The following is a 174,451-nucleotide window of genomic DNA, read 5'->3' on the forward strand; positions in this document are numbered from 1 at the left end:
TCTAGTCTTTATTCTATAAATCCAAAAGAGCAGTTTATGGAAGAAATTAATCGCAATAAAAAACAATATGAACTTACACAAGCTATAAAACTTCCTTCTTTGCTTTGCAATGCCGATGAAATTTTTTCTTTTTATAATCATAGTATTATTCCAAATTTTATTACACAAAAGAGCATTACTGCATTTACGGCGAAGGAAAATGATAAAGATTTAGAAGGAAAGATTGTTTTAATTTATGCAGCAGATCCTGGATATGATTATTTATTTACAAAAAATATAGCAGGACTTATTACATGTTATGGGGGTGCTAATTCACATATGGCCATTCGTGCCTCAGAACTTGGAATGCCTGCTGTTATAGGAGTTGGAGAAGAAAATTTTGAAAAATATTTAAAAGCTAAAAAAATAAATATAGAATGTGAAAGTGAGCAAATATTTTGTTTATAGGTATTACTCAAAGACTTATTTGCAACGAAAGTTATCATGAAGAAAGAGAATGTTTGGCTTTGGATTGGGGAAAATTATTTAATAAAGATTTATTTAAAAATTTTACTCCTCTTCCTCTTAGCTATGAAATAGATTTTTCTCATTATAAACATCTAATAAAAGCTGTGATATTAAGCGGTGGCAATGATTTAAGTTTTTATAGTCCTAATGTTTTATCTAAAAAGAGAGATTTATACGAAAAGCAAGTTATAGAAATTTGTTTAAAAGAAAAAATACCACTTTTAGGAATTTGCAGAGGAGCTCAGATGATAGCTCATTATTTTAACAGCCATATAAGTCCTTGTGAAAATCATATAGGTAAACATGAAGTATTTTTCTCAAAAGAAAAATTTATAAGTAATTCTTTTCATAATTTTGCTATTGAAAAATTAGGTGAAGATCTTATAGAACTTTGCTTAGCAAAAGATAATACCATAGAAGCTTTTAAACATAAGTATGAAAATATTTTTGGTATAATGTGGCATATTGAAAGAGAAAATGGGCTTAATGATATTCAAATTTTAAAAGAGTGGTTTAGTTTAATCAAGGAATAATATGAATGCAATTATCTTAGCAGCAGGTTTTGGATCAAGGCTAATGCCTTTAACAAAAGATCAACCAAAGTGTATGGTTGAGTATAAGAATAAAAAAATAATAGATTATGAAATCGAAGCTTTAAAATCAGCAGGTATAAATGAAATAGCTGTTGTGGGTGGATATTTAAACGATGTGCTAAAAAATTATCTTAATAAATATGATATTGAGCATTTTTTTATTAATTCAAAATATGATAAAACCAATATGGTTCATACTTTTTTTTGCGCTAAAGATTTTATATTAAAATGCATCGAAGAAAAACAAGATTTGATTATTTCTTATGCGGATATTGTTTATTTTCAAGATTGCGTGCAAAAGCTTATAAATGCCAAAGAAGAACTTGCTATAGTAGTTGATAAGTCTTGGCGTAAGCTTTGGAACAAACGCTTTGCAAATCCTTTAGAAGATGCTGAAACATTAAAGATGACAAATGGTTATATTATAGAACTTGGAAAAAAAGCTAATGCCTATGATGAGATAGAAGCTCAATATATAGGACTTTTTAAATTTTCTTATCAATTTCTTTCTGAAGTTATTGCTTTTTATGAAATGCTTGACCGAGATATTTTATATGATAATAAAAATTTTGAAAATATGTATATGACAAGTTTTTTGCAGGTTTTAATTGAAAAATACAACAACGCAAAAGCAGTGGAAATTGATGGCAATTGGTGTGAAATTGATTTTATAAGTGATTTAAAAATTAATTTCATATAAAATCAATAGGGTCAATATCCGCGCTTACATTTTTAAATTGCAAAATATAATTTTCAATTGCCACTAAAGCTTTGTGATTTTCACTTCTAAGCAATAAATAAAAACGATATTTTCCATGCAGCATTTCAACTCCACAAATTCCATAGCCTACTAATTCTACTTGTTTGATATTTTTAAATTGATAGGCAAGTTTTTCGCAGAGCTTTTGTGAGGATTGTTGATCTTTATCTTCTATAAGAATTCTTAAAAGGCGTTTAAATGGAGGGTAAAGATCTTTTCTATTTTCTAACTCATCTTTTAAAAAAGCATCATAATCCTCTATATACTTTTCAAAAAAAGCTCTATTTTTTGTTTGTAAAAGCACTCTTGCTTCACCTTTACGCCCTGCCCTACCAGCAACTTGCATAGCTAAAGCTAAAGTTTCTTCACTCGCTCTAAAACTAGGACGCAACAAATACTCATCAAGCCCTAAAATCACACTCAAATCCACGCTATGATAATCATGCCCTTTAGCAAGCATAGAGGTGCCAATAAGTATATCGATCTTATTTTCATTAAAGTCTTTTAAAATAGTATTAAGCTTTTTAACGCTTGTGATTTCATCGCTATCAAATTTTGCTATTTTTGCTAAAGGCAAAGCATTTTGCAAAAGCTCTAAAAGTTCAGCAGTCCCCATTTTTCTAGCTTCTAACATTTCTCCTTTGCAACTTGGACAATTTTGCTCTATCAAAGAAGTATAATTACAATAATGGCATTTTAAAACATTTTTCTTTTTATGCATACTCATAGCAATAGAACAAAAAGGACATTTTATCGTTTCCCCACAATCCTTGCAAATGATTTGCCTAAAATTAGCCCTTGTAGGTAAAAACACTATAGCTTGTTTTTGATGTTTTAAACTTTTTTCTAATTCGCTTAAAAGCATAGGTGTTATACTAAGCTCATTTTCATCATATAAAAAATGTTTTTTACTCTCAAAAAAAGTTCCTTTTAATCTAAAACTTTTTTGTTTGCAAAAACTCGTTAAAGATGGGGTTGCAGAACCTAAAACCACTTTAATATTATTTTTTTGACCCAAAAAAAGTGCTAAATCTCTTGCATTGATAAAAGGCTGATTGGAAGCCTTATAAGAATTATCGTGTTCTTCATCTACTACAATAAGTCCTAAATTTCTAAAAGGCAAAAACAAAGCCGATCTTGCACCTGCTACTAAAAGTACTTCTCCCTTGCAAAAACGCTCTAAATATTCTTGCTTTTTTTTCTTTGAAATTTTAGAATGCCACAGGAAAAAATTATCCTTAAAATACACTTCTAAACGCTTTTTCATTTGTGGAGTAAGTGCGATTTCTGGCATCAAAAGTAAAGCTTGCTTACCCTGTTCTAAACACTCTTTTATCAAAGAAATATAAATTTCAGTCTTGCCACTACCTGTATCAGCAAAAAGCAAGGAGTTGTTTTCTTTTTGAAGAAAACTTAAGGCATTTTGTTGTTGATTGCTTAGTTTAGGGGTATCTTTAAAAAACATTTTTTGACATTCATACTTAGGACTAGTTTCAAAAAATCCCAAAACAAAACCAAGTTTTGAAGCATAATAATAAACAATAAAATTTGCCAATTCAAACTGCAAAGGAGTTACAAAATACTCTGTCATTTCTTTAATTTCTACGGTTTTAAAATCAGGTTTTTGACATTCTTTAAGCACGATAGCTTTAAGGTTTTTTTTAGTTTTTAAATCCACTAATACTTGTGTTAAAGGTTTGATTTCATCAAAACTATGAAAAGTTAAATTATCCAAATACAAACCACAAATTGCAAGTTCATAATATCTTATATCAGATCTTTGCATCTAGAACTTCCTATACACTTTAACAAACCTTCTTTAGAATCATAAATAAATTCAATCATCTCTTTGGCATTTAATGCAAATCTATAGTGATTTTTACCTATTTTTATCCAAGATTTAAAATCAGAATAAATAGGTGTATCAAGCAAAGAATAATCACAATCATTTAAACAATAAAAGAGTTTTTCTTTGGCTTGATTGTTTTGCGCATTATCTAAAATTTCTGGAAAATTTAAATTTTTAAGTCTCATTTGACTACGCATTAAAGCAAGAGCTGAGCTTAGCATTTCATAGTCCATTTTTAATTTTAAAATTTTAACCTCATCTTTTGTAGTATTGATAAAAGATAAAGATAAGCTTGATAAAATTCCCAAAATCAAAATCACAAAAACAAGCTCAAGCAGAGTAAAAGCTTTATTCATTTTGTCGGGAGTTCTTCATTGATTGCTTTTATTAGTTTCTTAAGTTCTCTTTCTAAAATATAATTTTCATAACTTTTTTTAACAAACGCATCTACAAAGCGTTTAAGTTCTATTTTTTTAGTACCGCCAGAAATCAAAGCGATATCATCTTCTAAAAAATTTGCAAATTCTTCACTGCACTTAACAATGAAATCTTTTGCATTGACATTAACAATGACTTGTTTTAGATTATCTGCCAAGAACAGCCTCTATTTTCTTATAAATATCTTCGCTTTCTATATTGCGAGATTTAAGTTCTTCTTCTAAACGCATGATTTGATTACTTTTTGCTTCATTTTGTGCTTTAACGCTTACAAGCTCATTTCTTAAAGCCTCATTGGCTTCGCAAACTTCGTTATACTTTTCAATTAATTCATTTACTTTATCTGTCATAGTATTGATTATTTTTTCATCAAACATATTTTTGCCTTCTTAAGAAATTTGTAATTTATGGAAAATATTATTTGATATTGTAGCAGAAAAAAATTTAAATTTAGGTTTTTATTGTCAATTAATTTTTAATTAAAGCATTTTCTTTTAAAATTTTTTCAAAAATAAAAATAAAGTAGAAAAATGTTAGAACTTACCAGCGAATTTAAACCCAGTCCCGATCAACAAGAAGCCATAAAAGGCATAGTAAAAAGTATAAAAAAAGGCAACAAATATCAAACCTTACTAGGCGTTACAGGAAGTGGAAAAACCTTTACCATGGCAAATGTCATTAAAGAACTTAATATACCCACTCTTATCATGAGTCACAACAAAAGCCTTTGTGCACAACTTTATAGCGAATTTAAAGGCTTTTTTTCTAAAAATCATGTAGAATATTTTATATCTTATTATGATTATTATCAACCTGAAGCCTATATCCCACGCACTGATGTTTTCATAGAAAAAGACAGCTCGACCAATGAAGACTTAGAGCGTTTAAGACTGAGTGCCACTGCTTCTCTTTTAAGTTATGAAGATGTAGTTTGCATAGCTAGTGTTTCAGCAAATTATGGACTTGGTAATCCAAATGAATACATAGGCATGGTTTTAATCTTTGAACTAGGTATGCAAATTTCACAAAAAGAACTTTTAAAAAAACTTGTAGATATGGGTTATAAAAGAAATGATAATTTTTTTGATCGTGCAGATTTTAGAGTTCAAGGAGATATTATAGACATTTATCCAGCTTATTATGAAGATGAAGTAGTAAGACTTGAATTTTTTGGCGATGAGCTTGATGCTATGTATCATTACAATGTTTTAGAAAATAAAAAAGGCAAAGATTTAAAACGCTTTATACTCTATCCTACAAGCCAGTTTAGCGTGGGCGAAACAAGACTAAAACAAGCGATAAAAGATATCAAAGCAGAACTTAACGAACGCCTTGCTTATTTTGAACATGAAAATAAACTCGTAGAATATCAACGCCTTAAACAAAGGGTTGAATTTGATCTTGAAATGCTTACAAGCACAGGAATGTGTAAAGGAGTTGAAAATTATGCAAGGCATTTAACAGGGCTTAAAGAAGGTGATACTCCTTATACGCTTTTTGATTATTTTGCGATTAAAGATAGAAAATTTCTTGTTATAGTCGATGAAAGCCATGTATCTTTACCTCAATTTCGTGGTATGTTTGCAGGAGATAGAAGCAGAAAACAAACCTTGGTGGATTATGGTTTTCGTTTGCCTTCAGCCTTGGATAACCGTCCTTTAATGTTTGATGAATTTATCCATAAAAATTGTCAATTTCTTTTTGTTTCAGCTACACCTGCACCTTTAGAACTTGAACTGAGTAAAGAAAATATCTTTCATCAAATCATGCGTCCTACAGGACTGCTTGATCCTTTGATAGAATTAAAAGATAGTGACAACCAAGTTGAAATTTTATTTGATGAAGCTAAAAAAGTCATACAAAGAAACGAACGGGTTTTAGTAACCGTGCTAACTAAAAAACTCGCTGAAGAACTTACAAGGTATTATTTAGAGCTTGGTATAAAAGTCAAATACATGCACTCAGACATCGATGCTATAGAACGCAATGAAATCATAAGAGGTTTAAGAAGCGGTGCTTTTGATATGCTAATTGGCATTAACTTGCTTAGAGAAGGACTAGATCTACCTGAAGTTTCACTCATTGCCATTATGGATGCAGATAAGGAAGGCTTTTTAAGAAGTACGACAAGTTTAATCCAAACCATGGGAAGAGCAGCTAGAAATGTCAATGGTAAGGTTTTGCTTTTTTGCAAAAAAATCACAAAATCCATGCAAGAAGCTATGGATACTACCAATGAACGCCGCAAACTTCAAATGGCTTATAATAAAAAATACAATATCACGCCAACTTCAGTCAAACGCCACATTGAAGAAAGCTTGAAAAATGAAGAGGATTTAGGCGAAATTTATCGCAAAGGTAAAAAACTAGAAAAAATGCCTGCTAGCGAAAGAGCAAAACTTGTCAAAGAATTAAGAAAGCAAATGCTTGAAGCAGCAAAAGCACTTGAGTTTGAAAAAGCTGCCGCAATTAGAGATGAGATTAATAAATTAAGGGATTTATAATAAAAATATATCCCTTGTTCTAACTCCCGCCTCATTAAGTAAAGCACTTAAAATTTCATACTGAAAGTCTTGTAAGGGACGTTTTTCTTTTAAAACTATACCTATGACCCCTTTAGTTTTTTCTCCATCTTCTATAGGTAAATACATAGCATTAGCATTAGGCAGGGTATTTGTACAAACACCTGCTCTTTCTTTATTTGTTGCAACCCATTGAGCAATAGCAATCTCATCAGCACTAAAACAATTTTTTAACATTTGCTTATCATCGTTAAAAAACAACAAAGGTTTCGATAAAATATTGTTTTTATTTATAGGATAAATAATAATAGGTAAATTTAATAATTTTAAAGCTTGATTTCCAAGTTGTTCCCAAAGCTCTTGTTTGCTTTTCACTCTTGCTAACTTTTCACTATTTTCAAGCAAAATAGCTGTTCTATAAGCTCTTTTAGTGAGTTCTTTAGATTGCAATTTTAATCTTCTAGTAAAAACAGCTGTTAAAAATCCAACTATAAACATAGTTGTAAAAGTAATAATATTTCCACTATCATGAACTTTAAGACTAAAAATAGGTTCTAAAAAGAAAAAATTATAAATCAAAACACTTACCAAAGAAGAATAAAAGGCGAAAATTTTATTATCAGAAATAAAAGAAGAAGCAAAAACTGCTAAAATAAAAATCATAACTATATTACTTGGCTGAGTATTAAATTTATGAAATACAAAAGCTATAAAAGTTGCTAAAAGCAAAACTCCTGTGATTTTTAAAAAACCTAAAAAATCAAAACCTTTTTTACTTCGTATTTTAGGAGTAGAAATTTGATTTTCATTAACAAGATATAAATCAATATTGGGTGCTTTTTTAGCAACAGCTTCAAAAATCTCTTCTTTAAACTTTTTTTTATCTTTATTTTTACCTAAAACAATTTTAGAAACATTGCTAAGGCTTGAATACTCTGCAATTTGTCTTGCTATATCATCATCATATACGCTAATGATTTCAGCATCAAAACTTTTAGCTAGTTCTATATTTTCTTCTAAGGCTTTTTTTTCTTTAATATTGGGATTTTTTATATAAAGCGCACTCAATTTAGCATGAAAAGCTAAAGCAAGTCTTGCAGCTGCACGAATAACCTTTGCATTTGAAGCATTAATGCAAACTAAAATATGCTCTCCAGTATGATAAGCTAAATCATCATTAATAAGCCTTTGTTCACTTGCTCTTAAATTCACTCTTGAAGCAAGTCTTCTTAAGGCAATCTCACGCAAAGCTATAAGTCTTTCTTGACGAAAGAAATTTTCAAGTGCTAGTTTAGCTTGTTTTTCCTTATAAATTTTGCCATCTTGCATTCTTTTTAAAAGCTTATTAGGTTCAATATCAACAAGTTCAACCTGATCAGCCTCATCAAAAATACGATCAGGAATACGCTCTTTAACTTCTATCTTACTGATATTAGCGACTAAATCATTTAAACTTTCTAAATGTTGTATATTTAAAGTAGTATAAACATCAATCCCTGCTTTTAGAAGTTCTTCTATATCTTGAAAACGCTTTTCATTACGCAAGCCTTTAGCATTAGTGTGTGCAAGCTCATCTACTAAAACCAAAGCAGGTTTTCTCTTAAGGGTAGCGTCTAAATCAAATTCTTTTAATACTATATTTTTATAAGGAATTTCAAGATTAGCTATACTTTCAAAACCTTGTGTTAAAGCCATTGTTTCAGGTCTATCGTGAGGCTCTATATAGCCTAAAACAACATCAACTCCATTATCCCTTAAAGTTCTAGCTTCACTTAACATAGCATAAGTTTTTCCAGAACCTGCAGCATAACCTAAGAAGATTTTTAATTTTGCAAGTTTGTTTTTTTCTTCTTCCTTGGCTTTAACCTCAAGTTTTTTAAGAATTTGTTCAGGGCTTTGTCTTTGCATGTTTATTCTTTTTTCATGGCTTTAGCAATAGCTATATTAACAGCTAAAACATTAACCTTTTCTTCCCCAAAAATCCCTAAAAATTTAGACTCGGTATTTTCTTGAATGATTTTTTCTAATTCTTCTTTGGTGATTTTTGAAGATTGACTTATCCTAGGAATTTGCACTAGGGCTGCTTGAAGACTGATATGAGGATCAAGTCCTGATCCTGAAGCACTTAACAAATCCAAAGGAATTTGTTCTTTTGTAATTTGCGGATTTTCATCTAAAAATTTTTGCAAATCTTTTTGCACACGCTCTTTTAAAGCAGGATTTGACATAGCATAATTAAATCCACCCGAACTTACACTACTTTCATTTGTATCACTTGTATTGTAATTTGATGCAGATGCTCTTGAATGTAGAAAATAAGGCTTATTAAAATCTTGACCCAAAAGCTTTGAACCTACCGCTTTGCTTATATCCAAAGTCGGACGACCTTCTTTATCTGCTAAACTTCCACTTGATTGATAAGGAAAAATAAATTTTGCAACTGTATTTAAAGCAAAAGGATAAATAAGAGTACACAATATTAGCATTACCACAAAAAAACTAAGCAAAGTTCTAAGCATATCACACTCCTAAAATTCTAAGTATCCAAGCTGTAGGAATATCAATTATTTTTATCCCTATAAAAGGTGCTATCATACCACCTAAACCATAAATACTCAAATTTCTTAAAAGCAAATGCTCACTTTTCATAGGCTTAAATTTAACTCCACGCATAGCAATAGGTATGAGCAAAGGTATAATAATAGCATTAAAAATAAGTGCTGATAAAATAGCGCTTTGCGGAGTAGCCAAATGCATAATGTTTAAAATTTGCATTTGAGGTAAAACCACACTAAACATAGCAGGTAAAATAGCAAAATATTTAGCAATATCATTTGCCATACTAAAAGTTGTAAGACTACCTCTAGTAATAAGCAAACCTTTTCCTATTTCAACCACTTCTAAAATTTTAGTAGGATTAGAATCAAGATCTATTATATTAGCTGCTTCTTTGGCCGCTTGAGTTCCTGAGTTCATAGCTATACCTACATCAGCTTGCGCAAGAGCTGGAGCATCATTGGTTCCATCTCCTGTCATGGCTACTATCTTACCTTGGGCTTGTTCTTTTTTAATGGCTTCTATTTTATCTTCAGGCTTGCATTCTGCTATAAATCCATCAAGCCCTGCTTCTTTAGCTATAGTAGCTGCTGTTAAAGGATTATCTCCAGTACACATTAAAGTTTTTATACCCATTTTTCTAAGCTCGTCAAAGCGCTCTTTAAGCCCTGGTTTTACTGTATCCTTTAGATAAATTACTCCTAAAATTTTTTCATTTTTACACACTACCAAAGGAGTGCCACCAAGATTTGAAATTTCCATTACCTTAGTTTCTAAATCGCTAGGAATTTTTCCATTCATTTCGCTTATATAAGCCCTTATAGCATCAAAAGCACCTTTGCGAATTTTTGTATTATCTTGCAAATCCACACCACTCATTCTATTTTGAGCGCTAAATTCGATAAATTCTTTAATATCATTACCTTCTAATTCATAACCCATTTTTTGAGCCAATGCAACTATGCTTTTACCTTCTGGAGTTTCATCTTTTAAAGAGGATAAAACACAAGCTTTAATCATTTCTTCTTTACTTATACCTTGAACTTCATGAAATTCATTTGCCAAACGGTTTCCAAAAGTAATCGTTCCTGTTTTATCCAAAATCATAGTATCAACATCACCACAACTTTCAACAGCCTTGCCTGAAAGTGCGATCACATTAAAACGCGTTACCCTGTCCATACCTGCTATTCCTATAGCTGATAAAAGCCCCCCCTATAGTTGTAGGAATAAGACATACAAGCAATGCTACTAACCACGAAATAGGCAAACTCACGCCTAAAAATTGCATAAAAGGATATAAACTTACAACCACCACCAAAAAACTCAAACTAAGAACAATTAAAAGAGTATTAAGAGCAATTTCATTTGGAGTTTTTTGACGCGCAGCACCTTCTACAAGATTGATCATTTTATCTAAAAAACTTTCCCCAGCTCCAACTAAAATTTTAATCTTTAAAAAATCAGTTAAAACCGTAGTCCCACCTGTAACAGAAGAAAAATCACCGCCCGCTTCACGCATAACAGGAGCACTTTCACCTGTAATAGCTGATTCATCAACACTTGCAGCACCTTCTATAATTTCTCCATCATTAGGTATAAGTTCACCTGCTTTAACTAAAACTATATCACCTATTTTTAACTCGCTAGAATTAAGCATTTCTTCACTGCCATCACTTTTTATGCGTCTAGCTTTAGAATCCTTTTTGCTTTGTCTTAAGGTAGCTGCTTGGGCTTTACCCCTTCCTTCTGCAATACTTTCTGCAAAATTTGCAAAAAGCAAGGTTACAAATAAAATAAAAGTGATTAAGATGTTATAAATTCTTTCATCAGAATTTCCATTAAACAAAGTAGGAAAAATACTTAAAATCAAAGTAAGAATCAATCCAACTTCCACCATAAACATAACAGGGTTTTTTACCATAAAGCGTGGATCAAATTTTAAAAATGCTCCTTTTATGGCATTATTTAAAATTTCTTTTGTAATGAGTTTATTTTGTTTTTTAGACATTGACTCTCCTTAATGCCATAAAGATAAATATTCTGCAACGCTTGATAAAGTAAGCACCGGAAAAAAAGTAAGTGCAGTAAAAATATATATAATACAAACAAGCACAAACATAAAAGTTAAATTATCCGTTTTTAAAGAATTGGCAGTATTTTCTTGTGTATTTTTAGCCAAAAGCGATCCAGCTATAGCAAGCTGAGCTATTAAAACCAAATAACGCCCACAAAACATAGCAAAAGCTGTACTTAAATTCCAAAATAAATTATCATCTTTTAAACCTTCAAGTCCTGAACCATTATTTGCTGCCGAAGAACTAAATTCATATAAAATTTGAGCCAAGCCATGAAAGCTAGGATTGCTTATACTATCTTTTGCAAAAACAACAGCTAATGCACTTAAAACAAGGATTAATAAAGGATGGATAAGAATTACCAAAGCTATAAGCTTCATTTGTGCGCTTTCTATTTTTTTACCCAAGAATTCTGGAGTTCTGCCTATCATTAATGCACAAATAAACACGGTTAAAAGCACATAAATAATCATATTCATAAGCCCTACTCCTTCTCCACCAAAAGCTACATTTAACATCATATTTAGCAAAGTAGCACTGATGCTTAAAGGATTTAAACTATCGTGCATATTATTGACGCTTCCTGTAGTAAAAGCAGTAGTTACAGCACTAAATAAACTCGAACCATCTGTGCCAAATCTTATTTCTTTACCTTCTAAATTTCCCAAATTTGCATTTAAACCCAAAGAATCCAAATTTGGATTTGACATTTTTTCGCTAAAATAAACTAAAAGCAAAGAAATGATAAAAATAATCCCCATTGCACCAAAAATAACTCCCCCTTCTTTTCCCATAAGAGCAAAACCTTGTCTTTCTTTTCTATGATAAACCATCAATCCAAAAGCTACAACACAGGCACTAGGAATAAGCATCATGGATAAAATTTGTAAAAAATTTGTAAGTGAAGTAGGATTTTCAAAAGGCATGCTTGAATTAGCACCAAAAAAACCACCCCCATTTGTCCCTAAATGTTTTATAGACTCAAGAGCTGCAACAGGACCTGTGGCAATGCTTTGAAATTTATTTTCTAAAGTAAGCACGCTAAAATTTGCGTGATAGTTTTGCACCACGCCTTCAGAGATAAAAATTACAGCCAAAATAAAACTTAAAGGCAACATCAAACGCGTAATAATACGCGTAAAATCTTCATAAAAATTTCCCATTTGCATACCACATAAAGCACGACAAAAAGCCATACAAGCAGAATATCCACTTGCACTTGAAACAAACATAGCAAGTAAAATGCCTGTATTTTGGGAAAGCAAACTTAAAGCACTCTCTCCACTATAATGCTGAAGGTTTGTATTTGTAATAAAACTAATTACAGTATTTAAATTCAAATCCCCTTTCATAGAATTTATCGAATTGGGATTTAAAAAAAGTTTATCTTGCAAATAAAAAATCACGAAAGAAAAAATAGCCACTAAGGCATTAAAAGCAATTAAATGCAAAGAATAATTTTTGCCAAGTCATATTTTTTCTATCAATTGCACAAATTTTATAAATTAAGTTATCAATTGGATTAAAAATAAAATCAAAAATAGTTTTTTTACAGCTTGCAATTTTATAAAGATAGTTTCCAAAAATTAAAGCCGATATAAAAGCTATAATCAGTGTTATTAAAATTTCTAGCATATTTTTCCTTTAAAATTTTTCAGGATATAATAGAGCATAAAATAAATAAAGAGCAAGTATTAAGCTTAAAACTAGTAAAAATATCATCCGCTTGTCCTAGTTTGAATTTCACAAAAATGGATAAAAAACCATAAACTACCAAAAGCTAAAAGTAGAAGCAAAGCAAAGATAACATCCATAGGATAGCCCTTTCTCATTGATTCAAAATAGGATTTATCCTATCCTTGTTAAGCTTATATTTTGATTAATACTAATTTTATGATTTATTTATAATTTTTATCTATATTAAATAAAAAGACAAATGAAGAATTTAGCAGGAAAAATCCTGCTAAAAATTGTTAAAGATAACCCGCTGCCATAGCGATAAAATATCCTGCTATACAAGAAGTGATTACACCTATAAGACCTGGTAAAATAAAACTATGATTGATAACAAATTTACCGATGTGAGTAGTACCTGATCTGTCAAATTGTATAGTAGCCAAATCGCTTGGATAAGTTGGTAAAATATAATATCCATAACAAGCAGCCGCAAAGGCAACAATTACACCAGGTTCAACACCAATTCCTAAAGCCAAAGGAACAAAAGCCGAAATAGCCGCTGCTTGAGAGTTTACAAATTTTGAAATTAAAAGAAGCATTACAGCATAAGTCCAAGGATGCTCTTTTACTATATCTCCAAGCGCTGCTTTCATCATAGGAGTATGAACTGCAAACATAGTATCAGCCATCCAAGAAATTCCAAAAACCGCAACAAGTGCTATCATACCTGATTTAAAAATTTCATTAGAGCCGATTTTCTTTGCATCTGTTTTAGTAAAGATGATAATCAAAGAACCTGCTAAAAGCATAAACATCTGAATAACTGAAACCATGGATAAAATATCCATTTTAGGATTGCCTAAAGCATCTACTTGAGGAATGCCATTTTTTACAACTTGCCCCCAGTTTGGACGCAAGAAATCAAATACACCTAATAAAGCTACTAAAGCAATAGCACCTAAGAAAATCCACATTGCCACCCAATCGCTTTTTGGAAGTTTAACACCTAAAAGTGTTTTAGAATCCCCATAAACATATTTTTTAAATTCTGGGTCTTTAAGTTTTTCTTGAAATACCTCATCTTTATCCAAATCTTTTCCTCTAAACCAAGAAAAAATTCCTATACACAATACACCAAATAATGTACTAGGTATGGTAATTTGAAGAAGATTAATATAACCATCAAAGCCGGCTAGTTTATTGTCCGCATTTAAAAGCAAGGCAGTTAAACTCACAACAGCCACACTCACAGGCGAAGCGATGATACCCATTTGAGAACTTATAGAAGCTGCTGCCATAGGGCGTTCTGGGCGAATTCCATTTTTAATAGCAATGTCATAAATAATAGGCATTATAGTATAAACCACATGTCCTGTTCCACAAAGTATAGTCAAAAAGCAAGTTACAAAAGGTGCTAAAATCGTTAGAAATTTAGGATTACGCCTTAAAATGCGTTCGGCAATTTGAAGCATAACATCAAGCCCACCACTTGCTTGCAAAGTTGCACTCGCTACAACTACGGCTAAAATGGTTAGCATCACATCGATAGCAGGTTTCCCTGGCTTAATGTGAAAAGCAAAAACTAGTATTAAAATACCTATACCACCGAGCAAACCAAGAGCGATGCCGCCTTTTTTTGCACCATAAAAAAGACAAATTAAAACGATAATGATTTGGATTGCAAATTGCCCTCCCTCACTAAGGCTTGTTAAAAAGTCCATTTTAACTCCTTTGAAAATTAATATTTAAAAACAGTTATTATTGTATCACATTTTTAAATTAAAGAATAATATTTATAAAAATAAAACAATAATTTTTTATATTATTTAAATTAAATTTAAATATAAAACAAAAGTGTAATGGGTTTGATAGAATTTTATCCTTCAAGTTCATAAAATTTTTTTCTATCTGTAGAACTTGCTATATTAAGATGTTTGCGATATTTTGTAATAGTTCTTCGTCCTATATCGACTTTAAATTCTTCTTTGATTAATTCTAAAATTTTACTATCACTTAAAGGTTTATTTCGATCTTCATTCTTTACTAAATTTGCCACAAATTCTTTAACACCTACATTTGAAGTCTCTCCCTCTTCATCAAGAGCAAAAGCAAAAAAATCACGCAAGGGAATAAGTCCTCTTTCACAACTTAAATATTTATTTGCCACAGCTCTTGATATAGTCGAAGCATTGCGTTCTAAATCAAGTGCTAAATCCTTAAAAGTCATAGGTTTTATCTCTTTTCCCATGAAAAAATCATATTGATATTCTACTATCATAAGCCCTATTTTATAAAGAGTAACTTTTCTCATCGCTAAAGCATCAACTAAATTTTTTGCTTCTTTGATGTAATGACTTAAAAAATCATGCTCTAAACCATCAGTTTGGATTGAAATTTCAGGATAATAATCATCATTGATTTTTACTTTAATTTCACCATTTTCTTTATAAACAAAAATATCAGGAACAATTATACGAGAATCTTCAAAATATTCCAAAAAAGGAGGAGTGCTAAAACGCTTAAGTACAGCTAATGCTTCTTTATATAAAGGCTCTTTGGTATGGTTTTGTATATTTTCAAAATCCATAATCAACATTCTACAAAACTCATCAATATCTTCATCTAATTCCATATTTTCAAGAGCAAATAAAAATGCTTCTTTATAATCTTTAGCTCCCACTCCTACAGGATCTAAAAATTTAAATCTTGCTCTTACTCGCTCAATTTCTTCCAAAGAATACTCTTTTAAAAATTCTTCATCGTATTCAAAATATCCTTCCTCATTTAAGCATTCTATAATTTTTTTTGCAAGTTCTTGAGATTTGTTTGTAGGAAACAAAGGAGGAAGAATCTGTTCATTTAAAAGCTCATAAACACTTTTTTTGGCAAGTCCTTTACTATCCATAAAAGCCGAATTTACATTATGTTTATAAAATGAATCAAAATAATTCTTACCCTTATCATGAGTTTGTATCGAATCTTGAACATTTAAGAAAGGATTATCCTCAGCAAATTTATCTAAATTTTCTTTTAAATCCTCTATATTTGCTTGTAAAATCGGCAACCAAGAGCGTAAAGTTTGAGAAATTTTAGTCTTGGGTGCTTGGGTGATTTTTTGCTTTAACATCAATCAAGGAGTTTAAACTCCGCTCCTAAATAATACTTTTTCACATCTTTATTGGTTGCAATTTCATCAGCATTCCCACTAGCAAGTAAAGAACCTGATCTTATAACATAAGCTCTATCACAAATAGCCAAAGTCTCACGCACATTATGATCGGTAATTAAAACCCCAATCCCCAATCTTTTAAGCTCTTTAATTAAAGTTTGAATTTCAGCCACTGCTATAGGATCAACACCTGCAAAAGGCTCATCAAGAAGCAAAAACTTAGGTTCACACATCAAGCTTCTAGCGATCTCACAACGCCTTCTTTCACCTCCACTTAAACTTAAACCTTTCCTTAAACGAATAGGCTCTATACTTAAGAGTTCAAGCATTTGCTCAACTTTATCATGTAAAATTTTTTTATCTTTATAAAAAATCTGAGCCGCTAAAAGCAGGTTATCTTCTACACTTAAATCCTTAAAAATACTACTTTCTTGAGGTAAATAACCTATCCCTGATCTAGCTCTTTTGTTTAAAGGATCTTTTGTCACATCTAAACCGTCTAAAAGAACTTTTCCACTACTTGGGGAAATAAGTCCACATATCATATAAAAAGTTGTCGTTTTTCCTGCACCATTTGGCCCTAAAAGTCCTACAACTTCTCCGCTATTAACCTCTAAAGAAATTCCATGTATAATCTTAGTTTTTTTAATAATTTTTTCTAAATTTACAATTTCTAATTTACTCATAAATTTCATACTTTCTTTTGTCATCTTTAATGCTAATTTTAATCTGGATAGTAGAAATTCCAAATTTCATTAAAGTTTTTTTCAAATTTTCACCGCCCCATTCAACCAAATGTAAACCTTTTTCAAAAAAATTTTCAAATAAACCATTTGCTAAAAGTCCTTCTAAACCTTCTTGATAAATATCATAATGATAAATGCAAATATCATGATTTTCATATTTTTGCATAGTGGAAAAAGTTGGAGAATCTACCCTTGCATCAAGACCAAGAAATTTAACCCAAGCTTGTACTAAGCTTGTTTTTCCGCTAGCCAAATCTCCTTGAAGCAAAACAACACCTTCTTTAGGCATTATTTGAAGCATCGTTTTGATCTCATCTTTTGCTAAAATAAATTCTTTCATAATTTTACCACATATTCATTTTGTGCGTTTTTGGGAATGCTTTTCGTGCTAGGTATAGCTAGGACTTTATATTTTTGGGTGTATTCAGTAAAATGTAAAGTGATGATATCACCCACCTTAACCTCTTTACTCGCTTTAACAATAACGCCATTAATCCCCACTACACCACTTTTACACATATCCTCAGAAATAGCTCTTCTTTTCGTGATATTAACTACATTTAAAAATTTATCTACTCTCATAAAAGCAATTTTAGCAAAAAAAATCAATTTTTGGAACAAAATTTGCTTACGCCTTTGCTTTATTTTTTAAGAAAATAGCAAGTAAAAACTTTTCTTTAATGAAATTTGGATACAATTTTACAATTTTCAAATCTATTTTAGCAAAGGATATCTTATGAAAAATGAAGTAAAAAAAGTAGTTTTAGCGTATTCTGGGGGGCTTGATACGAGCATTATTTTAAAATGGCTTCAAGATGAGTATAATTGTGAAGTTGTAACTTTTACAGCAGATATTGGTCAAGGTGAAGAACTCGAACCTGCAAGAAAAAAAGCCCTTTCTTTAGGCATAAAAGAAGAAAATATTTTCATTAAAGATTTAAGAGATGAATTTGTTAAAGATTATGTATTTCCTATGTTTAGAGCCAATGCGATTTATGAAGGAGAATATCTTTTAGGAACAAGTATAGCAAGACCACTTATAGCAAAAACTCAAGCACAAATCGCCCTGCAAACAGGTGCTGATGCAGTAAGTCATGGTGCCACAGGTAAAGGAAATGATCAAGTGCGTTTTGAACTTGGTTATCTTGCTTTTAATCCCGATTTAAAAATCATCGCTCCATGGCGTGAGTGGGATTTAAACAGTCGTGAAAAACTCCTTGCTTATGCACAAAAACACGGTATTGATATTTCTAAGAAAAAAGGAAAATCCCCTTATTCTATGGACGCAAATTTACTTCATATTTCTTACGAAGGACTTGTTTTAGAAGATCCTGCACACGCACCTGAAGAAGATATGTGGAGATGGAGTAAAAGTCCAAAAGATGCTCCAAATGAAAGTGAAATTATAGAACTTGATTTTCAAAAAGGAGATTTAATAGCGATAAATGGAGAAAAACTAAGTCCCGCAGGACTTTTAACCAAACTTAATGAACTAGGCTGCAAACACGGTATAGGACGCCTTGATATAGTAGAAAATCGCTATGTAGGTATGAAAAGCCGTGGTTGTTACGAAACTCCAGGCGGTACTATACTTTTAAAAGCACACAGAGCACTTGAAAGCATCACGCTTGATAGAGAAGCAGCACACTTAAAAGATGAACTCATGCCAAAATACGCAAGTTTAATTTACAATGGCTATTGGTTCTCGCCTGAAAGAATGATGCTTCAAGCCTTAATCGATGAGTCTCAAATTCATGCCAATGGTAGAGTAAAACTCGAGCTTTATAAAGGCAATGTGATGGTTATAGGACGCCAAAGTGCAAACGATAGCTTGTTTAACGCAGCTTATTGTACTTTTGAAGAAGATGAAGTGTATAATCAAAAAGATGCGGCAGGCTTTATCAAGCTTAATGCTTTGCGTTTTATCATCGCAGGAAAAAATGGAAGAAAATTTTAATAAAGGAATAAAATGAAAGTATTATTAATCAAAGATGTAAAAGCACTTGGAAAAGCAGGAGAAATAAAAGAAGTAAAAGACGGCTACGGACAAAATTTCTTAATCGCTAAAGGCTTTGCTAAAGCAGCTACTAATGAAGTTTTAAGAAAATACGAAAGCGACAAGAAAAAAGAGGCTGAAAATTTACGCTTTGAAATCGCAAATTTAGAAAAACTCAAAGAAGAACTTAGCAAAATCACTCTTGAAATTTCAAAACCCGTAGGTGCAAATGGAAGTTTGTTTGGTGGCGTAACCAAAGATGAAATCGCTCACGCCCTAAAAGAACAAAGCCATATAGAAATCGATAAAAAAAGTTTAGAATGCGACACCTTAAAAAGCTTAGGAATCCACGAAGTAAGCGTAAAACTTGGACACGCAATCCATGCTAAATTTAACATAAATATAAAGGCAGAATAATGTTTCACGCAACAACGATTTTAGCTTACAAAGGTAAAAATAAATCCGTAATTGGCGGAGATGGACAAGTAAGCTTTGGAAATACGGTGCTAAAAGGTAATGCTGTAAAGATTAGAAAACTCAACAATGGCAAAGTTTTAGCAGGTTTTGCAGGATCAACAGCTGACGCTTTTAATCTTTTTGATATGTTTGAAAATCTCCTTCAAAGTTCTAAAGGCGATCTTTTAAAAGCAGCAATTGACTTTTCTAAAGAATGGAGAAAAGACAAATACCTAAGAAAACTTGAAGCCATGATGCTTGTACTTGATAGAAATCACATTTTTCTACTTTCTGGTACAGGCGATGTGGTCGAACCTGAAGATGGGCAAATCGCAGCCATAGGAAGTGGTGGAAACTATGCACTTTCAGCTGCTAGAGCCTTAGCAAAACATGCCAATTTAGATGAAGAAGAACTTGTAAAATCAAGTCTTCAAATCGCAGGTGAAATTTGCATTTATACCAATACCAATATCAAAACTTATGTAATCGAGGATGAGAAATGAATCTAACTCCAAAAGAAATTGTTAAATTTTTAGATGATTATGTTATAGGACAAAAAAAAGCTAAAAAAATCATAGCTATAGCTTTAAGAAATCGCTACCGCAGAATGCAACTTAGCCCTGAGTTGCAAGATGATATAGTGCCTAAAAATATCTTGATGATAGGTTCTACAGGTGTGGGAAAAACAGAAATCGCTAGGCGTTTAGCTAAAATGATGGGCTTTCCTTTCATCAAAATCGAAGCAAGTAAATATACTGAAGTAGGTTTTGTAGGTCGTGATGTAGAAAGCATGGTAAGAGATCTTGCCAATGCGGCTTTAAATTTAGTAAAAAACGAACAAAGGGAAAAAAACAAAGATAAAATCGATGAATTTATAGAAAATAAAATTTTAGAAAAACTTTTGCCACCCCTACCAAAGGGTATCAGCGATGAAAAACAAGAAGAATATAAAAACAGTCTTGAAAAAATGAGAACTAAGCTAAGAAATGGCGATCTTGATGAAAGCACCATAGAGATAGAAATTTCACAAAATATGTTCGATACCAATCCTAACCTACCTCCTGAAATGGGTGCAATGCAAGATATAGTTAAGGTTATAGGCGTTGGCAGTAAAAAAGTCAAAAAAGAAATGAAAATCAAAGACGCTAAAAATGCATTAAAAAACGAAGCAGGAGAAAAAATCCTAGACCAAGAAAGCATCAAAAGCGAAGCCTTAAAAAGAGCAGAAAATGAAGGGATTATTTTTATTGATGAAATTGATAAAATCGCTGTTTCAAGCGGAAATTCAAACCGCCAAGATCCAAGTAAAGAAGGGGTACAAAGAGACTTACTTCCTATAGTCGAGGGATCAAATGTACAAACAAAAATAGGTACTTTAAAAACCGATCATATTCTTTTTATCGCTGCAGGGGCTTTTCACCTTAGCAAACCAAGTGATCTTATCCCTGAACTGCAAGGACGCTTTCCTTTAAGAGTGGAATTAGATAGTCTTGATGATAAAGCTCTTTATGAAATTTTAACACGCCCTAAAAATTCACTTTTAAAACAATACTCTCAGCTTTTAAAAACTGAAAATTTAGAACTTGAATTTAATGATGAAGCCATTAAAGAAATAGCAAAAATAGCTTCAAGAGCCAATGAAGAAATGCAAGATATAGGTGCTAGACGCTTACATACTGTGATAGAAAAATTACTTGAAGATCTAAGCTTTGAAGCTGATGAGTATGCGGGTAAAAAATTCGTAGTGGATAAAAAAATGGTAGAAGAAAAACTCGGAGACATCATAGAAAATAAAGATCTTGCAAGGTATATTTTGTGAAAAGTGGCTTTGTTAGCATCATAGGGCGTACTAATGCAGGAAAAAGTACTTTAATCAATTCCTTATTAGAAGAAAAAATCGCCCTAGTTTCTCACAAACAAAACGCCACAAGACGTAAAATCAAAGCCATAGTGATGCATGAAAAAAATCAAATCATTTTCATCGATACCCCAGGACTTCACGAAAGCGGTGCTACGCTTAATCAACTGCTTGTCCAAAGTGCTATTAAATCTATAGGGGATTGTGATGTGATTTTATTTGTGGCGAGTGTTTTTGATAGTACAAAAGACTATGAAAATTTTCTTAGTCTAAACCCACAAGTACCACATATCATCGCTTTAAATAAAGTAGATTTAACCGACAATGCTACACTTTTAAAAAAACTTAGCGAATATGCAAAATTTAGCCAACATTTTAAAGCTATCATTCCTTATTCTTCTAAGAAAAAAAGCTATAAAAAAGGCTTGTTAGATGAGATAGTAAAATATCTTGACGAACATGAATATTTTTATGATCCTGAATTTTTAAGTGCGAGTAGCGAAAAAGAACTTTATAGAGATTTCATACTTGAAAGTATTTATGAAAATTTAAGCGATGAGCTTCCCTATAGTAGCGAAGTGCTTATCAATCGCACCAAAGACACGCCCAATCTTTTAATCCTAGAAGCCAATATCATCACAGATACAAACTCTCACAAGGGTATGCTTATAGGAAAAGAAGGGGCAACTTTAAAAAGAATAGGCAAAGATGCACGCTTTAAAATTTCAAAACTTGCACAAAAAAAAATACTTTTAAAGCTTTTCGTAACAGTGAAAAAAAACTGGCAAAAAGATGAAGAATTTTTAAAAAAACTTTTAAATGATGAAAATTAATTCATTAAATAAAATAAATTTTATAAAATCTACAGATTTGCTTTATGCTCAAAGAACAGGAATATCCAAAGAAGATGAACTTTTTAACAATTTAACCGCAGATTTTAAGCTAAGCAAACCCTTTGACTACCAAATAGCTTTTTTTAAACATAATGAAATTTATCATTGTTTTTTAGCGCCTGTTTACAAATTGAAAAAAAGTCGTTTTTGCTTTCCTGAGCCTTTAATTTTTCAAGCTTTGTTTGATGAAAGATTTATTGAGGAAAGTAATTATTGTGTTTTAAATTTATATGATCAAACTTTATATTTATATTTTTACCAAGAGGGAAAATTTATCAATCTTAAAAAAATCGAAAATTTCAACCCAAGTAATATGGATTTATTTTTTAAACAAAATCGATTTATAGAACTTTTAAAACACTATGAAAGCAAATTGCTACTTTATCAGGATTTGGATACAATCAAACATTACTTCTCATCTCAAATAAAATGTTTAAATCTAAATGATATTCTTGATAAAAATAGTTTATTGAAATTAAGTTCATATAGTATAAAAAATCTAGATCAAAATTGTAATTTTATCAAGCATAATAAAATAAAAATATCTATTTCTTTTAAAATTATATTAATATTTATTTTTAGCTTTAGTCTTAGTATGATGATTTTATTATTTAAAGATTTTATAGAATACAAACAAAATAAGGAAATTCAAAATAAAAATTTTATCATACAAGAAGAAATTTCTAAACTAAAACAAGATAAGCAAAAATTATTAACAAACATACAAGATTTAAACTTTACTCTTTCCAATAAAATATCATCTACACAACAACAATTTCATATTTTATCCACCATAACAAAAGAAATCAATTTAGACAAAAATAAGGCAATCATTCTAAATCAAATCATATCATGGCTTAACTCCAATGAACTTAAAATCACAAATCTTGAATTTGAACAAACAAAAATCATTCTTTCTTTTATCGATGAAAACCACTTTAAAAGAGCATTAGAAAATCTAAATTCTGCTTTTAAAATTCTTGATAAAAATGAAGAAACATTGAATATCATATTAGAAGTCATAGATGAATAAAATAGAAGTATTTTTGCAAAATCTCAATCCTAGGGAAAAATTTCTTTTTATTTCTTTTATCTGCCTTTGTGCTTTGTTTTTAGCTTTTAAAATTCACGATCACTTTTTGGAAAATATTTTTCAAAAAACATTAGTAGAACATAATTACCTTGCATTAAATGAAGCAAAAATAGAAAATTCACATCTTAAAGAAATAGAGATAAAACTAACAAAACAGATAAAAACAGAGGAAGAAAAATTAAAATACTATAAAGAAAAATTGCATTTATTTTCTTATGATAAAGATTTTTTCAATAAAAAAATCAATAATTTATCCAAAAATTTAACCATTAATGAAATAAAATTTTCCCAAGAAAACAAAAATTTTATCCACTATAATTACGTTTCTCTAAGTTTAAATGGCAACTTTAAAGACTTACTCAATTTTATACAAAATTTAGAAAATCTTCCTATAGCTTTAAAAATTGATAAAATAAAACTATACAATACACAGGGTTTAAAATTAAAGCTTGATTTAATGTTTAAATTTGTTAATTTATAATAATATTAAAATGTTATATTTTTAAATATTTTTATAAAAAAAATATTTAAAAATATTGCAATTTAATTATTTTTCTATTACTATTAGTTAAAATATTTTAAGCATAAAAAAGAAAGGTATTGGGAAGTGACTAAACAAGAAATACAAAAACTCGATACAAATTTCCTAGGTCATCCCAAGCCTTTATTCTCTCTATCAATGGTAGAACTTTGGGAAAGATTTGCTTTTTATGGCATACGATCTTTACTTGTGCTTTTCATGGCAACAACCATAAGCAAAGGTGGACTTGGAATAAGCACTGAATACGCCTCGGCAATTTATGGCATTTTTGCAGGATGCTTGTATTTAGCAGCACTTCCTGGAGGCTGGATTACTGATAATTATTTAGGACAAAAAAAGGCTTTATTTCTAGGTTCTTTTATTATAGCTTTAGGACATATTAGCATAGCCTTATCTATTTTAAGTACACCTATATTTTTCCTAGGACTTACTTTTATCGTTATTGGTACTGGATTTTTTAAAACTAGCGCTTCTGTAACAGTTGGAATGTTGTATAAACAAAATGATACAAGATGCGATACTGGCTATACGATTTTTTATATAGGAATTAACATTGGAGCATTCATTGCTCCTCTTATATGTGGTTTTGTTCAAGCAAAATGGAATTATCATTTAGGATTTGGCATAGGGGGTTTAGGTATGCTAATCTCTTTGCTTATTTTATATTTTAAAGCTACCCCTGAACTTGAAGAATTTCATAAAAATTGTACTTTAAAGCAAAACTGGGAACAACCATTTAAAAAAAGTAAAAATTTAACTCTTATACTAAGTATAAGCTTGTTAAGTATTATTGGATTTTTTCTAATTTTTATTAATCTTGCAGATATTAATCCCATAATACTATCAAAAAAACTTCTAATTGTAATTTTACTATGTTTGGTAATTTATTTCATATATCTTTTTGTTTTTAAAACCTTAAATAAAAGAGAAAAACAGCAATTAACAATTTTAATTGTTTTATTCTTTGCAGCCACTTTTTTTTGGAGTACTTTTGAACAAAAACCTACCGCTTATAATCTTTTTGCGCAAGATTTTACAAATAGAAATATTTTTGATTGGAAAATTCCAACAAACTGGTTTCAATCTTTTAATCCAATTTTTATCATCATACTTGCTCCTATAGCAAGTTATATTTGGATATTTTTAGAGAAAAAAAATATATATTTTTCTTCCATTGGAAAATTTACTTTAGGAATATTATTTGCCGGTATTGGTTTTATGATGATGACCTTTGCTTCACAAAATCTAATAAACAACAATGGTTTGCCAATATCCATGGCTTGGATTATCATAAGTATATTCTTTTTAACACTTGGGGAATTATGCGTGTCTCCTATTGGACTCTCTATAATGGCTAAGGTTGCCCCTGATTTAATCAAAAATCAAATCATGGGACTTTGGTTTGTAGCAAGTGCACTTGGAAATTTTGTTGCAGGACTTATAGGGGGAAATGTCAATATTAAAAACATCGATCAACTTCCCAGTATTTTTGGACAATGTATGTGGATGCTTTTTGTTGTAGCGCTTTTACTTTTTATTGCCAAAAAACCAATTTATAAAATTCTTAACGAAAAAAATAAGCAATTATCTAACTAAACTTAAAATACAAAATACACCAAAGTTGAAAATTGATCTTAATATTTCTTTTTTATATTTGCAAAAAAGTAACATTATGATATAAATCATTTAAAAATATTACAAAGTTATACATATTTTTTAATTTCTTGTCTATAATTTATAAATAAAAATACACAAAGGATATAAATTGAGTAAAAATGTAAAAAATTTAGATACTTCATTTTTTGGACATCCAAAACCACTTTTATCTCTTTCACTCACTGAGCTTTGGGAAAGATTTTCTTTTTACGGAATTCGTCCCTTGCTTTACCTTTTTATGATAGCAAGTTTTGAAAAAAGTGGAATGAACTTAAAACCTGAAGAAGCAAGTGCAATTATGGGAATTTTTGCAAGTTGTTTATATCTTGCTGCTTTGCCAGGTGGATGGCTTGCGGATAATTACTTAGGACAAAAAAGAGCAATTTTACTAGGTGCTTTAACTATAGCATTTGGACATTTGTGCATAGCCTTTTCTTATTTTAACAATAAAATGATTTTTGTTGGTATGGTTTTTTTGGTTATAGGTACAGGACTTTTTAAAACTTGTGCTTCTGTAATGGTTGGAATGCTTTATAAAAAAAATGATGCAAGGCGTGACTCTGGGTTTTACTCTTTTTTATATGTGCTTTAATTTTGGTGCTTTTGTAGCTCCTTTAATTTGTGGCTTTTTACAAAAAGAATACGGATGGCATTTTGGTTTTGGTGCAGGTGGGATTGGTATGCTTTTAGCGGTAATTATTTTCTACCTAAAAACTATGCCTGATTTAAAAGAATTTGATGAAAAAGTTGGCATAGACTCTACTTGGGATAGACCAAGCAAAAAAAGCAAAAACGCATTTTACATCATCATTGTATCAGGTATTGTTTTGCTTGGAGCAATATTTTTAATCCTTGGTGGTTTTATAAAATTAGATGCACAAGTTATTAATAAAAATATTATTTTAACTATCTTAGCTTGTGCTGGAATTTATTTTTTATATCTTTTCGCTTTTACTTCTTTAAAAATAGAAGAAAAAAGAAATTTAATTTTTTTTATTGTTTTATTTTTAGCGGCTGCGTTATTTTGGTCAGTATATGAGCAACAATACACTTCTTTTAATTTTTTTGCAGAAAAATTAACAGATAAAACCATATTAAATTATGAAATTCCTACAATATGGTTTCAATCTCTTGGAGGTTTATTTGTTATACTTTTTGCACCTTTTAGTGCTTTTATATGGACTATATGTGCCAAAAATAATAAAGAAATTTCATCTATTATTAAATTTGCATTAGGACTTTTGGGTGCAGCTTTAGCATTTTTAATAATGGCTTTAGCTTCAAATCATGCAATTAGTTTAAATGGCGATGCTAATACATTAAGAGAAAATTTAGAAAATTCATCACAAATTATTTTAGTTTCACCTTGGTGGCTTGTCAGTAGCTTTTTACTTATGGTTTTAGGAGAGCTTTGCCTTTCCCCTGTGGGACTTTCTATAATGACAAAAATTGCACCTAATTTAATTAAATCTCAAGTCATGGGACTTTGGTTTGTAGCAAGTGCATTAGGCAATGCTTTAGCTGGATTCATAGGTGGTAAAGCAAGTGAAGAAAATATAGCTTATTTGCCAAATTTATTTTACCAATGTATGTGGATATTACTTGGTGCTGTTATAATTTTACTTATACTCAAAAAACCTATCAATAAAATACTAAAAAATTAATATTAAGGAGAAAATATGAGTATTTACAAACAAAGAGTATTAGAACTTAGAAGATTAATGAAAGAAAATAATATTGACACCTATCTCATCTTAAGCGCGGATCCGCATTTGAGCGAATATTTACCAGAATATTACAAAAACAGAGTCTTTATCAGTGGCTTTAAGGGTTCTGTTGGAACAGTTCTTATCACACAAAAAGAGGGCTTTTTGTGGGTAGATGGAAGATATTGGCTTCAAGCACAAAAGGAATTAGAAGGTAGTGGCATACTTTTACAAAAGCAAGATGCTAAAAATACTTTTACCAAATGGTTAGAAAAAAATTTAAGCGAAGATCAAATTTTAGGCATCGATTTTGCACTTTTACCTTTATCTTTGCAAAAAGATTTACAGATTAATTGCAAGGCAAATTTAAAACATATAGATTTGATAAGTCCACTTTGGAAAGATCGTCCCACTTTACCACAAGAAAAAATTTATGAACACGAACTAGAATACTGCTCTTACTCAAGAAAAGAAAAATTAGCATTAGTGCGTCAAAAAATGAAAAATTTAAATGCTACTTCTCATTTAATCTCCAGCCTTGATGATATAGCTTGGCTTACAAATTTAAGAGGGAATGATGTAAATTATAATCCTGTATTTTTAAGTCATTTGCTAATCTTGGAAGACAAAGCTTTGCTTTTTGTTGATCAGAAAAAAGTAAATTCAGAACTTGAAAAAAAATTAAATTTAGATGGGTTTTGGCTTAAAAATTATGATGAAATCATCATGGAGCTTGAAAAACTTGCAAATACAAATTTGCTTATTGAACCTTCAAAAATGACCGCTTTACTCATAAATTCTTTAGACAAAAGCGTAAAAATCATTCAAGAAATTAATCCAAGCACTCACTTAAAAGCAGCTAAAAATACAAAAGAAATAGCGCATATAAAAGATGCTATGATAGAAGATGGAGTGGCTTTATGTAAATTTTTTGCATGGCTTGAAGAAGCGATAGAAAATAAAGAATTAATAAGCGAATTAGACATAGATGCTAAAGCAAGCGAATTTAGAGCACAAAGCAAGTACTACATAAGTGATAGTTTTGCCACTATAGCAGGCTTTAACGAAAACGCAGCATATCCACATTATAAAGCCACAAAAGAAAGTTTTGCTTATCTTAAAAAAGATGGGCTTTTACTTATTGATTCTGGTGGACAATATAAAAACGGCACAACAGATATTACACGCGTTGTACCAATAGGAAAGGCTAATGCAGAACAAATTCATGACTATACCTTGGTTTTAAAAGCACATATTGCCATTTCCAGTACAATTTTTCCAAAAGATATAGCTATGCCCTTACTTGATGCAATCACACGCGCACCTTTATGGAAAGAACAAATTGACTATATACACGGCACAGGACATGGCGTGGGATATTTTTTAAATGTCCATGAAGGTCCACAAGTTTTATCTTATCTATCCCCTGCGCTTGAAAAAACAAAAGCCAAAGAAGGTATGCTAACCTCAATAGAGCCAGGTATTTATAAAGTAGGTAAATGGGGTATAAGACTTGAAAATTTAGTTATTCATACCAAAGTAGAAAATCCTAAAAATAAAGATTTTGGAGAGTTTTTATACTTTAAACCTGTTACTCTTTGTCCTTTTGAAATATCTTGTATTGATACAAAAATGTTAGATGAAAAAGAAAAAGAATGGTTAAACAATTATCACAAAGAAGTATTTGAAAAACTTTCTCCTAAGCTAGGTGATTATCCAAAAGCTCTAGTTTGGCTTGAAAAAAGAACAAAAGCCATCTTTTAAGATACTTTTGTTAACATAGATAAATTTTCCTTGTATTAAACTTATAATTTGTTTAATACAAGGTTTTTAAACCAATTGCTAAAAAAGTTTTTTTTGAAAAACTCAATTTACAACTAAAAATTATTTAAAATATCCAAGTTCAATCATTTTTTGATAAATTTTAGCTACAGTTGCCCCTGAAGTAATATTTCTCCCACCATGTTCCAAAAGAACGGTAACTACATATTTTGGCTTAGAATAAGGAGCATAAGAAGTAAGCCACGCATGAGATCTAGTATAATACTCAAATTGTTTTTCATCGACCCTATTTTTATCTGTTTGTGAAAATCCCACAACCTGAGCAGTTCCTGTTTTTGCTGCAACTTTCACATCAAGATTATGCAAATAACGATAAGAGGTTCCTCCTTGCTCATTAGCAACAGCATACATTGCATCTCTTATATAAGGCAATTGACTCTTTTCAAATAAAGTAAAAATTTCTTTTTTATTTTCATCCATTTGATTTTCTATAGTTGTATTATTATTTTCTATGCTTTTTAAAAAATGAGGTATAACCTCTCCACCTTTTGCGATTTGAGCCGTATATCTAGCAATTTGCATAGGTGTTGCAAGAAAATTACCTTGACCTATAGCTGTATTTAAAGTATCACCTTGAAACCAAGATTGTCTATATCTTTGCATCTTCCATTCTTTGCTTGGTAAAGTTCCTACAAATTCACTAGGTAAATCTACCCCTGTTTTCGCTCCAAAGCCAATGCGAGATAAAGTTTCACTTATTTGATCGATTCCAACTTGCAAACTGCCATTATAAAAATAAACATCACAACTATATTTTATCGCATGTTTTAAATCCACAGGTCCATGGCCTGATCGATTCCAACATCTAAAAAACCTGCCTCCAAGCTCAATGCTTCCATTGCAAACATATTGAGTTGATGGACTAATATTTTTAGAATTTAAAAAAGAAAGCCCTACTCCCATTTTTACAACAGAACCTGGAGGATAATATCCATTTATAAGTTTATTTGTAAAAGGATGATCAAGACTATTTGAAAGCTCATCCCAATCCTTAAAAGAAATCCCTGTTACAAAAGGATTAAGATCATATTCAGGGAAACTCCCTGCAGCTAAAATAGATCCATCATTTACATTCATAATTATAGCAGCTCCAGCATTCCCTTCAAACAATGAAGTTAAATAAGATTGAAGCTCTATATCTATCGTAAGTTCTATATCATTAGACATAGCAGGAGTGTAAGAAAGCTGTTCTACTTCTTGATTTAAGGCATTAACCTTATAAACCCTAGTTCCTTTTTCTCCTTGTAAAATATCATTATAATAGCGTTCTATACCGCTTTTTCCCGTATAGTTAGAAAGTTTTGCTATTTCATTTTCTTGAACATCTTGCAAATTTGCCTTACCTACATACCCAATAATATGCGAAGCCAATTTTCCAAAAGGATATTTTCTTTTTACAACAGGATCTATTTTTATTGTTTTATTAAGATTTAACTCTGAATAATGCGGAATAATCTCATCATAGGGTATAAAATCTACTACTTTAATAAAATCTTGATTATAGTAAGAATCATTTCTCTTATAAATTTCTGCTAATTTACTAGCATTTAAATCGGGAAATAAATTTGTAAGTTCAGATAATTCTTTATCTAAAATTCCTTTATTTGACTTTTTAATACTTAAATAAGGTTTAATAGAAATACTAAAACCCAAATCATTAATAGCCAATAAAGTTCCATTTCTATCTGTAATTTGACCCCTAACAGGTGGTAAAAATTCAGTTTTTATGGCATTTTGTTTAGCAAGCTCTTCATAATATACATTTGATTTTATACTCAAATAATACACACGACTTAATAAAAATATAAAAAACAATAGTATAAATCCAACAACTAAACGCATTCTCATTTAAATTTTACCTTTAAAAAACACATAAGCTAAACAACATTCTATAAAAACTGAAACAATATACGCCCATCCTAAAATTTTAATTTTTTCATCTCCAATATAAGACAATATCATATCCAAAAACAAAATAATGCCGTAAGCACAAAGCACAAAAACAACAGGGATAAATTTACCAATTTTTAAATTTGTCTTAATCCAATCTGCACAAAGATAATAAAAAATAAAAAATGCCAACCAAGATGAAAAAATAAAAAAATTATAAGTTATATCAGTAAAAAATAAAAAAAATAAAGAAAAATACCATCTAAAATCAAGCTTTGAAAAAGTTCTTTCTCTCTCTTCTAGTAAGCAAAACATATAACAGAAAAAAATCCCATAAAGTAACGGAGCATATACAAAAGTCGAACCAAGAATCTGATAGATTAGAAAAAAAAATCCTAAAAAGACATAAGCTCCATTAAATTTTGCTTTATAAGCACTTAAATTTCTTCTCATTTACCAAGACCTAAAGTTTGATTGATAATAATATCTTCCAAAGAATCAAGGCCAAATTTATTCAAATTTGAAACTAAAATAGAGTCTTTAAATTCATTTTTTAACTTAGCTTTTTCACTTTGATTTAATTTATCGCATTTGGTAAAAACTTTTAAAATTTTTTGATCAGGTCGTAAAAATCTTTTCAAATAGTCATTTAAATTTACATCGATCTCTAAATGAGTATGTCTTGAATCGATTAAATGTATAAATAACTTTATCGAGGTTCTTAATTTTAAAAATTCATCTAAGTTTTGATTCCATATTTCTTTTAAATTTTTAGAAACCTTTGCATAACCAAACCCTGGTAAATCGATAAAATTGATATTAAATTTTTCTTCATTTCTTTTGCAAGTTACTTCGAAAAAATTTATAAGCTGAGTTTTTCCAGGAATTGCCGAACTTTTGGCTAAATTTTTTTGTTTACACAAAGAATTGATTAAAGAACTTTTTCCGACATTGGAACGCCCCAAAAATGCTACTTCACTAAAATTTGAGCTCAAATTCTCATCAAATTTCACTAAAGAAGTGATAAATTTAGCACTAATTATCATTTGTCTTTAAGATCAAATACAAAACGAGCAGGTTTTTGATCCTTGCTCTCTACTCGATAAATATTAGCTTTTCTATCGACTATTATTTTATCACCAAAAAGTTTTTGATTGCTTCCAAGCTCATTTATATAAGCATGGCCATTAATCTCGTAAGTATCTTTAATAACATTATAAATAAATTTATCTCCACTACCTTTATAAGTTTTACCTTTTAAAACAATCTTAAACCTAGCGTTTTGCATTGCTTCATAACGAATAGGTTTGCGATTTTTATCCGTATAAATAATCAATTTTTCAGAATTTAAAATATCATCACCCCTAATTACTTCTACATTTCCACTAAGAATACTTTCACCCTTATTTTCATCTGAATAAAAATTTAAAGCTTTTACTTCAATTTGAGTTGCCCAAGTTACACTTACACAAACTAACAATAAAATTATTTGTCTTGCAACCACGCGTTTACTCCTTGGATATTTAAAATTTTGTTTTTTATATCATAGTTTAAAGTATTTCCGTTAATAATACTTCCATTAATTAGAGCTTTAAAATCAGTATTTGTATATAGAACTTTATTCTTAGGTTCGTATTCTACCTCTTGGGAAATAATTTTGACATTATTAGCACCTATATAAGTAACATTTCCTTCAAATAAAACCTTGCTCATATCTTTATTAAAAAATTCTAAACGATTTGCACTAAGATTAAAATCTAAATTTAAAGTAATAAAATCATTAAATTCATCTCTATCTGCATATCTCACCCAAGAATTTGCCTTATAATATGCCTTAATTGTACTAGCATTACTCTCATAAGCTTTCAAATTTTTAGCCTCAATATTTTTAAAATTTAAAGCATTAGTTTGCAAATTCAAAGAATACGGATCTTGCAAACTTAAAATCGTAAAAGTAATTGTAAAAAGAGCAATTAAAATTCCAAAAATTTTTATAGCCAAAGCTTATTCCATTCTTCTTCTAGATGATTTTTTTCTACTAAAATTTCTATCATCTGTGCTACAGCAGCCTTACCACCTTTTTTGCTAAGCACTATGTCTACATTTAAATCTTTATGACCATCTTTTGGCTTAAAACTAAGTCCTACGCTTTCAAGCAAAGCCTTATCGTTAAAATAATCTCCAATAGCCGCACACTGAGAAAAATCTAAATTAAGTTTTTGCAAAATTTCTTTTGCACAAGCTAACTTATCCTTGATGCCTTGATATAAAATTTCTATTTTTAAATCTTTAGCTCTTTTTTCAACACAAGGACAATTTCTACCTGTAATAATAGCAATTTTTTTACCAAGCTTTAGCCAAGCCTCGATAGCCGCTCCATCTTTTACATCAAATTCTTTAATAAATTCTCCATTAGAAGTATAAATAATCTTCCCATCAGTTAAACAGCCATCTACATCCAAAAAAATCAATTCTGTCATAATTTCTACTCTCTTACAACAAATGCACCTGCAAATGCACCACTTGCAGCAAAATCCCTTGCTTCATCTTCACTTCTAAAGCCTGTTAAGAAAACGCGATTTAACCCATCCACTGAGCTTGTGCGTATAGTAGAGCTATAAGTTCTATAAGTTTTGTATCTTGCTGCTATCGTTTGTGCTCCAGCTGGGTTTTTAAAGGCTCCAATTTGAACCATGAAATTTCCACCTTCATAAATTTGTCCATTATTTGCAATCTCTCCACTATTTCCATAGTTTACATTAGAATGTACAATATTATTACCCGAATTACTTGATCCAAACCCTATAACCTCAAGCCTTACTGGAGCTGTTCCTGAAGCAATCATATCAATTTGACTAGCAGCTCCTTTTGATAAATCTATAATACGATTATTTACAAAAGGACCTCTATCATTCACACGAACGGTAACTTGACGATTGTTATTTAGATTGGTTACTTTTAAGATGGTATTCATAGGTAAAGTTTTATGAGCCGCGGTTAAAGCATTTTGATTATAGGTTTCGCCATTAGAGGTTTTCTTGCCGTGAAAGCCTGGCCCATACCAACTCGCAATACCATCAGCAGTTTCGCCTACTGCTACAACAGTAGGATAATAAGTTTTACCGTTGATAGTATAAGGCTTCATTGTTCCTTTAGTCCCTGAAGAACTAGGACTGCTTTTAAAATCATTTGAAGGATAATACACTTGAGCATTATCCAAGCTAGAAAAAAAACTAGTGCCTAAACAACCACTAAAAAATAAAGCCCCTAGACTAACGGCTGACAACTTTAGTGTAATTGTTTTTATTTGCATTTTTATTCTCCTTGATTGGTATAATTAATTTTTGATTAATGCTAAGATGATTTTTTGCTATTTTATTGAATTCTCGAATTTCATCAACACTTATATTATAATTTTTTGCTATTTTATATAAAGAGTCACCAGACTTAACGGTATAAGTTCTTGTCATAGGTATAGTTGTATCAACCTTCGCAAGTTTTTCTGCTTTAAAATTTTTATCAAAAAATGCTACTTTATTAAGTGGTATATACATATAATACCCTTTACCAGGAGGCGTAAAATTATGTTTAAATTGTGGATTATATTTCTTAAAAGTTGCAAGATCCATATTTAAATTTTTAGCTATTTCTTTTAAAGATGCAGAAGAAGGCACATCAACTTTTGCAAATTCATTGCTTAAAGCATAATTCATTAAAGACGCATCTTTATCTAGTAAAAAATCCCTATCATTAGCTAAAAAAGCAAGCGTTAAAATCTTTCTTATAAAATTTCTAGTTTCTAAAGAAAGATATTTTTTATCCGGATCCAATAAAACACTTAAATCATCACTTCCTGCTTGCTTGATAGCTTGTCTTAGCTTGCCATTTCCGCAATTATAAGCTAAAAGTGCTAAATACCATTTGCCAAATTCTTCTTTTAACTCTTTTAAATAATTTGTAGCGGCATAAGTTGACTTGACCGGATCACGCCTTTCATCAACATAAGCATCGATTCTTAAACCCAAATTTCTAGCTGTTGGTTGCATAAATTGCCAAACCCCTACAGCCTTGGCATTAGAAACGCTATGAGTTTTCAAGCCTGATTCAACCATAGCTAGATACAAAATCTCATCAGGAACTTCCTGCTGGGATAAAATTTTTCTTATCATAGGAGTAACTTTTGAAAAATTTTGCATACTATCTATTAAAGTTTGAGCATGTTTTGATTTTATATCTTGTTGAGTTTGCACAAAAATCAAATCACTAATAAAACTTGGATTAATATCTAAATTTCTTAAAACATTCATTTGTCTTTCATAAAATTCAGGAGTATTAATTTGTGCAAAAAGAAAATTAAAACATATTAAAAAACACAATAAAATTTTTTTCATTAATAACCTTTAAAAAATAATTTTTCAGAATTGTTAAAACAAATTTCTAGAAGCTCTTTTCTTGATAAATTCAATACTTCACACATTTTGTTTGCTACAAATTGAGTTAACAAAGGTTCATTTCTTTTACCGCGATAAGGCTCTGGAGTAAGATATGGAGCATCAGTTTCAAGTAGTAGTTTATCTTTTGGAATTTTAGGCAAAATCTCAACTAATTTCTTAGCATTTTTAAAAGTTAAAACTCCCCCAATACCAAAATAAAATCCCTCTTCAAAAAGAGTTAGCAAATGTTCACTTGCATTAAAGCAGTGTAAAACTCCTCCTACAAGATCCTTAGAATACCCATGTAAAATCTCATAAGTATCATGATTTGCTTCTCTTGAGTGAATGATAACAGGTTTTTTAAATTCAATAGCAAGCTCAAGCTGTGCAATAAAAATCTTTTTTTGATTTTCTTTTTCTTTTTGAATTTCTTCAGCAAGATCACTTTTAAAACGGAAATAATCAAGCCCACATTCACCTACAGCTACACACTTTTCATCGCATAAATACTGTCTTAAAATTTTCTCATCATAATTATCAATTTCATAAGGATGCACCCCTGCTGCAAAAAAAATATTTTTATATTTATGAGCAATTGTAGCTGCATAAGGCAAGTCTTTTATATCAGCACCAGGTATGATGATTTTCTCTATACCATTTTTAAAAGCACGATTTAAAGTTTCATCTAAATCATCTTTAAATGCTTCACTGTCTAGATGGCAATGCGTATCAACAATCCTTAAACCATCTTGAAAATCAAGATTTAAGAACATACTTCAACTCTATCCTTGCCATTATCTTTTGCTTGAGACAATATTTTACTTGCTTTATCAACCAAAGAATCAATCTTATCTCCACTTTTTCCAAAAACCACGCCTATAGAAGCTGTAAAAAAGACTTCATCTAAATTAACTAAAACACCAGCTTTTTTTATATTTACTCGTATACGAGAAAAGATTTTAATCGCTCTTTCTTGGGATATATTTTTAAGTAAAATACAAATTTTTTCTGCACTATATCTACCTACAAGATCTCTTCCTTTAGTTTCATTAACTATTTCATTGGCGCAGATTTTAATTACTTCATCACCAACTTCACGGCCGTATTCATCGTTAATCATTTGAAGATTATCTATATCTAAGAAAGCAAAAGCAAATTCCTCGTCTTTTGTTGCTATTTCGTTAAAATAATCATCTATTCCATCGATTAAAGCATTATAATTTTTAACCCCAGATACAGGATCTAAAACATTATAAGTGCTTAAAAATTTTTTATCATCCATGTAAGATAAACAACGATCTAAGCGACAATTAAAACTTTCTTTGCTTAAAGGCTTAAACAAATACTCATTAACTCCATTTTTAAAAGAATTCGCTTCAAATGAATCATTATGATCCCCCAAAAGAATCACACCTAATTCATCATCACTAAAACGTTCTCTTACTTGAGTCAAAAGCTCAAAACCGCTAATTACTGGCATATTGACATCTGCTATAATAAGCTTAACATCATTATTATCATTTAAATAACTCATTGCTTCTTCACCATGAGCTGCAGCTAAAACATTAAATTGTCTTTGAGTAAGTATTTTTTTAATTTCATTACGTTCAGGTAGCTTGCTCATAGCTAAAATCACTTTAGTTTTTGCATATTGATTAAGTTTTACAATAGAACTAATAATCTCATCAATGCAAGTTTCACTTTCTTTAAAAATATAATCTAATATATCTTTATCCATAAATTTTTCTTTAGTAGCCTTATCACCACTAGCCGTAAGAACAATAGCAGGAATTTTCTTTTCTATAACATAATCCACAACTTCACCATTTGGGGCATCTGGCAAACATAAATCCACAAAAGCTAAAAAATAATCATTATTCATTAATTCCTTAGCTTCGGCAAAACCAAAAGCAATATCTACCTCATAATCTAAAGTCATTTGAATTTTTTTAGCTAAAAGTTTGCCGAGCATTTTATTGTCATCAATAATTAAAATTTTCTTATTCATAGTGTGTAAAATACCTTTATATCTAAAATTTTTAATATATTTGTTTCAAAGAAAGGAAATTTTATAGTTATATATTCTAACATAGTAAAATAAAAAATCCGCTTAATCCTTAAACAAGGTCTTAGCAAATTCAATTGCTTCATCACTAACAAGCTCTCCACTTACCATCCTAGCAAGCTCTTTAATTCTTTCTTCTTGATCAAGCTTTTTTACCTTGCTTTCTTCGCCATTTTTTTCAACTAAAAAATGATTATGCGCCTTAGAGGAAAGTTGAGGCAAATGAGAAATAGCAAAAATTTGATAAAACTTAGAAAGCTCCTCTAAAACCTTGGCTATACTCATAGCCTCTTTTCCGCTTAAATTTGCATCGATTTCATCTAAAAATAATATCCCTTTGCCTGCATTTAAAATTTTACATTCTGTGGCTATAAAAGCAAGTCTTAAGCGATTTAATTCACCCGAACTTAAATTTTTTAAATGAGCTAAATTAATATCTAGCATTATCTCATCTTTGCCTGAAATTGAAATTTTTTCATTTTCTTTAAGCGTTAAACTTGCATCTTTCATATAAAGATCTTTAAGATAATTATTTAAACATTTTTCTAATTTTTTAAGGTTTTTCTTTCTTGCTTGAGTTAAAATTTGTGCTTTTTCTTCTAATTTTTGTTTTAATTCTTGAAATTTTTTTTCAAGTTCTTTTTTTTCAAAACTTAAATTTTCATAATGTTCTAGTTCGTGTTTTTTTTGTTTTAAAACTTCTAAAGCATTTTCTATGCTTTCATAACGCTTGATGAGATAGGATAAATTTTCAATACGATCTAAAAGCGTCTCCACATCAAAATCCAAATCTTCCATTTTTTGATTTTCACAAATCACGCGTAATTCATTTAAACATTCACTAAAAAAACTTGCATCAACTTCGCTTAAATTTAAAGCTTCAATAACAACTTTTTCAAGCTCAAAAATACGCTCTGCCTTACTCCAAGCTTCTTCTAATTTATCTTTTTTAGAAAGCTTTTTTTTAAGTATTAAAAGCTCTTCATACTCACCTATTTTAGGATTAATGCTTGAAATTTTTTCAATTTGCACTCTAGCTAATTCTTTTAATTCTTCTACTTTTTTTTCTTCTTCTAAAATTGCATTAAGCTCATTAGAAATTTGACTATAAGCATTAAAATCTTTTTTAAAATCTTCTAAAAAGGAAATAAAATTTGTATTTTCTTGCATCTCCAAGGCATCTAAGAGATTTAAAAATTTTTCATTTCCAAATTCGTTATTTTCCTTTGCGCTTAAATACTTAATAAAAGTTTTACTTAAATTTTGCAAACTTTTTTTCGCTATGCTTTGATTGTTAATAAAATATTTTGTGTTTTTTTCTTTTAAAAGCTTAAAAACATTCTCCTCTTCACTTTCTATGCCAAAACTTTCTAAATCTAACTTATCATCTAGTTCTATTTCGACAATTTTAGCCTCACTTTCACTCAAGGAAAATGCAGATAAAATTCCTTTAAACAAAACTGATTTTCCAGCTCCACTTAGGCCTGTAAAAACGGTAAGTCCTTTAGAAATTTCAAGCTCAGCCTTTTTAAAACCAAGATTTTCTTTCATAAAAATTCTATTTATCATCAATTTCCCCAGTGTAATTTTTCTTTTAAAATTTGAAAATAATCCCTATTTTTTGGGTGAATTAAAGCCACATTTTTATCACTTAAACCCACTTTTATACTTTTAAAATCATTCATTTTATAATTTTCTTGCCCATCAATACAAAGTATACAATCCTTTGCCATAATCTCTATTTCAAAACCTTTTGGCAAAACAATAGGGCGTTGTGTTAAAGAATGAGAACAAACAGGAGTTAAGATAAAAGCTTGAGCTAAAGTATAAACTATGGGCCCATTTGCACTTAAATTATAAGCTGTTGAACCCGCAGGAGTTGCAACAATAAGCCCATCTCCAAAATATTCATTAAATTTCTTTTCTTTTCTAAAAACTTCTATATGAGCCATAGAAGCTTGATTGTTTTTACTGATAACCACATCATTAAAAGCCAATTTTTCTAAGATTTTTCCTTGCTTATCTTCTAAAAAAACACTTAACAAATAAGGCTTTTCTATTCTAAATTCTCCTTGAAAAAAAGCTTGAAAAAAATTTTCAGCTTCATCAACTTTAAAATCTGTTAAAAAACCTAAATGTCCAGCATGAATTCCTAAAACTGCTTTATCATATTCACAAGCTTTACGACATAAAGAAATCAAAGTTCCATCTCCACCTAAAGAAATAACAAAATCAGATATTTTAAACAAATCATCCAATCCATACTTTGGCAAATCTAAAATTTCAGAACTTTCTTTAAACAATACAAGTTCAACTTTATATATAGATAAAATCGATTGAAGTTTTAAAATTTCCTTATCTAAACTCACATTGGGTCGTGCAACAAGTCCAATTTTTTTAATATTTTTATGATCTATTTTATTTTGCATAAAAAATTATATCAAATCTTAGCAAAGCAAAAGAATAAAAATACTATAATTTTGCTCATTATCTTAAAAAATCTTTTTTCAAGGAATAAATTTGCGAAGTCATTATAATACAGACTTGGGAATTTCCCATGTTGGTCAAAGCGTTAAACTTTGCGGTTGGGTAAATAGCTACCGCGATCATGGTGGAGTTATTTTTATAGATTTAAGAGATAGAAGTGGTATTATCCAACTTGTTTGTGATCCAAATGATAGCAAAGAAGCTCATGAAATCGCTTCCAATGCAAGAAATGAATTTGTACTTATTGCAGAAGGCACTATTCGTCCGCGTGGCGAAGGACTTATAAATCCTAAATTAAAAACAGGAGAAATCGAAGTAGTGGTTTCTAAACTTACCATAGAAAATGAAAGTGCCGTACCTCCTTTTGCTATCGCTGATGAAAGTGTAAATGAAGAATTACGCTTAAAATATCGCTTTTTAGATTTAAGAAATCCTAAACTTTATGAAAATTTTGCCTTGCGTTCTAAAGCTTGTATAGCAGCTAGAAATTCTTTGGCAAATATGGGATTTTTAGAAGTTGAAACCCCTATTCTTACCAAAGCTACTCCCGAAGGCGCAAGAGATTATCTCGTGCCTTCTCGTGTGTATCAGGGTGAATTTTATGCTCTTCCACAAAGCCCTCAGCTTTTCAAACAACTTTTAATGTGTAGCGGTTTTGATCGTTATTTTCAAATCGCAAAATGTTTTAGAGATGAAGATTTAAGAGCTGATCGCCAACCCGAATTCACACAAATTGATATTGAAATGAGTTTTTGCGAACAAAAAGATGTAATCAATGTAGCTGAAACTTTTTTAAAAGATATTTTCAAAGCTTGCGGCAAAGAAATTCAAACCCCTTTTAGACAAATGCAATACAAAGACGCTATGGAAAATTATGGCTCTGATAAGCCGGATTTAAGATTTGATCTTAAATTTATTGATGTGATTGATATTTTCGCTAAGTCAAATAATGAAATTTTTGCAAATATTGCCAAAGATACAAAGAAAAATCGCATCAAAGCCATACGTGTTCCAAAAGGTGATACTATTTTTTCAAAAAGACAAATGCAAAGATTTGAAGAATTTGTGCGTAAATTTGGTGCTCAAGGCTTAGCTTTTATACAAGTTAAAGAAGATGGGCTTAAAGGTCCACTTTGTAAATTCTTTAGCGAAGAAGATTTAAATGAGCTAAGCAAACGCTGTGAACTTGAAGTAGGAGATGTGGTATTTTTCGGTGCAGGAGCTAAAAAAACCGTGCTTGATTATATGGGAAGATTTAGAATTTTCTTAGCCAACGAGTTAAATCTTATAGATCCAAATGCCTTAGAATTCTTATGGGTTATTGATTTTCCTATGTTTGAGCAAAATGATGATGGAAGTTATTCTGCGATGCACCATCCTTTTACCATGCCAAAAAATATCAATGAAAATGATTTAGAAGAAATTTCATCTATTGCTTATGATGTAGTGTTAAATGGCGTTGAGCTAGGTGGAGGTAGTATAAGAATCCATAAAAACGATATTCAACAAAAAGTATTTAAACTTTTAAATATCGATGAAGAACAACAAAAAGAAAAATTTGGTTTCTTACTTGATGCTTTAAGTTTTGGTGCTCCACCACATGGAGGTATCGCTATAGGACTTGATAGACTCATCATGCTAGTTACAGGAGCAAACAGCATAAGAGAGGTTATAGCCTTTCCAAAAACCCAAAGAGCGCAATGCTTAATGACAGATGCGCCATCGCCTGCTAGCAATGAAGCAATGAGAGAATTAGGAATCAAATTAAGGGAGAATATAAAATGAAAGAATTGTTTTTAATCATAGGTGCACCAGGTAGTGGAAAAACTACCGATGCTAGTTTAATCGCACAAGCAGATGCGACAAATATCACACACTATTCAACAGGGGATCTTTTAAGAGCTGAAGTAGCAAGTGGGAGTGAGCTTGGAAAAACTATAGATAGTTTTATCTCCAAAGGCAATCTTGTTCCTTTAGATGTTGTTGTAAATACTATAGTTTATGCTCTAAAAGCTGCTCCAACTAAAACTATCATCATCGATGGCTATCCAAGAAGCGTAGAACAAATGATGGAATTTGACAAGGTTTTAAGCGAGCAAAATGAAATTTGTCTTAAAGGTGTCATAGAAGTAAGAGTAAGCGAAGAAGTTGCCAAGGAAAGAGTTTTAGGCAGAAATCGTGGTGCAGATGATAATGAAGAAGTGTTTTATAATAGAATGAAAGTTTATACAGAACCTTTAAATGAAATTTTAGATTTTTATCAAAAGAAAAAACTTCATTTTATTATTGATGGGGAACGCACTATCGAACCTATCGTTGCAGACATGAAAGAACTGATTAAAAAAATTCAAAGTATATAAGGAGAAAAAATGAATTTAAGCAAAATCAAAATCGGAGATATTCCAAATAAAATCAATGCCGTAATTGAAATTCCATATGGCTCAAATATAAAATACGAAATCGATAAAGATAGCGGTGCTATCATGGTAGATCGCGTTATGGCTAGCGCGATGTTTTACCCAGCAAACTATGGTTTTATTGCTAATACTTTGGCTGATGATGGTGATCCTGTAGATATTTTAGTGCTTAATGAATATCCTATCCAAGCTGGAGCTGTGATTCCTTGCCGCTTAATCGGTGTTTTAATCATGGAAGATGAAAGTGGAATGGACGAAAAACTTCTTGCAGTTCCAAATTCAAAAATAGATGCGAGATATGATAATATAAAAACTTACACAGATTTACCACAAGCAACTTTAAATAAAATCAAAAACTTCTTTGAAACTTATAAAATTTTAGAACCAAATAAATGGGTTAAAGTGCAAGATTTCAAAGATGAAAAAGCTGCAATTGAAATTTTAGAAAAAGCAATCAAAAACTATAAATAATCCTAGCCCTTCAAAGGGCTAAGCTTAAGGAAAACTCGCAATGAAAAATATCGTTTTAGGTGGTGGTTGTTTTTGGTGTGTTGAAGCCGTATTTGAACGCCTAAAAGGTGTAATCGATACTGAAGTTGGATATAGCGGAGGAAATCCAAATCCTAGCTATGAAAGCGTGTGTAATGGTGATGGCAACATAGAAGTTGTCAAAATAAATTACGATGAAAAACAAATCTCTCTTCTTGAAATCTTAACACTCTTTTTTAAAATTCATGATCCAACAAGTATAGATAAACAAGGTGGAGATATTGGTATACAATATCGCTCAATAATCTTTTACGAAAATGAAGAAGATAAAATTTTAGCTCAAAATTTCATCGAAGAACAGCAAAAAATATTTAGCAAAAAAATAGTTACTAAAATTTCAAGATTGCAAACTTATTACAAAGCTGAAAACTATCATCAACATTATTTTATAAATAATCCCAATCAAGGATATTGTCAAGCTATAATAGCTCCAAAACTGCAAAAAATACAATCAGACTAATTTCATCTTTTTAAGGTTAAAAAAATTTCAACTTTATTCACAGCCTTTTCACGCTGTGATTTTCTTTTCAAAGTACTTAAAAATAGAACTTTAAGCTTTAAAATAAAGAAAAAATTATTTATTGTTTTTTAAGTTTTTTTATGAATTTGTATTTAAATGTGAATAATTTTATCAATTAACATAATTTCCTAAGCTTAGCTATAAAAAATCCATCATAGTCTAAGCTTGGTAAAATCCGTCTGCATTTTGAAATTTCAGCAAATTCTTCACTTTGCCCTGCTTTAGCCTCAACATTTTCCAAATCAATATCTAAAAGCTCTAATTTAAACTCACTTTTTAAAGCATTCTCTATCACTTCTTCATTTTCTTCCTTGGTAAAGGTGCAAGTACTATATACAAGCTCTCCGCCTATTTTTAATGCCTTTAAAGCAGAATGTAGAAGTTTTTTTTGAGTTTTTGCAATATTTTTGATTTCTTTATAACTTTTTTCCAAATCAAAACCTATTTTAGCAAAAGTTGAACAAGGTGCATCAAGTAAGATTTTATCAAATTTTAAAGGGCATAAATTGCCTATATTTTTACCATCTTTCATAAAAACTTTAGCATTCACGCCGTAATTTTTAAGATTTTTTTGCAAAATAAAAAATCTATCCCTACTCATCTCATTGCAAGCTAAATAACCTGTATTTTGCATAAAATTTGCAAGATTGATACTTTTGCCACCCGGAGCTGCACACATATCAAGAACACTTTGCCCTGCTTTGACCTCTAAATTTAAAGCACACAAATAAGAAGAATAATTTTGTATATAAAAGTGCGCCTCATTAAAAGCTTTCATAGAACTTAAGATAGCCTTATCTTTGGCATCAAACAAATAACAATAAACATTGATCTTTTTAAATTTTAAATTTTGTTTTAAAAATTCTTTTTCTAATTCTTCAATGCTAGTTTTTAAAGTATTTGCAAATACACAAACATTTTTTTCTTGAGCAAAAGAAGATAAAATATTTTGCATTTCATCTTTAGTATAAAGTTTTTCTATTCTAGAGAGCAAAATAATCCTTTATCATGATAAAAGCAGCTAAAGAATCTAATTTACCATCTTTTTTGCGTGTATTGGCTACGCCGTATTCTAAAGCTTCTTTACTTGTTCCGCTTTCATCTACAAAACAAATTTCTTTATCAAATTCAAGCAAAGAAACAAAATGCTTAATGCGTCTTGTCATTTCTTCTTCGCTTGATCCACCCTTAGGAATGCCTACAATGAGTAAAGAAATTTCATGTATTTTAAGTAAATTTTTGATTTCATTAGCGGCTTGATTGCGATTTTTTCTTAAAACTGCATCTAAAGGCAAAGCGATCTTTTTATCTATGCAAAGCGCTACACCTATGCGTTTTAAACCTACATCTAAAGCCAAAGCTCTCATACTAAAACCCTTATAAAAAGCCCTTCTATGGAAATTTTTCCCTCAAGTTCATATTCATAAACTTTTTGTCCATAAATTTTTAAAGCCTCATCAACACTCACACCTTTTTTACAAAACTCTAAAAACTCATCTTGATTCATATCTATACTTGCAAACTCACTTACAAATTCTTTAAAATCACAAATTAACTTTGCTTTATTTTCCTTTAAAAGTAAATTAGTCCCTGTGCTTTCTCCTAGTCTTTGCGGTAAAACATATAAAGGCTTATGAAGTTCTAAAGCAAGTTTTGCACTTTGCATGGAACCACTTTTTATATCTGCTTGCGCAACCACAACAGCCTTACTTAAAGCAATAACCAAACGATTTCTTAGTAAAAAGTCATAATTTTTTGGCAAATAATCATCTTCGTATTCGCTTAAAGCTAAAGCATTTTCATAAATTTGCTTAATGATTTTTTCATTAGTTCTTGGATAAATTTGATCTAAACCATTGGCAAAAATACCTATAGTATTTGGCATAGCCGCCATACTTGCGGTGATATCCACACCCAAAGCACCGCCACTTACCACACAAAGATGAGCATTTTTAAGCATACTCGCTAAAGAAAAAACACAATTTTTCGTATAAATACTCATACGCCTTGAACCTATAATAGCGATTTTATCTTGTTTTAATAAAGATAAATTTCCTTTATAGTGTAATTTTTTAGGAGGCTTTTTTAAATCTTTAAAAAGTTCTAAAAATTCATCAGGCAAAATTTCACTTGCCATAAATTTCACTCAAATACACAAGATCAACGCCTTTTAACAAATCTTTACTTTGTTCTAAAGCTTTAAAAGTATTTTTCCTAGGATGTCCTATGGCTATAACAAAACCTTTTTTTTGTGCGAGTTTTACTGCGCTTTCGAGTTGTTTTTTAACATAATTAACATCATCCTCATTATCCAAAAACACATCTCTTTGTATATAAGGCATACTGAGTTCTTTAGCGATTTTATTTGCCTTAGAATTTCCTATAGTTTTAGAATCTACAAAAAATATATTTTGATTTTTTAAAGCCTCATAAAGCTTTCTCATAGCTTCTTCATTGCTTGTAAATAAACTTCCTGTGTGATTATTAATATATCTTAAATCCTTAAAATCTTTTTTAATTTGCTTGATTTTTTTAAAAATTCTTTCTTTGCTATCATTTGGATTTAAAGTATCAAGCTCGGGTTTATTGTAATTAATTGCTGCTAAAGGTAAATGCACCATATAAAAATCAAATTTTAAAGCAAGTTTTGGCGTTTCGATATGGTTTTTATCTGGCGGAAAAAAAGAAGGATTTAACTTTAAATTTAAAGCTTTTAAACCTCTAACCTGACTTGCATTTGCCATATCATCGATAATAATAGCAAGTTTTGGTTTTTTAGAAATTTTATTTAAATGAATATCTTCATCAAAAGTTAAATTTTGATCTTGGGTTAAATTTGTATCTTTTGGAATAAAATTTTGTTCCAAACTCTGATTTTGCTCTAAACTTAAATTCTGCTCCACACTGCTTAAATTTTGCTCATTTAAACTTGTATTTAAATCATCGATTTCTTGAATTTTTTGCTCTAAAATACTTACAGATTTATTATTATCAAACTCATTCTCTTGAAAAATACCAATTTCATAATGATCTTTATTTGATGAAATTAAATCTTCTTGTTTATCAATAAAATAATCCGGCTTAACAGAAGAAACATCTTGGGAATTTTGATATTTTACTAAAATTCCCAAAGCTAAAGCTATACAAAGTAAAAAAAGTATAGCTATGATTAAATAACGCTGAATTTGAACTAATTTTTTCTTTGACAATGTTTAGTTCTTATCTTTATCTACTAATTTTTTAGCACTGATCCAAGGCATCATAGCACGCAAATTGCGCCCTGTTTTTTCTATCAAAGAATCATTCATATTTTTGCGTTCTGCATGCATTCTAGCAAAACCTGCACGGCGTTCTAAGATAAAATCTTTTGCAAAAACACCATTTTGTATATCTTTTAAAACACCTTTCATCGCTTTTTTAGTCTCTTCAGTAATAATCTTTGGCCCTGTAATATAATCGCCGTATTCTGCAGTATTTGAGATAGAATAACGCATATCTGCAATACCACCTTGATAAATCAAATCCACAATGAGTTTCATTTCATGCAAACACTCAAAATAAGCCATTTCAGGTTCATAACCTGCTTCAACCAAAGTCTCAAAACCTGCTTGAATCAAAGCACTAAGCCCACCACAAAGCACAGCTTGTTCACCAAAAAGATCTGTTTCTGTTTCGGCTTTAAAGGTTGTTTCTATAATACCTGTGCGTCCGCCCCCAATCGCACTTGCATAACTTAAGGCTAAATTTTTAGCATTTTTACTTTCATCTTGATGGATGGCTATTAAACAAGGAGTTCCACCTCCTAAAGTAAATTCATTTCTTACTGTGTGTCCTGGTGCTTTAGGTGCTATCATGATAACATCTATACCTTTTGGAGCAACAATTTGACCATAGTGGATATTAAAACCGTGCGCAAAAGCTATAGCCTTGCCTTCACTTAAATTTGGTTTTATTTCGACATTAAAAATATCTGCTTGAATTTCATCAGGAGCTAAAATCATAACCACATCTGCTGTCTTAGAAGCTTCACTTACACTCATTACTTCAAAACCAGCATTTTTTGCTTTAACAGCACTTACACTACCTTCACGAAGTCCGATAATTACATTTACGCCATTATCTCTTAAATTCATCGCATGAGCGTGTCCTTGAGAGCCAAAGCCTATAATTGCTACTTTTTTTGATTTGATTAAATTTAAATCACAATCTTTATCATAATATACTGTAATAGCCATATTCACTCCTTAAAAATTCAAAAATTAAAGGTATTATTATAGCAATTAAAGTATAAATTTCATATTTTTTTTATAAACTTTATGTAAGAATTTTACAAAAAATCATAAAGTATCAAAAGTGAAAGAATTTTTAAACAGTCTTAGTTATGGCATTAGCCCTCATGAAGCAAGCAATGAATTTAAACAAATTTTAAGAGAGCTTTTAGCTAGTCATATCATCAAAGAACACAAAAACAAATATTATCTTAATAATGGTTTTGCCTTTGGAGTGCTTGATATTTCAAGCAAAGGCACAGGTTTTTTACAATGCTTTGATGAAAGTTTCAAAAAAGATCTTTTGATAGAAAACAAAAACCTAAAAGGTGCAAACTATAAAGATATAGTCGCAGTAAAACTTCTACCTTTAAAGAAAAAACGCCCTAGTGCAAAGGTGATTTTAGTTCTAAAAAGAGCCAATGAAACCTCTTTAGTAATCACCAAAAGGTACGGCGAAGCCGTGCTTGGAATGAATATCAAAACAGGATTAAGCACTGCCTTAAAAGCTTCTCAAAAATCCTTAAAAGCACTACCTTTAGGGACAATTTTAAAAATAGAAAATGAAAATAACAATATCATAGAAGTTTTAGGACATATCGATGATGAAAGCGTAGATGAAAAAATCTCCTTAGCTCTTTTTAATAAAAATAACGAATTTAGCGACGCTTGTATCAAAGAAGCTCTAGCAAACGGCGATAGTGTTGATGCGAGTATGTATGAAAATCGCATGGATTTAAGAGCCTTGCCTTTTTGCACCATAGATCCTATACATGCAAAAGATTTTGATGATGCGATTTATTTTGACATCCAAAAACGAGAAATTTATGTAGCTATTGCTGATGTTAGCGAATATGTTTATGCTTATAGTGCTATAGATAAAGAAGCAAGAAATCGTGGATTTTCTATTTATTTTCCACATATTGCTATACCTATGCTACCGCGTCCTTTAAGTGAAAATATCTGTTCTTTAAAACCTCATTTAGATCGCTTAGCGTATTGTTTTAAAATCACACTCGATCATGAAAATAAAGTCATAAAAGAAGAACTTTTTGAAGGTATTATCAATTCAAAACGCCGTTTTAATTACGATGAAGTTGATGAAATTTTGATACAAAAACCTGATTTAAAAGAGCTTTCATGGCTTTATGAGCTTTTTGAAATCACAAAAAATTTACGCAAAATGCGTCTTAAAAATGCCTTTGAATTTCGCACCGAAGAATTAAGAATGAATTTAGATGAAAATTTAAGTCTAAAAAGCACAGTTTTTGAAAAAGACACGCCTTCGCATAATTTAATCGAAGATTGTATGCTTTTAGCTAATAAAGCCGCAGCAAAACTCATAGATATAGGTGTTTTTAGAAATCACTTAAGTGCTGATGCAAGAAAAATCGATAAGCTTTTAAATGAATTACGCGAACTAGGCATCGATGTAAATTTTAAACCCAATCTTCCTGAACTCATACGCGACATACAAGCTTTATCCGATGAGTTAAATTTAAGAGCAGAAGTAGATAAACTCATCATCAAAGCACAAAAAAAAGCGGAATACTCTAGCATAAATGCGGGGCATTTTGGCTTAGGTTTTGATAAATACTCACATTTTACAAGCCCTATAAGAAGGTATTCTGATCTTATTTTACACAGACTTTTAAAAGCCAAACAAAAAAACGATGAAAAACTTTTTAATTATCTACTTTTAAACATAGAAAGCACTTGCGAGAATCTTAGCACACTTGAAAGAGAGGCGGATAAGGTTGCTTTTGATTTTATGGATAGAAAATTTGCTAGATGGGCAGCTAAAAATATAGGCAAAAAATTTAAAGCTTTAGTTGTGCAAAATGATGGAGTTTGCATAGCTAAACTAGATGATGAAATCAAAGGAGCAGATATAATCCTTTATGATACACGTGTAAATTTACTAGAAAATGTTGAAGTGCAAATCATGGAAGCGGATATAGTTATGGCAAAAATTTATGCTAAAATCACCCAAAGACTCATAAAGGAAGAAAATGTATAGAAAAGAGCTTCAAACCCTACTTTCTAAAGATTCAATACCTAATTTTTTCTTTCTTTATGGAGCGGATAATTTTCAAAGCGAACTTTATGCTGAATTTATAAAAGAAAAATATAAGCCCGATGAAACTTTAAAACTTTTTTTTGAAGAATACAACTTCACTCGTGCGAGTGATTTTTTAAGCGCAGGATCGCTTTTTAGCGAAAAAAAATTACTAGAAATCAAAACTTCTAAAAAAATTCCAACAAAAGATCTTAAAATTTTAGTCGAACTTTGCAAAAACAATACGGACAATTTCTTTCTTTTAGAGCTTTATGATGAAAACTCAAAGCAAAGCGACATAGAAAAAATTTTCTCTCCTCATTTTGCAAGATTTTTTAAAGCTAACGGAGCTAAAGAAGGCGTGGAGCTTTTAAGCATAAAAGCAAAACAACTAGGGGTTGAAATCACTCAAAATGCTTTATTTACCCTTTTTACAAGTTTTGATGAAAATTTATATCTTGCTGCGAGTGAACTTAATAAATTTAGCGGTTTAAGAGTAGATGAAAAAACCATAGAACAATACTGCTATAGTTTGAATACAGGAAGTTTTGAAAGCTTTTTTGAGAAAATTTTAAAAAAACAAGACTTTAAAAGCGAACTTGAAAAAATTTTAGACAATTTTAATGAAATTGCTTTAATCAACTCTTTATATAATTCTTTTTATCGTTTATTTAAAATCGCACTTTATGCTAAAGTCAATGGTAAAATTGACTTTAAAGATCTTTTAGGCTATACTCCACCTCCTCAAGTGGGACAAAATTTAAGCTCTCAAGCCTTTAGTTTAAAAATCGAACAATATAAAGAAATTTTCACTCTTTTACTTAAAAGCGAATACGAGCTTAAAACCAATTCTAAGCTCGTAAAAAAAGAATTTTTAATTTCAAATTTGCTTAAACTTGCAAGGATTTTGAAAAACTAACTCACTCCATCACAAGTCGCATAAGGTGTAAGTCCTCACCTTGTGTGATTTTATATTCTATACTTTGACATTTAGGACACTTAAAAACATTTTCTTCTAAAATACTTGTTTTATCGCATTTTAAGCATAAAATTTCAAGCGGAGCAAGTTCTATAAAAAGTTTAGCATTTTTACAAATATTTGAGTTTTCTTTAAAAGTTTCAAAACAACGCTTAAAAAGATCCGCTTCTATACCGCTTAAACGCCCGATTTTTACATAAATTTCTTGTACATTACAAGCCTTATTGTTTAAGGCATTTTCTTCACAAAGTTCGATTAAAGATTCTACTATACTTAATTCGTGCATTAACAAATTCTTGGTAAAAGTTCGCCTTTAGGGCTTTCTAAAAAGCGTTTTGCCCCATAAGCGTTTTGTAAGATCACGCGTGCTTTTTTCTCTTCTAAAACTTCTCCTATAATACTCGCATTTACATTGTATTTTTTTAGAATTTCCAAGGCTTTTAACTCATCTTCTTTTTCCACACAAAGTATAAAAGTGCCTTCATTTGCAAGTTCATAAGCTTCATAACCAAAAAGCTCGCAAAGTCCTAAAACCTCATCTTGAACGATGATTTTTTCTTCAAAGATCAAAAGATCATTTCCGCTTTGCTTTGCCCACTCATTTAAAACCGCACTAAGCCCCCCACGAGTAGCATCTCTCATTGCTACAACCTTTATATCTTTTTCTAAAAGCTCTAAAACCTCTTTATCCAAAGCCTTACAATCACTTTTAACATCAGCTTCTAACTCATTTCTTTTGATTAAAACACTAGCTCCATGCCTTCCTATATCACCTGAAAGAAGTATGCTAAGCCCTGCTTTGATATTTTTACTTTCTTTTTTAGAAATAATTTCACCTAAGGCCGTAGTGTTGATATAAATTTCATCTGCTTTGCCCTTAGGAACAACTTTAGTATCGCCACAAACTAACATAACTCCGCATTTTTCACATTCTTCTTTAATGCTTTTTAAAATGTGTTCTAGTTTTTCTAGCTCAAAACCTTCTTCTAAGATAAGCCCTAAACTTAGATATTTTGGCTTAGCACCTACCATCAAAACATCGTTAATAGAACCACAAACACAAAGTTTTCCTATATTAACCTCTTCATCTAAAAAAATCGGACTTAAAACAAAAGAATCTGTGCTTAAAGCCAAATTTCCTAAAATCGCTGCATCATTATTTGCATTTAAAATTTCATTATCAAAGATCTTAAAAAGCTTAGTTAAAAGCTCGTTCATCTCTTCTCCGCCACCTCCGTGGGCTAAGGAAATATTTTTCATACATTCACCTTTGAGTATTTATAATACGCCGCACAAGCACCCTCGCCAGAAACCATACAACTTCCTATAGGACTTCTTGGCGTACAAGCCTTACCAAAAACTTTACAATCATAAGGCTTGGCCAAACCTCTTAAAATTTGCCCACAAATACAGGCTTTGCTTTCATTTTTACTTTGCACCGTACAATCAAATTTTTTACTCGCATCATAAGCACTAAATTCTTCTTTTAGTTCCAAGCCCCCATCTTTAATAAGCCCTAAGCCACGAAATTCAAAATCACACACCCTAAAGTATTTTTTTACTAAATTTTGTGCTTTAACATTACCTTCTTTACTTACGGCTCTTTTGTATTGATTATACACTTTAAAAGTGCCTTCATTGCTTTGTTTTATGATATTTAACACACTTTCTAAAATATCAACTGGCTCAAAACCACTCACCGCTATAGGGGTTTTAAACTTTGCTGCTAAAGGCTCATAAATACCATAACCTGTAATCACACTCACATGAGAAGGGCCTAAAAAAGCATTGATTTTTACATTTTCATCATTCATGATCGCTTCTACAGGCGCTGGAACTGTGATATGATTGATATGAAAAAAGACATTATTTATTTTTTCTTCTATAACCTTTTGAAGAAGTAAAGCACTCATAGGCGTAGTAGTTTCAAAACCTATAGCAAAAAAGATGATATTTTTGTTTAAATTTTGCTTAGCGATTTCCAAAACCTCAAGTGGAGAATAAAGCGCTCTAACATCAGCCCCTTTAGCTCTTAAATCAAGCAGAGAAATTTCACTTCCAGGCACCCTTAAAAGATCTCCTAAAGTACAAAAAATCGTATCTTTCATGGAGGCTAACTTGATAGCTGTATCAATGCGAACTCTTGGCATAACACAAACAGGACATCCTGGCCCATGGATAAAGTTAATTTCCTTTGGCAAAATAGAAGGTAGGGCATATTTCATAATACTATGCGTATGCCCACCGCAAATTTCCATGATATTGATAGGATTTTTAAGTTCTTGTTCTATGAGTTTTTTTAAAGCTAAAATGCTTTCTTTATCTCTAAATTCATCGATGAAATTCATTTAAACCCAAATCTCCTTCATCACTTTTTATCTCTCCACTATTCATTTTTTCTACTATTTCTTGATAGGTTTTAATGCTTTCTAGTGCAGCTTCTTTGTCGATTTTTTCCATAGCAACGCCTACATGGATTAACACATAATCGCCTTGTTTTAAAGGCTCATCAATCAAATCCAAATTAACTTTTCTTTTCACACCTAAAGTTTGCACTAAAGCATTGTTTAACTCATCGATTTCTAAAATTTCAGAAGGTATAGACAAACACATTAAAAAAGCTCCTTTTTAAGTTTAAGCACCTTATACCAAAGCTCCATATTGGTGCCATTTTTTGCATCAAGAGTGATAATATCTGCTCTAGGATTTAATTCTTTAATCAACCTAGTCGCCTCTTTAACATCAAAATCAAAATGATGAGCCAAATCTGCCTTTGTGATTAAAACTATATCAGCCTTTTTAAACATCACAGGGTATTTTTGCGGTTTATCACTTCCTTCGGTTACTGAAAGCAAAACCACATTTAAATGCTCTCCTAAATCATAACTTGCAGGACAAACCAAATTTCCAACATTTTCTATAAAAAGCAAATCCACATCATCAATGACTAAATGATGCAAAGCCTCATGCACCATAAAAGCATCCAAATGACAGCTTTGCCCTGTAGTGATTTGATGCGCCAAAGCTCCGGCATTTTTTACTCTTAGGGCGTCATTATTGGTTTCTAAATCCCCTTCAATCACAGCAATTTTAAGTTCATTTTTCAAAGCCTTGATCGTGCTTTCTAAAAGCGTGGTTTTTCCGCTACCTGGAGAACTCATTAAATTGATACAAAGCGTGTTAGCCTCATTAAAATGCGCTCTATTGTGTTTAGCTTCTTCATCGTTTTTGCTTAAAATTTTAGAAATTACTTCTATGGTTTTACTTTCTTTTAAACTTGGATTTTCATGGTGGTGATCGTGATGATGATCATGCGTATGGCTTGAATTTATAGAGCAGCCGCAATCTTTACACATTTTCTTTCCTTTATATTTTTTGTTTCATTTTAACCTTAAAAGCATTAAAAAATTATGAGTTTAAAGATAAAATCACTCTTTTTTTAAAAAATGCACCATTTGTCCTAAAGCTATGGAGCTATCATTGCAAGGGTATTTTAAAGGTATAAAAAAATCAAAATTTTTAGCTTTTAAAATTTCAAGTAAGGTTTTGTTTTGAAAAACTCCTCCACTTAAAAGCACTTTTAAATCATAATCTTTGCTAAAATCTATGATAAAATTTGCCAAGGCATTAAACATACCTGTAATTGCCTTAGTTTTTTCATCTTGTAAAGCCCCTAGGATTAAATTTTTAAAATTAACCTGCCCTTTTTCTACAAAAAGCTTGTAAGAAAAATCAAGATTTTTATCATAAAAAGCCTCACACATTAAGCCAACTTGAGCTTCATAAGAACTTTTTTCTAAGTTAAAAACAATACTTCCAAAAGCATCGATAATGCGTCCTAAAGAACTCGTTTGCAAGTTAGAATGAGAATAAATTTTTTTAAGGTTTTCAAGTTTGATTTTTGGAATTTTTGCTAAAAACTCCTTAGCCTTATCTTCTAAATCATAATGAAAAATAAGACTTAGAGCTAAATTTTGTATATTTTTAATATCACTATTTATAAGAGTGAAATTTTCAAAATGTGCAATTCTTTCATATTCTTTTAAATTTCCTACAAAAACTTCTCCACCCCAAATTTTACCATCTTCGCCATAACCTGTTCCATCACAAATAAAAGCTAAAGCCTTTTCATCTTTTGCAAAATTTTCTTCGTATTCAAAATAAGCCGCACAAAAATGCGCATAATGATGAGAAATTTTAATCCTTTCTTCAAATTCTTTTGCATAGCTAAAATGCGGGTGTTTATCGCACAAAATCGCATCAAATTTCAAATCATAATTTTGTTTAAAAAATTCTAAAAGTTTAAAAAATCTCTCATGCACATCAAGACTTTTCAAATCCCCTATATAAGGAGAAATTAAAAGTTTATTTTCATAAAAAATCACAAATTCATTTTTAAGTTCCGCACCCAAAGCTAAAAAAGTGCCTTTTTTATTAAAATTTCTTTCCAAATAAAAAGGATTTAAACCCCTTGAAGTACGCAAAAACATAGTTTCACCATTTACCACTTGAGCTATGCTGTCATCACTTGCATTGATAATTTCCCTATCATAATCCAAATAAAAATCAAAAACTTTATCAAGTTTTTTACACAAATTAAACTCATCTTTAATAATACTTTCTCCGCTTAAATTTGCACTCGTTGCTACAAGGCTTCCTTTAAAATACTCAAAAAGCAAAAGATGTAAAGGTGTATAAGCTAACATAATACCGATTTTATCTACATCAGGAGCGATTAAAGAAAAGGCTTTTTTTGCCTTTAAAATCACAATAGGAGCCAAAACCCCACCAAGCAAAGCTTCTTCTTTTTCATCTATAAAGGCAAGTTCTTTAGCACTTTGTAAATCTTTACACATCAAAGCAAAGGGTTTTTTGGGGCGATTTTTTCTAAGTCTTAGAGTTTTTAAAGCTTCTTCATTAAACGCATCACACATGAGATGAAAACCGCCCATGCCTTTAATGGCTAAAATTTTACCTTCCTTTAAAAACTTCGCACTTTGTATAAAAGCTTCTTGATCTTTGGCTAAAATTTCACCCTTTGGATTTTTAAGAAAAACATTGATTTTGCATTTAGGACAACTAATAGGCTGGGCATGAAAACGCCTATTTTTAGGATCTTCGTATTCGCTTTTACAAAACTCACACATCAATAATTCTTGCATAGAGGTATTAAATCTATCATAAGGAAGACTTTTTATAATACTAAAGCGTGGCCCACAATGTGTGCAAGTGATAAAAGGATATAAAAAGCGTGGATTTTTTTCATCAAAAAATTCTTTTTTACACTCCTTACAAAACGCAAAATCACTTAACATAGGCGTGCTTTTTGTATTCTCTAAAGAAGGAGTAATGCTAAAATTCTCATAGTTTGAAATAGAAATTTGCGTCATTATAAGCTTATCTATTCTTGCTAAAGGTGGAAGATGATTTTTTAAATTTTCTATAAAATTTTCACATTCTTTTTGAGTGCAAGCAAGGATGATTTCTACCCCAAAACCATCATTTCTTACCTCTCCAAAAAGCTTTGATTTCAAAGCTAGTTCATAAACTAAAGGGCGAAAACCCACCCCTTGAACTAAGCCTGAAATTTTGATCTTATACCCTAAGTGGTACATCGCTTAACTGACAATTTTTAAGATGTTTTAAAGTATTTTTAAGCAAAGATTTATGTTCAAACAAAGATCCACTTATAAGCGCTAAATCACTTTGCTTTTTCTCTCTTAATTCATCATAAGTATCACGTAAGAAATAAGCCAAACTCTCAACCGCTCCATAAGCGATATTTGCACTATCTACCCCTGCTAGCATAAAGCTCATAGTAGATCTTAAGGTCCTAGTATAATCAAAACTTTTATCTTCTTTCAAACGATAATCAATCTTCACCCCACGAGGCATTTTAGATTCGTCTGCGATTTTTAAAAGCTCGCTAACACTCTCTTGTAAATTTTTACCCAAATTTAGCACTCTACCTACTAACCCAAGCAAAGAATAAAAATTGTTTTTAAGTTCAAAACTCTCATTTAAAAGCGGAAATTCTTTGGCAAAATTTTCTAAAAGTCTTGCGCCGATTTCATCTTTTTGTATCTCTTCATAAAGCTCTTTACTGTGTTTTGGTAAGCAAAGTTTAAGCAAATTAAGCTCTTTGTTGATAAGCAAAATATCTTCATCATCTTTACTTAGCTCTAAAATAAAAGCCTTTTCTTTACAACGGCTTACAAGATAAGAAATTCTTGCCATATTTTTATCTTCTTTAGAAAAAATAAGCTCTCTTGCCTTAGCATTGATAAATTCAAAGCCTTCCAAAACCACCACTTGCTCATCTAAAGCACTGATATAAAAATCTTTTTGATATTCTTCTATCTTTTTTACGCTTAAAAATTTATATTCATTTTCAAAAAGTTTTAAACCTAAAGCAAAACAAAACAAATCCCTAGCAAGTCTGATTTTAAAATCATTAAAATCAAGATTGTGATTTTTTCTAAACATGGCATTAAGCCTTAGCTTCATCAAAGGTTTTTCCAAACTTGCAAGAAGTTTTAAATTTTCATTTGAACAAACAAAAACTGAATTTATAGCCTTAATATCACAAGGAAGTAAAAAATCTCCTATAAATTCGTTCTTAAACAAAGAAAATTCATAAATGCCATTTTTATCTTTCAAATAAATCTTTTTTTCTTGACTTAACAAATCAAAAGCAAGATTTAAAAAAGTATTGAAATTTTCTTCATTGATTTTTTCAAATTCTGATAAATTGCTTGAAAATTCACACTCACAAAACACGCCCCATTCGTTTTTGTTTAAAAGTTTTTTTTCTTGATAGGCATTAGAATTTAAATGAGTAATATAAGAAAATCTTGAAAATTCTTTATCCTCTGGCATACAAGGGTTAAAACCCTGCCCCGCTTTTACATCAAATTTTTTCAAAAAAACGCTATGACTCATTAAATTTAAGGAATCACAAAAAGTCTTTAAATTTTCTTCATCTGCATCGATAGAAAAATGATAAGTATTTTCTTCTTTGCTAAGGATATAATTGTAATTTTTCGCATAAAAACGCAATAAATATTCAAAAATATCATTATCTGCATTATAAATAAAATCAAAATCCAAAGTCATATTATGCCTTTTTTGAAAAATAAACTATAAATATAACATTTTTAACTTAAAAATTCTTTCTCTCTTTGCCTAAAATCACTCATAAAATACTCTATAAAAGTATAAAATTCTTTGCTGTGATTGGGGAATTTTAAGTGGCTGATTTCATGCAAAATCACATATTCAATAGCCTTTAAACTCTTTTGAATGAGTTTTAAATTTAAATTAATATAAGCTTTATTATGATTGCAAGAACCCCAACGTGTTTTCATATTTTTAATGCTTAAATGTGTGTAAAATAAACCTGTTTTTTGACTCCATTTTTTAAGATAAAAAGTAAAAATCTTTTTGGCATTTTGTCTTAAAAATAAATCTAATTTTGCTTTATTTTGACAAAGAATTTTATCTTTATCAAAATAAGTTTTTTTGACATTTTCATCAAAAATGATTTGATATTTTTTAGCTAAAAAGATTAATTCATCATCTTTTAAGGCTTTTTTTTCAAATCTTTTTTTTGCCTCATTCATCCAAGAACTTGATTTATCTAAAAACTCATAAACACTTTTAAAGGTGCAAAAATAAGGAATACTAAGAACAAATTCACCCCTTTCATTGAGCCTTAATCTTAAAGTTTTTATGCGTTTTTTAGAATAAAAATAGCACTCATCTTTATAAATAAATGATTTTAAACTAGAGCTTTGCCTTGCCATTTTTTACTTTTCCATCTGTATGAATTTACCATTCCACGCAAAAACTCATCTGCACAAAATCCTATCCAAACCCCTAAAATTCCAAGATTAAAATGAAAACAAAGCACATAACCCACAGGTAAAGATACCCCCATCATAAAAACAAGTCCGCTAAAAAATGGAAACTTAGCATCGCCACTTGCGCGCAAGGAATTCACCATGACTATATTAAAAGTTCGTGAAATTTCAAGAAAGATTGAAAGAGCAAATAAAGGTATCATTAAATTTTTTAACTCTTCTTTAAGCCCTAAAATTTGCATAGTAAAATCTTGAAAAAGATAGTTCAAAAGTGCCACTAAAGCACTTGCCACCACACTAAAATATAAAGCACGCCAAGCATGTTTATAAGCTATATTTTCATATCTAGCACCGACTAATTTACCTACTATGATTTCATTAGCTATACTCGTAGCTTGTCCTATAAGCATGATAAGCATTGAAATTTGAAAATAAATCGTTTGCACACTCAAACTCGCCTCGCCTAAACTTGCTACAAAAGCAAAAGCTATAGTGTATTGGACTATCCACAAAAGATTTTCCCCTGCTGAAAATCCACCTATATTTAAAACCTTTTTTAATACCTCTTTTTCAAGTTTTATCATTTCTTTGATTTTAAGATGAATTTTAAGCTTGTAAAAAAGTATCACAAGTAAAGCCACTATAGCAACAATGCGAGCAAAAATATTACTAAGCCCTATTCCAAAAAGTTCTGACTTTGTATAATGCAAAACATAATAATTTCCACAAATCACCACTATATCCATCAAAAAACCTATAAACATGACCCAATAAGCCATATTATAAACCCTTACAATAGCAGCTAAAACAATACCTATGGCATCAAAAAACAAACAAATTGCAAGCATATGTAAGTAAATTGCGCTATCTTTGAGCAATTCTTGTGGAATTTTTAAAAGATAAAGCAAATACTCCCCATGCCATAAAATAAGCACACCGCATACAAAGCCTAAAAGTGCATTTAAGAACAAACTTTGATGAATCACTTTTCTTGCTAAAACATGATCTTTTGCACCAATTGCTTGTGCGATCACCACACTACAACCCACACTTAAAAATGAAAAAATAGTGATAAAAAGATCTAAAATTTGATTTCCAGCGCCCATAGCACCAACAAGAAAATTAGAATAATGCGACACCATAGCGGTATTGATAATCACGGTTAAATACTTAGAAAGCAAATCCCAAAATATAGGAAAACTGAGTCTTGTTAAAGAGAGTTGTTTTTTTGCCATGATTACTCTTTTAAAAAGCCGTATTCATAAATTTTTGGCTCTAACTTTTTAGCTAAAGCATTTAAAGCTATGTTTAAATCACTTAGTAAAATTTTATAATGCTCGTCTTTTGCTTGGCTAGGACGATTCATCCTACCTTTTTCATCCCTACCTTGAAAAAATTCTTTGATATCATAAAACGAAGCATTGACAAGATAGCCTTTATCCTCGCTATGTGTGTGATAATACTTAAAAAGTTCTTTTCCTGCTTTTAAAAGCTCTTGAGCTTCAAGACTGAATTCTATCTTTACTAACTCATCACCAAAAAGTGAGTTTTCATCTTTTATCTTGCCCTTTATAAATTTATACATAAAATCACTCTCAAAAGCTTCTTTTGTGATACCTAGTTCTTTTTCACTAAAAGGTATGAAATGATTTATCCCTTCTTTTGCACTTATGCGATTTTGTCCATGAAAAAGCATAAAAGCTAAACAATCACTTTTAAACTCATCATCATTTTTATATAAATCATTAGGATATAAAAACTGATCTCTATCATTTATCCAAGTAGCATTTATAGCATGACGAACAGAGAAATATACAGCACCATTTAACAGGTTTTTTAGCGAGAATATGTAAAAATTAAAATGCTCTATTCCTTTGTTAAGAGAAAGATATAATTGGCTATTATGTTGAAAATCTGGGCTTGGGTTTCCCATAAATCCAAATTTCTCTTGTGATTTTTTATCATCAAAAATCTTGATCCATTTATTAATACTTTCTTTTTGATCATTATAAAAAGTTTTTATTCCTAAAAAACTCCCATTTTTATTAAATGTATCAAGTTTTATTTTTTTAATTTCTTCTTTTTTACTCATATCCCATATCAAAAATCCTATGGGAAATTTTCCTTTTACATTATCAAAGGTATCAGCAGGCACCATAAAACCTTTTAAAAATTTAGCCTTAAAATTCTCTCTAAATTTTATAAAATTGGTAGAATTTACATATTTTAATTTAGAAAAACTAGCCATTAAACAATCTTCTAACTCACAATAAATTCTGATAAAAAATTGTGCAAAAAGCTCATTGTTCGCTTTTCCTAAAATGTCTTTATATTTTTCACAAATTTTATTTTCTCTTGCTACTTTATCTTTATTTTTTCCTGTATTTGTAACCTGTGTAGCGCTTGTAGCCTCCGCATAAGGTGGATTTATAAAGATTATTAATTTTTTGCGTTTATTTTCATCTTTTAAAATTTCTTGCAAATTTAAAGGTAATTTTGATTTTTGGATGATTTTACCCTTATCATCACACTTATCAAAAAATTCATCATTTAAAAAATCAAATTGAAAAACATGATTTTCAAACAAATTCGCACCATTTTTTATACGCTCATGTATCACATCTATATCGGCTTTATCAAGAGTAGAACAAAAGATATTTTTTTTATTTGTAAATTTTGCTAGTAAATTTCCTGTTCCACCCGCTAAATCCCATATATAATATCCCTCTTCATAATCCTCCCCAAAAGTTTTAGAAAGATACTCACAAGCTTTATCCACCCAAATTCTTGGGGTAAAAAATGCTCCTTTTCGCTCTCTTACATCTTGATCTACAAGCAAATCTCTGCGTTTTATAATATAATCCCAAAATTCTTCCCTTGGAGGACGCTCGTAAATCGCCCAAAATTCATGATGAGCTTTTTGATTATCTTTAAAAGAAGTGCGTTCGTTAATGATAGAGCCTAAATCACTTTTTGTTTTATTAAACTCATAATAATCTTTTTTAAGAATGGCAAATAAATTTTGACTGATAGTTTCATTTTCACTTGAAAGCAAATCAGCCAAATAAAAATCAGCATCTATAATCCCGCTTTTTTTAGCCAAATTCCAATCAATACTGATAGTATCTTTAACCATTTTATTCCATTTATGATAAATACTTACAAAATTGTTTTTATCGATTTTAATTTTACTTATATTTTCGCTTGTAAGATTTTCTTTTATGAAAGTTTTTAATTCTTCATCATTTTTTTCATAATAAAAAATTTGCGCTGTATTTAAAATACTATCTAATTCTTTTAGAAGTTTTAAAAATTGCTCACTTGTATGATTGCTAGGCGTTACACTAAAGTTTATATCGCTTTGATAAAAAATTTCTTGCAAACAAGCAAAGGGTAAAAAAGCTATCTTTTCTCCATCAAAAGCACAAAGTAAATTTGGAGTTTGCTCTGTATAAAATTTATATTTTCCTATGGTAAGCACAAGCTGTACAAAAGATTTTTTAAGCTCACTTTTTCCTTGTTTAGCTTCAGCCCAAAGCAAATTAATTTCACCTAAAAGTCCTAAATTTTGAGTGATACAAAAATCAATCTTAGCACCTACATAATTAAATTTAGAAAAATACAAATCCTTAATCTTGCTTTTTAAAGGTTCTTCGCTTAGTTTTAAAAGTGTTTCAAACAAAACTATATCCTTATAAAATTCTTTTTTAAGGATATAATTTTAATACAAAGATACTTGTTTTTGTATAAATCTCACCCAAAAGCACCGCTTAAATAAGCCTTGGTTTTTTCTTGTTTTGGATTTTCAAAAAATTCTTTACTTTCACCAAATTCTATAAGCTCTCCAAGATGAAAAAATGCTGTATAATCAGCTACGCGTTTGCCTTGTTGCATATTATGCGTAACCATGATCATAGAAAGATTATGACTTAATTCTTTTAAAAGCTCTTCAATCACGCCTGAACTTATAGGATCAAGTGCAGAAGTTGGCTCATCTAAAAGCAAAAGTTTAGGTTTGATCGCTAAAGCTCTTGCGATACAAAGGCGTTGTTGTTGTCCGCCTGAAAGAGCTAGGGCATTTTGCTTTAATTTATCTTTAACCTCTTCAAAAAGCCCCACTTTTTGCAAGCAATCCACCACCAAAGCTTCTTCTTCATCTTTGTTTTTAATCATACCATGAAGTTTTGGTGCATAAGAGATGTTTTCATAAATGCTTTTTACAAAAACATTAGGTTGTTGAAAAACCATGCCTACATTTTTACGCAAGGCTACTACATCTTGATTTTTAACATCTTTTCCTTCAATTTCCACTAAACCATCGATTTTTGCAATTTTATCATTCATTCTATTAAAACAACGCAAAAAAGTGGATTTACCACATCCTGAAGCACCGATGAGTGCAGTAATTTTGTTTTGCTCTATTTGCATATTGATATCAAATAAAGCTTGTTTTTTTCCATAAAATAAATTTAAATTTGTTGTTTTTGCTATCACTTTAATTTTCCTTGAAAATATTTTCTTAATAATATTGCACTAAGATTTAACACGACTAAAAGTCCTAAAAGCACAATAATACCCGCTGCTGTTCTTTCTAAAAATGCACGCTCTGGCATAGCCGACCATGAGTAAATTTGAGCAGGTAAAACGCTAGTTGGATCAAAAATCGAACTAGCTACATCAGGGATAAATGCTATCATACCGATAATCATCAAAGGTGCAGTCTCGCCTATAGCTTGAGCTAAAGTTAAAATAGAACCTGTTAAAATCATAGGCATAGCCAAAGGTAACATAATACCTTTTACCATTTGAACCTTTGTCATACCTAAGGCATAAGCAGCATTTTTCATATTGATATCCACACTTTTTAAGGCTGCTTTGGTTGAAACAATGATAATAGGCAAACTCATGATCGCCAAAGTAAGCCCACCCACTAAAGCACTTGAACGAGGCATTCCAAAAAGATTGATAAACACTCCAAGTCCTAAAAGTCCAAACAAGATACTAGGAATACTTGCAAGGTTGTTAATACACACTTCTATAAAATGTGTAAGGATATTTTGTGGTGCAAATTCTTCTAAGTAAATTGCCGCTGCAACGCCTATAGGAACACTCACAACCATACAAACAAGCATAACAAGCAAAGTCCCTATAACTGAAGATAAAATTCCTGAATTTTCAGGAGATTTTGAGTCCCCATTTAAAAAGAAATTGCTATTAAATTTAAGCTCTATCTCGCCTTTTTGCACAAGATCATCGACTAAAGTTCTTTGTTTTTCACTAAGGCGATTATATTTTTGCTTCATATATTGATCTACTTCTGAATTTGCCAAAAGCCAAGTTTTTTCAGTGATTTGTCCTGTTCTTATTTTTCTTTGTTCTGCGCGAGATAAAAGATCATAAGCAGGAGAATTTCTATTAGCCTCTACAAAAATATAAGTTTGCTTAAAAGCAGGAAATCCAAGATAAGCTACACTTCCTAAAAAGATACAAAGAAAAATTAAATTAATATAAAGCCCCATTTTACAAAGTCTTTTAAAAGACTTTGAAGCTTTTTGTCTTTTTTTAAAAAGTTTTTTCATAAATTTTTCCTTTTGTGAAAGCGATTGATAAGATAAACGCTAAACATATTGATGATTAAAGTGATGACAAAAAGCACCAAACCTAAAGAAAAAGCACTTAAAGCCAAAGAACTATCAAAAGCTTGATCTCCACTTAAAGCTTCTACGATTTTTACCGTTACCGTTGTCATATCTTCTAAAAAATTTAAAGTTAAATTTGGACGCAAAGAAGCTGCCATCACCACTATCATAGTTTCGCCTAAGGCTCTTGAAAGTCCTAAAAGACAAGCTGCAACTATACCAGGAATAGCCTCAGGTAAAATCACGGCAAAAACCACTTCTTTTTTTGTCATACCTAAAGCATAAGCGCCATTAATCCTTTTCTCGCTTACTGCTTCAATGCAATCTTGAGATAAAGAAGCCACTATAGGTACTATCATGATCCCCATGATAAAACCTGCGCCTAAAGCACTTTGAAAGCTTGCTTGTATGCCAAATAAAGAAAAAAACCACACTATAAAAGGCGCTACAACTATAGCCGCAAAAAATCCAAAAACAACAGTAGGAATCCCTGCAATGATTTCTAAAATAGGTTTTAAGTAATTTTTAGATTTTTTGCCAGCAAAAACACCTAAATATATAGCACACATAACCCCTAAAGGTAAAGCCGTTAGCATAGCAATCAATGAAATATAAAAAGTTCCCCAAAAAAGCGATAGCGCCCCAAAAACACCTTGTTTACTCGTGCCATCTGCATTCATAAAAGCTGCATCAGCTGCCCACTGACTTGAGAATAAAAAGGTAACAACGCTTTCTTTTTGAAAGAATTTTAAAGCTTCAATTAAAATTGTAAGCATGATAGCAAAACTTACTATCACGCTTACAAAAGCACATAAAAAAAGTGCAAATTTGATTATTTTTTCTTTTAACAAAGTTTTTCCTTAAAAAACTTTTCCAGCTTTTACAAGCTCATCATTTAAAATTTTTCTATCTTCTACGTGTTTTTGAGAAGCTTTTAATTTATCATCACTCAAAGGAACAAGTCCTATTTTTTCAAGCTCTCCACCACTTTTTGCCAAATCATCACTCATATAAATTTTTGCAAAATCAAAGGCTTCTTTTGGATTTTTCTTAGCATTGATATAAATAAACAAACTTCTTGCAAGTTCGTATTTTTCATCTGCGATGCTTTCTTCGCTTGGCGTAACACCATCTATATTAGCAGCATTGATTTTGTCTGAATTGCTCACTAAAAAGCTATAACCAAAAATTCCAAAAGCATCCTTATCAATAGTAAGTTTTGAAACGATTAGATTATCATTTTCACCACTTGGGATATAAGCACCATCTTGGCGTATGGTTTTATACTCGCCTTTATACTCAGGAATTTTTTTAGACACATCACTCATTACAAGCTCTTCTATAGTATCTCTTGTTCCTGAACTTGATGGTGGACCATAAACACTAATTTTACGATTTGGTAAATTTTTATTGATTTGATTCCAGTTTGTATAAGGATTTGGTATAAGTTTTCCATTTTGTGGAATTTCTTTTGCCAATGCTAAGAAAAGTTCTTTTTTTGTGATATTTAATGGAGCATTGGTTTTATTTTGAGCTAAAACTATACCATCATAACCTATCATCATCCCTACTATATCAGTTACCCCTGCTTTTTTGCAAGTTTCAAATTCGCTTAATTTCATAGGTCTTGAAGCATTAGAAATATCAGTAGTTCCTTCACAAAATACCTTAAATCCACCCCCTGTTCCCAAGCTCTCTACTATAGGAGTTTTTGTATTTTTGATCGAAGCATATTCTTCAGCTACAAAAGAAGTAAAAGGATACACAGTCGATGAACCTGCGATTTTTAAATCTACTGCATTTAAAGCACCACAAAGTGCAAGACTTGCCACACTTAAAGATAGAATTTTTTTCATTTTTTCTCCTTAACTTTAAAAAAGTAATGGAAGTTTAAAAAAACTTGGAAACATTTTGGAAACATTTTTTATTTTGTATTTTTCTTAAATATAATTTTTAACTATCAAAAAATTTAGCTTGTTTTTAAAAAAATAATATATCATTATAAAACATTTTAAATTTTAATAAGGAGATAAGAATGCTTTCTAAAGAAGTTGTAAAATTACTCAATGAACAAATAAACAAAGAAATGTATGCAGCAAACTTATATCTTAGTATGAGTTCTTGGTGCTATGAAAACAGTCTTGATGGAGCTGGAGCCTTCTTGTTTGCACATGCAAGCGAAGAAAGCGATCATGCTAAAAAGCTTATCACTTATCTTAATGAAACAGATTCTCATGTAGAGCTTCAAGAAGTAAAACAGCCTGAACAAAATTTCAAATCTTTACTTGATGTTTTTGAAAAAACCTATGAACATGAGCAATTTATCACAAAATCAATCAATACTTTAGTTGAACACATGCTAACACATAAAGACTATTCTACTTTTAATTTCTTACAATGGTATGTAAGCGAACAACACGAAGAAGAAGCACTTTTCCGCGGTATAGTTGACAAGATTAAGTTAATCGGAGAACACGGAAATGGACTTTATTTAGCTGATCAATACATCAAAAATATTGCATTAAGCAGAAAAAAATAATCTTTGCCCTACTATGGGCAAATCTCGCTTTGGATTGAAGGTATGACTTATTTTTCTCTAGAATTTAGTATTTTAATGATAGCTTTTTTTGCTATTTATTGGACTTTTAAAAATGATTACAAAATACAAAATATTTTAATTTTAATTTTCTCTTATATTATTTATATTTTAATCAATCCTTATTTCGCCTTAGTTTTATTTATATATACCTTTTTTATACACTATTTTGCCTTGCTAATTTTTGTGCGTCGCAAGCGTTATATTTTCGCTACTTGCATGGCTTTTATTATTTTAAATTTATGTTTTTTTAAATACTTTCCTAGTATCAAAGGAAGTGTTGATGAGATATTAAATTTTTTCGGTTTAGAATTTTTAAATATTGATTTAGTATTACCAATAGGAATTAGTTTTTATACCTTTACTTCTATTACTTATCTTGTAGAAGTTTATCAAAAACGCCGTTTAGAAAGTTTTTTAAATTTAGCAACCTTCTTATCATTTTTTCCAACACTACTTTCAGGGCCCATTATGCGAAGTTCTTTTTTCTTTGAACAGGCCTATCAAAAACGCGAATTTAAACATGCAAATTTAATCATCATCTTGCTTGTTTTTGGTATAGTTAAAAAAGTTTTAATAGCCAATTACCTTGGAATTTATGCTAAAAGTATTTTAGACTTTCCACAATCTTATAATTTCATACAACTTTTAAGCGCAATTTACGCCTATGCAATTCAAATATACTGCGATTTTAGCGGATATGTTGATTTAGTTTGTGCTTTTGCTTTAATGTTAGGTTTTACCCTTCCGCCTAACTTTAACATGCCTTATCTTGCAAAAAACCTAAAAGATTTTTGGGCTAGATGGCATATCAGTCTTTCAACCTTTATAAGAGATTATATCTATATACCTTTAGGGGGCAATAGAAAAGGAATACCACGCACTGTAGCTAATATACTCATCGCTTTTATACTTTCAGGTATGTGGCATGGCAATACACTTGCTTTTATTGTTTGGGGTTTATTGCATGGTATTGGCATAGTTTTTATACATTTGCTAGCTTTAAGCAAATTTAGTTTACAAAAAATTCCAGCTTTAGGAAGATTTTTAACCTTTCAATTTGTATGTTTTACTTGGATTTTCTTTTATTATAGCAAAAATCTAGAAGATGCAATAGAATATTTTAAAGCTTGTTATTATAATTTCTTCCAAATTCCATCTTATAACGATATCTATATGTTGGTTGCTTTTGGGGTTCTTTTTATGATCTATCCTTTATTTATTAATTTTAAAGAATATTGCATTAAGATTTTAAATCTTACTCCATTTTTACTAAAACCTTTTATCATAGCTTTTATTTTACTTTTGGTTTTTGCTTTTATGCCAGATGGAATTCCTGATTTTATTTATTCGAGTTTTTAGATGAGTGTAGTTAGATTTTTCTTCATTTTGATTATGGTGCTTGGCTTGGTTGTTGTAGTTATGAATCAGAGCATTAGCTCTTATATAGAACAAAAATATCATTTTGCATTCTATCCTCATAATGATCTTTTAAAAGAAGCCAATGGCTTCAAAATTAAATTAGAACAAATTCGTGCAATTTTAAGCAACGAACCCTTGCCTCAAACCAATGAAGAAACTACAAATCAAGAAAGTAAATCAACAGATGAAAACTTAAGTAAAATAGATAAAGTTCTAAACACTTTAGAAAATGATGAAAACACTTCTCATAAAGAAACAAATCTAACCTTAATCCAAGATGCAAATATTAGTTTTATCGACAATACCAAATTAGAGCTACAAAATGGAGATGAGTTTTTATTTATCGGAGATTCTTTAATGCAAGGTGTTGCAATAGCCTTAAATAGAGATTTAAGAAATTTAAATCTTAAGGTAACCGATCTTAGTAAACAAAATACAGGCCTTTCTTATAAATCCTATTTTGACTGGTCAAAAGCCACCAATGAAGCTTTTATTAAAAACTCAAATATTAAATATCTTGTTGTTCTTCTTGGCGCTAATGATCCTTGGGATATTAAAAAAGGAGGAAATTACCATCGTTTTGGCTCCCCTTCTTGGATAGATATTTACACAAGTCGTGTAGATGAAATCATTAAAATCGCTAAAAAACATAAAGCCAAAGTTTTTTGGTTTGAAATCCCTCCTGTAAAAAAAGAAGATTTGAACAAAAAAATACAAGTGCTCAATAAAATTTACAGCGATGAAATTCTTAAAAATAAAGAAATTTTTATCAACACTAAGCTATTTTTTAGTGTCAATGATGAATACTCAGCTTATATAAAAGATGAAAACAATAGAAGTATAAAAGTAAGAACAGATGATGGGGTTCATTTTACTCCAAGTGGCGCAAGAGAAATGTCTAAACTTTTATTAGAACACATAAAACTTAAGGAAGAAAATGCTAGTAAATAAATTTAAAATTATCTTATTGTTTTTTATTATTTTTACTAGCTCTTATGCACAAAATTTAAATACAAATGACACAATAGATTCCATACTCAATCAAAACAAAAATCACTCTGCTTTAACAAGTTATGTATTAAAAAAAGATCTTAAAAATCTAGAAAAAAAATTAGAAAAAAATCAAAACATAGGAATTAGAATTTATGGAGATTCTCATATGGCGGCTGATTTCTTTCCGCGTGTCATAAGAGGATATTTAATCCGCTCTAACTCTATAGGTTTTGCCTATCCTTTACAGCCTAAATATCAACAAAATCTTAATCTTGTTTATTCTTATAAAAACTTTGAAATTTTAAACTCAAGAAATCCTGCTAATGCTGGACATAATTTTCCATTAGGTGGGATAATAGCCAAAGCAAAAACTAAAGGCGCAAAAATCAACCTTGATACAACCCTAGATAAAAAAAATTTCAAAATAGGATTTTTATTTAAAGCCAAGCAAAATACCAATGCTTTTAGCATCAAAGATGCAAAAAACCAAAGCTATGAGTTAAGAACTACACAAATTAACAAATGGTCTTATAAAGAACTAGAACTTGATCTTCCTTTGCAAATTTCAGCCTTACAAAAAGATGCTGAGCTAGGAGGATATTTCATCACAAATAAAGATAATAATGTTTTCTTAGATACCATTGCAATCAATGGTGCCAAAAGTGATTTATGGCTCTCTTGGAATCAAACAGTTGTAAAAAAAGAACTAGGACTTTTACACAATGATTTAATTATTCTTGCCTATGGTTCTAATGATGCACTCTTTAAAGGGTTTGAAAAACAAAAATTCAAAAATAATTTAAAAAAATGGATTAGTATTTTAAAAACTTACAATAAAAACGCTGTTATCATGCTAATCTCTCCACCAACTGTAGTTCAAAAACAAGGTAAAAACTACAAGCTTGCTCCTGATTTTTTTACCATACGCAAAGCATTATATGAAGTTGCTAAAGAAGAAAAAACTCTTATTTTTGATATGCATCAGTTTATGCAAGATAGTGGGGGAAAAAACAAATGGATAGAACAAAAGCTTTCGCTCAATGATGTACATCTTACTATAAAAGGCTATGAGCTGATGGCTAAAAAGTTACTCGAGGATTTAAAAAATATCATTGATTATTAAATTTAATACTTAAGAAATTCTAAGTTTTCATCATTAAAACTTAAAGCTGTGATTTGATAGTAAGAATTAATGGTTTTTAAAAGATTAAATCTAGCTCTTAAAAATTCTTGCTGGGTAGAATTTAAAGTATTGTTTGCATCCAAATAATCTTTTAATTCACTTTTTCCTAAAATATATTTTTCATAATACGCCTTAGTGATAAGCTCTTGTTTAATGTTAATATTTTGCAAATTTTGCAAAAGCAAGGTGTCGCTTTGATAATCTTTATAATTCAATGCAAATTCATTCATCGCACTTTGCAAGGCTTGCTCATAAGAAATTAAAAGTTGCTCATAAGTAAATTGTGAAATTTTGATATTTTGCTTTACTCTACCATAATCTAAGAAAGGTAAAGAAATCTTAACATTGCCACTTAAAATTTCAAATTTAAAACTATCATCGATTTTTTTATCACTTCCGCTTAATGCTCCACCTAAAGAAATACTAGGCAAAATAGATTTTTGCATGGAAGAATAATCCTTAAAGGCTGATTTTAAGCTATTGAGTTTAGATCTCACATCTGCACGGTACGCTAAAGCTTTTAAAGGTATATTAAAATCAGGACTTAAGGTTTTAAAATCATTTAAAGATAAAGTTTTAAAATACTCTATGTAAACAAAACCTTCTTGCTTTGCCAATAAATCTTGTAAATTTTTTATGAGTAAATTACGATTTTGATCATTGCTTAATAAATTTTGTTTAGCTCTTAATAAGCTTTGTTCTATGTTTAAAAGATCTAATTCTTCTATTTTTCCAAGCTTGTATTTATAACTATAAAGCTCTTTCATTTGTTCTAAATTTGAAAGATAAGCTCGAAGCAATTTATCTACATCGTTAAAATAAGCCAGCTCAAAAACATCATTTAAAGCTGTATTGATCATGCTTATTTTTAAATTTTCAAGATCATAAGCACTTGCTTTTGCACTAAATTCACTCGCACTTGCACTATCTCTTAATTTTCCATAAATATCAAGCTCATAGCTTAAATTTAAAGAATTATTGAAATTTTTACTTTGTTTGCCTGAATTTAAATCTTTATCTCCACCAAAACCCAAATTTCCACTTAAAGTCGGATATAAATCATAATCAATCAAATCGGCTCTAGCCAAAGCTGAAAGCAAAGTTTTTCTAGCTATATTAATATCACTATTATTCAATAAAACAAAATTTAGAAATTCATTTAATTTTGCATTATCATAGGATTTATACCAATCATAAGTGAGATTTAAATCTTTCATTTGTTCTTGAGTTAAATCAACTTCTTTAGGCAAGCTAAGTTTTACTCCACAAGCACTCAAGAAAAATGCTAAAAAAATGCTAAGTATTATTTTCATATCATTCCTTTGATAATGCACTAATAGGATTTAAATTTACTGCATTTCTTGCAGGGAAAAAACCAAAAACCACACCGATAAACATAGAACTTAAAAGTCCCAAAAGCACAGAATAAGCATTTAAAATCATAGGAAAATCAGTACTTAAAGTATTAAAAGCAAAAATAACAAAAATCGATAAAATCACACCTAAAATCGCCCCTATAGTACAAATCATAACCGCTTCGATTAAAAACTGCATCATAATATCTTCTCTTCTAGCCCCTATAGCCATGCGTATGCCTATTTCTCTTGTTCTTTCACTTACAGAAACAAGCATGATATTCATCACTCCTATACCCCCAACAATCAAAGCAATCACAGCCACACAAGCTGTAAGTATCGTTGTAGTGCGTTTATTTGCTGTAATAGCTTGCTTAAAGGTGTCAGAATTAAAAGTAAAAAAATCCTTTTGTCCGCGTTTAATTTCTAAAATTCTTATGATAGCATTTTCAGCCAAAGTTGAACTCACATCATCTTTAACCTTAACTATGATTTCACGCAAATTTCTATCTCCTGTAAGCTTATTCATCAGTGTTGTATAGGGTATATAAAGACGCACTACATTATCTTCTATAGGCTTGTCTGTATCTTTTTGCAAAACTCCTATAATCTTAAAAGGTTGAGAATTAAAAAGCACCACACGACCTAAAATATTTTCACTTTTTTCATCAGGAAAAAGATTTTTTTTAGCATTAAAATCTAGCACAGCAACATTGGTACTATTTTTTACATCATCATTATTTAAAATTCTTCCCGCATCTATCCTTAAACCTTCTATAGCAAAATTATTTACCCCCACTCCTTCAGCTCTTGCACTTAAAGAAATATTGGTATAAGTTGCCACTCCTGAAGTATTTGAATGAGCATCAACTGCTTCTAAATATTCTAAAGATCTTAGCGTTTCTAAATCACTAAAATTAAGCCTTGTTTTACCTGAACGCAAATCTCCAAAACCCCTTCCAGGACGAATTTCAATAGTATTTGTTCCAAGTCTTGCAATAGACTCAAGCACCTTAGCTTGAGAACCCAATCCTAAAGCTACAACGCAAACTACAGAAGCAATACCTATGATGATTCCAAGCATAGTTAAAACAGAACGAAGTTTGTGTGCAAGTATGGAAGAATAAGCTATCTTAAAACACTCAAAGGCTTGATTTTTAAGCAAAGTAAGTGTTTTTTTCTCTTTGGGCATTGTTTTTAAAGTGAGTTTTTCTTGAGCTTTTTCCTTTTTAGTATCACTTAAAATTTCTCCATCTTTAATCTCTATAACCCTTTTAGCTTGTGCTGCAATTTTTGGATCGTGAGTTACTAAGACTATAGTATGACCTTGTGCGTTAAGTTTTTGTAAAATTTCAAGCACCATAATACCACTTTTACTATCCAAAGCTCCCGTTGGCTCATCAGCCAAAATAAGCTCTCCGCCATTCATCAAAGCTCTTGCTATAGAAACGCGTTGTTGCTGTCCTCCGCTTAATTCATTCGGTTTAGAATCTAACTTATGAGCTAGTTCTAAATCATTTAAAAGTTTTTTAGCGTTTTGACTTCTTTCTTGTAAATTTTTTCCCGCATAAACTGCAGGTAAAGAAACATTTTCTTTAGCACTCAGCAAGCTTAAAAGATTGTATCTTTGAAATATAAAGCCTATTTTTTCACGCCTTAATCTTGCTTTTTCATCGTTATTAAGTTTAGTGACTTCATGCTCATCAAAAACATAAGTTCCACTACTCGGTGTATCTAATGTTCCTATGATATTCAAAAGTGAAGTTTTACCACTTCCACTTTGTCCTATAATAGCAACAAATTCACCTTTTTCTATACTTAAACTTACATTTTTTAAAATGGCATTTTCACCTATATTTTTGCAAATATTTTTAAGAAAAATCATTAAAATCTCAACTTCATTTTAGGAGCTAAACCATCAGCACTTGAGCTTACTATCAATTCTTCATTTTCATTTACACCTTCTAAAATTTGAGTATTGATAGAATCTTTAATGCCAAGTTTGACATATTTTTTAACAGCTTTTTGATTTTCCAAAATTTCAACATAATAGCCTTTTGGATCACTTTTAATTGCATAAGTTGGCACTGCTAAAACAGCCTTTGCACTTGCTACGACAATTTCATTTTGTATACTCATACCAATACGCAAAAAATCATCTTTATTAGGTACATAAAATTTTGCGTAATAATAAATAGCATTTGATGAGCTTGAGCTTGAAGAACTCGAACTTGATGAGCTTGAGCTTGTACTAGAATCACTCACTTCAGTATCAGCTGGATCTATACTTGCAATCTTAGCATGATAAGTTTTTTGAGGATCATTAAGCAAAGAAAAATCAAGCTCTGTTCCTACTTTTATCTTACTCACATCAGCCTCTGCTATTTCCATTCTTACTTCCATTTCATCTAAATTAGCTATACGGACTATAGTAGGAGTGTTTTGATTAGCATTAACTGTTTGTCCTTCATCTACAGCTACATTAATCACAACACCATCCATAGGAGCAGTAATGGTTGTATAACCTAAATCTTTTTGTGCATTTTTAAGAGTGATTTCAAGCTGAACTACTTGAGCATTAAGCTCTGCAACATTAGCTTTTAAAGTATAATAATTATTTTTTTGAGTTTCTAAATTTTCAAGAGAACTTGCTTTAGCTGCATAAAGTTTTTGCTCTCTTTGATACTGCTTACTCGCAATCTCAAGAGCAACTTTTTTACTCTCTAAATTAGCCTTAGCGCTTTCAAGCTGAGCTTTTGTAATATCTAAATCGTTTTGTTGTTTATCTTTGTCAATTTGAGCGATCAAATCACCTTGCTTTACATGAGTTCCCACATCCACATAAAGTTTTATAATTTGTCCGCTAACTTGAGCACCCACATCGACTTGATCTTTGGCATATACCTTTCCTACTGCCTCTATGGTTTGAGATATATCTTTTTTTTGTATTTTTTGAGTTAAATAGCTGATTTTTTCATCATTATTAAAAAAAATAAAATAAGCCCCAACACTTCCAAGTATTGCAATTAAAATGATTAAAATAACTTTCTTTTTCATAATAACAAATCCTAAAGAAAAATCAAGATTAAATTTTACTCATTTTTTGTGAATTTTTTGTGAATTTTTAATTCTATTTTATAAATTTAAAAATTCTAAAGCCATCATCACATCACCCTGCATTAAAACTTTTAAATTTTCATCATCCCAACAAAAAGTAGAACTATGGTGCAAAGCTGGATGATTTAAATCCTTTGAAATTCCAACAAATACATAAGCTCCCATTCTTTCTCGTGTTAAAAAAGCAAAATCTTCAGCCCCCATGTCAGGTTTAGAAGAAACAATGATATTTTCTTCTCCTAAGACCTTTGCAAAAGCTTTTCTTGCTATTAAAGCAGCTTTTTCATCATTAATCAATGGAGGAAATTCTTTAGTATATTTAAGCTTATAATCTCCACCATTAGATTTTGCTGTAGCAGCAGCCACTTCTTCTAGAGAACTTTTTAAAATATCTTGTGTTTTATCATTTAAAAAACGCACAGTTCCTTTTAAATAAGCATTTGCAGGAATAACATTATAAGTAGTTCCTGCACAAATTTGACCTACGGTAATCACCCCTGCTTCATAAGGGGCTAAACGCCTAGAAACAACACTTTGTATATTATTTACAAATTGCGTTGCCATAATTATAGGATCTATACAAGTGTGCGGATGAGCTCCATGTCCTCCTCTGCCAATAAATTCCAAATCAAAAATATCCGTTCCAGCCATCATTTCGCCACTTACAATTTGAGCAGTATTTTCAAGCAAAGGCCCCCATAAATGACAACCAAAAACTGCGTCAACATAAGGATTTTCCAATACACCTGATTCTATCATAGGTTTAGCTCCACCGCTTCCCTCTTCTGCGGGCTGAAACATAAATTTAATCGTGCCACTAAATTCATCTTTGAGCTCATTTAACATCAAAGCAGCTCCCAAAAGTCCTGCTGTATGTCCATCATGTCCACATGCGTGCATCTTACCATCAATTTTTGAAGCATAGCTTAGATTAGTTTTTTCTTGCACAGGCAAAGCATCCATATCCGCTCTTAAAAGAACGCATTTTGGTTTTTTCTGACTCTTCTTTTTTCCTTCTATAATAGCTAAAATTCCTGTTTTTGCAATATTTTTTTGATATTTAATGCCAAACTCATCTAAAATTTTACACACTAAATGAGCTGTATTTTCTTCTTCAAATTCAAGCTCAGGATGCATATGAATTTGATGTCTTAAATCAACTATTTTATCATAGTACTTTAGTGCTAAATTTTCAACCAGTTTATGCATTCTTTTCCTTAATCTAAATCTTTTATTTTCTCATCTGCTTTTTTACTGTCAAGTTTTTCCAAATTCGCCTCCATTTTTCGTATTTCTTCTTCTCCACTACGCACTAATTTGGTATCAATTTTGGAAAAATCTCCAGTTTTTTTATTTGGATATTCTACCTTAGAAAGTATAAAACGCAATAAATTTAATCTTGCTTTTTTCTTATCATCAGAAGAAATAATAGTCCAAGGACAAGTTGGAGTATTAGATGCTAAAAGCATAGAGTATTTAGCTAAAGTATATTTATCCCATAATTCTTGCGATTTTTGATCCACAGGAGATAATTTATATTGTTTAAGTGGATCACTTCGGCGTTTTTCAAAACGTTTTTTTTGCTCGTCTTTTGATACTGAAAAATAAAATTTAAAAAAAATAATATCACTATTTGAAATCATATTTTCAAACAAAGGCACTTCTCTTAAAAAATCTTTATGTTGTTGCGGTGTACAAAAACCCATAACTGGTTCTACTCCTGCGCGATTATACCAAGATCTGTCAAAAATCACAATCTCACCGGCTGAGGGCAAATGTGCTATATAACGCTGAAAATACCACTGTGTTTTTTCCACATCACTAGGTTTTTCAAGAGCCACAACGCGGCAACCACGCGGATTTAAATGCTCAATCAAACGTTTAATCGCCCCACCTTTTCCAGCCGCATCACGCCCTTCTATAAGTATAAGAACCTTTAAACCATTGGCTTTAACATGATTTTGAAATTTCAAAAGCTCAATTTGCAAATTCTTTAAATCTTTTTCATATTCTATTGTACTTTTCTTTCTTTTAACAGAAACATAAATTTCATTCTTTTTAACAGCCGCTTGCGTTTTTGGAGAATTATTTTCTTGCATTTTCAAACCTTTATAAAGTATTTAAAGCAAATTTACCATAATAAATTATAATTGAAGCTAAAAATAAAGGAAAAAATAAGTTTTTAGGAAATTTATGCGTATTTTTGGTATTATTTTATTAAGTTTTTGTTTATGTTTTGCTTCTATATTGTCTTTAAATGAAGCTTTTAATGTAAAATCAAACTCTTATAATAACTCTATCTCAATTGATATTGAACTTGGAAAAGATATTTATCTTTATTCTAATAAACTTAAATTATATATAAACGAAAAAGATATAAGTTCTTTGATTAATCTACCTCAAAGTTCTACAAGAGGTAATGAAAATGTTTATTATCAAAAATTAAATTTAGCTTTGCCAAATTTATTACTAGAGCGCTTTGCAAAAAATACCACAAATTTAATCAAACTCGAATTTCAAGGTTGTTCTGAACAAGGCTTGTGTTATAATCCTCAAACTTGGTACTTTGATCTCATTTCTAAAAAAGATGCTTTTGAAATTTCAAAACCTTACAAAACTCAAAAAACAGATAAAAAAACTAAAATTGAATCTGAAGAAAGCTCTATAGCAAATTTTTTAGCAACAGATAACTTTTTTTGGATTTTGCTAAGTTTTTTTGGCTATGGACTTTTACTCTCCTTAACACCTTGTATTTTACCTATGATTCCGATTTTATCTTCTCTTATCGTAGCAAAAAGTAATGCTAAATTTTCAAAAAAATATAGTTTTTTTCTCTCTTTTATCTATGTTTTTTTCATGTCTTTAGCCTATGCTATTGCTGGAGTTATAGCAAGTTTTCTAGGAGCAAGTATTCAAGGAATTTTGCAAAAACCTATTATTTTAATTCTTTTTGCTCTAATTTTCATAGCTTTTGCTTTTGCTATGTTTGGAGCTTTTCGTTTTGAATTGCCATTAAGATTTCAAACCTTTATACATAAAAAAAGCGAAAAAGGGAAAGGAGTTTTAGGTATAGCCATCATGGGATTTTTATCTGCTTTAATAGTAGGTCCTTGCGTAGCAGCTCCTTTAGCAGGTGCTTTAATTTATATAGCCAATACAGGCAATGCTTTATTAGGTGGTAGTGCGCTTTTTATCATGAGTTTTGGCATGGGTATACCTTTGCTTTTCATAGGCTTAGGATTAGGTTTTATTAAACCTGGTTTTTGGATGGAAAAAGTAAAAATTTTCTTTGGTTTTGTTATGTTGGCTATGGCTATTTGGATACTTTCTAGAATTATTGAAGAAAATTACATTTTAATTGCCTATGGAATTTTAGGTGTATTTTTTAGTGTTTTTATGGGAATTTTTGAAAAAAGTTTTACAATAATTTCTAAAATTAAAAAAAGTATTTTAATTCTTATTTTAGCTTATTCTCTAAGTATTTTCCTAGGGGGACTTTTTGGGGCTAAAAATTTCTTAAATCCTTTAAATTTCAATACTATATCTGCCTCAAAATCTGCTTTAAGCTATGATTATATCAACAATTTTGAACAATTAAAGCAAGAAATACAAACAAATACAAAGCCCATAATGCTTGATTTTACTGCATCTTGGTGTGAAAATTGCAAACTTTTAGATGAATTAACCTTTAGCGATGAAAGAATCATACAAAAAATGCAAAATTACAAACTTATCAAAGTTGATGTAAGCGAAAATAATAATGAACAAATTAAAACCATGAAAGAATTTAATGTTTTTGGCCCACCTGTTTTAATTTTCTTTGAAAATGGAAAAGAAAAATTAAAAATCACGGGTTTTATCAGTGCTGATGATTTATTAAAAAAACTAGAACCATGAAAATTCAAAGTTTGCAAATAGGGAAAATTAAAAACTATAAAAATTTCCAAAGCGCATTTATTAAAGATACTTACCTAGAAGAAACACAAATTGATTTTCTAGGTATTTTAGATGATCAAATAGCTGATAAAATTCATCATGGAGGCTACCATAAGGCTATTTTTGCCAACTCTTGTCAAAACTATCCTATATGGGAAAGATTTCTTAATAAAAAGCTAAATTTTGGCTCAATGGGTGAAAATTTGAGCATCGATGGGCTTTGTGAACAAAATGTTTGCATAGGTGATATACATCAAATTTCAAATGCAATACTGCAAGTAAGCGAACCTAGAAAACCTTGTGTAAAAATTTCTAAAATTCACAATAATTCAAATTTTACACATGAAATTTTTAAAACGGGCTTGAGTGGATGGTATTATAAAGTTTTACAAGTTGGACAAATACGAAAGCATGAAAACATTAAAATTTTAGAAAAAAATTCTACTTCACTTAGTGTATTTGAACTCAATCAACTTTTTTACTCCCCACATCAAGCTCTTAGACAAAATCCGATTTTATTAGATAAATTAGAAAAATTAAACTCTCTCATATCTCAAAATTGGCACGAAACGATACACAAACGCTTAAAAAATACTTACGATATAAGCTATATGGATAGCTTATAAGTTTTTAAAGTTATTTTTAGGTAAAATAATTCTTTTTCGAAAGGATAATCATGCAAAGACAAACATGGAGTAGCACACTAACTTATATTCTAACAGTTGCTGGAGCAACCATAGGATTTGGAGCAACTTGGCGTTTTCCCTATCTTGTAGGAGAAAATGGTGGCGGTGCTTATGTATTAGTTTTTTGTATAGCTATGATTATCATAGGCATTCCTGTTATTTTAGTTGAAAATGTCATAGGCAGAAAAGCGATGACAAATAGCGTAGATGCTTTCAAACAAAAATGGCAAAGTATTGGATATATGGGACTTTTAGGAAGCTTTGGCATAATGGCTTACTACATGGTACTTGGAGGATGGGTTTTAGTTTATATTTGGGAATTAACCCTAGGGAATTTTAGTCTTGCCAATGTAGTAAGCAAAGAATTTACTCATCAGTTTTTTAACAACAAAATAGCCTTCAATCCTTTAGGAGTTGGTATTTTTACCACTGTTTTTGTAATTATTAATTATATTATTTTAAAAAGAGGCATTATAGATGGTATAGAAAAATCCGTAAAATTTTTAATGCCTTTGTTATTTATCTGTCTTATTATTGTTGTAGGACGCAATTTAACCCTTGATGGAGCTATGACTGGAGTTAAATTTTATCTTGAACCTGATTTTAGTAAAATTTTATCACCAAAACTTTTAATCGATGTTTTAGGACAAGTCTTTTTTGCTTTATCCCTAGGTTTTGGGGTAATGATAACACTTTCATCTCATCTTAATAAAAATGAAAATATGGCAAAAACCGCTATTTATACAGGGGTTTTAAATACCATCATAGCTGTTTTGGCTGGTTTTATGATTTTTCCAGCACTTTTCTCAGCGGGACTTGCTCCAGATAGCGGGCCTTCTTTGGTTTTTGAAACTTTACCTATAGCATTTTCTCATATCCATTTTGGCACCATTGTGTGTATTTTATTTTTTGTCTTACTCTTGATTGCAGCTTTAACCACAAGCTTGCCAATTTATCAAGTTATTATTAGCGTATTAGAAGAAAAATTTAAATATTCTAAAAATCTTTCTATTAACCTAACTCTAGGATTTATCTTCATACTTGGTAATCTTCCTTGTATTCTAACTTATGGGCCTTGGCGTGATATTGTTATCATCAAAGGAAAAAACATTTTTGATAGTTTTGATTTCATTAGTGGAAATATTTTGTTTGTTTTAACTGCATTTTTTTGCTGCATTTACGTAGGTTGGATTTTAGGCAAACAAGAAAGTCTAAAAGAACTTAGCAATAACAATACACTTAAAAGTTCATGGTTTGGAATTTGGTTTTATTATGTAAAATATATAGTACCTTTGATTATTTTAATCATTTTTATCTATGGAATTTTAAACTAATTTTTTAAATTTATATCTCTCTAACATAGTGGAATTTCCTAAAATTCCACCTTGATGTATATAAAGCAATGGTTTTTTCCACTCTTGTTTTAATGCTATGCTTAATCCTAAAATATCATACAACAAGTCAAATTCTATATTGCACTTTAACTTTAAATCCATATAAAGCTCATAAAATTCTTTATACGGCTTAGCAAAGTGATATTTTTTATCACTTGTTAAAAATTCTAAATTTGAAAAATCATAGCTTGGATCTAATGTTAAAATTTGTTTTTTAAGATATTTAATATCACCTACACAAGCGCAAGTAAATACTTTAAATTTAGAATACTTTGCCAAAAAAGCTGCCGAAGTGCCTGTACCCGAAGGTAAAAAAATATCAAAATCAAGCTTTAAACTTTGACTTTGCATTTGAATTTCTTGAGCAAGTTCCATATAGCCATATTGAGCTTCTAAATTAGCTATGCCTTGTTCTATAAAAATATCATCTTTTTTACACAAAGACAAAGCAAATTGCTTTAAGGATAAAGAATGGATATTTTCTACAAAATCAACACCATTTTCTAAAGCTAAAGCATAGTTTCCACAAGGATTATTCTTAAGAAAAGTAGAAATTTTTTCACAAGCAAAAACAAGCTTATATGATCTTTGTTTAGCAAAAATACTTAATGCCGCCAAAGCATTACTTTGGCTTCCTCCATAACTTACAAAAGATTGATTTTTAGAATATCTTTGATGGATATAAAAAGCAAGTTTCCTAGCTTTATTTCCATTAATTTCTCCTAATAAATCATCTCTTTTAATATAAAATTCAAATCCGTTAAAATTGATTTTTTGTATAGGACTAATTGTTTTAATGAAATTCAAAGAATTTTTCTACATCCTTTAAAGCATTATCATTTTTAATGCTAAATTTTATTTCTATGCGACGACTCTTATCCTTATCTTCAACTCCGTTGACAAACACAGGATCTGAAAAAGAACGTCCACTTGCCATTAAAAGCTTTTGAAGCTTATCACTCTTATAAAAAGTATAGATAAAATTCATCACCTCATAAGCTCTTTTTTGCGACAAATCTAAATTATAAATATAAGATCCATCACTATCAGTATGTCCTTCAATAATGATATTTTCAATATTGGAAAAAATTTTTGGATCTTCAAGAATAGCATCAAAATATTCGCTTAAGATTTTTCTCAAACTTGCCTTTGCCTCATTTTTTAACACATAAGAATCTTTATCAAAAAGTACTTCAGCAGGCAAAGAAATAGATCCTGTCTTTTCATCTATAGTGATATTATTATCAAGTTTGCTTTGCAATTCCTTGCTTAAATTTTCACGAATCAAACCAAGATTTTGCACCTTTTCTTTAGCTTTTTGAAAATCTTCTTGTAAATTTTTAAGCTCTTCATCTTTTTTCTCTAGTTGACCTAGTAAAATCAAAATTTGCTTATCTTTATTATCTAAAGTTGAGTTTAAATCTTTACTTAACTGCTTGTAATTTGTAATATTAGCCTCTAATTCTGCTTTTTGAGAATTAGCAAGATTTAAAGCACTAGAAGCATTGTTTAAATCAGAACTTAGTTTAAACACTATGGCTTCTTTATTTCTAAGCTCTTCTTTGCTCTCCTCTAAGCGTGCCTCTTGTTTATTAAGATTATCTTTGATTTCTTTTAAATCACTTTGAGTTAAAACATATTTTACAACAATAGCACCTATTAGCAAAATAAAAACAAACAGCAATCCTGCCATTAAATCAGCATAAGCTATCCAAAAATTGCTATCTTCTTTTGACTCATTTTTCATTTATTTTCTTTATCTTCATTTTTTAGCTCATCATTGCTTTCTTGCTTAGATATTTCTGCTTGAATTTCATCTTGATTTTCTTTAGTCTTAGACTCTGAAAAATCTTCTATTTGTTTGGTTTCATTTTCTTTATTCTGATTTTCATCCCCAGAAAGCTTGCTCATCATTTGACTTGTTTCTTCATCAAGTGCTTTCATTTCTTTTTTAAGCTCATCCATCATTTTGATTTTAGCATCGATACTTTTTTCTTCTTCGTATACTTCTTTAAATTTATGCATACCTTCAAACAAGCTTGCTTTAAATCCCTCAAAAACCTTTTCTTGACTTTCCAACATTGCTTTTTCATAAAGTTCAAAATTTTTACCAAAACGCTCTACTTTTTCATCGAATGCACTTAGCGTCTTATCAAGATGATGAATTTTATCACTACTGATATCGAGCAAGCGATTATATTGTTCTGACATTCTTGTATTGATTTCTTTTAAATTTTGATTGAGTAAACCTATACCATTTAACATTTCACTATAAAGCTTTCCAAGATCGCGTTGATCTCTTTGTGCTTTACTAAGCTCACCCATGGTTTGTTTGATGTGTTCACTACTTAATCTAATAGCCTTTTCTTCTACATTTAGCATATCTTGAAAAATACCAAATTTTCTATCAATAGCATGATCAAGCTCTGCAAAAAAATCATCATTGCTAACTTGTTTAAAAATTGCTCCAATTTTTTCAAAATGTTGCAAACTCTCAGTTAAATATCTTTGATCAAGCTCTTCTTTTGTCCAAAAAAATCCACTTGTAGCGTTTTTTTGACGATTTAGTAAACGATCTATTTTACTTTTACCATATTTTTCAAAAAACATCCACCATAATGCAAGAAAAATTCCATAAATTGAAACATAAAAAGCAGTTCCTACTCCACTTAACAAATCTGCAATTTCTTGTTCTAAAGCGGCTGTATCACTAGAACTAAAATTTGGCATTGAAAAAGCTATGCTGATAAAAGTTCCTAAAATTCCCATCATTGGAAAAATTGCCGAACCTATACTAGCAAAATTCTCATTTCTTGCACCTTTAATATATGTATAAGCAAAGTCATCAAAATTGGCATTTGATTTCGTGTCTTTCCCTATGGCAAGAAAATGCCTCATAATATGTCTTTTTAAAGCCTGTTTAAATTCATCTTTTTGTTGTTCAAAAATACTATACGCATACTCAGCACTATGTCTAGCAAAAATCAATGCTGTAAAAAAAATCACACCTGTCATAATAACCGTATGTAATTCAACCTTAAAGTCAATTACATTAAAATAACCCAATAAAATCAAAATATAAAGAAAAGCTGGAATAAAAATAATTTTAAAATAAACCAAAGAACCTCTTGCGTCTTTGCCTTCAGGCAAAACAAGTTCTGAAATTTCATCTGATTTAATATCCATGAAACCAATACCTCATTAAAAATTTTATTTTAAAGATTGCTACTTAATTTGATAAAAATTTTTAAAACAAAATAAAACTAAGCCTTTAAAATACTTAGTTTTTGTTTATACAGTTTAAATCTTCAAAAGCAATTTCAAGACGCTTTACCATACTTTCTTCACCGCTTCTTAACCAAACACGCGGATCATAGTATTTTTTATTTGGCTTGTCATCACCTTCTGGATTTCCAATTTGTCCTTGCAAATAAGCCCTATTTTTAAGTTCATATTCACGCACCCCATCCCAAAAAGCCCACTGGGTATCTGTGTCAATATTCATCTTGATTACGCCATAGCTTACCGCATCTTTAATATCTTTTAGCTCACTACCGCTACCGCCGTGAAATACAAAATTTATAGGTTTATCATTTTTTAAAGCAAATTTATCTTTTACAAATTTTTGCGAATTTTTTAAAATTTCAGGTTGTAAACTAACATTTCCTGGCTTGTAAACTCCATGTACATTTCCAAAGCTTGCTGCGATTGAAAATTTATCACTAATTTTTCCAAGTCTTTCATATGCAAGTGCTACATCTTCTGGTTGGGTATAAAGCTTGGAATTATCAATACCTGTATTATCCACTCCATCTTCTTCGCCACCTGTACAACCTAGTTCTATTTCAAGTGCAACACCTAAAGCATCAAGTTTTTGAAGATAAACTTCACAAGTGCTAAGATTTTCTTCTAAACTTTCTTCGCTAAGATCAAGCATATGAGAACTAAATAAAGCTTGTCCATGGGTTTTTTTATATTGTGCATTTGCCTCAATAAGCCCATCAATCCAAGGCAAAAGTTTTCTTGCAGCATGATCAGTGTGTAAAATCACAGGTACACCATAAGCTTTAGCAAGTAAATGCACATGTTTAGCTCCACTAATTGCACCTAAAACTTCTCCATTAGGACAATTTTTCCCTGCATAAAATTTTGCCCCACCATTTGAAAACTGAATAATAACTGGAGAATTAACTTTTTTTGCAGCCTCTAAAACCGCATTAATAGAATCAGTTCCTACAACATTAACAGCAGGGATAGCAAAACCCTCTGCTTTAGCATAGTCATAAACTTTATTAAGCTCATCTCCGCTAATCACCCCTGCTTTTACAATGTCTAAAACACCCATTATTTATATTCCACTTTAGCACTATTTAAAAGATCTTGGCCTTTTTGATTGATAACTTTTTTAAATTCTTCAAATTTAAGTCCGTTTTCAATACCTTGTTTTACTTCATCAAATTTGATTTGACCTTTAGCCTGCGAATTTTCTTTTAAGATTACATGATAACCAAAATTCGTTTTTACTGGAGTTGTAGTAATAGTACCATTTTTAAGTGCGAAAGCAGCATCTGTAAAAGGCTTTACCATAGTTGATTGATCAAACCAACCAAGCTCACCACCTTGGTTTTTTGAACCTGGATCAATTGATTTCTCTTTAGCAAGCTCGCTAAATTTAGCATCTAGTTCTTTACCTTTTAAACCTTTAAGTTCGTTAATAATATCCTTAGCTTCTTTTTCTGTCGCTACTAAGATATGTTTTGCTTGCACTCTTGCAGGTTTTACATATTTGTCTTTATTTTGATCATAAAAAGCTTTAACTTTAGCCGCATCAATTTTAATAGTATTTAAAATTTTTTCTTGATAAACATTAACAAGTATTGCATCTTTTGCACGATCAAGTTCTTTTGTGTATAAAGGATCTTTTTCTAAATTTTGTTTTTTAGCATCTTGCAAAATTAAATCTTGCATAATATATTGCTGAATAAGAGCTTTTTTTTGATTATCTGGCAAAGTTTTAAAATCCTGTCCTCTAAGCATAGGGGCAAAAAATTCACTTACTTCTGTATCACTAATGCTCTTGCCATTAACAGTGGCTACTGTAGCTGCATTTACATTTAAAGCTACACCTGCAATCAAAGCTGCTGCGACTAAAGAAAATTTTTTCATTAGGTTTCCTTTTTAATAAAATGTATATAAAATCAATTATATCTAAACTTGGTTTAAAGCTAATTAACTAAAATTAAAAAATGAAAAGAAATTTAGAAATCAAAGAACTTTTTTTAAAACATTTTGACAAGCCTGTAACAGAGCTTAAATTTTCAAATTTATATGAGCTTTTAGTCTGCGTAATGCTTTCAGCCCAATGCACTGATAAAAGAGTTAACCTCATCACTCCTGATCTTTTTAAAGCTTATCCTGATATTAAATCCCTTGCAAATGCAAATTTATCAAGTCTTAAAACCTATATACAAACTTGTTCATTTTTTAATAATAAAGCACAAAATCTTATAAAAATGGCAAAAGCAGTTTGTGAAAATTTTGACGGAGAAATTCCCCTTGATGAACAAAATTTAAAATCCTTAGCAGGCGTAGGACAAAAAACCGCTCATGTAGTTTTAATAGAATGGTGCGGAGCAAATTTCATGGCTGTAGATACTCATGTTTTTAGAGTTTCTCACCGCTTAGGACTTAGCAAAGCAAAAACTCCAGAAGCTACAGAAGAAGATTTAACACGCACATTTAAAGATAATCTTAACTATCTTCATCAAGCCATGGTTCTTTTTGGACGTTACACCTGTAAAGCTAAAAAACCTTTATGTAAAGAATGTTTTTTAAATCATCTTTGCAAAAGTAAAGATAAGGAACTTAAATGAAAATTTTCATCTTTTTACTCACTATATCTCTTAATATTTTTGCCTTAGAACCTTACAAGCCTAGTGCTGATTTTTCTTCTTATTTTAACAATATAAATTGCTCGCAAATCTTAGATAAGTTTTTTTATCTAAATTGCTATGATTATAAACTCAAAGGCACAAAAGCTGTTGCTTATAAGGTAGAAGCTTCAAATTTGAAAGATAGACAAATCAAAAAACGCCCTCGCTTTGAAGATGATACAAATATTCCTAAAAAATACCGCACTACTTGGAGTAATTATAAAAACAGTGGTTACACACGAGGACACACTGCACCCAATGCTTCTTTTAGCTTTAGTAAAGCTGCTCAAAATTCAGTATTTTTAATGAGTAATATTACCCCACAAAATGCACAAATAAATAATAAAATTTGGAATGAAATCGAACAAAGAGAAAGAAATTTAGCTTTAGAATTTCAAAGTATCGAAGTTTTAAATTTAGTACTTTACGATAAAGAACCACAATACATTAAAAACCGTATTGCTATACCAAGTTTTTATGTAAAAATTATTAAAACTCCGAAATTTAAAGAATGCTATCAAGCACCAAACCACGAAGTAAATGATGAAAATATTAAACAGTATCAAATAAATTGTGATAAATTTTAAGGTATAAATTATGGAGATAAATGCTCTTACGATAACCACTCTTTATATCATAGGTATTTCCGCAGAAGGAATGACAGGAGCTTTAGCTGCAGGACGCCATAAAATGGATCTTTTTGGAGTTATTTTCATTGCGCTCGTAACAGCAATTGGAGGCGGAAGCATACGAGATGTGCTTTTAGGGCATTATCCTTTAACTTGGGTTAAACATCCTGAATATATTATTTTAATCTGTTTTTGCGCCCTTGTAGCAACAAAAATTCCACGTGTAGTAACCAAGCTTGAAACTTTATTTCTAACTCTTGATGCTATAGGACTTGTTGTTTTTAGCATACTTGGAGCTCAAATAGCCATAGATCAAAATCATGGTTTTATCATTGCTGTTGCTGCTGCTGTAATCACCGGTGTTTTTGGTGGAATTTTAAGAGATATTTTATGTATGAGAATCCCCTTGGTGTTTCAAAAAGAAATTTATGCAGGAATTGCCATAATTGCAGGAGCAATCTATTATTCTCTAATAATTTGGCTTGAGCTTAATGCCTTAGTTTGCACACTTTTAACTCTTTTTATAGGAGTTTTTGCAAGGCTTTTAGCTATCAAATATCAATGGTCTTTGCCTATTTTTTCTTACAATGAAGAAAAATAATTTATCGTTGCTTTATACAAGTTTGCTAAGATATTAAAAATTTTAGGAGATTGATAAATGCGAAGACTAAGTATTTTACTTACGATTTTAATAGTTATTAATATAACAGCTTGCGATAGCAAAACAGAAAATTACTACAAAAATCATCCTAGCGAAGCAAAAGAAAAAGCGAAAGAATGCAAAGAAAGCGGAACTCTTAGCGAAGATTGTATTAATGCATTAAAAGTTGGTGTTAAACCAACAAATGAAGAGAGTAAATACAGTCCAAATACACCAAAAAAATCTGATAATCAAATATTAGAAACTTTAAAACAAAATGATTTAAAAAAAGAAAAAACCACAAAAGATATTAACCAAAGTTCAGAAAATAATGAAAGTATTATAATACCACCTATAACAGAAACACCTTCTGAAATTTATCCTTCCAAAACAACAGAAAACAATCAAAGTTCTATCTTTAGCGATGATGTTAATATAACACAGGAAAAATTACCATGAAAATAACTCTTTTTTTAAGCCTTATTGGTATATTTTTTGCAGCATGCGAACAAACCAAAAGTGTAGAATATTATCAAAATCACCCTGAAGAAGCGAAAAAAGAAGTTTAGAATGCAGACACAAAGCTATCATCAGTCAAGATTGTGTTAATGCGTATAAGGTAGGTTTTCCAAAAGATGAATGGGAAGAAGAAAATATTTCTAATCCTTAAAAGCTATGAAAGTTTCAAAATTAGCCCATTTAAAAATACTTTCTGTTTTCTTAAAACCTGCCTTTTCTAGCATGTTTAAATTTTCTTTTTGACTATAAGGAATTAAAACATTTTCTAAAGCTTCTCTTTTAGCTGCAATTTCAAATTTAGAATAACCTTGTTTTTCTTTATAATCTGCATAAAGTTCTATGATATTTTTAGACAAAAAAGCATCTTCATAAAGGATTTTTTCACTCATAATCAAAATGCCTTTAGAGTTTAAATTTTTATAAATTTTATCAAGTAATTCTTGTCTTTTAGGAGGGCGAATAAACTGCATGGTATAATTTGCCACAAAAACATCGCAAACAAAAAAATCAAATTCACATAAATTAGCTTCAAAAAAACTTATATCAAGCCCATAAGCTTTAGCTTTTGACTTTGCGACTTCAAGCATAGAAGCAGAATTATCCACGCCAAAAAGTTTAAAATCCTTTCTTAGATTTGCCAAAAAAATCAAAAAATTAGCACTCGAGCAGCCCAAATCACAAACACTTGCATTTGTGGGTAAAATTTTAGCCAATAAATTACTACAAAGTTCTAAATTTTCTCTATAAAATGGTACAGAACGATTGATCATATCATCAAAAACACTGGCCACGCTTTTATCAAATTCAAATTGTTTTTTAGGGCTTTGTTTAAAAAGTTCATCTTTCATCATTTTTCCTTAATAATTCTTTAGCTTGCTCTATGTCTTTAGCAATTTGATTTTTAAGTTTTTTTAGATCTTGAAATTTTTGATTCTCTCTTAGAAAAGATATAAACTCAAGTTCGAAAAACTCCCCTTGCGTGAAATTTTCACCCAATTCTTCTAAAATATGACTTTCTATAGCAAAATTTTCATCGCTTGATCTTATGCCTAAAAAACTCACACTTTTATAAATATTTTTTTGGCTTTTTAACAAAGTAGCATAAACACCATTTTGAGGTAAAAAATAGCCTTTACAATCTAAATTTATAGTCGCAAAAAGTTCTTTAGAGCCCAAACCTTGTCCTTTAATCATCTTCCCTTTGATACTATAATCTCTTCCTAAAAATTCTTTTGCTTTTTGCAAATTTGCTTTTGATAAAAAATCCTTAATTAAACTTGCATGAACACCTATTCCGCCTATGCTAAATTCATCAACTATTATAGTTTTTATCCCACTTAAAGACTCAATATCTTTAGCATCATAAGCCCTATTTTTCCCAAAAGAAAAATCATATCCCACCACTATAAATTTTAAATTGACAAATTCTTTTTTCAAAAAGCTTAAAAAATCTTTACCATCTAAAGATTTTATACTTTCAAAATCCACTTCTATAACTTTTTTTCCTGAAATTTCTTCTTTTTGACGATTTGAACAAAGAAATTGACCCTTAAATTTATTAATAACTAACAAAGCCCCATTCTCATCTAAACATTTTACAAGTTTTAGATGTCCTAAATGCATACCATCAAAACAACCTATGGCTAAAGAAGTAATATTAATTTTTGATATAGTAGTAAAAATATTCAACATTACCTTCCTTTCCTTTAATGCTTGATTTTTGCGTATTTTTTAAAAGCCAACCCAATTTAGCACATTCTTTTTCAAAATCCATTCTTGCCTTTAAGATTGCCTTATCATCTTTTAAAACACCCTTTTTATCTCTTTTGATATTTTTCCCTACTTCAAACTGAGGCTTAAAAAGTAAGATAATTTCCTTTAAAGCTAAATTATCGATATAATAAAGTAAATTAATAAGAGAAATAAAACTCACATCACAAGTAACAAGTTCAAATTTTTCTTCACTTTTAAAGGCTCTAAGATCTATATTTTCATGCAAGATAATTTTTTCATTTGCTCTTAAACTTGGATGGAGTTGATTACTACCCACATCAAGAGCAGTGATTTTTAAAGCCTGATTTTCAAGTAAAATTTGTACAAAACCACCCGTACTAGATCCTATATCAAGACAATTTTTATGTTTTATTTCAATATCATTTTCTTCTAAGAAATTTTTTAATTTTAAAGCTGCTCTTGAAACATAAATTTCACTTAAAAGATCCAATTTTAACTCATCAGCTAAAAGTATATCTTCAGGATTTAAATCTTGCGTTTTTTTTAAATTTTCTAAAAAATTTTTCACATCAAAAGAAGCTTTAAAACTTTTACCATTAAGCAAAACCTCTTCATTTTCTATAAGCTCTAAAGCTTTATTTCTACTGATATTTAAACGCTTTGAAACAAAAAAATCAAATCTCATTTTAAACTCTCATTTATTCTTTTTTCCAAGTCTTCTTTTTCTTTAGAAAACCACCAAATGCCTATTTCAAAAGCATTTTTTTTAAAAATTTCTCTAAGATCTTTAAGATCTTTTTCAAAAAGATCTTTTTCTTTTTGAATTAAACTTAAATTATGATCTTTTAAAAAATCAAAATTATTCATCCATAAAAGTATTTGTTCTTGTTCAGATTTTAAGGCATTATTTCTTTGCTCTTTTAAAAAATAACTTGCTAAAACCATGATAAAACACAAAAATAAAACAATTATTTTTATCTTTATTTTCAAAACAAAATTAAAAACAAAAGCCAAAAGAGAACAAAACATAAAAAAATTAAAAAAATCAAAAATAAAATTTAAAACCCTAAATCCCAAATATCCAAAATAAGAAAAAATAAAAAATTTTAAATTTGAAACAAAATGTAAAAATTCAGACAAAAAATCAAAATAAACAAAAGAAGCACTCTTATAAGCAATGATTTTCCTAGAAAAAAGTTCTAAATTTAAAATTTCATTGTAAGTAAAAAAAAGCCCATAAAATGCATAAAATAAAGCAGTAAAAAAACTAGCGATAACAACTATTCTAAAATCATTATAAGCATTATCTACAAATTGCAAATGTAATTCTTTTTTTAAAAATATCATCAATAAAGGCAAAATTATAAATATAAAAACAAAATCAATTTTTTCAAGATTTAAAAAATTTAAAAATAAAGAAATAAGTCCAAAAATCGCCAAGAAAAAACTAAAAATATAAAGATAAAAATCCCCCATGCTAATACGATAAAACAAACTTCCCTTAATCAAAGTAGCTTCTTTTATAATATTTTTTCTAAGCTTTAAAAATAAAAAGAATTCCCAAAAAAGTGTTAAAAAAATAGGAATTAAAAAAAATAAAGAAAAAACAGTCCTTTGCCAAGTTAGTAAAAAGCCAAAAAGGCTTAAAAGCGTTAAAATATAAGAACTATTCTTTAACAAGCTCATTAAAAGCACTTTCATCTATACATTTTACTTCAAGCTCTTTAGCCTTACTCAGCTTAGAACCTGCCTCTTCTCCAAAAAGCACATAGTCAGTCTTTTTAGAAACTGAGCCGCTTACCTTACCCCCAAGCTTTTCTATCAAAGCCTTAAACTCATCTCTTGGGCGTGAAAGAGTACCTGTAATCACAAAAGTTTTACCAAAAATCACACCATCGCTTTTGATTTCAAGTTTTTCTATTTTCAAATTTAAAAGCTTGTAAAACTCATCAATTCTTGTACGATTAACACGCGTAAATTCGCAAAGACTTAAAGCCATTTGCTCTCCAAAACCTTCTAAATTGGCATAAGCTTCAAAGCTTTGCTTGTGCCACTCTTTACCAAAACTTAAACTTAATTTTTTAGCCGCAACCTCGCCAATATGCTCTATTCCTAAAGCTGTGATAAAACGAAAAAGCTCACATTCTCTTGCTTGTTCTATAGCATTTAAAAGATTGTTAATTTTCTTTTCCTTAAAGCCTTCCAAACCTTCAAAATCATTAAATTTTAAATGAAAAATGCTCTCAAGCGTAGTGATTTTTTTGTGTTTGTATAAAAGCTCTACTATATTTTCTCCAAGCCCGTCGATATTAAGACATTTTTTAGAAACAAAATGAATGATAGAATTTACAAGTCTATCCTCACAATCTATATTTTGACATTTTATTAAAGTTCCTTCATCTAAAAGCTCACTTTGGCAAGTAGGACAAAGCTTAGGGCGTGAAATTTCCATCTCTAAACCTTCTCTACGATCTTTAAAAACCTTAGTGATTTTAGGGATAACATCGCCACTTCTTATCACGCTTACAAAATCATTGATTTTAACATCAAGTCTTGCAATCTCATCAAAATTATGAAGGGTGGCTGATTTTACTACAACCCCATCTAAATTTACAGGTTCTAAAACCGCCACAGGAGTGATCACTCCACTTCTTCCCACTTGTAAATTTACGCCTATTAAACGCGTGGTTTTTTCAAGTGCAGGAAATTTAAAAGCTGCCATAAATTTTGGAAATTTTACCGTATAGCCTAATTCTTCACAAAGTACAAGATCATCAATTCTTACCACCATACCGTCCATCATCATAGGCTTTTTTTCTCTTAGAGCTAAAAGCTCATCATAAGCTTTTAAAAGCTCATCTAAATTAGCACAAAGCTTAATAAAATCATCTTTTAAAAAACCAAGCTCTCTGATAAATTGCATCACCTCGCTATGCTTGGTGAAATTTAAGGTATTTTCCCCTACTCCCCAAGGATAAAATTTTAAATTTCTTTCTTTAGTGATGCTTGTATCAAGCTGCCTTAAACTCCCGCTTGCAGCATTGCGTGGATTGGCAAATAAACTTTGATTTAAAAGGGCTCTTTTTTCGTTGATTTTCTCAAAATCATCTTTTAAAATCACCACTTCTCCACGAATTTCTATCCTTTCTTTATAGGCTATATTTTTAGGTATATTTTCTATCTCAAAAACATTAAGCGTTATATCCTCACCCACTTCGCCATCGCCCCTAGTGGCACCGCTTACTAATTTACCATTTTCATAAAGCAAATTTAAACTCGCTCCATCAAATTTAGGCTCTATAAAAAAGTTTTTTTCACATTTTGCACGTTTTGCCCAAGCCCTAAGCTCACTCTCATCAAACACATCTTCCATCGACCACATACGCTTTAAATGAGCTATTTTTTTAAACTCGCTTTGTATAGTAGGAGCTATTTTTTGCGTTGGAGAGTCTTTTGAAATTTCATCTTTATTTTGTTCTTCAAAAACTCTTAATTCTCTGATTAAAGCATCGTATTCTTCATCGCTAGCCAAGGGTTCATCTTTTTCATAATATGCCCTCATCCACAAATTTGCTAAAGCAACTTTTTCTAAATACTCTTCTTTTTTCATCTAAACTCCTATATTATCCATTGCCTGTGCTAAAGCAAAAAGTTGTTTGTGCTCATATAAATCATGCACTCTTATAACACTAGCACCATTTTCAAAAGCCTTTAAATGCAAATACAAAGTTCCTGCTAAACGATCTTTAATCTCGCTTTGAAAATACGCATTAATCACACTTTTGCGACTCGCACCTATAAGCAAAGGCTTGTTAAATTGCAAAAAATGCTCTAAGTGTTTGATTAAAATCATATTATGCCCTGCACTCTTTCCAAAACCAATACCTACATCTAAAATACTTTCTTTTACTCCAAAACTTTCTAAAAGCTCAAGTTTTTCTTTAAAAAACAAAGTCATCTCATCAAGCAAATCTTCATAAAAAGGATTATCTTGCATGTTATTTGGATTGTTTTGTATGTGCATTAAGCAATATTTTGCCCCATATTTACTTGCAAGTTTGGCTAGATTAAGATTTCTTAAACTTGTAATATCATTAATGAGTTTAAAACCCTTATTTAAAGCATATTCTAGACAATATTCATCAAAACTATCTAAACTAAAAATTGCTTGTTCGTAATAATTTTTCTCATAAATTAAGTCAAGTACTTTTTTCAGTCTTTTAAATTCCTCTTCCTTACCACAATACTCACTCCCAGGTCTTGAACTTACCGCACCTATATCGATATATTCAGGCTTTAAAGCAAGAAAGTCATTAAGCCTTTTTTCAAAGCCTTCTTCACTCACACGACTTTTTGCATTAAAACTGTCTTCATTGACATTAATCACTGCCATAAGCTCGGCTTTTTTCGGTTTTAAAAAATCTTTTTGCAAAAAAAGAGCCAAATTTTTAAGTCCAAAATCTTGAAGTTTTTCTTTGACAATAAGCTTTTGAATTTGCTCTTTACTTGCCATTAAAAGCGCATTTGAATGAGTAATTTTGGCAGTAATTACTTCTTTATGGGTGATGAGTTCAGCTCCTACTCTTAAAGCATCTTGTTTTAAAATATTTGCTGCAGGAGTAGAAATATCTTTGATAAAAATAAAATGAGTTTTTGTTTTTTCACTCATGATCTTTTGCCCCATTTTATGGGGATTTATGAAAGAACAAAGTAAATTAAAATCGGTATTTGGATTGATTTTAAAAAATTTCATTTTATTTCTTTGTATAGTAATTTAATAAAAGAGTAGCCAAAAGTACCCCACTTTTAGAATTTAATTTTGCAAGCTCATAACTTTCATAAAAGAACTCTAATTCTTCAGCATTAAAATCTTTATATTTTACACATTCTTTAGCAAGTAATGCAATTTGATCCATAAGTTCATTTTTATCCAAATTTTCATTTTTTTGCAAAAAATCAAAAAGCATTCTTAAATCCATTCTTTTAAGGTCTAAATCAAGTTTTTTAACCTCCTTTTCAACTTTTCTTTTTTCACAAATAAGACGCGATTTTATAGTAGGTAAAAGTAAATTTTTAGAAGGTACCACGATAAGAAATTTAATATTTTTTGGAGGTTCTTCAAGAAGTTTAAGTAAAAAATTTTGCGCTTCTATCCTATAAGAATCCGCCATTAAAACAATAATTTTTTCTTCAGTTTCTGCGATATAGCTTTCTTTTTCAACCGCTCTTGCATCATCAAGTAAAAATTCATTTTGTGGTATAAAAAATCTTAATTTTTTAATACCAAAATTATTAATCATTTCTTCCTTAATACCTAAAAAATCTTCACTGATAATAATCTTACTAATAAACAAAATATTTATCCTAATTGCACCTTGGAAAATAATATTGCATCCAAACTTACATCAAAAAGTTGATATAAACTAATAAGCTTGATATCCAAGTCTTTATCTTTAGAATTTAAATAAAAACTATCTTGTAACTGCTCATCAAAAAGCCACAATAAACTATCATCTCTTGATTTAGCGATTAAAGATTTATTATCAGAAGCACTTCCTATATAAAAATATACATAACCATTAGGAAAAGAAATGTCAAGTAAGTCATTAAGTAAAGCTATATCTTCTGAACTTTGTACTTTCTTCTTACATAAAGAATTTAACGACACAAAAGGGAGCATGGGACGAGTAGCTTTTGAATTTATATTTTTTAAAAAATACTCTTCATACCAAGATCTTTGTTCATCACACATTAATACAAAAGTGCGTCCTTCTAAAAGATATTTAAGTCTTGCAGCCATCAAAGGAGCCCATTCTAAACGACGCGACTCCAACCATGCCATAAAAGCTCCGCCATTGCGAATATTTTCAAGAGTAAAACTTAAAAAATCACTCATTTATTTATCAAGTCCGTAGCACTCATGTAGTGCTCTAACTGCAAGTTCTCCGTATTTTTCATGAACTATCATTGAAATTTTTATTTCACTAGTAGAAATCATACCGATATTAATCCCCTCATCAGCTAAAGCTTTAAAAGCTTTACTTGCCACTCCTGAATGTGATTTCATACCTACGCCGACTATAGAAACTTTTACTACAGCACTATCACTTTCTATAGTTGTTTTTGAGCTTAAAATTTTTTGCATAGCATTTTTGGCTAATTCAAGTTCATTTTGAGGAACCGTAAAACCCAAATTTGTAGCACCATCAACTCCAACATTTTGTATAATCATATCTACATTAATATTTTCATTTGCTAAAACAGAAAAAATTTCAGCTGCGATTCCAGGCTTATCTTCTATATTTCTTAAAGTCACTCTTGCTTGATTTTTATCCAAAGCAATACCACTTACTAAAGCTTGTTCCATTCCATCTTCCTTTGTTATCATTGTTCCTTCGTTATTGTTAAAACTACTTCTAGTTACTAAATTAACATTTAATTTTTTTGCAAGCTCTACAGAACGATTTTGCAAAACTTTTGCACCTAAACTTGCAAGTTCAAGCATTTCTTCATAAGAAATTTTATCCAATTTCTTTGCCTTTGGTTCAATTCTTGGATCTGTTGTATAAACCCCATCAACATCAGTATAAATTTCACACAAATCCGCATTTAAAGCACCTGCTACCGCCACAGCACTTAAATCGCTTCCACCACGCCCTAAAGTAGTTACATTACCTTCCTCATCTACACCTTGAAAACCTGCTATAACGACTATTTTACCATTTTGAAGTTCTGATTTTATCGCTTTTGTATCAATATGATGAATTCTTGCCTTTGTAAAAACACTATCTGTAATAATTCCTGCTTTTCTCCCAGAAAATGATATAGCAGGATAACCCTTTTCATTTAAAGCAATAGAAAGTAAAGCGCTTGTTACACGCTCTCCACTGCTTAAAAGCATATCCATATCTTTACCATTAGGGGTTTTACTAAAATATTCAGCTTGCTCGATAAGAGTATTTGTCACCCCACTCATTGCAGATACTACAACAACAAGTTGATCACCCTGTTGCGCACTTTGGATAACCCTATTGGCTACGGCTTCAATACGCTCAAGTGTTCCAACGCTTGTTCCACCATATTTTTGAACTATAAGCATTTTAGATATAACCTTTCTCTTCAAAATATTTGATCACTTTAACATAAATATTTTTTTTGAAATGATTAATCATTTCAAAAATTTGTTTAACACTCACAAATTGATAATCATCAAATTCAGGATGCTTGGTATTGATATTGATTGTAACACCGTGTTTTAAACGCACTAAAAAATATTTTTGAATCTGCCCATCATAAGGATACATTTTTTTAACAATTTTACTCGGAAAATCATAACTCAACCATTCTGGATACTCGGCAATGATTTCAACCTCATCAGTGCCTATTTCTTCTTTTAGTTCTCTAAATAAAGCGTTTTTGACACTTTCACCTTTATCAATACCTCCTTGTGGAAATTGCCAAATATTATCCATATCACTTCTTCTAGCTATAAAAATCTTACACTCAAAAGGATAAGAACTTGATAAAACAATAGCTGCAACATTTGGTCTATAATTTTTCTCGTTTTCCACAATATTGTTCCTTAAATCTCAAGGATATAATTTTAACCTAAATCAAATCAAATTTTTATTAAAATACATTAAAAATTTAATAAAATATTTTAGGGTTTTTATGCATTTTTATATCCATATTCCATTTTGTGAAAGCAAATGTAATTATTGCGCTTTTACAAGTTTGAAAAAAAATGATTATGAAAAAGCCTATTTTAAGGCTTTAAAAGAAGATATTGTTTTTCAATTAAAACAATTTAACATTCAATCAAATCAAATTAAAACCTTATTCATAGGCGGAGGAACACCAAGTTGTGTTAATGCGTATAATTATGAAGATATTTTTAAAATTTTATATCCCTTACTAGATAAAAATGTAGAAATTTCATGCGAAGCTAATCCCAACTCAGCAACATTAAATTGGCTTAAAAATATGAAAAATCTAGGAGTTAATCGCATTTCTTTTGGAGTTCAAAGTTTTCATCCTAAAAAACTTCACTTTCTTGGAAGAATTCACAATCAAGAAATGATTATCAAAACATTAGAAAACGCAAATAAAGTAGGTTTTAAAAATATCAATTTAGATCTTATTTATGATACGAAATTAGACAATAAAAAAATGCTTGAATTTGAACTCTTACACTTAAAACAAATCAAGGATTTAATCACACACCTTAGTGCTTATAATTTAACCATAGAATCAAACACAGCCTTTGCTAAAAAAGAACATTTCAAAAAAAATGCTCCTAATTTAATGAAATTTTTCATCAAACAACTTCTAGAGCTTGACTTTTTTCAATATGAAATCAGTAATTTTTCAAAAACCAAAGCCCAAATTTGCAAACATAATCTTGCTTATTGGCAAGGAAAAAACTACCTAGCTTGTGGATTAAGTGCAGTAGGATTTTATGAAAATAAGCGTTTTTATACAGCAAAAAATTTAAAAAATTACATAGAAAATCCTACTTTTAGATCTATAGAGCAACTAAGTTCCAAAGACTTGAATTTAGAGCACCTATTTTTAGGACTTAGAAGTATAGTAGGGATTGATGAAACAAAACTCAATCAATGGCAAAAAAACAAAATAAATATATTATTAAAAGAAAAAAAACTTTTTTACAAAAATAAAAGATATTTTAATCCTAATTTTCTCATTAGCGATGAACTTGCTTTATATCTCTCATCTTAAATTTAAGTTTTTTAAGTAAAATATTTATTTAAAATATCAAATCAAAGAGTAATGATTAATGAGTTTTGGTGAAATTATAGTTATTTTAGTTGTAGCGATTTTAGTCTTAGGACCTGATAAACTTCCAGAAGCTATAGTGCAAATAGCAAAAATTCTAAAGGCTGTAAAACGCAACATAGATGATGCAAAATCAAGCATAGAAAAAGAAATACGCATCAATGACTTAAAAGAAGAAGCTAAGAAATACAAAGATGAATTTTCAAGCACTAATGAAAATATACGCAAAAAACTCAGTTTTGAAGAATTTGATGACCTTAAAAGAGATATTTTAGATAAAACAAAAGTAGATTTAACCTTTGATAGCAGAGATGATAACACAAAAAATAACCTTAGCGGACAAAATTTAAATACAGAAGAAAAACCAAATCTTAGCAAATTAGAAACACAAGATAAAAACGGAAAAATAAATGTTTGAAGAATTAAAACCTCATTTAATAGAACTTAGAAAACGCCTTTTTATAAGCGTTGCTTGCATTGTAGTTATGTTTATTGTATGTTTTGCTCTACGAAGCTATATCTTAGATATTTTAAAAGCTCCACTTATAGCTGTTTTACCCGAAGTAGCCAAACATGTGAATGTAATTGAAGTACAAGAAGCCTTATTTACCGCAATGAAGGTTAGTTTTTTTGCAGCCTTTATCTTTTCTCTACCTGTAATTTTTTGGCAATTTTGGAAATTTGTAGCTCCAGGACTTTATGATAATGAAAAACGCCTTGTGGTGCCTTTTGTTAGCTTTGCAAGCATTATGTTTGCCTTGGGGGCTTGTTTTTGCTATTTTGTTGTAGTGCCTTTGGCTTTTAAATTTTTAATTAATTTTGGTTTAAATGAAGATTTTAATCCTGTGATTACCATAGGAACTTATGTAGATTTTTTTACGAAAGTTGTTGTGGCTTTTGGCTTAGCTTTTGAAATGCCTGTAATTACCTTTTTCTTTGCTAAAATCGGACTTATAGATGATAGTTTTTTAAAACGCCATTTTCGCATAGCTGTTTTAGTTATTTTTGTTTTTTCAGCCTTTATGACTCCACCTGATGTTTTATCTCAATTTTTAATGGCAGGACCACTTTGCGGACTTTATGGACTTTCTATTTTAATTGTTCAAAAGGTAAATCCTGCCCCAAAAGATAAAGAAAGTGATGAATAAAGACTTACTTCTTTCAAGCTATAATTACACTCTAGCTAATGAACTCATAGCCAACTATCCTACAAATCCAAAAGAAGATGCTAGGCTTTTGGTTTTTGATCGCAAAAACAAAGAAATTTTTCATACTACTTTTAAAAATTTACAAGACTTTTTACCCAACTGCGCGATTTTTTTCAATGATACCAAAGTTATTAAAGCAAGAATTTATGGTAATAAAGCAAGTGGAGGAAAAATAGAGCTTTTCTTACATCAACCTTTTTTAAATTCTCACAATCCACTTTTTCTAGCTCAAATTAAAGGGCGTGTTAAAAAAGATGAAATCTTATATTTTAAAGAGGATTTAAAAGCGCGCGTTGTAGAACTTTTAAATGATGGTCTTCGAAAAGTTCAATTTTTTCAAAATGATAAAACCTTAGACACCTCAAATCTTTACAACCTACTTGACAAAATAGGACATATACCCTTGCCTCCTTATATTAAAAGAGAGGATGAAAAAAGCGATTTAAAAGATTATCAAAGTATCTTTGCAAAAAATTTAGGCGCAGTGGCTGCTCCGACTGCAAGTTTACATTTTAGTGAGACTATGCTTGAAAATTTAAGAAAAAAACACGAAATTTATCATTTAACCTTACATGTAGGAGCTGGAACCTTTAAAAGCGTGGAATGCGAAAATATACAAGAGCATAAAATGCATAGCGAATTTTTTAATATTCCTAAGAGAGCATGTGAAATTATAGATTCTAAACAAGCTATTTTAGGCGTAGGAACAACGGTAACAAGAACCATAGAATATTATGCAAGAACTAAAACAAAAAATGGTTTTTGTGATCTTTTTTTACACCCGCAAAATCCACCTATAAGACAAAATCATCTTTTAACCAATTTTCATTTACCAAAATCTACTCTTATCATGCTAGTTTCAGCTTTTATCGGTAGAGAACAGTGTTTAAAACTTTATGAACTCGCCATAAAAGAAAAATATCGCTTTTACTCTTATGGCGATGCGATGCTGATTTTATAAATGTCAGCTCCCCGCCAAAAAATACCACCTTTTTAACTTTAACTCTCTTTTTCAACTCTAGCTTTTTAGATTTAAAAACCCTTCTAATTTTATTTTTTTTTTGATATAATCACTCTTTTATTTTATATTTTAAGGATTTAAATATGAAAAATATCATTTTGCTTGGTGGAAGCAATTCTCTCATTCACATTGGCTTACAAAAAGGCTTAAAAGATGGCATTGAAAAATGGGGGGGGGGGATTAGAATTTCATAATCTTGCCCTAGGTGGCTGTGATGGACTTCAAAAACTTTACGAACTCACTCATCCTAAAAATCAAGAACTTTTCAAAAATGCCGAAGCTATTCTTATAGAAACTAATATCAATGAATACGATATGTTCGCTAGAAGTGGGCTTTGTTTTCAAATCTTGGCTAGAAATTTCGAGCTTTTATGTAAGGCTCTGGCTAATTTAAATACAAAAGTAATTTTTCTCATCCTACCCTTAGAGCCTAGTGAAAACACGGCTAAACACATAAAAATCATTGATAATTTTAATAGAGAAAAAATCAAGCAATATAATTTTAATTGCATTGACATGCAAAGATATTATAATGAAAAAGGACTTAATCCCTTTTTTGTTACCACAGACTGTCTTCATCAACTTTCTTCTATAATGAGAATTACTGGCGAAAAAATCATAGCCAATCTTCATATCTTCAAAAAACATCTACAAACCCATTTTAAAATGCCCCATTTTCTTGTAAAATCCCCTAAAGAACTTTTTAATCAAAATTTATCCTGCAAGGAACTTAAAAATTCTTTACTAAACGAACAAATATACAAACTGGATGAAAAAAATGTTTTAAAATTCCAAAATTCTTACTCAGGATATGGTATTTTAGGAATTTATATTTGTAATTTTTTTGAAGTTAAACCCTATAATATCGCAAGCTTTATTCTAAAAAATACAAAGCAAAAAATCATCAAAGGTATAGCTTCAAACTCCTATCATTTGCATACTTTAGAGGAATTTTTCATTATTGATGAAGAAAGTTTTTTATATTTTAATAAGACCAATGAAGCACTTAGTGAAGGTAGCATATGGCTACACAAAAATGTTGAAATTTTAAACAATATCAGCCATATAGGTTTGGCTCATTTTTTCTTAGTCAAGCCTGATGAGAATTTTTACGAAAAAAACATAGACTTGCAAAGTTTGGAAACTAAAGAAAATATTGATATTACTTATGATTTTACCTACATACTTCCACCTTTTGAGCTTTATAAAGAATTGATTGAAGAGTATTGTCAAAGAATGGATAGTGTCAAACAAAAACCTTTGCAAGAGCAAATTACACATCTTCATACCAAGATTAACACACTAAATAAGCAAAACGAAACTTTACAAAATACTCTCAATACTCATCATTTCAAAAAAGAAAAACTCGAACTTGAAAATTTAGAACAAGAGCTTATTTCAAAAAAATTAAGCAATGAAATTTTAGCTAAAAAATTAGGCAAAAAACTTGATTTTTTTATGCCAAAAATCACCCTTATAGAAGCTAATTCAGCCAAGGCCAGGATGCACAATCACCTTGCCTATAAACTTGGCTCTTGCATGATAAAAAATTCAAAAAGTCTTTTAGGCTATATTAAAATGCCTTTTCTCCTCATAGCCCTTACAATCGCCCATAAAGAATATCCTAAAATCCAACTTCCTAAGCTTGAAGATTACCCAGATTATAAAGAAGCATTAAAAGAAAAACAAAGCCTCACTTATAAATTAGGACTAGCTTTTATGCAAGCAAATAAAGCTTGGTATAAGGGAGGCTATATACAATTTTATTTTGAAGTAAGAAGACTAAAAAAAGAATTTAAAGCTAGTCCTTCTTAAACTTCATAGCAATCTTAGCTTGAAGTTTTAGCCAATCTTTTTGAAGCATGATAGGAAAACCACCATAAACACGCCCACCTTCTAAATTTTTACTCACACCGCCTCTTGCAGCTATGGTGCTAAAATCACCTATTTTTAAATGTCCACTCGTTGCACTTTGACCACCCATAATAACATTGCGTCCTAACTCACTTGAACCTGAAATTCCAGTTTGTGCCACAATGATACAATTTTGACCTATATTGCAATTATGTCCGATTTGAACCAGATTATCTACCTTAGTACCTGCTTTGATAATAGTACTATCAAAAACTGCTCTATCTATAGTTGTACAAGCCCCCACTTCTACAAAATCTTCTAAAACCACGTTGCCATTATGATAAATTTTATAATGTTCGCCGTTTTTATTGTGCGCATAACCAAAACCGTCACTTCCTATTACACAATTAGCAAGCAGATGACATTTTTTACCGATTTTAGTATCATTATAAATCACTACATTAGGATGAATAATACTCTCATCACCAATGCTGACATTATCGCCTATATAAGCTCCTGCCATAATGATTACATTTTCACCGATATTTACATTATCACCTATATAAACATTAGGCATGATTCTTGCGCTTTTTGCGATATTTTGTACTTTTTCTTTAGCTGTGCTTATCAAAGGTTTAGCAAAAAGCTTGCTTAAAAAAGCAAAACTCAAATGTGGACTTTGAGTAATCAAAGCTTTAGTATCTTTAGGTACTAAATTTTCATATTCTTTAGATACTAAAATAGCAGCAGCTCCTGTGTGAGGTATATCTTTGGTATTTTTCTCACCATCACAATAAGTAAGCTCTGTAAAATTTGCTTTCAATAAAGAATTTAAAGCACTGATTTCTATATCCTCGCCTTTATATTCCAAGCTTAAAAATTCTGCTATTTCACTTAATTTCATTTAATCTCCATCAAAACAGATCCACTGCGAACTATATCACTAGGATTGTATTTTTTAATTGTTTTTAAAAAATTATCAATGCGATTTGCATCATCAGCAACCATTAAAAACAAAAAATTCTCATTGCTATTTGCAATAGTACCATTATAAGCTTTCAAAACGGCATCAAGTCCACCTAAATTTTCATTTAAAGGAATTTTCACCAAAGCCATTTCTTTGTCAATAAATTCTTCACTTTCTATCACTTTATAAGTAGGAATGAGCTTATGAAGTTGTTTGACTATCTGCTCAAAAGTTCTTTCATTTCCTGAAGTGACTATATTAATACGAGAAAATTCTTTATTTTCCAAAGGTGCTACTGTAAGCGAGTCAATATTATAACCTCTTCCTGAAAAAAGTCCTACTATACGAGATAAAACCCCATGCTCATTTAAAACAATTACCGATAAAACCCTTCTCATTGTCTATCCTTTGCCTTTGGTAAAATCATATTATAAATCGCACCTCCTGCAGGCACCATAGGTAAAACATCTTCAAAGCGATCAATTTTTACATTTAAAAGAGAGGTTTTATCACTTTTTAAAGCTTGGCTAAAAGCTTGAATGAATTCTTCTTTGCTTGAAATTTCATAACCTTCACAGCCAAAACCTTGAGCAATTTTGATAAAATCAGGCTGAGTGCTTAAATCAGTTTGTGAAAAATGCTCTTTATAAAACATACTTTGCCATTGTCTTACCATACCTAAAAAGGCATTATTTAAAATAATATTTATAGCTTTTATACCATACTCATAAGCAGTCATAAGCTCTTGGATATTCATTAAAACCGATCCATCACCTACGAAATTAATCACCACTTCTTCACCCACAGCAAGCTTTGCACCCAAAGCAGCAGGTAAAGAATATCCCATAGTTCCTTGCCCTCCGCTTGTTGCAAGTTGTCTTGGATAATTAAAAGGATAAAACTGTGCCACCCACATTTGATGCTGACCCACATCAGTAATAATCCTTGCATCTGGAGCCATTTTCGCACATTCTTCAATCACCCATTGCGGTTTTAAAATCTCATTGCTATCTTCATAAGAAAGCGGATAAAGTTCATTATAACGCTTTAAAGTTTCGTGCCATTCTTTAAAAGTTGTGTTGAAATTTTCCTTTTTAAGCTCTTCTAAAAGCTCTTTAAGAACTTCTTTAATATCTCCTACTATAGGATAATGCGCATTGATAATCTTTGAAATAGAACTAGGATCAATATCAACATGAACTATAGTCGCATGTTTAGCAAATTCACTTGTTTTTCCTGTAATCCTATCATCAAATCTCGCTCCTACACTCACAAGCAAATCACACTCACTTAAAGCCATATTAGCAGCATAGCTTCCATGCATGCCTGCCATTTTAAGATTAAAAACATCATCACTTCTTAAAGTTCCAAGCGCCATCAAAGTTTCAACTGCTGGAATTTTTGTAAATTTTATAAGCTCTCTGATTTGCTCGCTTGCATTAGAACTGATGCAACCTCCACCTAAGTAAAACAAAGGTCTTTTTGCTTCTTTTAAAAGCTCTGCAAATTTTTTAATTTGCTTTGAGTTACCCTTATAAACGGGCTTATAAGTCTTCATGGAAATTTCTTTAGAGTATTCCCAAAGTCCCAAAGTTGCACTTACGTCTTTTGGCACATCTATATGCACAGGCCCAGGTCTACCACTTCTTGCTATATAAAAAGCCTCTTTTAAAATGCGTGGAAACTCTTCTATACAAGTAACTAAATAATTATGCTTTACACAAGGTCTTGAAATGCCTACTGCATCAATTTCTTGAAAAGCATCTGTACCAATAAGAGAATTTGCCACCTGCCCTGAAATCAACACCAAAGGGATAGAATCGCTATAAGCCGTAGCTAGACCTGTAATAGTATTTGTAAAACCTGGTCCGCTTGTAACTATAGCTACGCCCACTTCTCCGCTCATTCTTGCGTAAGCATCAGCAGCATGCAAAGCCGCTTGTTCATGACGCACTAAAATATGTTTAAAATACTTTTGATTGTAAATTTCATCATAAATATTAAGCGCAGCGCCTCCAGGATAACCAAAAACAATTTTAACATTTTCTTCTTTTAAAGCCTCGCAAATCATTGCCGAACCGCTTAACTCTTTCATAATAACACTCCAAAAAATTATTGTAAAAGCTCTTTAAGTGCTAAATTAAGTCTTTTGCCATCAACACTCGCACCTAATTTTATTTTAGCTTCTTTCATTACCAAACCTTGTTCTTTTAGTGAACTTACGCCCAATTCTTCTATAAGTTGTTTTAAGGCTAAAGTTAACTCCTCATCACTTAGTTGTTTAGGCAGATAAATTTCAAAAAGACTTATTTCATTTTGTTCTTTTTGTGCTAAATCTTCACGATTTGCCTTAAGATAAAGTTCGATTGCGTCTTTGCGTTTTTTGATTTCACTTGCAATGATTTTATAAATTCTTTCATTATCCAACTCTATTCTTTCATCCACTTCTATTTGCTTAAAAGCTGCATTTAGAGTTCTTAAACTATCTCTTTTAAAATCATCTTTTTGTTTCATTGCCTCTTTGATATCGTTTAAAATTTGTTCTTTTAAAGTCATTTTTTTCCTTTTTAGTTAAAATTACAAGCTTTAAGGTTTAAACCAAAACCTTCTAAGCCTATATAGTCTTTATCACAACTTTGAGATAAAAGTTTAATTTCTTCTATACCAAAATATCTTAAAATCTGTGCTCCTATACCATAGTTTTTGTATTGAGTGGTGCTGGATTTTTCTCCTTGCATGAAAACTATAACGCCACCATTTTCACTAAGAAATTTGATTTGCTCTAAAAGTTTTGAAAATTTATCTGAAGTTAAAAGCTCAAAATCACTACCACTGATATGAAATTTAACATTTTCACATTTTTTGATATCTTTAAAGCAAAAAGCTATGTGTTGGGTTTGATTATGATCACTAAAGATAAATTTTTCTGCTTTAAAGCCTGCTAAAACACTTTGACTTTTTTCTTCAAGCTTAATAAGACTTTCATGTTTTAGGCGATATTCTATAAGATCGCTTACGGCTATCATATTTAAATCATGTTTTTGGCAAAAAATTTCTAGATCTTCTCTTCTTGCCATATCTCCATTATCTTTTACAATTTCACAAATCACACAAGCACCTTTTAATCCTGCTAATTTACAAAGATCAACCGTGCCTTCTGTATGACCTGTGCGTTCTAAAACCCCACCTTTTTTTGCGATTAAAGGATTGATATGCCCTGGCCTTACAAAATCACTCGCCTTAGCATTATCATCGGCAAAAATTTGTATAGTCATATTTCTTTCATAGGCGCTAACTCCCGTTGTAGCATCTTTTGCATCTACGGTTATAGTAAAAGCAGTTTCGTGGTTTGAAGTATTTTTAGGCACCATTAAAGGAAGTTCAAATTTTTTTGCCAAAGTTTCATCTAAGGCTACACAAACCACACCACGAGCTTCTTTTATCATGAAATTTACTTTTTCTTGAGTACTAAATTGCGCAGGAAAGATTAAATCGCCTTCATTTTCTCTATCTTCTGCATCTACCATAACAAGCATTTTTCCTGCTTGTAAATCCTTAATCGCTTGTTCTACGCTAACAAATTTCATTTTTATTTCCTTAAAATTTTTAAAATTATAACTTAAATTGCTTGACAAATAAATTAAAATTCATTATAATCACACTTTTAAAAATATTTATTGGGGTATCGCCAAGCGGTAAGGCAACAGGTTTTGGTCCTGTCATTCAGGGGTTCGAATCCCTTTACCCCATCCACTTCTTATTTTATATTTCAAAGATATTATACGCCGCGAAGTAGAGCAGTGGTTAGCTCGTCGGGCTCATAACCCGAAGGTCGGGAGTTCAAATCTCCCCTTCGCAACCAGTTAAGGATTTAAAATAAATTTTATTTAGATAGATTGTTTAAATAACTTTTTAAAATATCTTCTAGCCGTATTTTCAGTTCTATAGGAGCTAGAATTTTTATATAAGGAATCCACTGTTTAACCAAATGTAAAATTTCATCTTCATAGGAAACTTGAGTGCTTAAAGTATAGCTTGTTTCATCTTCATCAATGATTTGATAATTGCTTAGTATTTCTTTTCTAAAAAAATATTCCTTAGCATTTTTATCAAGTTTTAAAATCACTTCTTTGCTTTCTCCAAGCCAGATATTAGGATCATTTTGGATTTGTTCCTCAAGTTTTTCATTGGGAATAAAATTTTCATTTTTAGTGCGAAGTTTTGAAATTTTATCTAAATTAAAATGTTTTAATTTATCGTTTTCATCCCCTAAAAGATACCAAATTCCCTTGTAATTTACGAGTTTGTAAGGTTTGATTTGGCGTTCTTTTTCCTTATAGAAAAAATTTAATACATTGTGTTTGAGTATAGCCACACTAAGATCTTTAAAAAGCTCATAATCCACCTTTTGAAAACCTTCATTTTTTACCATCAAAACTTTATTTACCCTATGGCTTAAAAGATCAACTATAAAACCTTGATCGAGTTTTGGATAAAGCTCAGCAATGCCACTTAAGGTGGCGAAATTCTGTATATCTTTAAAGCTTAATTTTCCCAAAGCAAAGCTTTCTAAAACATATCTTCCATTTTCTTTTTTAATAGGCATAAAAGTAAGTCTTTCGTTAAGATCCCTTTGTATGGTTCTTGTATCGACATTAAACTCTTGTGCAAGCTCTTGGGCGCTTAGACTTTCCCCATTGTTAAATTTTGATAAAATCTGCACCAAGCGTATGCTTAATTTGTCGTATTCTTTCATGAAATTTCCTTGTGGGTTAAAATTCTTTTTAACAAACTTACGCCTTCTATGCCTAAAATTTCATTTCTAAGTTTTTTGACTTCATTTAAACTTGGGGCTTTTGCATGAACGGCTTCATTACGGATTTCTTGAATGATAGTAAGACTTTTTGAAAAAGGATAATTGATAAATTGAGTTAAACTTTTTCCTAAATGATATTGGATATTTTCATGTCTGAGTAGAAATTTAATACTTCCAAGATTGGGTTTTTGGGTAAAAAAATCTTTAAGTATAAAAGATTTGCCTTGGACATTATAAGTTAAATCATAAAGGCTAGGATCTTTCATACAAGCTTTTAAAAGAACTTTTTTGGCAAAAGCGTAAATTTCATATTCTAAGGTTTTGGAGTATTTGACTACAATGCTTGTAAAATCATTTAAAAGATCGTTTTCGCTTTGTAAAAGCTCTAATTCTGCATGAATGATATTGCTTATGCTATCAGGGTGCAAGAGATAAAAAATCCTTTTGCCAAAAACAAAGCGTATGAAATTTTCTTGCATGGCTAAGTATTCTTTGCTTTTATATACGCTTAGATAATGTTTTTCATCTCCTAAAAAATAAGAACACTCTTCTTTTAATCTCACAGGCAAAGGATAGGTGTAATTATTGCCATAAATAGCATAAGTGTGATCGTTTGGGGTGATGAAATTGGCTAAAAATTTATCTCTTAAAAGACTAAAATCTTCCCTGACTAATTCTCTTAAATCACTGATAATAAAAAAGTCTTCCACTTCTAAATTTTTTTCTTTATAATAACTAGGAATCAAACTTTCATCGACATTTTTAGAAATTTTTATCACCTTAGCGACAAATAAATTAGCATAATCGCTTAAAAAAAGTTGCAAGAAATTTTCTTCATTTGTACTTTGGTAAATTTCTTCTAAGGAATTTTGCTTTTCTTGATCGTTGAGCTTTGATTTGATTTTGCCAAAGGCAACTTGGGATTTTTCTTGCAAAATGCTTAAATGTTGCTTGATGACATCTTCTTGATAGTAGGGGTTATAAAGGATTAAAAGGTGGTTCATGCTTTGCCTTATTTTAGGATTTCTTTGAGATTTTGCTTGATTTCATTAGGATTTTGCTCGTATTCTTGTATGAGATCTTTTAAAATTTCAAACAACTCGTTAAAATCCTGCAGATGTTCTTTTTTAAAATTTACTATCAAATCCAAAGTTTTGCAAATACTACTTGCTTGATCTTTGCTGTCATTAAAAGCATTTTTTATATCCAAAACCATACTAATAATACGAGCACTTTGCATAGGGCTTGAAATGCGTTTAAATAAAAATCCTTTAAACGCATTTGCAAGGCTAAGAGATGAGAAAATCTTAGAAAACATCTGTCTTTATACTGTTTCTTTGCAATCTAGACAAATTTTTTGCCCGTTTTCGTCATATTTCCAATTGTGTCTTGTTTGTCCCAATCTTTCATGTCCGCATAAATTACATTTTTCGTGCATTCTGCATTTTGCATCTTTTTTGATTTCATAATAATTATGAAAATTATCAAACACTTGAATAGAACAAAGAGTACATCGTCTATATCCATAACAATTATCAGGATTTAATATTTCAGGAGCTTCAAAATCATGTTGATTTTTTGTAAGATATTTTCCGCAATCAGGGCAAATTTTGGAAAAAAAACATTTTGGTTTATCTTTTTCATTTTGATATTCACCCGCGTGCCAACCAATCCCACATTTTACTTCCATTCCAATATCTTTAACAACTTCAGCAGTCTTAATAGTTTTGTCTTTAATTGCTTCTGAAGCATTTACCGCCTTATCTTTTAAAGAACTTAAAAAATTCATAAATTAACGCCCTATAAAATATAATACAATCGACGCAACAGAAACTATCAAAGCTAAAATTGAAATGCTATTTGTAAAAACATTTTTTCTTTTATTTAAAATATCTTTCAGTTCATTGATTTTACATTCTTGCTCTTGAACAATTTTGTCATTATAATTTTTATATTGTATAAATTCTTGATAATGTTTTTCTATGAGTTTATATTGCTCATCATCAATTTGATTTTTTTTATCTAATTCTACTTGGATATTATTTATCGTATCTTTGTGTTTTTCATGATCTTCTATAAAACTCAGTGTGAACTTTTGTATTTGTTGAAATTGTTCTTTAGCGGCTTTAGATAAACGAATTACCTTGCCATCGCTCTTTACAAAACCTTGCGCAATAATAAGAGATAAAGCTTGATTCATACGCGTAGCAATACAAAAACTGGAAGTAAAAAATATTACAACTTCTTTTAGAATTGTTGTCATTTGATTCATTGATTCATTCTGTAACTCTGCTACTTCAAGGATCATATTGGATTTAATTTCTTTTTTTTCTTCTGATGTTTCTCCAAACCAACGTCCAAAAATTGGTATATAAGTTTGCCAATCACTATCTGTATTAAGATTTTTGGCTTTTTGTGTTCTATCTTTTGCTTTATCAGCATTCTCTGCTGCTGTTTCAATAGCTATAGCTATTTCACTGATTTTTTTATTAATAAATTTTTGAATATATTCTTCATCAAGGTTTTCAATATTTTGCAAAAAATCTTGATCTTTTTGTGTGATAAGTTCTAGCATCAGTTCTCCTTAGTTTGATTAAGTTTTTTGTATAATTTTTTAGTGATATTACAATTTTCAAATTCTTCAATTGCTGTTTCTACTTCTTGAGAACTTTGCTCTCTCATTTGGTTATCTTTTTTGATTTGTTGTATAGTTGCTAAAGTTTCGTTTTTTACAATATGATAAGCATCATTCAATGCAAACCAAGTTTTGGCAATTTTGTATTGTACTATCAAATTTTTTTGAGTTACAATTTGTATTTGTAAATTGCCAATTTTGGAATTGCTTCTCCACTTATCCATATAAAAAATAGCTATAGTGCTCAATACAGCACCACCAGCCGCTGAAATACATAAAGAAAGGGCATCCCCTATTGTTTCATCGGTAAAAGGGATAGGTAGTGACAAAAATACATTAAATCCAGGTATTGACAGCAGAAACTTGTGGATCATTTCACTTCCTAACATTGAAATTGCAGAAATCATCCCGCTAACAAAAATTTTCGATGCTTCAAAGTAAATTTCATCTTTTGGTATATTTTTAGGTGGATTAATAATGATTTTTACAGCTTGATATAGAGAAGTAAAGCCTGCACGTATGATTTGCACTATTTTTTTAAAGTTGTAAAAATAGTGTTAATAATAAAAACCAACAAATTAGAAAAAAATGCTTGAATTCCTGCTTCTAAAGAACCTTTGAATATATCCTTCCATTTTGCCTTTATCTTTTCCCAAACTTTTTCCATTCTGCGTGCAAATCGTTTAAAAATTTCTTTAATATTTTCTTTTCCAAACTCTCTAAAGGTGGTTTTTAATTCAATAACAACAGCTTCAATAAAATCTTTTAAGACAACTCCAAAGGCAGAATAAACAAAGATTTTCATTGAATCTTTAGCACCTGTACTTAAAACTTCATTAGAATATTTGACAATTTTTTCTTTTATAACTTTCTTTTTTAGGTTTGATTTGGCTGTATTGTAAATTTTTTCAGCTTTTTTTTCATCGATTCCATATTTTTCAAAATTGGTTTTTCCTGTTTTTGGATCAATTTCTTTACCCCACTCCATAAGATCTCTATCACCTTTAGAAGCATTAGCACTTGCATCAAGCCACTTAAGATTGTCAGGGTGATTTGCTATTTCTGCCCTAATTGCATCATCCAAAAATAAATGCATATTAGGATCTCTATCAATTTCCTTTAAAGAAATAACATGATCTAGTTGCGCTTTATTCTTTCCAGCACCCCTTTCCATTTCTTCACCTGTGTATTCACTACGTACAATTTTTGGAGAATTATCTCTTATATTATCTTTTATTTTATCATAGTTTGAATCTCGTTTATAGCCTTGTTGATACTTTGTAAGCTTTTGTAAATCTTCTTCTGTCGCTACAATACCTTTTTCAAAGTTATGTAGTGTTGTTACATTCCCACCATCTTTTGCATTTAAGATCGTTGAAGCGAGTCCAAAATGCCCTGTCACAGCATCCATAGCATTTTTAGTGCATTGTTCAAAAAGTGTTTGGGTTTGCTGTTCGGGTAATTTTTCCATTAAATCTTCAAGTTCTTTAAGTGAATTTTCCAAACCTTTATCAATTTCTATTCTTAGACATTCTTTTTTAGATAAATTTTCCAACTCTTTTTCTAAATCCGCATAATTGGCTTTTAAATCCAATTCTTCTAAATGTATATAATTATTCATATTTTAATAATTCCTTGTTTTTAATTTTTGTATTTTATCAAATCCCCCCCCCCCAGTCAAGGGGGAAGTGAAGTTTTTAAGTTTTACGCCATAGCACTAGCACTAAAATTGTGATTAAATATATAGCACAAAATATTATATTATAAGGATAAGGTTGCATAGAAAGAAAAATAAGTATCGCTATGCCAACAAAAACCATAAACACTATAAAATACAAACTACACATCAACACTATAGCAACAAAGCCGGCTATAAGACTTAAAATTCCAAGTATTATTCCCATTGTTTATTCCACATACGAGAACTCCACACAGAAGGAAAAATATACTGAGGAAAAGTTTGAAATTTTGTTTGCAGATAAAATCTCTGTGTTTTTCTCTCCATACTTTCGCTTATCATTTTTACAACCGCTAAGTCATTTTTTTCGCTTTGTGTTTCCAAAAAAGCACTCAAGCATTCAAATTTTTTAGCATAGTCGATCACTTTTATCATTTGATCTTTATAAGACGACAAAAGAAATTCTGTTTTATGATTATTTTTAGAGGTAAAATTTTGCTCAAATTCTAAAAATTCCTTAGAATTAAAATATTTTGAAAAGCCGCTATAACACTCCATACATTCGCAAAGAAATTCTTGAATTTGATTTTTCTTTTGTTCGATTTCAAACTTTCTTTTGAGTTTGTATTCTTCGGTATTGATTACATCCTTACAGCTTGGAACAATAGCATGTGTATCAAATTTTCTTTCTGGCTTGGATAATTTTTCGTATAATTTTTTTATGCCATATCCTGTAGCTGTAAGAGCTATACTACCAAATGCGATTTGTTTTAACATTTTCTCTCCTTGTTTTAAAATAACAAAGAAAGTATAAAACACCCTTGCGACAGGTTGTGTCGTAAAAAATAACTTTAAAATATTAAAAACTTATTTTATTAAAGCTAGCCTGTAAATTCAGTAGTTTCATAGCCTATAGGTTTATCTACAAAACAAGATTTTTCTTTTAAAAATACAACTTCTATAGTTCCAACAGGTCCATTTCTATTTTTTCCAACAATAATTTCAGCATTTTCTTGCATAGGATTTGGTATAAAAAGCCTTTGATAAGCTTTGCCTTCAGCTTTAGCTTTATTCTCTCTTTCTTTTTCTTCTTGTTCTCTATAAACCTCATCGCGATATACAAACAAAATAGCATCCGCATCTTGCTCTATAGCTCCACTTTCTCGCAAATCACTCATCAAAGGACGCTTATTTGCCCTTTGCTCTAAGCCACGATTAAGTTGTGAAAGTGCGATAATAGGCATATCAAGCTCCCTAGCCAAAAGCTTAAGTCCTCTTGAAATTTCACTAACTTGCAAATGTCTATCATTAAAATTTGAATTACTCATCATAAGCCCTATATAGTCAATCACACAAAGTCCTATACTTTCATCTTGAGATTTTAAACGCCTTAAAATAGCCCTTACATCAGCAATAGTTGCATAACCACTATCGTAAATATATAATTTCTTTTGACTATAATCATTACAAGCATCTCCTAAACGCTCCCATTCATCATCATTTAAATCTGCAGTTAAAATTTTTTGCAAAGGAATGGAAGTTTTGGAAGATAGCATTCTTTGCATGATTTGAGTTGCAGGCATTTCAAGAGAAAACAAAGCCACGCCTTTTTTTTGTCTTAAAATCTTGTCAATGAAATTTAAACAAAGAGTTGTCTTTCCCATACCTGGGCGCGCAGCGATTATTATAAGTTCACCCCCTTTAAAACCTTTTGTCATTTTATTTAGACCTTCAAAACCTGTATCAAGCCCTATAATACCTTTATTTTCTAAAGTTTTTTGCTTTTTAAATTCTTCAAAAAGTTCTGATATTACCATATCAACATCTTTAATATCTCTAGAATTCACACGATTTGTAATGCTAAAAATTTCTTTACCAATTTCATCTGCGATTTCACTTACAGCACGATCTTCATTGATACGAGTTGGCAAAAGATGCGCAAAACTCAAGAGCTGTCTTTTTACAGACTTTTCCCGAAGTTCATTTACATAAGCAGGCAAATCTATCATAGAAGGAGTGGCAAGAATTTCTGCTAAAATTTGCTCATCTATTTTTTTATGTTTTCTTAAAAAACTTACAGAAATGGGCTCTTTGTTATTACTACAAGCTATAACCGCTTTAAAAATATCTTGGTGAGCTTTAAGACTAAAATCTTTTGGGCTAATATCACCTGCTATACTAGCATAAGCTTCTTCACTCATGATACAACTGCTTAAAATAGCTCGTTCTAAATCCAAGTCATAATACTCTTGCTGCACTAAATTTCCTTATAAGTATAAATTAATTCTAAAAATTCTATCTAAAAAAACTTAAATTATAAAACTTAATTTTTTTATAAATATTTAAAGTAATATTAGTTACAATTATAAATGTAATTTAATTACAAACAACAAACATTTCAAGGAGAACATTTGAAAAAATATTTATTTTCCTGTGTTTTAGCCTCCATTTTAACCCAATCAGCTACGGCTGTAGAATTTCAAGAAGGTTTTAGTGGAAATTTAAGCATAGGTGTGGGTGCAAGGGATATTAAAAGTAATATTTCAACCTTGGCAAACAACGATTATCTAAGCAGTCACAATGCTGATAATTCACACTCCTCTTTCATTCCTTTTATCGGTGCAGAACTTTACTATGGTAATCTTATAGATAATGATAGAATTTTTATTAAAAACTACAATGGAAGAGATATCAGCGGTATAGCTTTAGGCTACGAAAGAGCTTATTTAGAGCGTTTTAGCACTTCTTTTTCTGTAATTTCCTCTTTAAGAGAAAAAGCTTATGCAAATCCTTATGTAATAGGAAATAGAGAAGAAACTGATGTTGATAGATATGGTTTTAAAATCTCTCAACTTTATGAAAGTGATTTTGGGAAATTTACCACTTCATATTTATTTAGCAAAAACAAATATGATAAAGACACTATCGCACAAAGCTCTTTAAAAAGGGAAGGATATTATCACGAAATTGAATTAAACTATAATTATAGCTTATTAAACCTAGGACTAAATTATGATTACAATGATGCAGACGGAAAAGCTCAAAGCTATTCAAGATATGGTTTTAGTATAGGAACAAATTTGGCTTTTGCTAATGATTACATCTTCACTCCAAATTTAAATCTTAGCAAATATGAAGCAGTAGGAACTGATCCTATCTTCCACAAAAAACAAGATGGTAATATAGTTAAGCTTAATCTAAAAGTTGTTAAAAATCAATTTTTGGGTTATAACGGACTTTATGGTTTTGCAAATTATGGCATAGAAAAAAGAAATAGCGATATAGGATTTTATGATGAAACCTATCAAATTGTCCTAACTGGTATAGGATATAAATTCTAAAAATTATAAAAAAGCTCCTTTGATAAAATTTAAAAAAGATCTATCTCCTATAAAGATAGATCTTTAAAAATTCTTTTAAGAAAAATCCAAGCTAAAATCAAAACACAAAATTCAGCAAAAAATGGACTTAGCCATACTCCATTTAAACCCATAAAACAAGATAAAAACAAAAGAAAAAACAAAGGTATAAATAAATTTTGCGCCAAACTTAAAACCAAAGAAAAGCTTGCCTTATTAAAAGCTGTCAAAAAAGAACCACTTAGAACATTAAACCATGCAAAAAAATAATTAAAAGCAAAAAGCATCAAAGCTGTATAAGCAAAAGTTTTAAATTCTTGATTGTTTTCTTTTGTAAAAAGCGTGATTAAATTTTCTCCAAATATCAATATAAGCACTATAGAGAATAAAGATAAAAATCCCCCTGCAAAAAATACCACTTTTATAATAGCTTTGATTCTTGAAAAATCTTTTTTAGCATAGTTGTAACTAAGCGCAGGCTGCATTGCATCACCCATAGCAATAATAAGCATTATAATAAAACTATCAATATATAAAACTATAGAAAAGGCTGCCACGGCTTGAGTATCAGAAATTTTTAATAAAACAAAATTTGCAAAAATACTATACAAAGATCCTGAAATATTGCCAAAAAACTCACTGCTTCCGTTATAAAGAATATTTTTAAAAATTTTTAAATTCATATATAGGCTCGAAATTTTAAGCTCTAAATTTTGAAACAAGAAAGGAAAAATTCCAAAAATACCACCTAAAACAAGTCCCAAACAAGTTGCAAGAGCAGCTGAAAATAAGCCCCAACCCAACTCGACTATAAAAATATAATCAAGCACTATATTGCTTAATGCTATAATCACATTCATTACCATACTATAAGCAGTTTTTCCGCAAATTCTTAAATAATTATCCAAAGCAAAAGAAAGCATAGTAAAGGGTGCAAACAAAGCAAAAACAAACATACATTCTTTAGTCATCGTTTTAATCTCATCGCTAACATTTAAACAATCAATCAAAACAGGTCCTAAAAAATACTCCAAAATTCCAATAAAACAAGAGATTATAAAGATAATCAACATACTTGAGCTAAATATCTTTCTAGCTAAATTCTTCTTGCCTAAACCTAAATGCATAGAAATTTGCACTGCTGATCCTATGGCTATCATATCAGCCAAAGCAAAAGACATCATGATAAAGGGAATAATCAAGGCTAGTGCCGCTAAAGCATCACTTCCTAGATATTTTCCAACAAAAATTCCATCAACTATATAATAAAAAGAAATAAAAGCCATGCTTATAACATTTGGCACGGCACATTTTACAAAAAGCCTAAAAGGGCTTAAGGTGCTAAAAATACTTGACATAATAATCCTTAAAATATTTAAAATTAAAAATATTTTAAACCGCTAATAAAATGCCAAAAGTCCTAGTATGTAAGAATTTAAATAAAGTAATTTCGCAATAAGTTTATTAATATTTATTTTATTTTGCATATGAATTTTCTAGATTAAACTAAAATAAAAATTTAGCCCAAAGGCTAAATTTTAAAGCACAGAAAGAATTTTCACAGCGTCATTTAACCCTGTAACTATACTTGCTCCATTTTTAGTAGCAATATCTCCTGCTACAAAGATGCCTTTAACATTGCTTTGTTTGTTTTCATCCATTAAAGGCACGCCTTTATCATCAACATTAATCCCACATTTTTGTAAAAAATCAAGTGGAGTAGAACCACCAATAGCATAAATGATTCTATCATAAATATCGCTTGTACCATCGGTAAAATTTACTTTAGCTTTGCCATTATCATCTTCTACTTCATTAATGTCAATTCCTAGTTTTAACTCTACCTTACCCGAATTTCCAGCTTCGTGAATATCTTTAAGATTTATATCATTTAATCTTGTAAATTCTTTTTTACGATAACAAAGGCTAACTTGATTTGAATTTGCCAAATCCACAGCGTATTCTGCTGCTGAATTTCCGCCACCTACAACAAGAATTTTTTCATTTGCTAAAACTGAATTGGCATTAAAATTAATGATTTTTGTTAAAGTCATAGGAAGTTTGTAATCAGGTTTATTAGGTTTACCCATTCTACCTATAGCAACAATAATGTTTTTACACTCATAAACACCTTTAGCTGTACTTACTAAAAAAACTCCATTTTCATTTTTAACGCTCTCAACTTCAGAACCAAATTCAACTTCTATATTGTGCTCTTTTAAAGCGTTTTGAAAAGTTTCTATAGTGCTTTCTTTGGTGCCATCTTCAAAAGTAACATGTCCGTGATTGGTTCCTTCGCATCCCTTATAAGCTTTATCTACTCTTTTGCCATCCTTATAAAATTGCATTAAAGTTTGACAAATGTTATTTGATTTTTCTAGTATCAAAACTTCTTTGTTTTTAAGCTTGGCTTCAACTGCACAGCCTATCCCTGTTGGACCTGCACCTACTACAATTAAATCTATTTTTTTCATTTATATTTACCTTTCAATTCTAAATTTTTTTGTATAATTTATCAAGTTTTTTGTAAATAAAGGATTAAAAATGCGAAATTTGCTTGAAAATATTAAGAAAAATTCTCAAAAACTACTTAACTTAACACCCAAAGATAAAGAAAAAATTATTCTAAAATTAGCTCAAATTTTAAGAGAAAATTTCAAAATTATCCTAGAAGCAAATAAAAAAGATATGGCAAATTTCACAAAAAGCGGAGCAATGAAAGATAGGCTTTTGTTAGATGAAAAACGTATTTTAGCTCTTTGCGAAGGCCTAGAAAAAATCGCTTACATCGAAGATCCTATAGGCAAAATTTCTAAAGGCTGGAAAAATTATGCGGGTTTGAGCATACAAAAGATGAGTATTCCTTTAGGACTCATTTGTGTTATTTACGAAGCAAGGCCTAGTCTTAGCGCTGAAATCGCAGCTTTAATGATAAAAAGTTCCAATGCTTGTGTATTTAAAGGCGGAAGTGAAGCAAAATTTACAAATGAGGCTATATTTACTCTTGTTAATAAAGTACTTAAGGAATTTGATTTGCAAGATTGTTTTGCTATGTTTACTCAAAGAGATGAGATCTTGCAAATTCTAGCTTTTGATGATTTAATCGATGTGATCATACCTCGCGGAAGTTCAAACATGATACAAGAAATTGCAAACAATACCAAAATTCCTCTCATTAAGCAAAATAAAGGCTTGTGTCATGCTTTTGTAGATCAAAGTGCTAACTTAGATATGGCTTTAAAAATAATCCTTAATGCAAAGTGTCAAAGAGTAAGTGTTTGTAACGCTTTAGAAACGCTTTTAATCCATGAAAAAATTGCTAAAAATTTTATAAGTCTTTTAATACCTGAATTTGAAAAATTTAAGGTAAAAATTCACGCCCATGAAAATACTTTGGCTTATTTTAACAACTCAAATTTAGAAATTTTTAAAGCAAATGAAAATACCTTTGATACAGAATGGCTTGATTTTGCTTTAAGTGTAAAATTAGTAAAAGATTGCGATGAAGCTATAGAGCATATCAATAAACACAGCTCCTTGCATTCTGAAACCATTATCTCAAATGATGCTTCAAATATCGCTAAATTTCAACGCCTTATAAACTCATCTTGTATTTATGCTAATGCTTCAACGCGTTTTAGCGATGGAGGAGAATTTGGCTTTGGTGGAGAAGTTGGAATTTCAACCAGCAAATTGCATGCAAGAGGTCCTATGGGGATTGAAGATATTTGCACTTATAAATATATAATCAATGGGGAAGGACAAATTCGAGAGTGAATAAAATAGAAATACTAAAGCAACACTTTAAAGAAATTGCTAAATTAAATTCAAGCGAACAAGTTTGGCAAATGCCTTTTTTTGCGGCTTTAGGCGTAGGTATAGTTTTAGGGCTTAGTGTATTTTTTGGAAAATTAAACTATGGACTCATTGCCATGATAGGAGCTTTGTCTTTTTTATATGTTCCAAACACTCCTTTATATCATAGAATGGCTGTTGTGATGTGCTGTTCTTTTGGCATAGTTTCTAGTTTTTTCTTAGGAATTTTAACTCATTTTTTGCCTGCAATTTTTGCCTTCATCCCTATAGGAATTATGGCCATGGGAAGTTCTATTTTAATTAGATACTATAACATTGGTGCACCTGGATATTTTTTCTTTGTATTTTCTTGTGTTTTAGGAGCCTATTCTCCTTTTGAAGCTAAGGATTTTATCTTTTTAGTAGGTCTTGTTTTTCTTGGAGCAATGGTAGCTAATTTAATGGCTTTGTTATATTCTATCGTTGTGATTTATGGATTTAAAAATGCTTTACCTAGCGAAATTCCACCTAGAGAATATATAGGTTTTGATGCAGTTTTTGTGGATTCTTTGATCATGGGTTCTTTTGTGGCTTTTTCTATATTTATAGGAACTTTTTTAGAACTTGAAAGAAGTTATTGGATAGCCATTTCTTGTACAGCTATTATGCAAGGTGTAACTTTAAATTCTATATGGATTAAACAAATTCAACGCATCATAGGAACGGCCTTAGGAGTATGTTTTGCATGGTGGCTTTTATCTAAACAATTTCACGATATAGAGCTTATTTTACTTATGATGTCTTTGTTTTTTATAGGACAATTTTTAGTCAATCGAAACTATGCTTTAGCTATGATTTTCTTTACTCCTTATGCTACTTATCTTTCGGAAGCAGCTAATTTTATGAGTGAAAATGCAGATAAATTAATACTCGCTCGTTTAATTGATGTTGTAATAGGAAGCATTTTAGGGCTTTTAGGTGGTTTTGTGATTTACAAACCTTATCTAAGAGTGCATTTTGAACGCATTGCAAAATACATCTTTAGGATAAAACAAAAAGCTTAAAAGCCAAATAAAGCACAAGCATTATCCCCTAAAATTTGCTCTTGTTCTTTTTTAGATACGACAACTTCATTAAAAGCTACTAGAGCCGATGAAAAATTAACATTTGATTCAAAATTTGTATGTGGCCAATCGCTTCCAAAAACAAAATTGCTAAGTGGAAAATGTTCTTTTAAAATTTCATATATTTTCTTTGCAAATTTTACAGCTTGTTCATTATTAGCATAATCTATTTTTGCTCTATAAAAACCGCTAATTTTAAAAAATATTCTAGAGTTTTTTAAGCAAATTAAATCCTCTAAATTTGTTAAGTTTGCATTAGCTCTTGCTAAATGATCGATAACAATATTACAACCATAAGGAATTAAATTTTCAACAATATCAACAAGATTATTATCTAAATCTCTTTGAATTTCTATTTGCATTTTAAGCTTACTTAAATTTTCAAAAAATTGAGTCCAAACCATACTTTTAAAATTTGGCAATTCTTTGCCAATTAAATTTAATCTAACTCCACAAGCTTTTCTTTCTTTTAGTTTTTTAAGCTCATCAAATTTAATATTTTCATCAACCACAACTATAGCTTTTATATTTTCATCTTTTTCGATACTCTGAAGTAAAAATTCATTATCAACACCTAAAAAACTTGGCTGAACTAAAATCCCTTTATCAAAATCATAATGATCTAAATTTGCCTTATAATCTTTAAAACTAGCGTCATAATCAGGTTTATATCTTGCATTTGCAACCGTATTTAACTTTTTCAAAAATATATGTGCATGAGTATCAATCTTCATTAAATTATCCTTATAAAATAAAACTCATTATAATAGTGGCTAAAATCGCCGCTATAAATCCTATAGGCACAGCTTTAATAAGTAAATCTTTAAATAATTTTTCCTTATATTTGTCAGGACAAGATCCTAAAATTAGACTTCCTCCAGAAGAAAAAGGAGAAATAGCAGAAGCTTGAGCCCCTACAACAATACAAGAAAAAAGCAATGCCTCGCTTAATCCACTGCTTGCAGCAATGCTTGGAACTATAGGAAAAAGCGCTGGAGTAACCACACCCAAAGTACTTGAAAAAAGCGACATAAAAGCTGCAATAGCACACATTATTAACGGAATAAAAATCACATTGATCTCATTTTCTACAAGATCTGAAAATAATTTTATAACCCCTGCTTCAACTGCTATGCTAATTAACATCCCTACTCCACAAATCATTATCAAGGTTCCCCAAGGAATTAAAGCAACAACTTGTTTCTCATCGGCTAATTTTAAAAATAAAGCAATGGCAACAAAAATCATGGCTATCATGGCTATATCTATTTTTTTATTAAAATAACTAATTGTCTCATTATGTGGAAAAATAATATTTAGCACAGGAAAGATTAAAACAACAACAATCATCATAAACATGAGAATTAAAGTAGTTTTTTGTTTATAATCAAATGGATCAGGTTTTGAAATAACACTAATTTTTATATTATTTTTAAAAGCATTAAACACAAAAAAAGATAATACCACAATAGGCAAGATTATAGTAAAAGCAAAAATAATACTAGAATTTGCAAAAGCTTCATTTGCTTCAATGCCTGAATTTTCCATCAATCCTCGAAAAATAATCCCGCTTTGAGAAGTCATAAAATTTGCTCCTCCCAAAGCACCATAATTTATAGCCATAGCTCCAGCAATTTTGCTTAAACCGATTTTATCGCAAAGTAAAAAAGTAAGTGGTGCCATAAAAGCTAAAACTGTATAAAAACCTGCTCCTAAAGCAGCTATAATAGCACTAACCACAAAAATAACAAAAGGAAGCAAATAAGGATGATTAGCAAAACGATACATCAAATGTCCAGCTAATTTTTCAAGAGTTCCATTTACGGTTGCAAAATTATAAAACAATGAAACAGCAAAAATAACAAAAAATATAGAAATAGGCCAAAAAGCTATGATTTTTTTAGGAGCTAAATCCATAAAAAAAGCTCCTATAATATAAGCAAAAATCATAGCAAAAATTCCAACATTATGTCTAGTAATATAGCCCAAAATAATAGCCACTATAATACTAGAGATGATTAAAAAAACCATTATCATCCTTTAAAATATTATAGGGCTTATAATATCAAAAAATATATTTTTCAAAGCATAAAAACAAAATCTAAATTTAAAAAATATCTATTTAGTAACAAATTTACTCATCTTATGAAATTTTTATAAAATATCCACATCCATAGCAAGCAAAGCAAAGCTTCCTAGCCAATGCGACCCAAGATAATCATCTTCTATATGAGCTATGGCTTTATCAAAATGCTCTGTAGCATTGTTTCTTAAAAGAATTTTTAAATTTTCATCGCAAAAATTTGAAAGTATTTTAAAACACCAAGCACGACTTAAATTTAGCCCATCTAGATGTGCTATTTTACCATCGCTCCTATCACTCACACTCACAGGGGTAAATAAAGTTGCAGGCTCTTTTGCTTCTAAATTTGGCAAATATGCTTTAAAAAATTTTACAAAATCATTTTTAGGTAAAACAGCACTTAAAAGCACCGCTTCCATCAAAACAGGAGATAAAAACTCATCTCCACAAGGCTCTAAGGCTTGCATATTTTTATCATTTAAAAACCACTTTTTAGCACTTTGGATGATGCAATACTCCAATTCTTGATCTTTTTTAAATCTTGCATATTCTAAAGCAAAATACAAAGCAAAAGAGCTATTAAAATGAGTTCCAACTCGTATAGGATAATCCATCTTAGGCAAAAACTCCTTAAATTCTTTAACAAAAAAATCAGCTATGCCTTCTAAATTTTTAGCCCAAATTTCAGCTTTGTAATTTTCTTTGGCAAGTAAATTTATCTCCAAAGCCAGTTTTAAAAACCATCCCCATCCATAAGGTCTTTCAAAACCTTTGTGTGCAGGGTTTTGAAGATACTTAAGCTCTCCTTCTGCTTTTTCTTTGCTAAATTGAGAATCTAAGGCTTTGATGATTTCATCCTTTGGGGCAAAATGAGAAAAATCTTTTAAAATTTTCACCAAAAGCCAGTGAGAATGCACACTAGAATGCCAATCATAAGAACCATAAAATATAGGATACATAAGTTTTGGCGGTTTAATATCATTGATATCATTAAAAGAATGTGTAATTTTATTTGGCAATTCTCTAAAAATATTTTCTAGTGCAATAAAGCTAAATTGTTTTATAAATTTTTCCATTGTTTCTCCTTAAAATCTAAAAGCTAAAAAATACATTAAAAAGATATTAGCTACAAGCAAAACAAGTCCTGACATAAACTGGGCTTTAATTACGCCATTTTTATCATCTAAATTTAAAAGTGCCGCAGGAACTATATTAAAATTTGCAGCCATAGGCGTCATTAAAGTTCCGCAAAATCCACTAAGCATTCCAATCGCACCTATAATAGCAGGATTTGCATGCATTTGTATGATTAAAATCGGCAAAGCAATAGCAGCAGTAATCACAGGAAAGGCTGCAAAAGCATTGCCCATTACTATAGTAAAAAGCGCCATAGCAATACAATACACAGCTACTGCAATAAAAGCATTATCTAAACTAATATAACTAGATAAAAGTTTAGATACTTGATCGCCCATTCCCGTAGAAACAAAAACTACTCCAAGTGTAGCCAAAATTTGCGGTAAAAGCGCCGCCCAACTAATGTGATCCATAGTATGTGCTGCATCTTTAACGGCTCTTTTAGGAGAAGCCTTAAACATAAAACAAGCAACCACTGAAGAAATAATTATACCTATAATCAAAGCCATCAATGTAGCATTTTTATTTTCAAAAAAACTCAAATGGGGAAATAAAAAAGTCCCAATAAGTGTAATCAAAGGAACCATTAAAGCAGGAATAAAAAGTTTATTTTTATAAATATTTGCATGTTTTATCTCGTATTCTTTTTCTTCTTTGCTAACTTCGATCTTTGCTGGTTTTAATAAATTAAACCCTGCTATAAGTGCTAGTAAAATCACTATACAACCCATCACAAAATGAGGCAAAACTCCTGCTAGTAAAAAAGTAAAACTATAACTTATCCAAAATACCCCGCCGCTTATTCTTGATTTTATATCTTTAGCTTGATTAGAAAAACTTAAAATTCCAAAAACTAAAAATAAAATTCCTACAATATAATAAAGTAAATCAAGACTTATCATCACTCAACCCTTTATAAGTTTTTTCCAATCTTTTATCAAATAAATAAAGTCTAGAGCAATGGATAATTAAAGCCAAAATTCCAGTTGGTATAGCCCAAACTGATAAATGCAATGGCTCAACAATAATACCATTGCTCTCATAAAAAGCTTTAATAAATAAAATAGAATGCACGGCTATAAAAATATCCTCTCCAAAAAATACAGCAACATTATCCGTTCCCGCAGAAAAAGCTTTGATTTTTTGACTATCTTTATGTGTTAAGTTTTTAAATTTAAGCTTAGCTGCAGCTTCTGCCATAGGGGCTATTAAAGGTCTTATCATCTGCGCATGTCCGCCTAAAGATAAAAGCCCTAAAGCTGCAGTAACTTGTCTAAAAACAAAATAACACATTAAAATTCGTCCTGTACTGGCAACTTTTATTTTGGATATTAAATTTTTAGCCTGCTCTCTTAAGCCTTTGCGTTCCAAAACAGCAAGTAAAGGTAAAATAAGCCAAATTATAGCAACATAGCGATTATCTACAAAAGATTTTCCTATATCACTAACAACCTTAACAAAATCAAAACCTGAAACAAGTCCAGTATAAATTCCAACTGAAGTTACCACTAAAAAGGGGTTAATCTTTAAAGCAAAACCTAAAACAATCAAAGGTATAGAAGCAAGAAGTAACCATTCCATCAACCATCTCCACAATATGAATTAGAAATATTATAGAAATTTTAAATTAAAGAAAAGTTTAAAAAAATATTTTTAAGAATGGAATGAGAAATTAAGTAACAAAATAAATTTTATATAAATTTAAAAAAGCCTTGGAATAGTCCAAAAGCTTTTTTTTGTATTATTTGTTCGCTCTTTCTATATACTCACCACGCACAGTATCAACGCGTATAACTTCACCTTCTAACACATGAAAAGGAATTTGCACTACTGCGCCTGTTTCCAATGTAGCCGGTTTTTTATTTGATCCTTGAGTATCACCCTTAAAATTTGGAGCTGTTTCGATGATTTTGAGTTCAACAACTTGTGGAACTTCTACGCCGATAGCTTTACCATTATGGAAAAGCACATCTACCATCATACCATCAAGCATCCATTTTTTCGCCTCACCTACATCATCATCACTGATAGCTACTTGTTCATATGTTTGCGTATCCATAAATTGGCAATTTTCACCATCATCATAAAGATACTGCATAGTTTTATCTTCTAAATTTGGAGCTTCACATTTATCACCTGCATGGAAAGTTTTTTCAAGTACTTTACCATCAATAAAAGATTTGATTTTAATACGCACAAAAGCAGGACCTTTGCCTGGTTTTACATGCTGATACTCAACTATTTTAAAAGGAATTCCATCGATTTCTATTTTAAGTCCCTTTTTTAAATCACCCATTGAATAAGATGCCATAAATTTCCTTTGTTAAAAAATAAAAAACAATTTTATCAAATTTTGATTGATATCACAATAAAATTATTTTATTTGATGAAAAAATAAGTAAAATTACGTTAAAATCCAAATTTAAAGCATAGTAAATGCTCGCTTCTTTTTAGGAGAGGAAAGTCCGAGCTGCTAAAGACAAACATTCCATCTAACAGATGGCTAGGGTAACCTAAGGGATAGTGCAACAGAAAGAAAACTACCACGCAAGTGGAAAAGGTGAAACGGCGGGGTAAAAGCCCACCAGCGATTTTGGTAACAATTTCGGCTATGTAAACCCAATGTGCAGCAAGAAGGGATGGTTAGCGTCTTTGTTTTAACCCTTCGCTTGATTTTGTTTGCAAAAACAAAACTAGATAAATGAGCATTCAAGACAGAACTCGGCTTATCGCTATGCTTTTTTAAGATTTAAAATATGTCAACGCTTTTTGAAATTTTTGAATTTCAACAGCTTTTGTTTTTTTCTTTTGTTCAATCAGTATAACAGCTTCTTGCAAAAGAGCTTGAACTTGATAAAATACATCATTTGCATTTTCTTTTAAAAAATCTTCTGAAGGCGATTCTTTGGCTAAATTTTTAATAAAAGCTTTCATATCAAGTTCATCAAGTAAATTTTCAAGTTTATTGACATCTTCTTGGATTAATGCAAGTTTAAAATCACTGAGCCACTGTTTCATTGTTATGCACTTCTCTCCAAGCTTCTAGCAAACCTTTGGTTACATTTATAACTTCATTGATTCTATCTTCGTTATTTTCTAAATTTGCCAAAGATAAAAGTTGAATTTCTCTTGTATAAAGCCCGCTTAAATAATGTGCCACTTCTCCGCCTTTTTCATAGTTTAAAGTATTAATAAGCTCTATAAAAATAGCCGTGGTTTTTTTTACAAAATACACTCTTTGTTCTATATCTTCATTTCTTATGGCTACTTTAGCTCTTGCACAAAAACGCAAAATTCCCTCATAAAGCATTTCAATAAGTTTTTGCGGAGACTCTATCCCCGCTTGATTTTGAGAATAAGCATTATAAGCTAAATTATTTTGCATCTTTTTTATCCTTAATTATTAGAATTGTTTGCCGCATTAATCATATTAGTTACAGTATTTAGCTGTTGATTGAGTTTATTTAAAATACTCTCATATTGCAACCATTGATTCGCCATTGTATCATATCTTGTATCAATCATAGCCTGAGTTGAGTCTTTAGAGGTATTTAATGATTTAATATCATTTGTCAAACTCTCATCATATTTTGTAATTGAACCATCTTTTCCAGTCATCTCTTGCAACGTGGCTTTTAATTTTGAAAAAATACCTTTACCTTCTATAGGTTTAGAGGTTATATTTACATCAGACAAACCTAATTCCTGAAGAATGGTAGCATTTCCTTTGATGGAAAAATCCGAACTACCATCTCCACTAAAATTCAACTTAAACCCTTTAACACCGTTTTGATCATAGGATTCAACCTTAACTTTTAAACCTTCAATACCTTTGCTGTTTATATGATTAGCTAAATTTTGAAGCAATTCTTCCTCTGTTTTTCCTGTTAATTTAAAATTAGTACCATCAGAATTTTTAGATAAATCATATGTTTGATTATTAAAAACTATAGTAAAATCTCCTGGTTTAAAATCTAAACCTTTATTGCCAGTGCCACTAGAATCAAGATATTGATTCAAACTTCCCTGCTTAATTACTTCTCCTGTGTGATTAATGTCTTCGTATTTAGTAATATTTGAAAAAAAACTTTCAGTAGAGTCTGGATCTTCTTTAACTTTTTGTTCAAATTTAGAAGAATCAAAACTCAAAGTGCCTGCATCATTTAAACTTAAGCCAAAATCCTGCATAGAAAGCATAACCTTAGTGTTCACTTTATTACCATTTGCATCTTCAGTAGTTCCATCAACAACTTGAGAATCAAACAAATCAGCAAGAATGCTTGAGCGTATTGAATTTACTTCACTGATGCCTTGTAAAGTTCCTTTTGTTCCAGTTTCGCTATTATAGTCAGTTGCAGCATTAAGATTGGTTACTAAATCATTATAAGCATCCACCAAATCTTGCATAGCTTTTGTCACACCTTCAAAATCTTGCTGTACATCAAAATTAATTTCACCTGTTTTATTTAAAGTTAAAGTCATTCCTACACCAAGATCGGTAACAGTATTACTTGATCTAAACATCTTAATACCATCAAGTGTAAATTCTGCATTTTGCGCAGTTTGGATATGCAAAGAAGCATCCTTAATACCATAACCTTTTTTATCCTTAGCTGGATCAATAGTCTGAGTCGTTGTATCTAATTCCCATCCAAGATTTTTGAATATTGTTTCTGCATTTGGATCGTTTTTATACGCACCATTCGAATCTTTTTTTCCCGCATAGAAACTTATCGCACTGTCTTCGCCTGTTTCTTTACTGGTTAAAGTTAAGCGGTAAGGAGTGCCTTTCTCTCCTGTGTTTACAATCTTAGCGACAATCTCTCCTCCACTAGCTTCATTAATTTTATCAGCTAAATCTCTATAGGTTGTGTTTTTATCTACCGTAACAGTATATTCTTTGCCATTTGAAAAAAAAGTAAGATCGGTGGTTCCAGTTAAATTTGCATTAATAAAACCACCATCATTTGCTAATCCTTTGCTTTGATACACATCTTTTTGTGCAAGTTGAGTAACATTGATATTCATGCTTTGTAAAGCAACACCCGAATTAACTGTAAGACTTGCTGGAGGATTATCGCTAATACTTCCTACAACTTTTCTTTTCGCAAAAACCGTAGCATCGGCTAATGATGAAACAGCCGTCTGAAAACTTAGTAATTTAGTTTTGATTTCTGTTAAATCTTTTTGTTTGGTTGTATTTTCTTCAATTTTTTTAGTATAAGGATCAATACGAGCTTTTTGCTCTGCTTCTTTTAATTTATCTATAGTATCTTGAGTTAAAACCCCAGAACCAAATCCTAAACTAGATAGACTACCAAATGCCATTTTTAACTCTCCTTATCAAATATCATTCCTATCACATCCCTAAAATACTCAGCTAATCTCATAGCTTCTTCACTAGGAATTTGACGGATTTCCCTTCCAGTGCTTTTTTCAGTCACGCTAATATACATAGAACCGATTTTATCACTATAACCAAAACGAACATTGGTATCTAGAGAATCCATTTGCTCATTTAACTTTTTTGTAATATCAGCCAACTTTTCACTCACACCTCGTTGCTGTCCATCATCGCCTTCTTGGCCTTGACTTCTATCGGTTTGAATGTTTAAACTAGCCTGTGTCTCACTTGTTCTTTGGCTAATGTTTGCCAAAGCTGTATCCATTTGCCCATTTGCCTTCGATATTTCCATTTTAAAATCCTTTTTAAAATTTCCTATTGCTAGTTAAAAGCTTATATCGACAAATTTATAAATTTATGAACACCTATAAAGAAAATTTTATTTTTCAATAATAAAAAAATAATAAGCAAAAACTGTGCCAAAATTTTAAAATAAATCTCAATTATCTTAAAAAATTTCAAATTTATTAAAAAGATCTGGATTATTTTCTAAAATATTACGCAAGATCAAATCTTCTATCACGCTTTTAGTGCAATCTGTTTGCTTAGGCCAAGCTCTTAAATAACCCTCAGCTTCACCTTTAGCACTTGCATCTACTCCAAGTCTTTCTTCTTTGATAAAAATATCTCTTTTAGCATCTATATTATTTACCACACGCCAAACAAGCATATAAGAATTTTCAAGCTTATTTTCAACATCTAAAAACACTAAAATCCTAAAATGTTTTTTAAATTCTAAAAGTTTGTCAAAACTTTGTTCGATTTTTTCTTTTTTATCAAGCAAAATACAAACTATAGGACTTTTACTTTCTTTATAAAATTGCTTTAAATTTAAAAGTTCTACCTTAGTTTTAAAAAGTTCTAGTAATTTTTCATCTTCTAAAATTTCAAGCTCTTCAACTTGTATTTCTTCGCAAGCATCAAGTCCTGCTTTACCCCCAAAACAAGAATTAGGTGAAGCATGATCTAATTGATCACAAATTCCTTCTGAAATTAAAATTTTCTTTGTATTAAAACGATCTAACATATAAGGAATTAAAGCATCATAATCTTTCAAAGAAGGTGCATTTTTATCCACAAAAATTGCATGCTTAACAAAACTCATTTGCCCTACTCCCCAAAATGCATGCATAATTTGTTGCGCATGAGCGGGATATTTTGCATCGATTTTTGCTAAGATAAGATTATGAAAGACCCCATTTTCAGGCATATTATAATCAATTAAATCAGGTACTGAAGTTTGAAGCAAAGGTAAAAAAATTCTTTCAGTACCAAGTCCCATGATCTTATCTTCTAAAGGAGGTTTGCCTACAACCGTTGCTTGATAGATCGCATCTTTTTTAGCATAAATTTTTTCTACTTTCATCACAGGAAAAAGTTCAGCAGGAGTATAAAAACCTGTATGATCTCCAAAAGGACCTTCGATTTTAAATTCTTCTAAATCCACATAACCTTCAATAACTATATCGCTATCATAAGGCACAAAAATTTCATTCTCACAAGGAGTAAGTTTTGCAGGAGTTTTTTTAATAAAACCATAAAGCAAAAGTTCAAAAATTCCCTTAGGTAAAGGTGCTTGAGAACACCAAATATAAAGTGGATCTCCACCTATGGCTATACTTACAGGCATTTTTTTAAAACCAGCATTTTTGTATTCGTGATAAAAATTTGCCCCATCTTTATGAATTTGCCAATGCATTAAAAGTTCATTTTTATCACTCATTTGCAAACGATACATTCCAAGATTATTTTGAGTTTTATCTAAATTTTGTGTATAAACTTGCCCCATAGTAATAAATTTACCCGCATCATCTTCCCAAGTTTTAAGCACTGGAAGTTCTTCAAGTGAGTTTAAAATTTCATAATCATACAAGGCTTTATTTTTTTTTAGTCTTTTAGGAGGAACATTTTTAAAACTTAACAAATTCATAAAAAAATCCATTTTTGCTTTAAAACTTGTAGGAATATGAAGCTTGGTGAGTTTTGAAATTTCTTCAGCCACCTCTTCATAATCACGCCCAAAAGCTAAATTTAAAGCCTTTTCATTGCAAAAAGTATTCATCAAAACAGGAAATTTATATTGTTTATTTAATTTTTTATCTATAGGATTTTTAAACAATAAAGCCTTACCTTTCTCTCCTTTTTTAGCTTCTATATAAGCTAAATGAGCGATTTCAAGATCTACATCTACAGGCTCTTCAATTACCCTTAAAAGATCATTTTCTTTTAAAATTTGAATAAATTCTTTCATATCATACTCTCAGCTTTTTTTAAAAGTTCTTTAGCACCTTTGGCGATAAATTCTTTAGCTAAACTCTCTCCAAAACCTTTAAAATCATTCTTTTTAATCATTCTTTTATCTTTTAAAATTTCACTTCCATCGGGTAGTCCAAGCACTGCACGCACACAAATTTCATCTCCTAAAAGCTCTGCGTTAATACCTATAGGAACTTGACAACCCCCTTCTAAAGTAGCAATAAATTCTCTTTCAATGCTTGTTTCAATCAAAGCATTTTCATCATTTAAACATTTTAAAAGTTCTAAAATTTTTTCATCATTTATGCTTTCTATACCTAAAGCTCCTTGAGAAGCCGCAGGAATAAGCTCATCTTTACTAAATTCATAAACAAAATTCACTTGCTTATCTAAATTTAAGCGTTTAATTCCCGCCATAGCTAAAATAATCGCATCAAAATCATTATTTTTTAATTTCTCTATACGAGAATTAACATTACCACGCAAAGAAATAATCTCTAAATCAGGTCTTAACAATAAAAGCTGCATTTTACGTCTAAGACTAGTAGTGCCTATTTTTGCACCTTTTGGCAAAGAAAGAAAATCTTTATAATTTTGACTTAGCATAGCATCATTGCTTTGCTCTCTTTTGCTTACCGCTGCCAAAACTAAACCTTGAGGAAAAAAACTAGGCACATCTTTTAAACTATGCACCGCTAAGTGTGCTTCTTTTCTTAACATACTTTCTTCAAGTTCTTTTGTAAAAAGTCCTTTACCACCAATTTTTGCCAAAGGAGAATCCAGCAAAACATCGCCTTTTGTTTTAAAACCTTCTAAAAGCACTTCAATTTGATGTGTATTTTTTAAAATTTGGGCTACATGTTCACTTTGCCAAAGAGCTAATTGACTTTTTCTTGTTGCGATAATAAGCTTCATTTTCTATCCTCTATAATTTCAACATCAATGATTTCTTCATTAGAATTTTGATACTCTTGCTTGGTGTATTGATATTTTGATTTAGTTATTAATTTCAAAGCAATACCAAAAAGAAATACAAAAATTCCAAAAACACTTGTAATAATCCCTGGAAAAACAAGCAAAAATCCTGCGATAACAAAAGAAAATTGTGTTAACATATCCTTTAAGCCACCCATTTGAAATTCAAGCATATTTTTCCAAAAAATTCCCAATAAAACCGCACCAAAAATCATACTCAAAAGTATGAAAAACAAAAAATTACCAAAACCAAAAAAAACTATAAAAAGTACACTTGCAATAATTTCAAGTACAAATAAAGGACTTAAACTTAATTTATAATTCATAACACTTTCTTTTTAAGAATTTCCATAAGTTCATCAGTTTTTATAAGCTCCTTTACTAAACCTTCTCTTTGGATAAGCTCTATTTCATTATTTTCTAATCCTTTACCAATAACTAACGCATAAGGAAAACCCATAAGTTCAAAATCATTCATTTTAACCCCAAAACGCTCATTTCTATCATCAAGCAATACCTCTAATCCAAGATTAGTTAAATCCTCATAAAGCTTATTGGCAAATTCTAAAGCCTTTTCATCTTTGAGATTTGAAACAATAATTTCAAGCACAAAAGGAGCTAAAGTTTTATTCCAAATACATCCTTTTTCATCATGACTTGCTTCAATAGCTACAGCCAATAAGCGTGAAACACCTATGCCATAACATCCCATGTAAAAAGGCTGACTTTTGCCATTTTCATCTAAGAAATTTGCATTCATCGCTTTAGAATATTTTTGTCCGAGTTTAAAAATATGCCCTACTTCTATACCTTTGCTTTGTTTTAACTTTGCTCCACATTTAGCACAGCAATCCCCTTCTTTAACTTCAATCAAATCTTTAAAACGATCTTTGTTTAAATTTACAACATCAATACCGATTAAATGATAATCTTTTTCATTCGCACCCATAATCATTTGCTTTTCGTTTTCAAGCTCAAAATCTATATAAAAATCTATATCTTTTAATCCCACAAAACCTATAAAACCAGCTACCAAACCAGCTTTTTCTAATTCTTCTTCGCTTGCATCAACTAATTCAAGAGCATTGCAAGCATTTTGCGCCTTGATTTCTTGTAAATCATCACTTCCTCTTATAAAAAACACAACTAATTTACTTTCATTTTCATAAATAGCTTTTTTTACCACTGCTTTAATCGTATAAAAAGCATTGATTTTAAAAAATTGTGCCAAAGAATCTATGGTTTTAATATTTGGAGTGTGAAATTTACTCGCATAATTTGCTTCAGGACGCTCATCTTGACAAGTTTTTTTAACTCTTTTTGCAGCTTCAACATTAGCCGCATAATCACAATTTTCACAAATTAAAATATCATCTTCCCCATTTTTTGCTAAAACCATAAATTCCTTAGAACCACTTCCACCAATAGCCCCACTATCAGCTTCAACTGCTCTAAAATCAAGCCCCATTCTTTGTAAAACTTGAGAATAAGTTTTATACATAAGCTCAAACTCACGCCCTAAATCTTCTTCATTAGCATGAAAACTATATCCATCTTTCATTAAAAATTCACGACATCTTAAAAGCCCAAATCTAGGCCTTGCTTCATCACGAAATTTAAGTCCGATTTGATATAAATGTAAAGGAAGTTGTTTATAGCTTGTGATTTTATTTTTTACCAAAGAAAGCATAGCTTCTTCATGTGTTGGGCCTAAAACAAATTCATTTTCTTTTCTGTCTTTAAAACGCAAAAGCTCTTTTCCAAAAACATTATAACGCCCACTTTCTTGCCACAAACTTGCAGGAGTGATAAAACTAAGATTTACTTCTTGTGCTCCAGCTTTATCCATTTCTTCTTTAACTATATTTTTAATCTTGTCTAAAACTCTTTTTCCTAAAGGCAAGAAATTATAAAGTCCACTGCCAATTTGTTCTACAAAACCCGCACGCGTTAAAAAAATATGACTAGGCAAACTCGCATCTTTTGGTGCTTCTTTTAAACTTGGTGCATAAAATTTAGTAAATCTCATCATTATTCTCCATATCAAATTCACATTTATATTGATTTAAACCTTCAAGATTATTTTGCAAATCAAAAACATAACGCATAGCATTAATCACTGTATCGCTTTGTATTTTACCTTGTAAATGTTTCAAATTCACAGTAGGTGTGTGTAAAAAAGCCTTAAAAACTTGATGAATCAACTTTCTAGCTTCTTCTTTATCAGATTTTTTCAAATATCCTTTTTTTAACGCAATTTCAAGTTGTTTATCTGCATATTCTTTAGCTTGCAAGCGTATGGCTTTGATAATAGGCATCAAAGCCAAATCGTTTAAATATCTAAAAAATTCACTTGTTTCACGACCTATTATCCCATAAGCCATACGAGCTTCTTGTTCTCTTAGCGCTAAATTTTTTTGAACCACAATCTCAAGATCATCTACGGCAAAAACAGATATATTTTCATTTTCATTGATATCAATATCCCTTGGAACTGCAATATCAAAAAAATACCTTTTATAAGGAAGTTCTTCTATTAAAGAATTTGTAATAATAGCATTTGGTGCATTGGTAGCTGAGAAAAAAAACTCGTATTGATTTAAATATTTTTTTAAATTTTCTAAACTATCATATTCGCTTAAAACACCAAGTCTCTCGCACAAATCTTTGGCTTTTTGTAAATCACGATTTAAAATAATCACTTTAGCACCCGCAGCAATTAAATGTTTTGCCGCGAGCTCTCCCATCTCTCCAGCTCCAATAACAACAGCTTTTTTTTGCGTTAAATCTGCAAGTTCTTTTGCTTTTGCCACGGCAACGCTAGCTACAGAAATAGGATTTTTAGAAATTTGAGTTTCATTGCGTACCTTAGCAGCACATTTAAAAGCACTATGTACCGCTCTTGAAAGGTGTACTCCGCAAAAATTATTTTTTACAGCAAAAGCAAAGGCATCTTTTAATTGCCCTGCTATCTGAGTTTCTCCAACCACCAAACTATCCAAAGAACTTGCTACGGAAAAAAGATGATGGATTGCTCCACTATCTTCAAAAATATCAGCTTTTTTAAGTAAAATATCTTTATCCACATCACAAAGCAAAGCCAAAGATTTAACAATAAACTCCGCACAGGCCATTTTTACAAAAGCAACAATTTCAACACGATTGCAAGTACTTATAACCAAACATTCTTCAATATTTTCATGAGTACTAATGATTTTTAAAAACTCACTTTTTTTAGCTTCATTGGAAAAGCTTAACTTTTCCCTTAAGGCAATATCTGTATTTTTATGAGTAAAAGATATACAATAATACATTAAAATTCCCTATCTATCATAGCTTTAATAATATCATTAAGCTTGTTATTATCATATTTTTCAATCGCTTTACTAGCCTTTTTTGCATAAGTTTTAGCTTCTAAAATAGCTTTTTCTAAAGCTTTTTGTTCTTCAAATTTAGTTTTTAACCACTCTTTTTCATTTTCATTTAAATCTTTTTTAAATAAAGTCTGCAAATATATCCTATCTTGTTCTTGTAAATTTTCATAAAGATAAATATAAGGTAAGGTAGTCTTACCCTCTTTAAAATCATTCATAGCAGGTTTTCCAAGAATTTTTTCATCACTCTTAATATCTAAAATATCATCAATCATCTGAAAAGCGAGTCCTAAATTTTTTCCATATTCTGCAAAATCTTTTTCATATAATCCAGCCAAAATAGCTCCGCATCTCGCACTTGCTTCGATCAAAACAGCTGTTTTATTATAGATCATTTTCAAATAAGCTTCTTTATTGATATTAAATTTCTCTCCCAAATCAACATCCATAAGTTCGCCTATAGCAAGCTTTACAACAGCATCTGAAATAATACTTGCAAATCTAGCATCCATTTTGCTTAATTCATAAAAGGCTTTTGAATACAAAATATCGCCCAACATAAGAGCATTTTTTGTACCAAATTCAGCATTAACAGATCTTGCCCCACGCCTTAATTCACTCTCATCGATAATATCATCATGTAATAAACTAGCAAGATGTATCAATTCTATAGCTGCACAAATTTTAAAAGCAATCTCACTCTCATCTGCGATAGCTAATAATAATTTAGAGCGTAATTTCTTTCCTGATTTTACATTTGAAAGCATATTTAAAATAGGTTCATAGCCAAGCTCTTGTAAAAACTGTTTTATTAATTCATCTATTTTTTGCACTATCTTTTCCTTGTTAATTGCTATTATTATTTTCTTTGCTTGTTAATGGTTTTACCTGAGGTTCGTTAAAATTAATCATAGGAACAACCTGATTATTTTGCGGTGGATTTTGTAAAGCTTTTTTTCTCGGATCTAAAAATTCTACCATTAAGCGAGATTCCTTATCTTCTATATAAACCGTAAAAGTTGCCAAACCTTTATTATAACCACTAAATTCTAAAATAAGTCTTGCTCTATCAATGTGTGGATTAGTATAATCAGGTATTAAAGTTTGAGTTACCCAATCTAAATTTCTTCTTAAACTCATCACAAATTGACGCGGATATTTGCGAAATTTCGAATGTACGATAATATTAGTATTATCAAACAAAGTCCAATAAAAATCAAAATTTTGCACCTTATCTTCATAGCCTATTTCTTTAATCTGCACACTAGCTCTCTCATCTTTTTTAAGTGTAAATTTATAAGTATAATCAAAAGTTGGTTCAGATGCTAAAACATTACTAAAAATAAAAAAAATACAAATTAAATAGGGGCTTATTTTAAACAATTTTAGCCTTCGTGTCCTAAAATTTTTGCACCTAATTCTATATAAATATCATTTTGCCTTTCTTCTATGAAATCACCATTTTCTAATATGAAATTTTTTACATCCATTTCTGTTAGACCTTGTTTTTCCAAAAGTTCCACCATAGCAATATGATCAGCAAAAAATTCCTCAAAAACTTTTTCTAAGGCTCCTAAATTTCCATTTTGTATAATTTCTATAAATTTTTCTTTTGGAGTTTTATTAAACATTTCATCAAAAAAATCCATTAATTTCCCTTGAAAATATAAGTTTTTGATTATAAAATTTTAATCGTTAAAAGTAGCTAAATTAAAATAATTAAAATTTAAATTTTATTTGCAATGTGTAAAATTTTAGAAGTTAAATTCCGCATGGTGCGGAATTTATTATGAATGTGGTTTTGCTTGAGTGGCGTATTTTACACCCAGATCAAAAGCTTTAGCATTTGCATCACGAGTTTTTGCAGGAACCATATGAAGCATAGTGTCTTTTAAAACATCTAAATCTATACATTTACTCATATAAGCAGCAATTGCAAGTGCTACAACTGATTGAGTAGCCACATTTCCTACCTCATCTTTAGCTATGGTAATAATAGGAATTTCAAAAATTTGCCATTTTTTATAATCTTCACTTTCAGGATGTACTAAATTTGGCTCTACAACTATGATGCCTCCTTCTTTTACACCCCCACGAAAACCTTTATAACCCTTATCTGCAGTCGAAAGCATAAAATCTACTTCCCCTTCTACAGCATAAGGAAATAAAATTTCTTTATCATCGATGATAATATCCACCTTAGTAGGGCCACCACGCACTTGTGAAGTGTAAGTAGAAGCCTTAAAAGCTTGACGACCTTCTTTAATGGCTGCTTCTGCTAAAATTTCTCCTGCGGTGATAACACCTTGTCCGCCTTCACCGCCAAATCTTAATTGATATTTCATTTTAAAGCTCCTAAATCCACCATTCTTTTTTCTTTGGCTGCACGACGTACTTCTTCATAAGCGTGGCAGTATTCTGGCTGAGAATTATCTTCATGTAAAATTCCTGTTGGAAATTTATCTTTTCTTTCTTCAAAATCCATGCTTTCAAATTTAGCTTTATCCACAACGCGACTTTTAATCCAATCAAGCATAGCTACAGCTTCGCCCATTTTGTTTTTTCTACCTAGATTGATATGACAATTTGAAAAAACATCTACAAAACTATAACCCTTATGCGCTAAAGCCTTATAAATTAAATTTTCAAGCTTATTAGCTTCGATCACATTACCCCTTGCCACAAAAGAAGCTCCTGCAGCTTTAGTTAATTCACACGCATCAAAATTAGGGTCAATATTTCCAAATTGAGCTGTTACTGTATAAAAACCTTTTGGGGTGGTTGGGCTTGTTTGAGAATTCGTAAGTCCATAGATAAAGTTATTGATCACAATGTGGGTTAAATCAATATTTCTGCGACAACCATGTATAGTATGATTTCCACCAATTGCCAAAGTATCCCCATCTCCGCTTACCACAATAACATGTTTACTAGGATTGGCTAATTTAATACCTGTTGCATAAGCTATTGCTCTACCATGAGTTGTATGAACTGTATTGCAATTTACATAAGAACTCATTCTACCACTACAACCTATACCCGAAACAAGACAAACATCATCCATATTCCAACCAAGTTTTTCTATCGCGCGGATAATACATTTCAAAACAACACCATCGCCACATCCCCAACACCATTGAGTAGGCATTTTATCTACTCTTAGATATTCATCATAATTAAAAGCCATTTATATATTCTCCTTTACCTTAGCAATAATTTCACTTGGAGTGATAGGACGACCATTTGCACGGTGCAAACTAATAAAATCGCGACGCGAAGTTACTCTTTCAATCTCTTCAAGATATTGTCCCATATTAAGCTCGCTTACCATGACTTTTTTAAATTTGCTTACAACCTCAGCAATTTTTTTCTCAGCCACTGGATAAAGAGTAATTGGACGGAAAAGTCCCACTTTAATCCCTTGCTCTCTTAATCTTTGTATAGCTTCTTTTGCTGAACGACTCACGCTTCCATAAGCAATGATTAAAAATTCAGCATCATCAAGCATATACTCTTCATAAGTACAAATATCTTCTTGATTGTTTTTTATTTTACCTATGAGTCTTTCCATATTTTTTTTCACTATAACTCCATCTTCAGTTGGAAAACCTATATCTCCATGATGAAGTCCTGTAACATGATAACGATAACCTGTAAAGAAAGGATTTAAAGTTGCAGGCTCATTTTCTCCTGCTGCATAAGGTTTATAATCCTTTTTATCGCCTTCAAATTTTTTACGGTTATATACTTTAATATCTTTTAAATCAGGTAAAACCGCTTTACCATTCATGTGCCCTACAGTTTCATCCATAAGTAAAAATACTGGAGTCATATATTTTTCAGCTAAATTAAACGCTCTAATGGTTTCTGTATAAGCTTCTTCAAGACTTGCAGGAGCAATAGCAATACTTGCAAAATCCCCATGAGTTGGTGCTTTAGCTTGAAACAAATCTCCTTGTGCTACACGAGTTGGAAGACCTGTTGAAGGACCACCTCTCATAACATTTACAATCACAAGTGGAATTTCAGCAATAAATGCAAGTCCTATTTGCTCTGCTTTTAAAGAAATTCCAGGACCGCTACTTGCAGTCATGGATTTTACCCCACTCATTGCCGCACCAATAGCCACGCTAATACCTGAAATTTCATCTTCCATTTGTATAAAAGTTCCATCATTTGCAGGAAGCATATGGCTTAATTCATGAGCTATCTCACTACTAGGAGTAATAGGATAACCTCCAAAAAATTTACATCCACAATCAATCGCAGCTTTGGCGATTAAAACATTACCTGTTGCTATAACTTCTCTCATTATTTTTCCTATGCTAATTTTTTGTATTTGTTATTTTTTACGGCTACAGCTCTATCTTTAGCCTCAGCAGTAAGTTTGGCAAATTTAAATTCATCTCTTTTTGCCACCATAATAGCAAAATCAGGGCAATGTATCTCACACTCGGTACAGCCTATACAGGATTCAGGGTGTACCACCTCTATCATTTGTCCTAAAACCGCATGCACATCATCGCGCATAGCTAAAACCCCAGCGGGGCAATAGCTAACACAAATATTACATGCTTTACATCTATGCTCATCTACCCAAACAGGGGTATCTTTTGGAGCTGTCATACTCATGTTTTTTTCCTTTATTAACCTAATATTTTTTGAATTTCTTCACCAATTAAAGCCGGAGAATCCACCACATGAATTCCATAGCTTTTTAAAGCTTCTTTTTTAGCTGCAGCACTTTCATCAGCACTTCCTACTATGGCACCTGCATGCCCCATTCTTTTGCCTTTAGGAGCAGTTGCACCTGCAATGAATGCTACCACAGGTTTGCTAATATTTTCTTTAATAAATTTAGCCGCTTCCACTTCCAAACTACCACCAATTTCACCTATCATTACAATAGCTTTAGTTTCATCATCTTTTTGGAATTCACTTAAAAGTTCTTTATAAGCAAGACCTATGATAGGATCACCACCAATTCCTACTGCAGTAGAAATTCCATAACCACCTTGAACTACCTGATTAGCAGCTTCATAAGTTAAAGTTCCACTTTTTGAAATAAGCCCCACGCAACCTTTTTTAAAAATAAAACCTGGCATAATTCCTAACTTACATTCTTCAGAAGTGATAATACCTGGACAATTTGGTCCAATGATTTTCATACCCTTTTTATTAGCATATTGCTTAGCAAACATCATATCCTTTACAGGCGTATGCTCGGTGATTACAACTGCAAGCTTAATACCCGCATCAGCTGCTTCAATCACGCTATCACCCACAGCAAAAGCAGGGACAAAGATCAAGCTCACATCAGCCTTTGTTGCTTTAACCGCATCTGCAACGGTATCAAAAACTGGTTTACCTAAATGAGTTTGTCCGCCTTTATGAGGGGTGACACCTCCAACTATATTTGTACCATAAGCCATGCATTGCTCAGCGTGAAAAGTTGCTTCTTTACCTGTAAAACCTTGAACTATTACTTTTGTATTTTTATTAACCAATATACTCATTTTCCATCCTTATCCTACTAAACTTTTTACAAGCTCTGCACCGTTTTTAAGATTGGTTGCTGCTTTGATATTTTTAAGATTTGAATTATCTAAAATTGTCTTTGCTTCTGCTGCGTTAGTGCCATCAAGACGCACTACAATTGGAATATTTACCTCAACATTCTTAGTAGCTTCTAAAATTCCATTTGCTATCCTATCACAACGAACAATACCACCAAAGATATTGATAAATATAACTTTTACATTTTTATCTCTTAAAATAATTTCAAAAGCCTTTGCAACAGTTTCTGGAGAAGCTCCCCCACCTACATCTAAGAAATTTGCAGGTTTTGCACCACTATAATTAATAATATCCATAGTTGCCATTGCTAGACCCGCACCATTTACCATACAAGCTACATCTCCATCTAATTTCACATAGCTTAAGCCAAATTCAGCCGCTTCTCTTTCAGCAGGATTTTCTTCAGTAGTATCTCTAAGTTCAGCAATTTCAGGATGACGATAAAGCGCACTATCATCAAAACTGCATTTTGCATCAAGGGCATAAAAATCCCCTTCTGCAGTTTTAATTAAAGGATTAATTTCAAGCATATTCATATCTTTATCCATGTAAAGCTTATAAAGTTTAGCTATCATAGAAATGAGTTTTTTGCCTTCATCTTTATCAAGTCCCAAAACTCTCGCTACTTCAAGTCCATGAAACATTTTAAATCCAATTTGTGGATCAATACCTACTTTTGCAATTTTTTCAGGACTTTCTTTGGCTACTTTTTCTATATCCATCCCTCCTTCACTTGAAGCGATAATGGTAATTTGCTCTGCCATTCTATTAAACAAAATAGCCAAATAATACTCTTTTACTATATTAGCACCACTTTCTATATAAAGTTTTTGCACAAGTTTGCCTTCAGGTCCTGTTTGATGAGTTACTAAATTCATTCCTAAAATTTTACTTGCATAATCTTTTACCTCATCTAAATTCTTAGCGATTTTAACACCACCACCAAGACCACGGCCTCCTGCATGAATTTGAGCTTTAACTGCCCAAACACTACCGCCTAATTCTTTAGCATTAGCCACAGCTTCATCTACGCTAAATGCAACTTTTCCCTTTAAGGTAGGGATGCCATTGTCTACAAAAATTGCTTTTGCTTGATACTCATGTATGTTCATTTATTCTCCTTTATATTGATATTTGATTAAAGATTTTTCTAATTTGTCTTTTTCTTGCAAACTAAGATCCATTTTCATGATTTCAATCACACCTTCAAGTCCTAATCTTGCCATAACTCCCAAGGCTTTGTTTTGCACTCCAAATTCTCCATGTAAAATCACACTCATAGGTAAAAACTCGCCACTTCTTATAGACTCAAGCATTCTTATACAAGCACTAGCAGGGGCTAAATAAGCTGAAGTTTTAAGATGTTTGATTACTTTAGCTCCACCTGTTTTAACTTCATTTTCTAAATCCTCAAATTCTTCTTCATTTAAAAATTCGCTTATATTTTTATTTTTAACACTTGCGTAAGATTTTACCAAAACCATATCATCATTATGAAAACCAATAAGTCTTGTATCCACTCTTGACATTTTGACATTAAGTTTTTTGGCAAGTTCATACTTAAATCTTGCATTGTCTAAAACACCCGCCATGGCTATAATTTTCTTTGATGAAAAAATCCCGCTTTCATAAAGAGTATTAAGTAGAAAATCCACAGGATTAGTTAAAATAATAAAAAGCGGATCTTCTGTAAAATCTTTAATTTTTTTAGCACAATCAAGCATAATGCTTGTATTTAACTGAAGCAATTCTTCTCTACTTTGCCCATCTTTTCTAGCAAAACCTGCACTAAAAAGCACTATATCTGAATTTTTGGTATGAGTATAATCTTTAGTGCAAAGTAAATCTATATTTAAATTTAAAGCAGCTATGCTTTGAGTAAGCTCTAGTTCTTTTGCGTAAAGCAAATCCTCGTTAATATCTACTAAAACAATTTCATTTGCTATTTCTCTTAAAATCAAAGCATAAGCTACGCTTGAACCTACATTGCCAGCCCCTATAACAGTGATTTTCATCTTTGTCCTATTTTTTCTAAAATAGCGTTAAAAGTTGCACTTGGACGCATGATTTTATTTGCTTTTTCATCATCAAATTTATAATACCCACCCAAATCCACTTTCACACCTTGTGCATCGTTAAATTCGGCTCTGATTTTTTCTTCATTAGAAGAAAGCTCTAGGGCAATATCTTTAAAAAAGCTTTGAAGCTCCATATCACTTGCCTGTCTTGCTAAATGATTTGCAAAATACATTGCTAAATAAAAATGACTTGTTCTATTATCATCTTCTTTGACTTTTCTTGATGGAGCTTTATTATTTTCAAGCCATTCGCCTATAGCCTCATCAAGACATTCTGCTAAAACCTTAGCTTTATGATTGCCACACTTATTTGCATAAAATTCCAAACTTGCTTGCAAAGCCAAAAATTCACCCAAACTATCCCAACGCAGATGATTTTCTTCGACTAATTGTTCTACTTGTTTAGGTGCTGAACCCCCTGCTCCTGTTTCAAACATAGCTCCACCATTTAACATAGGCACAACAGAAAGCATTTTTGCACTTGTTCCAAGCTCTAAAATAGGAAAAAGATCGGTTAAATAATCCCTTAAAACATTACCCGTGATAGAAATAACATCTTTACCTTCTCGGATTAACTCTAAACTTCTTAAACAAGCTTCTTTTGGAGTTAAAATGGCTACATTTTTACCCTTTTCTTTTAAACGATTTTGTACCAAAGTTATCATGATTTTATTACTAGCTCTTTTGCTATCTAACCAAAAAATAGCTTCGGCTCCACTAAGTTCTGATCTTTCTATACCTAAATCAATCCAATTTAACACTGCATCAAATTTAGCCTGATTAGCTCTATAAATATCACCTTTTCTAACCTTATGTTCTAATAAAACTTTACCGTTAGAAACTATTTTAAAAGTTCCTTCTTCTTTAGCCACAAAGGTTTTATCGTGCGATCCATATTCTTGAGCTTTTTTAGCCATTAAACCTACATTAGATACACTGCCAAGTTTTGAAGGATTTAAAGTACCATTTTTATGCAAATCTTCAATAACCGCCTCATAAATAGTTGCGTAAGTTTGATCAGGAATTACGGCATTTGTGTCCTTTTCCTTACCTTCCTTATCCCACAATCTTGCGCCATTTTTAAGCATTGCAGGCATAGAAGCATCAACGATAACATCGCTTGGAACATGAAGATTTGTAATGCCTTTATCTGAATTTACCATAGAAATATCTGCAGATTTAGCTAAAATTTCACTGTATTTTTTTAAAATTTCATCTTTTTTGCTTGAATTTTCGATCTTACTTAAAAGCTCACTTAAACCATTATTTGGATTAATGCCTAATTTTTCAAATTCATCTTGAAATTCGATAAATAATTCTTTAAAAAATACTTTTACCGCATAACCAAAAAGTATAGGATCACTTACTTTCATCATTGTAGCTTTTAAATGCAAAGAAAAAAGCACATCATCATCTTTGCTTGCTTTAATTTCTTTTGCATAAAATTCCTGAAGTTTTTGCACATCCATAAAAGTAGCGTCTAAAATTTCATTTTTTTCAAGTTTTAAGCCCTCTTTTAAAATTTCTTTTTTACCATCAACGCTTGTAAATTCTATATTAGCCACACAATCTTGATCGATTAAAACCGCTTTTTCATTAGAGAAAAAATCCCCTTCTTTCATGTAAGAAACACGAGTTTTTGAGTTTGGATTAAACTCAACCACACGATAAGGATTGTTTTTTGCATAGTCTTTTACCGCTTTTGTTGAACGACGATCTGAATTTCCTTGTCTTAATACAGGATTAACCGCTGAACCTAAAACTTTTTGATATTTTGTTTTAATTTGCAATTCTTCATCATTTTTTGGCTCATCTGGGTAATTTGGTAACATATAACCCTTATCTTGCAATTCTTTAATCGCCGCCTTAAGCTGAGGAATAGAAGCTGAAATATTTGGGGTTTTAATAAGATTTGCATCCGATCTTTTGACAAGCTCGCCTAAAAGCTCTAAAGCATCTTCACATCTTTGTTCCTCTTTTAAATACTCACTAAAAGTAGCTAAAATCCTTCCAGACAAAGAAATATCCGAGGTTTTTACTCCTATATATGCCCTACTTAAAAAAGCTTTCACTATAGGCAAAAACGAATAAGTCGCAAGAGCTGGCGACTCATCTGTCAAGGTATAAGTAATTTGCATTTTTAGTCCTTTAAAATACTTATTTTTATTTTCATTTTTAAGTATATTACAAATAAAAAAAAATGCAAGAGTAAGTTTAAAGTTTGTTTTAGTTTTCAAACAAACTTTAAATATTTTTAATTAAGTAAATTAGCAGGAAGTTGTATGATATTTTTAATAAGATTAAAAGGGGTTTTTAGAGTATCTGTTAAAATTTCGGTATGAAATTTAGGGTCATCTATACTTCCATCTATTTTTAAGTTTGTGCTAATTTCTTGATTTTTACCTAAAATTACATAATTTAAAATTGGAACCTTGGATATAGCTTCTGAGGCTGATTTTAAAGTTTTAAGCTCTAAACTAAAATCCACTGTATTTAATCTTAAATTTGCTGATCCTAAACCATATATATCTACACTATCGCCATTTAAATTAATAGCTGAAACACTTAAAAGATCTTTTTTTCTATTAAAAATAATCTTTCCATCATGCAAACTTAAACCTTTTTGATTAAAAGTTGGAGATTTAAACATCAATAAACTTGGTACAGTATCGATAAAGGAAATAAGCTGATTTATACCTCTTAAATCCTTCACATAAGTATTTTTAAAATCGATCTGTCCATCAAAATACTCCAATCCACTTCCTTTTATACTTAAGTTAAACACTCCATCTTGAACAGCTTGTTTTTGTAAAAACTCATTTAAATAATTATCATCAATATTGCTAACGTTTAAATTTAAATCATTAGAAGAATAATAAAGATCAAATTTTGCATTTCCTCTAGAACCTTTAAGATCCAAAGCATTGCCTTTTAAATCAGCCTCTACCCTATCAAAAGCCAAAGTTTTATTAGAATCTGGCAAAATTAAAGCTACATTTGCTCCACCAAAACTAATATTTTGGGTATTAGTAGAAATATCAAATGTTGAATTTGAAGAGTTGGAATCTTTTCTATAAATATAACTTAAATTTTTTAAATGAATTTCTTTATTATCAGAACTTATTTTAGCACTTGCTGTATCACTTTGAGTATGAATTTCCATAATGCCCTTATTTTTTACAATATCAAAGCTATCATTTTCATAAGGAGTTTGACCGTTGATAAGTAAATTATTTTTAAAATAAGCATCATTAACGCTTGCATTAAAATCTTCGAAATTTAAAGTTTTATAATAAACATTTTTAGCATCGATAAACCCAAACTTTTTAAGTAATGGAGAAAATGAAAATAATATCTTAGGATTATTAAGATTAGCCTCAAGCCCATCTTTAAAATTTAAAATCAAATTCCACTGAGGAATGCTAATGTTAACATTTTGCGAATAATCTAATTTTACTTCTACATTTTGATTTTTTAAATCTAAAAGCTCCCCATTGTCAAAATAAAGCCTTGAAATCTGAGTATTGAAATTTCCTTGTTGTTTTTGCAAGTCAAATTTAGCATTAAAATCAGCCTCTAAAAAGCCATTTTTAACACTAGCATTTTCTATATTTAAATCATTTTGATTTAATTTTACAAATGCTTTTGTAATATTAAAATCAGCCAAAGAAATACTAGCATTCTCTAAAGCTAAAATACCACTATAAGAAATTTCACCCTTATCATGAAAATCAATTTTAAGCTCTAAATCACTTTTAATTTTTCCGCTTTTTTGATAAAAAGGTAATGAAAAATGATAATCCTCTAAAGCTTTAGCAAGTTTTTCGTCAAATTTTAGATTATCAGACTTAATGCGCAAATAAATCCCAGCTTTTTTTTCATCAAACAAATCATATAGATAAACCTTACTAGAACTTAAATCAGCACCATTATAGAAAGCTTGATTAAAGACAAAATCAAGCTTTTGTTTGTTTAAATTTAAATCGAGTTTTGGAATTTCAATAGCATTCATTTTATCATCCAAACGAACTTTGACATTATTAACATAACCTGATGCGCTAATATTGTCTAAATAATAATTATCTTTAGTAAAATCTATAAAGCCCTGCAAATAATCTAAATGATAAAATTCTCCCTTAGCCCTATATGCTACCCAAAGATTTAAACTCTGCGGAAGTTCTATTCTTTTATTAACTCTTTTAAAAATTTCCGTAATATTTCTAATGTTTAAATCTTCTATTTTATAAGCTAAATTTTTATCTTTGTAAGAAATACTTGCGTTAAAGTCAAATAATTCTCCACTTGCTCTACCTTGAAAATAATAAAACTCACTCTTAGTATTGATACTTAAATTTCCATCAATATTTAAATCATAATCTTTTAATAAAAGTTTTTTAATATCAGCTATAAGTTCTTTATTTTGACGCTGTAATGTTAATTTTAAAAATAATAAATCATTATCTATAAAAAATTCATTATCTTTAAATAAAATACGCACATGATTATCTTTTATATTTAAATTTTGTATATCAATCTCTTCAACAAAAGTATATAGATATTTTAAATTTTTTGTTATTTTTAAAATCTCTGTTGAAGCATTATCAGAAGAGTGAATTTGTGATGAAATTTCGGAATTTTGAGTCTCATTTATAGTGATATTTTTTGCTCGTACAATTAATTTTTTATCTAATTTAATATATAATTGTTCCAATTTTAAAAAATCAAATTGGATACTAGAGATGACAATCCCATTTTTAAGCACTATAAACAAAGCTAATATAAGCACAACAAAAAATACAACAATATATAAAATTTTCTTTTTCATACGCAACTTCTTTTTGATATTTGTTTTGGGGATTTTTTATTATCTAACTCAGCCTTTAAAAAGCAATTCTGTGGTATTTATTCCCCAAGGTTCAATTTCTCAAATTATAACATATTTAAAGCAAAATAAATATCAGATGAGTAGTATTGATAAATATATTTTATTTTTTTTAGGACACCCTCAATCAGGCTGGATCAACATAGGCACAAAAGATTTAAATAGGGCTGAATTTCTACATAAACTCACTATTGCTAAAGCAGCGCTTCAAACCATTACTCTTATCCCAGGAGAAACAAGCGTAATCTTTTTAGAACAAGCAGCCAAACAACTTGGACTTGATAAAGATATGCTTTTAAAAGAATTTCAAGCTCAAGCTCCTTATGATGAAGGAGTTTTTTTACCAGAAACTTATAAAATCCCAAAAGGCATTACAGAAAATCTACTCATCCAAATGCTTTTAAACCATGCTGAAATTTCCAATAAAAAAACTTCTGAGAAAATTTTTGGTGATTATAATCCAAAAAAATGGCACCAATATATCATCATCGCTTCTGTAATACAAAAAGAAGCTGCTAATGACAATGAAATGCCTATAGTTGCAAGCGTAATTTATAATCGACTTAAAAAAGGTATGAAGCTTCAAATGGATGGAACTTTAAATTATGGAATTTACTCCCATGTAAAAGTTACCCCACAAAGAATAAGACAAGATAATAGCTCTTATAATACCTATAAATTTACAGGATTACCTAAAGAAGCGGTTTGTAATGTTTCTTTAGCTGCTATTCGTGCAGCTATTTTTCCTTTAAAGACAGATTATTTATATTTTGTGCGTGATAAAAATACTGGAGTTCATATTTTTAGCACAAATATAGATGATCACAATAAAGCCATAAATTTACAAAAAGGAAAATAATTTTGATATTTTTATACAAAATAGTTAAATTGGAACAGTATTTGCTTGTTAATATTAAAAATTATAAAAAGGATAAAAAATGATTAACCCATTTAAATCAAAAGAACTGGTCACTGGTGCTTTAGCGGGTAGAAATCTAAGAAATCAACTCATCAATGCCAATCTTGCAAATGTTGATACTCCTTTTTATAAAGCAAGAGATATTGAATTTGAAACAGCTTTGGTAAATCGTGCAAATGAAATTTTCAAAAAAAATGATAATAAAGAATTGCAATTAGCCGTAACTGAAGAAGGGCATCAAAAACCTTGGAAATTCCCTGATCCTAGTAAATCTACTATTTACTTAAGAGATGGTCATTTAGCAAGAAATGATGCAAATACTGTTGATCTAGATGTAGAAACCACAGAAATGAGTAAAAATACAGTTATGATAACAGCTCTTGATGGAGTTTTAAGAAGACAAAGCAATATCTTTAGTTCTATACTTGATGCAAGCTCTAAATTAAGTTAAAGGTAAATTATGGCATACTTAAGTGATTTTGATATTAGTGGTTATGGTTTAAGTGCTCAGCGTTTTAGAATGAATGTTATTAGCTCTAATATAGCTAATGCAAACACTACAAGAACAGCTGAAGGTGGGCCTTATAGAAGACGCGAAGTGATTTTTAAAGCAACAGATTTTGATAAGCTTTTAAATGAGCAAATTAACAAAGATAATAATTTTTTAAAATATGAAAATCCTTTAAATGATCCAAGTTCGCCAGAAGAAGCTAAACCTGCTATTCAAAGTGTTGTAGTGGATAAAGTAGTCAGAGATGACAAAGATTTTCGTATGAAGTATAATCCAAGCCATCCTGATGCAAATGCTGAAGGTTATGTAGCATATCCAAATGTAAACCCTGTTATTGAAATGGCAGATTTGATTGAAGCTACAAGAGCTTATCAAGCCAATGTAAGTGCTTTTACAAGTGCAAAAACTATAGCTCAAAGTGCGATTGATTTATTAAGAGGATAATAAAAAATGAACAATATTAATGATTTAAGATTAAATAATAATATTTCAAATACCAACAAAAGTCAAAATTCCACAGGAATTGGTGATGAATTTGCCAAGATGCTTAAAAATGAAATCGATGATTTAAATAAAGCACAAGAAAGTGGAGAAGCTGCAATGACAGACATTGCCACAGGACAAGTAAAAGATTTACATCAAGCAGCTATAGCTATCACTAAAGCTGAAAGCAGCATGAAATTTATGTTAGAAGTAAGAAATAAAGCAATCAGTGCTTATAAAGAAATCACAAGAACTCAAATTTAAACCCTAATGCAAGAATATAAAAAAAATAGGGTTTCAAAAGTTGCCTTTGCCTACTGCATGGCACTTTTGTTTATGATTATTTTTATCAGCTCTACTTTTTTTCTTACATCAAAACGTCATATACCTAACACTGAAAAAGATCAATACGCTCTTGCTCTAAGAGGATCGATTATAACCAAAGATAATTTTACTATCACAAGTTCTAAACAAATTTATCGTGCTGAAATTGATCTTAGAAGCATTAACAAAGATAAATTTGATCTATTTTTAAAGCTTTTTCAAATTTATAGTGGGATAAGTAACGATCAAGTAGCAGATATTAAAAAAAGAATGCAAAATCAAAAAAAACGCTCTTATAATTTTGTTCTTTTACAAAACTTAGACTCCAAGCAAGCAAGCTACCTTAAAGATCTTGCTAAAAAACTTTATATACAAGGTTTTTTCAAAGCTTTTACAAATAACTCAGGAAGAGTTGAAACAAGAGGATTAAATATCATCGAACATGAAGAAGATAGAATTTACATGTCAAAAGATTCTTTTACTCCTATTATCGGTTATACCAAAATGATATTAGATCCAGAAAGTGGAATTTTAAAAAATATAGGAGTTAAAGGTTTAGAAAAATACTACGATGAATGTCTAAGCCCTGTTCAAAATGAAAAAATTCAAGGACTTAAAGATATAGGTGGAAATATTATTTTAAATCTAAATTCACTACAGCAAAAAAAGATCAATGGTTGTGATTTATATTTAAATCTTTCTTTAAAACTGCAAAAAAGCATAGAGAAAGCTATAGATCAAAGAAATGAGGATTTAAAAGCCAATGAAATCATAGTTGGAGTAATGGAAAGCAAAACAGGAAGAATTTTAGCTCTAGCAAGCTCAAGGCGTTATGACCCACAAAATCGCGGAAAGGATCTATCAGTTCTTAATGCAAGCGCTATAGAATACGGCTATGAAGCAGGTTCTGTTATCAAACCTTTTATCTTTACAACAGCCTTAAGACTTGGTAAAATAAAAATGGATGAAGTGATTAATACTTATGGCGGTTCTTACAAGCTAGGACGTTTTACCATCAAAGACGATCACAAAATGGACAAAATGACTATGGAGGAAGTTATAAGATATTCTTCAAATATAGGCATGATACAAATTGCTAAAAGACTTAACAATATAGAAATCGTATCAGGGCTTAAAATATTTAAATTTGGCGAAAAAAGTGGTATTGATCTACCCTATGAACAAAAAGGAGAAATTCCAAATCCTAAGCGCTTAAGAGATATAGAAAAATCTGTTTTAAGTTATGGTTATGGACTTAAAACAACCTTTATACAACTCCTTGCAGCTTATAATGTTTTCAACAATGATGGGTTTTATATCACACCACGTTTAGCTGAAAAATTCTATCAAAATGGACGCTTTACAAATCTTGATGATGATGTAAAAAAAGAAAAAATTCTTTCTAGCGAAGCCGCTAAAACGATGCAAAATGTTCTTATAAATGTTATAGAAAAAGGAACAGGAAAAAAGGCAATTACACAAGGTATTATTGCAGGAGGTAAAACAGGAACGGCAAGAATAGCCGAAAGACAAGGTTATACCTCAAATCGCTACAATGCATCCTTTTTTGGTTTTGCAAATGATTTAAATCACGCCTATACCATCGGAGTTCTCGTAAGACATCCTACTAAACCTTATAGTTATTATGCTGCACAAAGTGCTTTGCCTATGTTTAAAGATGTTGTTGATATTTTAATCAATGAAGAATTTCTAACGCCTATACAAGACAATAACTAAACTAGCACAAACAACTAGTTTGATATATCTTTAGAAAACATCACCTCAACAGCACCTATAAGTTCTTCAGCAATCTTAGCAGCAAAAGTTGTATCATTAAGTATTGAAATTCCTTCAGCTGTTGTGATTTTTCTTACTGAAATAAGATGTTCAACATTGCTCAAGGTTAAAGTATCGATTTCTTTTAAAATTTCTTTTCCTTTTTGAAGATTTTTAATAATCAAATAAAGCTTTTCACGATCTTCAACAACTCTAAGCTCTTCGATACTTCTTAAAAGCTCTCCTAAATTCGATCTAATTTTATTGTACTCTAAAGCCAAAAATTCATTAGAAGAACTAGAATATTTCTTAATATTTGCTTGGATAATTTTTAAATTTTTAGTTGTTTCGGCTAAATTTTTAGCTGCCATCTTAAAGGTAAAAATTTTATGATTCTTTGTTTCATCGTTAATATAAACTTGTGCTTTAGTTGAAAAATCGATAATAGCTTCAAAAAGAACCTTTATCCTAGTTTGATACAAATAGTCCAAATCCACATTTTTACTAAACCACTTTTTATTTTCTAAAATTTCTTTAAAACTTTTATCACTTTGTATATCTTTACGACTAAAACCTATAGCATGAGCAACAATTGCATAGGTATTGTTATAAAGATGCTCGCTTTCTTTCCTTAAAGCTTCGATGGCTGTGTCACTAAACTTAACCAAACTACTATCAAGATATAAAGGCTTGTCTTTATTCTTATCTTTAGGAGCTTTTACTATCTTATTTAAAAAAAGAACAATTTGAGGAGTAAAGAATGAAAAAAGCACAACACCAATTAAATTAAACAAAGTGTGAAATAATGCTACTTTCAAAGCTATATCTTCTATGTTTAATACAATGGATAAAAAATTAAGAAAATGTATAAAATAAGGAAAAATAAGCACTATTAAAAAAGCTATACCAAAATTAAAAATACAACTTGCAAACGCTAATTTCTTTCCTTCAATATTGGTACTTAAAGAAGCTAAAACAGCCGTTACAACTCCTCCAACACTAGTACCTAAAGTTGCTGCTAAGGAATTTTCAAACTGATTTGTCCTGCAAGTAAAGCAGCGACAATAATAGCCATTGTAGCTGTGCTTGATTGTATAACTCCTGTAAGCAAAGCACCTAATCCTAAAAAAACAAAAACTCCTTTAAAACCAGCAAAATCAAAACGAGAAAGATCAATTATATGTTTAAAATTTTCAAAACCACTTTTAATATAATCCACACCCAAAAAGAAAAATCCTATACCAATAAAAATATTACCCAAACCTTTTAAAACACTATCTTTTTGAAAGAAAAATAATACTCCAATAATCAAAAGTGGGATAGCTAGCATTGAAATTTTAATATTTGTCAAACCAACAATCAGCCAAGAACTTGCCGTATTTCCTAAATTTGCTCCAAAAATAATCCCTATGCCCGCACCCAAAGAAATAAGCCCTGCACTCAAAAAAGAAATCGTAATAATAGAAACTAAAGTTGAAGATTGCATAATTAAAGTACTTAAAGTACCAAAAAGTATACTTTTTATCTTTGTATCGGTTGACTTCGCTAAAATTTTTTCAAGCAAACCACCACTAAAAGCTTTAAAACCTATACCTAAATTAGTCATTCCAATAAGAAGTATTGCCACTCCTGCTAAAAGATTGGCAAGCTCGTCATAACGAATTAAAATAAAAATCAGAACTAAAGTAAAAATACTCCATGAAATAAATTTAAAATATTTTAAAGAATTTCTTTCCTCTTGCAATGCCTAACCTTTTAGTTTTTCAAATTCATTCATCAGAAATTCTCTTAAATTTTCGGCTTCTTCTTCGCCTTTTTCTAGATACTCAAGCAATAAATTTTCTAATTCCTTTAAAAAAGAAAAAAGTTCATTTTGCCAGATACTATCGTTTTTATTGCTTAAATTCATGGTTTGTATGAAAGTCAACTCTCTGCTTAAATCCCCAAGTTTTTCTAAAAATTCATCTTTTTGATCAGAATTTTTTAATGCTAAATTAGTATTTTGGACATTTTCTTTAAATTGTCTGATTTTTTCATCGATTAAATCGCAAAATTTCGGATAAACATCCATTTTAATAGGCTCTAAAAGGGTTTGCTCGTCTATATTTAAAGTAAGCTTTTTAACAGCAAAATAAAGAGCTAAAAAAGACAAAGCTGCTATGAGTAAATAAATTCCTAGCATTAATAACTCTTAAGGGCTAGCATTCCGCCATCTAAATTGATGCTTTCAAGTCCCAATTTTTCAGCTATAAATTCAGCTGCAACCATGCTTCTATGGCCACTACGACAAATAAAAGCAAGTTTTTTACTTTCATCTCTTTTGCTTTGAAATTCATCTAAAAATTTAGCATTTAAAAGCCCTTGATTATCATATAAAGCCACACATTGCGCATTAGGTAAAATACCTTCTTCCCATTCTAAAGGAGTACGCACATCAAAAATTTGATATGCGTTTAAATCTTGCTTTGTCCAAAGACTTGCAGGGATATTTTCTATCATGAAAAAGCCTTATTGATAATTTTTGCAAGGCTTGCATTAAATTCAGCAGGATTATCCACTCCCATACCTTCGCTTAGTTTTGCCATATTTAAAACTAGGGTTGCTATATCTGCACTAAAACTTTCGTTGTTTTTAAGACCTGTAAAAATAGCGTGCTTTGGATTGATTTCTAAAATAGGTTTGAAATTTTGTTCTTGACCCATTTGTTTTAAGAGTTGTTGCATAGCAAAATCAGGTTTATTTTTATCGTAAACTATACAACTTGGGCTATCTTTCAAGCGACTGGTTAGTCTTACATCTTCAACTTGATCTTTTAGAAGTTCTTTAAATTTAGCTACAAGTGGAGCAAAAGTATTTTTTTCTTCATCGCTTAGTTCATTTTTATCTTCTACTTGATTAATGGCTACAAATTTCAAACCTTCAAATTCTAGCATAGGAGTTACTAAAGAATCAATCTCATCATCCATGAGTAAAACTTCTATATTTTTTTGCTTATATTCTTCAAGTAAAGGAGAGGTTCTTAATAAACTTTCATTATTTCCTGCTATATAAAAAATTTCCTTTTGCTCGCCTTGAAGGTCATTTTTATACTCTTCTAAAGAGCGTAAATTTTCACCTTTGGTGCTTTTATAAAGCATGAGTTTTAAAAGACTGTCTTTTTCTCCGCCAAAACCATAAAGTCCTTCTTTTAATACTTTACCAAAGGTTTTAAAGAAAGATAAGTATTTTTCTTTATCATTGTTTTTGAGTTTTTCAAGTTCACCTAAAATCTTTTTAACGCTAGCTTCTTTGACACCTTTTAAAATTTGATTTTCTTGTAAAATTTCACGACTTACATTAAGTGGTAAATCTTCTACATCGATAATCCCTCGCACAAAACGCAAATAAGTTGGTAAAAGTTCTTTATCATCATCGCTGATAAATACGCGTTTTACATAAAGTTTTAAGCCGCTTTGATAATCCACACGAAATAAATCAAAAGGTGCATTTTGTGGTATGAAAAATAAGGAATTGTATTCTAATTTTCCTTCGCTTTTAGTGTGAAGATAAAGTAAAGGTTTGTTTGAATCATGAAAATTTTGCTCATAAAATCTTTCATAATCTTCTGCTTTAAGGCTTGATTTTTGCATTCTCCATAAAGCATTGGCTTTATTGATTTGAGAAATTTTAAGTTCAGTTTTTCCTTCTTCTTCGCCCTCTTTAGCAGGAGTAAATTCTTCTTTTTCCATGAAAATTGGAAATTGAATATGATTAGAATATTTTTCTATAATGCTTTCGATTTTATAAGTATTAGCAAACTCATCATCTTTTAAATATAAAGTAATGCTTGTTCCTTGTTCTTCTTTGCTTGCGTCATTAATCTCATAACCATTTGCATCGGAACTCCAAAGATAAGCTTTATCATCTAAAGCTTTTTTACTTAAAACTTCGATTTTGCTAGCCACCATAAAAGCAGAATAAAAACCTACTCCAAATTGTCCTATGAGTTGAGAATCTTTTTTAGCATCACCGCTCAAATTTTCTAAAAAGCTTTTAGTGCCACTTTTTGCTATGGTTCCAAGGTTGTTGATAAGATCATCTTTATCCATACCTATACCATTATCACTAATACTTAAAGTTTTTTTATCTTTATCAATTTTGATTTCAATTTTAGGTTCAAATTTTAAGCTTTTATATTTATCATCACTTACGCTTAAAAAATTAAGCTTATCTAAAGCATCGCTTGCATTTGAAATAAGTTCTCTTAAAAAAATTTCTTTATTAGAATATAAAGAATGTATCATAAGCTGTAAAAGCTGATTGACTTCGGTTTGAAATTGCATTTTAACTTCCTTTGTAATTTTTTAAAGTGGTATTTTAGCAAAAAATACAAATTCTAAAGTAAATTTAAAGATTTATTTGAAAATTATAAAACCAAGCCATGCGGCAAATAAGCAAAGAAAGACATTTAAGATAATATTTAACGCAAAATGAAGATAATTTCCACTTTGCAAAAGAAGTAAATTTTGATAAGAAAAAGTAGAAAAAGTTGTAAAAGCTCCTAAAAAACCTGTACTTATAAAGCTTTTAAGTAAAGGAGATAAACCTTTATTTTGTGCATAAGAAAACAAAAGTCCTATGATAAAAGAACCCAAAACATTAACAAAAAGAGTTCCAAGGCTGATAGAATAAGGAAAAAATTTATTCACTAAATTAATAGAAAACATTCTTAAGATTGCTCCTATAAATCCCCCAAAACCAACAACTAAAAGGGTATTTAGCAAAGCTTAGCTCTTTCTTGATCGAGTAATTCTTGCATTTTTTTTCTAGTGTTTTCAAGCCATTTGTCATCATTTGTATCGACTAAATCCATACAAATGATTTTAAGCACTCCGCTGCTTGCACTAAAACTTTTTGTGTCTAAAATTTTTGCAGAATCCACAATTAAAATGGGTTGAACTTTAAGATTTAATTTTTCACTTAAAATTTTTGCTCCACTTTGAAATTTAAGCATTTTTTCATTTTTAGATCTAGTTCCTTCTGGAAAAATAGCCAAAACCCTATCTTCGCTAATTCTTTCTTTTGCTTCTTTTAAAACTCGTACCAAATCACGCGGATTTTTTCTATCTATACAAAGAAGTTTTGGTTTTTTCATAGCAACTTTGAAAATAGGAATTTCTCCTAATTCTTTTTTGGCAATCCAGCATAAATTTTTAGGATATAATTCTTCTAAAGCGATGATATCTAAAGCACTTTGATGATTCATTAAAATCATCTGAGCTTGCGGATTAAAAGTGCCAATAATTTCTTGTTTATAAGAGATAGTATATCTTTGAAATTTAGCCCAAATTTTGCGGATTTTCCAAAGTGTGTTTTGAGATTTTGTAAAGCAAAAACAAAAAATCACCAAAGCAACACTTAAAACAAAAAAAATCCAAAAATAAAGAGCTTTAATTTTTTTGTAAATCATCTTTATTAACCCAACCTATTTTTCCATCAGAAAACAATACTTTAATATAATTTTGTCTTTTGCCCAAAACTTCTACTTTTTCATCTGCATTTGCCGTATAAAAATAAGTTGAAGGCTCTGTAGGTAAAATTTTAGCCCTAGAACCAGCCTTGATAATTGCATTTTGAGTATTGGTATCTACAAGAAAACTAAGTGCAAAACAAACAACTGCCAAAGCCAGAATAATGTAATTTTTTCTCCATACAAATAAAGCTCCAAATAAAACCGCTAAAAACCATAAGGTATATTGTTTATAAATATTTAAGTCTTTATTTACAGGATTTAAATCACTCTGAGTGCTGATCTCATCGTCACTAATTTTTAGTTTTAAATTTATATTTTCAAGCTTTTTACTGTCCTTATTGAAATACGAAAATTCAAAATTTGTTTTACTTAATGGCAAAATAGCATAATAAAAAGCACTAGAAGCATTAAAATCCCCTTTTAAATTTTCAATACCTTGCTTTTGAATTCCTTCTATAAAAAAGCTTTTAAGATTTGTATTGGTTGCGTTTAGTTCTACCATCATAATGATATTAGCATCATCAAAATAACTCGCTTTAACTTTTTTAATTTCCAAAGAACTTGCCACAAGGTGTGAAAAATCTTTATTGGATAAAGTATTTTCAAATTTGATAGGATTAAGATTGATATCAGCCTCTTGAAAAGCTTCATTATTTCTAAGAAGTTTGATAGAAATTTTACTCAAACTAGCATTTGAATTTTTGGCTTCAAACCATAAAGTTGTTTTATATTCGTTATTGATAAATTCCCATTTTGCATCTGGATTTAAAAAAGATAAGTTAGTTTTTTCTACGCTTATGTTAAAATCAAATTTTGTATTTTCCGTAGTGCGAGCATAGATCGTAATAGGAAAAACTTCTCCAACATATACCCTACTTGGATATTCATTATTTGTAAGAACCAAACTCCCTTTGGCTACAAAAGGATCATCTACATTGCTTTCAAAGTCATTGTTTTCATCACTTGGCGGAATATTTTGATAAATTTTTTGTTCTTCTTGGGGTAATTTTTGTAATTCTTTTTGCATATTTTCATCTTGGCCGCCAAATACAGAAATTTCACCCCTGCCAAACAATACAACAATGCTAAAAATTAAAGTTAATAAAATTTTCAAGATAAAAAGCCTTTAAGCATTTTTAAACCTACATCATTACCTAGAACTTTTTCACAAGCACGCTCAGGATGGGGCATAAGTCCAAAGATTTTTTTGTTTTCATCACAAATTCCTGCGATATCAAATACAGAACCATTTGGATTTGGCTCGTATTTTAGAATAATAAGATCTTTATCTTGCAATTCTTTTAAAGTAGTCTCATCAGTGTAATAATTTCCCTCTCCATGGGCAATTGGTAAACTAATAATTTCATCTTTTTTGAAATTTTTCAAAAAGGCATTATCATTAGAAACCACTCTTAAATTTTGGTTTTTTGAGATAAAACTAAGATTGTTATTATGCTTCATTGCACCTTTTAAAAGACCGCTTTCAAGTAAAATTTGAAAACCATTGCAAATACCTAAGATATATCCTCCCTTTTTTGCATGATTAAAAACACCTTGCATAGCAGGAGCAAGTTTTGCAATAGCTGCACATCTTAGATAATCTCCATAAGAAAATCCGCCTGGCAAAACAACTAAATCTGCATCAAATTCTTTTTCTTCATGCCAAACAATCTGCGTCTTTACTCCAAGTTTTTCAAAGGCATAAGTTGTATCAAATTCACAATTTGTCCCTGGAAATCTAATAATAGCAACTTTCATTTTACTCTTTCTCGATTATAAGCTCATAATCTTCAATAACACCATTTACCAACAATTCTTCGCACATTTTTTTTACTTGTTCTTTGGCTAGTTTTTCATCTTTCTCATCAAGAGAAATTTTGATTTGTTTTGCTATTTTTACTTCTTTAACGCTATTAAAATTTAAAGAGTGCAAAGCTTTTTCCACTGCTTTGCCTTGTGGATCTAAAACTCCATTTTTTAAAGAAATATTTACAATAACTTCCATATTTTTCCTTAATTTAATATTCTTTTTAAAACTTCTTCATAAGCCATTTTTACATTACCTAGATCTTGACGAAATCTATCTTTGTCTAATTTTTCATTACTAAATTTATCCCAAAATCTACAACTATCAGGGCTTATTTCATCAGCTAAAACAAGCTCATTATCTTTAGTTAAACCCAGTTCGATTTTAAAGTCAATCAGCCTTAAATTCTTATTGTCAAAAAATGGAGTTAAAATAGAATTAATCTTTCTAGCCATATTTTTAATTTCACTAATTTGAACTTCATTTTGCACTAAATTTAAAATCAAACAATGCTCATCATTGATAAAAGGATCGCCTAAAGCATCATCTTTAAGACAAAATTCCACCAAAGCAAAAGGTAGCACAGTGCCGTCTTTAATACCCAGTCTTTTTGTAAGAGAACCTGTTGCAACATTGCGTACTATAACTTCAATAGGAATAATTTTACATTTTTTAACCACTTGTTCTGTATCGCTTATAGTTTCTACTAAATGGGTTTTAATCCCATTTTTTTCGAGTAAATGAAAAATTTCAGTACTGATTTTACAGTTTAATGCGCCTTTTCCACTTTCATTACCTCTTTTTTCTGCATTAAAAGCAGTTAAATCATCTTTAAACTCACTAATTAGCAAATTTTCATTATCGGTTTTGAAAAGTTTTTTACCTTTTCCTTCGTAGAGCATTTCTTTTTTTGTCATTTTATTGTCCTTGTTTGATATTTAAAATCTTAATAGTATCAATAGCTGATTTTAATTGTGCGTCATCATTGATTTGTTTTTGACTAATTAGATTTTTATTGTCTTTATTTTCTTGTTTATCTTCTTTTTTATTTTTATCTATTTTTTCAAGCTCACTTTCTAAATGTTGTTTTAAGTCGCTTTCTTTTATAGAAAAACCATCTTCTTGAGTATTTACTTTACCTGGAAAAACTTCAATATCAGGTTTTACACCCACTGCTTGAATAGTACGTCCGCTTGGAAGATAATATCTTGCGATAGTAAGCCTTAAAGCTTCAGTTTTATTAATAGGTATGATTTGTTGAACACTACCTTTTCCAAAAGTATTTTCACCCACAATAACACCGCGTTTAAGATCTTGTAAAGCTCCACTTACGATTTCACTTGCACTAGCACTTCCACCATTTACAAGCACAACCAAAGAAACATCAGAAATTTTGTTTTTAGGATCGGCTTTATATTCTTGATTTTCACTTGCGATGCGTCCTTTTTGAGAAACAATAACACCTTTATCTACAAATAAATTTACAAGTCCTATAGCTTGATTTAAAAGTCCACCAGGATTATTTCTAAGATCTAAAATAACTCCTTTAACATTAGGATATTTTTTAAGTTCTTTACTTGCCACATCTACAACATTTTTATCAAAATTTGTAACTCTAAGATAAAGAATGTTTTCATTTTCTATCATTTTTGCATAAACACTTTCTATCTTAATAATTTCTCTTGTAAGTGTAACATCAAAAGGTTTTGTTGCACCTTTTCTAAAGATGGTTAAAGTGATTTGAGTTTTTGGCTTACCACGCATTTTATCTACAGCATCATTGAGATTAATTCCTAAAGTGGCCTCATCATTAATTTTTAAAATAATATCTCCTGATTTTATCCCTGCTTTATCTGCTGGTGTTCCTTCTATAGGAGAAACAACTGTTAAAGCGCCATCTTTCATACCTACGGTTATACCAAGGCCACCAAATTCACCATTGGTTTGAATTTTCATATCATTAAAATCTTTTTCATTTAAAAAAGAAGAATGCGCATCAAGATTGCTTAAAAGCCCCGATAAAGATTTATCCACCAAATCGCTGATATTTTGATCATCCACATAGTATTGCTCTACTATAGCAAGAGTTTTTGTAAGCTTATCTAAAGCTTCTAGGCGTTTTTGAACCTGCTCTTCTTTTTGATCAACTTTAGCTTGTAAATGACTTGTTAAAAATAGACATAAAATAAAAGTAGTGGCAAAGCCTGCAAGACCCGCAAAAAATCGTTTTGTTTTCAAAATAAGCTCCATCATTGAGTTTTAGTTTAAAGAGTAAATTTTAATAAAAATTGCTTAAAACTTCGTAAATAAATTTAAATTCTTAAAAATATGTTAAAATAGACTAAAAATTCCAAAAAGAAAGTTAATACAATGTGCCAAGAAAAATATACTCATACACATTCTCAAAAACATCTTAAAGCAGTTTGCAATCGTCTAAGTAGAACCATAGGGCATTTAAGCGCTATTAAAAGAATGGTTGAAAATGACAAAGACTGTAGTGAAATTTTAGTCCAGCTTGCTGCCGTAAAAGCCGAAGTTAACAATACCGCAAAAGTAGTTTTAAAAGAACATTTAGCTCATTGCATGGTACATGCTGTAGAAGAAAATGATATTCAAAGCATAGAAGAATTAAACAAGGCTATAGATATGTTTATGAAATAATTCAAAAATTAGTCATTTGTCCTATTATTTAAAAAATTTTACTCAATTAACTTGACATTATATGACTAAAGTTATATAATGTCAAATATATAAACTAAATAAAGGATAAACATGGCAAATATACAAGATTTTTTAACTGATAATATGCTTTCAAACCTTGAAAGTGCAGCATCTTTAGCTATACATTCTAAAAATACTGAAGTCGTACCTTTACACCTTTTATGGGCTTTAAGCGTAGATAGCACAAGTATTTTAAATCAAATTTTAAATAAATTAAATATTTCTAAAGAAGCCTTAGAACTTGAAATTAAAAGCAGAATTTCAAAACTTGCAACAAGTTCAAATGTAAGCCGTGAAAATATACGCTTTTCCAATGAACTTATAAATTCATTAGAAAATGCCAAAGGATTAATGAGTGCTAATGGAGATAGTTATTTAAGTGTGGATACTTGGCTTATAAGTGAAAGTCAAAAAAGCTCTATTAAAGAAATTTTGGCGCAATTTTTAGATTTAAGAGAATTTCAAAAAGAGCTTGAAAGTCTAAGAGCAGGACGCAAAATCGATAGCAAAACAAGCGATGAAACCTTAGATAGCTTAAATAAATTTGGTATAGATTTAACCTTAAAGGCAAGCGAGGGTAAGCTTGATCCTGTTATAGGCAGAGAAGAAGAAATCGAGCGTTTAATGCAAATTTTAATACGCAAAACCAAAAACAATCCTATACTTTTAGGTGAACCAGGCGTAGGAAAAACAGCTATAGTGGAAGCTTTAGCACAAAGAATTATCAAAAAAGATGTTCCAAAATCTTTGCAAAATAAAAAAGTTATCGCTCTTGATATGAGTGCTTTAATTGCAGGTGCAAAATACAGAGGAGAATTCGAAGATAGATTAAAAGCTGTGGTTAATGAAGTGATAAAAAGTGAAAATATCATTCTTTTTATTGATGAAATTCACACTATAGTAGGAGCTGGAGCGAGTGAAGGCAGTATGGATGCGGCAAATATTTTAAAACCCGCTCTTGCAAGAGGTGAACTCCATACTATAGGCGCAACTACTTTAAAAGAATATCGTAAATATTTTGAAAAAGATGCAGCCTTGCAACGCCGTTTTCAACCTGTAAATGTGGGTGAACCAAGTGTTAATGAGGCTTTGGCTATGTTAAGGGGTATAAAAGAAAAGCTTGAAATTCATCATAATGTAACCATAAATGATAGCGCTTTAGTAGCTGCAGCTAAACTTTCAAAGCGTTATATAGCAGATCGTTTTTTACCTGATAAGGCCATTGATTTAATCGATGAAGCTGCAGCTGAACTGAAAATGCAAATTGAAAGCGAACCAAGTTCTTTAAGAAAAGTACGCAAAGATATAGAAACTTTAGAAGTTGAAAATGAAGCTTTAAAAATGGAAAATGACGAGAAAAATCAAAAAAGACTCGATGAAATCGCAAAAGAACTAGCCAATTTAAAAGAAAAACAAAATGCCTTAAATTCACAGTTTGAAAATGAAAAAAGTGTTTTTGATGGCATAAGTGCTAAGAAAAAAGAAATTGATCTGCTTAAAAATGAAGCTTCTTTGGCTAAAGCTAGAGGTGAATTTCAAAAAGCAGCCGAGCTAGAGTATGGAAAAATTCCAAGTCTTGAAAAAGAAGTAGAAATTTTAGAAGATAAATGGAAAAAAATGAGTGAAAATGGAGTTTTGCTTAAAAATCAAGTGGATGAGGATTTGGTTGCTGGAATTTTAAGCAAATGGACGGGTATTAGCGTGCAAAAAATGCTAACTTCCGAAAAACAAAAATTCTTAGAAGTGGAAAAACATTTAAAAGAAAGTGTCATAGGACAAGATAAGGCCTTAAGTGCTTTAGCTAGAGCCATTAAACGCAACAAAGCAGGGCTTAATGCGGATAATAAACCTATAGGAAGCTTTTTATTTTTAGGGCCAACAGGGGTAGGAAAAACACAATCAGCTAAAGCTTTGGCAAAATTTTTATTTGACGATGAAAAAGCAATGATTCGCTTTGATATGAGTGAATTCATGGAAAAACATAGTGTTTCAAGACTCTTAGGTGCACCTCCAGGATACATAGGACATGAAGAAGGTGGAGAGCTTACTGAAGCTGTGCGAAGAAAACCTTATAGTGTGCTTTTGTTTGATGAAGTTGAAAAAGCGCATAAAGATGTATTTAATGTGCTTTTAGGGATTTTAGATGATGGTAGAGCAACCGATAGCAAAGGTGTAACAGTGGATTTTAAAAATACCATTATCATTTTAACTTCTAATATCGCCTCAAGTGCTATTATGAATTTAAGCGGAAAAGAACAAGAAGATGCAGTAAAAAATGAGTTAAAAAATTTCTTTAAACCTGAGTTTTTAAACCGCTTAGATGATATTATCACCTTTAATCCACTTGGAAAAGATGAAGCTTATGAAATAGTTAAGCTTTTATTTAAAGATTTACAAATGAGCTTAGAAAACAAAGGCATAAAAGCAAGTTTAAGCGAAAATGCAGCCCTTTTAATCGCTAAAGATGGTTTTGACCCTGATTTTGGTGCTAGACCTTTAAGAAGAGCTATTTATGATCTTATAGAAGATAAATTAAGCGATATGATACTTGCTGATGAACTTCATGAAAATGATAGCATTATCATTGATGCAAAAGATGATGAAATAATCATCAAAAAAGCTTAATCATTTTGAAAGTAGATCTTTCTACTTTCAAAATATAATCTCGCTTTCATTAAATTTCATATTTGCTTTTGGCAATGGTGATTTGGTGGTATAATAAGCACTTTCTCCTTTATAATTTCCACGATAAACCCCATTAGGAATGCTAAATTTTCTAGTTGTATCAGGGAATTTTTCTATATATTGAGTTAAAAATTCTCTAAACACAGGAGCAGCTGTTCTAGCCCCACCTTCTGTATAACGCATAGGCTTGTTATTATCATTTCCATACCAAATGATTGCTTCTATTTCAGGCGTAAGTCCACAAAACCAAGCATCAACACTTTTATTCGTTGTTCCTGTTTTTCCTGCTATTTCTATATCTTTTACTCTTGCATTGCGTCCTGTGCCTTTTTCAACAACATTTCTCATCATATCTAAAACCAGAAAACTTTGCGCTTCATCGCTGACTTTACGCTCATTTGAGTTAAATTCCATGATGGTTTTACCGGTTTTATCCTGAACTTGTCTGATAATTTGAGGATCTTTAATCGTACCATAGTTCCCAAACATGGTATAAAATTTCGAATACTCCAAAGGAGAAATACCAAAACTTCCCAATACGATTGATAAATTAGGCGGTATATCTTTAAATCCAAATTCCATTAGTTTAGAGTAAAGAACATCAAGCCCCATATCAAGTGCGAGATTAATGGTAGCTAAATTTCTTGATCTTGTTAAAGCTTCTTTTAAGGTAATTAAACCTAAAAATTTACCCCCTTCATTTTTAGGTTTCCAATCCTCATTATTACCCGCTCCACCTTCAAAAATTCTAGAAATATCAGCAATTTCACTCATAGGCGAATATCCTAAATTAATCGCCACTTGATACACAAAAGGTTTAAAAGAGCTTCCAGGTTGACGCATACTTTGAGTAGCACGGTTATAATTACTTTTTTCATAATCAACCCCACCTACCAAAGCTAAAACATCGCCACTTTGATGATTTACCACGACCATAGCTCCGTTTAAAGTGCTTAAATTTGCATCTTTATCGCGTTTTACTATCTCATCATAACCAAATTTCAAAGCATTCTGCGCCATATTTTGAACATCTAAGTCTATATTTAAAATGATTTTATATCCACCTGTTTTTAAGTCTTTGATATTAGGGCTTAATTGTTTAATCACTTCATCTACGACATAAGGAGCAGCATTTTGAGTAAGCGTATCATCATAAACTTGCGGAATTTCTTTAATGGCTGTATCATAATCTGCTTTTGAAATCCAACCTAGATTATACATTCTTGAAATAACATTATTTGCTCTTGAGATGGAAAGATCTAAATGCTTTGTAGGATCATAACTGCTAGGTGCTTTTGGCATACCTACTAACATAGCAATCTCTTTAAGGCTTAATTCATTTAAATTTTTATGAAAATACCCCAAAGATGCGGTTTTTACTCCATAATACCCATGTCCAAAAAAGATAAAATTTAAATACCTTTCTAAAATTTGCTCTTTAGTTAAAATGGTTTCCATTTTATAAGCAAGCAAAGCTTCGCGAATTTTACGCGTAATCGTTCTTTCTGGGGTTAATTCTGTGTTTTTAATAAATTGCTGGGTAAGAGTGGAAGCTCCTTCCATGGTTTTTCCACCGCTTTTTATGATTTTTACAGCAGCTCTAAAAATGGCATCGATATTAACTCCATTATGTTCAAAAAAGCTTGTATCTTCTATAGCAACTAAAGCTTCTATAAGGCGTGGAGGAAGCTCTTCATAAGGAGCGTAAAAACGATGCTGTTCAAAAATATTAGCCACAAGCTTGCCATTTCTATCGTAAATTTGTGTTGTAAGAGGAGGTTTGTATTCTTTAAAAGTATAACCCTCAGTATCAGCACTTGTGAAAAGATAAGCCACATAAATAAATCCAGCTATAAACAAAAGAGTAAAAAATGAAAAAATATATTTTAATATTTTCATAAATAAGCCTTTAAAGTTTGGATATCAAGCCCTAAAGCAGTGCTTAGATTTCCTACTTGGTGGGTGATGAAATTTTGATGAAAACCCTCACACATAATACAACCCGCCTTGCCTTTATAAAGATCATTTTCTACATAATCTCTTAAAGCATTTTCATCAAAATTTTTAAAATAAAGCGTAGTTTTTGAAAGAGAAAAAACTCTTTTTTCAGGTTTTACAAGCAAAAAAGCCGATAAAATACTTGCATACTTGCCATTTTGCAAGGCAAGCATTTCATAAGCTTCTTTTTTATTCTTTGCTTTGGTAAGAATTTTTTCATCTATACAAACTATACTATCTGCAAAAAGCAAATTTTGGTTTTGAAAATCTTTGCCTAAAGTACTTAAAAATTGTCTTTCTTTTTCAAGAACTATTTTTTGAACATATAAAAAAGGTGAAATATTCTTATCTAAATTTTCATCATAATCAAAACTAACTTGCCTAAAATCAATCTTTGCGGTTTTAAGCAAGTTAGCTCTTGAAATGGAACTTGAAGCAAGAATTAACATTAAAGTGCTTTTTCTATCGTTTCTAAGCTTTGTTTTAAAGCTTCATTGATTTTGCTTAAATCTTTTCCACCTGCAGTAGCAAAATCATCTCTTCCGCCACCATTTCCACCTAAAATTTGCGCCGCTTCTTTAACCAAAGCTCCTGCTTTTAAAGGTGCATCTTTAACACCAGCTGCTAAAGTGATTTTTTCATCTTTTACTTGAATAAGTAAAATCACCGCTTTAGCAAATTTATTTTTAAAATCATCAATCATAGCTTTAATATCGCCATTATCTATACGCTTTACGCAAATTTCAACACCTTGGATATTTTTAGAATCAAGCTCGGTTTTACTTGAATTTTTAAGCTCATTTTTTAAACTTAAAATTTCATTTTTAAGCTTTTTAACCCCGCTTAAAATATCATTATTTTTAAGTTCATCTTTTGCTTTAGAAAGTTCTTCAAATTGATTTTTTACAAATTCTAAAGCCGCTTTAGAAACCACAGCTTCAATGCGTCTAACTCCAGCACTCACACCGCTTTCTTTAACTATGTAAAAACTTCCTATTTGAGCAGTATTTTTAACATGGGTTCCTCCGCAAAGTTCCTTGCTTTCACCTAGAGTTAAAACACGCACATTGCCTTGGTATTTTTCATTAAACAATGCTATAGCACCGCTTTTTTTAGCTTCTTCTAAAGGCATATTTTCTAAGATAGCTTCGCTTGAGTTTATAATCATTTTATTAACTCTTTTTTCAATGCTTTCTAGCTCTTCTTTGCTTAAAGCTTTATGATGAGTAAAATCAAATCTTAGTTTATTGCTTTCAACCAAAGATCCTGCTTGGCTTACATGAGAACCTAAAATTTCTCTTAAAGCATGGTGTAAAAGATGAGTAGCTGAGTGGTGACGTGCGATTTGCTCTCTTTTTTCTGTATCGATTCTTGCATGAACTATATCGCCAACTTTTAGTTCTTCGCCTGCTTTTACAAAGCTAAGATTGAGATTAAAAAACTTTCGCGTATCTAAAACTTCACGCTTAGCTATAAATCCACTATCAGCACTTTGCCCCCCACTTGTTGCATAAAAAGGTGTGTTTTCAAGCATCACCCAACCCGCATCTTTAAGGGTGGAAACTTCTTTAAAATCTTCATCTAAAAGGGCTAAAATTTTACTTTCGCATTCTGCTTTTTCATAACCTACGAAATGATTTTCTCCAAATTTTTCAAGCAAGTTTTTAAAATCTCCGCTTGTAGTTTTATCTCCACTTCCTTTCCAAGAAGCCTTAGCGCGTGCTTTTTGCTCATTCATTAAAAGTTCAAATTTTTCTTCATCAACTTTAAGATTTTTTTCTCTTAGCATATCAGCCGTTAAATCAAGCGGAAAACCATAAGTATCATAAAGCTTAAAGGCTACTTCTCCGCTAAAAATTTCTTTAGTGTTTTTAAGCTCTTCATTAAAAATTTCAATCCCATTTTCTATAGTGCTTAAAAATCTTTCTTCTTCAAGGCGAATTTGTTCTTTTATAAAGTCTTTTTTCTCATTAAGATAGGTATAATGTCCGCCCATTAAATCGCACACAACATCAACTAGTTTATACATAAAAGCTTGTTTAAAACCTAGCAAATATCCATGTCTTAAAGCACGACGCAAAATACGACGCAAAACATAACCTCTACCTTCTTTATCAAAACTTACCCCTTGCGCAAGTAAAAATACACTTGATCTTATATGATCAGCTATGACTCTAAAACTTGCTCCGCTTTCATAAATATAAGTTTTATTACAAAGTTTTGAAATTTCATTGATGATTGGCATAAAAAGCGAGCTATCAAAATTGCTAAATTTACCTTCTTTAATCGCTGTTACTCTTTCAAGTCCCATTCCCGTATCAATGCTTGGCTTTGGTAGTGGGCTAAGTACTCCATCAGCACTTCTTTCGTATTGCATAAAAACAAGATTCCAGATTTCTAAAAATCTATCTCCATCTCCGCCCATATAATCTTCGCTTGAGTTAAAATGCTCTTCTCCTTGGTCATAAAAAATCTCACTACAAGGACCACAAGGACCAGTATCGCCCATTTGCCAGAAATTATCTTTATCGCCAAATTTGTAAATTCTTTCTTTTTGAATGTGTTTTTGCCATAGATTAAAAGCTTCATCATCGTTTTCATGCACGGTTACATAAAGTCTATCTTTAGGTAGTTTTAAAACTTCAGTTACAAATTCCCAAGCATAAGCTATGGCTTGTTCTTTAAAATAATCTCCAAAACTAAAATTCCCAAGCATTTCAAAAAAAGTATGATGGCGTGCGGTATATCCTACATTATCTAAGTCATTGTGCTTTCCACCCGCTCTTATACAAGTTTGACAGCTTGTTTTGCGTGGAGGGTTTGGGCGTGGAATTTCTCCTGTAAATATACTTTTAAAAGGCACCATACCCGCATTAGTAAAAAGTAAAGTTGCATCATCAGGAACTAAAGGGCTTGATGGGGTTATCTCATGTCCTTTTGATGCAAAAAAATCCAAATAAGCTTTTCTAATATCCATGAATTTTCCTAAAGAAATTTTTATAAAAACATATCATACCAAAATTACTTTAAATTAAGTAAAACTAAAATACAATAAACATTTTTATTTAATTTTATTTCTCTAAGGTTTTTTATGAATTTTATCAATCTTCAAGCCCAATATCTCGCATACAAAGATGAAATCAATGCTGAAATTGAAAGCGTTTTATCAAGCTCTTCTTTTATAGGCGGTGCAAAGCTTAACGAATTTGAGCAAAATTTAGCTCATTTTTTAGGTGTTAAACACGCTATAGGTTGTTCAAGTGGAACCAGTGCTTTATATCTTGCCTTAAGAGCCTTAGATATTGGCAAAGATGATGAAGTTATAGTGCCTAGTTTTACTTTCATAGCAACAGCTGAAGTTGTGGCCTTAGTAGGTGCAAAACCTGTTTTTGTAGATATAAATTTATCAAATTACAATCTTGATTTTGAAGCAGTGCAAAAAGCAATAACCCCAAAAACCAAAGCCGTTATAGCAGTAAGCATGTTTGGACAAATGAGTGATTTAAGGGCTTTAGAAAAAATTTTAAAAAATAAAAATATCACTTTAATCGAAGATGGTGCACAAAGTTTTGGTGCAAGTTTCAAAGGAGAAAAATCCTGCTCCATAGCTAAAATTTCATGCACGAGCTTTTTTCCTTCAAAACCTTTGGGAGCTTATGGCGATGGTGGGGCTATTTTTTGCCATGATGATGAAATTGCTAAAAAAATAAGAATTTTACTCAATCACGGACAAGCTCAGCGTTATAAACATGAATTTATAGGTATAAATGGACGCCTTGACACCTTGCAAGCGGCGATTTTAAATGTTAAGTTAAAATACCTAGAAAAAGAATTAGACAAAAGACAAAAATTAGCACAAACTTATAATGCAAATTTAAAAAACTGCCAAATTCCGCAAATTGATCCAAATGCTTTTAGCGCTTATGCACAATACAGCGTTTTAGTTGAAGATAGAGCTAGCGTATTGCAAAAATTTGAAAAAGCTAATATACCTTATGCTATACACTATCCAACCCCTTTGCATAAACAACCTTGCTTTAGTGAGTTTTCAAATTTAGAACTTAAAAATTCAGAATACGCAAGCAAACACATCTTATCTTTGCCTTTTTCACCTTTTTTAAGTGAAGAAGAGCAAGAGCAAGTTATTTGTATTTTTAAAGATTAATTCCATGAAAATAGGTATCATAGGCCTTGGAAAAATGGGGCAAAACCACTTAAATGAACTTAGTAAAAATTCTCATTTTAAACTTAATGCACTTTTTGATCTTTGCAAAAATCCAAATCTAAATATTTTTGATGATATTTTTTATGATGATTTGGATAAATTTTTAAATCAAAATAATGATATTATCATCATAGCAACACCTACAAATTCACATTTAGCAATAGCAAAAAAAGTTTTTAAACAATGCAAATGCGTTTTAATCGAAAAGCCTTTAGCTCTAAATTTAAAAGAAATAGACGAAATTTCAAATTTAGCTAAAGAATACAGCGTAAAAGTAGGCGTAGGTTTTTGTGAAAGATTTAATCCTGCGGTTTTAGCCCTAAAAAAAGAGCTTGAAAATGAAGAAATTATCAGCATTAACATACAAAGATTTTCACCCTACCCGCAAAGAATCAGCGATGTAGGGATTTTGCAAGATTTGGCTGTACATGATCTTGATTTGCTTTGTTTTTTAAGCAAACAAGAAATAACAAAAACCAATTTGCTTAAAAAATACACCCAAGATCAAACAAGAGAAAGTGAAAGCATTATTCTATGTGGGCTTGAAAAATGTATTGCTAGTATACATCAAAGCTGGAATAGCACACAAAAACTAAGAAAAATTCATCTTATTACTAAAAATCATTTTTATGAAGCCAATTTAAATGACTTTTCTTTATTAAAAGATGGAAATTTTATAGAACTTACTCAACAAAGTCCACTTTTTTCAGAACACGAAGCTTTGTTAAAACTTATCGATAATCAACCCAATCATCTAGCCAGTACGAGCGATGCTTACAAAGTTCAAGAAATTTTAGAAAGGTTTGCGTGAAATTAGTTTTATTTTTAAATATGGGCGGAGCTACGAATTTACAAGATTGTGAAGTTTTTTTAAAAAATATGTTTAATGATCCTTATATTTTAGGAATCAAAAATCGATTTTTAAGAAAATTTGTAGCATGGATCATAACAAAGGCTCGCGTTAAAGCCATGCAAGAAAACTATAAAAAAATGAGTGGAAAATCCCCTTTAAACGAACTTACTCAAAGCCTATGTAACAAGCTTAATTTAAAACAAGATGAATTTAAATTTGATTTTGTAAATCTTTATGTGCCTCCTTTTGCCACAGAAATTTTGCAAAAATACACTTTAAATGAAAGTGATGAAATCATTCTTTTTCCACTTTATCCGCACCATTCTTGCACCACAGTAACTTCATCTTTAGAAGTTCTGCAAAATGAAATTTCAAAGCAAAAAATTCAAGCAAAAGTAAAAACTATAGATATTTTTTACAAAAATGAGCTTTATAATGAGATGATAGTTTCGCACATTTTGGATAAAAAAAGTAAATTTGATGCCAAAATTTTGATTTTTTCAGCGCATTCTTTACCACAAAGCATTATTGATAAAGGTGATTTATATGAAAAGCATGTAAATGATCATGTAGAAATTTTAAAAGAAAAGCTAAAAGATCATTTTGATGAATTTATTTTAGCTTATCAGTCCAAACTAGGCCCTGTAAAATGGCTTGAACCAAATACAAGCGATGTTTTGGCAAATTTAAACGATAAAGCTTTGATTTACCCTATTTCTTTTTGCATTGATTGTTCTGAAACGATTTTTGAGTTAGGTATGGAGTATAAACATTTAGCAAAATACAATTATGATTTGATAAGTTGCCCTAATGATAGTGATGAATTTATGGAATTTATTTTAAATTCTATAAATTCACCCTTAGCAAGAAAAACTTCTTGCTAAAACTCAAAAATACTTCCCAAAGCTTACATAAGCTTTAGAACTATAATCATCATCTAGTTTATACTTCTTTAAAGCTCTAGCTAAATCAAGCTTAACATAAAAATTCCCTGTTTTATTATAAAGTAGTTGCAAACCATAAGCATCCATATAGTTTGTTTCACTTGCTCTATATAGTTTAGAATCATTCTCATACCAAGAATAACCTATATCATAAAAAGGAGTGATATAAAAATCTTTTAAAGGAGTAGCCATTCTAAGTCCAAAGCTAGCCACTACAGCATTATCTCCTTCTCCATCTCCATTATTATAAGCCCTTACTCCATAAGGACCTCCTAAAGATATAGTTTCACTACTATCTAATGTAGCTCCATTGATAACTTGTTGATAATTTAAACTAAAAAGATGAGTAAAGGTATCATTAAGGAAATAAGCATTGTTAAGATTGACATTGAGTTTAGCAAATTTTCCAAATTCTACTCCACCTACTTTGCTT

Annotated in this window: 168 protein-coding genes, 2 tRNA genes, 1 other RNA gene and 7 pseudogenes (1 of these 178 running past the window's edge); 53 read left to right on the forward strand and 125 right to left on the reverse strand. The window is 30.5% G+C overall.

Annotated elements, in window-relative coordinates; genetic code table 11:
• The 3 genes in view from SR62_RS03545 to SR62_RS03555 are tightly spaced (at most 1 nt apart) and all read left to right on the forward strand, a layout consistent with a single transcriptional unit that may run on beyond the window.
• Positions 1 to 447, forward strand: the final stretch of a protein-coding gene (locus SR62_RS03545) for a PEP-utilizing enzyme (protein WP_002893060.1). 1,893 nt of this gene lie to the left of the window's left edge; the window shows 447 of its 2,340 coding nt (coding positions 1,894–2,340); its start codon lies beyond the left edge, outside the window; its stop codon occupies positions 445 to 447.
• A complete protein-coding gene (locus tag SR62_RS03550; RefSeq protein ID WP_002893059.1) occupies positions 438 to 1,040 on the forward strand; it encodes a gamma-glutamyl-CDP-amidate hydrolase in 603 nt (200 codons plus the stop codon). The genes SR62_RS03545 and SR62_RS03550 overlap by 10 nt, the downstream gene beginning before the upstream one ends.
• A gap of 1 nt (position 1,041) precedes the next feature.
• On the forward strand, positions 1,042 to 1,800 hold the full coding sequence (locus tag SR62_RS03555) for a CTP:phosphoglutamine cytidylyltransferase (protein ID WP_002893058.1): 759 nt from the start codon (positions 1,042 to 1,044) through the stop codon (positions 1,798 to 1,800).
• Here the strand turns inward: SR62_RS03555 and SR62_RS03560 are convergent.
• From SR62_RS03560 to SR62_RS03575, 4 genes are read right to left on the reverse strand one after another with little or no spacing between them, the layout of a single operon-like run.
• Positions 1,793 to 3,646, reverse strand: a complete 1,854-nt coding sequence (locus SR62_RS03560) for a primosomal protein N' (protein WP_079861992.1) — start codon at positions 3,644 to 3,646, stop codon at positions 1,793 to 1,795. The two genes, SR62_RS03555 and SR62_RS03560, sit on opposite strands and share 8 nt — an antisense overlap.
• Positions 3,628 to 4,065, reverse strand: a complete 438-nt coding sequence (locus tag SR62_RS03565; protein ID WP_002893056.1) for a prepilin-type N-terminal cleavage/methylation domain-containing protein — start codon at positions 4,063 to 4,065, stop codon at positions 3,628 to 3,630. The genes SR62_RS03560 and SR62_RS03565 overlap by 19 nt, the downstream gene beginning before the upstream one ends.
• Positions 4,062 to 4,304, reverse strand: coding sequence for a hypothetical protein (locus SR62_RS03570; RefSeq protein WP_002854947.1), 243 nt, complete (start codon positions 4,302 to 4,304; stop codon positions 4,062 to 4,064). Before SR62_RS03570 ends, SR62_RS03565 begins: the two co-directional genes overlap by 4 nt.
• A complete protein-coding gene (locus tag SR62_RS03575; protein ID WP_002852327.1) occupies positions 4,294 to 4,524 on the reverse strand; it encodes a hypothetical protein in 231 nt (76 codons plus the stop codon). Before SR62_RS03575 ends, SR62_RS03570 begins: the two co-directional genes overlap by 11 nt.
• A gap of 153 nt (positions 4,525 to 4,677) precedes the next feature.
• Between SR62_RS03575 and uvrB the strand changes: the two genes are divergently transcribed.
• Positions 4,678 to 6,651: an excinuclease ABC subunit UvrB gene (gene uvrB / locus SR62_RS03580; protein WP_002855027.1), complete on the forward strand. Its 1,974-nt coding sequence runs from the start codon at positions 4,678 to 4,680 to the stop codon at positions 6,649 to 6,651.
• Here uvrB and SR62_RS03585 read toward each other — a convergent pair.
• From SR62_RS03585 to SR62_RS03630, 11 genes and pseudogenes are all read right to left on the reverse strand, one after another.
• Positions 6,646 to 8,577 (reverse strand): sensor histidine kinase, encoded by a 1,932-nt coding sequence (locus SR62_RS03585; RefSeq protein WP_002893054.1) that lies wholly within the window; start codon positions 8,575 to 8,577, stop codon positions 6,646 to 6,648. The genes uvrB and SR62_RS03585 overlap by 6 nt on opposite strands.
• Positions 8,578 to 8,579: 2 nt before the next feature.
• Positions 8,580 to 9,188 carry a potassium-transporting ATPase subunit KdpC gene (gene kdpC / locus SR62_RS03590; protein WP_002893052.1) on the reverse strand — a complete coding sequence of 203 codons (609 nt, stop codon included), beginning with the start codon at positions 9,186 to 9,188 and terminating at the stop codon, positions 8,580 to 8,582.
• Between the two features lies 1 nt (position 9,189).
• Positions 9,190 to 11,236 (reverse strand): annotated as a pseudogene (gene kdpB / locus SR62_RS03595) (potassium-transporting ATPase subunit KdpB).
• Between the two features lie 9 nt (positions 11,237 to 11,245).
• The gene (gene kdpA, locus SR62_RS03600; protein ID WP_315968506.1) at positions 11,246 to 12,727 is read right to left on the reverse strand and encodes a potassium-transporting ATPase subunit KdpA; all 1,482 of its coding nucleotides are present in this window, start codon (positions 12,725 to 12,727) and stop codon (positions 11,246 to 11,248) included.
• Between the two features lie 7 nt (positions 12,728 to 12,734).
• Positions 12,735 to 12,938: a potassium-transporting ATPase subunit KdpA gene (locus SR62_RS09355; RefSeq protein ID WP_032584672.1), complete on the reverse strand. Its 204-nt coding sequence runs from the start codon at positions 12,936 to 12,938 to the stop codon at positions 12,735 to 12,737.
• A gap of 9 nt (positions 12,939 to 12,947) precedes the next feature.
• A pseudogene (gene kdpF / locus SR62_RS03605) lies at positions 12,948 to 13,135 on the reverse strand (K(+)-transporting ATPase subunit F).
• A 141-nt stretch (positions 13,136 to 13,276) separates the two neighbouring features.
• The gene (locus SR62_RS03610; protein WP_147502266.1) at positions 13,277 to 14,701 is read right to left on the reverse strand and encodes an anaerobic C4-dicarboxylate transporter; all 1,425 of its coding nucleotides are present in this window, start codon (positions 14,699 to 14,701) and stop codon (positions 13,277 to 13,279) included.
• A 155-nt stretch (positions 14,702 to 14,856) separates the two neighbouring features.
• Positions 14,857 to 16,107 carry an RNA polymerase factor sigma-54 gene (locus SR62_RS03615; RefSeq protein WP_002893047.1) on the reverse strand — a complete coding sequence of 417 codons (1,251 nt, stop codon included), beginning with the start codon at positions 16,105 to 16,107 and terminating at the stop codon, positions 14,857 to 14,859.
• Positions 16,107 to 16,835, reverse strand: coding sequence for an LPS export ABC transporter ATP-binding protein (gene lptB, locus SR62_RS03620; RefSeq protein WP_002855252.1), 729 nt, complete (start codon positions 16,833 to 16,835; stop codon positions 16,107 to 16,109). The genes SR62_RS03615 and lptB overlap by 1 nt, the downstream gene beginning before the upstream one ends.
• Complete coding sequence (tsaE, locus tag SR62_RS03625) at positions 16,828 to 17,235, reverse strand: tRNA (adenosine(37)-N6)-threonylcarbamoyltransferase complex ATPase subunit type 1 TsaE (RefSeq protein ID WP_002854905.1); 408 nt, start codon at positions 17,233 to 17,235, stop codon at positions 16,828 to 16,830. The genes lptB and tsaE overlap by 8 nt, the downstream gene beginning before the upstream one ends.
• Positions 17,232 to 17,477 carry an RNA-binding S4 domain-containing protein gene (locus SR62_RS03630; protein WP_002860004.1) on the reverse strand — a complete coding sequence of 82 codons (246 nt, stop codon included), beginning with the start codon at positions 17,475 to 17,477 and terminating at the stop codon, positions 17,232 to 17,234. The genes tsaE and SR62_RS03630 overlap by 4 nt, the downstream gene beginning before the upstream one ends.
• Positions 17,478 to 17,631: 154 nt before the next feature.
• Here SR62_RS03630 and SR62_RS03635 point away from each other — a divergent pair, with 154 nt between their 5' ends.
• The 10 genes and pseudogenes from SR62_RS03635 (at position 17,632) to SR62_RS03680 (ending at position 28,858) form a co-directional block, all read left to right on the forward strand.
• On the forward strand, positions 17,632 to 18,852 hold the full coding sequence (locus SR62_RS03635; RefSeq protein WP_002893046.1) for an argininosuccinate synthase: 1,221 nt from the start codon (positions 17,632 to 17,634) through the stop codon (positions 18,850 to 18,852).
• A gap of 12 nt (positions 18,853 to 18,864) precedes the next feature.
• The gene (gene rplI / locus SR62_RS03640) at positions 18,865 to 19,308 is read left to right on the forward strand and encodes a 50S ribosomal protein L9 (protein ID WP_002781628.1); all 444 of its coding nucleotides are present in this window, start codon (positions 18,865 to 18,867) and stop codon (positions 19,306 to 19,308) included.
• A complete protein-coding gene (gene hslV, locus SR62_RS03645) occupies positions 19,308 to 19,850 on the forward strand; it encodes an ATP-dependent protease subunit HslV (RefSeq protein ID WP_002776411.1) in 543 nt (180 codons plus the stop codon). The genes rplI and hslV overlap by 1 nt, the downstream gene beginning before the upstream one ends.
• Positions 19,847 to 21,166: an ATP-dependent protease ATPase subunit HslU gene (gene hslU / locus SR62_RS03650; protein WP_002869809.1), complete on the forward strand. Its 1,320-nt coding sequence runs from the start codon at positions 19,847 to 19,849 to the stop codon at positions 21,164 to 21,166. Before hslV ends, hslU begins: the two co-directional genes overlap by 4 nt.
• On the forward strand, positions 21,163 to 22,038 hold the full coding sequence (gene era, locus SR62_RS03655) for a GTPase Era (protein ID WP_002893045.1): 876 nt from the start codon (positions 21,163 to 21,165) through the stop codon (positions 22,036 to 22,038). Before hslU ends, era begins: the two co-directional genes overlap by 4 nt.
• The gene (locus SR62_RS03660) at positions 22,025 to 23,131 is read left to right on the forward strand and encodes a hypothetical protein (RefSeq protein WP_074484169.1); all 1,107 of its coding nucleotides are present in this window, start codon (positions 22,025 to 22,027) and stop codon (positions 23,129 to 23,131) included. Before era ends, SR62_RS03660 begins: the two co-directional genes overlap by 14 nt.
• The gene (locus SR62_RS03665; protein ID WP_002893042.1) at positions 23,124 to 23,672 is read left to right on the forward strand and encodes a hypothetical protein; all 549 of its coding nucleotides are present in this window, start codon (positions 23,124 to 23,126) and stop codon (positions 23,670 to 23,672) included. Before SR62_RS03660 ends, SR62_RS03665 begins: the two co-directional genes overlap by 8 nt.
• Positions 23,673 to 23,798: 126 nt before the next feature.
• A complete protein-coding gene (locus SR62_RS03670; protein WP_044305923.1) occupies positions 23,799 to 25,328 on the forward strand; it encodes a peptide MFS transporter in 1,530 nt (509 codons plus the stop codon).
• Between the two features lie 169 nt (positions 25,329 to 25,497).
• Positions 25,498 to 27,052 (forward strand): annotated as a pseudogene (locus SR62_RS03675) (peptide MFS transporter).
• A 15-nt stretch (positions 27,053 to 27,067) separates the two neighbouring features.
• Positions 27,068 to 28,858: an aminopeptidase P family protein gene (locus SR62_RS03680; RefSeq protein ID WP_002893321.1), complete on the forward strand. Its 1,791-nt coding sequence runs from the start codon at positions 27,068 to 27,070 to the stop codon at positions 28,856 to 28,858.
• A gap of 120 nt (positions 28,859 to 28,978) precedes the next feature.
• Here the strand turns inward: SR62_RS03680 and mrdA are convergent, their stop codons facing one another.
• The 12 genes from mrdA to SR62_RS03740 form a co-directional block, all read right to left on the reverse strand.
• Entirely contained in the window at positions 28,979 to 30,784 is a 1,806-nt protein-coding gene (gene mrdA, locus SR62_RS03685) for a penicillin-binding protein 2 (protein WP_002859991.1), read from the reverse strand.
• Positions 30,785 to 31,279: a membrane protein gene (locus tag SR62_RS03690; protein WP_002857018.1), complete on the reverse strand. Its 495-nt coding sequence runs from the start codon at positions 31,277 to 31,279 to the stop codon at positions 30,785 to 30,787. It lies immediately after the preceding gene.
• Positions 31,276 to 31,872 (reverse strand): ribosome biogenesis GTP-binding protein YihA/YsxC, encoded by a 597-nt coding sequence (yihA, locus tag SR62_RS03695; RefSeq protein WP_004309043.1) that lies wholly within the window; start codon positions 31,870 to 31,872, stop codon positions 31,276 to 31,278. Before yihA ends, SR62_RS03690 begins: the two co-directional genes overlap by 4 nt.
• On the reverse strand, positions 31,869 to 32,330 hold the full coding sequence (locus SR62_RS03700) for an LptA/OstA family protein (RefSeq protein ID WP_002852252.1): 462 nt from the start codon (positions 32,328 to 32,330) through the stop codon (positions 31,869 to 31,871). The genes yihA and SR62_RS03700 overlap by 4 nt, the downstream gene beginning before the upstream one ends.
• Positions 32,312 to 32,827 carry a hypothetical protein gene (locus tag SR62_RS03705; RefSeq protein WP_004309041.1) on the reverse strand — a complete coding sequence of 172 codons (516 nt, stop codon included), beginning with the start codon at positions 32,825 to 32,827 and terminating at the stop codon, positions 32,312 to 32,314. The genes SR62_RS03700 and SR62_RS03705 overlap by 19 nt, the downstream gene beginning before the upstream one ends.
• Positions 32,818 to 33,306: an HAD-IIIA family hydrolase gene (locus tag SR62_RS03710; RefSeq protein ID WP_002866504.1), complete on the reverse strand. Its 489-nt coding sequence runs from the start codon at positions 33,304 to 33,306 to the stop codon at positions 32,818 to 32,820. The genes SR62_RS03705 and SR62_RS03710 overlap by 10 nt, the downstream gene beginning before the upstream one ends.
• A 5-nt stretch (positions 33,307 to 33,311) precedes the next feature.
• The gene (locus tag SR62_RS03715; RefSeq protein ID WP_002852227.1) at positions 33,312 to 34,139 is read right to left on the reverse strand and encodes a septal ring lytic transglycosylase RlpA family protein; all 828 of its coding nucleotides are present in this window, start codon (positions 34,137 to 34,139) and stop codon (positions 33,312 to 33,314) included.
• Complete coding sequence (locus tag SR62_RS03720; protein ID WP_004309038.1) at positions 34,099 to 35,217, reverse strand: lytic transglycosylase domain-containing protein; 1,119 nt, start codon at positions 35,215 to 35,217, stop codon at positions 34,099 to 34,101. The genes SR62_RS03715 and SR62_RS03720 overlap by 41 nt, the downstream gene beginning before the upstream one ends.
• Positions 35,217 to 36,032: a TatD family hydrolase gene (locus SR62_RS03725; RefSeq protein ID WP_002856820.1), complete on the reverse strand. Its 816-nt coding sequence runs from the start codon at positions 36,030 to 36,032 to the stop codon at positions 35,217 to 35,219. Before SR62_RS03725 ends, SR62_RS03720 begins: the two co-directional genes overlap by 1 nt.
• Positions 36,023 to 37,267 carry a bile resistance response regulator CbrR gene (gene cbrR, locus SR62_RS03730; protein ID WP_002852330.1) on the reverse strand — a complete coding sequence of 415 codons (1,245 nt, stop codon included), beginning with the start codon at positions 37,265 to 37,267 and terminating at the stop codon, positions 36,023 to 36,025. The genes SR62_RS03725 and cbrR overlap by 10 nt, the downstream gene beginning before the upstream one ends.
• A gap of 102 nt (positions 37,268 to 37,369) precedes the next feature.
• Complete coding sequence (locus SR62_RS03735; protein ID WP_004309035.1) at positions 37,370 to 38,893, reverse strand: AAA family ATPase; 1,524 nt, start codon at positions 38,891 to 38,893, stop codon at positions 37,370 to 37,372.
• Positions 38,893 to 39,753: an NAD(+) kinase gene (locus SR62_RS03740; protein ID WP_004309034.1), complete on the reverse strand. Its 861-nt coding sequence runs from the start codon at positions 39,751 to 39,753 to the stop codon at positions 38,893 to 38,895. The genes SR62_RS03735 and SR62_RS03740 overlap by 1 nt, the downstream gene beginning before the upstream one ends.
• A 91-nt stretch (positions 39,754 to 39,844) precedes the next feature.
• Here SR62_RS03740 and aspS point away from each other — a divergent pair, with 91 nt between their 5' ends.
• Genes aspS through msrA form a run of 4 tightly spaced genes read left to right on the forward strand, consistent with a single transcriptional unit; the run spans position 39,845 to position 43,237 of the window.
• Positions 39,845 to 41,596 carry an aspartate--tRNA ligase gene (gene aspS, locus SR62_RS03745; RefSeq protein ID WP_004309032.1) on the forward strand — a complete coding sequence of 584 codons (1,752 nt, stop codon included), beginning with the start codon at positions 39,845 to 39,847 and terminating at the stop codon, positions 41,594 to 41,596.
• On the forward strand, positions 41,593 to 42,171 hold the full coding sequence (locus tag SR62_RS03750) for an adenylate kinase (protein ID WP_002872374.1): 579 nt from the start codon (positions 41,593 to 41,595) through the stop codon (positions 42,169 to 42,171). Before aspS ends, SR62_RS03750 begins: the two co-directional genes overlap by 4 nt.
• Before the next feature lie 9 nt (positions 42,172 to 42,180).
• On the forward strand, positions 42,181 to 42,699 hold the full coding sequence (ppa, locus tag SR62_RS03755; protein ID WP_002852138.1) for an inorganic diphosphatase: 519 nt from the start codon (positions 42,181 to 42,183) through the stop codon (positions 42,697 to 42,699).
• Positions 42,700 to 42,739: 40 nt separating this feature from the next.
• Complete coding sequence (gene msrA, locus SR62_RS03760) at positions 42,740 to 43,237, forward strand: peptide-methionine (S)-S-oxide reductase MsrA (protein WP_002898554.1); 498 nt, start codon at positions 42,740 to 42,742, stop codon at positions 43,235 to 43,237.
• Between the two features lie 175 nt (positions 43,238 to 43,412).
• Here msrA and SR62_RS03765 read toward each other — a convergent pair whose 3' ends face one another.
• The 5 genes from SR62_RS03765 to ilvC are packed head-to-tail and all read right to left on the reverse strand — an operon-like array spanning position 43,413 to position 47,532.
• Positions 43,413 to 44,252 (reverse strand): RsmB/NOP family class I SAM-dependent RNA methyltransferase, encoded by an 840-nt coding sequence (locus SR62_RS03765; protein ID WP_010891872.1) that lies wholly within the window; start codon positions 44,250 to 44,252, stop codon positions 43,413 to 43,415.
• A gap of 28 nt (positions 44,253 to 44,280) precedes the next feature.
• Positions 44,281 to 44,664: a Holliday junction resolvase RuvX gene (gene ruvX, locus SR62_RS03770; RefSeq protein WP_002898550.1), complete on the reverse strand. Its 384-nt coding sequence runs from the start codon at positions 44,662 to 44,664 to the stop codon at positions 44,281 to 44,283.
• Positions 44,661 to 45,434 carry a DNA-processing protein DprA gene (locus SR62_RS03775; RefSeq protein WP_002898548.1) on the reverse strand — a complete coding sequence of 258 codons (774 nt, stop codon included), beginning with the start codon at positions 45,432 to 45,434 and terminating at the stop codon, positions 44,661 to 44,663. Before SR62_RS03775 ends, ruvX begins: the two co-directional genes overlap by 4 nt.
• Positions 45,424 to 46,506, reverse strand: coding sequence for a divergent polysaccharide deacetylase family protein (locus SR62_RS03780; protein WP_004309026.1), 1,083 nt, complete (start codon positions 46,504 to 46,506; stop codon positions 45,424 to 45,426). Before SR62_RS03780 ends, SR62_RS03775 begins: the two co-directional genes overlap by 11 nt.
• Before the next feature lie 3 nt (positions 46,507 to 46,509).
• Positions 46,510 to 47,532 (reverse strand): ketol-acid reductoisomerase, encoded by a 1,023-nt coding sequence (ilvC, locus tag SR62_RS03785; protein WP_002921147.1) that lies wholly within the window; start codon positions 47,530 to 47,532, stop codon positions 46,510 to 46,512.
• 118 nt (positions 47,533 to 47,650) lie between these two features.
• Between ilvC and SR62_RS03790 the strand changes: the two genes are divergently transcribed.
• Both SR62_RS03790 and holA read left to right on the forward strand, forming a co-directional pair.
• Positions 47,651 to 49,585, forward strand: coding sequence for an RNB domain-containing ribonuclease (locus SR62_RS03790; RefSeq protein WP_004309024.1), 1,935 nt, complete (start codon positions 47,651 to 47,653; stop codon positions 49,583 to 49,585).
• Entirely contained in the window at positions 49,578 to 50,543 is a 966-nt protein-coding gene (gene holA / locus SR62_RS03795; protein ID WP_004309021.1) for a DNA polymerase III subunit delta, read from the forward strand. Before SR62_RS03790 ends, holA begins: the two co-directional genes overlap by 8 nt.
• 1 nt (position 50,544) lies before the next feature.
• On the opposite strand, the gene hypA is transcribed toward holA, so the two are convergent.
• The 14 genes from hypA to SR62_RS03865 all read right to left on the reverse strand — a co-directional run bounded on the left by hypA (position 50,545) and on the right by SR62_RS03865 (position 65,960).
• A complete protein-coding gene (hypA, locus tag SR62_RS03800) occupies positions 50,545 to 50,889 on the reverse strand; it encodes a hydrogenase maturation nickel metallochaperone HypA (protein ID WP_002888485.1) in 345 nt (114 codons plus the stop codon).
• A complete protein-coding gene (gene hypE, locus SR62_RS03805) occupies positions 50,889 to 51,863 on the reverse strand; it encodes a hydrogenase expression/formation protein HypE (RefSeq protein ID WP_004309019.1) in 975 nt (324 codons plus the stop codon). The genes hypA and hypE overlap by 1 nt, the downstream gene beginning before the upstream one ends.
• Positions 51,860 to 52,951 (reverse strand): hydrogenase formation protein HypD, encoded by a 1,092-nt coding sequence (hypD, locus tag SR62_RS03810; protein ID WP_002785902.1) that lies wholly within the window; start codon positions 52,949 to 52,951, stop codon positions 51,860 to 51,862. The genes hypE and hypD overlap by 4 nt, the downstream gene beginning before the upstream one ends.
• Entirely contained in the window at positions 52,935 to 53,216 is a 282-nt protein-coding gene (locus tag SR62_RS03815) for a HypC/HybG/HupF family hydrogenase formation chaperone (protein ID WP_002776342.1), read from the reverse strand. The genes hypD and SR62_RS03815 overlap by 17 nt, the downstream gene beginning before the upstream one ends.
• Positions 53,216 to 53,959 (reverse strand): hydrogenase nickel incorporation protein HypB, encoded by a 744-nt coding sequence (gene hypB / locus SR62_RS03820; RefSeq protein WP_147502267.1) that lies wholly within the window; start codon positions 53,957 to 53,959, stop codon positions 53,216 to 53,218. Before hypB ends, SR62_RS03815 begins: the two co-directional genes overlap by 1 nt.
• Positions 53,960 to 54,031: 72 nt before the next feature.
• A complete protein-coding gene (gene hypF, locus SR62_RS03825; RefSeq protein ID WP_004309016.1) occupies positions 54,032 to 56,218 on the reverse strand; it encodes a carbamoyltransferase HypF in 2,187 nt (728 codons plus the stop codon).
• On the reverse strand, positions 56,199 to 57,719 hold the full coding sequence (locus tag SR62_RS03830) for a hypothetical protein (protein ID WP_004309011.1): 1,521 nt from the start codon (positions 57,717 to 57,719) through the stop codon (positions 56,199 to 56,201). Before SR62_RS03830 ends, hypF begins: the two co-directional genes overlap by 20 nt.
• A 41-nt stretch (positions 57,720 to 57,760) precedes the next feature.
• On the reverse strand, positions 57,761 to 58,408 hold the full coding sequence (locus SR62_RS03835; RefSeq protein ID WP_002838259.1) for a M48 family metallopeptidase: 648 nt from the start codon (positions 58,406 to 58,408) through the stop codon (positions 57,761 to 57,763).
• Positions 58,384 to 59,700 carry an MATE family efflux transporter gene (locus tag SR62_RS03840; RefSeq protein WP_002892321.1) on the reverse strand — a complete coding sequence of 439 codons (1,317 nt, stop codon included), beginning with the start codon at positions 59,698 to 59,700 and terminating at the stop codon, positions 58,384 to 58,386. Before SR62_RS03840 ends, SR62_RS03835 begins: the two co-directional genes overlap by 25 nt.
• A gap of 2 nt (positions 59,701 to 59,702) precedes the next feature.
• On the reverse strand, positions 59,703 to 62,147 hold the full coding sequence (locus SR62_RS03845) for a hypothetical protein (RefSeq protein ID WP_147502268.1): 2,445 nt from the start codon (positions 62,145 to 62,147) through the stop codon (positions 59,703 to 59,705).
• Between the two features lie 71 nt (positions 62,148 to 62,218).
• Positions 62,219 to 62,959: a phosphate ABC transporter ATP-binding protein PstB gene (gene pstB, locus SR62_RS03850; RefSeq protein ID WP_002776307.1), complete on the reverse strand. Its 741-nt coding sequence runs from the start codon at positions 62,957 to 62,959 to the stop codon at positions 62,219 to 62,221.
• Positions 62,956 to 64,044 carry a phosphate ABC transporter permease PstA gene (gene pstA, locus SR62_RS03855; RefSeq protein ID WP_002892320.1) on the reverse strand — a complete coding sequence of 363 codons (1,089 nt, stop codon included), beginning with the start codon at positions 64,042 to 64,044 and terminating at the stop codon, positions 62,956 to 62,958. The genes pstB and pstA overlap by 4 nt, the downstream gene beginning before the upstream one ends.
• Complete coding sequence (pstC, locus tag SR62_RS03860; protein ID WP_002776292.1) at positions 64,041 to 64,955, reverse strand: phosphate ABC transporter permease subunit PstC; 915 nt, start codon at positions 64,953 to 64,955, stop codon at positions 64,041 to 64,043. Before pstC ends, pstA begins: the two co-directional genes overlap by 4 nt.
• Positions 64,956 to 64,964: 9 nt before the next feature.
• A complete protein-coding gene (locus SR62_RS03865) occupies positions 64,965 to 65,960 on the reverse strand; it encodes a substrate-binding domain-containing protein (RefSeq protein WP_002892318.1) in 996 nt (331 codons plus the stop codon).
• 179 nt (positions 65,961 to 66,139) lie between these two features.
• On the opposite strand from SR62_RS03865, the gene ctf reads away from it, so the two are divergent.
• From ctf to SR62_RS03885, 4 genes are read left to right on the forward strand one after another with little or no spacing between them, the layout of a single operon-like run.
• Entirely contained in the window at positions 66,140 to 66,643 is a 504-nt protein-coding gene (gene ctf / locus SR62_RS03870; protein WP_002852256.1) for a non-heme ferritin, read from the forward strand.
• 42 nt (positions 66,644 to 66,685) lie between these two features.
• Positions 66,686 to 68,062: an MBOAT family O-acyltransferase gene (locus tag SR62_RS03875; RefSeq protein ID WP_002892316.1), complete on the forward strand. Its 1,377-nt coding sequence runs from the start codon at positions 66,686 to 66,688 to the stop codon at positions 68,060 to 68,062.
• On the forward strand, positions 68,063 to 69,073 hold the full coding sequence (locus tag SR62_RS03880; RefSeq protein ID WP_022552253.1) for a GDSL-type esterase/lipase family protein: 1,011 nt from the start codon (positions 68,063 to 68,065) through the stop codon (positions 69,071 to 69,073).
• On the forward strand, positions 69,060 to 70,238 hold the full coding sequence (locus SR62_RS03885; RefSeq protein WP_002859110.1) for an SGNH/GDSL hydrolase family protein: 1,179 nt from the start codon (positions 69,060 to 69,062) through the stop codon (positions 70,236 to 70,238). Before SR62_RS03880 ends, SR62_RS03885 begins: the two co-directional genes overlap by 14 nt.
• 2 nt (positions 70,239 to 70,240) lie before the next feature.
• On the opposite strand, the gene SR62_RS03890 is transcribed toward SR62_RS03885, so the two are convergent.
• The 5 genes from SR62_RS03890 to ppk2 form a co-directional block, all read right to left on the reverse strand.
• A complete protein-coding gene (locus tag SR62_RS03890; protein WP_002892312.1) occupies positions 70,241 to 71,611 on the reverse strand; it encodes a TolC family protein in 1,371 nt (456 codons plus the stop codon).
• Position 71,612: 1 nt separating this feature from the next.
• A complete protein-coding gene (locus tag SR62_RS03895) occupies positions 71,613 to 73,538 on the reverse strand; it encodes an ABC transporter permease (RefSeq protein WP_147502269.1) in 1,926 nt (641 codons plus the stop codon).
• On the reverse strand, positions 73,538 to 74,710 hold the full coding sequence (locus SR62_RS03900) for an efflux RND transporter periplasmic adaptor subunit (protein ID WP_002892307.1): 1,173 nt from the start codon (positions 74,708 to 74,710) through the stop codon (positions 73,538 to 73,540). The genes SR62_RS03895 and SR62_RS03900 overlap by 1 nt, the downstream gene beginning before the upstream one ends.
• Before the next feature lie 78 nt (positions 74,711 to 74,788).
• Positions 74,789 to 75,979: a M20 family metallopeptidase gene (locus SR62_RS03905; protein WP_002892305.1), complete on the reverse strand. Its 1,191-nt coding sequence runs from the start codon at positions 75,977 to 75,979 to the stop codon at positions 74,789 to 74,791.
• A gap of 8 nt (positions 75,980 to 75,987) precedes the next feature.
• Positions 75,988 to 76,869, reverse strand: a complete 882-nt coding sequence (ppk2, locus tag SR62_RS03910; RefSeq protein WP_052798510.1) for a polyphosphate kinase 2 — start codon at positions 76,867 to 76,869, stop codon at positions 75,988 to 75,990.
• Between the two features lie 94 nt (positions 76,870 to 76,963).
• Here ppk2 and dsbD point away from each other — a divergent pair, with 94 nt between their 5' ends.
• From dsbD to SR62_RS03925, 3 genes are read left to right on the forward strand one after another with little or no spacing between them, the layout of a single operon-like run.
• On the forward strand, positions 76,964 to 78,667 hold the full coding sequence (gene dsbD / locus SR62_RS03915; RefSeq protein ID WP_052798511.1) for a protein-disulfide reductase DsbD: 1,704 nt from the start codon (positions 76,964 to 76,966) through the stop codon (positions 78,665 to 78,667).
• Complete coding sequence (locus tag SR62_RS03920; protein WP_002892299.1) at positions 78,664 to 79,332, forward strand: MOSC domain-containing protein; 669 nt, start codon at positions 78,664 to 78,666, stop codon at positions 79,330 to 79,332. The genes dsbD and SR62_RS03920 overlap by 4 nt, the downstream gene beginning before the upstream one ends.
• Before the next feature lie 50 nt (positions 79,333 to 79,382).
• Positions 79,383 to 80,726, forward strand: coding sequence for a sodium-dependent transporter (locus SR62_RS03925; RefSeq protein WP_002892297.1), 1,344 nt, complete (start codon positions 79,383 to 79,385; stop codon positions 80,724 to 80,726).
• Here the strand turns inward: SR62_RS03925 and SR62_RS03930 are convergent.
• From SR62_RS03930 to peb4, 5 genes are all read right to left on the reverse strand, one after another.
• Positions 80,718 to 81,593 (reverse strand): 1-aminocyclopropane-1-carboxylate deaminase/D-cysteine desulfhydrase, encoded by an 876-nt coding sequence (locus tag SR62_RS03930; RefSeq protein WP_002892295.1) that lies wholly within the window; start codon positions 81,591 to 81,593, stop codon positions 80,718 to 80,720. The two genes, SR62_RS03925 and SR62_RS03930, sit on opposite strands and share 9 nt — an antisense overlap.
• Positions 81,580 to 82,533 carry an OmpA family protein gene (locus SR62_RS03935; RefSeq protein ID WP_002852313.1) on the reverse strand — a complete coding sequence of 318 codons (954 nt, stop codon included), beginning with the start codon at positions 82,531 to 82,533 and terminating at the stop codon, positions 81,580 to 81,582. The genes SR62_RS03930 and SR62_RS03935 overlap by 14 nt, the downstream gene beginning before the upstream one ends.
• Positions 82,530 to 83,972 carry a MotA/TolQ/ExbB proton channel family protein gene (locus SR62_RS03940; protein ID WP_002892293.1) on the reverse strand — a complete coding sequence of 481 codons (1,443 nt, stop codon included), beginning with the start codon at positions 83,970 to 83,972 and terminating at the stop codon, positions 82,530 to 82,532. The genes SR62_RS03935 and SR62_RS03940 overlap by 4 nt, the downstream gene beginning before the upstream one ends.
• A gap of 94 nt (positions 83,973 to 84,066) precedes the next feature.
• The gene (gene fbaA / locus SR62_RS03945; RefSeq protein ID WP_002892292.1) at positions 84,067 to 85,131 is read right to left on the reverse strand and encodes a class II fructose-bisphosphate aldolase; all 1,065 of its coding nucleotides are present in this window, start codon (positions 85,129 to 85,131) and stop codon (positions 84,067 to 84,069) included.
• Positions 85,131 to 85,952 (reverse strand): peptidylprolyl isomerase PEB4, encoded by an 822-nt coding sequence (gene peb4, locus SR62_RS03950; RefSeq protein WP_002892290.1) that lies wholly within the window; start codon positions 85,950 to 85,952, stop codon positions 85,131 to 85,133. The genes fbaA and peb4 overlap by 1 nt, the downstream gene beginning before the upstream one ends.
• A gap of 80 nt (positions 85,953 to 86,032) precedes the next feature.
• On the opposite strand from peb4, the gene nth reads away from it, so the two are divergent.
• The 5 genes and pseudogenes from nth to SR62_RS03975 all read left to right on the forward strand — a co-directional run bounded on the left by nth (position 86,033) and on the right by SR62_RS03975 (position 88,658).
• Positions 86,033 to 86,659 carry an endonuclease III gene (gene nth, locus SR62_RS03955; RefSeq protein WP_002852225.1) on the forward strand — a complete coding sequence of 209 codons (627 nt, stop codon included), beginning with the start codon at positions 86,033 to 86,035 and terminating at the stop codon, positions 86,657 to 86,659.
• Complete coding sequence (locus SR62_RS03960; RefSeq protein WP_002852117.1) at positions 86,656 to 87,306, forward strand: DNA/RNA non-specific endonuclease; 651 nt, start codon at positions 86,656 to 86,658, stop codon at positions 87,304 to 87,306. Before nth ends, SR62_RS03960 begins: the two co-directional genes overlap by 4 nt.
• Positions 87,307 to 87,316: 10 nt before the next feature.
• Positions 87,317 to 87,949, forward strand: a complete 633-nt coding sequence (locus SR62_RS03965; protein ID WP_002852232.1) for a trimeric intracellular cation channel family protein — start codon at positions 87,317 to 87,319, stop codon at positions 87,947 to 87,949.
• A gap of 57 nt (positions 87,950 to 88,006) precedes the next feature.
• The gene (locus SR62_RS03970) at positions 88,007 to 88,447 is read left to right on the forward strand and encodes an EexN family lipoprotein (RefSeq protein WP_002868898.1); all 441 of its coding nucleotides are present in this window, start codon (positions 88,007 to 88,009) and stop codon (positions 88,445 to 88,447) included.
• Positions 88,438 to 88,658: pseudogene (locus tag SR62_RS03975) on the forward strand (EexN family lipoprotein). The gene SR62_RS03970 and the pseudogene SR62_RS03975 overlap by 10 nt, the downstream one beginning before the upstream one ends.
• Here SR62_RS03975 and cmoA read toward each other — a convergent pair.
• From cmoA to SR62_RS04025, 10 genes are read right to left on the reverse strand one after another with little or no spacing between them, the layout of a single operon-like run.
• Entirely contained in the window at positions 88,648 to 89,358 is a 711-nt protein-coding gene (gene cmoA / locus SR62_RS03980) for a carboxy-S-adenosyl-L-methionine synthase CmoA (RefSeq protein WP_074484166.1), read from the reverse strand. The pseudogene SR62_RS03975 and the gene cmoA overlap by 11 nt on opposite strands.
• Entirely contained in the window at positions 89,345 to 90,199 is an 855-nt protein-coding gene (locus SR62_RS03985; protein WP_032603998.1) for a bifunctional riboflavin kinase/FAD synthetase, read from the reverse strand. The genes cmoA and SR62_RS03985 overlap by 14 nt, the downstream gene beginning before the upstream one ends.
• Positions 90,165 to 90,926, reverse strand: coding sequence for a TlyA family RNA methyltransferase (locus tag SR62_RS03990; RefSeq protein WP_002892282.1), 762 nt, complete (start codon positions 90,924 to 90,926; stop codon positions 90,165 to 90,167). Before SR62_RS03990 ends, SR62_RS03985 begins: the two co-directional genes overlap by 35 nt.
• Complete coding sequence (locus SR62_RS03995) at positions 90,923 to 91,927, reverse strand: hypothetical protein (RefSeq protein ID WP_074484172.1); 1,005 nt, start codon at positions 91,925 to 91,927, stop codon at positions 90,923 to 90,925. Before SR62_RS03995 ends, SR62_RS03990 begins: the two co-directional genes overlap by 4 nt.
• A complete protein-coding gene (gene ligA, locus SR62_RS04000) occupies positions 91,908 to 93,851 on the reverse strand; it encodes an NAD-dependent DNA ligase LigA (protein ID WP_002892278.1) in 1,944 nt (647 codons plus the stop codon). Before ligA ends, SR62_RS03995 begins: the two co-directional genes overlap by 20 nt.
• Positions 93,852 to 94,994, reverse strand: a complete 1,143-nt coding sequence (gene folP, locus SR62_RS04005) for a dihydropteroate synthase (protein ID WP_002892276.1) — start codon at positions 94,992 to 94,994, stop codon at positions 93,852 to 93,854.
• Between the two features lies 1 nt (position 94,995).
• Positions 94,996 to 95,595: a DNA polymerase III subunit delta' gene (locus SR62_RS04010; protein ID WP_002872578.1), complete on the reverse strand. Its 600-nt coding sequence runs from the start codon at positions 95,593 to 95,595 to the stop codon at positions 94,996 to 94,998.
• A 5-nt stretch (positions 95,596 to 95,600) separates the two neighbouring features.
• Positions 95,601 to 96,137 (reverse strand): HobA family DNA replication regulator, encoded by a 537-nt coding sequence (locus SR62_RS04015; RefSeq protein ID WP_002852154.1) that lies wholly within the window; start codon positions 96,135 to 96,137, stop codon positions 95,601 to 95,603.
• Positions 96,138 to 97,340 (reverse strand): aspartate kinase, encoded by a 1,203-nt coding sequence (locus SR62_RS04020; RefSeq protein WP_002892273.1) that lies wholly within the window; start codon positions 97,338 to 97,340, stop codon positions 96,138 to 96,140. It lies immediately after the preceding gene.
• A 1-nt stretch (position 97,341) separates the two neighbouring features.
• The gene (locus SR62_RS04025; protein WP_087691793.1) at positions 97,342 to 97,812 is read right to left on the reverse strand and encodes an RNA pyrophosphohydrolase; all 471 of its coding nucleotides are present in this window, start codon (positions 97,810 to 97,812) and stop codon (positions 97,342 to 97,344) included.
• A gap of 100 nt (positions 97,813 to 97,912) precedes the next feature.
• Here SR62_RS04025 and hemW point away from each other — a divergent pair, with 100 nt between their 5' ends.
• The 5 genes from hemW (at position 97,913) to SR62_RS04050 (ending at position 103,081) form a co-directional block, all read left to right on the forward strand.
• Complete coding sequence (gene hemW, locus SR62_RS04030; RefSeq protein WP_002872025.1) at positions 97,913 to 98,980, forward strand: radical SAM family heme chaperone HemW; 1,068 nt, start codon at positions 97,913 to 97,915, stop codon at positions 98,978 to 98,980.
• 58 nt (positions 98,981 to 99,038) lie between these two features.
• Positions 99,039 to 99,455 (forward strand): Sec-independent protein translocase protein TatB, encoded by a 417-nt coding sequence (gene tatB, locus SR62_RS04035; protein WP_053872438.1) that lies wholly within the window; start codon positions 99,039 to 99,041, stop codon positions 99,453 to 99,455.
• The gene (gene tatC / locus SR62_RS04040; RefSeq protein ID WP_147502270.1) at positions 99,448 to 100,185 is read left to right on the forward strand and encodes a twin-arginine translocase subunit TatC; all 738 of its coding nucleotides are present in this window, start codon (positions 99,448 to 99,450) and stop codon (positions 100,183 to 100,185) included. The genes tatB and tatC overlap by 8 nt, the downstream gene beginning before the upstream one ends.
• Positions 100,178 to 101,206: a tRNA preQ1(34) S-adenosylmethionine ribosyltransferase-isomerase QueA gene (gene queA, locus SR62_RS04045; RefSeq protein WP_002872022.1), complete on the forward strand. Its 1,029-nt coding sequence runs from the start codon at positions 100,178 to 100,180 to the stop codon at positions 101,204 to 101,206. The genes tatC and queA overlap by 8 nt, the downstream gene beginning before the upstream one ends.
• Positions 101,207 to 101,419: 213 nt before the next feature.
• Entirely contained in the window at positions 101,420 to 103,081 is a 1,662-nt protein-coding gene (locus SR62_RS04050) for a glycosyl transferase (RefSeq protein WP_147502271.1), read from the forward strand.
• Here the strand turns inward: SR62_RS04050 and lpxD are convergent.
• Genes lpxD through SR62_RS04075 form a run of 5 tightly spaced genes read right to left on the reverse strand, consistent with a single transcriptional unit; the run spans position 103,068 to position 107,674 of the window.
• Positions 103,068 to 104,024, reverse strand: coding sequence for a UDP-3-O-(3-hydroxymyristoyl)glucosamine N-acyltransferase (lpxD, locus tag SR62_RS04055; RefSeq protein ID WP_052800894.1), 957 nt, complete (start codon positions 104,022 to 104,024; stop codon positions 103,068 to 103,070). The two genes, SR62_RS04050 and lpxD, sit on opposite strands and share 14 nt — an antisense overlap.
• Positions 104,021 to 104,485 (reverse strand): acetolactate synthase small subunit, encoded by a 465-nt coding sequence (ilvN, locus tag SR62_RS04060; protein ID WP_002852211.1) that lies wholly within the window; start codon positions 104,483 to 104,485, stop codon positions 104,021 to 104,023. Before ilvN ends, lpxD begins: the two co-directional genes overlap by 4 nt.
• Complete coding sequence (locus SR62_RS04065) at positions 104,482 to 106,182, reverse strand: acetolactate synthase large subunit (protein ID WP_002872018.1); 1,701 nt, start codon at positions 106,180 to 106,182, stop codon at positions 104,482 to 104,484. Before SR62_RS04065 ends, ilvN begins: the two co-directional genes overlap by 4 nt.
• 17 nt (positions 106,183 to 106,199) lie before the next feature.
• Complete coding sequence (locus SR62_RS04070) at positions 106,200 to 106,643, reverse strand: GatB/YqeY domain-containing protein (protein ID WP_002852081.1); 444 nt, start codon at positions 106,641 to 106,643, stop codon at positions 106,200 to 106,202.
• Positions 106,644 to 106,654: 11 nt separating this feature from the next.
• On the reverse strand, positions 106,655 to 107,674 hold the full coding sequence (locus SR62_RS04075; RefSeq protein ID WP_002852104.1) for a bifunctional 3,4-dihydroxy-2-butanone 4-phosphate synthase/GTP cyclohydrolase II: 1,020 nt from the start codon (positions 107,672 to 107,674) through the stop codon (positions 106,655 to 106,657).
• Between the two features lie 91 nt (positions 107,675 to 107,765).
• Here SR62_RS04075 and SR62_RS04080 point away from each other — a divergent pair.
• Positions 107,766 to 107,840: transfer RNA gene (locus SR62_RS04080), tRNA-Gln, on the forward strand.
• Positions 107,841 to 107,873: 33 nt separating this feature from the next.
• A tRNA-Met gene (locus SR62_RS04085) sits at positions 107,874 to 107,949 on the forward strand.
• A 21-nt stretch (positions 107,950 to 107,970) separates the two neighbouring features.
• Here the strand turns inward: SR62_RS04085 and SR62_RS04090 are convergent.
• The 10 genes from SR62_RS04090 to SR62_RS04130 form a co-directional block, all read right to left on the reverse strand.
• A complete protein-coding gene (locus SR62_RS04090) occupies positions 107,971 to 108,843 on the reverse strand; it encodes a helix-turn-helix transcriptional regulator (protein WP_147502272.1) in 873 nt (290 codons plus the stop codon).
• Entirely contained in the window at positions 108,840 to 109,907 is a 1,068-nt protein-coding gene (locus SR62_RS04095; RefSeq protein WP_002870112.1) for an HP0729 family protein, read from the reverse strand. The genes SR62_RS04090 and SR62_RS04095 overlap by 4 nt, the downstream gene beginning before the upstream one ends.
• Positions 109,908 to 109,915: 8 nt before the next feature.
• Positions 109,916 to 110,221: a hypothetical protein gene (locus tag SR62_RS04100; protein WP_002884497.1), complete on the reverse strand. Its 306-nt coding sequence runs from the start codon at positions 110,219 to 110,221 to the stop codon at positions 109,916 to 109,918.
• Positions 110,222 to 110,227: 6 nt separating this feature from the next.
• On the reverse strand, positions 110,228 to 110,692 hold the full coding sequence (locus SR62_RS04105) for a hypothetical protein (RefSeq protein ID WP_002869110.1): 465 nt from the start codon (positions 110,690 to 110,692) through the stop codon (positions 110,228 to 110,230).
• A 3-nt stretch (positions 110,693 to 110,695) separates the two neighbouring features.
• Positions 110,696 to 111,478 (reverse strand): hypothetical protein, encoded by a 783-nt coding sequence (locus SR62_RS04110; RefSeq protein WP_063669611.1) that lies wholly within the window; start codon positions 111,476 to 111,478, stop codon positions 110,696 to 110,698.
• Entirely contained in the window at positions 111,478 to 112,068 is a 591-nt protein-coding gene (locus SR62_RS09170; RefSeq protein WP_187106214.1) for a hypothetical protein, read from the reverse strand. The genes SR62_RS04110 and SR62_RS09170 overlap by 1 nt, the downstream gene beginning before the upstream one ends.
• Positions 112,068 to 113,159 (reverse strand): hypothetical protein, encoded by a 1,092-nt coding sequence (locus SR62_RS09180; RefSeq protein ID WP_240693322.1) that lies wholly within the window; start codon positions 113,157 to 113,159, stop codon positions 112,068 to 112,070. Before SR62_RS09180 ends, SR62_RS09170 begins: the two co-directional genes overlap by 1 nt.
• Positions 113,160 to 113,235: 76 nt before the next feature.
• Positions 113,236 to 113,442, reverse strand: a complete 207-nt coding sequence (locus tag SR62_RS04120; RefSeq protein ID WP_002886183.1) for a hypothetical protein — start codon at positions 113,440 to 113,442, stop codon at positions 113,236 to 113,238.
• Positions 113,433 to 114,035 (reverse strand): hypothetical protein, encoded by a 603-nt coding sequence (locus tag SR62_RS04125; RefSeq protein WP_147502273.1) that lies wholly within the window; start codon positions 114,033 to 114,035, stop codon positions 113,433 to 113,435. Before SR62_RS04125 ends, SR62_RS04120 begins: the two co-directional genes overlap by 10 nt.
• A gap of 62 nt (positions 114,036 to 114,097) precedes the next feature.
• Positions 114,098 to 115,474: a replicative DNA helicase gene (locus tag SR62_RS04130; protein ID WP_002869960.1), complete on the reverse strand. Its 1,377-nt coding sequence runs from the start codon at positions 115,472 to 115,474 to the stop codon at positions 114,098 to 114,100.
• 153 nt (positions 115,475 to 115,627) lie between these two features.
• Here SR62_RS04130 and SR62_RS04135 point away from each other — a divergent pair, with 153 nt between their 5' ends.
• Positions 115,628 to 116,557, forward strand: coding sequence for a DUF2860 family protein (locus SR62_RS04135; protein WP_060810128.1), 930 nt, complete (start codon positions 115,628 to 115,630; stop codon positions 116,555 to 116,557).
• A gap of 47 nt (positions 116,558 to 116,604) precedes the next feature.
• Here the strand turns inward: SR62_RS04135 and SR62_RS04140 are convergent, their stop codons facing one another.
• Complete coding sequence (locus SR62_RS04140; RefSeq protein ID WP_002869959.1) at positions 116,605 to 117,933, reverse strand: MATE family efflux transporter; 1,329 nt, start codon at positions 117,931 to 117,933, stop codon at positions 116,605 to 116,607.
• A gap of 180 nt (positions 117,934 to 118,113) precedes the next feature.
• The gene (locus SR62_RS04145) at positions 118,114 to 119,049 is read right to left on the reverse strand and encodes an NAD(P)-binding domain-containing protein (protein WP_060810129.1); all 936 of its coding nucleotides are present in this window, start codon (positions 119,047 to 119,049) and stop codon (positions 118,114 to 118,116) included.
• Between the two features lie 70 nt (positions 119,050 to 119,119).
• On the opposite strand from SR62_RS04145, the gene SR62_RS04150 reads away from it, so the two are divergent.
• Together SR62_RS04150 and SR62_RS04155 are read left to right on the forward strand one after the other, a co-directional pair.
• Complete coding sequence (locus SR62_RS04150; RefSeq protein WP_147502274.1) at positions 119,120 to 120,352, forward strand: glutamate-5-semialdehyde dehydrogenase; 1,233 nt, start codon at positions 119,120 to 119,122, stop codon at positions 120,350 to 120,352.
• Positions 120,349 to 121,434: an FUSC family protein gene (locus tag SR62_RS04155; RefSeq protein WP_002859081.1), complete on the forward strand. Its 1,086-nt coding sequence runs from the start codon at positions 120,349 to 120,351 to the stop codon at positions 121,432 to 121,434. Before SR62_RS04150 ends, SR62_RS04155 begins: the two co-directional genes overlap by 4 nt.
• On the opposite strand, the gene SR62_RS04160 is transcribed toward SR62_RS04155, so the two are convergent.
• From SR62_RS04160 to efp, 6 genes are all read right to left on the reverse strand, one after another.
• Positions 121,431 to 122,228, reverse strand: a complete 798-nt coding sequence (locus tag SR62_RS04160; protein ID WP_002887670.1) for an amidohydrolase family protein — start codon at positions 122,226 to 122,228, stop codon at positions 121,431 to 121,433. The genes SR62_RS04155 and SR62_RS04160 overlap by 4 nt on opposite strands.
• Positions 122,229 to 122,238: 10 nt before the next feature.
• Positions 122,239 to 123,531 (reverse strand): SLC13 family permease, encoded by a 1,293-nt coding sequence (locus tag SR62_RS04165; RefSeq protein ID WP_079263821.1) that lies wholly within the window; start codon positions 123,529 to 123,531, stop codon positions 122,239 to 122,241.
• 117 nt (positions 123,532 to 123,648) lie between these two features.
• On the reverse strand, positions 123,649 to 124,653 hold the full coding sequence (locus tag SR62_RS04170) for a DUF2891 domain-containing protein (protein WP_002877604.1): 1,005 nt from the start codon (positions 124,651 to 124,653) through the stop codon (positions 123,649 to 123,651).
• 9 nt (positions 124,654 to 124,662) lie between these two features.
• A complete protein-coding gene (locus SR62_RS04175) occupies positions 124,663 to 125,616 on the reverse strand; it encodes a DUF979 domain-containing protein (RefSeq protein WP_002877608.1) in 954 nt (317 codons plus the stop codon).
• Positions 125,603 to 126,295, reverse strand: a complete 693-nt coding sequence (locus tag SR62_RS04180) for a DUF969 domain-containing protein (RefSeq protein WP_002877610.1) — start codon at positions 126,293 to 126,295, stop codon at positions 125,603 to 125,605. Before SR62_RS04180 ends, SR62_RS04175 begins: the two co-directional genes overlap by 14 nt.
• Positions 126,296 to 126,455: 160 nt before the next feature.
• On the reverse strand, positions 126,456 to 127,025 hold the full coding sequence (efp, locus tag SR62_RS04185; RefSeq protein WP_002855210.1) for an elongation factor P: 570 nt from the start codon (positions 127,023 to 127,025) through the stop codon (positions 126,456 to 126,458).
• Between the two features lie 113 nt (positions 127,026 to 127,138).
• Between efp and rnpB the strand changes: the two genes are divergently transcribed.
• Positions 127,139 to 127,459: RNase P RNA component class A (gene rnpB / locus SR62_RS04190), an RNA gene on the forward strand.
• Here the strand turns inward: rnpB and SR62_RS04195 are convergent.
• From SR62_RS04195 to SR62_RS04295, 21 genes are all read right to left on the reverse strand, one after another.
• The gene (locus SR62_RS04195) at positions 127,457 to 127,732 is read right to left on the reverse strand and encodes a hypothetical protein (protein ID WP_002776186.1); all 276 of its coding nucleotides are present in this window, start codon (positions 127,730 to 127,732) and stop codon (positions 127,457 to 127,459) included. The genes rnpB and SR62_RS04195 overlap by 3 nt on opposite strands.
• Complete coding sequence (gene fliS / locus SR62_RS04200) at positions 127,713 to 128,099, reverse strand: flagellar export chaperone FliS (protein WP_002877619.1); 387 nt, start codon at positions 128,097 to 128,099, stop codon at positions 127,713 to 127,715. Before fliS ends, SR62_RS04195 begins: the two co-directional genes overlap by 20 nt.
• An 11-nt stretch (positions 128,100 to 128,110) precedes the next feature.
• Positions 128,111 to 130,042 carry a flagellar filament capping protein FliD gene (fliD, locus tag SR62_RS04205; RefSeq protein WP_002892358.1) on the reverse strand — a complete coding sequence of 644 codons (1,932 nt, stop codon included), beginning with the start codon at positions 130,040 to 130,042 and terminating at the stop codon, positions 128,111 to 128,113.
• 2 nt (positions 130,043 to 130,044) lie between these two features.
• Positions 130,045 to 130,410, reverse strand: a complete 366-nt coding sequence (locus SR62_RS04210; RefSeq protein WP_002776146.1) for a FlaG family protein — start codon at positions 130,408 to 130,410, stop codon at positions 130,045 to 130,047.
• Between the two features lie 156 nt (positions 130,411 to 130,566).
• Positions 130,567 to 132,369 carry a menaquinone biosynthesis decarboxylase gene (locus tag SR62_RS04215; RefSeq protein ID WP_002877623.1) on the reverse strand — a complete coding sequence of 601 codons (1,803 nt, stop codon included), beginning with the start codon at positions 132,367 to 132,369 and terminating at the stop codon, positions 130,567 to 130,569.
• Positions 132,366 to 133,289, reverse strand: coding sequence for a hydroxymethylbilane synthase (hemC, locus tag SR62_RS04220; RefSeq protein WP_002856753.1), 924 nt, complete (start codon positions 133,287 to 133,289; stop codon positions 132,366 to 132,368). The genes SR62_RS04215 and hemC overlap by 4 nt, the downstream gene beginning before the upstream one ends.
• Positions 133,286 to 133,675, reverse strand: a complete 390-nt coding sequence (gene fxsA / locus SR62_RS04225; RefSeq protein WP_002877625.1) for an FxsA family membrane protein — start codon at positions 133,673 to 133,675, stop codon at positions 133,286 to 133,288. Before fxsA ends, hemC begins: the two co-directional genes overlap by 4 nt.
• Positions 133,672 to 135,381, reverse strand: a complete 1,710-nt coding sequence (locus tag SR62_RS04230) for a proline--tRNA ligase (protein ID WP_074484161.1) — start codon at positions 135,379 to 135,381, stop codon at positions 133,672 to 133,674. The genes fxsA and SR62_RS04230 overlap by 4 nt, the downstream gene beginning before the upstream one ends.
• Positions 135,365 to 136,663, reverse strand: coding sequence for a glutamyl-tRNA reductase (gene hemA / locus SR62_RS04235; protein ID WP_002877631.1), 1,299 nt, complete (start codon positions 136,661 to 136,663; stop codon positions 135,365 to 135,367). Before hemA ends, SR62_RS04230 begins: the two co-directional genes overlap by 17 nt.
• Positions 136,663 to 137,556: a hexaprenyl-diphosphate synthase gene (locus SR62_RS04240; RefSeq protein WP_002861263.1), complete on the reverse strand. Its 894-nt coding sequence runs from the start codon at positions 137,554 to 137,556 to the stop codon at positions 136,663 to 136,665. Before SR62_RS04240 ends, hemA begins: the two co-directional genes overlap by 1 nt.
• Positions 137,557 to 137,569: 13 nt before the next feature.
• Positions 137,570 to 138,106: an exporting protein gene (locus SR62_RS04245; RefSeq protein ID WP_002877632.1), complete on the reverse strand. Its 537-nt coding sequence runs from the start codon at positions 138,104 to 138,106 to the stop codon at positions 137,570 to 137,572.
• A 2-nt stretch (positions 138,107 to 138,108) separates the two neighbouring features.
• Entirely contained in the window at positions 138,109 to 138,372 is a 264-nt protein-coding gene (locus tag SR62_RS04250; protein ID WP_002854834.1) for a DUF2018 family protein, read from the reverse strand.
• A 138-nt stretch (positions 138,373 to 138,510) separates the two neighbouring features.
• Positions 138,511 to 139,068 (reverse strand): 2-oxoacid:acceptor oxidoreductase family protein, encoded by a 558-nt coding sequence (locus SR62_RS04255; RefSeq protein WP_002856866.1) that lies wholly within the window; start codon positions 139,066 to 139,068, stop codon positions 138,511 to 138,513.
• Positions 139,065 to 139,910, reverse strand: a complete 846-nt coding sequence (locus tag SR62_RS04260) for a 2-oxoglutarate ferredoxin oxidoreductase subunit beta (RefSeq protein WP_002877633.1) — start codon at positions 139,908 to 139,910, stop codon at positions 139,065 to 139,067. Before SR62_RS04260 ends, SR62_RS04255 begins: the two co-directional genes overlap by 4 nt.
• Entirely contained in the window at positions 139,911 to 141,035 is a 1,125-nt protein-coding gene (locus tag SR62_RS04265; RefSeq protein ID WP_002858560.1) for a 2-oxoglutarate synthase subunit alpha, read from the reverse strand.
• An 8-nt stretch (positions 141,036 to 141,043) separates the two neighbouring features.
• On the reverse strand, positions 141,044 to 141,355 hold the full coding sequence (locus tag SR62_RS04270) for a 4Fe-4S dicluster domain-containing protein (RefSeq protein ID WP_002851088.1): 312 nt from the start codon (positions 141,353 to 141,355) through the stop codon (positions 141,044 to 141,046).
• Between the two features lie 14 nt (positions 141,356 to 141,369).
• Positions 141,370 to 142,239, reverse strand: coding sequence for a succinate--CoA ligase subunit alpha (gene sucD / locus SR62_RS04275; RefSeq protein ID WP_002855278.1), 870 nt, complete (start codon positions 142,237 to 142,239; stop codon positions 141,370 to 141,372).
• A 9-nt stretch (positions 142,240 to 142,248) separates the two neighbouring features.
• Positions 142,249 to 143,412 (reverse strand): ADP-forming succinate--CoA ligase subunit beta, encoded by a 1,164-nt coding sequence (gene sucC, locus SR62_RS04280; RefSeq protein WP_002858590.1) that lies wholly within the window; start codon positions 143,410 to 143,412, stop codon positions 142,249 to 142,251.
• On the reverse strand, positions 143,413 to 144,315 hold the full coding sequence (locus tag SR62_RS04285; protein ID WP_002858544.1) for a malate dehydrogenase: 903 nt from the start codon (positions 144,313 to 144,315) through the stop codon (positions 143,413 to 143,415).
• Entirely contained in the window at positions 144,312 to 146,516 is a 2,205-nt protein-coding gene (locus SR62_RS04290) for an NADP-dependent isocitrate dehydrogenase (RefSeq protein WP_147502275.1), read from the reverse strand. The genes SR62_RS04285 and SR62_RS04290 overlap by 4 nt, the downstream gene beginning before the upstream one ends.
• A 116-nt stretch (positions 146,517 to 146,632) precedes the next feature.
• Positions 146,633 to 149,203, reverse strand: a complete 2,571-nt coding sequence (locus SR62_RS04295; protein WP_002892351.1) for a DUF3971 domain-containing protein — start codon at positions 149,201 to 149,203, stop codon at positions 146,633 to 146,635.
• Here SR62_RS04295 and mltG point away from each other — a divergent pair.
• From mltG to SR62_RS04320, 5 genes are all read left to right on the forward strand, one after another.
• Complete coding sequence (gene mltG, locus SR62_RS04300; protein WP_002892348.1) at positions 149,118 to 150,119, forward strand: endolytic transglycosylase MltG; 1,002 nt, start codon at positions 149,118 to 149,120, stop codon at positions 150,117 to 150,119. The genes SR62_RS04295 and mltG overlap by 86 nt on opposite strands.
• A 79-nt stretch (positions 150,120 to 150,198) precedes the next feature.
• Complete coding sequence (flgB, locus tag SR62_RS04305) at positions 150,199 to 150,630, forward strand: flagellar basal body rod protein FlgB (protein ID WP_002854879.1); 432 nt, start codon at positions 150,199 to 150,201, stop codon at positions 150,628 to 150,630.
• A 9-nt stretch (positions 150,631 to 150,639) separates the two neighbouring features.
• Positions 150,640 to 151,134 (forward strand): flagellar basal body rod protein FlgC, encoded by a 495-nt coding sequence (flgC, locus tag SR62_RS04310; RefSeq protein ID WP_002921597.1) that lies wholly within the window; start codon positions 150,640 to 150,642, stop codon positions 151,132 to 151,134.
• Positions 151,135 to 151,140: 6 nt separating this feature from the next.
• Positions 151,141 to 151,437: a flagellar hook-basal body complex protein FliE gene (fliE, locus tag SR62_RS04315; RefSeq protein WP_002856884.1), complete on the forward strand. Its 297-nt coding sequence runs from the start codon at positions 151,141 to 151,143 to the stop codon at positions 151,435 to 151,437.
• Between the two features lie 6 nt (positions 151,438 to 151,443).
• Entirely contained in the window at positions 151,444 to 153,234 is a 1,791-nt protein-coding gene (locus SR62_RS04320) for a peptidoglycan D,D-transpeptidase FtsI family protein (protein ID WP_147502276.1), read from the forward strand.
• Between the two features lie 14 nt (positions 153,235 to 153,248).
• Here SR62_RS04320 and SR62_RS04325 read toward each other — a convergent pair.
• The 11 genes and pseudogenes from SR62_RS04325 to SR62_RS04375 all read right to left on the reverse strand — a co-directional run bounded on the left by SR62_RS04325 (position 153,249) and on the right by SR62_RS04375 (position 162,845).
• Positions 153,249 to 155,017: pseudogene (locus SR62_RS04325) on the reverse strand (Na/Pi cotransporter family protein).
• 3 nt (positions 155,018 to 155,020) lie between these two features.
• Positions 155,021 to 155,455: a hypothetical protein gene (locus SR62_RS04330; RefSeq protein WP_002869868.1), complete on the reverse strand. Its 435-nt coding sequence runs from the start codon at positions 155,453 to 155,455 to the stop codon at positions 155,021 to 155,023.
• Positions 155,455 to 155,772, reverse strand: a complete 318-nt coding sequence (locus tag SR62_RS04335) for a rhodanese-like domain-containing protein (protein WP_002859921.1) — start codon at positions 155,770 to 155,772, stop codon at positions 155,455 to 155,457. Before SR62_RS04335 ends, SR62_RS04330 begins: the two co-directional genes overlap by 1 nt.
• Positions 155,769 to 157,595 (reverse strand): molecular chaperone HtpG, encoded by a 1,827-nt coding sequence (htpG, locus tag SR62_RS04340; protein ID WP_002859920.1) that lies wholly within the window; start codon positions 157,593 to 157,595, stop codon positions 155,769 to 155,771. The genes SR62_RS04335 and htpG overlap by 4 nt, the downstream gene beginning before the upstream one ends.
• A gap of 72 nt (positions 157,596 to 157,667) precedes the next feature.
• Positions 157,668 to 158,036: a fluoride efflux transporter CrcB gene (gene crcB / locus SR62_RS04345; RefSeq protein WP_002859058.1), complete on the reverse strand. Its 369-nt coding sequence runs from the start codon at positions 158,034 to 158,036 to the stop codon at positions 157,668 to 157,670.
• The gene (locus SR62_RS04350; protein WP_002867672.1) at positions 158,030 to 158,722 is read right to left on the reverse strand and encodes a lysophospholipid acyltransferase family protein; all 693 of its coding nucleotides are present in this window, start codon (positions 158,720 to 158,722) and stop codon (positions 158,030 to 158,032) included. Before SR62_RS04350 ends, crcB begins: the two co-directional genes overlap by 7 nt.
• A complete protein-coding gene (locus SR62_RS04355; RefSeq protein ID WP_147502277.1) occupies positions 158,703 to 159,899 on the reverse strand; it encodes an SH3 domain-containing protein in 1,197 nt (398 codons plus the stop codon). Before SR62_RS04355 ends, SR62_RS04350 begins: the two co-directional genes overlap by 20 nt.
• Positions 159,871 to 160,543, reverse strand: a pseudogene (gene purQ, locus SR62_RS04360) (phosphoribosylformylglycinamidine synthase I). The gene SR62_RS04355 and the pseudogene purQ overlap by 29 nt, the downstream one beginning before the upstream one ends.
• A 1-nt stretch (position 160,544) precedes the next feature.
• Positions 160,545 to 160,790 (reverse strand): phosphoribosylformylglycinamidine synthase subunit PurS, encoded by a 246-nt coding sequence (purS, locus tag SR62_RS04365; protein WP_002872631.1) that lies wholly within the window; start codon positions 160,788 to 160,790, stop codon positions 160,545 to 160,547.
• Positions 160,791 to 160,798: 8 nt separating this feature from the next.
• Positions 160,799 to 161,509 (reverse strand): phosphoribosylaminoimidazolesuccinocarboxamide synthase, encoded by a 711-nt coding sequence (gene purC, locus SR62_RS04370; protein ID WP_002892334.1) that lies wholly within the window; start codon positions 161,507 to 161,509, stop codon positions 160,799 to 160,801.
• Position 161,510: 1 nt separating this feature from the next.
• Positions 161,511 to 162,845, reverse strand: a complete 1,335-nt coding sequence (locus tag SR62_RS04375; RefSeq protein WP_002892332.1) for a S41 family peptidase — start codon at positions 162,843 to 162,845, stop codon at positions 161,511 to 161,513.
• 117 nt (positions 162,846 to 162,962) lie between these two features.
• Here SR62_RS04375 and SR62_RS04380 point away from each other — a divergent pair, with 117 nt between their 5' ends.
• On the forward strand, positions 162,963 to 163,253 hold the full coding sequence (locus SR62_RS04380) for a metal-sensing transcriptional repressor (RefSeq protein ID WP_002892330.1): 291 nt from the start codon (positions 162,963 to 162,965) through the stop codon (positions 163,251 to 163,253).
• Between the two features lie 111 nt (positions 163,254 to 163,364).
• Positions 163,365 to 165,938: an ATP-dependent Clp protease ATP-binding subunit gene (locus SR62_RS04385; protein WP_070306433.1), complete on the forward strand. Its 2,574-nt coding sequence runs from the start codon at positions 163,365 to 163,367 to the stop codon at positions 165,936 to 165,938.
• A 27-nt stretch (positions 165,939 to 165,965) separates the two neighbouring features.
• Here SR62_RS04385 and SR62_RS04390 read toward each other — a convergent pair whose 3' ends face one another.
• The 3 genes from SR62_RS04390 to alaS are packed head-to-tail and all read right to left on the reverse strand — an operon-like array spanning position 165,966 to position 170,973.
• The gene (locus SR62_RS04390; RefSeq protein WP_002857099.1) at positions 165,966 to 167,897 is read right to left on the reverse strand and encodes a penicillin-binding protein 1A; all 1,932 of its coding nucleotides are present in this window, start codon (positions 167,895 to 167,897) and stop codon (positions 165,966 to 165,968) included.
• Positions 167,894 to 168,445: a septum formation inhibitor Maf gene (gene maf / locus SR62_RS04395; RefSeq protein ID WP_147502278.1), complete on the reverse strand. Its 552-nt coding sequence runs from the start codon at positions 168,443 to 168,445 to the stop codon at positions 167,894 to 167,896. The genes SR62_RS04390 and maf overlap by 4 nt, the downstream gene beginning before the upstream one ends.
• The gene (gene alaS, locus SR62_RS04400) at positions 168,445 to 170,973 is read right to left on the reverse strand and encodes an alanine--tRNA ligase (RefSeq protein ID WP_070306432.1); all 2,529 of its coding nucleotides are present in this window, start codon (positions 170,971 to 170,973) and stop codon (positions 168,445 to 168,447) included. The genes maf and alaS overlap by 1 nt, the downstream gene beginning before the upstream one ends.
• A gap of 114 nt (positions 170,974 to 171,087) precedes the next feature.
• Between alaS and SR62_RS04405 the strand changes: the two genes are divergently transcribed.
• From SR62_RS04405 to hemH, 3 genes are read left to right on the forward strand one after another with little or no spacing between them, the layout of a single operon-like run.
• Positions 171,088 to 172,161, forward strand: a complete 1,074-nt coding sequence (locus tag SR62_RS04405) for a DegT/DnrJ/EryC1/StrS family aminotransferase (RefSeq protein WP_002893262.1) — start codon at positions 171,088 to 171,090, stop codon at positions 172,159 to 172,161.
• A gap of 4 nt (positions 172,162 to 172,165) precedes the next feature.
• Positions 172,166 to 173,032 carry a Gfo/Idh/MocA family protein gene (locus tag SR62_RS04410; protein WP_002893264.1) on the forward strand — a complete coding sequence of 289 codons (867 nt, stop codon included), beginning with the start codon at positions 172,166 to 172,168 and terminating at the stop codon, positions 173,030 to 173,032.
• Complete coding sequence (gene hemH / locus SR62_RS04415) at positions 173,029 to 173,958, forward strand: ferrochelatase (protein WP_002893265.1); 930 nt, start codon at positions 173,029 to 173,031, stop codon at positions 173,956 to 173,958. Before SR62_RS04410 ends, hemH begins: the two co-directional genes overlap by 4 nt.
• A gap of 3 nt (positions 173,959 to 173,961) precedes the next feature.
• Here the strand turns inward: hemH and SR62_RS04420 are convergent.
• A pseudogene (locus SR62_RS04420) lies at positions 173,962 to 174,451 on the reverse strand (ShlB/FhaC/HecB family hemolysin secretion/activation protein); the annotation flags it as partial.

It is taken from the genome of Campylobacter sp. 2014D-0258 (assembly GCF_008000495.1).
GTDB lineage: Bacteria > Campylobacterota > Campylobacteria > Campylobacterales > Campylobacteraceae > Campylobacter_D > Campylobacter_D jejuni.

Excerpts from the sequence above, each read along its gene's own strand:
- SR62_RS03555 (WP_002893058.1), top strand. The coding sequence starts at position 1,042 with ATGAATGCAATTATCTTAGCAGCAGGTTTTGGATCAAGGCTAATGCCT.
- SR62_RS03560 (WP_079861992.1), bottom strand. The coding sequence starts at position 3,646 with ATGCAAAGATCTGATATAAGATATTATGAACTTGCAATTTGTGGTTTG.
- SR62_RS03565 (WP_002893056.1), bottom strand. The coding sequence starts at position 4,065 with ATGAATAAAGCTTTTACTCTGCTTGAGCTTGTTTTTGTGATTTTGATT.
- SR62_RS03575 (WP_002852327.1), bottom strand. The coding sequence starts at position 4,524 with ATGTTTGATGAAAAAATAATCAATACTATGACAGATAAAGTAAATGAA.
- uvrB (WP_002855027.1), top strand. The coding sequence starts at position 4,678 with ATGTTAGAACTTACCAGCGAATTTAAACCCAGTCCCGATCAACAAGAA.
- SR62_RS03585 (WP_002893054.1), bottom strand. The coding sequence starts at position 8,577 with ATGCAAAGACAAAGCCCTGAACAAATTCTTAAAAAACTTGAGGTTAAA.
- kdpC (WP_002893052.1), bottom strand. The coding sequence starts at position 9,188 with ATGCTTAGAACTTTGCTTAGTTTTTTTGTGGTAATGCTAATATTGTGT.
- SR62_RS09355 (WP_032584672.1), bottom strand. The coding sequence starts at position 12,938 with ATGCTAGAAATTTTAATAACACTGATTATAGCTTTTATATCGGCTTTA.
- SR62_RS03610 (WP_147502266.1), bottom strand. The coding sequence starts at position 14,701 with ATGGACTTTTTAACAAGCCTTAGTGAGGGAGGGCAATTTGCAATCCAA.
- SR62_RS03615 (WP_002893047.1), bottom strand. The coding sequence starts at position 16,107 with ATGTTAAAGCAAAAAATCACCCAAGCACCCAAGACTAAAATTTCTCAA.
- lptB (WP_002855252.1), bottom strand. The coding sequence starts at position 16,835 with ATGAGTAAATTAGAAATTGTAAATTTAGAAAAAATTATTAAAAAAACT.
- tsaE (WP_002854905.1), bottom strand. The coding sequence starts at position 17,235 with ATGAAAGAATTTATTTTAGCAAAAGATGAGATCAAAACGATGCTTCAA.
- SR62_RS03630 (WP_002860004.1), bottom strand. The coding sequence starts at position 17,477 with ATGAGAGTAGATAAATTTTTAAATGTAGTTAATATCACGAAAAGAAGA.
- SR62_RS03635 (WP_002893046.1), top strand. The coding sequence starts at position 17,632 with ATGAAAAATGAAGTAAAAAAAGTAGTTTTAGCGTATTCTGGGGGGCTT.
- rplI (WP_002781628.1), top strand. The coding sequence starts at position 18,865 with ATGAAAGTATTATTAATCAAAGATGTAAAAGCACTTGGAAAAGCAGGA.
- hslV (WP_002776411.1), top strand. The coding sequence starts at position 19,308 with ATGTTTCACGCAACAACGATTTTAGCTTACAAAGGTAAAAATAAATCC.
- hslU (WP_002869809.1), top strand. The coding sequence starts at position 19,847 with ATGAATCTAACTCCAAAAGAAATTGTTAAATTTTTAGATGATTATGTT.
- SR62_RS03660 (WP_074484169.1), top strand. The coding sequence starts at position 22,025 with ATGATGAAAATTAATTCATTAAATAAAATAAATTTTATAAAATCTACA.
- SR62_RS03665 (WP_002893042.1), top strand. The coding sequence starts at position 23,124 with ATGAATAAAATAGAAGTATTTTTGCAAAATCTCAATCCTAGGGAAAAA.
- SR62_RS03680 (WP_002893321.1), top strand. The coding sequence starts at position 27,068 with ATGAGTATTTACAAACAAAGAGTATTAGAACTTAGAAGATTAATGAAA.
- mrdA (WP_002859991.1), bottom strand. The coding sequence starts at position 30,784 with ATGAGAATGCGTTTAGTTGTTGGATTTATACTATTGTTTTTTATATTT.
- SR62_RS03690 (WP_002857018.1), bottom strand. The coding sequence starts at position 31,279 with ATGAGAAGAAATTTAAGTGCTTATAAAGCAAAATTTAATGGAGCTTAT.
- yihA (WP_004309043.1), bottom strand. The coding sequence starts at position 31,872 with ATGATAATTAGTGCTAAATTTATCACTTCTTTAGTGAAATTTGATGAG.
- SR62_RS03710 (WP_002866504.1), bottom strand. The coding sequence starts at position 33,306 with ATGACAGAATTGATTTTTTTGGATGTAGATGGCTGTTTAACTGATGGG.
- SR62_RS03715 (WP_002852227.1), bottom strand. The coding sequence starts at position 34,139 with ATGCAAATAAAAACAATTACACTAAAGTTGTCAGCCGTTAGTCTAGGG.
- SR62_RS03720 (WP_004309038.1), bottom strand. The coding sequence starts at position 35,217 with ATGAAAAAAATTTTATTGTGTTTTTTAATATGTTTTAATTTTCTTTTT.
- SR62_RS03725 (WP_002856820.1), bottom strand. The coding sequence starts at position 36,032 with ATGTTCTTAAATCTTGATTTTCAAGATGGTTTAAGGATTGTTGATACG.
- cbrR (WP_002852330.1), bottom strand. The coding sequence starts at position 37,267 with ATGAATAAGAAAATTTTAATTATTGATGACAATAAAATGCTCGGCAAA.
- SR62_RS03735 (WP_004309035.1), bottom strand. The coding sequence starts at position 38,893 with ATGATAAATAGAATTTTTATGAAAGAAAATCTTGGTTTTAAAAAGGCT.
- SR62_RS03740 (WP_004309034.1), bottom strand. The coding sequence starts at position 39,753 with ATGCAAAATAAAATAGATCATAAAAATATTAAAAAAATTGGACTTGTT.
- SR62_RS03750 (WP_002872374.1), top strand. The coding sequence starts at position 41,593 with ATGAAAGAATTGTTTTTAATCATAGGTGCACCAGGTAGTGGAAAAACT.
- ppa (WP_002852138.1), top strand. The coding sequence starts at position 42,181 with ATGAATTTAAGCAAAATCAAAATCGGAGATATTCCAAATAAAATCAAT.
- msrA (WP_002898554.1), top strand. The coding sequence starts at position 42,740 with ATGAAAAATATCGTTTTAGGTGGTGGTTGTTTTTGGTGTGTTGAAGCC.
- SR62_RS03765 (WP_010891872.1), bottom strand. The coding sequence starts at position 44,252 with ATGCAAAATATTTTATCTTCTTTTGCTCAAGAAAAAAATGTTTGTGTA.
- ruvX (WP_002898550.1), bottom strand. The coding sequence starts at position 44,664 with ATGAGAGCTTTGGCTTTAGATGTAGGTTTAAAACGCATAGGTGTAGCG.
- SR62_RS03775 (WP_002898548.1), bottom strand. The coding sequence starts at position 45,434 with ATGGCAAGTGAAATTTTGCCTGATGAATTTTTAGAACTTTTTAAAGAT.
- ilvC (WP_002921147.1), bottom strand. The coding sequence starts at position 47,532 with ATGGCTATTACAGTATATTATGATAAAGATTGTGATTTAAATTTAATC.
- holA (WP_004309021.1), top strand. The coding sequence starts at position 49,578 with ATGTATAGAAAAGAGCTTCAAACCCTACTTTCTAAAGATTCAATACCT.
- hypA (WP_002888485.1), bottom strand. The coding sequence starts at position 50,889 with ATGCACGAATTAAGTATAGTAGAATCTTTAATCGAACTTTGTGAAGAA.
- hypE (WP_004309019.1), bottom strand. The coding sequence starts at position 51,863 with ATGAAAAATATTTCCTTAGCCCACGGAGGTGGCGGAGAAGAGATGAAC.
- hypD (WP_002785902.1), bottom strand. The coding sequence starts at position 52,951 with ATGAATTTCATCGATGAATTTAGAGATAAAGAAAGCATTTTAGCTTTA.
- SR62_RS03815 (WP_002776342.1), bottom strand. The coding sequence starts at position 53,216 with ATGTGTTTGTCTATACCTTCTGAAATTTTAGAAATCGATGAGTTAAAC.
- hypB (WP_147502267.1), bottom strand. The coding sequence starts at position 53,959 with ATGTGTAAAGATTGCGGCTGCTCTATAAATTCAAGCCATACGCATGAT.
- hypF (WP_004309016.1), bottom strand. The coding sequence starts at position 56,218 with ATGTACCACTTAGGGTATAAGATCAAAATTTCAGGCTTAGTTCAAGGG.
- SR62_RS03830 (WP_004309011.1), bottom strand. The coding sequence starts at position 57,719 with ATGACTTTGGATTTTGATTTTATTTATAATGCAGATAATGATATTTTT.
- SR62_RS03835 (WP_002838259.1), bottom strand. The coding sequence starts at position 58,408 with ATGGCAAGGCAAAGCTCTAGTTTAAAATCATTTATTTATAAAGATGAG.
- SR62_RS03840 (WP_002892321.1), bottom strand. The coding sequence starts at position 59,700 with ATGGCAAAAAAACAACTCTCTTTAACAAGACTCAGTTTTCCTATATTT.
- pstA (WP_002892320.1), bottom strand. The coding sequence starts at position 64,044 with ATGAAAAAACTTTTTAAAAAAAGACAAAAAGCTTCAAAGTCTTTTAAA.
- SR62_RS03865 (WP_002892318.1), bottom strand. The coding sequence starts at position 65,960 with ATGAAAAAAATTCTATCTTTAAGTGTGGCAAGTCTTGCACTTTGTGGT.
- ctf (WP_002852256.1), top strand. The coding sequence starts at position 66,140 with ATGCTTTCTAAAGAAGTTGTAAAATTACTCAATGAACAAATAAACAAA.
- SR62_RS03875 (WP_002892316.1), top strand. The coding sequence starts at position 66,686 with ATGACTTATTTTTCTCTAGAATTTAGTATTTTAATGATAGCTTTTTTT.
- SR62_RS03880 (WP_022552253.1), top strand. The coding sequence starts at position 68,063 with ATGAGTGTAGTTAGATTTTTCTTCATTTTGATTATGGTGCTTGGCTTG.
- SR62_RS03885 (WP_002859110.1), top strand. The coding sequence starts at position 69,060 with ATGCTAGTAAATAAATTTAAAATTATCTTATTGTTTTTTATTATTTTT.
- SR62_RS03890 (WP_002892312.1), bottom strand. The coding sequence starts at position 71,611 with ATGAAAATAATACTTAGCATTTTTTTAGCATTTTTCTTGAGTGCTTGT.
- SR62_RS03895 (WP_147502269.1), bottom strand. The coding sequence starts at position 73,538 with ATGATTTTTCTTAAAAATATTTGCAAAAATATAGGTGAAAATGCCATT.
- SR62_RS03900 (WP_002892307.1), bottom strand. The coding sequence starts at position 74,710 with ATGAAAAAGAAAGTTATTTTAATCATTTTAATTGCAATACTTGGAAGT.
- SR62_RS03905 (WP_002892305.1), bottom strand. The coding sequence starts at position 75,979 with ATGCATAAACTGGTTGAAAATTTAGCACTAAAGTACTATGATAAAATA.
- ppk2 (WP_052798510.1), bottom strand. The coding sequence starts at position 76,869 with ATGCAAGAAAATAATTCTCCAAAAACGCAAGCGGCTGTTAAAAAGAAT.
- dsbD (WP_052798511.1), top strand. The coding sequence starts at position 76,964 with ATGCGTATTTTTGGTATTATTTTATTAAGTTTTTGTTTATGTTTTGCT.
- SR62_RS03920 (WP_002892299.1), top strand. The coding sequence starts at position 78,664 with ATGAAAATTCAAAGTTTGCAAATAGGGAAAATTAAAAACTATAAAAAT.
- SR62_RS03925 (WP_002892297.1), top strand. The coding sequence starts at position 79,383 with ATGCAAAGACAAACATGGAGTAGCACACTAACTTATATTCTAACAGTT.
- SR62_RS03935 (WP_002852313.1), bottom strand. The coding sequence starts at position 82,533 with ATGAAAAATGAGTCAAAAGAAGATAGCAATTTTTGGATAGCTTATGCT.
- SR62_RS03940 (WP_002892293.1), bottom strand. The coding sequence starts at position 83,972 with ATGGATATTAAATCAGATGAAATTTCAGAACTTGTTTTGCCTGAAGGC.
- fbaA (WP_002892292.1), bottom strand. The coding sequence starts at position 85,131 with ATGGGTGTTTTAGACATTGTAAAAGCAGGGGTGATTAGCGGAGATGAG.
- peb4 (WP_002892290.1), bottom strand. The coding sequence starts at position 85,952 with ATGAAAAAATTTTCTTTAGTCGCAGCAGCTTTGATTGCAGGTGTAGCT.
- nth (WP_002852225.1), top strand. The coding sequence starts at position 86,033 with ATGAAAAGAAATTTAGAAATCAAAGAACTTTTTTTAAAACATTTTGAC.
- SR62_RS03960 (WP_002852117.1), top strand. The coding sequence starts at position 86,656 with ATGAAAATTTTCATCTTTTTACTCACTATATCTCTTAATATTTTTGCC.
- SR62_RS03965 (WP_002852232.1), top strand. The coding sequence starts at position 87,317 with ATGGAGATAAATGCTCTTACGATAACCACTCTTTATATCATAGGTATT.
- SR62_RS03970 (WP_002868898.1), top strand. The coding sequence starts at position 88,007 with ATGCGAAGACTAAGTATTTTACTTACGATTTTAATAGTTATTAATATA.
- cmoA (WP_074484166.1), bottom strand. The coding sequence starts at position 89,358 with ATGATGAAAGATGAACTTTTTAAACAAAGCCCTAAAAAACAATTTGAA.
- SR62_RS03985 (WP_032603998.1), bottom strand. The coding sequence starts at position 90,199 with ATGTTGAATATTTTTACTACTATATCAAAAATTAATATTACTTCTTTA.
- SR62_RS03990 (WP_002892282.1), bottom strand. The coding sequence starts at position 90,926 with ATGAGATTTGATTTTTTTGTTTCAAAGCGTTTAAATATCAGTAGAAAT.
- SR62_RS03995 (WP_074484172.1), bottom strand. The coding sequence starts at position 91,927 with ATGAGCTTGTTAAAGAATAGTTCTTATATTTTAACGCTTTTAAGCCTT.
- ligA (WP_002892278.1), bottom strand. The coding sequence starts at position 93,851 with ATGAAAAAAGAAGAGTATTTAGAAAAAGTTGCTTTAGCAAATTTGTGG.
- folP (WP_002892276.1), bottom strand. The coding sequence starts at position 94,994 with ATGAAATTTTTTAAAATCAATCCAAATACCGATTTTAATTTACTTTGT.
- SR62_RS04015 (WP_002852154.1), bottom strand. The coding sequence starts at position 96,137 with ATGAGTGATTTTTTAAGTTTTACTCTTGAAAATATTCGCAATGGCGGA.
- SR62_RS04020 (WP_002892273.1), bottom strand. The coding sequence starts at position 97,340 with ATGCTTATAGTTCAAAAATATGGTGGAACAAGCGTTGGAACACTTGAG.
- hemW (WP_002872025.1), top strand. The coding sequence starts at position 97,913 with ATGCATTTTTATATCCATATTCCATTTTGTGAAAGCAAATGTAATTAT.
- tatB (WP_053872438.1), top strand. The coding sequence starts at position 99,039 with ATGAGTTTTGGTGAAATTATAGTTATTTTAGTTGTAGCGATTTTAGTC.
- tatC (WP_147502270.1), top strand. The coding sequence starts at position 99,448 with ATGTTTGAAGAATTAAAACCTCATTTAATAGAACTTAGAAAACGCCTT.
- queA (WP_002872022.1), top strand. The coding sequence starts at position 100,178 with ATGAATAAAGACTTACTTCTTTCAAGCTATAATTACACTCTAGCTAAT.
- SR62_RS04050 (WP_147502271.1), top strand. The coding sequence starts at position 101,420 with ATGGCATTGAAAAATGGGGGGGGGGGATTAGAATTTCATAATCTTGCC.
- lpxD (WP_052800894.1), bottom strand. The coding sequence starts at position 104,024 with ATGAAATTAAGTGAAATAGCAGAATTTTTAAGCTTGGAATATAAAGGC.
- ilvN (WP_002852211.1), bottom strand. The coding sequence starts at position 104,485 with ATGAGAAGGGTTTTATCGGTAATTGTTTTAAATGAGCATGGGGTTTTA.
- SR62_RS04065 (WP_002872018.1), bottom strand. The coding sequence starts at position 106,182 with ATGAAAGAGTTAAGCGGTTCGGCAATGATTTGCGAGGCTTTAAAAGAA.
- SR62_RS04070 (WP_002852081.1), bottom strand. The coding sequence starts at position 106,643 with ATGACTTTAAAAGAACAAATTTTAAACGATATCAAAGAGGCAATGAAA.
- SR62_RS04075 (WP_002852104.1), bottom strand. The coding sequence starts at position 107,674 with ATGAAATTTGTTAGCGTAGAACAAGCGATTAAGGATTTACAAGCAGGA.
- SR62_RS04090 (WP_147502272.1), bottom strand. The coding sequence starts at position 108,843 with ATGAAAGAATACGACAAATTAAGCATACGCTTGGTGCAGATTTTATCA.
- SR62_RS04095 (WP_002870112.1), bottom strand. The coding sequence starts at position 109,907 with ATGAACCACCTTTTAATCCTTTATAACCCCTACTATCAAGAAGATGTC.
- SR62_RS04100 (WP_002884497.1), bottom strand. The coding sequence starts at position 110,221 with ATGTTTTCTAAGATTTTCTCATCTCTTAGCCTTGCAAATGCGTTTAAA.
- SR62_RS04105 (WP_002869110.1), bottom strand. The coding sequence starts at position 110,692 with ATGAATTTTTTAAGTTCTTTAAAAGATAAGGCGGTAAATGCTTCAGAA.
- SR62_RS04110 (WP_063669611.1), bottom strand. The coding sequence starts at position 111,478 with ATGCTAGAACTTATCACACAAAAAGATCAAGATTTTTTGCAAAATATT.
- SR62_RS09180 (WP_240693322.1), bottom strand. The coding sequence starts at position 113,159 with ATGAATAATTATATACATTTAGAAGAATTGGATTTAAAAGCCAATTAT.
- SR62_RS04120 (WP_002886183.1), bottom strand. The coding sequence starts at position 113,442 with ATGGGAATAATACTTGGAATTTTAAGTCTTATAGCCGGCTTTGTTGCT.
- SR62_RS04140 (WP_002869959.1), bottom strand. The coding sequence starts at position 117,933 with ATGTCAAGTATTTTTAGCACCTTAAGCCCTTTTAGGCTTTTTGTAAAA.
- SR62_RS04145 (WP_060810129.1), bottom strand. The coding sequence starts at position 119,049 with ATGAAAAAAATAGATTTAATTGTAGTAGGTGCAGGTCCAACAGGGATA.
- SR62_RS04150 (WP_147502274.1), top strand. The coding sequence starts at position 119,120 with ATGCGAAATTTGCTTGAAAATATTAAGAAAAATTCTCAAAAACTACTT.
- SR62_RS04160 (WP_002887670.1), bottom strand. The coding sequence starts at position 122,228 with ATGAAGATTGATACTCATGCACATATATTTTTGAAAAAGTTAAATACG.
- SR62_RS04165 (WP_079263821.1), bottom strand. The coding sequence starts at position 123,531 with ATGATAATGGTTTTTTTAATCATCTCTAGTATTATAGTGGCTATTATT.
- SR62_RS04170 (WP_002877604.1), bottom strand. The coding sequence starts at position 124,653 with ATGGAAAAATTTATAAAACAATTTAGCTTTATTGCACTAGAAAATATT.
- SR62_RS04175 (WP_002877608.1), bottom strand. The coding sequence starts at position 125,616 with ATGATAAGTCTTGATTTACTTTATTATATTGTAGGAATTTTATTTTTA.
- SR62_RS04180 (WP_002877610.1), bottom strand. The coding sequence starts at position 126,295 with ATGGAATGGTTACTTCTTGCTTCTATACCTTTGATTGTTTTAGGTTTT.
- efp (WP_002855210.1), bottom strand. The coding sequence starts at position 127,025 with ATGGCATCTTATTCAATGGGTGATTTAAAAAAGGGACTTAAAATAGAA.
- SR62_RS04195 (WP_002776186.1), bottom strand. The coding sequence starts at position 127,732 with ATGAAACAGTGGCTCAGTGATTTTAAACTTGCATTAATCCAAGAAGAT.
- fliS (WP_002877619.1), bottom strand. The coding sequence starts at position 128,099 with ATGCAAAATAATTTAGCTTATAATGCTTATTCTCAAAATCAAGCGGGG.
- fliD (WP_002892358.1), bottom strand. The coding sequence starts at position 130,042 with ATGGCATTTGGTAGTCTATCTAGTTTAGGATTTGGTTCTGGGGTTTTA.
- SR62_RS04210 (WP_002776146.1), bottom strand. The coding sequence starts at position 130,410 with ATGGAAATATCGAAGGCAAATGGGCAAATGGATACAGCTTTGGCAAAC.
- SR62_RS04215 (WP_002877623.1), bottom strand. The coding sequence starts at position 132,369 with ATGAAAGAATTTATTCAAATTTTAAAAGAAAATGATCTTTTAAGGGTA.
- hemC (WP_002856753.1), bottom strand. The coding sequence starts at position 133,289 with ATGAAGCTTATTATCGCAACAAGAAAAAGTCAATTAGCTCTTTGGCAA.
- fxsA (WP_002877625.1), bottom strand. The coding sequence starts at position 133,675 with ATGAATTATAAATTAAGTTTAAGTCCTTTATTTGTACTTGAAATTATT.
- SR62_RS04230 (WP_074484161.1), bottom strand. The coding sequence starts at position 135,381 with ATGATGAGATTTACTAAATTTTATGCACCAAGTTTAAAAGAAGCACCA.
- hemA (WP_002877631.1), bottom strand. The coding sequence starts at position 136,663 with ATGTATTATTGTATATCTTTTACTCATAAAAATACAGATATTGCCTTA.
- SR62_RS04250 (WP_002854834.1), bottom strand. The coding sequence starts at position 138,372 with ATGGATTTTTTTGATGAAATGTTTAATAAAACTCCAAAAGAAAAATTT.
- SR62_RS04255 (WP_002856866.1), bottom strand. The coding sequence starts at position 139,068 with ATGAAATATCAATTAAGATTTGGCGGTGAAGGCGGACAAGGTGTTATC.
- SR62_RS04260 (WP_002877633.1), bottom strand. The coding sequence starts at position 139,910 with ATGGCTTTTAATTATGATGAATATCTAAGAGTAGATAAAATGCCTACT.
- SR62_RS04265 (WP_002858560.1), bottom strand. The coding sequence starts at position 141,035 with ATGAGAGAAGTTATAGCAACAGGTAATGTTTTAATCGCCAAAGCTGCG.
- SR62_RS04270 (WP_002851088.1), bottom strand. The coding sequence starts at position 141,355 with ATGAGTATGACAGCTCCAAAAGATACCCCTGTTTGGGTAGATGAGCAT.
- sucD (WP_002855278.1), bottom strand. The coding sequence starts at position 142,239 with ATGAGTATATTGGTTAATAAAAATACAAAAGTAATAGTTCAAGGTTTT.
- sucC (WP_002858590.1), bottom strand. The coding sequence starts at position 143,412 with ATGAACATACATGAGTATCAAGCAAAAGCAATTTTTGTAGACAATGGC.
- SR62_RS04285 (WP_002858544.1), bottom strand. The coding sequence starts at position 144,315 with ATGAAAATCACTGTTATAGGGGCTGGCAATGTAGGTTCAAGCGTAGCT.
- SR62_RS04290 (WP_147502275.1), bottom strand. The coding sequence starts at position 146,516 with ATGCAAATTACTTATACCTTGACAGATGAGTCGCCAGCTCTTGCGACT.
- mltG (WP_002892348.1), top strand. The coding sequence starts at position 149,118 with ATGACAATCCCATTTTTAAGCACTATAAACAAAGCTAATATAAGCACA.
- SR62_RS04295 (WP_002892351.1), bottom strand. The coding sequence starts at position 149,203 with ATGAAAAAGAAAATTTTATATATTGTTGTATTTTTTGTTGTGCTTATA.
- flgB (WP_002854879.1), top strand. The coding sequence starts at position 150,199 with ATGATTAACCCATTTAAATCAAAAGAACTGGTCACTGGTGCTTTAGCG.
- flgC (WP_002921597.1), top strand. The coding sequence starts at position 150,640 with ATGGCATACTTAAGTGATTTTGATATTAGTGGTTATGGTTTAAGTGCT.
- fliE (WP_002856884.1), top strand. The coding sequence starts at position 151,141 with ATGAACAATATTAATGATTTAAGATTAAATAATAATATTTCAAATACC.
- SR62_RS04320 (WP_147502276.1), top strand. The coding sequence starts at position 151,444 with ATGCAAGAATATAAAAAAAATAGGGTTTCAAAAGTTGCCTTTGCCTAC.
- SR62_RS04330 (WP_002869868.1), bottom strand. The coding sequence starts at position 155,455 with ATGCTAGGAATTTATTTACTCATAGCAGCTTTGTCTTTTTTAGCTCTT.
- SR62_RS04335 (WP_002859921.1), bottom strand. The coding sequence starts at position 155,772 with ATGATAGAAAATATCCCTGCAAGTCTTTGGACAAAGCAAGATTTAAAC.
- htpG (WP_002859920.1), bottom strand. The coding sequence starts at position 157,595 with ATGCAATTTCAAACCGAAGTCAATCAGCTTTTACAGCTTATGATACAT.
- SR62_RS04350 (WP_002867672.1), bottom strand. The coding sequence starts at position 158,722 with ATGATTTACAAAAAAATTAAAGCTCTTTATTTTTGGATTTTTTTTGTT.
- purS (WP_002872631.1), bottom strand. The coding sequence starts at position 160,790 with ATGGAAGTTATTGTAAATATTTCTTTAAAAAATGGAGTTTTAGATCCA.
- purC (WP_002892334.1), bottom strand. The coding sequence starts at position 161,509 with ATGACAAAAAAAGAAATGCTCTACGAAGGAAAAGGTAAAAAACTTTTC.
- SR62_RS04375 (WP_002892332.1), bottom strand. The coding sequence starts at position 162,845 with ATGATGGAGCTTATTTTGAAAACAAAACGATTTTTTGCGGGTCTTGCA.
- SR62_RS04380 (WP_002892330.1), top strand. The coding sequence starts at position 162,963 with ATGTGCCAAGAAAAATATACTCATACACATTCTCAAAAACATCTTAAA.
- SR62_RS04385 (WP_070306433.1), top strand. The coding sequence starts at position 163,365 with ATGGCAAATATACAAGATTTTTTAACTGATAATATGCTTTCAAACCTT.
- SR62_RS04390 (WP_002857099.1), bottom strand. The coding sequence starts at position 167,897 with ATGAAAATATTAAAATATATTTTTTCATTTTTTACTCTTTTGTTTATA.
- maf (WP_147502278.1), bottom strand. The coding sequence starts at position 168,445 with ATGTTAATTCTTGCTTCAAGTTCCATTTCAAGAGCTAACTTGCTTAAA.
- alaS (WP_070306432.1), bottom strand. The coding sequence starts at position 170,973 with ATGGATATTAGAAAAGCTTATTTGGATTTTTTTGCATCAAAAGGACAT.
- SR62_RS04405 (WP_002893262.1), top strand. The coding sequence starts at position 171,088 with ATGAATTTTATCAATCTTCAAGCCCAATATCTCGCATACAAAGATGAA.
- SR62_RS04410 (WP_002893264.1), top strand. The coding sequence starts at position 172,166 with ATGAAAATAGGTATCATAGGCCTTGGAAAAATGGGGCAAAACCACTTA.